The following is a 169,784-nucleotide window of genomic DNA, read 5'->3' as shown; positions in this document are numbered from 1 at the left end:
CTTGTTCTTTTCAAGGCATTCGAGCGCTGCCGCGCCGCCCGGCGGCACGCTGGCGCACACCTTGGGATAGTCGGCGCGGCACGCGCTCTTGACCGCCGCAACCTGCGCGCTGCTCGGCTGCTTGGCGGCCGCGGCCTTCTGCGCGGGTGCGGCAGCCGGCTTTGCCGCGGGGGCGGCATCTGCCTTCGGTGCGCCTGGCGCCGTTTCCGCCTTGGGCGCGGCCTCGCTCTTCGGCGCGGCGGGGGCAGCTTCGGTTTTCGCCGGTTCGACAGCGCGAACCGCGGTCTGGCATCCCGCCGACAGGCTGGACATGTTCTTCGCCAGGCATTGATACGCTTCCACGCCGCCGGGCGTCACGCTCGAGCAATGCGCCATGAAATCCGAACGGCATGCGGAGCGGATGGCGCTCTTCTGAGCTTCGGTCGGTGCTTGCGCGAACGCGCCTGTTGCAGTTGCGAAGAGCGCGGCCGCCAGCAACGCCTTGCGCGTCGATGCCTGTTTCAACGTGTTGAACATCTGGTGATTTCCTGCCCCGTCGGTCACGCCGACGACTTTCAAAATGTGATGTAATCGCAATCTTCGCGAGTGACGCCTCGCAAGCAGCATCATTCGCCGCTTTGACGTCACCCGCAAGTCAATTATGCCGGTGCAATTGCGCCGTCAGAGCCTGACCATGCGCTTCCCGCGGTTCTCGCCCGCAAGCAATCCGATCAGCGCCTTCGGCGTGTTCTTGAGGCCGTCGATGATGTCCTCCTGCACCTTCAGCTTGCCGGATTTGACCCAGCCCTGGAGCTCTGCGAGCGCGCGCGGGCTCTCCTTCATGTAGTCCATCACGATGAAGCCCTGCATGACGAGCCGCTTCACCACGATCAGGCCCGGCACGCCGCGCGGGCCATGCGCGGCAGGCGCGCCGTCATATTGCGAGATCGCGCCGCAGCAGGCGATGCGGCCGTAATTGTTCATCTGCGGCAGGCAGGCTTCCAGAATGTCGCCGCCGACATTGTCGAAATAGACGTCGATGCCCTTGGGTGCAGCTGCGCGCAACGCCTTGAAGACCGCGCCGTCCTTGTAATCCACGGCGGCATCGAAGCCGAGCTCGGAGGTCAGCCAGCTGCACTTGTCCGCGCCGCCGGCGATGCCGATCACGCGGCATCCTTTGATCTTGGCGATCTGTCCGACGATCGAGCCGACCGAGCCCGCGGCCGCGGAGACCACGACGGTCTCGCCCTCTTTGGGCTTGCCGATCTCCAGCAGGCCGAAATAGGCGGTGAGGCCGGCGATGCCGAACACGCTGAGCAGGTGCGTCATCGGCTCGAGCTTCGGCATCTTGGTGAGATGCTTTGCCGGCACCGCGGCAAATTCCTGCCAGCCGGTGTCACCGAACACGATGTCGCCCGCCGCAAGCCCATCGGCCTTCGAGCTGACGACCTCGGCAATGGCACCGCCAGCCATCACGCTGTTCGCTTCGACGGCGGAGCGATAGGTCGCGCCGTGCATCCAGGCGCGGTTGGCGGCGTCGAGCGAAATGTATCGCACGCGCAGCAGGACCTCGCCGTCCTTCGGCTCCGGCACCGTGCTCTCCACCATCTTGAAATGTTCGGGGCCGAGCTTGCCGCTGGGTTTTTCGACCAGCAGAATCTGGTGATTGATGTTGCCGCTCATGGCGTTTCCCTCTTTGATTGTCTTGACGATTATTGATGCAACCGCCGCAAACAAAACGTGCAGGCCGCATACGTTGTGCGCTGCATGAAGGCTAGATCGCGGCGTTCCATTTCACAACGGGAACATCCTGAAAACGCGATCACACGCAAAGCGTGTTGCGTCGTTGTGATAACTGCGACATCATGAAGCGCCGGTGTACGTGGGGGTAAGCGATGTCGAACAGGTTTACGCAATACATTCTGGCCGCGATGGTGCTCGGCATCATCATGGGGTCGGCAATCTACAACTTCCTGCCCGACACGCGCGCCGACTGGGCGTCCTCCATCAACCTGATCGCCATGATGTTCCTGCGCCTGATCAAGATGATCATCGCGCCGCTGGTGTTCGCGACCCTGGTCGGCGGCATCGCCCATATGGGCTCGGGCTCCAAGCTCGGCCGCATCTTCGCCAAGACCATGGGCTGGTTCATCAGCGCCTCCTTCGTCTCGCTGCTGCTCGGCCTCGTGATGGTGAACCTGCTGCAGCCCGGTGCGAACTTCCCGGGCACGCTGCCCCAGGCGGGGCAATCGACCGGCCTGCCGGTATCGGCATTCTCGATCGAGAAATTCCTGACCCATCTGATCCCGACCTCGATCGCGGACGCTATGGCGCAGAACGAGATCCTGCAGATCGTGATCTTCGCGGTGTTCTTCTCGGTGGCGATGGGCTCCATGCCCGAACGTTCGAAGCCGATCCTCGCGATGATCGACGACGTCGGCCACATCATGCTCAAGGTCACGAGCTACGTGATGCTGTTCGCGCCGCTCGCGGTGTGGGCCGCGATCACCGCAACCGTCGCCAAGAACGGCCTCGCGGTGCTCTGGAAGCTCGTCGTGTTCATGGGCGGCTTCTATCTCTCGCTGGCGATCCTGTGGACCATCCTGGTCATCGTCGGCTTCATCGTGATCGGCCCGCGCTACAGCCATCTGTTGAAGCTGGTCCGTGAGCCGCTGATGATCGCTTTCTCGACCGCGAGCTCGGAGGCGGCCTATCCAAAGACGCTCGAGGCGCTCAACCGCTTCGGCGCGTCGTCGCGGATCTCGAGCTTCGTGCTGCCGCTTGGCTATTCCTTCAATCTCGACGGCACGATGATGTACTGCACCTTCGCGGCCGTCTTCATCGCGCAGAGCTATCACATCGACATGCCGCTCGGCACCCAGCTTGCGATGCTGGCGACGCTGATGATCACCTCGAAAGGCGTCGCCGGCGTGCCGCGCGCCTCGCTCGTGGTGATCGCCTCGACGCTGGCGCAGTTCAATATCCCCGAAGCGGGCCTGTTGATGATCATGGGCATCGACACCTTCCTCGACATGGGTCGCAGCGCCACCAACGTGATCGGCAACACGCTCGCGACCTCGGTCGTGGCCAAATGGGAAGGCGAGCTCGGGCCCGAGCACGAGCTCGGACCCGGCGACGTCGTGCCTGAGGACATGGTGCCGGGCGAAGTGCCCGCGATGGCCGGCCATGGATAGGAGCGAACCATGGGCCAGACACTGGCGAGGTCACTGACCTCAAGCGGCTTGTTGCTCGCGGCATCGTTGCTCGCGACCTCCTTGTTCGCGACCTCGGCATCCGCGCAGACCGGCGGCGAAGGGCTCAGCCCGACGCTGTCGGCCATCAAGACGGCGCACACCGTGCGGCTCGGCTATCGCGAGAGCTCGCCGCCGTTCTCGTTCCTCGACCAGTCGGGCCGTCCAATCGGCTACAGCCTCGAGCTCTGCGAGGCCATCGTCGAGGAGATCGGCGTCGAGGTCGACGATCCCAATCTCAGAATCGACTACGTCAAGGTCACCTCGGACGACCGCATCGACGCCGTGCTGCAGAACAAGATCGACCTGGAATGCGGCTCGACCACGGCCAATGCCGAGCGCGGCAAGCGCGTCGCCTTCTCGCCGCTGATGTTCGTCGCCGGGACCAAGCTGATGGTGCCGAAGACATCCAGCGCCCAGTCGCTCACCGATCTGAAGGGCAAGACCATCGTGGTGACGAAGGGCACCACCAACGAGCAGGCGATCCAGGCCGCGGACAAGAAATTTTCGTTGGGATTGAACATCGCCGTCGGCGCCGATCACGAGCAATCCTACCAGATGCTCGCCGATGGCAAGGCCGATGCCTTCGCAACCGACGACATCCTGCTCTTCGGCCTGATCGCGCGCCACAAGGCGCAGGACAAGTTCCGCGTCACCGGCGATTATCTGTCCTACGACCCCTACGGCATCATGTTCAGGAAGGGCGAGCCGCAGCTATCGGCCGTGGTCGAGCGCGCCTTCCGCAAGCTCGGCTCCAACCGCGACCTCGTCCCGCTCTACAACAAATGGTTCACCGCAAGGCTTCCCACCGGCGAACGTCTGAACGTGCCGATCTCGCTGCAGCTGGAAGAGGCGTTCAAGGCGATGGACGATTCAGCGAGCGCGAATAATTAGACGGCGGTTCGCTCTCTCTCCGTCATCCTGAGGCGCGCGCTCGGCGGTGCAAGCGCACCGCCGAGCAGGCCTCGAAGGATGAACGGCCGGGCCGTCACCCTTCGAGGGCCGCTGAAGAAGCTGCCACCTCCAGCGCAACGGCCTTGCCGTTGCGCTGGAGGTGACGGTGATGGTCATCGCTCGCTGTGCACTCGACCGAACACCCGATCCAGCGCCGCATCATACGCCGCTTCCACCAGTTGCGGATGCAGCTTGCCGAGCGCTTCCATCATCACGCCGGAATTGATCTCGAGCACTTTCCATTCGCCGTCGACGCGGACCACGTCGATCGACGCAAAAGCGATGCCGATCGCGCGCGCGGCATCGATTGCCAGCTCCACGCAGGCCGTTCGAACCTCGCTGTCCCCCAGCAACACCGGCTTTGCGCCGGCATCGAGATTATGTCGCCAATCCGTGCCGCGCTGCTTGCTGTAGACGACGAGGGGCGCCTCATCGAGCAGCACCATGCGGACCTCGTCCTCGATCGCGACATAGGGTGAGATCACGAGCCCGGCGCTCATCGAAAACACCTCGCTGGCCGCGTGGTCGAGTTCCGCCTCCGTCGTCACCTTGAACACCGAGCGCCCCGATGTCCCCTCGTTCGGCTTCACCACCACGCCTTGCGGATTCTGAGCGAGCTGCGCGAGCATCCGCTGGCGCCAATCGGCACCGGCGACGTGCACGCCCAGCTTCGGGTTGAGGAAGAGGTGATGGGAAATGCAGGGCACGCCCTCCAGCGCCAGCGCCTCTGATGTCGCCGATTTGTCGTTGGCGAGGCGATGGGCGATGGCGCTGTTGAGGCCGATGTCGTAGCCGAAGGCGAAGCGCCGCTCATCGCCCCGGCGCATCGCGATCAGCCAGCCACCGGCGCGGACATCGACCGCAATGCCATGCTCCGCGCAATAGCGCCTGATGGCCTGGACGAAGATTCGCTCGTCGCTTGCCGCCATGTGTTTCCGTCGCGTTTCAGACGTTCCTGGCGCCAAAAGCCGCAAAAATGCGGGAAACGGCGCCGAACCAGGGTGAAAGTCAGAGCTATTCTTAATGAAATTCTCGCGAGCGCGATGGAAATTAAGTGCTGCATTCGAACGCTGCAGGGAAAAGAAATTGCCCGCCGCGCGCGCCCGGCAGCAGATTCATTAACAATATGGCCAATTCCGCCGCAAATGCCGGTTTGACCGGCATCAATTGCATCCGGAACGAGGTTGATTATTGGTCTCAATGGCGTAGATCACACACGCGAAATCCTCCGCCATGGCAATGGTGTCCGCCCCGTTTCAGGGCCGGGCAACGCTTTTGCCCTAAAACCGCAATTATTCGGAATATCGAAAATCATGAGCGCGTTTTACCGAGAGAAGGTTCTTTCCGTCCAGCACTGGACCGACACGCTGTTCAGCTTCCGCGCCACGCGCGATACCGGCTTCCGTTTCCAGAACGGCCAGTTCGCGATGATCGGCCTCGAGATCGACGGCCGTCCGCTGCTGCGCGCCTACAGCATGGCGAGCGCCAATCACGAGGAAGAGCTCGAGTTCTTCTCGATCAAGGTTCAGGACGGCCCGCTGACCTCGCGCCTGCAGAAGATCAAAGAGGGCGACACCATCCTGGTCGGCCGCAAGGCGACCGGCACGCTGATCACCGATAACCTCCTTCCCGGCAAGCGGCTGATGCTGCTCTCGACCGGAACGGGCCTCGCGCCGTTCGCGAGCCTGATCAAGGACCCCGAGGTCTATGACCAGTTCGAGTCGATCGTGCTGGTGCATGGCTGCCGCCAGGTCTCCGAGCTCGCCTATGGCGAGAAGCTGGTCGCTTCCTTGCGCGAGGACGAGCTGTTCGGCGAGCTGCTCGCGGACAAGCTGATCTACTACCCGACCGTGACCCGCGAGCCGTTCAAGAACCGCGGCCGCATCACCGACCTCATCAACTCCGAGCAGATCTTCAACGATATCGGGCAATCGCCCCTCGACATCGCCACCGACCGCATCATGATGTGCGGCAGCCCGGGGATGCTCGAAGAGCTGAAGGTGATGTTCGAAGGCCGTGATTTCATCGAAGGAAGCGGCAACAAGCCTGGCCATTTCGTGATCGAGAAGGCATTCGTCGAGCGCTAAGCTCTTTTGAAGAAGCGGCGTAATCGCGCGCCACACTGAACTCGTCGTCCCGGACAAGCGCAGCGAAGCGGAGCGCCGATCCGGGACCCATAACCACAGGCCGTGGTTATGCGAAGGGTCGGAGTGACAGTCTTCTCTCACCACGACATCCTGTGGTTATGGGTCCCGGGTCTGCGCTTACGCTTGCCCGGGACGACAGCTTAACTTGTGGAATGCAGTGTGGCCCACGCTGCCCATTCAAGGCCCCTGTGGCCGCCGCCCCTTCTTCCCAGCCGCCCCCTCTGCTGCACTGCAAAACCCGCCCATCGGGCTGATTGATCTATCTCGGCCGAATTCGCTAGCCTGAAACAAGGGCCGCGTCATATCCGTATGACAGGCAAGGGCGTATCGTACCGCCTCAATGCTGGCGAGAGGATGGGAATCGTGGCCGACGACACCAAGACGCAGGACTCCTCCCAACACTCATCCCACAAACGCCTGCCGCTGGCGGAGGAGGGGATCATGGAGACCCTGCTGCTGCCATTCTCGCCGCGCTTCATCGTGCTGACGATCTGCGCAGTCGTCACGGCGCTCCTGATCGGTATCGGTATCGCCGACCGCAAGATCTTCGACATCCTGCTGGTGCCGATCCTGATCTTCGGCGCGCTGACGCTGCTCGGCGTCCGCGATCTCCTGCAGAAGAGCCACGCGGTGCTGCGCAACTATCCGATTTCGGCGCATATCCGCTTCCTGCTCGAAGAGATCCGCCCGGAGATGCGGCAGTATTTCTTCGAGAGCGAGAAGGACGGCATGCCGTTCTCGCGCGACACCCGCGCGGTGGTGTATCAGCGCGCCAAGATGGAACTCGACAAGCGTCCGTTCGGCACCCAGGAGGACGTCTACCGCCAGGGCTACGAGTGGATGCATCACTCGGTGTCGCCGAAGGCGCATGCCGAGGAGAAATTCCGCATCAGCATCGGCGGCCCCGACTGCAAGAAGCCCTATTCGGCCTCGGTGTTCAACATTTCCGCGATGAGCTTTGGCGCGCTCAGCCCCAACGCAGTGCGCGCGCTCAATGCCGGCGCCAGGAAGGGCGGCTTCGCGCACGACACCGGCGAGGGCGGCGTCAGCCCCTATCACCGCGAGATGGGCGGCGACATCATCTGGGAGATCGGCTCCGGCTATTTCGGCTGCCGTCATCTCGACGGCACCTTCGATCCCGAAGCGTTCGCGCGCGTCGCCGGTGACGACCAGATCAAGATGGTCGAGCTCAAGGTCAGCCAGGGCGCCAAGCCCGGCCATGGCGGCGTGCTGCCGGCGGCAAAGGTCTCGGAGGAGATCTCCAAGATCCGCGGCGTCGCGATGGGCGAGGACTGCATCTCGCCGGCCTCGCATCGCGCTTTCTCCACCCCGGCCGGCATGATGCAGTTCATCGCCGAGATGCGCCGCCTGTCGGGCGGCAAGCCGGCCGGCTTCAAGCTGTGCATCGGCCATCCCTGGGAATTCCTGGCGATCTGCAAGGCGATGCTTCAGACCGGCATCTATCCGGATTTCATCGTCGTCGACGGCAACGAAGGCGGCACCGGTGCGGCGCCGCTGGAATTCATGGACCATCTGGGCATGCCGATGCGCGAGGGCGTCAACTTCGTCCACAACGCGCTGATCGGCATCAATGCGCGCGACCGCATCAAGATCGGCGCGTCCGGCAAGATCGCCACCGCCTTCGACATGGCGCGCGCGATGGCGATCGGCGCCGACTATTGCAATTCGGCGCGCGGCTTCATGTTCTCGCTCGGCTGCATCCAGTCGCTGAGCTGCCACACCGACCGCTGCCCGACCGGGGTGGCGACCCAGGATCCGACGCGCGCGCGTGCGCTTTACGTGCCGCTCAAGATCGACCGCGTGCACAATTATCACCACGCGACGCTGCATTCGCTGACCGAGCTGATCGCCGCGGCAGGCCTCGAGCATCCGCAGCAGCTGCGCCCGATTCACTTCACCCAGCGCACCTCGACCACCGATGTGAGATCCTTTGCGCAGCTCTATCCGGCGCTGCGTCCTGGCGAGCTGCTCGAAGGCACCGAAGACCCGCGCTTCCGCGACGCCTGGCGGATGGCGCAGGCGGAAACGTTCCAGCCGGCGCCATAGGGCATCGCTCGGCCGGTGCCGGCACCGGCCCGGCCCGCGCATATTCGTCGCGAGCGGAGCTGGCATTTAAGATTTTGTTCAACTTTGGGTGTAGATTGTGCCCATGGACGAACGGCGCGACAAGGCGAGACATCGCGTGCTGAAGGCCGGAACGATCGAGTTCGGCGGCGGCGCGATCGACTGCACCGTCCGCAACCTGTCCGACACCGGCGCTGCGCTCGACGTCACCAGCCCGGTCGGCATTCCCGAGCATTTCACCCTGTTCGTCCAAGCCGACGGAACGCATCTGTCGTGCACCGTGATCTGGCGCAAGGAGAAGCGGATCGGCGTGAAGTTCGGGTGAGGTGAGTTGGCGCGAGGTGAGTTCGCGCTGCAAACACCGCTGTCGTCCCGGGGCGCGACAAAGTCGCGAACCCGGGACCCATAACCACAGGGAGAAGTCGCCGCGCGAGCTGGCAACTCCGAATCTTCGCCAAACGGCCTTCCGGGAGTATGGGTCCCGGATCGGCGCGCGCTTGAAGCGCGCTTGTCCGGGACGACAGCTGTGGTTGAGGCTCGCTCTATCAACTACCCCGTCTCGACCTCACTCAACCGGCTCGCCAGGATCTTGTCGATCCGCCGCCCGTCGAGATCGACCACCTCGATGTGCCAGCCGCCGAAGTCGAAGGCATCGCCGGTGTCGGGCAGCACGTTGAACTGTTGCAGCACCAGGCCGGCCACCGTGTTGTAGCGGTGCGGCGGCAATTCGACGCCGAGCAATTCGCCGAATTCGTCCACCGGCATCCAGCCCGAGATCAGCAGCGAATCGTCGGCGCGCCTGACAAAGGCGGGCTCCGGCGGTCCGGCCTCCGAATGGAAGGCGCCGACGATCGATTCGAGGATGTCGGCGGCCGTCACCATGCCTTCGAAGCCGCCATATTCGTCGTAGACGAAACCGACGTGGACCGGCGCAGCCTTCAGGATGGTCAGCACGTCGCGCGCGTCTGCCGACGCCGGGATGCCGGGCGCTTCGCGCACCAGCGCGCGCAGGTCCGGCGTGCGTTCGTTCATATAGGCGATCAGCAGGTCCTTGGCCTGGAGCACGCCGATCGGCTTGTCGCGGTCGCCGTCGGAGACGGGAAAGCGCGAATGCGGGCTCTTGGCGATGATCTCCCGGATGGCCGCCGGATCGTCGTTGAGGTCGATCTCGTCGACCTCCGTGCGCGGCGTCATCACTGCGCCGACCGGCCGGTCGCCGAGCCGCATCACGCCGGCGATCATCTCCTTCTCACCGGGCTCGAGCACGCCCGCGCTCTCGGCCTCGCTGACGAGGTGGTGGATCTCGTCCTCCGAGACCTTCTCCTCGGCCTTGCCGCCGCGACCGAGCAGCGTGAGGATCAGCCTGCCCGAGAGATCGAGCAGAAAGACCAGCGGCAGCGAGACCTTCGCAAGCACGTGCATGGCGGGCGCGACTCTGACCGCGATGCTTTCGGGGTCGCGCAGCGCCACCTGTTTCGGCACCAGCTCACCGACGATCAGGGTGGCGTAGGTGATCAGCGTCACGACGATGCCGACGCCGACGATGTCGGCAATTCCCGCGGATAGACCGAGCTCGAGCAGCCATTGCGTCAGCCGCTGTCCGAGCGTCGCGCCGGAGAACGCGCCGGAGAGCACGCCGACCAGCGTGATGCCGATCTGCACCGTCGAGAGGAACTTGCCGGGATTGGCTGCCAGCGTCAGCGCCCGCTCGGCGCCGCGCACGCCCTTGGCGGCGAGCATCGACAACCTGGCCGGGCGGGACGAGACCACGGCCAGCTCCGACATGGACAAGAGGCCGTTGATGACGATCAGGACGACGACGATGACGAGTTCGACCGAGAGCATTGACGTTCCGAGGTAAGGGAGTGTGGCCGAAGAGGACGCACACGCCTTGATATAGGTATTCGGCGAAGAAATGCCGGCAATTTTGCCGCATTTGGCGCCCCGAGGGAACCGTGTCGCCGCTGACTTCGACTCGCTTGCGCGAGCTCCCGTGGAACTACGGGAATGCCGGTGCTTAACGGGCTCTTAGTGGCCCCCGGCTAGGTTTTCGACATTGCAGAAGTGTATTCGGGGGACCCAGGATGCGGATCGGGAAGCTTTTCGCGCTGTCGATGCTGACGGTGACGGTATTTGCAGTCATCCTCGGCGCCGAGGTGCTGATACCCCAGACGCGCATCTTCACGAACCGCTCCGACGCGATCAAGACTGTCGATGCCTTTGGTGCGACCCTGATGGTCAGTCAGCACGTCGCCGGCCTTCGCGCCCCCTATATCGGTCCGATCTTCCAGGAAGCGGCGGCGACGCCAGCCCAGATCGAAGCGGCCGGGGAGGCCGCGAAAGCCGCCGAGGCCGGCTTCGAGGCTGCAAGGCGCGCGATCCTGGTGCTGGATGACGGCGGAGCGATTGTCGAGAATCTCGACCGTGCCGCACGGCGGCTGAAGGAGGTCACCGCGGCGGCAGATCGCGCGATGAGCGTCCCCCTGGCGGCGCGCGATGGTGCTGTGATCAAGGGCTTTCTCCCCGGCGTTGCCGAGGTCATCGGCAACATCGAACCGGTCATGAACCGGCTCGAAGCGAAAGTCATCAACGCCGATTCCTCGCTCGCGGCGCTGTTGAGCCTGGCGCGGACGGCCCAGGACCTGCGTGTCGCGGCCGGCAGCCGAGCGGCCACGCTGTCCCCGGCGCTGTCCGCGAGCCGTCCGCTCACGGCGACCGAATTGTCGCTGATGGATCGCATGCAAGGCCGCGTGGAGGCCGACCGCGAGCGCATCGAGGCAGGCATCGACCAACTCGGAAATCCCGCCCGCATCGCGACCGCGCTGAAGGCGGCAACGGAATCGTATTTTGGAAAAGCTGCGGCCGCCGTCGACAAGGAGATTCCCGCAGCCCGGAGTGACGGCAAGTACAGCAGCAATGCCGACGAACTGGCGAAGGTCATCGTGCCGGCCATCCAGATGTTCTACGGCGTGCGCGATGCCGCATTGGCGGAAGCTTCCGAGCGTGCCTCGGCCTCGCGCGATGGCGCACTGGCGATGCTCGCGCTCGCAGGCGTGGTGGTTCTGGCGCTGCTCGGGACTCTCGGTGGCGTGACCATGATGCTGCGCAGGCGCGTGGTGACGCCGCTCAGCCGGCTCGCGGACGTGATCGCAACGCTCGCTGCCGGACAGCACGACGTCGAGATTCCCGCGACGGACCGCAATGACGAGATCGGCCAGGTGGCGGGCTCGCTGCAGCACTTCAAGGATTCACTGCTCGCCAAGAAGGCCGCCGACGAGGCGGCCGCGGTCGAGGCCGACGCGAAGCTCCGGCGCAGCCAGCGTATGGACCAGATCGCGCGCGATTTCGAAGCCATGATCGGCGACGTGATCAACACGGTGTCGTCGGCTTCCTCGGAGCTGGAAGTGTCCGCGGGAACGCTGACGAGCACGGCCGATCAATCGGAAAAGGTCACCGCGACCGTCGCGGCCGCTTCCGAACAGGCCTCCACCAACGTGCAGACCGTTGCCGCGGCGGCCGAGGAGATGGCCTCGTCGGTCGACGAGATCAGCCGGCAGGTGCAGGATTCCGCGCGCATCGCCGGCGAAGCGGTGCAGCAGGCGGGCCGGACCAACGATTATGTCGGCGAGCTCGCCAAGGCCGCGGGGCGGATCGGCGACGTCGTCGAGCTCATCAGCCAGATCGCAGGCCAGACCAATCTTCTGGCTCTCAACGCCACCATCGAGGCGGCGCGCGCCGGCGAGGCCGGCCGCGGCTTTGCGGTGGTCGCCTCCGAGGTCAAGGCGCTGGCCGAGCAGACCGCCAAGGCCACCGGCGAGATCAGCCAGCAGATCACGGGAATCCAGACCGCGACGGAGGACTCCGTCGGCGCCATCAGGTCGATCAGTGACACCATCTCCCGCATGTCCGAGATTGCATCCGCAATCGCCGCGGCGGTGGAGGAGCAGGGCGCAGCGACGCGGGAGATTTCCCGCAACGTGCAGCAGGCGGCCCGCGGCACCCAGCAGGTCTCCGCCAGCATCGTCGACGTGCAGCGCGGCGCGAGCCAGACCGGATCTGCCTCCTCCAACGTGCTCGCCTCGGCCAGATCGCTGTCCGGCGAGAGCAGCCGTCTCAAGGTCGAGGTCGGCAAGTTCCTGGACGCGATCCGCGCTGCGTAGAACTTCTGCGCCTCTGCTGCAGGGAGAAGCAATCGCATTCGAAGAGCGACGTGCCCGCGGCCCATCCTTCGAGACGCGCGCAAGTGCGCGCTCCTCAGGATGGAGTGTGCGGAGCGCTTCGATGAGCTCCGGTGTCGCTTGCCTCATCCTGAGGAACCCGCGAAGCGGGCGTCTCGAAGGACGAGGCGCGCGCATCATCCGGGCCGTACTGCGCTCAGAACTCCCCGTGCAGCCGCCCGGAAATGACCGACACCGGTCCGCGATCTGCGTTGTAGGCGGGGTTGACGATGAGCTGGTAGTCGGCGGTGAGGGTGAGATTCTTGTTCAGCGCATAGGCGTAATAGGTTTCGAGGATGCGCTCCTTGCGGTAGTTGAGCGCACCGTCGCCGACCAGCACGCCAAGGCCGCCTGCGGCGAGGAAGTCCCGGTAGTCCTGCGAAATCGCGTTGATCGCGCCGCCAACGCCGACCACGTCGTCAGGCCGGCCCCATTTCGTGCCCTTGATCGAAAGGCCAGCCGACAGGCTGCGGTTGATGTCGGTGAAGGCGAGCGTTTCGCTCTTGCCGTCGTTCCAGCTCCAGCGGCCGAACAGTCCGACATCTTCGGTGATCGCCTGCTCGAGGTTGACGACATAGCCGACCTTGGTGCGGCCGCGCCGGGTCTGCGCGATGTCGAGATTGAGCGCCGGATTGTTCAGCGTCTCGCGGAAGCTGCCCATGTTGGCGCTGTCGAGCCAGCCCATGGTCCTGAGCTTGCCGGGTTGGCCGAACAGCGAGAAGCGCGTCTCGAGCTCGATCACGTACTGGCCGCGCTCCCCGACCTTGGTGTCGAAATGATTTGAATTGGGCTCCGCGACCATCAGGAAATAGCCGCCGCGCAGGGCCCATTGCTTCTGATTGAGCTCGGCGGTGACGCCGTAGGTAAGGCCGACCTTGTCGGCGGAATAGTCGAAGGCGCCCGGGGCCCAGATCGACCAGTTCATGAAATCCCTGCGGGTGTCCTTGGCGTAGGCATTGCCGTCGAACACGTCGACCACTGCGAACTTGCCGGCCTGCACGGTGAGGCGGGACACGTCGACCTTTTGCCCCAGCTGCAACTGGCCGCTGGCGAGTTCTTCCTGCTCGCCGCCGAAGCCGAAGGTCTGGCGCACGAACAGGCGCGAGGTGTTGTAATGCGGATAGGGGAAGTTCGACTTCTGCGCTTCGCCGTTCGGGAAGCCGGCCGCGCCGACTGTGTCGTTCAGGCCAAATCCCTGGAGCAGCTCGGGATTGTAATAGACCTCGCCGCCGTCCCACAGCCGCGCGTTCAGGAACAGGCTGTTGCTCCAGGTCGCCTTGGCCTGCCTCGTCGGCGAGAGAGAGTTCGTTCCGCTGTAGAGCGCGGGGAACGACGGATAGCCTTGCGGCAGATAGGTGCTCTGGCCGTGAATCTCCCAGCGATCCGATTCGGTGTCGATGAGCGAGCTGTTCGGATTGTAGCTCGGCATGCCCGGCCAATCGACCTTGCGGTTGAGGCCGAGCCTGACCTGCTGGAAGTCGAGCGACGAAGAGCTGTATTGGGCCCCCGTGGAGAAGGCGACATTGGCGCCGTCGAAGCGGCTGTAGAGATATTCGAGCCGTGCGCTCCAATGCGGCGCGAAGCCGTATTCGACGCCGGCACCCGCGATCCAGCCGGGCCGCGTGTTCAGGATTTTCGGGACTTCGGCGCCGGAGGCCGGCGTGTCGAAATAGCGCTCGCCCATCCAGGCAAAGCCGCCGGTGGCGTAAACCAGCCACGGACCGCTGGTGTAGCCGACGCGGCCGCGCAGGCTGGCGGTGTAGTCCCATTGCTGCGTGACAGTGTTGGCGGGTGTCGTCAGGAAGGAGACGATCGAATTCGAGGTGATGTAGTTGGGGAACGTGAAATCGCCTTCGACGCCGACCAGCCAGCCGGAGTTGAGGCGGTAGTTGTAGCCCGCCTGCACGCCGCCGATCATGCCGCTGAAGACGCCGCTGTCGTTGATCCCTGTGCCGTCGTTCAGCGCAAACTGCGACGAGCCGCGGCCATAGCCGGCATGCGCACCGATATAGAGGCCGGTCCAGTCATAGACCGCTCTCGGCGCCGGCGCCTTCAGCGGCAGATCGGCCGCGCGCCCCGCGGCGGGAAAAGCCAGCACGCCCGAGGCAATCGCCGCGGCCGTTCGCAAGTATCTGTAACGGTGACTTCTCAACGTCAAAACGCACGCCCCCAAAACGCGAATGTGTCCCACCCGTCGCGATATCCCTGCCGATTCGCGGCGGCCCTGTCATCAGGTCTTGGTTGCTCGCGTCGTCGAGATGATCTCGATTCGACGCGATTTCGTCCCAAGTTCCCGAGCCTGTCTCGAACCTTATTGCGATTAATTCGCAATAGCAACTGGTGAAGATTGGCGCACGGAATGGTTCGCACCGCTGTGTGACGGGACGGCAACAAATTCCCGGCCCAAACAGAATGACCCCGCCCGGGGGGACAGCCGGGCGGGGTCGGGGCACGACACGGGGTGGATGAGGCGCCCGTGTCGGACGCAGGATCCACGTAAGATCGGCCTCAGGTACTCAGATCAGTAGCAGCTACGAACGCGGCCAACGTACTGGCCAAAGGCGTTGTACTGGGCGACCCAGCCGCAGCGGTGATAGCCGTAGTAATAGGGGTCGTTGTTGGCGGCGATCGCGGAGCCGACGACAGCGGCGGTGGCGATGCCGGCACCGACACCCCAGACCCAACCGGGCTGCTTGGCTTCGGCCGAGGAGGTGGTGGACACGATGCTGCCGGTGACGGCGAGGGTCGCGAGAGCGAGAGCTGCAATCTTGGTCTTGATCGACATGTGAAACTCCATCCGGGGTTGAGGCGGTCCGCTGTGGCCCGCGTGCCCAGTTTGACGGAGGCTCCCCGCGTCCGGTTCGAATGCGGCGAATCCGCTCCCGGAGCGAGGAGTTTTCGTAAATGATTGCAATAGGATATTGGTTAGCCGAGGGGCCCCTTGGCGAGCCTGTTCACGTCGAAGTTATCGACCTCGCCCAGGAGTTCGCAAAAAGCACGGGCGCCTTGATCGATGAGCTGCTCGCCCTTCGCGGCGACGGCCAATGTCGCATTGCCGACGGCGCCGCTGGCGTTGAGATCCTGCGCCTGCCAGGCGAACGGCGCGGGCCGCTGCGTCGACAGCCAGCGGTACTGCTGCTCCAGTGCGATGCTGCTCGCAGGAAAATCCGCGATGGCATCCTTGCGCACCTGATCGGGATAGCGCGCCAGCATGATCGAGGTCTCGACCGCGCCGCCATGAATGCCGTGGCGCACTTCGTCGGCCGGGAACAATGTGTCGGCGCCTGATAGCCGCGACCATGACGTGGTCACCACGAACATTTTTTGATGCGCCCGCAGATCCTGCGCCACCAGCATCATGGCCGCGCTGTTGCCACCATGGCTGGTGATGATGACGAGCTTCTTCACGCCGCGCCGCGCGACCTCCTCGCCGATCCCGGTCCATCGCTTCAGCGCGGTTTCAGTCGGCAGCGTCTGCGTGCCGGGATAGTCGATATGCTCGGTGGAAATCCCGACCGGTTCGACGGGAAGAAAACTGGCCGGAACGTTGTCGGGCAGAAGCTCCCGCACGCGCGCAAGATACGCCTCCGCGATCAGCACGTCGGTGGTGAGCGGCAAATGCGGGCCGTGCTGCTCGGTCGCCGCCAGCGGCAGCACCGCGATCCATCGCGACGTCTCCGCGGGGGGCGCATCGACCCAGCGGATCTCGGTCCAGTCGCGGGATGGCATCATTGAGTTTTCTTTGGAGGTTTCATTGCCCGAATTTGTCACGTAATTTGGGTTATCAGGGGACGCGGGCCCGGCCGGCTCGTGTCCCCTGACGTCATGCGGTTTTATCGCGTTGGCCTGCCACGAGCTAGACGCGATTATGCTGGAAGCGATCGACGGAGTGCCATTATGACCCCCTCTCATCTGCGCAGAGCGCTAACTGCGGGCCTGATGGCCGCTCTGGTCTGGAGCGTCCCGGCGCGGGCCGAAACGCTGGACAAGGTCACCTTCGGCACCAACTGGGTCGCCGAGGCCGAGCACGGCGGCTTCTTCCAGGCGGTCGCCGACGGCACCTACAAGAAATACGGCCTCGACGTCACCATCGTTCCCGGCGGTCCGAACGAGAACAACCGGATGCTGCTGATCGCCGGCAAGATCGATTTCTTCATGGCCGCGAACACGCTGATGTCGTTCGACGCGGTCGCCAACAACGTTCCCGTCGTGACCATCGCCGCGATCTTCCAGAAGGATCCGCAGGTGATGCTGACGCAGCCGGATGCCAAGGTCAGCAAGATCGAGGATCTCAAGCCGCTGACGCTGTTCGTCTCCAAGGAGGGCATGGGCAGCTATTTCCAGTGGCTGAAGTCCGAATACGGCTTCAGCGAGAAGAACGTCCGGCCCTATAATTTCAATCCGCAACCCTTCATCGCCAATCCCAAGAGCGCGATGCAGGGCTACGTCACCTCCGAGCCGTTCGCGGTGGAGAAGGCCGCCGGCTTCAAGCCCAACGTGCTGCTGCTCGCCGATTACGGCTTCAACACCTATTCGACCTTGATCGAGACCCGCCGCGACGTGGTCGAGAAGAAGCCCGACCTGGTGCAGCGTTTCGTCGATGCCTCCATGATCGGCTGGTACAATTACATCTACCGCGACAATTCCGCCGGCAACGCCATGATCAAGAAGCTCAATCCGGAAATGACCGACGACCTGCTCGCCTATTCCGTCGCCAAGATGAAGGAGCATGGCATCGTCGATTCCGGCGACAGCCTGAAGAACGGCATCGGCGCGATGAGCGACGAGCGCTACACCTCCTTCTTCAACAAGATGGTCAAGGCCGGCGTCTTGAGGCCCGAACTCGACTTCCGCAAATCCTACACGCTGCGCTTCGTCAACAAGGGCGTCGGCGTCGAGCTGCGCCCGAGCAAGCCGTAGCGCAAGCTCGATGTCATCAGGCAAAATCTCGTCCGCGGCCGACGCCGGCCTGACGCATCTCGCCGTCAGCCTGCGCGGCGTGACGAAGACCTATGACAATGGCGTCATGGCGCTCGGCCCGTTCGACCTCACTGTCCGCAAGGGCGAGTTCATCTCGCTGCTGGGCCCGTCCGGTTGCGGCAAGTCGACGGTGCTGCGGTTGATCGCGGAGCTCAGCGCGCCGTCGTCAGGCATCGTGCGGGTGGCCCATCACGAGGGCGTGGTACAGCCGGGTCACGGTATCGGCTTCGTGTTTCAGGAGCCCACCTTGATGCCCTGGACCAGCGTGCGCGAGAATGTGCGGCTGCCGCTGAAGCTGGCGGGCGTGCCGAAGGCGGAGGCGCGCGGGCGTGCCGACGCGGCGCTGGCCAGCGTCGGGCTCGCCGATTTCGCCGATGCCTTTCCGCGTGAGCTCTCCGGCGGCATGAAGATGCGGGTGTCGCTGGCGCGCGCGCTCGTCACCGATCCGGATATCCTTTTGATGGACGAGCCGTTCGCCGCGCTCGACGAGATCACGCGCTTCCGCCTCAACAATGATCTGCTCGCGCTGTGGCGCAGCCTCGGCAAGACCGTCATCTTCGTCACCCATTCGGTGTTCGAATCCGTCTATCTGTCGCAGCGCGTAGTGGTCATGACGGCGCGGCCCGGCCGCATCCAGGCCGACATCCGCATCGAGACGGTCGAGCCGCGCGGCGAGGCGTTTCGCACCTCCGCCGCCTATTCCGATTATTGCCGGAAGGTGTCGGCTGCGCTGGCTCCGTCTTATTCGGGGCAGTCGACCTTATGAGCGCGCAGGCGGCCGTCACTGCAAAACCGCGAGGCGCACAACGCGCGATGCGTTTCGTGCTTCCCGTCATCGTGTTCGCGGCCGGCATGCTCGCCTGGGAACTCTTGGTTCGCATCAAGGACATCCCGCCTTACGTGCTGCCGGCGCCCTCCGTCATCGTCCTGACGCTGATCAAGGAGTGGGCAGTGCTGTCACAATCGCTCGCCACCACGCTTCTGACCACGCTCGAAGGTTTTGCCGCGGCCAGCATCGGCGGCATCGCGCTGTCGCTGTTGTTTAACCAGTCGAAATGGGTGGAATATTCGCTGTTCCCCTATGCCATCGTCCTCCAGGTCACCCCGGTGATCGCGATCGCGCCGCTGCTCCTGATCTACCTGGAGCAGCAGACCGCGGTGGTGGTTTGTGCTTTCATCGTCGCCTTTTTCCCGGTGCTGTCCAACACCACCCTTGGGCTCAATTCGGTCGATCGCAACCTTGCCGGCCTGTTCCAGCTCTATGGCGCCTCAAAGCCGCAGACGCTGCGCTTTCTCAAGCTGCCCGCGGCGTTGCCCTACATTCTCGGCGGCTTGCGCATCGCCGGCGGCCTGTCGCTGATCGGCGCGGTCGTGGCGGAGATCGCGGCGGGAACAGCCGGTGCCGGCTCGGGGCTCGCCTACAGGATCGCCGAGTCCGGCTATCGATTGAACATACCCCGCATGTTCGCAGCGCTGCTTTTGTTATCGCTGGCCGGGATTGTCATCTATGGGGTGCTGGCGGTAGTTTCCCACCTCGTTTTACGGCGCTGGCATGAAAGCGCTCTTGGAAAGGAAAACTGATGGCTGCCGGTTCGATTTCGTCCGAGAAGATCGACCTTCTGATCTATGGGCCGGTGCGGCCGATCCTCGAGAACGGGTTTTCCGACCATTTCGTCGTGCACAAGGCCGAGACGCGCGGCGACCTCGAGCGGCTGACGCCGGCGATCCGCGAAAAAATCCGCGGCGTCGCCGTGACCTATCACACCGTCCGTGCCGACAAGGAGTCGCTGTCGCAACTGCCCAAGATCGAGATGGTGGCGAGCTTCGGCGTCGGCTACGACCATATCGACGCCAAATACGCGGCCGAGCACAACATCATCGTCACCAACACGCCCGACGTGCTGACCGAGGAGGTCGCCGACGTCGCGATGGGCCTGCTGATCTCCACCTTGCGCGAGTTCATCAAGGCCGACCGGTATGTGCGTTCCGGCCTCTGGCAGACGCAGAACTATCCGCTCAGCGTCGGCTCGCTGCGCGACCGCAAGGTCGGCATCGTCGGCATGGGCCGGATCGGCCAGGCCATCGCGCGCCGGCTCGACGCCTCGCTGGTGCCGGTGGTCTACCACTCGCGCAATCCGTCCAAGGACGTCTCCTACAAGCACTATCCCGATCTGATCGAGATGGCGAAGGCGGTGGATACGCTGATGGTGATCGTGCCCGGCGGCGCCTCGACCAACAAGATGATCAATGCCGAGGTGTTCAAGGCGCTCGGCCCGCGCGGCGTGCTGGTCAACGTCGCGCGCGGCTCGGTGGTCGACGAGCCGGCGCTTGTGCAGGCCCTCAAGTCGGGCACCATCCTCGCCGCCGGCCTCGACGTGTTCGCGGCCGAGCCGACCGTGCCGGACGAGCTCAAGGCGATGCAGAACGTCGTGCTGCTGCCGCATATCGGCTCGGCCTCGGTGGTGACGCGCAACGCGATGGACCAGCTCGTGGTCGACAACCTCAAGTCATGGTTCTCGGGCAAGGCGCCGTTGACGCCGGTTGCCGAAACGCCATTCAAGGGGCGCTGATGCGAAGTCTTCGGGTCGTTGCATCCGCCGTCGCGGCCCATTTGGCCGCGATCGGCGCCGTCGCGGCCCATTTGGCCGCGATCGGCGTTGCTCAGACGAGGCCGGCGCATGCGCAGGATACGACGACCCTGAAGAAGGAGATGCTCGGGCAGTGGGAGCTCTCGACCACCGAGCGCAGCAAGACCTGCGTCGTCACGATGAAGGGCGACGCCGCGGGGCAGGGCTTCAAGCTGGAGCTGGAGCCGGCCTGCAAGGCGGCGCTGCCCTTCACCAAGGACATCGTCGCCTGGAGCGTCAGGGGCCTCGACATCGTCCGCCTGCAGGACGCGACCGGTGAAGCCGTGATCGACTTCACCGAGGTCGAGGCCGGCATCTTCGAAGGCCTGCGCCAGGGCGAGGGCGTCTACATCCTGCAGGATCTCGCCGCCGCGCGCTCGATGGCCAAGTCGATGGACCAGATGATCGGCGACTGGGCGATGGTGCGCGGCAACGGCCAGCCGGTCTGCGGGCTGACGCTGACCAACACGGAAGCCGGCTCCGACAATTTCCAGGTCTTCCTCAAGCCGAAATGCGATCCGGCCATCGCGCAGTTCAACCCGACGCAATGGCGGCTCGAGCGCGGCCAGATCATCCTGATGTCGAAATCGGGCAACGTCTGGCAGTTCGAGGCCGACGACAATGCGCAGTGGCGGCGCGTCCCCGATACCGCCGATCCCCTGATCATGCTGCGTCAGTAGGCGGGCCCACATTCGCTGCCGCCGAATGGCGCCACGCGGAGGCGGAACCTGCAGACCGGGCATCTCGTTGACGGAAGAGGCGATTTCGTTGGGAGATCCGGCATGGCCAAACGCGTCCTCGCGATCGGCATCGAACCCGGCAGTGCCGACTACAGCGCATTCCCGCAGCTCACGCCGGAACTCGTGCGAACCTACATCGAGGCGCAGCTGTTGCGCCTGCGCGATCTCGGCTTCGAGGTCACGAGCTGCCTGATTGATCTCGACGCCACCGCGGAAGCCGGCGTCACGGCGGCGCTGCGCGACGAGCGTTTCGACTGCATCGTGATCGGCGCCGGCCTGCGCGAGCCGAAGGAGCGCCTCGTGCTGTTCGAGAAGGTGCTCAACCTCGTCCATCGCCTCGCGCCGGACGCTGCGATCTGCTTCAACACCACGCCCGCCGATACCGTCGAGGCCGTGCAGCGCTGGGTCGATGCTTGACGTCCAATCGGCCGGCCGGTGCATCGTACGCGGGGCGGTTTGAGCCGTCTTCGCGCCGCGCCTCCGGCCATCGCGGGCCGCCGTGCCGGCAATTTGTCTGGCCCGAATCCTCGCCCGGGGCTATGACTCCCTCCACCACAGGGAGGGCGAGCATGCTTCGAGGTCTTCGCATTGGAAGTTTTGGAATCGCGGCCTGTCTGACGGTTGCGATGGCGGTGCCGGCGCATGAGGCGGCGGCCCAGGATGCCATCGGCGGCGCGATCATCGGCGGCGTCGGCGGGGCGATCCTCGGTGGTGCGCTCGGCGGAGGCAGGGGGGCTGCCATCGGTGCCGTCGTCGGTGCCGGCACGGGCGCCGCGATCGCCTCCGAAGGCGAGCGCCGCCGCTCCGGCTACTACGCCTATCAACGCGGCTGCTACATGCAGAGGCCGGACGGCTACTACGTCCGGGTCGATCACAGGTATTGCTACTGAGCCGGCCAGCGCGACTTATGTGATCGCTCTGTCGCGCACTTCGCCTGGTGTCGCATCGAAGTGGCGCCGGAAAATGCGATGAAAGTGCGATACTGTCGGGAATCCACACTCGTAGGCGACGTCCATGACCTTCATATGTGCGTAGTGCGGCGACGCCAGCATCTCGTGAGCCCGCATCAGGCGGCGAGTGGTCAGTTCATCGGTGAACGACGTTCCGGCTTCGGAGAAGAGCGCCTGCACATAGCGCGGCGAAACCAGAAGGCGGCGTGCGAGCGCCGTCAAGGAAAAGCCGGGCATCATGAAATTGCGATCAAGCTCGCGCCGGACGGTCTCAAAACGAGCCGCTCGCAAACTCGGCGCCTGTGTCTCCTGATGCAAGGTCTTGAGGGCCACTGCAGCCACGACGAGATCGGCGATGTGGTCGGCGGCAAAACGCGGGATATCGGCTTGCTCCGCGGCGCCGGATAGCTTCAGCAGCGTCTCGACGTAAGCGTATGCCAGCGCCGGCGCCGAAGCCGATGCCGGAATCGGCGTCATGAATCGATCTTCGACGTTGCACGTCTGGCCACGCAGCTGCTGGCGCGGCAATTGAATTGCCATGAAATTGCAGTGATGCTGCGCACTTACATTGATGGTCGACGGCACGCACTGTTCGATAAGCACCGCAGCACCGGCGGTGCAGGCAACGCTCTTGCCGCTTTGCTCAACGAGCATTTCGTCCGTTCCGCTATTGAGCAGAAGCACGGCATTGTCGGTGTTCTCGATGGCGATTTCCGCGGCTCCGCGCGAAATGGTCTGCACGGTCCCGCAAATGCGACCAATCGCGGCTTGGCCGAGCAGCATGATCTTGAGCTGGCCGTCGAAGGGCACGTTGGGCCTGGCGTCGGCGCGCAGACGCACGTAATCGGATGACAGTGAATCGACCCAGCGATCTCTGCGCAGCCGCTCGTCGCCGGGAAGATCGGCGGAGTCAAACGAGATTCTCTGCATTTACATTGGAGTCCGCAGTGAGGGCTGGCGACATCGAGCATATTGGAACTTGGTGCCAAGCGCTATTCGCGAAAAGCAATAATTCCGTTCGTAAAAGAGCACCTCGGTGCGGTGTCGCGCCGTTATGTTGCACGGAAGCCTCAACAGTGCAGCTCATGGATATTGAGGGGCGAGAATACGCAAACCGCTACAGCACCGTTCGTCATAAGCGACGACAGTCTCGCCGCACCTCACCTAGAATCTTGCCGAAATGATGCCTTGGCGTCGAAGGCATGTTCATCTGAGGGGTTTCAGTGCTTTATCGGCATATTCGGCTATCGATCATCGCAACCGGACTGGTGGCGGCAACTTCCGCGCCTGTACTTGCCGCAGATATTCCGATCAAGGCGCCGGGGGTGGCCACCGCGAGCACGGCTGGCGGGGTCTACTTCTGGGCTGACGGCTCAGCGCAGTCGATCCGCCTGCCGACCTATGATATCGGCACTCGTCTGTTGCCGGTCGCCCCGGGATCGGGGATATCCGCGGCAAATACATATGACCCGCGGGCAACCGGATATGGCATCTCCGGCGGATTGGGCTTCGTTTTGCCTCCCGGTGTGTCTCTGTCGAATATCGGCACCAATGGGCGGATCGAGTTCAGCGGGTCCTATGTCAACGCGACCGCCTCGCAAGCCGCTACGGCTGTGTCGACATTGGGATCGGGATATTCGCTGCCGCAGGTTGGCGGGATCACAAACTTCGCGGGCTCGGTCGCTTGCGGCGCCGGCACATCATGTGTCGTTTCCAGCACGCTCGGTACCAGCTATTCGAGTTGGCAAGTCAGCGGGCGGTACGCGACAGATTTCAAAGTGAGCGGCGTCACCATTACGCCGTCGCTTGCGGTGTTTGGCGGCAAGTCCCGCAACTCTCAGACGTTGTCCGAAACCAATCTCGTTTTCGGCGGCACTGCGTCCGTCCGCTATGACGCGGACACCAAGCTCGATTGGACGGACTGGGGAGCCCGCGCCGGCCTGTCTGGTTCGGTACCTGTGACGGATTGGCTGACATTTGTGGCCGGTGGCAACGCCGGGCTCGCCATGCGGCGGGTATCGCTGACGGGCTCGGACTCCGTCAACGTCTTCGTGGGCGGGGTGCCCTTTTTCGCCCCGACCTTCTCTGCCACAACGTCCAGTGCAACGACCACCGCATTCGTTGCCAATGCCGAAGCCAGCGTCAACATCAAGCTGGCGCCGAGCTGGGCGTTGCGGGCCTTTGGCGGCCTCAACTACGATAACAAGGTCCCTGGCGTTTCAGCCCCGGCTGTCGTGCTCCCGTTCGGCTTTGGAGGCGCGAGCACGCCAGCGGGGGTCAAATACCAGGCCGAGACAAGCTATTACGCGGGTGGCGGATTAACGGTCAGGTTTTGAGGGCCGGTGCAGGCTGATCCGACCCGCGTTGACCTCAGATCAACCGCATCCCGCGCAGGCTGGCATGGCCGCTCTTGCCGACGATGATGTGGTCGTGCACGGCAATCCCCAGCGGCTTTGCGATGTCGATGATCGCTTTGGTCATCTGGATGTCGGCCTGCGAGGGCGAGGGATCGCCGGACGGATGGTTGTGCACGAGGATCAAGGCGGTCGCCGATAATTCCAGCGCGCGCTTGATCACTTCGCGCGGATAGACCGGGGTGTGGTCCACGGTGCCGGTCTGCTGCACCTCGTCGGCGATGAGCTGGTTGCGCTTGTCGAGAAACAGCAGGCGAAACTGCTCCTTGTCGGCAAAAGCCATGCTGGAGCGGCAATAATCGATCACCTCGTTCCAGGACGACAGCGCGTTGCGGCTGTTGACCTCGCCCTTGGTCACGCGGCTCGCGGCGGCCGCGATCAGCTTGAGCTGGTTGATCGCGGCCTCGCCGATGCCGTCAACCTCGCGCAAGCGCGCCACCGGCGCGTGCACGACCTCGGCGAACGAGCCGAAGGACTTGATCAGCGCCTTGGCCAGAGGTTTCGTGTCGCGTCGCGGCAGTGCCGGAAACAGCGCCATCTCCAGGAGTTCGTAGTCGCTCAGCGCATCCGCGCCGGCATTGTAGAAGCGCTCGCGCAGCCGCTCGCGATGGCCGAGATAATGCGGCGCGTCCTCAAGCTTGCTCTTGTCCTGGTCCGGCTTGGCGGGCATCGGCCGCCAGCATCGCCGGGGACCTCCGTTTTTGCAACCGTCAATTGCGCGCCGGCGCGCCGATCGGTAATTGCCCAGCAGGCACGTCCCGAAAGCTCACCCGATCTGCTTCTCGCCGTGCCGCTCCGACAGCGTGAAGATCTCGACGCCATCAGCGGTGACGCCGACGGAGTGCTCGAACTGTGCCGACAGCGAGCGGTCGCGGGTGACGGCAGTCCAGCCGTCGGACAGGATCTTCACATGCGGCTTGCCGAGATTGATCATCGGCTCGATGGTGAAGAACATGCCAGGCTTGAGCTGCACGCCTTCGCCGGGCCGGCCGATATGAATGATGTTCGGCTCGTCGTGGAACATGCGGCCCAGACCGTGGCCGCAGAAATCGCGCACCACGCTCATGCCCTGCGGCTCGACGAAGCTCTGGATGGCGTAGCCGATGTCGCCGGTGGTGGCGCCGGGCTTCACGGCGGCGATGCCGCGCATCATCGCTTCATAGGTTACCTCGATCAGCCGCTCGGCCTTGCGGGCGATCGGGCCGACCGCATACATCCGGCTGGAATCGCCATACCAGCCGTCGACGATGAAGGTGACGTCGATGTTGACGATGTCGCCTTCCTTCAGCGGACGGTCGCCGGGCATGCCGTGGCAGACCACGTGGTTGAGCGAGGTGCAGGTCGAGTAGCGATAGCCGCGATACATCAGTGTCGCCGGATAGGCATTGTTGCTGAAGGCGAAGTCGCGGACGAACTCGTCGATGCGCTCGGTCGGCACCCCGGGCCCGACGATGTCGGTGAGCTCGTCGAGGCACTTCGCTACCAGCGCGCCCGCCTTGCGCATGCCGGCAAAGGCGCTCGGCCCATGCAGCTTGATCTGTCCGGTCTTGCGCAGGGAGGTATCGGAGGCTTCGACGTAGCTCATGCGGGCGCAATCTTCTGAGGTGGGCTCGATATCGGCGGAAAGTCTTGATTTCAGGCCCCAATTTAATGATTGCGGGCCTTCGTGCAAGCCAAGGGAGCGCGTTTTCGAGCGACGTGGCTACCGGTTCGTGTGAAGAAAACGCGTCAAAACAAGGATCTTGCCGCCTCTTGCGCCCGAAAGCGGGCCTAATTCGGGACTTCTACGGTGGTTTCCACCGGCAGCGCGCCGCCGCGGACGCGGATTTCGCGGACGGGGTAGGGAACCCGGATGCCCTCGCGCTTGAAAGCGTCCCACAGCGCCAGCATCACGTCGCTCTTGACGTTGTCCATGCCGTCGGGGTCCGCAATCCAGAAGGTCAGCGAAAACTTCATCCCGGCTTCCGCGAACTCGGTCAGGATGGAGTTCGGCGGCTTGCCCTTGGTCGCGCGCGGATGGGCCGCAGCCGTCTCGGCGGCGAGCTTGGTGACCAGGCGGGGGTCGGCGTCGTAATTGGTGCCGAAGGCGATCTTCACCAGCGTGTTCTTGTCGGTATAGGTCCAGTTGACGACTTTCTGCGTCACCAGATCCTCGTTCGGCACCAGGAACTCGCGGCCGTCGCCGGCGGCGACGGAAATATAGCGCGTCTTCATCGCGCTGATGCGGCCGGTATTGTCGCCGATGGTGACGAGGTCGCCGGGCTTCACCGATTTGTCGGCGAGCAGGATGATGCCCGAGATGAAGTTGGCCACGATCTTCTGCAGGCCGATACCGATGCCGACGCCGACCGCGCCGGAGAACACCGCGAGCGCCGACAGGTCGATGCCGACCGCGCCGAGCGCAATGACGATTGCGATGGCAAGAAGCCCGATGCGGATGATCTTGACCAGCAGCACCTGCACCGACGGCGTCAGGTCGGTGGTTGCGTTGATCCGGCTCTCGGCGAAATTGCTCGCGATGTTGGTGAGCCACAGCGCGATCAGCAGGAGCGCGCCGGCCTTGAGGACCAGCAGCGGGGTCAGCCTGAGACCACCGAGCACGATCGCGTAGGAATCGAGCAGGTCGACCGTCGTATCGAGCTGGCCGAGGATCGAGAGCGCGGCGAGAAGCCACGCCGTGATCGACACCAGGCGGACGATGAAGGCATTGCGCAGCACCGAGGTCACCAGCCGGATCACGAGCCAGGCGAAGCCCAGCTTGGCGGCGACCATCAGCAGATAGGAGCGGCTCGGCCAGGTCGCGTGGTACATCACCACACGCGAGATGATCACGAGCAAAGTGAACACCGCCGTCGAGGCGCTGGAGACCATCACCCGGGCGAAGTGCCGGAGCGGCAGCGGCCAGCGCATCGTCAGCGCGGTCATGTCGACCCGGTTGCGGATCGCGGTCTCCGCGGCATAGGCGATACCGGCTGCGGCCAGGATGAGGCCGAATTGCAGGTAGAACCAGGGCGAGGAGATTTCCGCCCCGACGCTGCGCGCGGTGGTCTGCACGAACTCCATGAAGTCCTTGAGGTCCATGTCCATCGGTCTCGTCGGCAAGCGGGGAGGAATTGATTCGAGGGAGCCGCAGAATCCCACAAAGGGCGCGGCCGGGCCATCGATACACCGGCATGTGATGGGCGTTAAGGCCGTAAAATGCGGGCAGATTGCCGCGAGCGGGAGAAATGGGTTGGCGTGCCAGGGCCGCGACGATATGGATGCCCTTCCAGCTGTTTTGAACCGGAAGGTGGATGGCCTCTCTCGACTCCGTCAGCATCGCCATATTGCTCGGCTCCGTCCTCGTGATGGCCGGTATCCTGTCGAGCCTGCTTGCGCTGCGCTTCGGAGCGCCCTTGCTGCTCGTCTTCCTTGTGATCGGCATGCTCGCGGGCGATTCCGGCCCCGGCCGGCTCCAGTTCGACGACGTCCGCACCACCTATCTGGTCGGCTCTGTGGCGCTGGCCCTGATCCTGTTCGACGGTGGCCTGCGGACGCGCTTTGCCAGCATCCGTACCGTGCTCGCGCCGTCCGTGGTACTCGCGACCGTCGGCGTGCTCCTGACCGCGCTGATCACGGCGCCGTTCGCTAAATACGCGCTCGACCTCAACTGGACGGAGTCGCTGCTGGTCGGCGCCGTGGTCGCCTCGACCGACGCCGCCGCCGTCTTCCTGCTGGTGCACACCCAGGGCCTGCGTCTGCGCCCGCGCGTCGGCGCGACGCTGGAGGCCGAATCCGGCACCAACGACCCTTTCGCGATCTTCCTCACCTTGATGCTGGTCGAATACATCTCGCTGGGATCGAGCTCCGCAAGCCATGTGGCGATGGAGTTCATCCAGGAGGCGGTGCTGGGCGCCCTGGTCGGCGTCTTCGGCGGACGGCTCGTTGTCATCGCGCTCAACAAGGTCGCGCTGCCGCAGGGGCTGCACGCGCCGTTCGTGACCACGGCTGCGCTGGTGATCTTCGGCGGCTCGCAGATCATGCACGCCTCCGGCTTCCTCGCGGTCTATCTGGCCGGCATCATCATCGGCAACCGGCCGACCCGCGCGCACAATTCGGTAGTGGCTTTCCTCGATGCGGCGACCTGGCTGGCGCAGATCGTGATGTTCGTGCTGCTCGGCCTGCTGGTCTCGCCGAGCCGGTTAGGGGCCAGCGTGCTGCCGGCGGTCGGGGTCGCCTTCGTGCTGATGCTGGTGGCGCGGCCGATCGCGGTATTCGTGTGCCTGGCGCCGTTCCGCTTCAACTGGCGCGAAAAGATCTTCATCGCCTGGACCGGCCTGCGCGGTGCCGTCGCGATCTTCCTGGCCTCGATCCCGATGCTGGTCGGCCTGTCCAAGGCCTATCTCTATTTCGACGTCGCCTTCGTCGTCGTCATCATCTCGCTGTTGCTGCAAGGCTGGACGTTGGCACCCGCCGCGCGCAAGCTGCATGTCGCTCTGCCGCGCGCCGAGCGCGGTCCGCGCCGTGTCGAGCTGGATCTGCCCGGGCAGCTCGAGCAGCAGCTGGTCGGCTATCCGGTGCGGCCCAAGAGCCTGTATTTCCGCCGCGGCCTGATCCCGTCCTGGTCCAAGCCGACGCTGGTGATCCGCAACGAGAACATTTTGACACCGACGGAAGCCGACCCGATTGCGCCCGGCGACTACATCTATTTGCTGGCGCCGCCGGAAAAGGCCGAGTCGCTCGACCGCTTCTTCGTCGACATGCAGCCGGGCTCGGCGCCCGATCCGCATCTGCTCGGCGACTTCATGGTCTCCGGCGAGCACACACTGGCCGAACTCGCCGAGATCTACGGCGTCAAGGTGGGCGAGGACGAGGGCAAGCTGACGCTGGCCGATTATTTCGACGTCCATCTCGACCGCGCCCCGAAAGAGGGCGCCGAGCTGCCGCTGGACGAGATCGTTCTGGTCGCGCGCAGCATTTCCGGCGGCCGCGTCAATGTCGTCGGGCTGCGCCTTCCGGAGGAAGACGAGACGCCACCGCCGCTGACGCGCGCACAGGCGCTGCGAAAGAAGCTCGCGGATGTGTGGACGTCGGTGGCGGGGGTCTAAGCGAGCTGCCGGCGGATCAACAATCTCCCGTGTCGTCCGGGCGAACGCCGGGACGACACGGTGGGTGTTGCGCCAGCGCAGCCCAAACAAGCGCTGCATGCCCCTCATGCCAGCACCTTCACCCCGCCAAAACTCGTCACCCGCCCCTGTTTCAGCATCACGATCTGCGTCGCGAGTTGGCGCAGCTCGGCGGCGTCGTGGCTGACATAGACCATCGGCACGTTGGCTTCGTCGCGCAGCCGCACCAGATAGGGCAGGATCTCGAGCTTGCGGCCCTCGTCGAGCGCGCCGAGCGGCTCGTCGAGCAGCAGCAGGCGCGGTTTTGCCAGCAGCGCGCGTCCGAGCGCGACGCGCTGGCGCTCACCGCCGGAGAGCTTTCCAGGGCGGCGGCCGAGCAGGGTGCCGATATCGAGCAGGTCGATGACGCGCTTGTGCTGCGCCGGATCCGGTGCCAAGCGGTTCATCTGCCGTCCATAGTCGAGATTCTGCGCGACGTTGAGATGCGGGAACAGCCGCGCATCCTGGAACACATAGCCGATGCGGCGGCGCCAGGCCGGGACATGGATGCCGGCCGCGGTGTCGTCGACGGTTTCGCCGTCGAGCACGATGGTGCCGCGGTCGGGCCGCAGCAGCCCCGCGATCATGTTGACCAGTGACGTCTTGCCGGCGCCCGAGGCGCCGAACAGGCCGATGACGCGGCCTTCGCCGGTGAAGGATGCGGAGAGCGAGAATTCACCGAGTTGTTTTTCGACATCGACGCGCAGCATGGTCAATTCCCGTGCAGGCGCTGCGTAGCGCGGCGAGCGAACCATTCGGCGGCGATCAGTGCGCCCAGCGCCAGCACGATCGAGACGATCACGAGCCGGCCGGCCGCGGCGTCACCGTCCGGCGTCTGGATCAGCGAATAGATCGCCGAGGAAATCGTCTGGGTCTCGCCGGGAATGTTGGAGACGAAGGTGATGGTGGCGCCGAACTCGCCGATCGCCTTGGCAAAGCCGAGCACCATGCCGGCGAGCACGCCCGGCAGGGCCAGCGGCAGCGTCACCGTGAAGAACACTTTCCAGGGCGCGGCGCCGAGCGTCTCGGCGGCCTGCTCGAGCCGGCGGTCGATCGCCTCGATCGACAGCCGCATCGGCCGCACCAGCAGCGGAAACGACATCACGCCGCAGGCCAGCGCCGCGCCGGTCCAGCGGAACGAGAAGACGATGCCGAGATGTTCGGCGAGGAAGCCGCCGACGAGGCCGCGGCGGCCGAACGTCAGCAAGAGCAGATAGCCGGTGACGACAGGCGGCAGCACCAGCGGCAGGTGCACCACCGCGTCGAGCATCGACTTGCCCCAGAAGTCGCGCCGCGCCAGCAGCCACGCCAGCGCGACGCCGAATGGCGTCGCGACCAGCGTTGCGATGATCGCGACCCTGAGCGAGAGCAGGATCGCGGTCCATTCGGCGGGAGAGATGTCGAACATCAAATGGTGAATATCAGATTGTCGGGCTGACGAGGAACTTGAAGCCGTATTTTTCCAGAATGGTCTTGGCGGCCGAGGAGCGCAGGAAGGTGAGATAGCCGCTGGTCCCGTCCTTCGCCGTCATGGTCGCGGCGACCGGATAGATGATCGCGGGATGCGACTCCGCGGGGAAGGTGCCGACGATCTTGACGCCGGGCTCGACCTTGGCGTCGGTGGCATAGACGATGCCGAGGTTGGCCTCGCCGCGCGCCACCAGCGTCAGCGCGGCGCGCACGCTCTCGGCCATCGCGAATTTCGGCTCTGCGGCCTGCCATGCGCCGAGCTTCTCGAGCGCGGCCTTGGCGTATTTGCCTGCCGGCACCGACTTGACGTCGCCGGTCGCGATCCTGCCGTCGCCGGCGAGCTTGGCGAGGTCGAAACCTTGCGTGATGGTGACGTTGTCGATCCTGGAATCCTTCGGTGCGATCAGCACGATGCTGTTGCCGAGCAGATTGACTCTGGAGGACTCGTTGATGGTCTTCCTGGAGATCGCGTAATCCATCCAGTCGGTGTCGGCGGAGACGAACACATCGGCCGGCGCGCCCTGCTCGATCTGCCGCGCCAGCACCGAGCTTGCGGCATAGCTGACCGAGAACTTGACGCCGGTCTTGGCGGTGTAGGCGGCGTCGATCTCGTCGAGCGCGTTCTTCATCGAGGCCGCGGCGAACACGGTGATGGTCTTGTCCTCGGCGGCGGCCGGCGAAAGGCTCGCGCTTGCGAGGATCACGAGGGCGGTGAAAAACCCCGAAATACGTAACATGGGGAGCGCTCCGTGCGAGTCCGCGCGCGCAAGATGCACGCACAGGTCTGGCGTTGGTGGGTCAGGTCGCGACGGGTGGAAGCGCTGCTCCACGGGGCCCAGCTGCGGCTTACGGCCGGCAGGGATATCGCTGCCAGAAGATAGCAGGCTGGCGCCGCAGGTCAAAGGGTGGCCGTTTGTCCGGCAAACAGCGCTATTGAACCGGGAGGATCGCGATCGCGACCGCATCCTCCTTGGCGCCGCCGATTTGGAGCACGAAAGGCTGCGCCGACAGCTCGTATTTCACGGTCTTGCGAATGCCGCCGCAATCGGTCGCGCCGCTGAAGGCCAAGGGCTTCAGGACATGCCCATCCTGGACCACGTCGATCCAGGCACCGGTGGACAGGCTGATCGTGTAGAGCCCGGGCTTGGCGGACTTGATGCTCGTGAAGCCGGCAAAAGTGCCGTCCTTGGGCGCTCGCTCCGGCGGCGTCGGCAGTTTTGCCTCGCTCGAGGCCGCCAGCCCCAGCGTGATGGCCGAGGACGGCAAGCTCGCCTGCTCGCTGCCCGATGCGAGCGTCGCGCGGTCCGGCGCGGTGAGCGCAGCGCGCTCCCGCTCGATCGGCCATTTGAACTTGTCGCAGCCGCTGGGCTCTTCAGCGGCGAGGGCGGAGGTTGCGCTGAACGAGAGCGAAGCGAGGAAGGCGAGGACGCGCATGTGAAATCCCATCATTGGCCACGCGACCAGTGCGAGGCTTGCGGTCAGGTCTTGTTGATAAGGGAGGCGCGTCCCGGGATGCCGCGGCTTACGGCTGAGCGGCGAGGCGACCGTAGCGCATTGTCGCGACACGAACCAACCAACGAGTTCGTCATCCCGGGGCGCGCGTAGCGCGAGCCCGGGATCCATAGCCACAGGATTGCATTTTGGCGAAGACTCGGAGTGACAATCTCCCGCTATAACCACGGCCTGTGGTTATGGATCCCGGGCTCGCTTCGCGCCCCGGGACGACAGTGGTGGCTGGGGCGACAGCGTACCTTACGGCTTCGCATCCGCCGCGTGCAGCACCGCTTTGCACGCCGCCGGCATCTGCGCCAGCGTCATCGGCGGTTTCGGCTTCGGCGGCTCCGGCGGCGGCTTGGGGTGCAGCACCGCGTCGGAGAACCAATAAGCGAGATCGGCGGGCTTGCAGCCTTCGTCCTCGGCCTGCGACGGCTGGCCCTCGCATTCGCCGGCGCCTGGCGGGCAGTGCATGCGGATGTGGAAGTGGTAGTCGTGGCCCCACCAGGGCCGGATCTTCGACAGCCAGGCGCGGTCGCCCTTGGCCTCGCGGCACAGCGCCTTCTTGATCGCGGCGTTGACGAAGATGCGCTGCACCGCCGGCTCCCGCGCCGCGTCGCGCAGCACCAGCACATGGCCAGGTGTGAACATTTTTGGATCGACGTCGAGCCGGTCGTGGCGCACCATCATCACAGCCGACATGTCCTCGCGCTCCTCGCGCGAGAGGCGGCGGTCCGGCATCGGCGTCAGCCAGATGTCGGCATCGAGACCGATCTGGTGGCTGGCATGGCCCGACAGTGCCGGGCCGCCGCGCGGCTGGGCGATGTCGCCGACCAGGATGCCCGGCCATCCCGCGTCCTTGCGCGCTTTGGCCGCGAGCCGCTTGATCAGCGCGATCATCTCGGGGTGGCCATAGCTGCGGTTGCGCGACAGCCGCATCACCTGCCAATTGTCGCCGTTGAGCGGCATCTGCTCCGCGCCGCCGATGCAGCCCTTGGTGTAGGAGCCGATGACATGGGCCGCCCCCTTCGCCGGCAGCAGCTTGCGCGCGAACAGCTCCTTGGCGGCGAGATCGGGGTCGTTGGGATTGGCGAGCGGCGGCAACGGCTTCGGGTTGACGCTGCCCTTGTCCTGGGCCAGCGCGCCGCCGGCGGCCAGGAGCGTCATGACGAGCAGGAGAGGGGCGAAGCGGCGGGGACTCATGCGCAGCCCTTATAACCCAACACGGCGTCGGGGGTAAGAATCGGGCTGTGCTGCGGCGGACGACCTCACAGCGTCTTGACGGCCGCAGCCCCCGCGCGAAGGCGCGTCCGGGCATGACGATGTCATATCCAACAAGGTTGTCCAAAAGTCGTAGTTTTTTCGCGGGGCCAGCCGGATTCTTAATGGTGCAATAACCGTATCCTGCATTGACCAAAATTCGTGCGCGGAACCGGGTTCGTTTCCATCCCGTATGCAATCGGACCCGCGCCCGGAATTGATTCATGGAGAGCGCGCGTTTTTGCACCACCGCTCTCTTCGATTGCGACCAAGACTCAGGTCTGGTGCGCCGCTCGGCCTGCTTGCGCCTCGTAAACAGGCACCAGAGCCGGGCTCTCGGTGCTCGCAAGTCGGTGCCTTGGCTGGCGCGGGCACCCAAGATTACTTTTTTTTCAGACACTTGCCCCAAGACTTGTGCCCAAAGACTTGCGGCCACAGGGCGCGACTGGGACGAGTGAAGTTGGGTTTGGGGTCTCGAAAAACAAGGAAACGAAAGCAAAGCGTGCTTGCCCGGGCTGGCCAATCGCCGCGCAAGCGACGCTTCGCGCGCGCGCCGCGAGCTCTTTCGGAACGCGATGAAGTCCTGCGCAGCCGCGCCGAGGCGGAAGCTGCGATCGCGGACGCGCGCAAATCCCATGAGCGTCTGCGCCAGGCCGTCGACATCCTGCCGCAGGGCATCGTGTTTCTCGATGCCGAGGGCCGCTACGTCCTCTGGAACAAGAAATACGCCGAGATCTACAGCAAGACCGCCGATCTGTTCGAAGAGGGCGCGCGTCTCGAAGACACGCTGCGCATCGGCGTTGCCCGCGGCGATTACCCCGAGGCCATCGGCCATGAGGACGAGTGGATCGCCGAGCGGCTGCAAAGGCTCTATCAGCCCGGCGCGCGCCACGAGCAGAAGCTGTCGGACGGCCGCGTCATCCTGATCGACGAGCGCCTGACCGACGATGGCGGCGTCGTCGGCCTGCGCGTCGACATCACCGAGCTGAAGCAGCGCGAGGCCTCGTTCCGCCTGCTGTTCGACGGCAATCCCGTGCCCATGATCGTCTGCGCGCTGGACGACGAGTGCATCCTCGGCGTCAACGACGCAGCGGTCGCGCATTACGGCTACAGCCGCGCCGAGTTCGAGCGACTGAAGATCCGCTCCCTGCAGGCCTTCGACAGCGAGCCGCCCTGGACCGCCGACCCGACCGGCGAGGAGCAGGCCGGCCGCACCTGGAAGCACGTCAAGGCCGACGGTGCGCTGATCGACCTTGCGATCTATTTCCGCGAATTGACCTATGCCGAGCGCCCGGCGGTGCTGCTCGCGCTGATGGACATCACCGAACGCAAGCGCGCCGAGGCGCGGCTCGCCTTCATGGCCCAGCACGACGGGCTGACCGGCCTGCCCAACCGCAGCCTGTTGCGCCAGCAGGTCGACGAGATGCTGCTGCATACGCGGCGCAGCACCGACAAGGTCGCGCTGCTGATGCTGGGGCTCGACAGTTTCAAGTCGGTCAACGACACGCTCGGACATGCGGTCGGCGACAAGCTCCTGCGCGGCGTCGCCAAGCGGCTGCGCTCGACTTTGCGCGAGGAAGACGCGCTGGCGCGGCTCAATTCCGACGAGTTCGCGATCGTGCAGAGCGGCCTGGCGCGTCCCGAGGACGCGGTGATGCTGGCCAAACGTCTGCTTGCGGCGATCGCCGATCCCTATCTGCTGGACGGCCATTCCGTGGTGGTCGGCGCCTCGATCGGCATTGCCATGGCGCCGGGCGACGGCGATGATTCCGAAAAGCTGCTCAAGAGCGCCGACATGGCGCTGTCGCGCGCCAAGCTGGACGCGCGCGGCACCTTCGCCTTCTTCGAGGCCGCGCTCGATGCGAAAGCGCAGAGCCGCCGCAAGATCGAGGTCGAGCTGCGCGACGCGATCCAGAACGACGTGCTGCGCCCCTATTACCAGCCGCTAATCGACCTCCAGAGCGGCCGCATCACCGGCTTCGAGGCGCTGGTGCGCTGGCCGCATGCCGAGCGCGGCATGATCTCGCCGGCGGAGTTCATTCCGGTTGCCGAGGACACCGGCCTGATCAATCCGCTCGGCGGGCTGATGCTGCGCCGGGCGTGCCTGGACGCCGCGACCTGGCCGGACGACGTCCGTGTCGCGGTCAATCTGTCGCCGCTGCAGTTCCGCAGCGGCAATCTGCTTTCGATCGTGACGGACGCGCTGAAGCATTCCGGCCTGCCGCCGCGCCGACTCGAGCTCGAGATCACCGAGACGCTGCTGCTGGAGAAGAGCGCGCAGGTGCTGGCGACGCTGCATGCCTTGCGCGCGCTCGGGGTGCGCATCTCGATGGATGATTTCGGTACCGGCTATTCCAGCCTCAGCTATCTTCGCAGCTTTCCCTTCGACAAGATCAAGATCGACCAGTCCTTCGTGCGCGATTTAGGGGCCAACCGCGAGGCCCAGGCGATCATCCGCTCCATCGTCAGCCTCGGCAAGGGCCTCGGGGTCATCATCACGGCCGAGGGCGTCGAGACCGAAGCCGAGCTCAGCTGCCTGCGCACCGAGGGCTGCGACGAAGGCCAGGGCTTCCTGTTCAGCAAGGCCCGGCCCAACGCCGAGATCATCAGCCTGCTGGCCGCGCAGCGCGGCATCGATGGCGCAGACGAGGATGCCGCGCTGGTGGCGTGAACTTAACCTCTCCCCGCGAAGGGCGGGGCGAGGGAGCTCACCGTCGTTGCGATTGGCCTTCAACCTCCCGCCACGATCGCCTTTCCCACATCCTCGTAATGGCTATCCCGCGCCTGGATCTGCTGGGGATGGCGTGCATGTCGCGAAACCGGCGCTCGAACGGGTTGCTGCGAAACACCGCGGTCGCGCCGGCCATGTGATAGGCGGTGTCGACCACCTTTGTTGATTGATGAATGGTCCAGGTCGCGGCCAAGCGAACCGCGCTGCGGTGCGCTGCGCCGAATTCGCCGGTCGCACAGAGGTCGCGCCACATCGCAGTCGCGGTGGTGTAGAGATAGGCGCGCGCGGCGCGCAAATCGCCTTCGGTGCGGCCGATCAGGCCCTGGACCGCCCCGTTGTCGCGCATCGCGCCGGCCGTCAGCGAGGGGCGCTTTTCGCGCGCCAGTGCGATCGCTGCATCCAGCGTCGCGCGTGCCACGCCGAGCGATACCGCGGCAAAGCCGAGGCTGAAGGCAGAGCCGGTGCCGATCCTGTAGAGCGGCCCCGTCTCGCGCAAGCCTGACGGCACGTCGCGGAACGCGGTGAAGCGCTCGGGGATGAAGAGGTCGCTCACCTCGTAGGAATCGGTGCCGGTGCCGGCGAGCCCGATCGCCTGCCAGACGTCGTGCAGCGTCGCGCTTGCGGCAGGAAACAGAATGGTCCGCACCTCCGGCGAGCCATCGGCATTTTTGCGCGACGCCCCGTCAGCGCTGAGGATGCGCACATGCGCCCCCAGCCAGCTCGCCTGCCGGGAGCCGGAGGCAAAATCCCACCGCGCCGTGACGCGATAGCCGCCCGCGACCGCGCGCGCCTCGTGCGCGATCGCGCCCCAGGCCAGGATGCCGCGGCCTTCGTTGAAGATCTCCTGCGCGGCATCGCGGTCGAGCGAGGCCGCGATCATCGCGCAGACGCTGCACTGGCCGAGACACCATGCGGTGGAGGCATCGGCCTTGGCGATCTCCTCCAGCATCTGCATGAAGATCTCGATGGGGACTTCCGCTCCGTCCAGGCTCTGTGGCAGCAGGGCGCGATAGAATCCGTTCTCAATCAGCGCCGCGACCACGGAGGGCGTCAGCCGCCGTGTCCGCTCGATCTCGTCCGCTTCGCGCGCCATCAGCGGCGCGATGGCGCGGGCACGTTCGACGAGATCAGGTCCGGGAAGCTCCGACATTCGCGTTTCCTCGCCCCTTCTGTCGTGAGCGGTGAGGACGGGATGGTGGTCTATTTGACGGGGAGGATCAAGCTGCGGCCCTCTTCGCGCGCGCCGCCGCAAGAAGGCCCGGCCGTGAACCTCGGCGGCGCGCCTCGCGACCAACAACCGCCATCGCCGCGAACGGCACCGCGTATCTTGCCGGATGAGGTTGCCCATGCCGATCGTCAGAATCCTCATCGTCCTGCTCGCGCTCGCTTCGCCGGCGTTGGCGCAGGATGGGCCCCGTGATGCCGCCGCCGTGGGCGAGGCCGCGCGGATGTTCCGGGTCTACGTCGAAGGCGTTGCGAAAAAAGGGGAGCGACCCGACCTGACCCGGCCGGAGACCACCGCGCTGCTCGGCCGCGTCTTCGATGTTGAGGCCCTGGGGGCGCTGCCGCCGGCGAAGGCGAGCGACATGAGCTGGCTGATGGACTGGATGGACGCCGCCAAGCGACCTACAAGCTGTTCGCGCTCTATGGCTCGAAGCCGGGGGCGCAGCCCGATCTTGCGACGCTTCAGCGCAACATGACCGACTATGGCGATCAGTACGCGGCGGCGATGAACTTCGTCATTCGCGGAATGGCGCGCGAGGCGGTTGCGGGCGAGCTGTTCATGGCGAGCCTTGCGCCGGAGCAGCGCACCCGCATCCGCCAGGAGGGATTTACGGGCTTCCGCCGCAGCGCCGCCGAATTCATCCTGGGCACCGTCTGCGCGGCGATCCAGGGCGCGGGCAAATCCGCCAACGCGCGTCTGGTCGCCGCCGCTATCCGCGACACGCGCGAGGTCTGGGCGAGATTCCTGCTGCCGCAGGATCGGGCCCGCGTGATCGAGCAGCTTGCTGACCTTCCGAGATGGGCACCGGACGAGACGGCACGAACCGATCTCGCCGCCTTCACGGCCGCGCTGCGAGCGGTGAATTGATCGGTGATCCCGGGCCCGCGGCGGCAGCGGTGCGGCCTCGTCCGCCGGCTGCGCTCCGAAAGCGATCCGGACCATAAAGTGTCGCCTGTGTTAGCTCTCTGGCGGCGGCTGGTGTCGCAGCCAGCCTGAGACCATTACAGGCCGGCGCTAGACAGATTCACTTTGTCTTGTCGCCCATGTGATGCGGCGACGAGGTGTTCGGTCCGCCCGTGTAATGATGACCGCCCGAACTGGTCTTCGCCGAGGAGCCGCTTGTTGTCTTCTTGCCCATGTGATGCGGTACTTCGGTCTTGGGGCCACCGCTGTAGTGATGACCGTTCTTTTCCTTGTCGGTGCTATCGGCCATTGCCGGAACAGCCAGCAGGGAAACCACGCCGACGGCGGCGAGAAGCTTCTTGGTGATCATGGTCGTTCTCCCTGGTTGCGGAAGCCTCACGATAAGCTGCTGCGAAAAGTCCATCTTGAGAAATCGCAAATCGGAACCCTGGCGCGGCCAGGGCCGCCCCTCAGGACCGATGAGCCGTTGATCTGCGTCAACAATGACGGCAGCGGTGCTCCTATGCTGTATCGATCGCTGGAGCGTATCATGACCGTCCAAAACCATTTCGGGTATGGCGAACGCCCGCAGGAGGGCATGTCCACCAAAGCGAAGGCCGGGCTGGTCCTGGCGGGGTTCCTGGTCATCGGCGGCGCGCTCCTGTTCACCGAGCATCGGGCCCATGTGCTCGGGCTCCTGGTCTGGCTGCCGCTCCTCGCCTGTCCGTTGATGCATATCTTCATGCATGGCGGACACGGGCACCATCATGGCGGCCGGCCGAACGATCGAGGGAGCGCGTGATGCACGACACCGCGCCAGCTTACGGTCTCTGGAGCCTCGTCATCGTCAATTCGGCGGTGTTCATCCTGTTCGCCTACAGCTTCTTCAAGCCGCAGACGCCGCGCGACTGGCGCTCCTTCGGCGCGTTCAGCGCGTTTCTGGTGGCGCTGTTCGTCGAGATGTACGGTTTCCCGCTCACCATCTATTTCCTGTCGGGCTGGCTGCAGTCGCGCTACCCGAATGTCGACTGGTTCTCGCATGATGCCGGCCACCTCCTCGAGATGATGTTCGGCTGGAAGACCAATCCGCACGCGGGACCGTTCCACGTCCTGAGCTTCATCTTCATCGGTGCGGGGTTCATCCTGATCTCTGCCGCCTGGCGGGTGCTGTACGACGCGCAGCAGACCCGAAGACTCGCGACGTCCGGCCCCTACAGCTACGTGCGGCATCCGCAATATGTCGGCTTCGTGCTGGTGATGTTCGGCTTCCTGTTGCAGTGGCCGACCATCCTCACGCTGGCGATGTTTCCCGTCCTGACCGTCATGTACGTCAAGCTCGCTCGAGACGAGGAGCGGGACGCCCGGGCCGAATTCGGCGAGGCCTACGCGAAGTACGCTTCGGAAGTCCCGGCCTTCATACCCCATCCCCGTCGGCTGTTCGGCCGCGGCTCTTCCGGCGGCTATCGTCTCGGCTGACTTTGGGGAGGAAGATTCCGTCGGATGACGATGGAGGCTCGAAAGGACGTCGATGAGCGAGCCTGTCTTCACCGCGAAAGCCCTGACCAAGACCTACGTCTCCGGCGAGGTGATGGTTCACGCCCTCAACGATGTCGGCCTCGAAATCGCCGAGAGGGAAGTGGTCGTGCTGCTCGGCCCCTCCGGCAGCGGCAAGACCACGTTGCTCAACATCATGGGTGGTCTCGACCGCCCGACCAGCGGCAGGCTGTTCTTCCGCGACCTCGACCTGACGGATCTCGGAGATCGCGAACTGACCAGGTATCGCCGGGACCATATCGGCTTCGTCTTCCAGTTCTACAATCTGGTGCCGAGCCTTACGGCCTATGAAAACGTTGCGCTGGTGACCGAAGTCGCCCAGGACCCGATGCGGCCCGACGAGGCCCTCGCACTGGTTGGACTGGAAGAGCGGATGCATCACTTCCCCGCCCAGCTCTCCGGCGGCGAGCAGCAGCGCGTCGCAATTGCCCGCGCCATCGCGAAGCGACCGGCCGTGCTGCTGTGCGACGAGCCGACCGGGGCGCTGGACTCGAAGACCGGCATTCGGGTCATCGAAGCGCTGCTCGGGGTGAACAGGCAGCTCGGCACCACCACTATCATCATCACGCACAACGCCAGCATTCAGGAGGTTGCCGACCGGGTGCTGTTCTTCGCTGACGGCCGGATCTCCCGGATTCAGAACAACGAGAGACGGCGGCAAGCCGCCGAGCTCACCTGGTGACGGCCATGACGGTGCTCGATATCAAGCTGTTTCGCGACGTCAGAAGGCTCTGGGCGCAGGTGCTCGCCGTCGCGCTGGTCGTCGGCGGCGGCGTTGCGACGCTGGTGCTCGCGGTCGGCTCCCATCGCTCGCTCGAGGAAACCCGGATCGCATACTACGAACGTTACGGCTTCGCCGACGTGTTCGCTCAAGCGAAGCGCGCGCCCAAGGCGCTCACCGGTAGGATCGGCGAGATCCCCGGCGTCGCCGCCGTCGATGCTCGTATCGCTAAGCCGGCGCTGCTGGACATTCCCGGCTTCTCGGAGCCGGCCAGCGCGCAGTTCGTCTCGCTGCCCGACAACGGCGAAGCGCATCTGAACCGGCTCTACATGCGGTCCGGACGGTTCCCGGAGTCGGGACGGACGGAGGAGGTGGTCGTCAACGAGCCGTTCGCCCGGGCTCACGGCTTCTCGGAAGGGGCGCGGTTCTCGGCCATCCTGAATGGCAAGAAGCGCGAACTCGTGATTGTCGGCACCGCGTTGTCACCCGAATTCGTCTACACCGTCGGCCCTGGCGATCTGATGCCGGACGATCGCCGCTACGCCATCGTCTGGATGTCGGAGAAGTCGCTCGCCAGTGTCTATGATCTCGATGGCGCTTTCTCGGCGGTGTCAGTCAAGCTGCAGCCTGGGGCGTCGGAGCGCGACGTGATCGCGCGGGTCGACGCGTTGCTCGACCCGTATGGCGGGCAGGCGGCGCATGGGCGGAAGGACCAGACCTCGCACGCCTGGCTCGATCATGAACTCGACATGCTCAACAACATGAGCCGCACGTTGCCACCGATCTTTTTGCTGGTGGCCGCGTTCTTGGTCAACCTCACTTTGACCCGGCTGGTCGCGCTCGAGCGCGAACAGATCGGCCTCTTCAAGGCGCTCGGCTATTCGGACCGCAGCGTCGTGCTGCATTATCTGAAGTTCGTGGCATTGATCGTTGCGACCGGAATTCTCCTGGGCGGTGTCGCCGGCACCTGGCTCGGATTGCGCGTCACCGCCCTGTTCGGCGACTTCTTCCACTTTCCGTTCCTGGTATTCGCGAAGGCGCCGGATCTGTACGTCACCGCCGGCGCGCTCAGCGCGGCTGCCGCTGCCATCGGCGCGCTGCGAGCGCTGCGGGACGTGGTCAAGCTGCCGCCGGCCGTTGCAATGCAACCGCCCGCGCCGCCGGTCTATCGGCGGCTGTTGCCGGCAAGCATTCAGCTCGACCAGATCGTATCGCAGCCGACGCTCATGATGATACGCAACATCGCGCGGCATCCTGCGCGCGCCGCGTTCACGGCGCTTGGCATGGCGCTGGCCACGGCCATCCTGGTCGTCTCGTTGTTCACGCGCGACTCGATGGAGCACCTGATCGACGTAACCTACTTCCTCGCCGACCGGCAGGATGCGACCATCGGCTTTGCCGAGAAGCGCATCGCGAACGTGGTGGAGCAGGTGAGCCGACTGCCGGGCGTTCTCTCGGCCGAACCGTTCCGAGAGGTGCCCGTCCGGATTCGCCACGGCAACGTCGAACGCCGGATCATGATCAGCGGCCGGCCCGCCGATGCAGACTTGCGGCGTATCATCGACGCCGACCTTCATCCGGTCGCGCTGCCCGAGACGGGCCTTGCGCTGTCCGGCATGCTAGCTCAGATCCTCGGCGTCCGCGCCGGTGACACCGTCGAACTCGATATGCTGGAGGGCGCCCGTCGCACGGTCACGACGCCGGTCGTGGCGACGGTCGAAGATTATTTCGGCATCAGGGGAATGATGGAGATTGGGGCGCTCCGCAAGCTGATGCGTGAAGCGCCGGTCGTGAGCAGTGTGAACCTCAGCCTCGACGAGAGCCGGAGGGAGGATTTCTACGCGGCGGTGAAGTCCATGCCGACGGTTGGCGGCGTGGCGCTGCAGCGTGTCTCGCTCGCGAACTTCCGCAAGACGGTCGCACTGCTCGTCACCACAATGGCGAGCATCTACACCGGTCTCGCCGCCGTGATCGCGTTTGGCGTGGTCTACAACAACGCCCGAATCTCACTGTCCGAACGGGCGCGCGAGCTGGCGAGCCTGCGCGTGCTTGGCTTCACGCGCGGCGAGGTGCTGCGCATCCTCCTGCTCGAACTCGCCATCCTCACCCTGATAGCGCAGCCGCCGGGCTGGGTGATGGGCTATGGGCTTGCATGGGTGATGAAGTCCAATCTGGCCGGCGAGCTGATGCGTGTCCGCCTCGTCGTCGAGCATTCCACCTACGTCATCGCGACTTCCGTCGTGGTGCTGGCTGCCGTCGCCTCCGCCGCGGTCATCCGCGAACGCATCGACAAACTGGACCTCGTCGCGGTCCTCAAGACGCGAGACTAGCCATGTCGGCCAACTGGACCAAACGTTTCATCGGCGCTGCGCTTCTAGCCGCCATCGCGAGCGGGCTGGCCTGGTTTGCTTGGCCGCGCCCGGTTCTGGTCGATCTCGCAACCCTGGCCAAGGGTCCGATCGAAGTTACCGCGGACGATGACGGCAAGACGCATGTTCGCCACGTCTACACGGTCTCGGCGCCCATCGCTGGAAAGGTCCTCAGGATTTCGCATCCGCTCGGCGAGCAGGGACCTTCGCTTCACGTCGGCGACGAGGTGACCGCCAACCAGACCGTCGTCGCTCTCATGCAGCCGACGCTGCCGGGATTCATCGACGTGCGCTCGCGCGACCAGCTTCAGGCCGAAGTGCTGGCTGCCGATGCGGCCATTCAGCAGCAGGAGGCCGAAGTGAAGCGGATCGAGGCCGCGCTGGACTTCTCCCGGACCGAGTTCCAGCGGGCGCAGACGCTGCTGCGGACGCAGTCCACCTCGGCTCAGGCCTTCGACAAGGCGAAATTCGAGGTCGCCACCAACGAAGCCGCCCTGGCTAGTGCGAAGGCTCAGATCGAGATGCGTCGCGCAGTGCGCACCAGTCTTGCGGCGCGGCTGATGGACCCTGCCAATGCCGCGCCGTCAGCGGAGCCGATGTGCTGCGTCCGCGTGCTCGCGCCGGCGAGCGGACGGGTGCTGAAGATCATCCAGGACAGCGAGGCGACGGTTCTGCCCGGGACGTCGTTGATCGACATCGGCAACCCGCTCGATCTGGAGGTTGTGGCTGACCTGCTGTCGATCGATGCCGTGCAGATCAAGGTTGGCGCGCCCGTGCGGATCGACGGCTGGGGCGGGCAGCCGATCAGGGGCAAGGTGGTCCGTGTCGACCCCGCCGGCTTCCTGAAGGTTTCGGCGCTGGGTATCGAGGAACAGCGGGTCCGGGTCACCATCGATTTCAGCGACCCGCCAGAGAATTGGGCCTCGCTCGGACACGACTATCGCGTCGTTGTGCATGTGACGACATGGAGCGCCCAGGACGCCCTGTCCGTGCCGGTAAGCGCTTTGTTCCGGAGAGGCGATCAGTGGGCCGTTTTTGTCGACCAGAACGGCCGGGCCCGGACGACTCTCGTCCAGATCGGCCACCGCAACAACCGCCTCGCGGAGGTTCTCTCGGGTCTCGTTGCCGGAGACCGCGTCGTGCTGCATCCAAGTGACCGGATCTCCGATGAAACTAGGATCGCGCAAAGAGAGTAGAGGGCCCGCGCCGGCACGCTACCGAGGAGAGCGATATGCAGGTGTCAGGCCGCAGCGCGGCCCAGGTCGAGCGATGGCCTGCGTTTCGTCGGGAAGCTCAGCGCCACCGCGACGGCGGCGAGCCCGATCGCGAAGGAGCCGGCGTGCAGCCACGTGTAGCGCTGGAAATTGTCGAACACGAGCCCGCCGGCCCACGGCCCGAGCGCCATGCCGAGGCTGGCGAAGGCCGACACCGCGCCGAACACGGTGCCCATGATGCGCGCGCCGAAGAATTCGCGGACCAGCACCGCATACAGCGGCATCACCCCGCCATAGGCGAGGCCGAACACCACCGAGAGCGCGTAGAATTCGCCGAGCTGCGCCACTGCGAGATAGGTCGCGATGCACATCGCCTGCACGAGCAGGCCGCCGACCAGCACGGGCTTCGCGCCGATGCGATCGGCCAGCGCGCCCAGCAACAGACGTCCGCCGAGGCCCGAGACGCCGGCGACGCTGTAGACCGTCACCGCCGTGAGCGGGGCGATGCCGCACACCATCGCATAGGACACCATGTGGAAGATCGGGCCGGAATGCGCCGCGCAGCAGGCGAAATGCGCCGCCGCGAGCGCGATGAATTGCGGCGTGCGCAGCGCCTGCGCCGCGGTCAGCTCGACCTCCGGTGTTGCGTCTGCCGTGGCGGCGCCCGCCGCCACCGGCGCCGGACGCACCAGGAAGCATGCCGGGATCAGCAGCGCCCACGAAGCGATGCCGATCACCAGCATCGCGGTGCGCCAGTCATAGGCCGTGATCAGCCAGCTCGCAGTCGGCGCGATCGTCACCGGCGACACGCCCATGCCGGCGGAAACCAGCGCCACCGCAAGGCTGCGGTTTGTCTCGATCCACGCGCTCGCGAGCGCCATCATCGGTGCGTAGAAGCTGCCGGCGGCAATGCCGATCAGCACGCCGAAGCAAAGCTGGAATTGCCACAGGCTTGTCGCCTGGCTCGCCGTGACGAGACCGAGCCCCAGCAGAACGCTTCCCGCGAGCACCACGATGCGCGTACCGAACCGGTCCGATAGCGCGCCCCACAGGAACGCGGCCACGCCCATGCAAAGGAAATCCAGCGTCGCCGCCGCCGACACTCCGGCGCGCGACCAGCCCATCGCTTCCGAGATCGGCTGCAGAAACACCGCCAGGGACAGCATCGTGCCGAACCCGACGCAAGTCATCAGCGCACCCGCGGCGACAACGACCCAGCCATAGTCGAAGCGTGATGCCTTGCTCATGCGTTTCCTCAGCGCTGTTGGTTTTGTTGGTGAGGCGCGGGAGGGATGGTGGCCTATCAAACGGCGGAGGGCAAGGCTGGCGGCTGCGCGTTTTCGTAACCCGTCGTCATCCGGGGCGCGCCACTTGGCGCGAACCCGGAATCCATCTCTCCGTGTTGCCTGCTGTACGATGGATTCTCAGATGCGCAATTGCGCAATGCCATCGTGCCACTGTTTTGCCCGATGGGTCAAATTGATTTCTAAAAATCGAAAACTCCAATCCAGACAAGCCTTCGCCTACTGTGCATGGGGTTGTTTTCGATATTTTTGTTTCGCCGGGTCCCGGCCAAAACGCAAATGCCCGGGACGAGCCCGGGCATGACGGCGGCTGATGTGACTGTGAAAGCTTACCCCCGCCTCAGCTATCCACCTTCAGCGCGGCAATGAAGGCTTCCTGCGGGATGTCGACCTTGCCGAACTGCCGCATCTTCTTCTTGCCTTCCTTCTGCTTCTCCAGAAGTTTTCGTTTACGCGTGATGTCGCCGCCGTAGCATTTTGCAGTGACGTCCTTGCGCAGGGCGCGGACCGTCTCGCGGGCGATCACCTTGCCGCCGATCGCCGCCTGGATCGGGATCTGGAACATGTGCGGCGGGATCAGCTCCTTCATCTTCTCGACCATGGCGCGGCCGCGCCCCTCCGCGCGGGTGCGATGGACCAGCATCGAGAGCGCGTCGACCGGCTCGTTGTTGACGAGGATCTGCATCTTGACGAGGTCGGCCGGCTTGTAGTCGGTGAGATGATAGTCGAACGAGGCGTAGCCCTTGGAGACCGACTTGAGGCGGTCGTAGAAGTCGAACACGACCTCGTTGAGCGGCAAATCGTATTTCACCATGGCGCGGGAGCCGACGTAAGTGAGCTCCTTCTGCGAGCCGCGACGGTCCTGACACAGCTTCAGCACGCTGCCGAGATATTCGTCGGGTGTCATGATCGTGGCCTCGATCCAGGGCTCCTGGATCTCGGCGATCTTGACCACGTCGGGCATGTCGACGGGATTGTGGATCTCGATCTCTTGGCCGTCGGTGAGCTTCATCTTGTAGATGACGCTCGGCGCAGTCGCGATCAGATTGAGATCGAACTCGCGCGACAACCGCTCCTGAATGATCTCGAGATGCAGAAGTCCGAGGAAGCCGCAGCGGAAGCCGAAGCCGAGTGCGGCCGAGGTCTCCATCTCGAACGAGAAGCTGGCGTCGTTGAGGCGCAGCTTGCCCATGGCGCCGCGCAGCGTTTCGAAATCGTCGGCGTCGACCGGGAACAGGCCGCAGAACACCACGGGGATGGCCGGCTTGAAGCCCGGCAGCATTTCGGTGACAGGCTTCCTGTCGTCGGTGATGGTGTCGCCGACGCGGGTGTCGGCGACTTCCTTGATCGCGGCGGTGATGAAGCCGATCTCGCCGGGGCCGAGCTCGTCGACCTGCTGCATCTTCGGCGTGAAGAAGCCGACGCGCTCGACGCCATAGGCGGCGCCCGTGCCCATCATGCGCACGCGGCTGCCCTTCTTCATGACGCCGTCGACGACACGGATGAGAACGACGACGCCGAGATAGACGTCGTACCAGCTGTCGACCAGCAGCGCCTTCAAGGTCGCACTGCGGTCGCCCTTCGGCGGCGGCAGGCGAGTGACGATGGCTTCCAGCACGTCGGGCACGCCGAGGCCGGTCTTGGCCGAGATCATCACCGCGTCGGAGGCGTCGATGCCGATGACGTCCTCGATCTGCTGCTTGATCTTCTCGGGCTCGGCCGCGGGCAGGTCGACCTTGTTCAGGACCGGGACGATCTCGTGATTGTTGTCGAGCGCCTGGTAGACGTTGGCGAGCGTCTGCGCTTCGACGCCCTGGCTGGCGTCGACCACCAGCAGGGAACCTTCGCAGGCCGCCAGCGACCGCGAGACTTCGTAGGCGAAGTCGACATGGCCGGGCGTGTCCATCAGGTTGAAGATGTAATCCTTGCCGTCCTTGGCGCGGTACGAAAGCCGCACCGTCTGCGCCTTGATGGTGATGCCGCGCTCGCGCTCGATGTCCATGGAATCGAGCACCTGCTCCTTGCCCGCCATTTCGCGGTCGGAGAGGCCGCCGGTCATCTGGATCAGACGGTCGGCCAGCGTCGATTTGCCATGGTCGATATGGGCGACGATGGAGAAATTGCGGATGTTGGAAATGGGGACGGTCGTCATGGGCGCGGGATACCACTCACATCCCCGTGCGGCAACCATATTGCTGTAATTTCAGGGCCTTTGTTCACGCCAAGCTGATTCCACGATGGGCCAAAACGCGCTAGGCAAGCGCCCATGTCGACCACGTCTCTTCCCTCCCCTGAAGTGCGCACGAAGGCCCGCCTGAGCTTTGGCCGCTTCCGGGCCTGGCTGGTTGCCTGCGCGGTCCGCCCCGAGGCGAGATTGTGGCTGGTGATCCAGCTCGCCATCCTCCATGCGGTGCTCTGGACCTTCATCCTGATCAATCTGAAGGCCGCGCAGGACGTTCACATGGACGTCGCAGAGGCCTATGGCTGGGGCCAGAAATTCCTATGGGGCTATGGCAAGCATCCGCCGCTGTCGGGCTGGGTCGCCGGGCTCTGGTTCAAGATGTTCCCGGCGGCGGACTGGGCGACCTATGCGCTGGCGATGGCGACGGTCAGCGCCGGCATGGTGATCTGCTGGCTGGTTGCCTTGCGCGTGGTGGACGCGCGGCGCGCGTTCCTGGTCGTGGTGATGGTCGCGCTCTACCCGATCTTCAATTTCAAGGGGTTCAAGTACAACCCGGATCTGCTCCAGCTCGTCACCCTGCCGCTGCTGGTGCTCGCCTATCTCAACGCGTTCGAGAAGCGGAGCTGGCGGTCCGGAGTCCTGCTCGGCCTTGCCGGCGCGCTGGCGCTGATGACCAAATATTGGGTGCTGACCATGATCGGCGCCATCGGGCTCGCCGCGCTGATCCATCCGGAGCGGATGAGATTTTTGGTATCGCCGGCGCCGTGGGTCGCGATCGTGACGATGGTCGTGGCGATGATCCCGCACGTGGTCTGGCTGGCCGAGGCGCATTTCGTGCCGCTGACCTATGCCGGCGACACCTACAGCCTCGCGGACAGCGGCCAGGTGCATCAGCTCGTCACCGGCTACATGCTGCATAATCTCGGGCTGCTGGCATTGCCGGTGGCGCTGGCCGGGCTCGCGATGGCGCTGGTGCCGCCGTCGTTCACATTGCTGCTGCGCGCGCCCTTGCGCATCGTCACGCGCGCCTGGGCGCGCGGCGCCAATCCGGGCGTCAATGTCTCGCAGGCGCTGAACGTGTGGATGATCCAGATCATCGTCGCATTCGGCCCGCCGCTCGGCGCGCTGGTCTTCGGCGTTTACCTGAAGACCGATTGGGGCATCTCGCTGTTCTTCTTGGTGCCGCTCGCTCTGGTCGCGATTCCCACGCTGCGGGTGCAGGACGCGAGCCTGTTCAACATCGCCGCGATCTGGCTCGTGCTCAGCGTTGCCACGCTCGTCGCCTCGCCCTGGATCGCCGCGCGCGAGATGACGGCCAATGCCGGCAACACGGCGACCTATGGCGCGCGCTCCGAGCTCGCGCGCGAGCTGACCCAGGCCTGGCACGCGCGCTTCGCCTCGCGCTGGGCGGTCGTTGCGGGGACGATGGAGACGATCCAGCCGATGGTGTTCTACAGCCCCGATCACCCCAGCCCGTTCACGCCGAACGAGGCCTGGGCGTCCGGGCTGACCTCGCTCGACGACGTCAAGACATACGGCTTCATCGGCGTGTTCGATGCGACCGACGAACGCCTGCCCAAGTTCGAGAAGTGGATTTCGGAGGTCGCGCCGACCGCCGAGCGCGTGGTGATGACCACGCGCCGCTTCACCCACGGCAAGGCCGGCCCGGCGATGAGCTGGAACGTCTACATCGCGCCACCGGCGAAGTGATTGCGACGTTCTCGGTCTCGTAGGGTGGGCAAAGGCGCGAAGCGCCGTGCCCACCATCTCGCGCTAATCGCAGAAAAGTCGTGGGCACGCTTCCGCCTTCGCCCTCCGGGCTTCGGCGGACAAGTCGCTTTGCCCACCCTACGGCACTGAGCGTGTAGCGCGAGAGGGGCCTAAACCCCTTCCTCGTTGAACTTGCTTTCAACGAGCTCGGTGATCGCCGCGAGCGCAGCTTCGGCATCCGTGCCGGCGGCGGCGACGGTGATCGTCGTGCCCGGTCCGGCGGCAAGCATCATCAGGCCCATGATCGAGGTGCCGCCAACCGTCTCGCCGCCGCGCGTCACCCAGACCTGCGCCTCGAAGCGCTCGACTGCCTGGACGAATTTCGCGGAGGCGCGGGCATGCAGGCCGCGCTTGTTGATGATCAGGAGGTCCTTGGAGATCGCGCCCGCGGGCACGCCTGTCCCCGCTTGTGGCGCCTCGTCGCTCATTTGCCGGCGAGCACGCGACTGGCGATGGTGACGTATTTGCGTCCCGCTTCCTGGGCCATCGCGATCGCGTCGGGCAGCGGACGCTCCTCGCGCACCTTGGCGAGCTTGACCAGCATGGGCAGGTTGATGCCCGCGAGCACTTCGACCTTGGGCCGGCTCATGCAGGATATTGCAAGGTTCGACGGCGTGCCGCCGAACATGTCGGTGAGGATCGCAACGCCGTCGCCGGAATCGACGCGGTTAACCGCCTCGATGATGTCACTTCGGCAGAGATCGGAATCATCTTCGGCACCGATCGTGATCGCTTCGATTTGCTTTTGTGGGCCCATGACATGTTCAAGCGCTGCCTTGAATTCGTCGGCAAGGCGCCCGTGGGTCACAAGTACTAGACCAATCATCGGAAAACTCCTCGCGGGCGCTTTTGGTGCACCGCACGAACGCGCCACTTTGACCATCCAGAGCCCCTGCGCAAGAGGGGATGTTGCGTATCTCCCTGAATCTAGACGGATGGATGAGGGGAGCTGCGCCGGTCTATTCGGTCGCGATAGTGGGGTTCATATGGTTACCATTTCCCTTCAAACAATCGCCTGAAGGGTTAACGGAAGATGAACTCTTGGTAGTGGTCAAGGCCGCGACAACCAGTGGGAGGGGTGAATATCCGCGGCTAACAGGGATTCGCGGTATTTGGACACCGGAAATGATGGTTTTCAGCGATTCCGTCGCAGGCAGGCGCTCGGCGTCCGCGGCATCCAGATCGACCACGAGACCGACGGTCGCATGCTCCACGAAGTCGCAGTGGCGGATCCCGAGGCCCCGGATCTCGATCAGGCCAGCCAATACCGGCGCGGGGCGGACTTCAATTTCATCGCCGACTGTCGCCAGATGGACACGGTCATCCCCGACCAGAACGGCCCTTTCGACCACGCCCGAGCGTCCGGCCATGATCAAATCGAAGGCAAGGCGCGACTTGCCGGAGCCCGAGGGACCGCGGATCAGCACCGCCCGATGTCCGACCTTGACTGCGGAGGCGTGAACGCTGGGCCCGCGGTCGTTCATAGCGCCGGCAGCCTCACCACGAAGCGCGCGCCTGCGACCGTCGGCACGCCCTCGCCATCCGGCGGGCCTGCGCGGTTCTCGGCCCAGATGCGCCCGCCATGGGCGTCGATGATCTGCTTGGAGATCGACAGGCCGAGGCCGGAGTTCTGGCCAAAACCCTGATGCGGACGGTCGGTGTAGAAGCGCTCGAAGATGCGTTCCAGCGCGTCGTCGCGAATGCCGGGGCCGTCGTCGTCGACCACGATCTCGATCTCGGAGCGCGCGCGACGGCAGGTGAGGCGCACCTTGCTGCCGGGTTCGGAGAACGACTGCGCGTTGGACAGCAGGTTGGAGACCACTTGTCCGAGCCGTGAATCGTGGCCGGACACGGCGAAGGTGTCGGTCGGGCTGCGGCCCTCGAAGCGCGTCTCGACCGCGACGTCGTGGCCGAGCTTGGTCTCGTTGGCGACGGACACCAGCGTCGTCAGCAGGCGGCGCAAATCGACCGGGATCGCGTCCTGGCGCTGCAATTCGGCATCGAGGCGGCTGGCGTCGGAGATGTCGGAGATCAGGCGGTCGAGCCGCTTGACGTCGTGCTCGATCACCTCGAGCAGGCGCGCACGGCTGTTCTCGTTGCGCGCCAGCGGCAGCGTCTCGACCGCCGAGCGCAGCGAGGTCAGCGGGTTCTTCAATTCGTGGGCGACGTCGGCGGCGAACATCTCGATCGCCTCGATGCGGCTGTAGAGCGCGCTCGTCATGTCGCGCAGGGCGCCGGAGAGATGACCGATCTCGTCGCGGCGGCGGGTGAAATCGGGGATCTCGATGCGGGCCTTGATGCGGCGGCGGACGCGCTCGGCGCTGTCGGCAAGCCGGCGCACGGGCCCGGCGATCGTGCTCGCAAGCAGCAGCGACAGCATGATCATGACGGCGGCCGCGACGCCGCCGACTTTCAGGATGGCGAGGCGTTCGGCAGTGACCATCTGGTCGATGTCGTCACCTTGCGTCGACAGCATCAGCGCGCCGTGGATCGCGCGCGAGCGCAGCACCGGGACCGCGACCGAGACGATCACCTCGCCGCGGGCATTGACCCGCACCATCGAGCGTTTCTGGCCCTGGAGCGCATCGCCCACCTCGGCATAGCCGTTGCCGTTCTCGGGGCCGAGCTCGCGATAGAGCGGCAAGTCGCCGCGGTTCAGCCAGGTGCGCACCGCGACCATGCCGCGCTCGACGAAGCCGGGCTTCTCCGCCGGCGGCGGCAGGTCGAGGCGCAGCACGTTTTCGAGGTTGCGGCTGTCGAGCAGCAGGCTGCCGTTCGGATCGTAGATGCGGGCGCGCGTCTTGGTCGGCGAGATCAGCGTGCGCAGCACCGGCGCCACGCGCTCCGGATTGATCGGGAAGTCCAGCGGCGAGTACTCGTCCGAGCCGCCATAGGTCTCGCCCGGCTTGAGGTCGAGCAGCCGGTCGGGATCGATGGTGATGGCGTTGGTCTGCACCGTGGCGGAGGCCGCGATCGCGCCGGCGATGATCTCGGCCTGCACCAGGAGGCTCTGCGCCCGCGCGTCGATCAGTCCGGCGCGGAATTGCGACAGATACAGGATGCTCGCCACCAGCGCGACGAGGCCGGCGAGATTGAGCGAGACGATGCGGCGGGTCAGGCTGGAGAAGGACAGCGCGAAGAAGAATTGCCCGGCGCGCTTGAGCCAGTTCAGCGGTCGGAAGCCCTGCGGCTTGTCTTCGGCAAATTGCTCCGGAACGCCGTCGGATGTGATCTCCCCGGCGCTCTGGTTCTCGTCAGGCTGCGTTCGGTCAAGCAATGCTTACGCCCGCGTTAGGACAGCTCGTGGCAATGGTCCTCGCATCCTAGAGCCATCCCGGTCCCGATGAAATCAGAACCGGCGATGCTCTCAGTCTTTCGTGAAGGCGCCTCGCGCCTCAGGCTTCCTTGAAGCGGTAGCCGACGCCGTACAGCGTCTCGATCATCTCGAACTCGTTGTCGACCACCTTGAACTTCTTGCGCAGCCGCTTGATGTGGCTGTCGATGGTGCGGTCGTCGACATAGACCTGGTCGTCATAGGCGGCGTCCATCAGCGCGTTGCGGCTCTTCACCACGCCGGGCCGGGTCGCGAGCGCCTGCAGGATCAGGAATTCCGTGACGGTCAGCGTCACCGGCTCGTTCTTCCAGGTGCAGGTATGCCGTTCCGGATCCATGCGCAGCAGGCCGCGGTCGAGCGCCTTGGCGTCGTTCTCCTTCGGCGCGACGGTCGGGTCCTTCGGCGCCGAGCGGCGCAGCACCGCCTTGACGCGCTCGACCAGGAGACGCTGCGAGAACGGTTTGCGGATGAAATCGTCGGCGCCCATCTTGAGGCCGAACAGCTCGTCGATCTCCTCGTCCTTGGAGGTCAGGAAGATCACCGGCAGGTCGGACTTCTGCCTGAGCCGGCGCAGCGTCTCCATGCCGTCCATGCGCGGCATCTTGATGTCGAGGATGGCGAGATCGGGCTGGGTGGTGCGGAAACCGTCAAGCGCGGAAGCGCCGTCGGTGTAGGTCATGATGCGGTAGCCTTCGGCTTCCAGCGCGATCGAGACGGATGTGAGAATGTTGCGGTCGTCGTCGACCAAAGCGATTGTGGGCATGAGCCTCTGCTTTCTGCTTTCCGTTTGGGTCGTGGCTTGAAACGGCGAGCAATCCACTGATGCGCCGCATACATGGGTGCCGATGTCGGCGTTCGAACCTTGTCACCGAGCAATGCAAGCTGGGCTGAAGTGTGACCAAGTTCCACGAAACGCGGCAGATTCGCCGCATGTCGACCCATAACCAGGCCCCCGTTTACCCGAAAAAAGGCCTCCCTTGCAACCACCTGAGCCGAGAAAGCCGATGCAACCGACCCCTGATTTCGACCCCGCAAAGCTCGCCAAATCCCTGCTGCGGCGATCGCGGCAGGGGGCGCTGGCAACTCTCATGGCCGGCAGCGGCGACCCCTATTGTTCCCTGGTCAATCTGGCCAGCCATCCCGACGGTTCCCCCATCCTGCTGATCTCGGGCCTCGCCGTGCATACAAGGAACCTTCTCGCCGACAGCAGGGTCTCCCTGATGCTGGACGAGCGGGCGGCGGGCGATCCGCTGGAAGGCGCCCGGATCATGCTGTCCGGCCGGGCGGAGCAGGCTGATGCCGCGAGGGATTTGCTCCAGCGACGTTATCTCAATGCGCATCCGTCGGCGGAAGGCTTTGTTTCCTTTAAGGATTTCTCTTTTTTCCGGATCCGCCCCACGGGAACTCATCTGGTCGCCGGCTTCGGCCGGATCGTCGATCTCAAGCCCGCCCAGTTCCTCACGGACCTCTCCGGCGCCGAAGATCTGCTGGCAGCGGAGGAGGGGGCGGTCACGCATATGAATGCCGATCATCGCGACGCCATGGGCCTCTATGCGACAAAGCTCCTTGGCGCTGCCGCGGGGGACTGGCGTTGCACCGGCTGCGATCCGGAAGGCCTCGATATGCAGGACGGCCAGACCGCGCTGCGGCTGGACTTCCCGGAGCGGGTGACGGACGGCACGTCGCTGCGCAAGATGCTGGTCCGCCTCGCTGGCGAAGCGCGCATGAAGATGGACTAGAACGCAACAATTTGAACGCCGCGACCCATCGCTGCGACCCAAGACGGTCAGGTCTCAAGGCTCGCAGCGAGAGGGTTCATGGCGCGTCGTCGTTTGGCATTGGCTGCGGGTCTGGCGCTCGCGATCACCACGTCGCTTGCCACGCCCGGCCTTGCCCAGAAGAGCGATCTGTCGGCGCAGAGCGGGCGCATCAATGCGCTCCGGAGCGCCGGCAAATATTCGGAGGCGCTGCCGCTGGCGCAGGCCATGGTGGCCTCGCTCGAGAAGACCAGCAACAACCGCGACCTCGCCGCGGCGCTCAACAATCTCGGGCAGATTTACGCCGACCAGGGCCACGACGATCAGGCCGAGCCGCTCTACAAACGCGCCATCGCGCTGATGGAGAAGGGGACCGGTCAGGGCAGCGTCGAGATTGCGCCGCTCCTGAACAATCTCGCCGCGCTCTATCAGCGGCAGAGCCGCTTCACCGAAGCCGAACCGCTGTTCAAGCGTGCGCTGGCCGTTCGCGAAAAGGCGCTGTCGCGCGAGCATCCCGATGTCGGCCAGGCCCTGAACAATCTCGCCACGCTCTACGTGAAGCAGGAGCATTTTGCCGACGCCGAGCCGCTGTTTCAGCGGGCCCTCGCGATCTATCAGAAGGCCGCCGGGCCCGAGCATCCCGCGGTTGCCACCGTCCTGAACAATCTCGGCCAGGTCGATCGCGACCTCAACCGCGATGCCGATGCCGAAGCGCCGATCAAGCGCTCGCTCGCGATCCGCGAAAAGGTGCTGGGCCCGGATCATCCCGACGTGGCGCGCTCGCTCAACAATCTCGCCGGGCTCTACGAGCACCAGCAGCGCTATGCCGAGGCCGAGCCGCTCTATCGCCGCGCGCTTGCCATCCGCGAGCGGGCGCTCGGGGTGGATCATCCCGATGTCGTGACCTCGACCAGCAATCTCGCTTATTTCCTTCAGGTGTCAGGCCGCACCGCCGAGGCCTTGCCGTTTGCGCAGAAGACGCTTGCCGCCAACCGCGCGCAGCTGCGCACCGTGCTGCCGGTTCTGTTCGCTGCGCGCCAGCAAACTTTGCTGCCCGGCGACGGAGCGCTCGATGACGCGCTCGGCGCGATCCAGCGCGGCACGCAATCTTCCGCCGCCTCTGCCGTGAACAAGCTCGCGGTGCGATTGGCCGCCGGCAGCGATCGGCTCGCCGAGCTGGTGCGTCGGGATCAGGATCTCGCGGCCGAGGCCGAGGCGCTCGACAAGGCGATCATCACCGCGGTGTCGAAGCAATCGGCGCAGCGGGACGTCGCGGCCGAGCAGCGCAGCCGCGCGCGGATCGTTGCGATTGCAAGCGAACGCGCGGGGCTGCAAAAGTCGCTCACGCTCGAGTTTCCCGACTACGCCTCGCTCTCCAACCCGCTGCCGCTGGCGGTGAAGGACATCCAGCCGCTGCTGTCGGCCGATGAGGCGATGGTGATCTATTCCGTCGTCGACAAGCGGAGCTACGTCATCGCGATCACGCGCGATGGCGCCGACTGGAAGGAGATCTCGCTCGGCGCGGACGCAATGGCGCGGAAAGTCTCGGCCTTCCGCAGGGGGCTGGATGTCGGCAAGGCGCGCGATGCCTCCGGCAAATCGGGCCTGTTCGATCTCGCGCTCGCCAACGAGCTCTATGTCGCGCTGCTCGGCCCGGTCGAGGCGTTGACGAAGGACAAGCGCAATCTGCTGGTCGTGCCATCGGCGGCGCTGACCGCATTGCCGTTCCATCTGCTGGTCACCGAGAAGCCGCAGGCCGCGATTCCGGACAGGCTCGACGGCTATCGCGACGCCGCCTGGCTGCTCAGGCGTCAGGCCGTCTCGGTGCTGCCGTCGGTGATCAGCCTGAAATCGCTGCGTGCCTTCGCGCGCAGGGATCAGGGCGCAAAGCCGATGACCGGCTTCGGCGATCCCGTCTTCAATCCCGCAGCCGAAGGGCCCGCCGACCGTCGCGCCGCAGGCGGCAAGGTCGCGGCGCGCAGCATTGCGACGATTGCCTATACCGATTTCTGGCGCGGCGCCGGGGTCGATCGCGCGCGGCTGGCGCAGGCGTTGCCGCAACTGCCCGATACCGCCGATGAGCTGAACGCGGTGGCGAGGGACGTCGGCGCCACTGATGCCGACATCCATCTCGGACGCGATGCCAGCGAAACGACGCTGAAGCGTGCAGCGCTTGCCCAATACGGCATCATCTATTTTGCCACCCACGGCCTCGTCGCCGGCGACGTCAAGGGACTGGGCGAGCCCTCGCTTGCATTGTCCATTCCCGATCAGCCGTCTGAGCTCGACGACGGCCTTCTGACCGCGAGCGAAGTGGCCCAGCTCAAGCTCAACGCCGATTGGGTGGTTCTGTCCGCCTGCAACACCATCGCCGGCGACAAGCCCGGGGCCGAAGCGCTGTCGGGATTGGCGCGCTCTTTCTTCTATGCCGGTGCCCGTGCGCTTCTGGTCTCGCATTGGGCCGTGGATTCGGAAGCCGCCACCCGCCTCACCACATCGACGTTCGAGTTGCTGAAGAACGAACCGAAAATCGGTCGCGCCGAAGCCTTGCGCCGCGCGATGTTAACGTTTGTCGACGACACCTCGTCACCGCGCAACGCCTACCCGGCGATGTGGGGACCGTTCGCGCTCATTGGCGAAGGCGAGGTACGATAAGCCGGCAGCCGGAATTGTGCGTCGCAAAAACCATCATCAACGCCGAATTCCGCATTTGGTTGCGCGATCATTCGTGATTTTTTGATGCAGCTGCTCAGAGCTGACATGCGCGACGTTTGGCGCGGTCCTTGAATAAACCAAATCCTGCGGGATCAGCTTGGCAACGCCAGCGTTCATCATTATTAGGTCGCCCAGCCGAGGCCGGTTGGCCTATAAATCACGGTGACCGCGATGGTGCTGAAGTTCTGGTCGCGCTGAATGTCGCGGGTTCTAGGAGGATTTTTCGTGCAAGAGACGGGCGTGCGCAACGGTGCCTTCGGCGCCGACAAGTTCGGTTTAAAGAATCTCAAGCAGGTTCACTGGAACCTCGGTGCGCCGCAACTCTATCAATACTCGCTCACTGCGGGCGAGGCGGTGCTGTCCGCTGACGGCGCACTCTGCGCCGACACTGGCGAGTTCACCGGGCGCAGCCCGAAGGACAAGTTCACGGTGCGTGACGCCACCACCGACAAGAAGATGTGGTGGGCCGGCAACCAGTCGATCACCGCAGAGCAGTTCGAGACGCTCTATCAGGACTTCCTCAAGCACGCCGAAGGCAAGAAGCTGTTCGCGCAGGATCTCTATGGTGGTGCCGACCCGGCCTACCGGATCAAGACCCGTGTCTTCACCGAGCTCGCCTGGCACTCGCTGTTCATCCGCACGCTGCTGATTCGCCCCGAGGCGATCGAGCTGCCGACCTTCGTGCCGGAGCTCACCATCATCGACATGCCGAGCTTCCGCGCCGATCCCAAACGTCACGGCTGCAAGTCGGAGAACGTCGTCGCGATCGATTTCGCCCGCAAGATCGTCCTGATCGGCGGGTCTTATTATGCCGGCGAGATGAAGAAGTCGGTCTTCACCACGCTGAACTATTATCTGCCCGAGCGCGGCGTGATGCCGATGCATTGCTCGGCCAATGTCGGCGCCAAGGGCGACGCGGCGATCTTCTTCGGCCTGTCCGGCACCGGCAAGACCACGCTGTCGGCGGATCCCAACCGCACGCTGATCGGCGACGACGAGCACGGCTGGGGCCCGAACGGCGTCTTCAACTTCGAAGGCGGCTGCTACGCCAAGTGCATCAAGCTGTCGCAGGAAGCCGAGCCCGAGATCTTCGCGGCCTCGACCCGCTTCGGCGCGGTGCTCGAGAACTGCGTGCTCGACGAAGACACCCGCGTGGTGGATTTCGACGACGGCTCCAAGACCGAGAACACGCGCTCGGCCTATCCGCTCGACTTCATCCCGAACGCCTCGCGCACCGGCCGCGCGCCGCAGCCGAAGAACGTGGTGATGCTCGCCGCCGACGCCTTCGGCGTGTTGCCGCCGATCGCCAAGCTCTCGCCGGCGCAGGCGATGTATCACTTCCTGTCCGGCTACACCGCCAAGGTCGCGGGCACCGAGCGCGGTCTCGGCAACGAGCCGCAGCCGGAATTCTCGACCTGCTTCGGCTCGCCCTTCCTGCCGCTCGACCCCAGCGTCTACGGCAACATGCTGCGCGACCTCATCGCCCAGCACAATGTCGACTGCTGGTTGGTCAACACGGGCTGGACCGGCGGCAAGTATGGTGTCGGCTCGCGCATGCCGATCAAGGTGACGCGTGCGCTGCTCACCGCCGCGCTCGACGGCTCGCTTCGCAACGTCGAATTCCGCACCGACAAGTATTTCGGCTTCGCGGTCCCGACCGCGCTGCCCGGCGTGCCGGCTGAGATCCTCAACCCGGTCAACACCTGGAAGGACAAGGACGAGTTCGACAAGACCGCCCGCGCGCTGGTCGGCATGTTCCAGAAGAACTTTGCCAAGTTCGAAGCCCAGGTGGACGCCGAGGTGCGCGCCGCCGCGCCGGACGTGAAGCTCGCGGCGGAGTAACTTCTCGCAAGATGTGATTGACGTGAAAGGGCGGCTTGATCAGCCGCCCTTTCTTTCGCGGCCTGAGCATCGTCAGGCTGCCTAGCCTGTGCATTGCTTGCGATATTCTGCGGGAGTCGCACTCATATGCCTGCGAAAGATCCGGTTGAGATGGCTCTGGTCGGAGAATCCGCTCAAGAGGGCGATCTCCTTCAGTGCAAGCCGGTCCTTGCGCAGATGTTCGCAGGCGCGCTTCACCTTGCGGGTGAGGACGTAGGCGTGCGGGCGCATGCCATAATGCACCTGAAACTTGCGGGTGAACTGCACCGGCGTGCAGTTGCAGATGTTGGCCAGTTCGTCGAGCGTGATATTCCGGAAGATGTTCTGCTCGATATAGTCCTCGATCATCCGCGCATGCGCCGGCCTGAAGCGCCCTTGCGCACAGGGCAGCTTGAACTGCACTGAGGCATATTTTCGCAGGATGTGGACGCTCGCCTGAAGTGCCATGGCGTCGTAGCAGAGCCGGCCGCCCGGACCTCCTGCGGAAACCTCCTGCACCATCTGGTCAGCAATCCAGGTCAGGACCGGATCCTCGATCCTGAGCAGATCATGAAGCTCGACGCTTTCGGTATCCCGGTCAAAAGCCTCGCTTGCGGTCTTCGCCATGAGACTAGGCGAGATGTAGAAATGACTGACTTCGAGGTCATGGCACCATCGCCAGTTCGAAGCTTCCGCGCGCGTCAGCAGCGTCGTGACGCCGCGGCCGACATGATCCTGCTTCCAGGATCCGGTCACGCGGCGTTTCATCGCCGTGGTGCCTTCGCGATAGATTACGATCAGAAAGTTATCGGACGGCGGCACCCAGATATCGGATGGCGCATAGCGGAACACGCGCAGCCGAAAATCGGCTTTTCCCACCGCCGAACTGTCCAGCATCATTTCGCCGGGAGCATAGCGTGGCAGCTCCTCGACCGTGATGAACTGCCCCATCGCGCGAGCCTCCTCCCTGGAGTTTTGGCGGGTCGACTGCTTGTTGTTCTCATTGGCCGATCGGCAAGGCAGCAGCATAGGCCGGATTTGCCATTTGCCAAGCGAGCTCGGGCGAGGTCGGCGCCGGCCTCCGGCTTCATTCAAAGGATTGTCGGTTTTGTTCAAGCCGGGAACGCAGCCCGCCTCATAGCCTCCCTCGCGTTCCGGGCAAGTGCGGAAGAACGGTGAAAAGCCGCAAGCGCTCGCGGGACCGACAATTGACGCGATGCACGACCATCCGATCACACGACGGGTGAGGAAGGCCGCGCGCTCTGGGAAGAGCCAGGAGGGAAAAATGGCAGAAACGGCGACCAAACCCAATGGAAGCAATGGCGCGCATGTAACGGCGAAATTCGACGCGGTGGTTGTTGGAGCCGGCGTCGCCGGGCTCTATCAGCTCTACCGTTTGCGCGAACAGGGAGTGAAGGTCAGGGCCATTGACGCGGGCGCAGGCGTGGGCGGCACCTGGTATTGGAATCGCTATCCCGGCGCCCGCTTCGATTCAGAGAGCCACATCTACCAGTATCTGTTCTCCGAGGAGCTCTACAAGGGATGGAGCTGGAGCGAGAAATTCCCCGGCCAGCCGGAAATCGAGCGCTGGCTCAACTACATCGCCGACCGCCTCGATCTGCGCAAGGACATCCAGTTCGGGACGATCGTCAAAAGCGCCCATTTCAACGAAGCCACACAGCGCTGGCTGGTCACGACCGACAGGGGTGACGTGATCGACACCCAGTTTCTGATCACCTGTTGCGGCATGCTCTCCGCCCCGCACGTATCGTTTCCGGGACAGGAGACGTTCAAGGGGCAGCTGTTCCACACGGCGCGCTGGCCCAAGGAGCCGGTCGAATTCGGCGGCAAGCGCGTCGGCGTTATCGGCAACGGCGCAACCGGCATCCAGGTCATCCAGACGATCGCCGGCGAGGTCGGTCATCTGAAAGTCTTTGTTCGCACGCCGCAATACATGATTCCGATGAAGAATCCCAAGTACAGCGAGGAAGATGCGGAGGCCTACAAGTCGAAATTCCAGCATCTCACGGAGCGCCTGCCGCATACCTTCACCGGATTCGAATATGATTTCGAGCACGCCTGGGCCGGCCTGACGCCGGAGCGGCGCCGGGAGGTGATCGAGGATTGCTGGAACGACGGCTCCCTGAAGCTTTGGATATCGTCCTTCGCCGAGTTGTTCTTCGACGCCGAGGTCAACGCCGAAATCTCGGGCTTCGTGCGCGAGAAGATGCGCGAGCGACTGAAGGATCCAAAGCTGTGCGATGCCTTGATTCCGGCCGACTACGGTTTCGGGACGCATCGGGTGCCACTGGAGCAGAACTTCCTCGAAGCCTTCCATCGCCCCAATGTCGAGATCGTCAGCGTCAAGGCCAATCCGATCGAACGCGTGACACCCACGGGTATCCAGACCGCGGACGGGACGATCCACGAGCTCGACGTCATCGTTCTGGCGACTGGATTCGACGCCGGAACCGGCGCGTTGACGCGCATCGATATCAGGGGCCGCGGTGGGCGGTCGCTGAAGGAGGATTGGAGCAAGGATATCCGCACCACGATGGGCCTGCAGGTTCACGGCTATCCGAACCTGTTCACGACTGCGGTGCCGCTGGCTCCGTCGGCTGCGCTCTGCAACATGACCACCTGTCTCCAGCAGCAGGTCGAATGGATCGACGATTGCATCAGGTTCGTGCGTACGAAGAACCTGAAGGTGGTTGAGCCGACCAAGGATGCCGAAGACGGATGGGTGGCGCATCACGATGAGATCGCCAATGCGACGCTGATCGCGAAGACCAATTCCTGGTACCTGGGCTCGAACGTCGAAGGCAAACCGCGCCGCGTTCTGTCCTATTGCGGGGGCGTCGGCGCCTATCGGCAGAAATGCAACGAGGTCGCTGCCAGCGGCTACCAGGGTTTTACCATGAATTGAGTGCTCGCGAGGCGCTGCATCGACGGAATTCATCCAGTACAAACGGGAGGACAAAAATGAGCACGAATTTCGGTGCCGCCGCAGACGCCGTTCTCGGCGGCGTCGTCACATCCACGCCGCGTGTGCCCGGCGTCGTCGCGATGGTGACGAACCGCGATCGCAACATCTACGAAGGCGCAGCGGGGAAAAGGCGTGTCGACCAGCCAGCCGAGATGACGACCGACAGCATCTTCGCCATCTTCTCCACGACCAAGGCGGTCACCGGCACGGCCGTGCTGCAACTCGTCGAAGAGGGCAAGCTCGATCTCGACGCACCGGCCAAGCGCTACGCTCCGGACATCGGCAAGCTCCAGGTCATCGAGGGCTTCGATGCCGCGGGTGAGCCGATGCTGCGGGCGCCCAAGCGGGACATCACCACGCGGATGCTGATGACGCATACCGCCGGTCTCAGCTACGACTTCATCAACCACACCTACAACCGCCTGGCCGAGGAGAAGGGTCAGCCCAGCGTCATCACCGCTTCCAAAGCCTGCCTGATGACGCCGCTGCTGTTCGATCCGGGCGAGCGCTGGGACTACGGCACCAATCTCGACTGGTGCGGCCAAATCGTCGAGGCCATCGCCGGGCGCCGGCTTGGAGAGGTTTTCAATACGCGCATCTTCGAGCCGCTCGGAATCAAGAGCATGACCTTCGAGCTGACCGACGCCATGCGCAGCAAACTGGCGGGGATCCACGCGCGCGGCGCCGACGGCTCGTTGACGCCGATGGATTTCGAGCTCCCCGCCAAGCCTGAAGTGCATATGGGCGGCCATGGCCTTTACGGCACGGTCGGCGATTACATGCGTTTCATCCGGATGTGGTTGAATGACGGTGCCGGCGAGCATGGCCGCGTGCTGAAGGCGGAGACCGTGCGCATGGCGGAGAAGAATCATCTCGGAGACAAGAAGGTGACACCGATCACCGGCGTCATCCCGGCGCTGTGCAATGATGCCGAGTTCTTCCCGGGCCAGCCAAAGTCCTGGGCGCTCTCGTTCATGATCAACGACCAGGAAGCACCCACCGGGCGTCCCGCCGGCGCCCTCGGCTGGGCGGGCCTTGCCAATCTGTTCTATTGGATCGACCGGCAGAACGGGTTCGGCGGGTTCTGGGCCACGCAGATTCTTCCGTTCGGCGATCCAACGTCGTTCATCGGTTACATGAATTTCGAGACGGCGTTTTATCAGAGCCTGAGGCAGCGAATGGCGGGTTAGGAACCCCGGCAAGAACGGGACGACGGGTGGCGAAAGCTCACGCCTTGAAATACGCGATCTGTGTCGAGGTCGCGAGCAGCCTTCCGTTCGGCGACCACAGCTCGGCGTTCTGGTCGGCGTAGCTCTTGTGCATGATCTTCGAATCGGCGGTGGCCAGCACGCGCGTGATGTCCTCAGCCGCGAGCTCGTCGCTGTCGGTGTGGAAATAGGTCGTCAGCGACACCGTGCCGAACGGCACCAGCTCGCGCCGAGCGTGGAAGATGCGGCCGAAAAAGGCGTCCGACATCGACATCAGCGACAGCATGTCGAGCTTGCGCGGCGTGCGGTCGCTGATCCAGATCTTCGAATAGGTGCTGGCGGGCTCGGCCTGCTGCGGGCCGATCCGCATCTCGCCCTCGACGAAGCGGAATTCATACTGGTTGGCCCAGGACGCCGCGATCTTCGGGAACGGCAGCGTCGCTTCGAACGGCTTTGCATCGGGATATTGCGCCACCCGGTGCTCCCAGGACGGCCGGCGCTCGGCGAACACCGCGGTGGCGAGCGTTGCGACCTCGCCGCCGCCTTGGCTGAGCTCGACGCTCCAGTGCTGGCTGGAGCGGTTGGCCTTCACCAGCCGCACGTCGAGATCGAACGGCCCCTTGGCGATCGGCGCGCAATAATTGACCGTGAGGGCTAGCGGATCGCCGGCGCGTTCCGGATGGTCGATCAGCGCGCGCAAAATGGTCGCGGCGGTGGCGCCGCCGAACGGGCCGACGAAGGCCCAATAATCGTCGCTGGTGTGCCCCTGCCAGCTGGAGTCGCCGGCGGTGACGCGGGTGGCGTCGTCGAAGGGGTGCGGGAGCTTGGCGTGCATGTGTGTTTCCGTCTGTCATTCCGGGGCGATGCGACGGGACCGCGTAGCGCGGCCCAGAGCATCGAACCCGGAAGCTCGAGATTCCGGGTTCGGCTCTGCGAGCCGCCCCGGAATGACGGTCGTCATATCACAGCCATTGCCCGGATGCGCAATTACGTATCGAGTAACCGCGCTTCCATGCTGCGGAAAAATCAGCCCGCGGCGTCGCGCAGGTTCGGCAGCAGCGGCGTGGTCGGATTGACCGGCACGTTCCAGATCTCCTCGGCGTATTCGCGGATGGTGCGGTCCGAGGAGAACCAGGCCATGCGCGCGACGTTGAGGATGGAGGCACGGGTCCAGGCCGGCGAGACCAGCCAGCGCGCATCGACGCTGCGCTGCGCCTCGTAATAGGAATCGAAATCGGCGCTGACCATGTAATGGTCGAGATAGCGCAGCGCGTGCGCGATCGACTCGAAACGTCCGGGGTCGCCGGGCGAGAACTCGCCGGTGCCGATCGCATTGATGGCGCGCTGCAGCTTCGGCGAATTGAGGATCAGGTCGGAGGCGTCCAGCCCCTGCTTGCGCCGGATCATGACGTCGCCGGCCTCCATGCCGAAGATCGCGATGTTCTCGGCGCCGACATGGTCGCGGATCTCGATATTGGCGCCGTCGAGCGTGCCGATGGTGATGGCGCCGTTCAGCGCCAGCTTCATGTTGCCGGTGCCGGACGCTTCCATGCCCGCGGTCGAGATCTGCTCGGACAGGTCGGCCGCCGGAATGATCACTTCGGCGAGGCTGACATTGTAATCGGGCAGGAACACCACCTTGAGCTTGCCGCCGATCGTGGGGTCGTTGTTCACGACCTCCGCGACGTCGTTGATCAGCTTGATGATCAGTTTTGCGTAGCGGTAGCTCGCGGCAGCCTTGCCGGCGAAGATCTTCACCCGCGGCACCCAATTGCCGGTGGGATCGTCCTTGATCGCCTGGTACAGCGCGACGGTCTCGATGACATTGAGGAGCTGGCGCTTGTATTCGTGGATGCGCTTGATCTGCACGTCGAACAGCGCGGTCGGGTCGACCTTGATGCCGAGCCGTTCGCCGATCAGGCGCGCCAGCGCGGTCTTGTTGTGAAGCTTGACGCTGCGGAACTTCTTCTGGAATTCGACGTCGCTGGCGCGCGCTTCGATCAGCGAGAGCTGGGTCGGATCGTCGAGCACCGCCTCGCCGCAGGTCTCGCGCAACAGATCGGTCAGCTTCGGGTTCGCCAGCATCAGCCAGCGGCGGAAGGTGATGCCGTTGGTCTTGTTGGTGATGCGGCCGGGATAGAGATGGTTGAGGTCGTGGAACACGGTCTCACGCATCAGGTCCGAATGCATGCCCGAGACGCCGTTGATGCGGTGCGAGCCGACGAAGGCGAGCTGGCCCATGCGCACGCGGCGCCCGCTCTTCTCATCGATCAGCGAGACCGAGGCGCGGAAGTCGATGTCGCCGGGGCAGCGCGCTTCGGCCAGCGCCAGATGCTGCACGTTGATGCGGTAGATGATCTCGAGATGCCGCGGCAGCAGCCGCTCGAACAGCTCGACCGGCCAGGTCTCCAGCGCCTCGGGCAGCAGCGTGTGGTTGGTGTAGGAGAGGGTGGCGACCGTGATCTTCCAGGCCTCGTCCCAGCGGAAATTGTGCAGATCGACGAGGATCCGCATCAGCTCGGTGACGGCGAGGCTCGGATGGGTGTCGTTGAGCTGCACCGCGACCTTGGACGACAGGCTGCGCAGCTGGCCGTCGGACGCAAGGTGTCGCTTGACGAGATCCTGAAGCGAGGCCGAGACGAAGAAATATTCCTGGCGCAGGCGCAGCTCGCGGCCTGCCGGGCTCTCGTCGTTCGGATAGAGGAATTTGCAGATCGCTTCCGCGCGCGACTGCTCGGCGGTGGCGCTGACATAGTCGCCCTTGTTGAAGGCATCTAACTTCAACGGATCGGGCGAACGCGCCGACCACAGGCGCAGCGCGTTGACGTGCTGGCCGCGCCAGCCGACGATCGGCGTGTCATAGGCGATCGCCTGCACGGTCTCGCCCGGATGCCAGATCGCGCGGTCGCGGCCCTTGTCGTCGACATGCTCGACGCCGCCGCCGAAATTGATGTCGTAGATCACTTCGGGCCGCTGCAATTCCCAGGGATTGCCGAAGCTCAGCCATTCGTCGGGATATTCCTGCTGCCAGCCCTGGTTGATGATCTGGCGGAACAGGCCGTAATCATAGCGGATGCCGTAGCCGATCGCGGGGATCGACAGCGTCGCCATGCTCTCCATGAAGCATGCTGCGAGCCGCCCGAGACCGCCATTGCCGAGCGCGGCGTCCGGCTCGCATTTGCGCAGCTCAGGCAGCGAGACACCGAGATCGCCGAGCGCGACCTCGAAGATCTTGAGCAGGCCCATGTTGTTGAGCGCATCGGTGAAGAGACGGCCGATCAGGAATTCGAGCGAGAGATAATAGACGCGCTTGCGGCCCGCGTCGTAGCTGTGCTTCTCGGCCGTGAGCCAGCGATGCACGACGCGGTCGCGCAGCGTGAGCGCAGCGGCCTGATACCAATCGTGCCTGGTTGCCATGCCGGCATCCTTGCCGATGGCAAGGCGCAACTTCGCCAGGATCGCGCCCTTGATCTCAGCCAGCGCGAGTTCGTCGATGGGCTGCGCGGAGGCGGGAAAACTGGGCTGGAACGATTGATCTTGCAAAGCCGTCACTTCCTGGTCGAAAGAACACTACTCACCCTACGCGTCCTGCCCCTGCACCGAAATCGTCACCGGCGCGGCCGTGCATTGCGCTGGCGTCGATTTATGCAAGGAATGGGCCGCTTTGGGAACCCGGACGAGCACGGAGAAACCGGGATTCGGTGCTAAGATTGCCGATCAATTCAGCCATCAGTGTGGAGGAACATTCCCATGAGACTGCTGATCGAAATCGCCGCGGCGGCCCTGCTCGTCGTCTGCATCAGCGCCTCCAGTGCCGCGTTTGCCGCCGGCAAGCCCGGGCGTAGCGCCGACGGCCTGAGCTGCGGCTTCACGGTCCCGCAGAATGCCTCGCCCGCGGCCCGCTGCGCCGCCATCAAGCGCCAATGCGGCGGCAAGTTTCATGCGAATGCGTGCGGCGACAGGCTGATGTCCGCGGCGAATTGAGCGGCGGCGGCCATCGCGCGTCGCAAGCCGCCTTCAAGCCGCCTTCAGGCCGCCTTGGCCTGCACCGCATCGCAAAACTCGGCGAGACGATCCGCAAGCCGCAGCGTTGCCGGGCTCGCATCGGGCGAGGCCATCAGCGCGACCTCGGTCTTGTTGATCGGCGCAAAACCGTCCTTCGCCGTCAGCACGCGGTGGTCGGACTGGATCGACATTTCCGACAAGATGCTGAGGCCCATGCCGGCGGCGACCGCGGCCTGGATGCCGGAGAGGCTCGATGAGGAATAGGCCATGTGCCAGGCGCGGCCGACGCTTTCCAGCGCGTGGATGGCGCCGGCACGATAGAGGCAGCCGGTCGGAAAACCGATCAGCGGCACGGATGCGGCATGGACATCGACCGGATGGCCCTTGCTGGTGACCCAGTGCACGCGCTCCGGCCAAACCGCGATGGCGCCTTTCTCGCCGGCCGCACGCTTGAATAGCGCCACGTCGAGCTCGCCGCGTTCGAGATCGCGCGCCAGATGCTTGCTCTGGTCGGCGCGCACGTCGAGCCGCAGGCCCGGATGCGAGCGCGAGAACGCGCCCAGTAATTTGGTCAGCCGGTACGCCGCGAAATCTTCGGGGATGCCGAGCCGGATTGCGCCTTCGCCATCCGGCTGGCGCAGCACGTCGCGCGCCTCCTCGGCGAGCGAGAGCAAACGCCGCGCGTAAGAGAGCAGCCGCTCGCCGGCCTCGGTCGGGCGCACATTCTTGCCGTCGCGGTGCAGGAGCACCTGGCCGATATCGTCCTCCAGCCGCTTGATCTGCTGGCTGACGGTCGACTGCGTGCGATGGACGCGCTCGCCGGCGCGGGTGAAGCCGCCGGCCTCGACCACCGAGACGAAGCTGCGCAGCAGCTCGAGATCGAGCATAACCGCCCTCCATTCGAAAATCCACTGATAGAGAGTTAATCATTTAATTTCCAAATGACAAGCGAGCTCCCTAGATCGAGGCTCAGGAGAATGCCCCCATGTCGCTCGCCCCCTCGATTCCCGTTCCGCGCAGCCGCTTCAACACGCTGCCGCTCGCCATTGGCCTGTTCTGCCTGCTCTGGAGCTACGCCTTCGTCGCCGGCAAGATCGGCGTCACCCATTGCCCGCCGCTGATCCTGCTCGCCGCGCGCTTCTCGCTCGCCGGCATTTTGATCCTGGGCGCCACGCTGATCCGCGGCGACAGCTGGTCGTTAACCTGGCGCGATGCGGCGATCTTCGCCGTACTTGGGATTGCCAACAACGCGCTCTATCTCGGGCTCGGCTACACCGGCCTGCAATCGGTCTCCGCCGGCCTCGGCGGCCTGATCGTCTCGGCCAATCCGGTCTTCACCGCGGCGCTCGCGACCCTGCTGCTCGGGGAAGGCATGACCTGGCGCAAGGCCGGCGGCCTGCTGCTCGGCATCACCGGCGTGACCCTGATCGTCTGGCATCGCCTGTCGGTCGGCATGGATTCCCTGCATGGCATCGTCTTCACGCTGGCTTCGCTCGCCTCGCTCGTTGCCGGCACCATCCTGTTCAAGCTGCTCGCGCCGAAGGGATCCTTGTGGATCGGCAACGGCGTGCAGAACCTTGCCGCCGGCATCGTGCTGACGCCGGTCGCGTTCACCTTCGCCGACGTGCATGCGATCGATGTCACGCCGAGCCTGCTCGGCGCCTTCGCCTTCCTCGTGCTGGGGGGCTCGATCCTCGCCTATTGGCTCTGGTTTCATCTGCTGAAAGTGTGCGGCGCCACCGCCGCCAGCGCCTATCATTTCCTGATGCCGCCGCTCGGCATGCTGTTCGCGTATCTCGTGCTCGGCGAGCACGTCGAGGCGCGCGATCTGCTCGGGATCATTCCAGTCGCGCTCGGCATCTATCTGGTGACGCGGCCGGCGAAGGCGGCCGCCTAGAAGCTGTCATTCCGGGGCGAGGCGAAGCCTCGAGCCCGGAATCCATCGGGCACCAACTCCGCGGATGAATGGATTCTCAGGTGCGCAATTGCGCACCGGAGCTCGCGCTGCGCGCGCCCCGGAATGACAGCGGCTAATCCTTCCGAAACACGATCGACGCCATCCATCCCGTCATCAGCGCCATCGCGGCGGTGACGAGGCCATAGATCAGCCCGTTCTGCCTGGCGGTGGTCGCGACGAACTGCTCGAAGCCGACCTTGACGATCTCGAACGCGGTCTCGGTCTTGCCGATGAACGCGCCGTTCGCAAACAGTCTGATCTCGACCTCGTAGGTGCCGATCGGCACCTCCGCCGGCAGCGGAATGCCGGTGCGAAACAGGGTCGGCGTCAGGAACGTGACGGCGCTCGGATCCTCGCGATAGAGCCCGCGCTGGGTGCGCAGGCGGATGAAGGCCGAGCGGAATGCGTCGTTCGGCACCACGTCGGCATAATCGCCGCCGACCCGCTGCGTCAGCAGCACGTTGTTCAGCCCGATCTGCTGCCGCCGCGCGATCTCGGGCGAGGTGATCGCCTCAAAGGAACGGTTGGCGAACAGCGCCAGATAGCTCGGCACCTGCAGGAACTGCCGGTAGTCGGTGTTGATCCAGATGCCGAAGGTGCGCTCCTTGCGCCGCGTCACCATGTCGGCGCGCGGGCCCATCACGGTGACGACGAGATCATAGGCGGTGCGATCGGCGGGCGTCGTCGCGTCCTTCTCCACCGAGCCGAACAGCACCAGCTCCTCGCCGGAATAGTTCGGTGTCACCGTGACGCGGTGGTTGGACACCGACACGATCAGCCGCTCGGCGCGCGCGGCTGATCCGAGCAGCAGGACGAGCAGGAATGCGAGAGCTGCGCGCATCATCCGCTCACCCCCAGCTCGCGGATGGTGAAGAGATCCTCCGGCCGGATCACCAGCTCGATCGCGAAGCGGATTCCGACCGAGAGGATCAAGAGGCCGAGCAGCAGCCGCAGCTGCTCGCCGCGGATCTTCTGCCCGGCGCGGACGCCGAACTGCGCGCCGGTGACGCCGCCGACCATCAGGATCAGCGCCAGCACGGCGTCGACGAGGTGATTGGTCACCGCATGCAGCATGGTCGCGAACAGCATCGTGACGAGCGTCAGGACCATCGAGGTCCCGATCACCGTCGAGGTCGGCACCCTCAGCAGATAGATCATGATCGGCACCAGGATGAAGCCGCCGCCGATGCCCATGATGGCGCCGATGAAGCCGATCATGATGCCGACGATCACCACGGGGATGACCGAGAGATAGATCTTGGAGCGCTTGAAGCGCATCTTCAGCGGCAGGCCGTGGATCCAGTTGTGGGTGCGGCGTGGCGGCAGCGCGCCGCGCCGGGTCCGCATCAGCGCGCGCAGGCCTTCCGAGAACATCAGGCTGCCGACGGTGCTGAGCAGCACCACGTAGGAGAGCGCGATCATCAGATCGAGCTGGCCGAGCGCGCGAAGCTGCGTGAAGGTCCACACGCCGAGCGCCGTGCCGGTCACGCCGCCGCAGAGCAGGACGCTCGCCAGCGCCGGATCGATCGCGCGCCGCCGCCAGTAAGACAGCGCGCCGGAAAACGAGGAGGCTGCAATGTGGCTCGTGACGGAGGCGACCGCGACCGCCGGCGTGATGCCGATGAAGATCAGCAGCGGCGTCATCAGGAAGCCGCCGCCGATTCCGAACATCCCCGAGACGAAGCCGACCGCGGCGCCCATGGCCAGCACCAGGAAGACGTTGACGGGAAGATCGGCGATCGGAAGATAGAGCTGCATCGAAGAACCATACGCCGGCGAGACGGATCGATTGTCGCGGAATGCTCGCGGGAAGGTCGGAACGGTTGCCGCGCCCCTCAATAGCGGAATTTGCGGTTGGGAGGGACCGGGAATTTCGGGCGTGGTGAATGGGCTAAGAGGGATCAGATCACAGCTTCGCTGTGAGGCGAGGATTCCGCCACATTCGCCGCTGTCATGCCCCGGCTTGACCGGGGCACCAGTACGCCGCAGCTTCTCCGTATCCAACCGACGTCTCTGGAATACCGGGTCGCCCGGTCAAGCCGAGCGACGACAGAGAAAGCGTACTAAACCGCCCTTAATGTGCTGCCGAGGCCGAGCGCTTGGTCGCGACTTGCTTCGGCGCCGGCTTTGCATTCGCCTGCGGCGCGCTGTCCCAGCCGCCATTCGGGGCCGGAACGTTGACGGCGTCGTCGGGCTGCGGCTCGGCGCTGAAGGTCTGGATCGCGAGCTTGGCGGCGGCGAGCGATTGCGGGTCGAGACGCTTGGCGACGTCGTCGCGCTTGCCGGAGGCGTCCGCATCACCCTGGGCAGCTGCGAGGCTGAACCATTTGTAGGATTCGGCGAGGTTCTGTTCGACGCCGATGCCGCGGGCATAGAGGATGCCGAGGTTGAACTGGCTGTCGGCAACGCCGCGATCGGCGGCCTTGCGGAACCATTGCGCCGCGCTCTTGTAGTTGGCGCCGCGTCCGCCGCCATCGGCGTCGAGCACCGCGAGATTGTGCATCGCCTTGGCGTTGCCGCGCTCGGCGGCCTGGGTGTAGTAGCGGCGGGCGATGTCGGCGTCCTTCTTCACGCCGAGGCCCTTTTCGTAGAGCGTGCCGAGGCGGAAGGTCGCGGGCACCACGCCAGCCTGCGCCGCGCGGTCGTACCATTTGGCCGCTTCGTCGTAATTCGTGGCAACTCCCTTGCCTTCGGCAAAGCGCAAGCCGATCTCGTAGGCCGCGGTCGCATCGCCCTTCATCGCGGCGGTGCGCAGCACCGGGCCGCCGATGCCGTCAGGCAGCTTTTCGCTCGGCGGCACCTGGATCATGCTGAGCTTGGCGCGGCTCGTGCCCGACAGCGCGCCGGTGACGTCGCTGCTCGCGGCAGGCGGCGGCACAGAGGCGGCGGGCGCCGGCGGAATCTCAACCGAGGCCGAGCTGGCCGGGCCGGGCGCGGGAGCAGCCGGCGCGGGGTTGTTCTGGGATTGCCGTCCGATCGGCGTCGGCGAGGTCATCGATGGCGTGACCTGCTCGGGCGTGGCGGGCTTGTTCTCGATCACGGGCGGCGGCGGAGCCTGCGGCGCGGGCTGCCTCAACGTATTGTCCATGGCCTGCGGCGCCGGCGGCGGGGTGCCCTCGAGCAGGTTCATCGCCATCTTGAAGGTGCCGAGCACGATCACGACCACGCTCGCGCCGACCAGCAGCGAGCGGATCTTCGAGGTGATGGTCGAGCTGCCGTCCTTGCCCTTGTCCTTGCCGCGATCGGCGCCGGCCTTCGCACTACCCTTGGCACCGCGGGCCGGCTTTTCCGGCTGCGCGGCGGCGGCCTGGGCGGCACGGCGGGCGGCCGCGATGAAGCTCGACGACGACACCGGCTCTTTCGGCGCAGCGGGAATGTCGCTGATCGCGCTCTCGGAGGCGGCGATGCGCTCCGATGGCGTGGCGAGGCGTCCGCCCGGCCGTGTGCCCGGCTCGAGCGGATGATCCGGCGGCAATTCCGGCGCGAGCGCGGTGCGCGCGGGCGCCGTGTGCGGCTCCAGGATCTCGCTGATCGCGCGCGGCGGCACCGGTGGTGCCGATGGCACCGGCGGCGGCGCGGCAGGGGCAGCGGCATGGAATTCACGCGGCGCGGCGGAGAAAGCGGCTTGGGCGAAGGCGCCTTGGGCCTGTTGCGGCGCGTGGGCCTGCTGCTGCGCGGCGGGGTTGGGCAGCTCCGGCTTCGGATCGTATTTCGGCTGCTGCTGGGCTTGCGGCCGCGGCTCGCGCGCCATCGGCGGCGCGGGCTCCATGGGAGCGGCCATCGGCATGGGCATTGGCGCGGGGGCCGGCGGCGCGGTGCGCACCGCGCGCAGATCGCCCTCGATCATGGAGAGGCGGTCGACGACATGGCCGAGCGCGCTATGGACGGCGTCGAGCGAATCCTGCGTGCTGCGGTTGGTCTCGGCCTGGCTGAAGCGGATGTCGGACAGCTCGCGCTTGACCAGATCGACCATTCCGGAATCGGCCGGGGCAACGGAGCTGCGGCTCTCGGCCAGCGCGGAATAGGTCGCCTGCTGCCGCTCGAGGTGGCGCAGGATGTCGTGCAGCCCGTCCTCGACGCGGCTCAAATTGCCGTTGCGCGGATCGGCGGCGGCTTCGATCCGCTCCAGCAAATACGAGACGCGCTGTTCGAGATGCGCAAAGGTCGAGGCCGAATCGTTGCCGACCTGCATGCGGTCGAAGCGGTCCGACAGCGCGCGGATCGCGGATTCCAGGTGCTCGGTGCTCTCGGTGGCTTGCGGCCGCTCGCGCGTTTCCAGCGCCGCGGTGAGCGCCGCAATGCGCTGCTCCAGCACCGCGAAGCTGTCGCCCTGGCCGGAGGCGCGGGTGACCTGGTCGACCTTGGACGACAGCAGCTGCACGTCTTCGGACAGGCGTGCCAGCGCTTCGTTGGACGCGACGTTGGAGACGATGCCGCGCAGTGCCGTGATCGCGCCTTCGAGCTGGCGCACCGTCGAGGGATCGTCATTGGCGCGCAGGATCAGGTCGAGCTTGGCGCCGAGATTGCGGATCGCCTCGTCATAGCCGGTGAGCTGCTCGGCCGGCGTCAGCGTGCGCAGCACCTGCTTGATGTCGGACAGCGCGTGCTCGATGCCGGACAGGACCTGGCCGTCGGTGCCGTTGGAACGCGTCTCGTCGATCCGGCGGTGCAGCGAGCGGATCTCGTTCTCGATCGATTCGATCGCGCGCCGCGGCATCGCCTCGGTGATGGCGGCGCGGATCTCGGCAAGCTCGCCGCGGAACGCGTTGATCGCCTGCTCGGTATTGTCGGGGCGCTGCAACGACTCGATCTGGCTCGTGATCTTGAGCAAATGGCGCTCGAGCGCGGAAAAATCCGGCCCCGGCTGCGGTGGCGGCGGAGCATAGGCAGGCGCGGGTGGCGCCATCGGAGGTGCGACAGGAGCGGCCCAGGGCGCAGCATTGGGCGCGATCGAGGGCGCGGCGCGCGGCGGCATTTGCCGCGGCGTGAAGCCCTCGAGCTCGCTCTGCCGCGCGGTGATCTCGGCGACGGCGACGTCGAACGAGGCGGGGCTCAGGGGCGGGGAGTTGCGATAGACCTGCGCTGCCGCACGCTCGACCGCATCGGCCTGGCGCTGGCGCGTGTCGGCCGGCGCCGGGCGCTGAGCCGGGGGCTGCTGCGGTTGAGGCTGCTGCGGCCGGGAGATTTGCGACAGCCGCGCATCGAGCCGCGAGATCGCATCGTTGAGCTGGCGCGCGACGCCTTGCTCGCGCGCGGCGTCTGGCCGCGAAGGGTCCTGTCGCGACGAATCCTGTCGGGACGAATCCTGTCGTGAAGAGTCCTGGCGCTGCGCGGGCTTGGAGATCCGTTCAATCTGCTGGGTGATCGCGTCGAGCCGCTGGTGGATGTCGGCGACTTCGCGGCTTTCCTGGCTCGGTCCCCGGGTTTGAACGTGCGGGGCTTGCGGACGCTGGTCGTAAGATTCGCGAAAGTTAGGGGGAGCAGTCTCGCCGAGGGTGGAGTTCAGCCAATCGTTGAGGGACATGCCGGCGCGACGCGCAGCAGCTTCGGCCCGCTCCCTGACGGATGGATCGATGCCGTCAACACTCCACGATACGCGCGAATTCATGACTCTGTCCGGTTCCGACTCCGGCGCCCCACCCGGCGCCTCCAGCCTTCCCTCGCGTGCCGGTTGCAAAGACAATCGGATTTGGCGCGGGTCGTCTGCCTCGAAAACCGACTTTTTCCTGTTACGGTAAATAACGGGTTAAGGAACGCGTCGCCGGTGTCTTAAAGTTGGGCGGGGGGAACCAACGATGCTCGTCATGCCCGGGCTTGTCCCGGGCATCCACGTTCTTCGGTGTCGCGCGATAGGTCGTGGATGGCCGGGACAAGCCCGGCCATGACGGTGAGGAGGCGGCTACTAGCCTCCGCCCTTCTCGCGCTTGCCCTCGTCCAGCGGCACCACCGTGGCCTTGCCGGTCATCGCCGACAGCGCATCGAGCGCCTCTTCGCAGAAGTCGGCGACCATCTGTTCGTGACGGGCGCCGAGCCGGAGCAGGAGCAGGTTGCCGAGATCGAGCCGGCCTTCCGCCGTTCCCTCCGGGAAGCGCTTCTTCAGGATGCGTTCGTAATTGGCGTGGCGGTCGCGGTGGTGCTCCAGGCGGGCCATCAGGTCGGTGCGCAGCGGCTCGATGTCGATGCTGTCGAGCGCATGGAGGCGGACCAGGAGATCGTCCTTGGTCGAGGCTGGCGTGCTTGGTCGCGCGGCCCAGTGCCGCAGCGCTGTTCGCCCCTCCGGAGTGAGCGTATAAACCAGCTTGTTGGGCTTGCCCGATTGCACGACCTCGCGGCCCTGGATGTGGCCGCGGTCGCGCAGCTTGGAGAGCTCGCGGTAGATCTGCTGGTGGTCGGCTTTCCAGAAGAAGCCGATCGAGGAGTCGAATGTCTTGGCGAGCTCGTAGCCCGTCATGGGGCGTTCCGTCAGGCATGCGAGGATTGCGTCGCCCAGTGCCATGACCGGCCTCCTTCTTCTCTTCGACCCGAACCAATCGGCTTGACTTTATGCGCATTGGCGCATATGCGTCAATGTGCATATGAGGCGATCAGGGACGGGCTGAAGATCCGACCCGAAAAAACCCAGCGGAATCAATCAGCACGCTACTGTGCATGGGGTTGTTTTCGAGATTTTTGCCAAGGCCTTTAGGGAGGCACCCGAGAATGACCGGCCTCGACTCCTGGTACGGCTACATGAAGTCCCACGACCGCACCGCGCTTTGGGACTTGCTTCATCCCGACGCCGTCTTCGAAAGTCCCGTCGTGCATTCGCCGCAGCGCGGGCGCGACATCACATTCAAATACCTTTCCAGCGCCGAGAAGGTGCTCGGCGGCCCCGGCTTCACCTATGTCGGTGAGTGGACGCGCGAGCGCGGCGCCGTGCTCGAATTCAAGACCATGATCGACGGCATCGAGATCAACGGCGTCGACATCATCAGCTTCGATGCCGAGGGACGCATCACGCATTTCAAGGTGATGGTGCGTCCGCTCAAGGCGATCAACATGCTGCACCGTCTGATGGCGGAGCAGTTGGCCGCCCAATCATGACCCTGCCCTGAGGTTGCAGAACCCGCTAAGCTCGCGGGCAAAGCTGCGCCGCAGGACCGTTCAGAGAATTCCACCACTTCAAGCCCATGCCGGGAGACCGCAATGCCGATCTACAAAGCCCCCGTCGAAGACGTGAACTTCCTGCTCAACGACGTCTTCCAGATCGACCGCTACGACAATCTCGCCGGCTTCTCCGATGCGTCGAGCGATGTGCGCGAAGCCATTTTGGGTGAAGCCGCCAAGCTCGCCGAAGAGGTGCTGCAGCCGCTCAATCGCGTCGGCGATCTCGAAGGCTGCAAGCGCACTGATGACGGCAACGTCACCACGCCGAAGGGCTTCAAGGACGCGTTCAAGCAGGTCGCCGAAGGCGGCTGGCTCGGTCTGTCGGCGCCGACCGAGTTCGGCGGGCAGGGCCTGCCGGTGACGCTGAGCCAGGCCGTCAACGAATTCCAGATCTCCGCCAACATGGCGTTCTCGATGTATGGCGGCCTCACCATGGGCGCGACCGCGGCGCTGATCGTTCATGGTTCGCCCGAACAGAAGAAGACCTACGTGCCGAAGATGGTCGCCGGCGAATGGACCGGCACCATGAACCTGACCGAGCCGCATTGCGGCACCGATCTCGGCATGCTCCGCACCAAGGCGGTGCGCCAGGCCGACGGCAGCTTCAAGATCACGGGCACCAAGATCTTCATCTCGGCCGGCGAGCATGATCTTGCCTCCAACATCATCCACCTCGTGCTCGCCCGCATCGAGGGCGCACCCGCCGGCATCAAGGGCGTGTCGCTGTTCGTGGTGCCCAAGTTCCTTGTGAATCCGGATGGCTCAGTCGGTGCCCGCAACGGCGTCGTCTGCGGCTCGATCGAGCACAAGATGGGCATCCACGGCAATTCGACCTGCGTGATGAACTACGACAGCGCCACCGGCTGGCTGATCGGCGAAGAGAACAAGGGCATGCAGGGCATGTTCGTGATGATGAACGAGGCCCGTCTCGGCGTCGCAGTTCAGGGCCTCGCGCAATCCGAGGTCGCCTATCAGAACGCGGTCGCCTATGCCCGCGAGCGCATCCAGGGTCGCTCGCTCACCGGCGTGAAGGCGCCGGACAAGCAAGCCGACCCGATCATCGTGCATCCCGACGTGCGACGCACGCTGCTCTCGATCCGCGCCTTCAATGAAGCCGCGCGGGCCTTCGTGATGTGGACCGCGCTGAAGAGTGACGTCGCCCATCGCTCCGAAGACCCGAAGGACCGCCAGGCCGCCGACGACCACATGGGCCTGATGACGCCGGTGCTGAAGGGCTTCCTCACCGATTACGGTTTTGCCAACGCGGTGCAGGCGCAGCAGATGTATGGCGGCCACGGTTACATCGCCGAGCAGGGCATGGAGCAGTTCGTGCGTGATGCCCGCATCGCCATGATCTATGAAGGTGCCAACGGTATCCAGGCGCTCGACCTCGTCGGCCGCAAGCTGCCGCGCGACGGTGGCCGCGCCATCATGGCCTTCTTCGGCGAGGTCATGGCCTTCGCCAAGGAGAACGGCGGCGACGAGGCGCTCAAGCCCTTCATCGCGCCGCTCTCGGCCTCGCTCGGCCATCTCCAGCAGGCGACGACCTGGCTGATGCAGAACGCGATGGCGAAGCCTGACAATGCCGGCGCCGCCGCAACCGATTACCTGCATCTGTTCGGGTTCGTCGCGCTCGGCTACATGTGGGCGAAGATGGCCAAGGTGACGAATGCCAAGATTGCCGAGAGCGGGGCAACGCCCTATCTCTCCACCAAGCTCGTCACCGGTCGTTTCTTCATGGAGCGGATGCTGCCGGAGACCGCCGCCAATCTCGCGCGCATCCAGGCCGGCTGCGCCACTATCATGGAATTGCCGGCGGAAGCGTTCTGAGGCTTCCCGCTTCACCAATGATTGCGACCGCGCCGCGGTCGCCACCAACATAACTGCAATCAGGAGGCTCCCATGGCAGATGCCTATATCTACGATCACGTCCGCACCCCCCGCGGCCGCGGCAAGGCTGACGGTTCGTTGCACGAAGTGACCGCGCTCGCGCTCGCCACCGTGCCGCTGAAGGCGCTGAAGGACCGCAACAATCTGCCTGAGGATTCCGTCGACGACGTCATCCTCGGCGTGGTCGATCCGGTCGGCGAAGCCGGCTCCGACATCGCGCGCTTTGCCGCACTGAAGGCAGGTCTCGGCGAAGCCGTGCCCGGCGTGCAGATCAGCCGCTTCTGCGCCTCCGGCCTCGATGCCGTGAACTTCGCCGCCGCGCAGGTAATGAGTGGCCAGCATGAGCTGGTGATCGGCGGCGGCGCGGAATCGATGAGCCGCGTCGGCATCGGCGCCTCCGGCGGTGCGTGGCCGATGGATCCCTCGATGGCGGTGCCGGCCTATTTCATGCCGCAGGGCGTCTCGGCCGATCTGATCGCGACCAAATACGGCTTCTCGCGCGACGACGTCGATGCCTATGCCGTGCAGAGCCAGCAGCGTGCCGCGAAGTCGTGGGAGGAAGGCCGCTTCGACAAATCGATCGTCCCGGTGAAGGACATCAACGGCCTCACCATCCTGGCCAAGGACGAGCATATGCGTCCCTCGACGACGATGCAGTCGCTGGCGCAGCTGCAGCCGTCGTTCACGATGATGGCGCAGATGGGCGGCTTCGACGGTGTCGCGCTGCAGTCGCACCCCGAGATCGAACGCGTCAATTACGTGCACCACGCCGGCAACTCGTCGGGCATCGTCGACGGCGCCGGCGCCGTGCTGCTCGGCAGCAAGGAGGCGGGAGCGAAATACGGCCTGAAGCCGCGTGCAAAAATCCGTGCGTTCGCCAACATTGGCTCCGAGCCCGCGATGATGCTGACCGGCCCGGTCGACGTCACCGAAAAGCTGTTCGCGCGCTCCGGCATGAAGAAGTCGGACATCGATCTGTTCGAGCTCAACGAGGCCTTCGCCTCGGTCGTGCTGCGCTACATCCAGGCCTTCGACATCGACAACGCCAAGATCAACGTCAATGGCGGCGCCATCGCGCTCGGCCATCCGCTCGGCGCGACCGGTGCGATGATCCTCGGCACCGTGCTCGACGAGCTCGAGCGCACCAACAAGTCCACCGCCCTCGTCACGCTGTGCATCGGCGGCGGCATGGGCACCGCGACCATCATCGAGCGGGTGTAACGAGCTGCCGTAGGGTGGGCAAAGCGAAGCGTGCCCACCGCTGATTTCTCCACGAAGGATGGTGGGCACGGCGCAAGGGCGCCTTTGCCCACCCTACGAGATCTCAAGTCAACCGCCGCGCCTGAGATCGGCTGCGGCACCGAGGAGCAACCAACATGACTTACAAGAATTTCAAGGTTGAGACCGACGCAGACGGCATCGCGCTCGTTACCTGGGACATCCCGGGCCGTTCGATGAACGTGCTCGACGAGACCTCGACCAACGAGCTCGACGCGATCGTCAAGGCGACCACCGCGGATGCCGCGGTGAAGGGCGTCGTCATTACCTCCGCCAAGGAGGCATTCTGCGCCGGCGCCGACCTGTCGATGCTCGAAGGCATGAACCAGGCTTACGCCAAGGTGTTCAAGGAGCAGGGCGAGACCGCCGCGAACCAGATGCTGTTCGACCAGAGCCGCCGCTTCTCGCTGGTGCTGCGCTCGATCGAGACGTCAGGCAAGCCGTGGGCGGCCGCGATCAACGGGCTCGCGCTCGGCGGTGGCTTCGAAATCACGCTGTGCTGCCACTATCGCGTCGCCGCAGAGAATCCCAAGACCCGCCTCGGCCTGCCCGAGGTCAAGGTCGGCCTGTTCCCCGGTGCCGGCGGTACGCAGCGCGTGCCGCGCCTGGTGCCGCCACAGGACGCGATGACGATCCTGCTCAAGGGCGATCCGGTCACGATCGAGAAGGCGAAGGCGCTGAACCTGATCCACGCCATCGTTCCCGCCGCCGACCTCATCAAGGCCGCGAAGGACTGGATCAAGGGCGGCGGCAAGGCGGTCGCGCCCTGGGACGAGAAGGGCTTCAAGCTGCCCGGCGGCCCGGTGTTCTCCAAGGCCGGCATGATGATGTTCCCGGCGGGAAACGCGATCTATCGCCGCGAGACCTACGACAATTATCCGGCCGCGCGCGCCATCATGAGCTGCGTCTATGAGGGCCTGCAGTTGCCGATCGACGCCGCGCTGCGGGTGGAGTCGCGCTACTTCACCTCGGTGCTGCGCTCGAAGGAAGCGGCCGCGATGATCCGCAGCCTGTTCCTGTCGATGCAGGAGCTCAACAAGGGCGCGCGCCGCCCGAAGGACGTGCCTGCGACCAAGGTGAAGAAGATCGCCGTGATCGGCGCCGGCTTCATGGGCGCGAGCGTCGGCTACGTCTCGGCCCGCGCCGGCCTCGACGTCGTCCTGATCGACCGCGACCAGGAGAGCGCCGACAAGGGCAAGGCCCATGCGCAGAAGGTGATCGAGGAGCAGATCAAGAAGGGTCGCGCCAAGCCCGGCGATGCCGAAGCGCTGCTCGCGCGCATCACGCCGACCGCGGACTATGCGGCGCTGAAGGACGTCGACCTCGTCATCGAGGCCGTGTTCGAGGACCGCAAGGTCAAGGCTGATACCTTCGCCAAGGCGCAGGAGCACATGAAGCCGGACGTGATCTTCGCGTCGAACACCTCGACGCTGCCGATCACCTCCCTGGCCGAGAGCTTCAAGGACCAAGGCAAGTTCGTCGGCATCCACTTCTTCTCGCCGGTCGAGAAGATGATGCTGGTCGAGATCATCAAGGGCAAGAACACCGGGGACCTCGCGCTCGCGACCGCGCTCGACTACGTCCGGCAGATCGGCAAGACGCCGATCGTCGTCAACGACTCCAGAGGCTTCTTCGCCAATCGCTGCGTCGGCCGCTACGTCGCCGAAGGCAACGAGATGTTCCTCGAGGGCGTGCCGCCCGCGATGATCGAGAACTGCGCCAAGATGGCCGGCATGCCGGTCGGCCCGCTCTCGCTCTCCGACGAAGTCGCGCTCGATCTCGGCCTCAAGATCATGAAGGCGACGGAGGCCGATCTCGGCCCCAACGCCATCAATCCAGATCAGAAGAAGCTGATGGTGGAGATGGTCGAGAAGCAGGGCCGCCTGGGCCGCAAGAACAGCAAGGGCTTTTACGACTATCCCGAGAAGGGCAAGGGCCAGAAGAGCCTGTGGCCGGGCCTCTCGGCCCTGCAGCCGAAGCAGCTCGACCCTGATACGCTCGATATCGAGGAGCTGAAGCAGCGCTTCCTGGTGGTGCAGGCGGTGGAAGCCGCGCGCACGGTCGAGGACCACGTCATCACCGATCCGCGCGAGGCCGATGTCGGCTCCATCCTCGGCTTCGGCTTCGCGCCGTTCACCGGCGGCACGCTGTCCTATATCGACTTCATGGGCACCAAGAAGTTCGTCGAGCTCTGCCACAAGCTGGAAGCGAAGTACGGCTCGCGCTTCACCCCGCCGAAACTGCTCGAGGAGATGGCGGCGAAGGGCGAGACCTTCTACGGCCGCTTCGCGCCGAAGAAGGCGGCGGCCTGACGGGGGCCGGGCTACGCAGAAACAAAAGGCCGGATCGTCGATCCGGCCTTTCTTTTTGCTGTCGCCCAATGGCGAGAAGACGCCGCTCCAAATCCCGCCCGGCCGCGCTCGCTCCGCCCTGGCACCGCTCTTGCTGACGATCCATCGGATGGCTCGTTAGCATTGAAGGTGTCCCGCAATGATCCCCGCGGTGTTTCAAGACAGCGCAGCCGGCGTTGCCGCGAGATACGCCCCCTTCTTGCGGCTGGGGCAGCCGTGGCCGCGCCGCAGGCTCCTCCGGCGGCGCAGAAAAATCCCCTCCTGGGTCGGCCTGGCGCTACTCGTTCTCTTCATCGACATGGCGATGGCCGTGCTTGCCTGGGTCGCCGTCGACGTCGTCCTGCATTGAGAGCTCGCCTCTGTGCACAAAGCGCGTCGCCGCCAAATAGGCGACCTGGCCGGCAATCAGGCAGCCGACAACGATGGGAATGCCCGTCCAAAATCCGAATCCCGAGGTCTGAAGGACCGTTGCGACGAGGATCGCGGTCGCCGGCGAGACCAGCAACAGACTCCAGACTCGGAAGAACAGTCCCGCCGCCAAGCCGGTGATCGTGCTCGCGAGCAAGAGGAGGAGTACGGTTGTCACGAGAGCTTCCCAGTTCAGGCCGCATCGCGGTACATGGCTGAAGTTGAGCCAACTGGATTGCACTCACAACGATGGTGATCTCTGCCGCACACACAAGGCGGAGTTATTGTTAACTCCGACAATGCTCGTAAAATTGATGCCCAGGACCTCGCGAACGTCCGGGCTTCCGCAACTGGTTCAAGCAAAAGAGCCGGATCGCCGATCCGGCTCTTCGTCGTCTCGAACGTCGTGCGCTGGTCTTACTTCGCCTGCGCGAGGCCTTCCTTCTTCAGCGCTTCCTGCACTTGCGGCCGCGCCTCGACGCGGGCCTTGTAGGCGGCAAGGTTCGGCATGCCTGAGAGGTCGAACTTCATCCGCTCGCCCCAGGTCAGCATCGTGAACAGATAGCCGTCGGCGACCGTGAACTGCTTGCCCATGAGGTAGTCGCGGCCGGCGAGCTGGCTGTCGATATATTTCAGCTTGCCCATGACGCGATCCCTGAAGAAAGCCTTGGCTTCGTCGTTCAGGGCCGGCGCGAACATCGGACCGAAGCTCTTGTGCACCTCCGAGGTGAGGAAATTCAGCCACTCCAGCAGCTTGTAGCGCTCGGAACTGCCATGGGCGGGCGCCAGTGACTTGCTTGATGCCTGATCGGCGATCATCTGGACAATCACCGGGCCTTCGGTCACGATCTCACCGCTGTCGAGGCCCAGCGCAGGGACCTGGCCCTTTGGGTTCAGCTTCAGATAGTCCTCACCATTTTCGAGCTTCTTGGCCCGGATATCGACCTTGACCAGCTCATAGGGCAGGCCGGCTTCGAGGAGCGCGATGTGGGGGGACAGCGAGCAGGCACCGGGCGAATAGTACAGTTTCATGGAATTTCCTCCTCTTGACGCTTGGTTCGGCCGAAAGAACGACTACATGCAACTGCTTGAAATAGTCAAGATTGATGCAGCTGCATCAAATGGGGTAAGAGACGGACGACGAGCTTGAGCGGGACCATGAAACGCAAACCATCGACCGAGGCGACTTCCGCCTGGATCCGCCTGATGCGGGTACAGAGCCGCGTGCTCGATTGCGTCGAGCAGGATCTGAAGAAGGCAGGCTTCCCGCCGCTGGCATGGTATGACGCGCTGCTCGAATTGTCGCGGGCTCCCTCGGGCGAGCTGAGGCCGGTGGAACTCGAACGGCAGATGCTGATCCCGCAATATTCCACCTCGCGCCTGATCGACCGCCTGGTCGACGAGGGCCTCGCCTCCCGGCGCGAATGCAAGATCGACAAGCGCGGCCAGTTCGTCGAGATCACGGAAGCCGGCCGCGAGCTGCAGAAGCGGATGTGGAGCGCCTATTCGGCTGCGATCGAGAAATATGTCGGTTCGAAACTGTCCGATGCCGATGCAGTCAAGCTCAGCGGCCTGCTCGACCGCCTGGGCTGCTCGTGCGGCGAGATGAAACTGCCGCCCGTCGCCAACGTCAACGAAACCTCGCCGTCGCGATGATCGCGCGGCACACCAGCTCGTCCGTGCGCCCGGTGGGTTCGCGGACCATCCCGTCACCCGCGCGCGTTCGATCGAAGCGCCTTTTGATTAGAGTTTGATATGGCGCGAGACCAGATCGATATGACGCCGCTGCAATCGCGCGACGAGCTCGTTTCGTGGTTCGAGGAAGGCTGCAAGGACCCGTCCGAATTCCGCATGGGCACCGAGCACGAGAAGACGCCGTTCACGCTCGAGGGCCACCGTCCGGTGCCTTACGAGGGTGCGCGCGGCATCGGTGCGTTGCTCGAAGGCATGAAGCTCCTGCTCGGCTGGGAGCCGATCATGGAGAAGGGCAACATCATCGGCCTCTACGACGTCACCGGCGGCGGTGCGATATCGCTCGAGCCCGGCGGACAGTTCGAGCTCTCCGGCGCGCCGGTCGAGAACGTGCACCAGACCCAGAGCGAGCTGATGGCGCATCTTGCACAGGTGCGCGAGATCGCAACGCCGCTCGGCATCGGCTTCCTCGGTCTCGGCATGACGCCATCCTGGTCGCGCGCCGATATCCCGGTGATGCCCAAGGGCCGCTACAAGATCATGACCAACTACATGCCGAAGGTCGGCCAATACGGCCTCGACATGATGTACCGGACCTGCACGGTGCAGACCAATCTCGACTTCTCCTCCGAAGCCGACATGGTCAAGAAGCTGCGCGTTTCGCTCGCGCTGCAGCCGGTCGCAACCGCCTTGTTCGCCAATTCGCCGTTCACCGAAGGCAAGCCGAACGGCTTCCTGTCCTTCCGCTCCGAGATCTGGCGCGACACCGACAATGCGCGGTCGGGCATGATGCCGTGGGCATTCGAGGACGGCATGGGGTTCGAGCGCTATGTCGACTACGCGCTCGACGTGCCCATGTATTTCGTCAAGCGCGGCGAGGAATACATCGACGTGTCGGGCTCCTCGTTCCGCGCGTTCTTCGACGGTCGCAACAACAACCTTCCCGGCGAGCGTCCGACGCTGTCGGACTGGGCCAACCATCTCTCGACGATCTTCCCGGAGGTGCGGCTCAAGCGCTATCTCGAGATGCGCGGCTCCGACGGCGGCCCGTGGGGCCGGTTGCCGGCGCTGCCGGCGTTTTGGGTCGGGCTGCTCTATGACGACGTCGCGCTCGATGCGGCGTGGGAGATCGTCAAGCACTGGAGCGCGCCCGAGCGTCAGGCCCTGCGCGACGACGTGACGCGCTTCGGCTTCAAGGCGCGGATCAAGAACCGTTATCTGTTCGAGATCGCCAAGGAATGCCTCGTTCTGGCCCATGCCGGCCTGCGCCGGCGCGGCCGCATCGACCAGCTCGGCCGCGACGAAACGCGGCATCTGGAGCCGCTCGACCGCATCATCGATTCCGGCCGGACGCCGGCCGAGGAAATGTTGGACAAGTTCAACGGTCCCTGGAAGGGCTCGGTGGAACCGGCCTACGCGGAATACGCGTTCTAACGCCTGATCCGGAAAAGTGCGCAGCGGTTTTCCGAAAAGATCATGCTTAAACAACAACCTAAAGCGCGATGAGGATTCATCCTCATCGCATCGCGCTTTAGGCCGGTCGGCCCCCGGTCGGGGATTCAGCCGTTCATCGCCCATACAGGTTTGCGGCGATCAAATGACCGGCTGAAAAAACCCGAGCGTCGTCAATAACTCGAAAGCTGTTCCGATGGGGAAGGGCCGCCTGTCCGGCGCCGTCATGGCAAAGGTCTTGGCAAAAGTCGTGGCATGCGCCGCGCTGCTTTCGCTCGCATGCGCGAGTGTGCCGGCGCGCGCCCAGACTGCGTTCGACCGGCCCGGCGGCGACTATTTCAGCACGCCGGTCGCTTCAGGCGATCCTGAGGATTGCGCGCTGCTGTGCGAGCGCGACCGCCGCTGCCGCTCGTGGAGCTTCAGCTATCCCGACGTCGAAGGCGGCGCGGCGGTGTGCTGGCTGAAGAACACCGTGCCGGCGCGGGTGCCGGGAAGTTGCTGCATCTCGGGTGTGCGCGGCGCCGGCGTGATCGAACCGCGGGTCGAGGGCGTGGAGACGTCGATCGACCGCCCCGGCGGCGATCTGCGCAATTTCGAGCTCAAGGACGGCGAGGGCGAAGAGGCCTGCAAGGCCGCCTGCACCGCCGACAACAAATGCCGCGCCTTCACCTATGCCCGCCCCGGCTACACCGGGCGCGAGGCGCGTTGCTTCCTGAAAAAGGAAATCAAGCCGCCGCGAAGGAAGGCGGGCTTCACGTCGGGCGTGGTGCGGTAGCGTTGGTGCTCGTGCCCCGGACGCAGGTGCCGCAGGGTGAGCAAAGGCGCCCTTGCGCCGTGCCCACGATCTCTGAGATGCGGCGACAGACGCGTGGGCACGCTCCGCTTTGCCCAGCCTACGAGACCTCACTCCGCCGCGATCACCGTGAGCTCGGGCCATAGCGCCTTCCAGCGTGCGGCCTTCGCTTCGTAATTCGTCGCGGAAAAATTCGGGCCCGGATTCGGCCGCGCGATCAGCCCTGCGACATCGTCAAACCCGTGCGGCGCGTAGACCTCGTAGCCACCGCCTGTGCGCCTGACCCCGACCTGCGTGTTCTGCGTGAGGAAGCGGTCGATGCCTTCCCTCGAGCTTCTCAGCGGCGGATAGGGCAGGCCGTGCTTGGCCGGGTACCACAGATGCACACGCGCCTGGTTGCGGATCTCGACCTTGGCGCCGAGATGCGCGAGCCGCTCATGCAGCTTGCGGATGACCAAATCCTCCGCCTCCCACGATGTATCGGGATCGAAAAAGAACGCATCGTAGTCGGCGATGCCGTGATCGACGGGGCGGCCGGTGAGCACGTTCCATACGGTCTGCACCAGGCATCCCGAGACCAGCCATGCATCCGGCAGATCGAGCTGCGCCAGCACGTCGATGATCGCGACGTTGACGGGATTTCTCAGCGCGAGCGCAAGGAATTCGTCACGGTTCATCGTGCGATGAGGCGGCTCAATGCACGGCGGTGAAGAACCGGCCGAGCCGGAAGCCGGAGAGCCAAGTGTAAACCGGCTGGCCGCGTATGCCGAGATCCCAGGAGCCGAGCACCGCATCGGCACGGCCGATCAGATTGTCGATCGGCAACAGGCCGACGCCGCCGGACCGCAGCGGCACGCGGCTGTCGGCGGAATTGTCGCGGTTGTCGCCGAGCACGAAGAGGTGGCCGGCCGGTACCGTCACTTCCGGCGAGTTGTCGAGCGGACCGTTGTCGCGCATCTTGAAGATCAAATGCGAGACGCCGTTCGGCAGCGTCTCGACATAGCGATAGGCGGGCTCGCTGCCGCCATTGTCGTCCTCGGCGGCGCCAACGCCGTCCGGCTTGAGCTCGGCGGGGCGGTCGTTGATGAAGAGCTGGCCTTGCCGCATCTGGATGCGATCGCCCGGCAATCCCACGACGCGCTTGACCCAGGCCTGCGAGCGATCGCCGGGCCAGCGAAACACCACGACGTCGCCCTGCTTCGGCGTCTCCGCGAAGACGCGGCCGCTCTCGGGCAGGCTGATCTGGATCGGCAGCGACGAGGTGCCGTAGCCGTAGGGGAATTTCGAGGCGAGCAGCGCATCGCCGATCAGCAGCGTCGGCTCCATCGAGCCTGACGGCACGTAGAACGGCTCGGCAAGCGCGCCCTTGGCGATGAAGACGGCGGCGACGATGCCGGCGAGCTGAACGATCTGCCCGCCCCAGCCGCTGCTCTTCCGCTTGGGGGTGACGGTGACCTTTTCTTCCACGCTCATGCGCCCGTTCCACCCACTGTGATACGCTCCATCAGCAGCGACGGCTGGCCGACGCCGACAGGCACGCCCTGTCCATTCTTGCCGCAGGTGCCGATGCCGGTATCGAGCGCAAGGTCGTTGCCGATCATGCGGATGCGATGCAGGTCGGTCGGCCCGTTGCCGATCAGCATGGCGCCCTTCAGCGGCGCGCCCAGCTTGCCGTTCTCGATCTTGTAGGCCTCGGTGCACTGGAACACGTACTTGCCTGAGGTGATGTCCACCTGGCCGCCGCCGAAATTCGCAGCAAAGACGCCGTTCTTCACCGAAGCGAGGATCTCGGCCGGATCGCGGTCGCCCGCGAGCATGTAGGTGTTGGTCATGCGCGGCATCGGCACATGGGCATAGCCCTGGCGGCGGCCGTTGCCGGTCGGCTTCATGTTCATCAGCCGCGCGTTCTGGCGGTCCTGCATGTAGCCGACCAGGACGCCGTCCTCGATCAGCACGGTGCGATTGGTCGGCGTGCCCTCGTCGTCGATCGACAGCGAGCCGCGGCGCGAGGCCATGGTGCCGTCGTCCACCACGGTGACGCCCTTGGCCGCGACCTGCTGGCCCATCAGGCCGGCAAATGCCGAGGTCTTCTTGCGGTTGAAGTCGCCTTCGAGGCCATGGCCGACCGCTTCATGCAGCATCACGCCGGGCCAGCCGGCGCCTAACACGACGTCCATCTCGCCGGCGGGGGCGGGGATCGATTCCAGATTGACCAGGGCCTCGCGCAATGCGCCGTCGGCGGCATCGCGCCAGTTCTTGCTCTCGATGAACTCGGCATAGCCGGCGCGGCCGCCATAACCCTTGCTGCCGCTCTCCTGGCGGTCGCCCTGGCCGGCAACCACGGAAATGTTCACGCGCACCAGCGGACGGATGTCGCGATAGCTCTCGCCGTCGGGCCGCAGGATCTCGACGACCTGCCAGGTCGCACCCAGGCTGACGCTGACCTGCCGCACCCGCGGATCCTTGTCGCGCAGGTAAGCGTCGATCTCGGCGAGCAGTTTTACTTTTGTCTCGAAGCCCGGGGCATCGAGCGGGTTGTCATCGCCGTAAAGGCGCACATTGGTGTGCGCGGGCGGCGCGGCGAAGCTGCCGGAATAGCCGCCGCGTACGGCTGCGACTGCATCGGCGGCGCGAATCAGCGCCGGCAGCGAGACGTCGGAGGAGTGGGCGTAGCCCACGGCATCATCCTTGACCGCGCGTAAGCCAAAACCTTGCGAGGTGTCGTAGGTCGCCTGCTTCAGCCGCCCATTGTCGAACATCAGCGCTTCGGTCTGGCTGTACTCCAGGAACAGCTCACCGTCGTCGGCACCGGAAAGCCCGCGTGCGACCTCGTGGCGAACCTGGTCGCGATCGAGATTGGCGCGGTCGAGCAGGGAGGTCGTGGCAGGGTTTGTCATGCGTCCGTCCATTATCGGAAGATGTGGGGCAAGATAATGGTTTCGGACCGGTTCCGCGAGGGGGCGGGGCGTCACATTACGGAAACGATAGGATCGGCAGGGGCTCGTCGAACTCGTTGCCGCAACATCAATCTGCGACCGTCACCCCGCGCAACGGCGAAGCCGTTGTCGCTGGAGGCGGTCGCTTCTTCAGCGGCCCTCGAAGGATGAACGGGATTAAGAACGTGCGATCGGATTGCCGCCCCTACGGCAGCTTGTCATAGCCTTCGCCGAGCCCGTTCAGGCTGAGCGGGAAGCCGATGCCTTCTTCCGGGGTCTCGAAGATGATGAAGGTGGCGGTCTTGGCGGTGCGGAGCTGGCCGAGCAATTTGTCGTCCATGACGACCTCGGCGACGCAGCCATTGGGCAGGCAGCGGACGAATCCGGCGCGGCCGACGTCCTGGTTGTCGAGCTTCAACCCGAGACCGGAGGGCAGCAGGACCCCCAGCGGCGCGACCACGCGCATCAGGCGGCTCTTCTGGTCGGCGGTCTTCAGCACGATGACGGTCAGGCCGGCATTGGAGCGGTCTTCGGCGACCACGCTCTGGATCAGGGCGCATTGCTCGGTTTGGGCGCCAGGCGGCGTGTCGCAGCGAATCTGCCAGTCGCCATGCACGGAGCGGACTGCGCCCTGCGCATGGGCGAGGCCGGGGAGTGCCAGAACGACGAGCGCAGCCAGCAGGCCGGCCAGCGCCGGGAGGCGGGTCATCTGCCTTCTCGCCAGCCTTGCCATCGATTTTGAAAGCCCCATCGGGTCGGTCCCTCTGCTCGCCTGGGTCGCTCGCGCTTGGCGGACTAATCTGGCGGACTGATACGGGAATGACGGCGTCTTGAAGGCGATTCCCAAGCAAATTCCACGCCGCCTCGCGCCGCCGCCGCCCGCACGAATCAGGTTCCTGCGCGGCCATCTGTCAGTGCCTACCGCGGGCAATTCCGCTGTCAAGCGGCAGCATCCCGGCAAACGGTATTTTTGTCTGATCTTACTAGGAAATATCTTGCGGGTGATCGCTGGCAGACGGGGCTCAAGACTGCATTGCGATAGATCAAAAATTATGGTTTGAGAGGCTTGATTTCGGCGTTCTAGCGATCTGGCCCCAATTCCTCTTAGAGGTATTCTTGCGCGGCGGTTTGTCAGGCGGGCGGATCGAATAAGCGTTTCCCGCAAACAGGGGGAGCGCACTTGGGGTGATTTCGTAAGGGGAGCGCGAACGGCATGAGGATGTCGATGGGCCCGGTGGGCCGGCACTTGCTGGGATTGGCCGTGGCGGGTCTGACGCTGGCGACGGGCGGTGCGGCATTTGCCGAGCTCGGGCAGCCGAAGCCCTGGGAATGGACGCTTCAGGAGTCCGGCTCCCCGGTGATGGACAACATCATCTGGTTCCACAACTTCCTGTTCGTGCTGATCACGCTGATCACGCTGTTCGTCCTGGCGCTGCTCGTGGTCGTGGTCATCAAGTTCAACGCGCGGGCCAATCCGGTGCCGTCGCGGACCACCCACAACACGCTGATCGAGGTGGCTTGGACGCTGGTTCCGGTGCTGATCCTGGTCGGCATCTCGGTGCCGTCGTTCCGGCTTCTGTTCCTCGAGCTCGATGTGCCGAAGGCGGATATCACCATCAAGGCGACCGGCAAGCAGTGGTACTGGTCCTATGCCTATCCCGATAACGGCAAGTTCGAGTTCGATTCGCTGATGGCGCAGGACAAGCAGCCCCGCCTGCTCGGCGTCGACAACGAGATGGTGGTGCCCGTCAACAAGGTGATTCGTGTCCAGGTCACCGGCGCCGACGTCATCCACGCCTTCGCGCTGCCGGCTTTCGGCGTCAAGATCGACGCCATTCCGGGCCGGCTGAACGAGACCTGGTTCAAGGCGACCAAGACCGGCATGTTCTACGGCCAGTGCTCGGAGCTCTGCGGCAAGGACCACGCCTTCATGCCGATCGCGATTCGCGTCGTGAATGACCAGGAGTTCGCCTCCTGGGTCGAGACGGCAAAGAAGAAATTTGCGAGCGGCGGCACCAGCACCTACGCCTCCGCGGCCGGCCCGACGCAGTAGGCGTCGGGTGACGGCTTGAGGGACTGAAAGCGACATAAGGGCGGGACCTCCAGAGGTCCGATTGGGACGCAAGGCAGGATTTGAAAATGGCAACGAGCGCAGCGGCACACGGCGATCACGCCCACGGACATGACGAGCATGCCCATCCGACCGGATGGCGCCGCTACGTCTATTCGACCAACCACAAGGACATCGGCACGATGTACCTGATCTTCGCGGTCATCGCCGGCGTCATCGGCGCCGCGATGTCGATCGCGATCCGTGCCGAGCTGATGTATCCGGGCGTGCAGATCTTCCACGAGACGCACACCTATAACGTGTTCGTGACCTCTCACGGCCTGATCATGATCTTCTTCATGGTCATGCCCGCGATGATCGGCGGCTTCGGCAACTGGTTCGTGCCGCTGATGATCGGCGCGCCCGACATGGCGTTCCCGCGCATGAACAACATCTCGTTCTGGCTGCTGCCGGCCTCCTTCGCCCTGCTGCTGATGTCGACCTTCGTCGAGGGCGAGCCGGGTGCCAACGGCGTCGGCGCCGGCTGGACCATGTACGTGCCGCTGTCGAGCTCGGGCCATCCGGGCCCGGCCGTCGACTTCGCGATCCTGTCGCTGCATCTGGCGGGCGCCTCGTCGATCCTCGGCGCCATCAACTTCATCACCACGATCTTCAACATGCGCGCGCCGGGCATGACCCTGCACAAGATGCCGCTGTTCGTGTGGTCGATCCTGGTGACGGTGTTCCTGCTGCTGCTGTCGCTGCCGGTGCTTGCCGGTGCGATCACCATGCTGCTGACCGACCGCAATTTCCACACGACCTTCTTCGCGCCTGACGGCGGCGGTGACCCCGTGCTGTTCCAGCATCTGTTCTGGTTCTTCGGTCACCCCGAGGTGTACATTCTGATCCTGCCCGGCTTCGGCATGGTCAGCCAGATCATCTCCACCTTCTCGCGCAAGCCCGTGTTCGGCTATCTCGGCATGGCCTACGCCATGGTCGCGATCGGCGGCATCGGCTTCGTGGTGTGGGCGCACCACATGTACACGGTCGGCATGTCGTCGGCGACGCAGGCCTATTTCGTCGCTGCGACGATGGTGATCGCGGTTCCGACCGGCGTGAAGATCTTCTCGTGGATCGCCACGATGTGGGGCGGCTCGATCGAATTCCGGGCCCCGATGATCTGGGCCGTGGGCTTCATCTTCCTGTTCACGGTCGGCGGCGTCACCGGCGTCGTGCTGGCGAACGCCGGCGTCGACCGCGTGCTGCAGGAGACCTACTACGTCGTCGCACACTTCCACTACGTGCTGTCGCTCGGTGCGGTGTTCGCGATCTTCGCCGGCTGGTACTACTGGTTCCCGAAGATGTCGGGCTACATGTACAACGAGACGCTCGCGAAGGCGCACTTCTGGGTCACCTTCATCGGCGTCAATCTGGTGTTCTTCCCGCAGCACTTCCTCGGCCTGTCGGGCATGCCGCGCCGTTACGTCGACTATCCCGACGCGTTCGCGGGCTGGAACCTGGTCTCGTCGGTCGGCTCCTACATCTCCGGCTTCGGCGTGCTGATCTTCCTCTACTGCGTGCTCGACGCCTTCATGAAGAAGGTGCCGGCCGGCGACAATCCGTGGGGTGCAGGTGCGACCACGCTGGAGTGGACCTTGCCCTCGCCGCCGCCCTTCCATCAGTTCGAAGTGCTGCCCCGCGTGCAGTGATCGATCTCCCGCGGCGCCCGTGACGGGCGCCGCGGCTCTATAACGAAGCGAGTTGAATTAAGTGTCCGTCCTCGACCACAACGCCATCGACATCAATCCCCGCATCTCCGAAGCGGAGGTCGGCGACTACATCGCGCTCTTGAAGCCGCGGGTGATGTCGCTGGTGATCTTCACCGCGCTGGTCGGGATGGCGATGGCGCCCGGGCATTTCCACTGGGTGCTGGCGATCACCTCGCTGCTCTGCATCGCCGTCGGCGCGGGCGCCTCGGGCGCGCTTAACATGGCGCTGGAAGGCGATATCGACTCCAAGATGTCGCGCACGGCGAACCGGCCGATTCCGCGCGGCCGCATCACCCGCCCTGAAGCCATGGCGTTCGGCCTGACGCTGTCCTTCTTCTCGGTGATGACGCTCGGCATCCTCGTCAACTGGATCGCGGGCGCGCTGCTCGCCTTCACCATCTTCTTCTACGTCGTGATCTACACCATGTGGCTGAAGCGCTGGACCGCGCAGAACATTGTGATCGGCGGTGCCGCCGGTGCGCTGCCGCCGGTGGTGGCCTGGGCTGCGGTCACAGGCACGGTCGACGTCGAGCCGCTGCTGCTGTTCGCCATCATCTTCTTCTGGACCCCGCCGCACTTCTGGGCGCTGGCGCTGTTCCGCTCCGACGATTACGCGCGCGCCGGCATTCCGATGCTGCCCAATGTCGCCGGTCCCGACGCGACGCGGCTCCAGATCCTGCTCTACACCATCGTGCTGATCGCGGTCGCCGCCGCGCCCTGGGCGCTCGGCTATTTCGACGCCGTTTACGGCATCGTCTCGCTGATCCTCGGCGCCGGCATGCTGGTGCTCGCGATCAACGTCTATCTGCGCCGCGAGCGAGCTGCGTCGCTGCGTGCGACCCGCAAGCTATTCGCCTTTTCGATCCTCTATCTGTTCGTGCTGTTCGCGACCCTGCTGGCCGAGGTCGTGTTCCGGGCACTTGCTCCGCTGGTAGGGGGCGCATGATCGCAGGGATGGTCGACAAACCCGAGCCAGATGGAATCGTCCTCACCGAGGCGCAGAAGAAGAGCCGTCGTCAGCGTTCGATTGCGATCGCGCTCGCGCTCGGCGTGCTCGTGGTGCTGTTCTTCGCCGTCACCATGGTCAAGGGGCCGGCAGTCCTCGTGCGGCCGATGTAGGAAACATGGATCACGAGCCGACCATATCGCAGGATGTCAGCGCCAAGCCGGCCAAGCGTGAGCCGACCAAGGGCCGCGGGCTGGGCCGCGATGTGGTGGTTGCTTCCATCTGCGGCGGCGTGGTCGCGCTGATGGTCGGTGCCTCCTACGCGGCGGTGCCGTTCTACAACTGGTTCTGCCGCGCCACCGGCTTCAACGGCACGACCCAGGTTGCGACCTCCGCGCCGGCCACCGGCCCGATCGCGCGGAAAATCTCGGTGCGCTTCGATTCCAACGTCGCGCCCGGCCTGCCCTGGAAGTTCGAGCCGGAGCAGAGCGAGATCGAGGTCAATATCGGCCAGGTCGTGACCGTCTTCTACACCGTGACCAACCAGGCCGCGCGCACCACTGCCGCGCAGGCCGCCTACAATGTCGCGCCGCTGACGGTCGGCTCCTATTTCCAGAAGATCAACTGCTTCTGCTTCACCGAGCAGACCATGGCACCCGGCGAGAAGCGCGAGATGCCGGTCGTGTTCTACGTCGATCCGTCGATCGCCGACGATCACGAGAACGACGGGCTGAACACGATCACGCTGTCCTACACCTTCTATCCGGTGAAGGATCCCGTGGTGAAGCCGCTGGCATCGGGCGAAGGCGACAAGCGCAAGGGAAATCTTTGATCGCCGGGCTCACGCTCAGGCGGTTGGAAACAAGGGGATAAGTGCCTGACAGGCACGGGATTGAGGAGAGAGACCGAAATGGCTACGGCGCACACCAAGCATCACGACTATCACCTGGTCGACCCCTCGCCATGGCCGGCCGTTGGTTCGCTCTCGGCCTTCATCATGGCGGTCGGCGCGATCACCTGGATGCATCACATGTTCTCGGCCGCGCCGATCGTGTTCGGCGTCGGCACCGTGGGCGTGCTCTACACCATGGCGAGCTGGTGGGGCGACGTGATCAAGGAAGCCCAGTACAAGGGCGACCACACCCGCGTCGTGCAGCTGCATCACCGCTATGGCATGATCCTGTTCATCGCCTCCGAGGTGATGTTCTTCGTCGCCTGGTTCTGGGCCTATTTCAACGCCGCGCTGTTTCCGGCCGACGCCGTTCACGCCACCCGCGATGCCGTATTCGGCTGCGGCCTCGGCACCCAGGCCGGCGCCTGCGCCGTCCCCGGCACCTGGCCGCCGAAGGGCATCGAGACCTTCGATCCCTGGCATCTGCCGCTCCTCAACACGCTGATCCTGCTCACGTCGGGCACCACCGTGACCTGGGCGCACCATGCGCTGCTGGAGAACGACCGCCAGGGCCTGAAATACGGCCTGATCCTGACCGTCGTGCTCGGTGCGCTCTTCACCTGCGTGCAGGCCTACGAGTACAGCCATGCGGCGTTCTCGTTCGGCGGCAACGTCTATGGCGCGACCTTCTTCATGGCGACCGGCTTCCACGGCTTCCACGTGCTGGTCGGCACCATCTTCCTGCTGGTGTGCCTGTTCCGCGCCTATGCCGGCCACTTCACGCCGAAGCAGCATCTCGGTTTCGAGTTCGCCGCCTGGTACTGGCACTTCGTCGACGTGGTCTGGCTGTTCCTGTTCCTCTGCATCTACGTCTGGGGACACGGCGCCGAGACCATGGCCCACGGCGCGCACTGAGCTGCGACAACGAGATCAGAAAGGGCGGCCGCCGGGCCGCCCTTTCGCTTTTGGGCCGCCGGAAGCTCCCGCGAAAATTGTGATAGAGTCTGCCATCATGAACGACACCGCCGGCAAGCCCGAGCCTGAAACCACCGTCCTGCAAAGCGCGCTGCGCGGGCTTGCCTGCCGATGCCCGCGCTGCGGCCAGGGCAAGCTCTATGCGGGCTTCCTCACCCTCGCACCCGCCTGCGACCGCTGCGGTCTCGACTACGCCTTCATCGATACCGGCGACGGGCCGGCGATTTTCATCATCATGCTGGCCGGTGGGATCGTGGTAGCGGCTGCGCTCATCGTCGAGGTCAAATACCAGCCGCCTTACTGGCTGCATGCGGCGCTGTGGTTGCCGCTGATCCTGGCCACCACGCTGCTGCCGCTGCGCGCGATGAAGTCGCTGCTGATCGCGCTGCAATTCCACCACAAGGCGGCGCCGGGCCGGTTGGTCGACCGCGCGAAATGAACCAGCCTGCGCGCAAGCCCCGCGTGGCCGGCTTCGCGCTGTTCACGCTGTTCCTGACGGCCGTCTTCGTCGCGCTCGGTGTCTGGCAATTGCAGCGCCGGTCCGCCAAGCACGCGCTGGTCGCGGCGCTCACCGAGCGCCTTGCAGAGGCGCCCATCGCGCTGCCGCCATCTTCGCAATGGGCTGCACTCAATCCCGCGCGCGACGAATTCCGCCGCGTCAGCTTCACCGCGACCTACGCAGCCCTGCCGGATGCGATGGTCTATTCCTCGGGCTCGGCGGTGCGCAAGGACGCCTCCGGCCCCGGCACCTGGGCGTTCCTGCCGGCGCGACTTCCCAGCGGCGAGACGGTCGTGATCGATGCGGGCTTCGTCGAGAACACCATGCAGGACCGCAGCGTCGAGGATCGCGCGGTGAAGAAGCTCGTTACCGGGCAGCCGGTCGCGCTCACCGGTTATCTGCGCTTTCCCGAGCCGTCCGGCTGGCTGACGCCGGCGGAGAACCGCGACAAGCGGCTCTGGTTCGTGCGCGATCATCCGGCCATCGCAAGCGCGCTCGGCTGGGGCGCGGTTGCGCCGTTCTATGTCGACCTCGAGCAACCGGTGCCCGAGAACGGCATCCCGCGCCCGGGGCCGCTCGACGTGCATCTGAAGGACGACCACCTGCAATACGCCGTCACCTGGTTCATGCTGGCAGGCGCCGTGCTGATCGCCTTCGCCGTGTGGGCAAGAGGCCGGCGGCAGAGCTGGGCTCGACCGTAGATACCCCGTGGGAACCCGGTATCGCCCGGGGTTTATTATTCAGCGCACATTCACGAGTGTGGTTCTAAGCCGCCGGTGAGTTTCCGCGGCAGACAGGATTGCGGCGTGAGCGATTTCGACCAGATGGGAATTGTCGTCGATTGGGTGGACGCCTGCCGGAAGGGCGACCTCACGTCGTTGCTCGACCTCTATGCGGACGACGCCCAGGTCGAATGCACGTGCAACGGTGCGCAGCGCTATCGCGGCCGCAGCGAGCTCGAGGCCTATTGGCAGCCGCGACTCAGTGCCTTCTCGTTGGCCGGTTTCGGGCTGGAGGAGATCCATCCCGCGCCCCATGGCGTCGATCTCGAATATTCCGTCGCCGGCGCGCTACGCGTTCACGCCTCGTTTCGCTTCAGCCCCGAAGGCAAGATCCGCAGCACGCTGTGCGAGCCGGCGCAACAGAACGCGCATCATGGCTGCGCCTGTTAGGGCATGATCCCGAAGGGCCGCGTGGGCGTAAAGTGTGCGGCGGTCTTCCGACAAGGTCAGCTCAACCAATTGGCTGGACCGGCGCCTCGCGTGCCGGCTCGGCCGGAAGGCGGCAGCGTACATGGGTTCGCCCATCCACGCGCAACAGTGACAGCGATCCGCTGAGCGCGCGCACGCGCTCATGCATGCCGGTCAGGCCGCGGCCGAAAACGTTGCCGTCGGGAAAGCCGCCGCCGTCGTCGGAGATCTCGACGACGAGCGCCTTATCGGTGACGGTTGCCTGGACATGGGCGTTGCTGGCCTTGGCGTGGCGCAGCACGTTGGTCAGCGCCTCCTGGATCACGCGATAGACGGTCTGGGCCAGCGGCCCGGCGATGCCGTCGAGACCCGGATCGATCGTGTCCGTCAGGACGATGTGCGGCGCCTGCTTGCGAAAGTTCTGGAGCAGCGTCTGCACGCTGGTCGAAAGGCCAAGCTCCTGAATGTAGAGCGGCCGCAACCGATCGAGGATACGGCGGTTGGTCTGCTGGAGCGCCTCGACCGATTGCAGCACATCCTGGGCCGACTTGCCGAGATTTCCCGCCGGCGGCGAGGCGTCGACCAGCGCGATCGTGCCGGCGCGGATGCTGAACAGCAGCGGTCCGAGCTCGTCGTGCAATTCGCGGGCGAGATCGCGCCGCTCGTCGTCCTGGAGCGACACCAGGCGGTGCATCAGATCGCGATTGTCCTGGCTCAATTGCGCCAGCGTCGCCGCCAGCGCGTTTGCTTCAGCACAGCTCTGCCGGATCTCCGGCGGCCCTCCGACCGGGATCGGCTTTGCGTAGTCGCCGCGCCGCATCCGTGTGAGGCCTTCACCGAGATGCTGCAGGGGACGCAGTGCCGATCCCGCGAAGACGTAAGCGATGATTCCGGTGAGCACGGTCAGCATGGCGACGAGGCCGGTCAGCGCCAGGAAGCCGATCCACTTCTCGAACAGGTCGGCCGACAGGTCCGGCAGGAACACGATATCGCCGACACGCTTGCCATCGATCAGCACCGGGGTCGCAGCGTCCATGTCCGGTACCATGAGCAGGTTGACAAACCACTGCGGAACCCCTTGCAGGTTGTGCCGGCCGTCCTTTCTCGGCTCCGCGGCAGGGCCTTCCGCGGAACGGAACTGGATGTCCGAGGAGGTGGTCAAGGATTGGACAAAGGCGTCGAGCGTCTTCCGCGGGTCGTCCGACGCGCGCAGAGTGTTGTTGAGTGCGGTCGCGATCGTCCGGGTCGAACGTCGAGCGGGCTCGTTTTCGTCGGCGAGCTGGCCGGCCGCGAAGATCTGGAGCAGAACGCCGCCCAGGATCAGCGTTGCGAGAAAGCTCGCGCCAAGTGGAAGAAACAGTTGCGTTCTGAACGAGAGCCGTTGCCACATTAGGTCAATTCTAACGCGCATCGGCGGGATTTACTCTTTCCATTTGTTCCCGCCGGTCTATGAGTCGAACAACAAGAGAGTGCGCGATGCAAGATACCGCCAAGCCGGCGACCAGGGTCCTGATTGTCGATGACCACCCCGTGGTGCTGTCCGGTTGCCGCACCCTGTTCGCTTCGGACCATTCGATCCGTATCGACGAGGCGACCGACGCCAAATCCGGCCATCGCGCCTATGTCAGCAAGCGGCCCGACGTGACCGTGATCGACATCAGCCTGCCCGATGTCTCCGGCTTCGAGCTGATGCGACGCATCCGCAAGGACGACCCCGACGCCAAGATCATCATGTTCAGCATGAACGACGATCCGGCCTTCGTGGTGCGGGCGGTCGAGCTTGGGGCGCAGGGCTATGTCTCCAAGGGCGATGATCCCAGGATCCTGCTGAAAGCGGTGCGCAAGGTGGTCGCGGGCGACAACTACATCTCACCGCAACTCGCGGAAGCCGTGACGTTTTCCGGCGCGGCGATCAAGGCCAACCCGGCCTCGCAGATGACGCCGCGGGAGCTCGAAATTCTCCGCCTGCTCGGACGCGGCGACAAGATCGTGGAAGTCGCCGAGGCGCTCGGCATCTCCTACAAGACCGTCGCCAACACCACGTCCCTGCTCAAGCAGAAGCTGGGAGCCAAGAACCATTCCGACCTGATCAGGATCGCGGTTGAAATCGGGCTGAATTGACGGCCCGGGGCACTGACGGCCCGGGCACTGACGGCCCATGCACTGGCGGCCCGGCACCGACGGCACCGAACCGGCTGCTCCAGGATGCAGCCGGTTCGGCGAGACGGATTGGTGTCGGCGTGCAGCCGGGCAATGCATGGACACCGCCGGCACCCATCCGCGGACACAATGGGTCGAGGTGGCATTCGTTCCGGAGTCCCCGCAATTGTCGGGATAAAACGGCAATCCTTGGCGGCGGTTCGCTGGAATGCGCTCGCAAAAGCTTGGGCATGTCGGGAAAAATAGGAACATCTTCCCGCGCTCGTCGTTTTCGCCCTTGACGATTTCGTGACTGACGGCGAAAGGTTGCCGGACAAGTTTCAGCGGGGGCGGCGACCCCCAGAGACAAACCGGTCTGCACATATCAACGACAGACCTTCCAAGAGAGGGCTGCGGCACCGCCGCAGCCCTTTTTGCTGGGCAGGGGTGAAGGCGGGAAGCGGTTTCCTGATGCCGCAAAACACTTTATGGTGGCCCAAAGCCTCTGGCTGTTAACAAGTAATTTCGTAAAATCAAAGGCTTAACGAGCGGGCGCAGGCCCGGTCGGCCTTTGGAGGGCAGTTTGACTCGTTATATCTCGACCCGGGGCGAGGCCCCCGAACTCGGCTTCTGCGACGTGATGCTGACCGGGCTTGCGCGCGACGGCGGCCTGTATGTGCCGACGATCTGGCCGCAGCTCTCTGCCGAGACCATCGCCGGCTTCTTCGGCCGCCCCTATTGGGAGGTCGCGGTCGACGTGATCCGTCCCTTCGCCGGCGGCGAGATTTCGGACGCCGAGCTTGGCCGCATGGCGAACGAGGCCTACGCGACCTTCCGCCATCCGGCGGTGGTGCCGCTGCGCCAGATGTCGCCGCACCAGTTCGTGCTGGAGCTGTTCCACGGTCCGACGCTCGCCTTCAAGGACGTGGCGATGCAGCTGATCTCGCGGCTGATGGACCACGTGCTCGCCAAACGCGGCCAGCGCACGACCATCGTGGTCGCCACCTCAGGCGACACCGGCGGCGCTGCGGTCGAAGCCTTCGCCGGCCTCGAGAACGTGGATCTCATCGTGCTGTTCCCGCACGGCCGCATCTCCGAGGTGCAGCGGCGGATGATGACGTCGACGGGCGCGGCCAATGTCCATGCCCTCGCCATCGAGGGCAATTTCGACGACTGCCAGGCGCTGGTGAAGGGGATGTTTAACAACCATCGCTTCCGCGATGCGACCTCGCTCTCCGGCGTCAATTCCATCAACTGGGCGCGCATCGTCGCCCAGGTCGTCTACTATTTCACCTCCGCCGTTGCAGTCGGCGCGCCGGCGCGCGCGGTGGATTTCGTCGTGCCGACCGGCAATTTCGGCGACATCTTCGCCGGCTACGTCGCCAAGCGGATGGGCCTGCCGGTGCGGACCCTGCGCATCGCCGCCAACGTCAACGACATCCTGGCGCGCACGCTGAAGACCGGGATCTACGAGGTGCGCGAGGTGCACGCGACGGCGTCGCCGTCGATGGACATCCAGATCTCATCGAATTTCGAGCGCTTGCTGTTTGAGGCGGGCCGGCGCGATGCCGCCGGCGTGCGCCGTCTGATGGATTCGCTGAAGCAGTCAGGACGTTTCGTGCTGCCAGATGCGACGCTGGCCGCGATCCGCGAGGAGTTCGACGCAGGGCGCGCCGACGAGACCGAGACCGCGGCTGCGATCCGCGCCGGTTGGCGCGAGGCAGGCGAGCTGGTCGATCCCCATACGGCGGTGGCGCTCGCCGTCGCCGACCGCGACACCACCGACACGAGGGTACCGAGCATCGTGCTCTCCACCGCGCATCCGGCCAAATTCCCCGACGCTGTCGAAGCGGCCTGCGGCCAGCGGCCGCAACTGCCGGCCTGGCTCGACGGATTGATGACCAAATCCGAACACATGAAGGTGATGAAGAACGATCAGGCCGAGGTCGAGCGGTTCGTGCTGTCGGTCAGCCGCGCCGCAAAGCAGGGAGTTGCCGGATGAGCGTCGAGATTTCCAAGCTTGCCTCCGGCCTGACCGTCGTCACCGACAAGATGCCCCATCTCGAGACCGCGGCGCTCGGCGTGTGGGCCGGCGTCGGCGGACGCGACGAGAAGCCGAACGAGCACGGCATCTCGCATCTGCTCGAGCACATGGCGTTCAAGGGCACGACGAAACGCTCCTCGCGCGAGATCGTCGAGGAGATCGAGGCGGTCGGCGGCGACCTCAATGCCGGCACCTCGACCGAGACCACGTCCTATTATGCGCGGGTGCTCAAGGCCGACGTGCCGCTCGCGCTCGACGTGCTCGCCGACATCCTCGCCAATCCCGCCTTCGAGCCGGACGAGCTGGAGCGCGAGAAGAACGTCATCGTGCAGGAGATCGGTGCCGCGCAGGATACGCCCGATGATGTCGTGTTCGAGCATCTCAACGAGCTCTGCTACCCCGACCAGCCGATGGGCCGCTCGCTGCTCGGCACGGCCAAGACGCTGCGCGCCTTCAATCGCGATTCGCTGCGCGACTATCTCTCGACGCATTATCGCGGGCCCGACATGGTGGTGGCCGCGGCCGGTGCGGTCGATCACAAGCAAGTGGTCGCTGAGGTCGAGAAGCGCTTCGCAAGTTTTGAGGCGACGCCGGGTCCCAAACCGCAGGCGGCCATGTTCGGCAAGGGCGGCGCCAAGGTGGTGCATCGCGAGCTGGAGCAGGCGCATCTGACGCTGGCGCTGGAAGGCGTGCCGCAGAGCGATCTGTCGCTGTTCTCGCTCCAGGTCTTCACCAACATCCTCGGCGGCGGAATGTCGTCGCGCCTGTTCCAGGAGGTGCGCGAGAAGCGCGGCCTCTGCTACTCGATCTACTCGTTCCACGCGCCCTATACCGACACCGGCTTCTTCGGCCTCTACACCGGCACCGATCCGGCCGACGCGCCGGAGATGATGGAGGTCGTGGTCGACATCATGAACGATTCGGTCGAGACGCTGACCGAGGCTGAGATCGCGCGGGCCAAGGCGCAGATGAAGGCGGGCCTCCTGATGGCGCTGGAGAGCTGCTCTTCCCGCGCCGAGCAGCTGGCGCGCCACGTGCTGGCCTATGGCCGGCCGCAGACGGTCGAGGAGCTGGTGGGCCGGATCGACGCCGTCAGCGTCGAATCGACCCGGGATGCCGCGCGTGCGCTGCTGTCGCGGAGCCGGCCTGCCGTTGTCGCATTAGGCAGTGGCAGGGGTCTGGACACGGCGGTGTCTTTTGCGGAAGGATTGACGCGGGCACGTGCCAAGGCGCGGCTGCATTAGGAGCCGCGCGCGGGCTGAGCTGCCCCGGGAAGCATCACCATGGCCCTCTTTCGCCTGCCGTCCAGTGGACCCGCCGCCCTTGCGCCGCGCGGTAACGGGCTGTTGCTGCGCGCGCCGCAGATGTCGGACTTCCTGCAATGGGCGCATTTGCGCGAAACCAGCCGCGATTACCTGACGCCCTGGGAGCCGATCTGGCCGTCTGACGATCTCACCCGCTCCGGCTTCCGCCGCCGCCTGCGCCGCTATTCCGAGGACATTGCCGCGGACCGTTCCTATCCCTTTCTGATCTTCCGGGAGCTCGACGGCGCCATGGTGGGCGGCATCACGCTGGCCAATGTCCGGCGCGGCATCGTGCAGGCCGGCACCATCGGCTATTGGGTCGGCCAGCCCCATGCCCATCGCGGCTACATGACGGCTGCACTGCGGGTGCTGCTGCCGACGCTGTTCGGCGAGCTCAATCTGCACCGGGTCGAGGCCGCCTGCATCCCCACCAATGCGCCGTCGATCCGGGTGCTGGAGAAGTGCGGTTTCTCCCGTGAGGGCCTGGCGCGCCGCTATCTCTGCATCAATGGGGTCTGGCAGGACCATTTGCTGTTCGGCCTGCTGCATGAGGATTTCCGCGGCTGAGCGGCTCGCTTCATTGGGCCAAGTCCTCTGGCCAAGTCCCCTGGCCAAGTCCCTGGCCAAGTCCCCCTTTTTGCTGCCTTGGGTTCGCCGATTTTGGCGATATAACCCGCATGCCCCGGCCGGCGATCGGCCGGATAATTGTCATTGGAGTACGGGCTTTGATGGTGAAGCAGCTTCGGTCATCGCGGAATGTGCTGCGGCGGATGCCGGCGATCGCGCTGGCATTGTCGATGTCGTTCGCGACGGTTTCGCCGGTGGCCGCCCAGTCCTTGACCGACCGCTTCAAGAGCCTGTTCGGCGGCAAGTCGGATGAGCCGGCCCCGCCCAAGCCCGCGCCTGCGCCTGGCCAGCCGGCGGAAGACGACCTCGATTGCCCGCAGGTGACGGTGCGTGCGGGTGCATCGACCTACGCGGTGGGGGCGGCCGGAAAGCCGGCCGTCGGCAACGAGATCCGCTTCCAGGCCTCGATCACCAAGATGGCGCGCGAATGTGCCCGCAGCAGTGCCGGCATCACGGCCCGGATCGGAATCCAGGGCCGCGTGATCGCCGGTCCCGCCGGCGCGCCCGCCACCGTCGAGGTCCCCTTGCGTGTCGCGGTGGTGCAGGGCGGCGTCGGCGAGAAAGTGATCGCCTCGAAGGCTTACCGGACCACGGTCGAGATGTCGGAAGGGGGCAGCGTGCCCTTCACCTTCATCGTCGAGGATCTGGCTTATCCGACGCCCTCCGCCGCGACCGCCGATTCCTATGTCTTCTATGTCGGCTTCGACCCGCAGGCGCTGTCCCCCGAGCCGAAGGGACGGAAGAAGAAGTAGGGGGCTCGTGCCCCGGACGCAGCGCAGCGCTTCTTCAGCGGTGCGCTGCAGAGCCGGGGCCCATGCCGCCGGCACACTGGGTCCCGGCTCTGCGTCCGGGACACGAGAGCCTTTAGACAAAAAAAGCCGGCGCTCATTGCGCCGGCTTTTTGATTGGTGAAGGCAGAACCCTCAGTTCAGCTTTTGCCGGACCTCGGTGATGCCCTTGGCGATCAGATCGTCGGCAACCGAGCCCTTGACCGACTGCGACAGGATCGTCGAGGCGGCCTGGACGGCGGCTTCCGCGGCTGCGGCACGGACATCGGCGAGCGCCTGGGCTTCGGCGAGCGCGATCTTGCTCTCCGCGGTCTTGGTCCGGCGGGCGACGAAGTCTTCCATCTTCGCCTTGGCCTCAATCGCGATGCGCTCGGCTTCGCTCCTGGCGTTGGCGATGATGTCGGCGGCCTCGCGTTCGGCCGAGGCCGTGCGCGCCTTGTAGTCGGCGAGCACCTTGGCGGCTTCCTGCTTGAGACGCGTCGCGTCGTCGAGCTCGGCCTTGATGCGGTCGGCGCGATGGTCGAGCGCAACCATCGCTTTCTTGAAGACCCCGAGATAGCCGAACAGGACCATCAGGATCACGAAAGCGATGGCGACCCAGGTTTCAGGATCGAAGAACATATCGACTAACCCTTCAAGGACGCATCAACGGCGGCATTGACCGACGCCGCGTCCGGAACCACGCCGGTGAGCTGCTGCACGATCTGGCCTGCCGCATCGGCTGCGATGCCGCGAACGTTGCTCATGGCGGTTGCGCGGGTCGAGGCGATGGTCTTCTCCGCCCCGGCGAGCTTGGCCGCCAATTGCTCTTCCAGCGTCTTGCGCTCGGCGTCCGCCTGCGCATTCGCCTTGTCGCGGGATTCGTTGCCGATCGCCTGCGCGCGCGAGCGTGCCGAATCAAGCTCGTTCTCATAGGCCTTCAGCGCCGCGTCGGACTGGTCCTTCAGCTTCTGCGCTTCGGCGAGGTCGCCCTCGATCTTGTTCTGACGGGCCTCGATCGCACCGCCGACACGCGGCAGAGCAAGCTTGGACACGATCACATAAAGCGCGACGAAGAAGATCGCGAGCCACACCAGCTGTGAAGCGTAGGTGCTGCTCTCGAACGGCGGAAAACCACCACCGTGACCGCCTTCGGCCCCGGTGTGGGCGCCCGCCGCCGGACTTTTCGCCCCGCCATGACTTTCAGCCATGGATTACTCCTGTTGCCGTCATGCGCGCCGCTTCGGTCGAAGCGGCGCGAAACTTCGTCCTCAGAGCGGAACGAACAGCAGCAGCAGCGCGATCAGCAGCGAGAAAATGCCGAGCGCTTCGGTCACGGCGAAGCCGAAGATCAGGTTGCCGAACTGGCCCTGAGCGGCCGACGGGTTGCGAACGGCTGCGGCGAGGTAGTTGCCGAAGATCACGCCGACGCCGACGCCTGCGCCGCCCATGCCGATGCATGCGATGCCCGCGCCGATAAGTTTTGCTGCTGCCGGATCCATTTTAGACTCCTTGGAAGAAAGATTGGGTTTTGGGTGGAAATTCCCCGGACCGCTCAGTGTCCCGGATGAATGGCGTCGTTGAGGTAGATGCAGGTCAGGATCGCAAACACATAGGCTTGCAGGAACGCGACCAGAATCTCGAGCGCGTACAGCGCGACCGTGAGAGCCAGCGGCAGCACGCCGCCGACCCAGCCCAGCGCGCCGAGCGAGAAGCCGAGCATGGCGACGAAGCCCGCGAACACCTTCAGCGCGATGTGGCCGGCCAGCATGTTGGCGAACAGACGGACGCTGTGGGAGACCGGCCGCAGGAAGAACGACAGGACCTCGATGAACATCACCAGCGGCAGGATGTAGCCGGGGACGCCGTGGGGCACGAAGATCGAGAAGAACTTCAGGCCGTTCTTGGCGACGCCGTAGATCAGGACGGTGAAGAAGACCAGAAGCGCCAGCGCTGCGGTGACGATCAGATGGCTCGACACCGTGAAGGTGTAGGGGATGATGCCGACCAGGTTCGAGACGCAGATGAACATGAACAGCGAGAAGATCAGCGGGAAGAACTTCATGCCTTCCGCGCCGGCCGTCGAACGGATGGTCGAGGCGACGAATTCGTAGGAGATTTCGGCAACCGACTGCAGGCGCCCGGGAACCAGCTGCGTGCCGCTGGCGAGCATCAGGATCGAGATCACCGCCACCGCCACCAGCATGTAGAGCGACGAATTGGTGAAGGCGATCGTGTGATTGCCGATATGGCCCAGGGTGAAGAGAGGCTCGATGTTGAACTGGTGGATCGGGTCGATTTTCATCAGCGCGGCATCTCTTGGTCTGCCGGGCAATGCCGGCGGGTCTCGGTCTGCCGGCCGGGCCGGCCCGTACCGGCAAGGCCGGCACGATCATTCCTCTGGTCCGGATCGGCTAAGACCCACCGCGCCTGTTTTGACCCGCACCCGCCGTTCTCACCACATTCACCACGCCGGCGACGAAGCCCAGCAACAGGAACACGATAAATCCGAAAGGCGACGTCGACAGCAAGCGGTCGAAACCCCAGCCAATCCCCGCTCCGACGACGACCCCGGCGACCAACTCGGAGGATAACCGGAAACCAAGCGCCATCGCCGAAGCTCTGGCCGCTCTGTCTTCACCGTCACCTGCGGGTTGCTCGGTCTTGATTCGTTGGTCCCGGAGTTCGGACAACCGCTGATCAAGTTTTCCGAGCCGTTCGGAAAGCGCAGCTTCCTCGGACGATCTATCGCGATCCCCATTCTCGCCGTGTCCCGTGCCCTGTGTCATGCAACGAAGACCCGAAACGCCGCGGCTGAATGGAAATTGCGCCCGCCACCCTCAAAAGCCGCGCGGACCATACTGATGGCCCATAATCAAGTCAAGCCAAGTCACGATTGCGTCGCTTTCGGTTATGTAGCTGATTTATCTGATGATATTGGCGTGCACGGCAGCGCTGCACACAGCGTGACGCCGCACCGCAGCAGCAGGCCTCAGGATCGGCGAAGGCGGCGGCCCTTTCGCCACGCTGCCGGGATCGAAGACGCCGCCGCGATCGTTGATGCCGGTGCGTGTTTTGGGCGGCGGATCGCCTCACCGGGGTGTAGAATTTGCGAGAGGGCCACCTGCACGTCGTGGCGGAGAGCGCGATGAGACCAGTGACGTCATCCACAACATCATGGCTTGCGCTGGCGGCGTTCGCCGCCGCGATGGCGATCGGCGGCGACCTCGAGGCCGCGCAATCCACGCCCGACAGCGAGAACGGCCGCTACAGCATGGCGCCGATCCCCGAGGGCGTGCTGCGGCTCGACACGCGCACCGGCACGGTATCGACCTGCACCAAGAACGGCATCGGCTGGGCCTGCTACGCGGTGCCCGACGAACGGACCGCGCTCGACGCCGAGATCGGCCGACTCCAGGCCGAGGTCGAGAGGCTGAAGGGACAGCTCGCAGCCGGGCCGACGGTGTCCGGCAAGATCGACGAGGCGCTGCCGAAATCCGACCCGCTGAAGAAAGCGGAGCCCAAGGGCGCCGAGGGCGAGCGCAAGATCGAGATCCCGCTGCCGAGCGATCAGGACGTCGACCGCGTGATGTCGTTTCTGGAAAGGGCCTGGCGGCGGCTGATCGACATGGCCAACCGCGTCCAGAAGGACGTGTCGGGGAAGATTTGAGGACCCCTTCGCGCCATCCATGCGTTGAGGTGCCGTAGGTGGGCAAAGGCGTTCTTACGCCGTGCCCATCATGTTTCCACGATGCTGAGAAAGGACGTGGGCACGTCGCTTCGCGCCTTTGCCCACCCTACGGCAGTGTTCGATCAATCGAGATATTTGATGACATCAGCCAGATCCATCACGCGCTCGGCGCCATCGTCGGTGCAAGCCACCACCATCGCATCGTCATTGCTGACCGTGCAGACACCGGGCCGCGGCTTCACCGATCTGACCAGCGAGGCTGCAAAATTCATCGCCGAGGTTCACGCGCGCGACGGCGCGCTGACGCTGTTCATCCGCCATACCTCGGCCTCGCTGACGATCCAGGAGAATGCCGATCCGTCCGTGCTCGTCGATCTCACCACGGCATTATCCCGGCTCGCGCCGGAGAATGCCGGGTGGACCCACGACACCGAAGGACCCGACGACATGCCGGCACATATCAAGACGATGCTGACCGGGGCCTCGCTTCAGGTTCCGGTCCTGAACGGCCGGCTTGCCCTCGGCACCTGGCAGGCGATCTACTTGATCGAGCACCGCAAGCGCCCGCACCGGCGCGAGGTGGTGCTGCAATTCGTCGGCAGCAATCAGTAAAGCAATTTTAGCGCTCAAAACAAAACCGGCCGCGGATCGCTCCGCGGCCGGTTCGTTGTGCTTATCGCTGCTTTCGATCAGGTCGCCTTGATGTCGACGTCCTTGGTCTCGGGCAGGAAGAAGAAGCCGATCACGACGGTAATCGAGGCGAAGATGATCGGATACCAGAGGCCGGCATAGATGTCGCCCGTCGAGGCCACGATGGCAAAGGCGGTCGCCGGCAGCAGGCCGCCGAACCAGCCGTTGCCGATGTGGTAGGGCAGCGACATCGAGGTGTAGCGGATGCGGGTCGGGAACAGTTCGACCAGCATCGCCGCGATCGGGCCGTACACCATGGTGACGTAGACCACGAGCACGAACAGCAGGCCGATGATCGCCGCCACCTGCGGACGGAAGATGTCGAACGGATGCGCCATCTTCACGATTCCGGCGTCGCCGCCCTTCGGATAACCGGCCGCCTGCACCGCGGCGAGCACCGCCGGGTTGCCGTCCTTGGCGTTGGCGTAGGCGATGTCCTTGCCGTTGACCACCACCTTCACGCCCGAGCCGGCTGCGCCCGGCGTGGTCGTGTACCTGACCGACGACTGCGACAGATAAGCGCGTGCGGTGTCGCAAGGTGCGGTGAAGACACGGGTGCCGACCGGGTTGAACAGGTCGCCGCAACCCGCGGGATCCGCCACCACGTCGACCTTGACCGATTCGATCGCCTTTTCCAGTGCCGGGTTGGCATTGGTGGTGATCATCTTGAAGATCGGGAAGAAGGTCAGCGCCGCGATCAGGCAGCCGCCGAGGATGATCGGCTTGCGGCCGATCTTGTCGGACAGCATGCCGAACACGATGAAGAAGCCGGTGCCGAGCAGCAGCGACCAGGCGATCAGCAGGTTGGCGGTGTAACCGTCGACCTTCAGGATCGATTGCAGGAAGAACAGCGCGTAGAACTGGCCGGTGTACCAGACGACGCCCTGGCCCATCACGCCGCCGAGCAGCGCCAGCAGCACGAGCTTGCCGTTCTGCCAGTTGCCGAAGGCTTCGGTCAGCGGCGCCTTCGAGCTCTTGCCCTCGTCCTTCATCTTCTGGAAGATCGGGGATTCATTGAGGCGAAGCCGGATCCAGACCGAGATGCCGAGCAGCAGCACCGAGACCAGGAACGGGATGCGCCAGCCCCACGCCGCGAAGTCGGTCTCGCCGAGGGCACTACGGGTGAACAGGATCACCAGCAGCGACAGGAACAGGCCGAGCGTCGCGGTGGTTTGAATGAAGGAGGTGTAGTAGCCGCGCTTGCCGTTCGGAGCATGTTCCGCGACGTAGGTCGCCGCGCCGCCATACTCACCGCCGAGCGCCAGGCCCTGGGCGAGGCGCAGCGCGATCAGGATGATCGGAGCCGCGATGCCGATGGTGGCCGCGTTCGGCAGCAGGCCGACGATGAAGGTCGACAGACCCATGATCAGGATGGTGACGAGGAAGGTGTATTTGCGGCCGACGATGTCGCCGATGCGGCCGAACACGATCGCGCCGAACGGACGCACCAGGAAGCCGGCTGCGAACGCCAGCAGCGCGAAGATGTCGCGGGTTGCCGGCGGATAGGCCGAGAAGAACTGCGCGCCGATGATGCCGGCCAGCGAACCGTAGAGGTAGAAATCGTACCACTCGAAGACGGTACCGAGCGAGGAGGCGAGAATGACGAACCGTTCGTCCTTCGTCATCCCTCCCGCGCCTGCTTGAGATACGGCCATTGTCGACATGTTGAGTCGCTCCCCGAATTGCGTTTCCTCGCGCCCCAGACGTCCGGACATGCCGGATCAACCCAGGTCTTGCCCGCAAGGTAACATCGGCGTGAAACCCGCCCCAATACGACTTTCGGCCTTGCGCACTGACGCGTAGCTGACGCCCGGTATCGGGCACCGGCGCGCCGCCACGTAGGCTTCCGGATTAACCCCTTTGCAGCAAAGGGATAATGTGCACTTGCATGCCACGGCCGCTCGGGGAAGAATTGACATACCCGGGATTGGTCCGCCGGCCCGCGAACGACAGCAAGAGAACGATGAACGCTCCCTCGACCCATCTCGTCATCGCCGATGACCATCCTCTTTTCCGCGACGCGCTGCGACAGGCGGTGGCCGGCGTCCTGACCTCGGCCAGGATCGACGAGGCCGGATCGTTCGAGGATCTGACCAAGCTCCTGGAACAGACCTCGGATGTCGACCTGATCCTGCTCGACCTCTCGATGCCCGGGATCTCAGGCTTTTCCGGCCTGATCTATCTGCGCGCGCAATATCCGGCGATCCCGGTGGTGATCGTCTCGGCGTCCGACGACAGCGCCACGATCCGCCGTTCGCTCGATTTCGGCGCCTCCGGCTTCATTCCCAAGCGATTCGGCGTCGAGACCCTGCGCGACGCCATCCTCAAGGTGATGGAGGGCGACGTCTGGGTTCCCGCCGATACCGATTTGTCGGCTGCGGCCGATCCCGACATGACGCGCCTGCGCGACCGCCTGGTGACCCTGACGCCGCAGCAGGTCCGGGTCCTGATGATGCTGTCGGAGGGCCTGCTCAACAAGCAGATCGCCTATGAACTCGGGGTCTCCGAGGCCACCATCAAGGCACATGTCTCGGCGATCCTGCAAAAGCTCGGCGTCGAGAGCCGCACCCAGGCGGTGATCGCGGCCGCCAAGATCGCCGGCGGCCAGTGGAAGCAGGGCACGCCGACGGGGTGAGCGCCAAGCTATCAAAACCCGTCATCCCGAGGCGCCCCATGGAGCGCGTTGCGTCCCATGCCTCGCACCTCATCAGGATGGCGGGGTTGATAACCTCCGCAGCAGTTCGTTGCCGATCCTGATGTCCTCCGTTTCGGCACCTTCAGCAAAGCCCTTCAGAACCGATTGAAGCAACCGTTTTGCTTCGTCACGCCGGCCGCGTTCGGCAATTAGCCGGGCGAGGTCGATCGCGGCCCGCAGCTCCCAGGCTTTCGCGCCCTTGCCGCGGCTGAGCTCCAGCGACTGCACCAGGCAGGCCTCCGCGCCCTCGACCTGCGGTTCCGGCAGGTACGATAGGACCTTGCCTTTCATGCGCAACAGCTCGGGCATGTAGAGGTGATCGCCACTTTGCGCGACGAGGCGGATGGCGTCGTCGATCAGCTGTGCGCTCTGCTCGATCTGGCCGAGCGCCAACCATCCCTGAACCAGCGCGATGTTGAACGTCGTGGTCAGCAGCTCGTAGCCGGCATCGTGGAGCTCGCGCAGGCAAGTCCTGATCGTCTCGACGCCGCCGGCCGCATCGCCGCGCCGGATCGCCAGCTCGCCTTTGACGCCGCGGCCGACGGCGAAATAAGGCCCCATCGAGCGCGACGTCGCATGCGCGATGAAGCGGTCGATATTCGCGTCCGCACCGTCGAGGTCTCCGCTCCACAGATCAATCGCGACCGTCCAGATCAGCGCAATGCAGAGCGTGATCGGGTGATCCATCTGCGCGGCCTCGGTGACCGTCTGCCGCGCCAGCTGCAGCGCATCCGCGGGCCGGCCCTGCAACCAGAGCTCGCGAGCCAGCGTGATGCCGGCCCGGTTGCGATGATCGAAGCCGTGGACGGTGCTGATTCGCTCCGTGCCCGGTCCCCGCCAGGCGACCTCCAGCATCTCGAGCGCGTCGCGATGCTCGCCTGCCAGATGCAAGGAGACGCCGAGGAGGGAATGGGCGAGGGCGATCGAGGCGGGATCGCCCAGCGACCTCGCGACCGCGAGGCTCTGCTGCGCATAGCCGAGTGCGGCGTCGAACTCTCCCATCCGCTCGTGAAAGATATGCATCCGGCCGAGCAGCTGGAGCTGGTTGATGTCGTCGCCGCGCGCTTGCGCGATCGCAAGGCTCCGGCTCAGGGCGCTGCGCGCCGCTTCGCTGCCGCCGCGGGTGAACATCAGGGTCAGTCCGAGGGCGGCCTGGATGTGCATTTCCTCGGCGCTGCCGCGCGAGGAGGGGTCCATCGCCAGCAGCGCCCGTTCCGACCAGCGCCGGCATTCGATCAACAGGGACATCGCCAGGAAGATCGGCGCCGCGGCGGCGGTGAGCGCAATGCCGATGCCGAGATCGCCGCCTGCGCCGAAGCACCAGTCGAGCGCGGCGCGCACATTGTGAAGTGCGGAGAAGTGAGCAGCTCGTTCGTCCGCGCTCGGCACGGCGGCCCATGTCATGCCGGCCTGTTCCAGCCATCGCCGGTAGTAAGTCGCGTGGCGCGCGGCGAGAGCCGCGCCGTCGGGCTCGATCTCGAGCAGATAGGCGCGCGTCGTGTCGAGCAGGCGGTAGCGCATCATGGCGCCGATGGGGCGCGGCGCGACCATCGATTTGGCCACGAGACTGTCGACGGCGTCGAACAGGCGGGCCTGGTCGACGCGCTCGTCCGGCACGACCTCGAGCGCCGCGTCGATGGTGAAATGCCCGGCGAAGACCGCAAGCCTGCGCAGCACGAGGCGTTCGAGATCCGACAGCAGTCCGTAGCTCCAGTCGAGCGTGGCCTGCAACGTCTTCTGCCGGGGCGGCGCCGTTCGCTGGCCCTGCCAGAGCAGATTGAGGCGCTCGTCGAGCAGTGCGGCCGTCTGCTCCAGGCCGTAGGCTTCGACCCGGCCGGCGGCGAGTTCGATCGCCAGCGCCATGCCGTCGAGCTTGCGGCAGATCCTCGCGATGATGGCGGCATTGGCGTCGTCGAGACTGATCTGCGCGCCGCTGGCCGTGGCACGTTCGAGGAACAGTTGCAGCGCCGGATAGGTCTGCGCTGCGGCGACCGTCAGTCCGGAGCCGTCGGGCGGAACGGCAAGCGGCGCCAATCGATAGACCTGCTCGCCCTCGACGCGCAGGGCCTCGCGGCTGGTCGCGAGGATATGGACATGTGGCGCCGCCTGGAAGATGTCCGCCGCCAGCGGTGCGGCCGTCGCGATGACGTGCTCGCAATTGTCGAGAACCAGCAGCATCCGCTTGTCCCTGACATGCGCGAGCAGCGCGGGCAGGGGATCGTCGGTCTCGGCCGGCAAGCCCAGCATCAGCAGGATCGAGGTGATCACGAGATCGGGATCGCTGAGCGCGGCGAGATCAACAAAGTGCGCGGCATCGGAGAAGGTCTCGAGCAGGTCGTGAGCGATCGCCACTGCGACCGCCGTCTTGCCGACGCCGCCCGGGCCGGCGATCGTCACAAAGCGCGAGGCGATGAGCCTGTCGGAGACGGCGGCGATCTCATCGTCGCGCCCGACCATCCGCTGTAACCGGTTCGGCAGTTTCACCGGCGGCAATTCCCGCCGCGGCGCGGGGCGCTGGGCTGCCGCAATGCCTGTTTGCGAAATCGGCGCTGCGAGTTGCGAAATCGGCGCCACGAAGCAATAGCCGCGGCCGGACAGCGTCGTGATGTAGCGGGCGCCGTCCTTGCCGTCGCCGAGCGCCTTGCGCAGCGCTGCGACGTGAAAGCGCAGATTGGCCTCCTCGACGGTGATGCCGGGCCACACCAGCGCCATCAGGTCCCATTTGCCGACGACCTGGTTCGGCCGCGACATCAGCGCCATCAGCGTGTCGAACGCTTTCGCGCCGAGCGGCAACGCGACGCCGTCGCGCATCACGAGCCGTTCATGTGGCGTCACGGAGAATGGCCCGAACGATAAAGTTCCCGTTGCGGTGCCGGCCGGCTCTGTCATGGCAAATCTCGGGTCCCTTCGACAGGCCCCGATAGCCAGATGATCGCGATCCGGCAAGGCCGTCGCTGCATCGGCATCAGACCGCGGATGCAGGCAGGCCCTGTTAAGCGCGCGAGGTCTGGCCTCACAACTTCTCACAACTCCCAACGGGTGTCCTGCACCAGCCACTGCTAGTCAGTTGCGCAACGGAAAGGACAGCTTCATGACGCAGGCGGCAAAAACACTCTACACGGCCAAGACCCACACCAGCGGCGGACGAGGCGACGGCATATCGCGCAGCTCCGACGGCCGCCTCGACGTCAAGCTGTCGCCGCCGGGCGCCGCAGGCATCGGCACCAATCCCGAGCAATTGTTCGCCGCCGGCTGGTCGGCCTGCTTCGAAGGCGCGATGGAGATCGCGGCGCGCCAGCGGAAAATCGAGCTTCCCAGGAAATGCGCGATCGATGCGGAAATCGATCTCGTGCTCGACGAGGGCGCCTATTCGCTCCGGGCGCGCCTCAATGTCAGCCTGCCGGGCCTCGACCCCGAGATCGCGCGCGGCATCATCGATGATGCGCATCGGACCTGCCCCTATTCCAAGGCCGTTCGCGGCAACATCGACGTCACGGTCGCGCTGATCTGACGCGCTATCACCAACCATCAAGAAAGGTAGCTCCACCATGAAGCAGATCATCGACCAGCATCGCCGCCAGTTCTTTGGCGTCGCCGCCGGAACCGTCGCCGTCGGTCTTGGCGTGATCGACCTCGCGCGCGCCGAGACCGAAGCGCCGAAATCGTCCGCATCGATTGCGTCCTTCGGGGCGATCAAGCAAATCGATGCCGGCGTCCTCAATGTCGGCTATGCCGAGGCGGGTCCTTCGAACGGTCCCGTGGCGATCCTGCTGCACGGCTGGCCGTACGACATTCACGCCTTCGTCGACGTCGCGCCGATCCTGGCCAAGGCCGGCTATCGCGTGATCATCCCTCACTTGCGCGGCTACGGCACGACGCATTTCCTTTCCAGCGAGACGCCGCGCAACGGCGAGCCTGCCGCGATGGCGGCCGACGTCATCGCGCTGATGGACAAGCTCGATATCAAGAAGGCGGTCGTCGCCGGCTTCGATTGGGGCGCGCGCACCGCCGACATCATCGCCGCGCTGTGGCCGGAGCGCTGCCGCGCGCTGGTGTCGGTCAGCGGCTATCTGATCTCGAGCCAGGCCGCCGGCAACGCGCCGTTGCCGCCGTCTGCCGAGCTGCAATGGTGGTACCAGTTCTATTTCGCCACCGAGCGCGGCCGTGCCGGATACGAGAAGTACACGCATGATTTCGCCAAGCTGATCTGGAAGCTCGCCTCACCGCAATGGAAGTTCGACGACGCCACCTTCAATCGAAGTGCGGCGGCGCTGGACAACAAGGATCATGTCGCGATCACGATCCATAACTACCGCTGGCGGCTCGGGCTCGCCCAGGGCGAAGCGAAATACGAGCATCTCGAAAAGAAGCTGGCCGCAGCTCCCGTCATCGACGTGCCGACCATCACGATGGAGGGCGACGCCAACGGCGCGCCGCATCCCGACCCGAGCGCCTATGCCAGGAAGTTCTCGGGTCGATACGAGTTTCGCCTGATCACCGGCGGCATCGGCCACAATTTGCCGCAAGAAGCACCGCAAGCCTTCGCCAAGGCCGTCATCGACGCCGACGGCGCCTGAGCATCTACGACACCTCGGTCCAGCCATGGGCCGGACCGAGGATCGCCCATTGAACCCAGCTTGATGAATGGTCATGACGCCAGCCGAACCTGAAAAGAACAAATCTCCTTACGCCACGATGATCGTGCTCGCCGTGGTCCTGCTCGTCGTGCTCCTGACCTGCGTGCCGTATCTCGTCACGATCGCTTCGGCGGAGGGGCCGGCGGCACGCGACACGGCCGACGCCTCGCCGATCTTCGGCGTCACGATTCCGCCGGGCTACAAGCAGTGGGAGCTGATCGCGCCGGCCGAAGAGGCCGCGCCGCTCGACGAGCTCCGCGCTGTCGTCGGCAACCGGACCGCAATCGACGCGTATCAGGCCGGCAAGCTGCCGTTCCCCGACGGCACCATTCTGGTCAAGCGCGCCTGGAAGCGCAAACAGTCACCGGAGTTTGCGTCCGCGACCATCCCCGGCGCCGCCACCACGGTCCAGGTGATGGTCAAGGATTCCAAGAAGTATGCCTCCACCGGCGGCTGGGGCTTTGGCCGCTTCATCGGCGGCAAGCCGGTCGACGAGGCCCAGCACCGCACCTGCTGGGGCTGTCACGAAGCCCGCGCGAGCAGCCGCGACTACGTCTTCACACGGCTTGCGCCCTGAAGCGGACCTCGGCCGGCAATCATTCCGCCGCCATCCGCAAGGCGCACATCTGCGCGATCCTGCAAAAGCCCGGCATCGAGAGCCGGACGCAAGACGCGATGGTTGCCACCAGGGCAGGCAGGGCATGCCGACGGGCTGAGGCGCTTCCTCGCTAACTCGCGGATGTCCGGTCTTGAGGCAGAGCGAAGTCATTCGGCTCGTTCAGAACATTGCCGGTTTTGACCCATTGCGGACGTTCAAGCGATGCCGCTCAATGACCGAGCGACAGAGGGCCTTGACCACCGGGTTTGCTTATCGCAGCCCGAGGCTGCCGCTGGCTATCAAGTCACTCTCGGTCAATAAAAACGACCGAAGGCTCGACCTCGATGAGGAACGCCTCATTCGCGAGGCTCGACACCCCGATCCAAGTTGCGCAAGGCGGATTCTCGCCGAAGGCCGCCTTGAGAGCTCCGGTGATGGCGCTGCTCTCATGCATATGACTTTGCCTGATATAGAGCCGAAGTGCACCGACGTCGCATAGTTTTGCACCGACGGACGCCAGGGCGGCCGCAAGATTCTCCAGACTTTTCTCGAGTTGGAGCCGAATATCACCGGCACCAACGACGTTTCGATCTGCGTCCCAAGCCACTTGGCCAGACACATGGACGGCGTCGCCGAGGCGCGTTGGGACGATTGCCACCTGCGCAAAGCCGTAGTGCCGGCTATCAAAGAGTCCAGTGGGAGCGTGTACCGTTCGGCTCATTGCGAAACCTTGGTCATATGCCGACGATCGGCGGTGATACTACGAGGATAATACCCATGATTCCGGCAAGCCGCACTTCCGGTTATGAAGTTGGACAATATCCGCGTTTTGCGCTGCTACTGGAGATCAGCGGACATTCAAGTGCGTTCTTCAAGGCATGATTTTGCGGGCGACGTGCCCGGGTCACCCCAAGGGCTTGGGTGATCGTCGGGCAAAACAGCAACGGCTGGGTCAATCGGCTTGATCGAAAATATTCGTATTTACAGAAATTCGGCTTTGTCGTAGGTATTGCTCACCCTGATCCGGCGAAAAGGGGCGGTCGTACGTCGTCACGAGCCGCGGATCGGGCTGCGGTGGACGCATTGGCGCCGTCGCGGATGTGAGACGCGGGGCGGGTGATGGATTGAGCCGATCCCCGTGAGCTTCTCGCAAGCCGCGTTGTACGAACGGCGCTGTGTGCGTACGGCAAAACCGTGTGGTCCTGGCCGTCGTTGCTACGGTCAAGTCTTACGGATGCGACATGGCGCCAACCGGCGCCATGCCGGCGAATTCCGTGAGGCGAGGGAGGCCAGAGGGAAAGTTCGGCTCCCGGGAGAGCACGGCATAAGCCGTCCGACCATCGCGCAGGGAAGGCCGTGTGTTCGGCGTCACCTGTATGCTGCTGTGCGGTTCTTCCTGCGTGTGCATTTCGCGCAGCGGACCGCGGGTGCCAGCCGGCACCCGGCCTTCCCTGCGCCCTTTTCTCCAGGAGGGCGTGACGAGAAGCGCAAACCTCGGGCGAAACGCGCCGCGAGAAGGCGAAGGCGTGTCTGCGAAACGAGATGCCGATTTGAGGACGACAACGTTTCACCTTGCTCCGTCATTGCGAGCGCAAGCGAAGCAATCCAGAATCTTTCCACGGGGGGATTCTGGATTGCTTCGCTTGCGCTCGCAATGACGATGTGGAGGTCGCGGTGCACCCTTCCGTCACCGTACCCGGCGCAATGGGCCAAGCCGTCGTCCCTGGAGGCGCTCTTCATGAGCGCGGGTGCTGGCAGTGCGTCTCACTCCGCCGCCACCATCTGCTGCGTGCGCCACTGGCCGAGGAGCGCGCGGAGCGAGGCCGGCTTGACCGGCTTGTTGAGCACTGCGACCTTCTCGTCGCGCGCAGCGACCTGCACGGCGGGGCTGCGGTCGGCGGTGATCAGGATCGCGGGAATGGCGTCGCCGAAGCGACGGCGGATGTCGCGGATGGCGGCGATGCCGTTGCCGCGGTCGAGATGATAGTCGACCAGGAGGCCGGTGACGCGCCGTCCCGCCGTCTCGATGGCGGCGATCGCGCCTTCGGGATCGGCGACCGCGATCACCTCGGCGTCCCAGGCCTTCAGCAGCGTGCGCATGCCGTCGAGGATCGCCGCGTCATTCTCGATACAGACGATCAGGGCGCCCGAGATCGGCGTCCGCGCCAGCGGCGTCGCGCTGGTCACCGCGGCGGTGTGGGTGATCGCTTTCGCCGTCGGCACGGTCACGGAGAAGACCGAGCCGCCGCTTCTGTTGCCGTCGATGGCGATGCCGTGCTTGAGCACCCGCGCCAGCCGTTCGACGATCGACAGGCCGAGCCCCAGCCCGCGCGCGATCCGCGCGCCCTGCTCGAGGCGGTGGAATTCCTTGAAGATCTCGCCGCGCTTGACCGGCGGAATGCCGACGCCGGTGTCGTAGACGCAGATCTTGAGCGAAGGGCCTTGTCGGCGACAGCCGACCAGCACGCGGCCGCGCGGGGTGTATTTGATCGCGTTCGAGATCAGGTTCTGCAGCAGGCGCCGCAGCAGGAGCCGGTCCGATTCGACCGGCAGCGAGCACGGCACGAAGGTGAGCTCCAGGTTCTTGGCGCGCGCGATCGGCGCGAACTCGATCTCCAGCGAGCGCATCAGATCGGCCATCTTGAAGCTCGAGATCGAGGTCGTCATCGCGCCGGCGTCCAGTCGCGAGATGTCCAGCAGCGCGCCGAGGATCTCTTCGATCGCCTGCAGGGATTCGTCGATGTTCTCGACCAGCCGCGTCTCCTCGCCGCTGTGCTGGCGCTCGACCAGGCTCGTGACATAGAGCCGCGCCGCGTTCAGCGGCTGGAGGATGTCGTGGCTGGCGGCGGCGAGGAAGCGTGTCTTGGAGATGCTGGCGTCTTCCGCGGCGCTCTTGGCCAGCGCCAGCTCGGAATTCAGCCGCGTCAGCTCCTCGGTGCGGTCGCGCACGCGCTTTTCCAGTGTCGCGTTGGCGCGCTCCAGTGCTTCCGCCGCCTCGAAGGTGGGGGTGACATCGGTGAAGGTGATGACGAAGCCGCCGCCGGGCATGCGGTTGGTAAGCACCTCGATCACCATGTGGCGTTCCGGCAGACGTTCGAGATATGGCTCGCTGTCGGTGGTGTAGGCGGCAAGGCGCCGCTCCAGCATGGCCTCGCGCTCGACCGGGTCGTCCGGATCGCTCACGCCGATGAATTCCAGGATCTCGCGCAGCGGCTCGCCGAACTGGACGATATGCGGGGGGACGTTGAGGAGATCGCCGAACTGCCGGTTGGAGCAGATCAGCTGCAGATCGGCATCGAACACGGCGATGCCCTGACGCACGTGGTTGAGCGCGGTCTGCAGGATCTCGCGGTTGAAATGCAAGGCTGCGTGCGAGTCGTCGAGCAGCTTGAGTGCGGCTTTGGCCGAGACCGTGCGCTTGCGCAGCAGCAGTGACATCACGAGGCGCGAGGAGGCTGCGCCGATCGAGGAGGCGATCAGGTGCTCGGCGTGTTGCAACAGCTCGAAATCGGCGGGCGCTCCAGCCTCCAGGCGAACGTTGCGCCGTGCGGAGAATGCCTCGAAGGAATGCCGGGCGCGGTCGGGTCCGAGATATTGCGCCACCGTGGTCTGGATGTCCTGCACGGTGACGGTGGTGCGCCAGCGGCGGAAACTAGGTGAGATCGGCGCAAGCGTATTGGGCACGAACAGATCGGCCTGCAGCAGCTCGATGGACGAGGGCCTTCGCGCCAGCGACAGCAGCACATAGGTCAGGATGTTGAGCGACAGCGACCAGATCACGCCGTGCATCAGGGGAGGCAGATCGGCGCCGAACAGCGCCTGCGGCCGCAGCGCCTCGATGCCGAACGGACCGTGCTGAAGCAGCAGGATGCCCGATGTCGAGGAATCCATGAAACTCGGAATGAACAGCGTGTAGAGCCACACCGCGAAGCCGACCAGCATGCCGCCGATGGCGCCGCGCGCGGTCGCGCGCCGCCACAGCAGCCCGCCGAAGAAGCTCGGCGCAAGCTGCGCGATGGCGGCAAAGGAGAGCAGGCCGATCGCCACGAGCTGGGTATTGCCGAGCGCGCGATAGTAGAAATAGGCCATCACCATGATGGCGAAGATCGCGAGCCGGCGCGAGCGCAGCAGGAAGTCGCTGAAATCCGCGCCGCCGGCGCGTCCTTCCGGCCGTCGTTGCAGCACCAGCGGCACCACGAGGTCGTTCGAGACCATGATGGAGAGTGCGACGCATTCGACGATCACCATCGCGGTCGCCGCCGACAGGCCGCCGACGAAAATGGCGACGCTGAGAAGCCCCGCACCGCCCTCCATCGGCAGCGCCAGCACGTACATGTCAGGGTCGGCCGCGCCGAACGGGAAGGTGACGAGGCCGGCGAGCGCGATCGGGATCACGAACAGATTGATGGCGACGAGATAGAGCGGGAACAGCCAGCGCGCGCGACCGACCTCGGCATCCGAGGAGTTCTCGACCACGCTGACGTGGAACTGGCGCGGCAGCAGCATGATCGCGCAGAGCGACAGCAGCGTCATGGTGAGGAAGTTGCCGATCGACGGCGAATAGTTGATGGCGCGCACCGCCTCCGGCGTCTTCATGGCGCGCTCGATCAGTTCGTGCGGCGAGAACATCCAGAAGGTGACGAAGATGCCGGCGGCGAGGAAGGCGATCAGCTTGATGATGGATTCGGTCGCGACCGCCAGCATCAGGCCGTGCTGATGCTCGGTCGCGTCGGTCTGACGCGTGCCGAACAGCACGGCGAAGGCCGCCATCGCCAGCGTCACCATCAGCGCGACGTCGCCGACGATCGGGATGTGGGAGAAGGCCTGGTCTTCGCTCAGGATCGTTTCGAGCGAGGAGGCGACCGCCTTGAGCTGGAGCGCGATGTAGGGCACCGAGCCGATGATCGCGATCAGCGCCACGGTCGCCGCCACCGCCTGGCTCTTGCCGTAGCGCGCCCCGATGAAGTCGGCGATCGAGGTGATGTTGTGGGCTTTCGCCAGCTGGATCACGCGGCGCAACACGCCGGCCCCTAACCCGATCATCAGGATCGGGCCGACATAGATGGCGAGGAAGTCGGTCGAGGCGCGGGTGGCGAAGCCGACCGAGCCGAAGAAGGTCCATGAGGTGCAGTAGATCGCCAGCGAGAGCGGATAGATCAGCCCGGAGGCACGGCCGCGCCCGGCCGGCGAGCGGCGGTCGCCATGGCTCGCCACCAGGAACAGGAAGCCGATATAGCCGAAGGCGGCGGCGATCACGCCCCAATCGTGCAGCATGGCGAGCGCGCTTCTCCCAGGGCGCTGGCCGCGCCCGAGCTCATTTTCGCTGCAAATCTAGCGCGTTGGGCGGGGGGAGGCGACAGCGAAATGCTCGGAAGGGCGGGAACTGGGGTTGTCGTTAAGGTGCGCAGCTTGGGGTTTTCCGAGAGAATCCCCGTGTGGCACCCTCCGCCCTGACCCTCCCCCACAAGGGGGACGGAACGGAGAGAGCCTTGCTCCTCGCGACAAAGATGCGACTGGCGCTCGAGTTATTGGGCTGGATGACGTGAGGCGGGCACACCTGTCTCGCTCACTCCCCCCTTGTGGGGGAGGGTTGGGGAGGGGGGTAGCTCCGGAAGCGGTAGAAGTGAGGCAGGAGAGGCGAAACGCCTATTCCGCCGCGAGCGACTTCTCGCGCAGTGGCAGGCCGAGACGGTCCCACACCTGAAGCAGGGCCTCGGCGAGCTGATCGATCAGGCCGTCGTCGTGATAGGGCGAGGGCGTGATGCGCAGCCGCTCGCTGCCCTTGGCGACCGTCGGATAGTTGATCGGCTGGATGTAGATGCCGTGCTCCTCGAGCAGCAGGTCGGACGCTTGCTTGCACTTCTCGGGATCGCCGACGAACAGCGGCACGATGTGGGTGTCGCTCGACATCACCGGCAGGCCGGCGGCGTTGAGGATCGCCTTGACGCGGGCGGCACGGTCCTGGTGGCGCTCGCGCTCCCAGTTCGAGGTTTTCAGATGCTTGATCGCGGCAGTCGCGGCCGAGCAGATCGCCGGCGGCAGCGCGGTGGTGAAGATGAAGCCCGGCGCATAGGAGCGCACGGCATCGATGATCTGGCCGTTGGCGGCGATGTAGCCGCCGAGGCAGCCGAACGCTTTCGCCAGCGTGCCTTCGAGGATGTCGATGCGATGCATGACGCCGTCACGCTCGGCGATGCCGCCGCCGCGCGGGCCGTACATGCCGACCGCGTGGACTTCGTCGACATAGGTCATCGCGTCGTACTTCTCGGCGAGATCGCAGATCTTGGCGAGCGGGGCGACGTCGCCGTCCATGGAATAGAGGCTCTCGCAGACGATCAGCTTCGGCCGGTTCGGGCCGGCCGCTTTCAACAGCTCCTCGAGATGCGCAAGATCGTTGTGGCGGAACACGACCCGCTCGCAGCCGGACTGGCGGATGCCCTCGATCATCGAATTGTGGTTGAGCTCGTCCGACAGGATCAGGCAGTTCGGAATGAGTTTTGCGATGGTCGGGATGCCGGTCTGGTTCGAGACATAGCCCGAGGTGAACAGCAGCGCGGCTTCCTTGCCGTGGAGATCGGCGAGCTCGGCCTCGAGCTGGACCAGCGGATGATGCGTGCCGGCGATGTTGCGGGTACCGCCGGCACCGGTGCCGACGCGCGTCGCGGTCTCGACCATGGCGCCGACCACTTTCGGGTGCTGGCCCATGCCGAGATAATCGTTGGAGCACCAGATCACGACGTCGCGCTTGCCCTTGGGCGAGTGCCAGACCGCGTGCGGGAATCGGCCGGCCGTGCGCTCCAGGTCGGCGAACACGCGGTAGCGCCGCTCGGAATGGAGACGATCGAGGGCGGAATCGAAGAACTGGTTGTAATCCATCGGCAAAACCTGCAACGGAACCCGGCCAAGGCGGCCGCTCATTTTTAGAGCTTTTCCAGCTCCAATGTCCATGCGCCCGCACACATTTGTGACGAGGCGCGCGGGTCCATTGATAGCGGCGTATCGCCGGCGATAGTTGATGTGGATCAAACGCCTAACGCTGGTCCGCCCGCGCGGGCCGAGGCTCCCGGGAAAGCCCGGGACCGTTGTCGCTGGCTTGGACATTTTGTCCATGGGGCGCGCGCCGTCCATGATTGCTGAGCCGGTCGCGCCGATGTCGTAGCCTTTGGCGAGGCGCGGATCGGCGCCCGGCAAGCGCATGCGAAAGGACGTCCCGATGAAGCGTGTCATGGTTCTGAACGGTCCCAACCTCAATATGCTCGGCATCCGCGAGCCGCACATCTACGGCACCACGACGCTCGCAGAGGTCAACGCGAGCTGCGAGGCGGCTGCCGCAACCCTCGGGCTCAAGCTCGCCTTCCACCAATCCAACCATGAAGGCGTGCTGGTCGACCTGATCCAGTCGGCGCGGCAGGACGCCGATGCCATCATCATCAATCCGGCCGGCTTTTCCTTCACCTCGGTCGCGATCATGGACGCGATCAAGACGTTCGAAGGGCCGGTGCTGGAAGTCCACATCTCCAACATCCACGCCCGCGACGAATATCACCGCCACTCCAAGATCTCGTTCGTGGCGAGCGGGGTGATCTGCGGCCTGGGCCCGTTCGGCTACATCGCCGCGCTGCACGCGATCGCGAATATGAAGTGAGGTCTGCTCCCTCGCCCCGCTTGCGGGGAGAGGCAAAGAGCTCACGTCGTCCTGAACTGCAGCACGCCGTCCTTCGTCTCCGCCGTCAGCCGGCCCTCGACGATCATGTAGTTGACGTGGGCGACGAGCTCGCCGGCGGCAAAGCCCATCTGGTGTTCGTCGAGCACATGCTTGTTGAACACGACGGGTACCAAGGCGCGCGAGGTCTGCGGCACCTCGCGGCAGGCTTCCGCGATCAGGCGGCAGCGCTCTTCATGGTGGTCGGCGAGCTGCTTGATCCGGGTCTTCAGCCCGTAGAACGGCACGCCATGGCCGGGCAGCACCAGGACGTCATAGGGCAGCGTCGTGGTGAGGCTGGCGAGCGAGGCCAGATATTCGCCGAGCGAGTTCTGGTCGGGCTCGACCGCCCAGACGCTGACATTGGGCGAGATCTTGCTCAGCACCTGGTCGGCGGAGAGGAACAGCTTGTCGTCGGCGCAATACAGCATCACCTGGTCGAGCGCGTGGCCGCCGCCGGTGATCACCTTGAAGCGGCGCGTGCCGATCACGACGTCGTCGCCATGGGAGATGCGGCGGTAGGAGGGCGGCAGCACCGAAACGCGCTTGAGATAATCCTGGCCGCGGCCGAGCAGCTTTTCGGTGAGCGACTCGTCCATGCCATGGCGACGGAAGAACAGCCGCTGCGCCTCCTGCCGCTCCGCGGTGCCGCGGTTCTGGTGATAGACCGATTGCAGATATTCGACCTGCGACATCACCAGCGGGCAGTTGAACCGCTCGACGACCCAGCCTGCGAGCCCGACATGGTCGGGGTGGGAGTGGGTGACGATCAGGCGCGTGATGTGGACGCCCTTCAGCGGCCCGTCGAACAGCTTGGTCCAGGCCTCGATCGTCTCCTCGTTGCCGAAGCCGGTATCCACCATCGCATAGCCGTCGCCGTCGGCGAGCAGGTAGATGTTCACGTGGTTGAGGCGGAACGGCAATTTCAGCCGCGCCCACAGCACGCCGGGCCTGACCTCGACGATCTCGTCGTGGCCAGGGTGCTGCTCCCAGGGGTAGCGCAGGGCTTCGGCTGAGGACTGTGCGGTGTCGGTTTTCGCGTTCATGCTACCGGCTTAAACCCAGCGCGCGCGGGGCGCCAGCCGAAAAAGGCTGGCCCGTGGTCTCCGCATGGCGGTCATACCGGGCGTGTTTTTCCGTAGCCCGGACGAAGCGCCGTCCGGGCTACGGGCCGGCGCTGTTACGCCGCCCGCATGTTGTTGAGGAACGCGTCGATCTCTCCGCGCAGCATGTCGGCTTCGCGGCGGAGCGCGTCGGAGGCGCCCAGCACTTCGTTTGCCGCGGCGCCGGCTTCGGCCGAGGCCGTGGAGACGCCGACGATGTTGCTGGAGACCTCGCTGGTGCCGCCGGCGGCATGCTGGATGTTGCGCGCGATCTCGCGGGTGGCGGCGCCCTGCTCCTCGACCGCGGCTGCGATCGTCGTGGTCACGTTGTCGATCTCGCCGATGATCCGGCCGATGCCCTGGATGGCGCCGACCGCCGAGGTCGTGATCTCCTGCATGCTGGCGATCTGGGTGCGGATTTCCTCCGTGGCCTTGGCGGTCTGGCTCGCGAGGCTCTTCACCTCGGAGGCAACCACCGCGAAGCCGCGGCCGGCCTCGCCCGCACGCGCCGCCTCGATGGTGGCGTTGAGCGCGAGCAGATTGGTCTGCGAGGCGATGGTCTGGATCAGGTCGACCACGACGCTGATGCGGCTCGCGCTGTCGGCGAGGCTCTGCACCGTGGTGTCGGTGGCGCCGGCCTCGTCGACCGCCTTCTTGGCGATCGCGGCCGAGGTCACGACCTGCTTGCTGATCTCCTCGATCGAGGACGACAGCTGCTCGGTGCCTGACGACACGGTCTGCACGTTGACCGAGGTCTCCTCGGCGGCGGAGGCGACCGCGTTGACCAGCGCGTTGGACTGGTCGGCGGTGGTCGACATGCTCTGCGCGGTCGATTGCATCGAATTGGCCGACTGCGCCAGATTGTCGAGCGCGGAGCGCACCGTGCTTTCGAATTCGGCGATCTTGGCTTCCATGCGCGCGGCCCGCTCGGCCTTGGCGATCCGGTCCTTGTCCTGCTCGCCGGCGAGCGCCCGGGCTTCGATCATGCTGTCGCGGAACACGGTCAGCGTTTCCTTCATCACGCCGATCTCGTCGTTCTGCCGGGAGCGGACGATCTCGGTGTCGAGGTCGCCGGCCGACAGCAGCTGCATGGCGCGCTGAAGCTCGCGGATGCGGCGCAGGATGTTGCGGCCGACATAGAGCCAGACGAACAGCGCCGAGCCGACCAGCATCAAGGCCCCAAGCGCCAGCATCACGGTGGTCGCGAGCGAGGTCTCCTGCTGCGCCTGCGAGGTCGAGGCGTTGGTCTCTTTCTGCACGCCGTCGACGAGCTGCTGCACGCTGATGCCGAGGCCGACATTGAGCTTGCGGGTCTCGTCGAGGATGGTCTGGCCGTAGTCGACGGAGTCGAGCTCCTTCTCACGCAGGTTGAACACGCCGGTCTTGCCGGTGCCGAGCGCCAGCAGCTTCTCCGCCGTTTCGCGCAGCATCTTGTTGCCCTGATTGTCCGGCAACAGATCGAGGTTGGACCGCAGGCGGCCCTGTGCCGTCTTGAATTCCTTCTGGATGTCGTCGAGCTTGTCGCTGGTGTTGGCCGACAGTGCCGCACTCATGTTGGCGGCTGCGAGATTGCCGCTGGCGACGACGTTGCCGAGCTGGCCGACGGTCTGCGCGGCGTCGTTGGCATCTGCGGCAGACAAGTCGGCCGAGCCGAGAATGGCGTTGACCCGGGTCTGCGCGTCGAGCATCGCCGGGCTGGCCGCGCCGACGAAGGCGCCCTGGGCGCTGCGCAGCGCGTCATATTGCTTGTCATGGAGGGCGGCGATATCCAGCCGTTCGCGCGCGGCCTTGGCGAGGCTCTGGGCCGCCTCGTTGATGCTCTTCATCGTCTCGCTGAGTCCGGAGACGACGGCCTTGTCGCCGCCGAGCTGGATGATCTCGTTGAGCTTCTGCTGTGTTTGCTCCTGCAGCTCCTTGAGCTTCTTGGTGCGCTCGTTCAGCGCTTCCTCGCTTTGTGCCGCGAGCAGGGCAGGTCCCTGTGCCGCAAGGCTCGCGCTCAATGCCGACAATTGCAGGCTGGCAGCAAGGCGCGGAATGTCCCGCCCGCTCAGTTCGGTCATCCGTCCGCCGAGATTCTGCAACGCCAGGCCGGCGCCGGCCGCGATCACGAGGCCCATGCCGGCGATCACCGCGAAGGCGGCGAACAGGCTGCCGCGCACGCCCCAGGTCGGCATTTTGAAACGAGGCCGCATTCGGCCAAGTGGGCCGCCAAGTGACCTGCCAAGGCTGAAACGGATCGCCATTGAAATTCCCCCAACGTTCTTGCTTCTGTTTGTGGCCGGCAGTATCCGCACGGCGGGTTAAAAATTCGCAATCTCCGCAAACGGTTGCATGTGTTCCGCAGGGCGAAAAAAGAAGGGCCGGCGAAATCGCCGGCCCCCCGTCATGGTAAGGTTGTGGTAACCGATCAGTAGCGCGCGACGGCCGGGCTTGCCCAGTTGAAGCGGTAGTTGACGCCCGCCTTGATGGTGTGGTCGTCGGTGGTGAAGCTGCCGGTGCCCGCGAGCGGGCCGCCGGTGAAGCTCGCCTCGCCGAAATTGTAGTACTGGTACTCGGCCTTGGCCGACCAGTTCGGGGCGAACATGTATTCGAGGCCGGCGCCGACGGTATAGCCGTTGCGGTGATCGCCGGTGATGACGAACGCGGTCGGCACGCCGCCGACGGTCACCTTCTCGTTGTTGTCCGAATAGGCGTAGCCGCCCTTCACATAGACGAGGCCGGGGCCCCAGGTGTAGCCGACGCGGCCGGTGATCGAGCCGAGGCCACGCTGGTCGTTGGTGTAGGCGATGCCGCCCGGAAACACGGCGCCGACGCTGCCGGAGAGCCAGGAATACTGGCCCTCGACGCCGACCACGAAGTTCGGGTGGAACTGCCAGTCGCCACCGACCTGCACGCCGCCGAGGAAACGGCCGTTGCCGTTGTTGCCGGTGGAAAGGCCGTTGAAATTGTTGTCGCTGGAGAACGCGCCACCGACATGGCCGCCGATATAGAAGCCGGTCCAGTTGTAGATCGGCGCGGCATAGGCCGGCGCGGGCGACTTGTAATAGTTGCGGTTGCCGAGATCGGCACCGACGGCCGGTGCAGCAGCGCCCACCACGAGCAGCGCAACGGTCGCAAACAGAATCTTCTTCATCGTCTTGAACTCCGACACTTAAGGTCCCCGGCAGGCGCGCTTTCCGCGCCGCGTTGGTTTTGCAGATAGCTTCCTTTTGACGAAAATGCTGTCACATGCATGGCACAACGCGACCCAACCTAACTTATTGGGCTGCAAATGATTTTCGTGCTTAATGCCGGCTTAAGAAGTGGTGAAGGAAGGCTTAACTTCGCAGGGCTTCGGTAACCTCTGCGCGTCCTTCGTTAACCAAGACGCCGTCGCGCCTCATCGCGCATCTGCTCGCGGAACGCCGCGCGCTTTGCGGGGCGGTCCTCCTCGCGCACGTCATGTCGATCGAAGATGTCGAACTTCTCCAGGATGGGATAGCGCTCGCTCGCCATCGCAAGCACGCGCAGCACCTTGGTCACCGCCGGCGTCGGGCCGCTCACCTCCCAGCGTCGGATGGTGTCGCCGCCGCCTTTCTCCGGCAATCCGCAGAGCTTTGCCATGTCGGCCGCGGTGAGCTTCCGCTCGAGGGCATCGGAGAGGTCGGCGCGGAGTTGCTTCAGTTCGGGCCCGGTCATGTCGCCTCAATACGCGAAGTCGCTGAGGGCAATGCACTAGCGCTGATTCGGGTCCATCCGAAGGCGGGCATGATCCGTCCGAAGCGGAGGTGACCAACGCATTGCTTCGGCACATTCGCCAGCACACGGAGTTATGAACTTGTGCCTATGGACATCGTGCGATCAATGAACACATGGCACAAGGGCCCCAGCGATCGAGGGATCAGCCATGACAAGCATCAAACTCGCCATTGCCGCGCTCATCACGACCGGGCTGCTGGCCGCGCCCTTTGCGGCCGAAGCGAAGAAGGCGCGGTCGAGCCGACACTACAGCACGGGCGTGGTGGCCCCGACCTATGGCGGCGCCGGAGCGCCGGCAGCGCAGCCGCGGGCGTCCTACGGCTCGTCCGGCCAGACGGTCGGAACGGTCACGGCACCGTCGGTCGGATCTTACAACTGGCCCTCGGTCGGCGTGACCAACTCGGCGCCCACCTGGAGCAACACCACGAGATAAGCGCGGCCGTGCGGGTTAGCGCGTGCCGGTCGCCAGACCCGAGAGAAGGTATAGCGCGACCAGCAATGTCGCTACCGACAGCATCGTCGTGACCGAGACCGTGGCCGCGACCAGTTTCTCCTCGACCTTGTGCTCGTGCGCCAGCACGTACACCGTCTTCGCCGTGGGCACGGCGGCGCATATCACGGCGGCGACGGTGTAGAGCGCGTTGAGGCCGGTGACCACACAAAGTCCGTAGACGATCAGCGGCGTGATCACGAGCTTTACGAGCGCGAGCGCGAACGTTGTTTCAGGTTGGAGCGCAGGCCCTCGACCGACAGGCCGAGCCCGATGGCGAACAGTGCGCAGGGCGTGAGCGCGGCGGCGATCATGTTGAGATAGGCCGCGACCGGCGCCGGAATCGGCAGGCCCGTGATCGCCCAGACGAGACCGCTAAGCGTCGACAGTACCATCGGATTGAGCAGGATCTGCTTCGCGAGGCCGGCGGGCTGCGCGGACGATCCGCGCGCGTCCCTTTCCAGCAGGATGACCGTGATCGGAAACATCACGGCCGCGACGAATACCGTCGCTACCGCAGCAGGCAGGACGGCGGGCTGGCCGTAGATCGCGTGCAGGATCGGCAGCGCCACGAAGCCGGTATTGGTCATCGCCGCCGCCATGCCTTGAATCGTGCTGCTGGCGAGATCATGCTTTCCGCCGGCGCGGACCACCAGGAAGACCAGCGCAAAGCAGACGAGGGAGCCGCCGCCGAACGCGAGCAGGAAACGCCATTCCAGCAGATTGCCCGCGGGCTCCTGCGCGATGGTGACGATCAATAGCGCAGGCATTGCCACGTTGTAGGCGAAATGCACCAGCGCGTCGGCGAGCGAGCGGGAGAGATAGCCGAGCTCGCCGGCCAGCCAGCCGGTGACGATGATCGCGAATACGGGAAGAACGAGGCTCGCGACTTCCATCCGGCTTCCCCCTTGCTGCCAATGGCCGCAACGAGAGGTTACCCCGGCAATGGAGTGTCGTCACTGCTTTGGTCGAGCCGTGGCCCTGGCTCAAGAGCTCCCTTCAGTCGAGACCGTCATGGCCGGGCGTGGCGCGCCGATCGAACGCGGCCGTCAGAGGCTAGATGCCCCGGCCGGCCTGTCGACCGATCACGCAGCGCCACGCAGCCAGTCGCTCCGCTGGATGCTGGTTCATCCAGTCGGCGAGCTGCGGTGCGCCCATCAGGCAGGACTGCACCGAGACCTCGGCGAAATCCGAGGTGGTGACGACCTGCTCGTGACAATTGGTCGGGGAGGCAAGGCTGCAAAGCACGGCGATGATCTTGATCACGACAGGTTACCCCCGTCGCGGCCGATATATGTACGACCCATCGCGGCCTTATCCTGGCCTTCGCTGGCCGGGTCGGTCGGCGGGAAGATACTGTCGTAGATGGCGCGCGCCTCCTGGATGAGACGTGCTCGCTCGCGCTCGGACTTGGAGACAAATCGAATGACTTCGCCCATGTTGGCTCCGAATATCAGTTGGCAAATCCCGTCATGAGATGACGCTTATCATTTCATCGTCATCTATGACGCCGTCTTCGGCTTTGAAGCGGTGTCGCCGATCACGAAGGAGTAAAAAGCGCGTGAGCGCACTCCGGAATCCCAACGTCTCCCGTGCCTTTGATGCGCCGGGTTGAGATACCGCTCACCAGCTCACATCCGTTGCGGGGCTTCGGGAGCCGCGCGAGCGAATGCTGGTGTCGACTTGCTCCTTGCGCTCATCGGCAAGGATATTTTCGTCAAGAAAATTCTTCTGGACCGAATTTGTTTCACCTCGGACCGCGTGCAAGTTTTTGGAACCATCCCGGAATTCGGCGACTCGATACGATCGATCGTCACGCCGCCGGCGCGCGCTCTTTCCGTCCCGGCACCGCCGCCAGCAGCTCGCGCGTATAGGCATGCTCCGGCGCGGCGAACAGCTGCGCGGTCGGCTTCAGCTCGACGATGGCGCCGCGCTGCATCACCGCGATGCGGTCGCAGATCTGGGCGGCGACGCGTAGATCGTGGGTGATGAACAGCATCGAGAGACCGAGGCGTGTCTTGAGGTCTTCGAGCAGCCGCAAGACTTGCGCCTGGACGGAGACGTCGAGCGCGGAGACGGCCTCGTCCGCGACGATGATCTCGGGTTCGAGTGCGAGCGCGCGCGCAATGCCGATGCGCTGGCGCTGGCCGCCGGAGAATTCATGCGGATAGCGCTCGAGCGCGCCGGCATCCAGGCCCACCATCTTGAGGAGATCGCGGGCCCGGTCGAACGCGACCTTGGGATCAAGGCCGGCCGCGATCGGACCGTCGGCGATGATGTGGCCGATCCTGCGGCGCGGATTGAGCGAAGCGAACGGATCCTGAAAGATCATCTGGATGCGATGGCGCTCGGCCCGCAGCGCCTTGCCCGAGAGCTGGGTGAGATCGGTCTCGCCGATCCGCACCGTGCCGCGGTCGGCCTCGATCAGCCGCATCACCAGGCGCGCCACCGACGATTTGCCGGAGCCGGATTCGCCGACGAGGCCGAGCGTCTCGCCCCTGAGGATGTTGAAATTGACCGCGCGCGCGGCATCGACGCGGCGGTCTTCGCGAAACCAGCCGCCCGAGGTGACATAGGTCTTGTCGAGCCCGATCACCTCGACGGCCCTGGCCTGATCGTCGAGCGGCTCGCGCGCCGGCGGGTCCATCGAGGGCACGGCGGCGAGCAGCGCCTTGGTGTAGTCGTGCTGCGGCGCGTTGAAGACGGTTGCGGCCGGACCTTCCTCGACCACCTTGCCGTGCCGGAGCACGACGACCTGGTCGGCGATATCGGCGACCACGCCGAAATCGTGGGTGATGAACATCACCGCCATGTTGCGATTGCGCTGGAGGTTGCGGATCAGCTTGAGGATCTGCGCCTGCGTGGTGACATCGAGCGCTGTGGTCGGCTCGTCCGCGACCAGCACGGCCGGCTCGAGCGCGAGCGCCATCGCGATCATGGCGCGCTGGCGCTGACCGCCGGAGAGCTGGTGCGGATAGGCGCGGACGATGCGCTCGGGGTCGGGCAGGCCGACCTCCCGTGCCAAAGCGAGCGCTCGCGCGCGCCGCTCCCTCGGCGTCAGCAGGCCGTGCGCCTCGAACATCTCCGCCATCTGGTCGCCGATCCGCATCAACGGATTGAGCGCGGTCATCGGCTCCTGGAAGATCATCGCGAGACGGCGGCCGCGCAGATCGCGCCAACCGTCGTCGTCGAGCTTGAGCAGGTCGCGTCCCTCGAACTGGATCTCGCCGGAGGCGACCGAGACCGTATCCGGCAACAGGCCCATCAGCGCATGCGCGCACATCGACTTGCCGGAGCCGGACTCGCCGACGACGCAGACGATCTTGCCGGGCCGCAAGTCGAGCGAGACGCCGTCGACGGCGAAGGGACGCTCGGCGCCCTTGGGCAGGGCAATTCGCAGGTTCTTGATGGAGACGGCGGGCGGGGCGGTCATTGTCAGCGTCCCTCCCGCGACAGGCGCGGATTGAGCGCGTCGTTGAGGCCTTCGCCGATCAAATTGAGCCCCAGCACGGAGATCAGGATGGCGACACCGGGAAACACCGTGATCCACCAGGCCTGGCGGATCACGGTGCGGCCGGCGCCGACCATGTAGCCCCAGGAGATCAGATTGGGGTCGCCGAGGCCGAGGAACGACAGCGAGGATTCCAGGAGGATCGCGGTCGCCACCATCAGTGAGGCCAGCACGATCACGGGCGACAGTGCGTTCGGCAGGATCTCGCGCATGATGATCCAGGTGTTGCTCTGGCCTGTGACCACCGCCGCCTGGACGTATTCGCGCGTGCGCAGCGACAGCACCTCGCCGCGCACGAGGCGGGCGACCGGCGGCCAGCTCACCAGCGCGATCGAGGTCACGATCGAATAGATCGAGGGCTGCAGGATCGCGACCAGCACGATCGCGAGCGCGAAGCTCGGAATGGTCTGGAAGAACTCGGTGAAGCGCATCAGGGCGTCATCGACCCTGCCGCCGAAATAGCCGGCCATGGCGCCGATGGGAACGCCGACGATCAGCGCGACCAGCGTGGAGACGAGGCCGACAAGCAGCGAGACGCGCGCGCCAAAAATCATACCGGCGAACACGTCGCGGCCGAGCGCGTCGGTGCCGAGCGGCACGGCGGAGAGCGTAAACGGCGGCAGGAACGGCCGCTGAACCATTCGCCATGGCGAGTTCGGGAACAGCATCGGTCCGAACAATGCGACCGAGATCGCGAGAACCAGAATGATGAGCCCGATGACGCCGCTCGGGCTACGCAGCATCGATTTCCAGAACTGTTTCATGAGGCGAATTCGATGCGCGGATCGACCAGGCGATAGACGAGGTCGGTGATGAGGTTGAAGATCAGGACCATGGCGGAGCAGATCACGAAGACGCCGAGCAGCAGATTGTAGTCCCGCTGCAACAGCGCGTCGTACATCAGCCGTCCGATGCCGGGCCAGGCGAACACGGTCTCGGTGATGACGGCGCCGCCGATCAGCGTGCCGGAATGCACGCCGGCCAGCGTCACGACCGGCAGCAGCGCGTTGCGCAGCACGTGGCGGCGCTGGATCACGGCATCCGAGAGGCCCTTGGCGCGCGCGGTCTTGACGAAGTCGAGCCGCTTCACCTCCAGCATCGAGGCGCGCGTCATGCGGGTATAGGTCGCCATGAAGAACAGGCCGAGCGTCATCGCCGGCATGATCAGGTGTTTTGCGACGTCGACCGCGTGGGCGAAGCCGGTGAGGTTCGCACCGACCGTCTCGTAACCAAAACTCGGCAGCCAATCCATGGTGACCGAGAACAGCAGGATGCCCATCAACGCCACCCAGAAGATCGGCATGGCGTAGAAGATCAGCGCGAAAACGGTGATGGCGGTGTCGAGGAAGGTTCCGGCAAAGCGCGCGGCGAAGGTGCCGAAGAGAATGCCGAGCATGAGCGAGATCGCGAATGCCGTCAGCGTCAGCAGCAGCGTCGCCGGCAGCCGCTCGCCGATCAGCTTTGCGACCGGCGCCTGCTGGCGGAAGGAGAAGCCGAGGTCGAGGGTGACGACGCCCTTGACGTAGAGGAAGAGCTGCTCCGGCAGCGGCTTGTCGAGGCCGAATTTCTCCCTGAGCTGCTTGACGAAGATCTGGTCACTGGCCCCGGCCTCGCCCGCCATCACCACCGCGGGGTCGCCCGGCGCAAGCCGGATCAGGAAGAAATTGAGGACGACGATCGCGAGCAGGACGATCACGCCCTTGAGGACACGCTGAGCGATAAAGGAGAGCATCTAGGGAGTCATGTTGGTGACGTGACCTCAAGCCACAGAGACGGATGAACTCCCTCGCCCCGCTTGCGGGGAGAGGGTTGGGGTGAGGGGGACTCTCCGCGAGCGTATCAGCAGTTGGACTCGTGGAGACTCCCCCTCACCCGAATGTGCGCTATGCGCACATTCGACCTCTCCCCGCAGGCGGGGAGAGGTGAAGAAGGAAGGGCTCACTTGTCGAGCCATGCGTCCTTGAAGCCGTCATTGACCCCGATCCCCGTGGTGATCAGGTTCTTGACCTTGCAGCGCATGATGGTCGGGAATTGCAGCTCGAGCATCCAGGCCACCGGCACGTCTTCGACCAGGATCTTCTGCGCCTTCTCGTAGATCTCCTTGCGCTTGGAGTCCGGCGTTGCGACGGCACCGTCGGCGAACAGCTTGTCGATCTCGGGGTTGGAGTAGCCCTCGACGTTGTTGAAGACCTGGCCCTTGGCGATGGCGCTGGAGACGTAGTTTCGGCCGACGCCGAGCGCGGGATCGCCATACTGGTAGAGATAGGTGAAGGCGATGTCGTAGTCCCAGTCGCCGATCTTCTGGTTGCCGCCGGCGACGTCGGTGGCGATGGTCTCGATGTTGATGCCGACGTCCTGGAGGTTCTGCTTCACCGCTTCACCCCAGCGCTGCCAGGTCTCGCCATAAGCGAGCGGCAGCAGGCGGATCTTCTCGCCCTTGTAGCCGGCTTCCTTCAAGAGGGCCTTGGCCTTGGCCGGGTCGTACGGATATTTCGGCACGTCGTCAGTATAGTATTTGATGGTGGAGGCGGAGGGGCCGGTCGCGACCTTGCCGAGCCCGTTCCAGATCACGTCCTTGGCGAATTCGCGGTCGATCGCATACATGACCGCCTGCCGCACCCGCTTGTCGGCGAGCGGGCCCTGGCGGTTGTTGAGCCACAGCCAGGCCAGCGGCGAGAAGAACTCCCAGCCGGCGCCGGTGACGCAGGTGTCCTTCAGCTTGGACAGCCTGGGCACGTCGAAGTTCTCGACCGAGCCGCCGGGCAGCACGTCGACCTTGCCAGTCTCGTAGGCCACCGAGCGCGCGGCGGCGTCGGGAATGATCTGCCAGTAGATCTCGTCGAGATAGGGTTTGCCCTTCTCGTGATAGTTCGGGTTCTTGGCCAGGCGAATGAACGAGCCCTTCTGCCATTCCTTGAACATGAAGGGGCCGGTGCCGACCGGGGCGTTGTTGTAGGGATTGGTCTTCCAGTCGGTGCCGTCATAGAGATGCTTCGGCACCATCGGCATCGAGCCGACCTCGAAGATGCCGAGGAACGGGCCGAACGGCTGCTTGAGCGTGAAGACGACCGTGTAGTCGTCGGGCGCCTCGACCTTGTCGACCTGCGCGAGGTTGTTGCGGGCGCGCGCGTGGGTCTGCTTCAGCATCTCGACCGAGAACAAGACGTCGGCGGCGGTGAAAGGCTTGCCGTCATGCCAGGTGACGCCCTTCCGGAGCTTGAAGGTGTAGGTCTTGGCGTCCTCGCTGACGCTCCAGCTTTCGGCGAGCTCCGGCTGCGGTTCGAGCTTGGGGCTGTAGCGCAGCAGCCCTTCGAAGATGTTGCCCGACACCATCTGCACCGGGCCGTTCTGGACCATCGCCAGCATCAGGCCGGGCGGCTCAGGCTGGATCACCGCATTGATCACACCTCCCGTCTTCGGCTCTTGCGCCAGTGTCGGGGCCGTGAGGCCGCACGCCAGGAGGAGACCAAGCAACACTCGTTTCGGCATGTCGTATCTTTCTCAAGCGAGACCAGCCGTCAACGCTTCGCACGTCATGGCGCGCAAAGCTACGGCCGGCCCATCCCAGTCCCCATCCGGTATCGAGGCTCACACAGTCCCGTTCCGCGCCGCAAGATGAAAGTCGCGACAGTGTTCGCACAAAAAATGTACAGCGCGTCCTGTTTTCACTTGATTCATCGTCGTGCCGCGGAGACAAGTCGGCGATGGACAATGCCACGCGCTCCGAACGGTCCCGCAATGCTGCGCTCGAAGCAGCCATCGCGATCATCGCGCGCGACGGGCCGGGCCGGTTGACGCTCGATGCGATTGCGCGCGAGAGCGGGCTGAGCAAGGGCGGCGTGATGCATCAGTTCCGCACCAAGGAGGCGGTGCTGAAGGCACTCCTCGAGCGGCAGATGGCGCATTTCGAGGAATTCTCGACGCGTTATATGGCGAAGGCGGGCGAGACCTCCGCGAATCCCAATCTGGCGACCCAGCTGGCCACGGTGCGCGAAGCGGCGACGTCGCCGAATTCCGCCGCGCTGGCGCTGGTTGCGGCCATGGTGGAGAATCCGCGTCTGATGGCGCTGCCGCGCGAGCGCGAGATGGAGCGGATGGCCGCGATCAGGGAAGAGGCCACGGATCCCGATCTCGCGATGCTGCGCTGGGCCGGAGCGATGGGACTGCTATTGAGTTCGCTGTTCGGCATGTCGCCGCTCAGCAAGGACGAGCACCAGCGACTGTTCGCGCGCCTGCTCGACGATGCGCAGTGGACCAGCCTCGAACAACCGGCCGCAAAACGTGCCGCCAAATCCGGAACGGCAGCGGTCGCGAAGGCTGCAACCCGGCGCAAACGCGCCTGATTCATCGTTAACGAATTCGAACCGGGGCCTGCCCAAAGCCGCGCCTGCGGCCAAACGCGTCAGGACGTGACTTTCGAACTTTACAAACCGTCTGGTCGGTTTTATAAGACCGGGCACTGAGGCAGCCCAACGCTTCCGAAACGCCCCGGACGAAGCCGAGGGTTGGCAATGGTGAGCCCCGCAGCCGCGTCCGGTCCTTGACGTGGCTGCGGTCGCCATCGCCAGAACAGTGCCAAGAGGAGTCTGGAATGAATCGCTCGATCGCGGTGCGCGGTCTGGGAACGCTGGTGCTTTGCGTGGCCATGGCCGGCTGCGCGTCGATCGCGCCGGTACCCTATTCGGAGATGGCGTCCTCGGCCTACATGGCGCCCGACAAATCGGACCTCTCCGGCCGCGTACCCTACCGCTATTCCACGCCGGTCGACTGGCGCACCTATGGCAAAGTGATCCTCGATCCCGTCGTGGTCTATCGTGGCCGGGATCATCAGTTCGGCGACATGTCCGGCAAGGACAAGGCGACGCTCGCTGCCTACATGCAGAACTGTTTCGCCGACCGGCTGCGCGGCCGCTTCGTGCTGGTGCGCGAGCCCGGGCCGAACACGCTGCGGATCAGGCTGACACTCACCGGCGCCGTCGCCAACACGCCGGTGCTCGGCACGCTCTCGCGCTTCGACCTTGCCGGCGCCGTCTACAACGGCGTGCAGGCGGCGCGCGACGGCGAGGGGACGATGACCGGCTCGGTCGTCTACGGCGTCGAGATCTTCGACGCAACGACCTCGCGGCTGCTCTCCGCCTACGTCACCAAGCAATACCCCGCTGCCTACGACATCAAGGCCACCGCCGGCGCGCTCGCGGCCGCCACGGCGGGCCTCGACAAGGGCGCCGACGCGCTGATGGCGCAGCTGAACTGACGCCGCGATCCATTCAACGAAAGGTGTTGCTGATGAACATTCTCCTTCGCTTCGTGCTGCGCATCGCGATCACGATCGTGATGCTGGCGTTTGGCGGCCGCGCCGGCGCCGTCACGCCGACAGATCCGAGCGGCACCTGGCTGGTCGAGGACGGCCGCGCCCGAATCCGCCTCGAGCGCTGCGGGCCGTCGCGCGATCGCCTCTGCGGCTTCATTGTCTGGATGAAGGAGGCGGCCGACAAGCGCGGCCAGCCTTACCGCGACAGCCAGAATCCGGATCCGGACAAGCGCGCCCGCACATTGCTCGGCCACCAGCTCATCATGGGCTTGCAGGCGACGCCCGAGGGGCGCTTTGCCGGCGACATCTACAACGCCGAGGACGGCAAGTCCTACTCGATGTCGATCTGGCGCGAGTCGCCGGATCGCCTCAAGCTCAAGGGCTGCCTCATCAAATTCCTGTGCCAGACCCAGACCTGGCAGCAGACCCTCGACGTGCTGCCCGGCCAGCTCGTCGGCCTGACCGGCGATCTCAACGGCCCGCGCGCCGACAAGGAATGGGCGGCGGTGCCGGCCCCGAGGCCGATCCAGGCCAAAGCGAAGTAGTCTTCAGGAGGTCCGCAGCGCCCGGCGCAATTCGTCGAGCGCGTCCGCGAGCTGCTCGCGGTGTGCGATGTCGTCCTTGGGGAGGGCGGCGACGCTGACGGCGAGCTCACGCAGGATGCCGGCGAGGAGGCCGAAATTGAGGTGCAGGTGCACCGATTTGCGTTCGTCGGCGGCGCCGGGATGCTGCAGCACCAGCGCAACACCGCTGCCATCGAGCCGCGCCTCGAACCGCGACGAATGCTCGAAGGTGCCGACGTAGAACTTGTCGGGATATTCGAGCGCGACCTCTGCTTTGTCGGGAACCGGCCTGGACATCTGAACCTCGTCGATATCAGCCATTTCTGGCCGGGAATAAACCGGGCTGCCTTGCAATAGGTCAGAGACGGCTTTCAGATTTGATCCGGATCAAAGCCAGGCCGCCGCTTTTGCGATCGAATAGCAACTGGCGGGACCCGGCGCTGTGCGTCCTGCCCCCTGAGCCGTGAGACGCGTGAGACGATCGATGGACATCCAGGCCACGAATATCCCTGCGGTCGACGATAGCGGACCTGATGTCGCCAACATCGAGCTGCCGCCCGATGCGGGCGTGCAGCATTGTCTGCAATTGCTCGGCAATGCCGGCCTGCGCCCGACGCGCCAGCGCCTGGCGCTCGGCCAGTTGCTGTTCCTGCGCGGCCATCGTCATGTCACCGCCGAGAGCCTGTTCGAAGAAGCGATGGCGGCGAGCGCCGATCTGTCGCTCGCGACCGTCTACAACACGCTGAACCAGTTCACAGAGGCCGGTCTCTTGCGCCGGATCGCGGCCGACGGCATCAAGTCGTTCTTCGACACCGACACATCGGTGCACCCGCACTTCTATCTCGAAGGCGAGGATGTGCTGGTCGACGTCGCCGAAGGTCTCGCCTTCACCAAGATCCCCGAGGCGCTTCCCGGCCACGAGATCGCGCGGCTCGACGTCATCGTCCATTTGCGCCGCAAGCGCGCGTAGCGCCGGGGTAGGAGAAGCCGCCTAGCGCAGCCCTGCGCGCCGGAATCCTTCCAGATAGTGTTCGCGATCCCCGTCATTGGCCCACGGCAGTTGCGTCGCGATCCAGTGCAGCGAGATGTCGGGCTGGGTGCGGCGGAGCTCGCCCAGCGCCGTCTCCGCAAGCGTTCCGTCACCGGTCATGCCGGCGGAGACCGCGAGCACGCGGTAGGCGCCGGTGAGATCGCCGCGATGGCGGATCGCCTCGCGCGCCAGCGCGATGGCCTCGTCATAACGGCGTTCGGTGAAGCGCGCATAGCCCGCGATGCCGTGATAAATCGCCAGCGACGGATCGCGCGGTGACAGCCGGATCGCCCGTTGGGCGGCCTCGAACGAATCCTTCGAGCGCCCGGCATAGGACAGCGCCAGTGCGTAATAGCCCTGCGCCAACGAGAAGTTCGGATTGAGTGCGAGCGCCTGCTCGAACTCGGACAGCGCGTCCGCAAGCCTGCGTGTCGAGAAGCAGACGCTGCCGAGGCCGACATGCGCCCAGGCATCCTCATGGTCGCAACGCACCGCGGCCAGCGCGGCGGCTTCCGCCACCGGCGCCACGGTGGCGAGCTCGGCCCAGCCGAGATGCACGCCGAGCATGTAATTCGCCGCCAGCACCGACAGCGCCTGACCGTAATTCGGATCGATCCCGATCGCGCGTTCCAGCAGCGTCCGTGCGGCCTCGTGATCGCGCCGGGTCACGCGCCAATAATGCGACAACGCCCGCATCAGGAAATCCCAAGCGTCCAGGCTCGCAGGCCCCTTGCGGTGGGCGCGAAAACTCTCGGCCGCGTGAATCTGCGGTTCGATCGCCGCGGCGATCGCGTTGGTGATCTCGTCCTGGACGGCGAAGACGTCGACCAGCTCGCGGTCGTAGCGCTCGGCCCACAGATGGCTGCCTGACGTGGCATCGTTGAGCTGTGCGGTGATGCGCACCCGGTTGTTCGCCTTGCGCACGCTGCCTTCGACGACGTAGCGGACGCCGAGCTCCTCCGCGATCTGCCGGAGGTGGACTGCGCGCCCCTTGTAGGTGAAGGACGAGTTGCGGGCGATCACCATGAACCAGCGCTGCTTCGACAGCGCCGTGAGGATGTCCTCGCTGATCCCGTCGCCGAAATAGTCCTGCGCGGGATCGCCGCTCATGTTCTCGAAGGCGAGCACCGCGATCGCCGGGCGGTCCCCCGCGCGCGAGGGGGCGGGCCTGGCTTCGGCCGGCACGATCGACGCTGCCACATCTTCCCGGACCTCGCCGACGAAACGAAAGCCCTTGCGCGGAATGGTCTTGATCAGCCGCTGCGTCGCGCCGTCGTCGCCGAGCGCCTTGCGCGCGGCGTTGATGCGGCTGTTCAGCGCCGAATCCGAGATGATGCGATCGCTCCAGATCTGGCTGATCAGGTCATCCTTGCTGACCACACGCGCGCGTTGCGCGACGAGATAGAGCAAGAGATCGAACACCTGCGGCTGCAACGGCACGGCTGCCCCGCCGCAGGTGAGTTCCCGCAGGTCGCCATCGAGCACGTTGTTTTCAAAGCGAAATCGCACGTTTCTGTCGTCTCAAGCAAAAATCAAAGTCGTCTCAGGCGAAAATCAACCGTCCGCGAAAGTCTGGGGGCGTCCGATCCGGCATGGTGCGAAGACCAAACAGTGCCGATGCCTCGGCACAACGGAGCGTTCTATGACCCAACTTGATCACCAGGTTCATTCTATCAGCCCGGCGGTTGCGGGCTCACGCATTTTCAAGTTCATCGCCTTTCTGTACGGAATTGCGGCATATCTCGTGTTTTTCGTCACCATTCTCTACGCCATCGGCTTCGTCATGGGGCTGGTGGTGCCCAAGACGATCGATACCGGAACCGACACGCCGACGGCCGAAGCCGTCATCGTCAATCTCCTCCTGATGTCGCTGTTCGCCCTTCAGCACAGCGTGATGGCACGCAAGCAGTTCAAGGCGTGGTGGACGCAGTTCGTCCCCAAGCCGGTCGAGCGCTCGACATATGTGCTGTTCGCGAGTCTGTCATTGCTGCTCCTGTTCTGGCAGTGGCGTCCGCTGCCTGCGATCGTATGGAATGTCGAGAACCCGGATCTCGCCGTGACGTTGGTCACGCTGTCCTTCGCCGGGTGGATCCTGGTGTTCACCAGCACCTACCTGATCAATCATTTCGAATTGTTCGGATTGCATCAGGTGACCAACCATCTGGTCGGCAAGGAGATGACGCCGCCGCGCTTCAGGACGCCGCTGCTCTACAATTTCGTCCGCCATCCGATCTATCTCGGCTTCATCATTGCGTTCTGGGCGGCGCCGACCATGACCGCGGGGCATCTGCTGTTTGCGGTCGTCACCACGCTCTACATCTTCGTCGGCATCGCGCTGGAGGAGCACGACCTCGTCGCTCTCTTCGGCGACGAGTACCGGCAGTACAAACAACGGGTGTCGATGCTTATTCCCTGGCGCCGGTCACTCTAGCCTCGGCGCGGCACCGCGCGCGTCCGCCGAACGGAGGACGCTTGGCCGCGCCAACTGAGGTATGCGAGCATCTCGCACGCCCGTCCCCTCAACGTCCCCCGGGGTGATGTCCCCCTTCACCCCGACACCTCTCCCCGCATTCCCATCGGTCCCGACATATTGTGGACGAGGAGCGGGGAGAGGATTTCTTCCTCTCATCAAACGGAGACGACCAAATGAAACATGTCGGAAATTGCTTCTGTGGCGCGGTCACGATCGAGGTCACGGGCGCACCGGAGGCGATGGGCTATTGCCATTGCCGTTCCTGCCGCTCCTGGTCGGGCGGCCCGGTCAACGCCTTCAGCCTGTGGAAGCCGGAAGCCGTGCGCGTCACCGAAGGCGCCCAGAATGTCGAGACGTTTGCCAAGACGCCGCTCAGCGAGCGCAAATTTTGCAAGAAGTGCGGCGGCCATCTCATGACCAACCATCCGCCGCTCGGACTGGTCGACGTCTTCACCGCCACCATCCCGACGCTCGCATTCGCGCCCGGCGTTCACGTCAACTATGCCGAGACCGTGCTGCCGATGCGCGACGGCCTGCCCAAGCTGAAGGATTTTCCGGCCGAGTTCGGCGGCAGCGGCGAGATGATGCAGGAGTAGCGGCGCCGGTGTCGAGAGGGCGGCAACGCGCCGCCCTCTTTGTAGAGAAGGATAAATGATCAGCCGCCGCGCGATTCGACGACCTTGCGGCAGCTGTCCGAGAGCTTCGACTTGTTCTCGCGCAGGCAGGCATTCATCTGCGGCGGCTTGCCGATATGTTCGGCGCAGAATTTGCTGGCATCGCCACGGCAGGCCATTTGCTCCTGGACCGATGGACCGGATTGCGCAGCAGCGGGCAGGACGGAAGCGGCGAGCAGCAGCGCGGCAACAGCTGAAATCTTCATAAAGCACCTCTCTGGAATCGACGTTGTCCCGACCGGGATCAATCGGGCCGGACCATCTCGCGAAGGCCGTGCACGGGTCCATGCCATGTTCATGGCGTCGGCCCGGTGTCCCGGCCGCAGCGACCCCCATCTTCATGGCATGTATCCGCGCGCCGTCTTTTGTCATTCAGGCTGCACCTCGGCTGCGAAACCCGGTGATTGCATCGGGACGCCGAACGGGAAGCAGGAGAGCAAGGGATGTCGAAGAGAGCTGGAGCGCTGAGTGCGGGGCTGACGGTCATGGCGCTGGCCGGCGCGGCGATGGTGTCGCTGGGCACGAGCCCGGCACAGGCGGTGGTCTATTGCAAGACGGTCGGCGTGCCCAAGGGCTGCGTGGTGCGGCCGACGGCGGCGGTGGTGGTCGCGCCGGGAGCGCCGGTCGCAAGGGCCGCGGTCGCAACACCCGGCGTCGGCGCGCCCGGGGTCGGCGTGCGCGCGGGAACGCCGATGAATCGCGGCGGCCCGGTCAATCGTGTCGGCGTGCGCTGATATTTCCATTCGATTGAATTGATTGCATCGCCTCGGGCCCAGGGCGCCCTGCGGACGAACCCCCCGTCCTCCGCCGGCAAATCACCCGGCCCGTTCCCTCTCTCCGCGCGTCCCACACGTTCGGAGAGGGGGCTTTTCAGCCCGCAGCCGCGTCGCTGTCGGGAAAACGCTGCGGCAATTGCAGCCGCACGCGCGTCCCGGAAGCATCGGAACTCAGGTCGAGCAGCGCGCCGCAGCGCGCGGCGCGATTTCTCATGTTGCGCAAGCCGCGCGCGGTCTGGCCGGTGCGCCCGGCTTCGCCATGGCCGGCCAGCGCAAAGCCTTGGCCGTCGTCGGTCACGCTGATCAGGCCGTACGGCCCCTCGCTTGCATCGAGCGTCTCGATGGTGACCGCGATGCGATGTGCCTGTGCGTGCTTGACCGCATTGGTCACGGCCTCGTCGAGGATGCGCACGATCTGGATGACGTGCCATGGCCTCAGTTCAGGGTGCAGCGGCAGGCCCTGCGGGGTCGCCACGCGCCAGTCGAGCGTGATGTCGTGCGGCCGCAATTGTGCGCTCGCGCGCTCGCGCCAGGAGCCGAGCGCGAGCATCAGGTCGCCGCCGATGTCGTCCATGGAATCGATGACGAGGCGCAGATCCTTCAGCGCGGCCCGGGCAGCGTCGGTGATGGTCGCGCCCTCATGGCCGCGCTCGGAGAGCGCGACGATGCTGACCAGCTGGCCGCCGAGGCCGTCATGCAGGTCGCGCATCAGGCGCGTGCGCTCATTGGCGAGCGCGGCGGCGCGCGCGCGCTCCTCCTCGCGGACGAAGCTCGCCTTCAGCCGCTCCTCGGCCTCGCGCACGCGCGTCACCAACTGGCCGGCGAAGCTGTCGACCTGGTTCAGCGCGCGGGCGAAGCGCCAGGTCAGTCCCGCGCCGATCGCGACCAGCATCGCCGAATAGGACAGGCGCGAGACGAAGATGCGATCGTTGCTCACGATCTCGAGCACCGTGAGCATGTCCTGGATCCAGCAGACCAGCACGATGGTGACGGCGCAGCCGATCGTGAAGCTCGCCGCGTCCTGCCGCCGGACGACCGCGGTCGCGGTCACCCAGGCCATCAGAACCAGGCAAAGCCCGACCGTGGGGATGCCGAGCACCAGAAAAAGAATGCGCGGCAGCGGCGGGCCTCCGATCAGCCCGACCACGAACACGACCAGGCCCGGCACGAACAGCAGCATGCCGTAGCGCGGCCAGCGCCAGCCGAAGAACAGCACGCCGAACATGACGACCAACGCGCTCTCGATCGGCGCGGACGCCAGCAGCACTGCGGCAAGCCGCGACGTGGCGGCCGGCGGCACCGGCGGCGGGACGTAGGCCTGCACCACGCCGAGCACCATCGCAGCCGCCAACACGCCGTAGACCGGCTCGCGGCGCCGCATCAGCCACATGATCGCGAGGATGACGGCGAGGATCGACTGCCAGGCCGAAAACACCACCGGGAGGGTGACGAACAGCAGCGTCCGCGTCTCATAGGCTGGCCGCAAGGCGGCGTCGGGTCCGACATACACCGTGTCGAGAAAGCCCTTCAACGGTCCCCACACGAACAGGCGCACCGTGATCTCGTTGGCGCCCTCGCGCAGCAGTGAGGCGGGGATCGCTGCGATCTGCGGCGTGTTGCGGTCGGGCCGGTTGGCGTTGGCGTCGCGCCGGGAATCGAGCACGACGACGCCGTCGACGGCGACCTCCACCGCGTTGCTGAAGCGCGGCAGGTAGACCGACCATCCCGATGCCGCTTCGCCGCGCCGGAACGTGAAGCTGCCGGTGTAGATCGGCGGGTCGTCCAGGGAATAGCGCGACGCCGTGAAATGCGGCAGGTTCACGGGCAGCGTCACGCCGTCCTGCCGCAGCGAAAATCCGCTCAGCGCAAAATCGTCGGGGTCGTTCGGCTGCAGCAGCCGCAGCCCGAGAATGGTGGCGATCACGATCAGCGCCTGCAGCAGCAGATAGGGCACGAGGCGCGAGGCGATCAGTCGGCGCCGCGGCCGCGTGGGCGCCTTCGGAGCTGCCTTTGTAGGTGCCTTGGCCGCGATCTCGCTCACAGCTTGATCAGGCCCTGCTGCACCGCTTCGAACACCGCTTCGCTGCGCGTGTGCACCTCGAGCTTGCGATAGATGTTCTTGATATGGCCGGGCACGGTCTGCTTGGACAGGCCGAGATGGCTGGCGATCTCGGCATAGCTGAAGCCTTTTGCGATGCCCCAGAGGATGTCGATCTCGCGCGGGGTCAGCCTCGCCGTATTGAGCACGGGTCCCGGCGGTGGCTCCGCCGAATTTGGCACGGCACCTTGGGTTCTGCGCACGATGAAGCGCGCGATCGAGGCCGAGATCGGCGAATGGCCGGCGACCAGATCGCGCACGGTGGTGGCGATGTCGGTGGGGAAGGCGTCCTTGAGCAGATAGCCGGTGGCGCCGACCGTGATCGCCGAGATCACGCTCTCCTCGTCGCCGAGGGCCGAGATCACCATGATCTCGGTGTCGGGGAAGCGCTGCCTCATCTCGCGGATAAGCTCGATGCCGTGGCCGTCGGGCAGGCGCAGATCGGTCAGCAGCACGCGGGGCGCGCCGCCGGCAAGCGCGGAACGGGCTTCGCCGAGCGTGCCGGCGCTGCGCACCTCGTAGCCGGCCTTGACCAGCGCATCCTGCAGCCGCCAGCAGGTCGGCGCGTCGTCCTCGACGAGGAGGATGGTGATGGGTTCACCCGTCTCGCCCTGTTCGGTCATGATCATGGTCCCGCGACCCGCGTGTCCCCCGCGGCGCAAAGGCAAGTTTAACCGCCGGACGCGGGCAGCGACACCCATAATCATGGGGGCGGGAATGCCCCGTGTCCAAGTCGCGGCGCTGAGCGCTCCGACGCTGCGTCCCCACTGGACCTCAGTTGCTCGCCAGCGGTAATGCCGGCCTGTCCGGCGGCATCGGTGGGGCCGGCAGGCGCTGGACCTTGATCTTCGCAGTGCCGCTGTTGTTTCGGTAGAAGAGATCGTGCGGCCCCTGGATCGCATCGAGCCAGGACGGGACCAACGACTCCGGAAGCAGCCGCGGGAATATCTGGACGGCGTCATTGACGTAGAAGAACAGCTCGCCGGACTCGGGCGCCACGAATTCGGCGACGACGCGGCCGGTCAACAGCTGCTTCGTCCAGGCCTGGCCTGCCTCGGCGAGCATGACCGGCGGAATCGGTTCGAATTTGCCGAGGCCGTCGAGCCTGCCCTTGAACTCGGCCGTGTCGTCGAGCCGCACGGGGTACCTGTTGCGGCTCCTGCTGATGTCGTCCTCCGCGGGCAGGGTGGGCTTCATGCGGCGGGGAAATTCGTCGGCCGGCATCACATTGACCGCCTTGAGCGGCAGGTCGTTGATGCCTTTGCTGCCGACGCGCACCACGGGCTGGAACCAGTCCGCCGCGAACAGACGACGCTCCGGCAGCGCCACGTAGTGGTGCGGCTCGTAGGTCGCAAATCCGTTCGCGCCGCTCATGATGGTGCGGTCGAACCATGGTTCTTTGATCTCGAGAAAGACGCGGTATTTGCGGCCCTTCTCGACGGCGAGCCCGCTCCACCAGCAAAAGTCCCTGGTGTCGAACAACGCGCGCGCGTCGACCGGCTCGTCCGCCACCGGCGTGCCGGTCTGGAACGCGGCAGAGCCCTTGACCGTAGGCGGCGAGCAGACCGATCCGAGGGCGAGACGTCCGGTGAACAGGCTGCTCGACACGATCAGCGCGGCCGAGCCGAAGATCGCGATCAGGAAGACCGCCGGCACCAGTCCCCTGGTGATGACGCGTTGCGCCGGGCTGGCATTCAGGCGCATCCAGTGTCCGAACCGCATCAACGGCCCCGGCTTGTCGATGTGCTTCATGCTCGCCCTGCGGCGCGACGTGTTCCAGGCAAGACGCGCCCGCTCCTCGATGTCGTCACGCAACGTTCCGTTCTTGTGCCAGATCCACCAGGTGACGATCACCACGATCGACGTCAGGAAGGGATAGTAGGTCGCGATGTTGAGCCAGGGGGCCGCATAGGACGGCAGCACGTCTCGCAGCAGATTGGTCAGCGGCGCCACCACTGCGCCCATCACCCAGTCGATATTGGTGATGAAGGACAGTGCGCCGGTGCCCTCCAGGGCGCGGTCTTCGGACCACTGCACCAGCGCGTGCGCGATCCACGGCCAGGCGGCGATGACGCCGGCCATGAACAAAAGCGAGAAATAGGCGACGCGCCGCCACCACACGGTGTCGCGCGTGAGGCTCGACATGGTGGCGTCGGGCGTGCTCATCGCGGTAAAGGCTTTCGCCTCCTGCTCGCGTCGAGGGCCCGTCGCCTTTGCCAGATAGGCCGCTTTCAGAGCCTCGCGCGCATGCTGCTCGTCGATATCCTTGGTCTCTCCCTCGGATCGCAGCGGCAACCTCGTTCCGTCCGGCAGCAGCACCAGGCAGTTCGCCGGAAGCATGATGGGCGCGTAATCGTCGCAGCCGAGCAGCATGCGCTCGATGACGGCGAAGTGCACCACCGGCAGCCCGCCATTCACGTCGCCGCCGAGGATCGGACGCGGCCCGTAGCGGTACAGCACTGCTGCGCCGCTGCGGGAATCATGCCGCGGTCCGAGCGCCGATTGATATTCCCTGAAATGCTCGATCTCGCCGTCCTGGAAGCGCAACCGGTCGCCGAGCTGCTCGACCATCCAGACCAGCGGCACGAAGGACAGCGTGGATTCCGGATAGCCGCCGCCGATATCGGAATGGACGCCCGCGAACCACACTTCCTTGACGATCTGCCCCTGCGCCAGATGGCTCTGGTCGATCCGCAGCGGATGGAAGGTGGTGCGTTCGTCGTCGAGCGCGAGCGCGTGACAGGCGTGCCTGACCTTGTGCGACAGCCGGTGATTGCGGAACGAGATCGGCCAGATCGCCCAGTCGACGGCGAGGCGGAGCTCCTCGACCGGAACGCCGAAGGCCTCGACGGTGTCGAACAGGCCGAGGAATGCGATCTCGACCTCGCTACGCCCGTTCATCTTGCCCCGCACCTCGGCGTAGCTGCGGTGCCGGCAAAGCCAGTGATAGACGAACAGCAGGAAGTCGCGGATCCAGCGCGTGACCCAGATCGTCGGCAGGCTCTTGGTCCAGGGCACGGTCTCGCGCCGGTACTCGCGCCAGGCGGCTTTGACGTTGCGCCCCATCTCCGCATGCGACACCGGCGTGTCGTCGATCTCCGCCGGCACCAGGCCCTGGCTCGAGATCAGCGCCGCCAGCGTGCGCGCGGTGAAGGCGCCGCGGCTGAAGCCGAAGATGTAGATGTCGTCGCCCGGTCGCCAGTTCCAGCACAGGAAGCGATAGAGCTTGCGGACGTTGCCGGGGACGCCGACGCCGGTGGCGCCGTCGAGCGCGGCAAGCGGTGCCCAGCCGGCGGTGCCGACACCCTTGATGTAATGCGCGATCTGATCGGGCTGGGTATGGTCCAGGGCTTCATAGAGACGCCAGACGCTGGATTCCTGCGTGGTGAAAGCATTGCCGGTGCCGTCGGCGAACAGCACCAGCTTGCGTCTTGGCAGGGCCGCGCTCGCGCTCCCGCCGGCATTCCCATCCCTGTCGCTGGGCGCGCGTTCCGGCCTCGGAGAATCGGCGTTCCCCCCGACATCATGATGCGTCATGGGCCCCTCCGGCAATTCGACGAGGAAAGCGTCAGGCCAAACCGGGCATCATTTCCCGGAATCAATCAATGGTTGAAATCTCTGAAACATGAAAATACAGGTGCATTCTGCGCACAATCCCGCTGAGGTAGCAAGTGGGATCATGCCGCCCCGCCGTGTCGGGTCGTCGCTGAATGGCAGCGGCGATCCACTGGCGCTGCTTCCGGCGGTCGTTGTCTCCGTGGCGACGGCTTTGTGCTGGATGTGCTGACGCCGTTACGAGAGATCCACCCGCGGCGGCGGGTAGCGCCGCGCCAACAGCGATAGCGACAGATCCCGCTCGTCCGCCGGCAGCTCCAGATAGGCCAGCACCAGCGGCCGCTTCCAGTCGCCGACGCCGAAATCCATCGCCATCCATTTCTGCGGCTCGGGGCCCTCGAGCCCCCGGACCCAGACGAAATAGCGGGGGAGATCGTCGGCGTCCGTCCTGCGTGTCCTGGCCATCAAACTGTCCGCTGCATCAGATCGGTTGCCACAGGATATAGGAACTGGCGCGGCGAAGTCGAACGCCTCCAGACGCGTAATCTCTCCTCCTCGTCATTGCGAGGAGCTCTTGCGACGAAGCAATCCAGACTGCTTCCGCGGATGCATTCCTGGATTGCTTCGCTTCCGCCTTCGCTCTTCGAGCTTCGGCGGACGAGGCGCTCGCAGTGACGGGAGAGAGCGTGCCTCTCTCTCTCTCGTGCCCCGGCGCGCAGCGCAGCGCTACTTCAGCGGTGCGCTGCAGAGCCGGGGCCCATGTCGCGGCGTTGGAATGTGTCACCTCTGGGTCCCGGGCCGCGATCCAAAAATTCTGCTTGACCGAAATTCGGAATATCGTATGTGTTCCTCATCCTGGCCCAAGGATAAGGGGCGTTTCGCGATCGTCACGATGCGCGGGCCGGGTGGCGGTGGACGGGGAGCGCATCGGCGCGCCAGCAATCGCAGGGCGGGCTTGGCCCGTGAGCGGTTGAGCAGCGCGCACACGACCGGTGCGGTCCGCGTACGGCAAAAGCGTGTCGTCCTGACGCCCGGGGTCTGTGCGTCAAGGCTTGCGGTGATGTGAGCTGCCCGACCGGGCGTGCGCATCAGCCATCCGCAAGGCGACGGGGGCAATAGTGCATCGCTCCCCGGGGAGAGCGCGCCATAAGCCGTCAAACCACTGCGCAGGGAAAGGCCGGGATGTCCTGGGCTGCCCTGTATGCCGCTGTGCATTTGTCTTCGCAATTTGCGCGCAGCGGACCGCGGGTGCCAGCCGGCGCCCGGCCTTCCCTGCGCCCTTTCCTCAGGAAGGGGCGTCGAGAGAAGCACAGGACTCGGGCGTCATGCGTCGCGAGGGCGAAGCGGCGTGTCCTGTTATCCAGAAATTGAAGTGGGCACGCTGGTCCTGCCGATCACCGCCACAACTCGCAGGTCGCCACGCGGTTGATGTCGGCGAGCCGGCGAGCGGCGTTTCCGTGCAGATCGAGGCTTTCGACCAGCGTCAGCAGGCGCCGATAGGCGATTTCGGCAATGTCGACCGGCAGCGGGGCCTCGTCAAAGGCCTCGATATAGCTGCCGACGACACCGCTGAGCAGGCGGCACAGGCCGCGCTGGGCGGGATCGTGCTGGCCGAGCGTCTCGAGCTTCTGCTGAAAGGTCTGGAAGGTCCGCAAACCGTGGTGTTGCTGCGAAAGCCACGCGTGCAGGTCGTTCATATGAGCTCCTTCGAGTGACGGAAGAAGCTACCGGTTTATACAGTGGAGATGCGGGGATGGCTAGGGTGAGGGAGCGGAGCTTGCCGAGAGAGTCCGTCTTCGCCAAGAGGCTACGCCGGACACGCTTCGTCTTTCAGTCTAGCGTAGCCGCGCCACGCGAAGCCCGAAGGGCGAAGCGTGGTGCCCCTGGCCGGAATCGAACCAGCACTCCTTGCGGAACTCGATTTTGAGTCGAGCGCGTCTACCAGTTCCGCCACAGGGGCCCTCGGTCGGCCCTTGAAGGGAGCGTCGCGAAGCCGGCGGACTATAGCCATGGACAAAGCGGGGTCAACCCGCGCCAAAGTGATGTCAGCCGTTCTCGACAGCCGCATGGACCGGGGCTAGAGGCTTAAGGGCGCGACCTATCGGAAAGAGGCTGCCGTGACGACCCAGAGTGCCGCCATACCTGCGTTCAAGCCGGCTGCCAGCGGCTCTGCGCTGACGGCTTCGCTGCTCATCACGCTGATTGCCGCGGCGACCATCGCGGGTGCCTGGTTCTTCCAGCTCGTGCTGGAGATCCTGCCCTGTCCGCTCTGCCTGGAGCAGCGCTACGCCTATTACCTCGCGATTCCGCTCGGTGCGCTCACGGCGCTGGCGGCGCGGAGCGGAGCGCCGCGGCCGCTGCTGCTGGCGGGGCTCGCGATCCTCGCGCTGGCGACGCTCGCCAATGCCGGTCTCGGCACCTACCATTCCGGCGTCGAATGGGGTTTTTGGAAAGGGCCGACCGATTGCTCCGGTCCCGTCGTCAACCTCGGCAATGCCGGCGATCTCTTTTCAAAGCTCGACACCGTGAAGGTGGTGCGCTGCGACGAGGTGCAGTGGCGCTTCCTCGGCCTCTCGCTCGCCGGCTACAACGTGCTGATCTCGCTCGTGATGGCCGCGATTGCCGCGTGGGGATTTGCGAAGACGGCGAGAGGCTAGGCAAGCTGCCGTAGGGTGGGCGAAGGCGCCCTTCGCGCGCCGTGCCCACCATCTCGTAGTGATAAGGGCGAAAGAGAACGTGGGCACGGCGCTAGTGCGCCTTTGCCCACCCTACGAGAGTTCGGCTCCATCAATCATCCACATCGTCCTGCGTGCGCCCGAACAGATGCACGATGCCCGGCGTTGCGATCGTCACGAACACGAAACGCGACAGGTGGTGGGCCCCGACGAAGATCGGGTCGATGTGCAAGGTCAGCGCCAGCGCCAACATGGCGTCCATCGCGCCCGGCGCGAAGGCGACCACGACATCGGAGAACTTGACCTGCGTGGTCAGCGCGACGATGCCGACGAAAACGGCGGAGACCGCGATCGCGACCGTGAACGAGCCCAGTGCCGCGTTGATGTGACCGGCGAGCGTCTTGATGCGCATCCGCGCGAAACGGCTGCCGATCAGCGCGCCGATGCCAACCAGCGCCACACCGCGCACCCAGTCCGGCAGGCCGCCCTCGACCCAGCCGGCGCCATGCAGCACGCTGGAGGCGATCATGGCGCCGAACATCCAGCTCGCCGGAAACCTGATCAGGCGCAGGACCAGCGCCATGGCCAGCGAGGCCGCGACCAGCTCCACGAGATCGAGCGGCGAGGCGATCGCCGTCGCCAGCGACGGCGCGGCGGAGGGGGCGACGCCCGCAAATGCAAGCACCATCGGCAAGGCCGCGGTGAGGATGATGACGCGCATGGTCTGCACCACCGCGATGCCCGGCAGGTCGGCGCCGCGCTCGACCGCCAGGATCGTGATCTGCGACAGCGCGCCGGGGCTGCCGGCCAGGAAGGCCGAGGTGCGGTCCCAGCCATGGATGCGCTGGAGGTAATAGCTCGAGCCGAAGGTCGAGCAGAACGTCGCCAGTGCAAGCAGCCCGATGGTGAGGGGGTATGCGCCGGCCTGCTGAAGCAGATGGCGCGAGACCACCGAGCCCAGCGAAATCCCGAGCAGCACCAGCACGGTCTGGGTCAGGAGCGGCGGCAGCGCGAGCTGGCGCCCGGCGATCGCGGCAATCCCGACCGCGATCATCGAGCCGGAGATCAGCCCGCCGGGAAGGCCGGCGAGGAGAAACACAAGGCCGCCGGCGGTGCCGATGGCGAGCGTCTCCGCCGTGCTCAAGATCTTGGCACGGCTCGGCCATTCAAACGACAGGGAGGCGGCGATTTGCTTCACGCCACCTTATCGCAAATCAGCGAGAGGCGCACAATTGCAGGCTCGTCATGCCGCAATGCGCGCGCCTCTCGCGAGAAGCTCGCGGAAGATCGTGTCGGAGGCCTACTTCTTGTCGGCAGCCGGCGCGGCGGTGCCCGCCTTGGCGGTCTTGATGCATTCGGAGCGGAATTTCTTGCGCTCCTTGCCGTGCAGGCCCTTGGCGTCGGCCTGCTTGGAGCATTCGAGCGACTCGGCCGAACGCTCCTTCGGGGCCTTCTTGTCGGCCGTGGCGGTGTCGGTCTTCGTATCGGTCTTGGCCGCCGGCGCGGCGGTCTGCGCGAAGGCGGTGCCGCCGGCGAGCAGGGAGGCGAGGGCGACAGCGGCGAGGCGAGAGGCGAGGGTCATGGTGTTGCACTCTTCTGGCGAGAATTGCGAAGGGCTGCGAACGTCGGCTCGCGTTGCTGAACGCGACATGAATAATCTGAACGGCGTCGTTACTATATTTTGGCGGCCGGGAGCCATCGCTTCCTTGTCGCGAATGGCCGGCACGCTAGGATAGCAAGTCTTGTTTCACTTCCCCTCGGGGGAAGACCAAGGAGGAGACCTGAGGATGACCATTCAATCAAAAATGCTGTGCGCGATTGCGTTGTCGGGATTTGCTGCGTTGGCGGTATCGGCGCCAGCGCAGGCGCTGACGTCGCAGGAGTGCAGCGCCAAATACCAGGCGGCCAAGAAGGACGGCTCGCTCGGCACCATGAAGTGGAATGACTTCCGCAAGGCCCAGTGCGGCGCGGATGCAACGCCGGCTGCTGCAGCACCGGCTGCTCCCGCACCGACCGCGGCTGCGCCCGCCGCTCCCGCCGAGCCGAAGCAGGCCAAGAAGGAGGCGGCCCCCGCCGCCGCGCCGACCCTGCCGGCGGGACCCGCGATCTATCCGAACGCGATCGATCCGAAATATGCCAAGGAGACCCCGGGCAAGGGGCGCCTGCACACCTGCGTCGACCAGTACAACGCCAACAAGACCACCAACGGCAACGGCGGCATGAAGTGGATCCAGAAGGGCGGCGGCTACTACAGCGAATGCAACAAGAAGCTGAAGGGCGCCGCCTGAGCTTCGAGCTGATGCGAAGGCCGGAGCAGCGCTCCGGCCTTTCTGCTTAAATTTTAGTTTGAGCACGATCTTTCGGAAAACCGCTGCACACTTTTCCGGATCATGCTCTAGTTGAGCAGCTTCTCGGCCGATTTCGCCACCAGTTGCGACCGCTTGCGCGGCCCGCGCTCGACGAACAACAGGCTCTGGCCGAAGATGAAGCAGTAGAACAGGAAGGCCTGCGCCTCGGCCTCCTCGGGCGCAAGCCCGGTCGCGCGATAAAGCTCGGCCACGTGCTTGAGCCGCGCTGCGTCCACGCTCGCCACGGCGGCCGCGGCGTTCTCGTCGGAGCGGGCCCATTGCCGGATCGCGAGCTCGATCGCCATGGCTTCCGGATTGAGCCGCTCGGAGTAGAGCTGGATCACCGCCTTCAGCCGTTCGCGGGGGTGTTGGCCATCGAGGCGCGTCTGCTGCGCGATCGACGCGGCCCGCCCCTCGCGCCAGCGCTGCAGCATGGCTTCGAGCAGCGCGGCGCGGTCGGCGAAGCGCCGATAGAAGCCGCCCTTGGTGACGCCGAGATTCTTGGCGAGCACCTCGACCCTGACACCCTCGACCCCCGAGCGGGCGAGCTCGGCAAACCCCGCCTCGACCCAGACATCGCCCTTGCCGTCGCTCATGAAAGAAGCCTCTCGAACTCTTGATACGGTGCCGTATTGCTAACGCGTCTCGTGCCTGATACGCTACCGTATCAAGATCAATAAACAACGAGGGCGGAATGGCGATGGAGCAGGAGGCGACCTATCGCGGCACGGTCTATCCGTGGCAATGCGACCATGTCGGCCATATGAACATCATGTGGTATGTCGGCAAATTCGACGAAGCCAACTGGAATCTGTTCGCCCGCCTCGGCTTGACGCCGAGCTATTTGCGCTCCTCCGGCCGCGGCATGGCCGCCGTGCAGCAGAACATCGCCTACAGGCGCGAGCTGCTCGCCGGCGACATCGTCGAGGTCCGCAGCCATCTGCTCGAGGTCCGCGACAAGTCGATCCGCTTCCGGCACGACATGACGAATGCCGAGACCGGCGAGATCGCCGCAACTTGCGAGATCACCGGCGTGCACATGGATCGGAGCCAGCGCAAATCGGCGCCGTTCGCGGATGCCATCCGGGAGATCGCTCTGCGCCATCTCGCCGATCCGGCCGAGGCCTGAACCATGGCCGCGTTCGAGCCGAAGAACCCGGGCTATCGCGCGGCGGCGATCGCAATGTTCGACGGCCAGCCGGCGATGCACACGCTCGGCATCGTGATCGTCCGCCTTGCACCGGGCGAGGCCGAGCTGGCGATGCTGCATTCGCCTGATCTCACGCAGCAGAACGGTTTTGTCCATGCCGGCATCATCACGGCAGGGCTCGACAACGCCTGCGGCGTTGCCGCCTTTACCCTGATGCCAAGGGAGGCTGACATCCTCACCGTCGAGTTCAAGACGACCCTGCTGGCACCCGCTCGCGGCGAACGGTTCGTGTTCAGGGCGGAGGTGGTCAAGCCCGGCCGCACGCTCACGTTCTGCGAGGCCAGGGCGTTTGCCGAGCACGAGGGCAACACCACGCTGATCGCCACGATGACCGGGACGTTGATGGCGATGCTGCCGCGCATTGCTGCTTCGCACGAGCCGCGCACGTCTCATGCATAGCTGCGATTGACAAGCCTGTCGGCGCATCTCTTGATGCGACGGTCATGCTTGCGAGTCTCGGCCTCATCCTGCTGTGCCAATTGATCGGCGAAGCCGTCGTGCGCGGCCTCGGGCTACCCTTGCCGGGACCTGTGCTCGGCCTGCTGCTGCTCCTTGATCCTGCTGCTCGCCCGCGATCGCTTCGCAGCGCTTGCATACGGGCCGCTGCGCAACGACGGCGTGGAAACGGCAAGCAAGGGCCTGCTGGCACATCTGTCGCTGTTGTTCGTGCCGGCCGGCGTCGGCGTCGTGCAGAAGCTCGACCTGCTCGCCTCCCATGGCATCGCCATCGTCCTCGTGCTTGCGCTCTCCGTGGTCGTCACGCTGCTCGCGACGGTGCTGACCTTCCGCCTCGTCAGCCGCCTGTTGAAGCAGCAGGACGCGCGATGAGCGACAATCCGTTCTCGCTCTGGGTCTATCTCTCGCAGTCGCCGCTGCTGTGGCTGACCGTGACGCTGCTGGTCTATGCCGCGACGGATGCGGTGTCGCTGGCGACGCGGCGCCATCCGCTCGCCAATCCCGTGCTGCACGCGATGTGGATCATCGGCGCGTTCCTGCTCGCAACCGGCACGTCCTATACGAGCTATTTCGCCGGCGCGCAGTTCGTGCACTTCCTGCTGGGGCCCGCCACCGTCGCGCTCGCGGTGCCGCTCTATGAGAACCGCAGGCGCGTCGTGTCATCCATCGTGCCGATGCTGGTGGCGCTGCTCGCGGGATCGGTCACGGCGGTGGTGTCGGTGGTGCTGCTGGCCGAGCTCGCCGGCCTGCCGCGCGACGTGGTGCTGTCGCTGGCGCCGAAATCGGTCACCGCCGGGGTCGCCATGGGCATCGCCGAATCCCTGCACGCCGATCCCTCGCTGGCGGCGGTGGCGGTGATCCTCACCGGCATCATGGGCGCGATCATCGTGACGCCGCTGATGAACCGCACCGGCGTCACCGATTACCGGGCGCGCGGCTTCGCCGCCGGCCTTGCCGCGCATGGCATCGGCACCGCGCGTGCGTTCCAGGTCGACGAGCTTGCCGGCGTCTTCTCCGGCATCGCCATGAGTCTCAACGCCTTGGTGACCTCGTTCCTGGTCCCCCTGGCGGTCACGCTGCTGGTGCGATGACATCGCCGCCGCGACACTCTATATGACGAGTAACAATTCCCGGTCCCGAACCGTATTCAGGGAGATGGGACCGAAACGGGACGAGATATGGCTGGATCTGGGACTAAGGGCCTCGCGCCGACGCGACGCGCGGCGCTGACGCTGATCGGGGCGGGAGCCCTTGCAATGAGCAGGATCGCCTCGGCGCGTGCGGCGACCGACGACAACGAGGTGCTGACCGAAGCCAAGGTGCTGCGCGATCCCGACACGCCCGTCGCCGGCAATCCCAACGGCAACGTCACCATCGTCGAATGGTCCGACTACAATTGCCCCTATTGCCGCAAGCTAGAGCCTGAGCTGCGCCAGGTCGTCCAGGACGACGGCAAGGTGCGGCTGGTGATGAAGGATTGGCCGATCCTCGGGCCGGTCTCGGTGACGGCGGCGCGGACCGCTCTCGCGGCAAAATTCCAGGACAAATACCATCAGGCCCATGACGCCTTGATGGGCGTCTCTTCGCGCCTGACCGAGCCGCGCATCAACGAGCTGCTGGCGGCCGCCGGCGTCGACATGGACCGCCTGAAGCGCGATCTCGCCGGCCATGGCAGCGACATCGACGCGCTGCTCAAGCGCAACAACGAGCAGGCCGAAGCCTTCGGTTTCAGCGGCACCCCGTCCTTCATCGTCGGCAAGTACCGCGTCCCCGGCGTGCTCAGCATGACCGAGTTCGAGCAGGTCATCGCCGATGCGCGCAAGGCCAAGATGAACTGAGGCGCGCAGCGTCGGTCGCGGCCAACACAAAGGCGCCGCCGCGGAGCTCGCGACGGCGCCTCGTTCATGATACGGCGTCGGTTACTTCGACGAGATCCGGACCCAGTCCTTGTGCGCGCGGTCGCGCAGCGCGTCCCAGTCGGCCTTCGCGACATCCCAGTTCACGATGGTGCGATTGCTCGTCGCGACCTCGCCATTGGCGACGGATGAGGTCTGCATGGAGTCGTAGACGTAGACGCCGCCGGCAAGCAGCAGGGCGCCCAAAATCATCCCAAAAAACGTCCTCATAGCGAACCTCCGGTGACGCGCCGATAACGTCGGCACGGCGCGATGGTTCCGCGGCCATGCGGCGCATCTAAGGACAGGTTGTTCATTTTCCATTCAGCCACTGCACCAGCTCCGCGTTGATCTCGCGCGGATAGGTGTGGCTGAGGTCGTCGATCTCGCGATAGGTGACATCAGCGCCAGCCGCTGCGAGCGCGGCCTGGGTCTGGCGCGCGGTCTGCACCGGAAACATCCAGTCGAGCTTGCCGTGGGTGATGAAGATGGGCAGACCTTGCAAGCGCGCGGCGTCCGCCATCTCCGCCATCAGCGGATGGAAGGTTGCGGAGACCGGCGCCAGATGGGTGAAGGGCGAGGCGCCCTCGAGGCCGCTGACGTAGCTGAAGGTGCCGCCGTCGCTCATGCCGGTCAGCAGCATGCGCGAGGCGTCGATGCTCCAGCGGCCGCGCACGGTTTCGAGGATACGCATGAGATTGGGCGTATCGGCATCGTCGCCCATCAGCGCCCAGGTCGGACCGGTCGCGGTGGGCGTCACCAGGATCGCGCCAAGGCTGCGGGTGTCGCGCAGCCAGCTCCACAGGAAACCGCGTCCGTTGCCGCTGCCGCCATGCAGCGCCATCACCAGCGGCATGGCGCGTTCGGGCGTATAGTACTCAGGCACATAGACCGAGAAGCCGCCGCGGCTGCCGGGTTCGTTGTGATCGTGGAAGATGCCAGTATTTTCGTTCGCGCCGACTTCGAGCCGCCACAACAGATCCGCATTTTCGCGATTGGCGGTGTTGAGGAAGAAGCTGCTTACGGGAGGAAACTGCATCGCCAGGGGATAAAGCGCCTCCTGCGCGCGCGGCACGTGGCGCAGCGCGCGGAAGACGGCGACGAGATCGCCATTGCCGCGCTCGACCTCGCGGATTCCGGCAAAGGCGGCGAGCGTCTCGCCGCAGGCGCGATCGAGCCGCTCGCGGAGGCCCGCGAACTGCTCTGGCCACTCTCCATTAGCCGCGTGTGCCGCTTGCAGCGCCTCATCCGGTGCGCCGATCGCGTTCATCACGGTAGCGAACGCCGGCGGATGCAGATGGCGTTGGAAGAAGCCGAGCGCTTCCAGCGCATTGAGCAGCGGCGGCAGCACGGCCACGATGTCGTCGATCACGGCCTCGCTCATCGCGGCTTCCTTCAGCGTGGGATCAATGCAGCTTCGGCGCCTTCAAGAGCTTGAAGCGATCGGTGGAGGTCACCGTGACGTCGAAGGTGACGCCTTGGTGGTGCACGGTCAGCGGCACGTCGACGCCGGCGGCGCCGAGTGCCCACATCTTCTTGTAGAAGGCGGTCTGGCTCGTGACCTTGTCCCCGTTCACGGCGAGGATGATATCGTCGGTCTTGAGCTCGGCGCGCGCGGCAGGACCGTTGGGGGAGATCCCGATCACGACCACGCGGTTGTCGATCTCGGTCGAGTAGAGCCCGAGCCAGGGCCGCGCCGGCTTGTTGACCCGACCGAACTTGCGCAGATCGTCCAGGATCGGCTTCAAGAGGTCGATCGGCACGACCATGTTGACGTGCTCGGCCTTGCCGTCGCGCTCGCGTTCCAGCTGAAGCGAGCCGATGCCGATCAGCTCGCCGCGCTCGTTGAGCAGCGCCGTGCCGCCCCAGTTCGGATGCGCAGGATAGGTGAAGACGGCTTCGTCCAGCAGATATTCCCAATAGCCGGCGAATTCCTGCTTGGCCACGATCTGGCTCGCGACCGAGCGCGTGCGACCGCCGGCGCCCCCGACCACGACGCGGTCGCCGATCCGGGTTTCCGCCGAGTTGCCGAGCGGCAACGGTTCGACGTCGAGCTCACCGAGGGCTTGCACCAGGCCGAAGCCGGTTTCGGAATCGAAACCGAGCGCGTGGCCTTCGACCACCCGCCCATCGCTGAGGTGCAGCCACACCGATTCCGCTTCGGTGATGAGATAGCCGATGGTGAGCACCAGTCCGTGATCGATCACGACGCCGTTGCCGGCGCGTTCGGTGCCCAGCGTCTCGGCGCTGAAGGCGTCCGGCGGGACGATAGCGTGCAGGCCGACGACGGACGCGAGCGCGCGGTCGAGATCGAAGCCGTAGTCGCTCGCACGCGGCTGATTGGCCGGCGGCACTCTCCATTCGGTCAACGCGGGCATGGAGTTCTCCTGGTCTTTCCTTGGCGCTTTGACACACCTCTCGCGCACGAGAAGCGCCGCGCTAAATCAAAGACAATCTAAGCCGCAAACGCCCGCCTTTAAAGACCGCCATGCCTTTGTCGGTCGGGAAATGCAGAAATTCTGGACCGATCGCGCCCTGTAGGTCCTGGTGTCCGCGCGAAAAGACGTTGTCGACCCAGAGTGGCAAGCGTATCGTTCGCCGTCTGTGGAACAAGCCATGAGCGATGACAAGAACTTCGATCGGCTAACTTTGGAAAATGCACTGGCCGAGCTGGGCCGCAGGGCCTTCGCCGCAGGCCGCACCGTCGAAATCGTCGTCTACGGCGGATCGGCCCTCCTGCTGACCTTGAATCGTCAGATCAACACCGGAGACGTCGATGCGGTGTTTGAAGGAAACAAGGATTTCATCAAGCGACTTGCGACCGAGATGGCGGAGGAGTTCGGCTGGGACGAAAACTGGTTGAACGACGGTGTGAAGGGGTGGCTGAGCAAGAGAGACGCGGATCCTGACGTGAAGGCTCTATTCAAGACCTACCCCACCGAGGATCAGCCGGGCCTGCGCGTCTATACCGCCAGACCGGAATACTTGTTTGCCATGAAGTGCCGCGCGATGCGTGTCGGCGGTGTCGAAACGAACTCGGACATTGACGACATCAAGCTCCTCGCCCACGCGATAGGCATCAAGACTAGCCAGGATGCACTCACGTTGGTCGAAAAATTCTATCCGCAGAATGCGCTTCAGCCCAAGACCCGATTGGGTCTCGAGGAGATTTTCTCAAATCTCGAGACTGGGCCCGAAGGTGATCGCATGCCTCCGTCGAGCCAACCATGAACCTGTTCGGCAAGAAGCCCGCAACGCTGAGTGACGTCGTTCGCCGCGTACAGGCTGGCGAGCAGAAGTTCGATCCGTCGCTCCGCGAATTTCTCGATTGGTTCTACATGAACCCGAACGCACGACAGCAGGCCATCGAAGAACGACCCGCTTCCATCGACGCTGTGCACGACGCCTATACGGCGGCCGTGGCGGAGCACCTTGCGCGCGTTTACGGATTACAGATACCGGAATGGACCGAGGTTCACGGTAATGGGCTTCGCGAGCCCTTCTTCGCGGGCGGTCTACAATCTCTGAAGGGGGTGCTGGTTGCCGAGAGTCCGACGGCCTTCCGGCGACGCCTCCTGTTCGTGAGTAAAGACGCGCTGTCGAGGCCGAGAATGTAGTCACGCCATGATTTGTGCGGCCAGTCGCCTTGGGTCGTGCTGTGAGACCCTGCCGGGCCGCATGGCTGGTGTCCCTGCCGCTGCTAGGCGCCGTACCATGAAGCTGCTAACCATTGCCGCTTCGTTTGACCAAGAGAGATCACGGATCGAAGCATGGACAACCGCAGCGACATCTGGCGTGGCATCGACACGATCAAGGCGCGTTTCATCGACCTCAGCGACAAGGTGTGGGGCATGCCCGAGGTGTGCTACACCGAGGCGCGGTCCGCCGCCGAGCATCTCGCCGAGCTGCGTCATCAGGGCTTCCGCATCACCGAGAACGTCGCCGGCATTCCGACCGCGGTGATGGGCGAGTGGGGCGAGGGCGGTCCGATCATCGCCTTCATGGGCGAATATGACGCGCTGCCCGGTCTCAGCCAGGAAGCGGGTGTCGCCGAGCATCGTCCGATCGAAGCCGGCGGGCACGGCCATGGCTGTGGTCACAATCTGCTCGGTTCCGCCGCGCTGCTCGCCGCGACCGCGGTGAAGGACTGGCTTGCCGAAAACAAGATGCCCGGCCGCGTGCGCTATTATGGCTGCCCGGCCGAAGAAGGCGGCGCGGCAAAGGCCTTCATGGTGCGCTCCGGCGCGTTCGAGGACGCCGACATCGCCATCACCTGGCATCCGCACAGCTTCTGGGAGGTCGCGGTGACGCCGTCGCTCGCCAACACGCGCGCGGACTTCATCTTCACCGGCCGCACTTCGCATGCCGCGGCCTCGCCGCATCTCGGCCGTTCCGCGCTCGATGCGGTGGAATTGATGAATGTCGGCGTGAACTACATGCGTGAGCACATGCCGAGCGATGCGCGGGTGCATTACGCGCTGCTCGACACCGGCGGCATTGCGCCCAACGTGGTCCAGGCCCATGCGCGGGTGCGCTATTCGATCCGCGCCCGTGACCTTCCCGGCATGAATGAGCTGGTCGGACGTGTGAGCAAGATCGCCGAGGGCGCGGCGCTGATGACCGAGACCAAGGTCGAGATGAAGATCATCTCCGCGGTCTCCAACATCCTGCCGAACACGCCGCTGGAGCAGGCGCTGCACCGGGTCATGGAAGAGCTCGGACCGCCGCATTTCGACGATGCCGACAAGGGTTTTGCCAGCCAGATCCGCGCGACCTTGAGCGACAAGGATATCGCGTCGGTCTATTACGCGATCGGCATGGAGCAGACCGATCGGCCGCTGGCCGACTTCCTGGTCCCGCTCGATGCCAAGCGCAACCCGCTGGTCGGCTCGACCGACGTCGGCGACGTCAGCTGGGTGGTGCCGACCGTGCAGGTTCACGCCCCCACGGTTGCAATCGGCACGCCGTTCCACACCTGGCAGGTGGTGGCGCAAGGCAAGAGCCCGCATGCCCACAAGGCCATGGTGCAAGCCGCCAAGGCGATGGCCGGTCTCGGCATCAAGGCGCTGACAGATCCGGAACTGATCAAGGCGGCCAAGGCCGACCTGAAGAAGCGGACGGCCAAGACGCCGTATGTCTGCCCGCTGCCGGATCACGTCGAGCCACCGCTCGACATGTCCGTCGCATAGAATTTCGCCTCCACACTTCGTCTGATGCTGCGAACAAATTTTCCGCAGTGCAGCGTGCAATCCAGCATGTTTTGATGCTGGATTGCCGAACGGATGGGCTGCAGAACGCAGTTTTGCCCAACAGACAGCCAGAAGACCGTTTGCATACACACGGTCCCAGTTGACGCGCCCCCCATTCGGTGTGCCATCTACTGCCAGCCAATTGGGCGGCCAGCTTTCACGGCCGTCCTCATCACTATGGGAACCAGACGGGGGACAACCATGCTGGATAAAGAACTGCGTTCGATGATCGGCGAGGTGAAGGATGGGCGGATGGATCGCCGCGCTTTCATCACGCGCATGGCCGCGGTCGGTCTCACCGCCCCGCTGGCCAACCAGATCCTCGCGCTCGGCGGCGTCGCCATGGCCGAGGGTGCCTCGACCTACAAGCCGACCAAGCGTGGCGGCGGTGGTGCGCTGAAGCTGCTGTGGTGGCAGGGCCCGACCTTGCTCAATCCGCATTTCGCCACCGGCACCAAGGATCAGGACGGCTCGCGCCTGTTCTACGAACCGCTCGCCTGCTGGGATCCGGACGGCAACATGAAGCTGGTGCTGGCGACCGAAATTCCCTCGATCCAGAACGGCCTGCTCACCGCCGACGGCAAGTCGGTGACGTGGAAGCTGAAGCCCGGCGTGAAGTGGCATGACGGCAAGCCGTTCACGGCCGACGACATTGTCTTCACTTGGCAGTATATCAAGGATCCCGCGACGGCGGCCGTGACCATCGCAAGCTATCGCGACATCACTGTCGAGAAGATCGACGATCTCACGGTCAAGATCACTTTCCCGAAGCCGACACCGTTCTGGGCGGACGCCTTTGTCGGAGCCCCGAACACCATTCTCCCCAAGCACCTGTTTGCCGACTACACGGGCAGCAAGTCACGGGAAGCGCCGACCAACCTCTCTCCAGTCGGGACCGGTCCCTACAAATTCGTCGAGTTCAAGCCGGGCGATCTCATCCGCGGCGTGATCAATCCCGACTATCACATGGCCAACCGGCCCTACTTCGATACGATCGAGATGAAGGGCGGCGGTGACGCCGTCTCGGCCGCGCGTGCGGTGATCCAGACCGGCGAATATGATTTCGGCTGGAACATCCAGGTCGAGGATGACGTGCTGCTGCGTCTGGAGAAAGGCGGCAAGGGCAAGACAGTGTATGCCGTGGGCGGCGACACCGAATTCATCGCGCTCAATTTCACCGACCCGAACGTCGAGGTCGACGGCGAGCGTTCGTCGATGAAGACCAAGCATCCGCTGTTCTCGGACCCTGTCGTGCGCAAGGCGCTGTCCCTGCTGGTCGACCGCGAGTCCGTCAAGAAGGCGATCTACGGCCGCGCCGGCCGCACCACCTCCAACTTCCTCAACGGCCCGGAGAAGTTTGTTTCCAAGAACACATCCTGGGAATTCAACATCGAGAAGGCCGCCAAGATGCTCGACGACGCCGGCTGGAAGCCTGGTGCCGACGGCATCCGCGAGAAGGACGGCAAGAAGCTGAAGATCCTGTACCAGACCTCGATCAATGGTCCGCGCCAGAAGACCCAGGCCATCGTCAAGCAGGCCTGTCAGAAGGCCGGCATCGAGGTCGAGCTGAAGTCGGTGGTGGCATCGGTGTTCTTCTCCTCCGACGTCGCCAACCCCGACACCTATCCGAAGTTCTACGCCGACATCGAGATGTTCCAGATCCCGCTCAGCCAGCCGGATCCGTCGCAGCACATGCGCCGCTACCTCTCCACCAGCACCGCGACCAAGGAGAACAAGTGGCAGGGCACGAACTTCCCGCGCTGGGTCAACAAGGACTATGACGCCGCGATCAACGCGGCCGACATGGAAATGGACCCGGTCAAGCGCGCGGCGCTCTACATCAAGGCCAACGATCTGATGTGGGAAGACACGGTGTTCATCCCGGTGCAGCATCGCCTAAAGGTCGAGGCGGCGGCCAACAATCTGCGCCCGGTCGTGTCCGGCTGGGCCAACGAAACCGACAATCTGTTCGACTGGTACCGCGAGGAATGATCCCCCAACTCTAGACGGGGCCTTCCCTCATGAGCCAATACGTCCTGCGTCGCCTGATGATCGCGATTCCGAGCCTGCTCGGAATCTCGGTCGTGCTGTTTGTCGTGCTCGCGCTTGCGCCTGGCGATCCGTTCTCCGAACTCGCGACCAATCCGAACGTGCCGCCGGAAGTGCAGGCGGCGCTTCGGGCCAAGTTCGGCCTCGACGATCCGATCCACCTTCGCTACCTGCACTGGCTCAACGCCATGCTGCACGGCGACTGGGGCTTCTCCTTCGTCAGCCGGATGAACGTCGACACGCTCATCCTCCAGCGCCTGCCGGCCACGCTCTACGTGATCGGCTCGGCGCAGATCCTGGCGCTGCTGATCGCGATTCCCGTCGGCGTCTATGCGGCCACGAAGCCCTATTCGCTGTTCGACCAGATCGCCAACACGCTCGCGTTCGTCGGCTTCTCGCTGCCGACGTTCTTCACCGGCATCCTGTTCATCCTGATCTTCTCGGTCACGCTGGACTGGCTGCCGTTCGTCTACACCACCGACATCAAGGGCACCGGCATCCACTGGGTGCTGGAGATGATCCGTCAGGCGATCATGCCGGTGGCGGTGCTCGGCCTGTTCCAGGCGGCGTCGATGACGCGTTTCGTGCGCTCGGCGATGCTCGATGTGATCCGGCTCGACTATGTCACCACCGCCCGCGCCAAGGGGCTCGGGCAGGCCAAGGTCATCGTCAAGCATGTCATGCGCAACGCCATGATTCCGGTCGTGACCTTGATCGCGCTGCAGATGCCCGCGGTGTTCGGCGGAGCCATCGTCACCGAGCAGATCTTCCGCATTCCCGGCATCGGCTCGCTGCTGATCTCCTCCATCCTTTCCAACGACACGCCGGTGGTGATGGCCGTCACCTTCGTCTTTGCGTGTCTCGTCGTGCTGTTCAATCTCATCGCGGACGTGCTTTATGGCTGGCTTGACCCTCGCATCTCCCTCCGCTGAGCGGCGCGTCTACTCGCCCTGGCGCGAGACGTGGCGGCGCTACAGCCGCCACAAGCTTGCCGTGGTCAGCGCGTTCCTGCTGCTCGTTCTGATCCTGGCAGTGGTGCTCGGCCCCCTCGTCTGGCGGGTCAAGATCGACGACATCGACATCGTCGCGGGCATGCAGGGGCCCTCGCCGGCGCATCCCTTCGGCACCGACGATCTCGGGCAGGACATCCTCGCCCGCATGATCTATGGCGGGCGCATCTCGCTCGCGGTCGGCCTCGCCGCGATGCTGGTCTCGGTCTTCGTCGGTGTGCTGATCGGCGCGCTCGCCGGCATGTCGCGCGGTGCGCTCGGTCACGGGCTGATGTGGCTGACCGATCTGTTCCTGTCGCTGCCGCAATTGCCGCTGCTGCTGCTGCTGATCTATCTCTTCCGCGACGGCCTGAAGGCCGCGTTCGGTCCGGAGGGCGGCATCTTCATCCTGATCGTGCTCGTGATCGGGGGGCTGCGCTGGATGCCGGTGGCGCGGCTCGTGCGCGCCCAGTTCCTGTCGATCCGCGAGAAGGAGTTCGTCGAGGCCGCGCGGGCGCTCGGGGCCAGCCCGGTGCGGCAGGTGGTGAAGCACATCCTGCCCAATGCGCTCGGTCCGGTGATCATCGCCGGCACCATCGACGTCGCCGCCGCCATCATCGCGGAATCGACGCTGTCCTTCCTCGGCCTCGGCTTTCCGCCCGACACGCCGACCTGGGGCCGGCTGCTGTATGACGCCAAGGACTTTCTCGACATCGGCCCGCACTGGGCGCTGTTTCCGGGCGGCGCGATCTTCATCGCGGTGGTCGCCATCAACTTCATCGGCGACGGTCTGCGCGACGCGCTCGATGCGCGACGGGTGATCTGATGGCGCCGCTGCTCGAAATCAAAGGGCTGAAAACCCACTTCTCCACGGACGACGGCATCCTCCAGGCCGTCGACGGCGTCGACATCTCCATCAACCGGGGCGAGACGCTCTGCGTCGTCGGCGAATCCGGCTGCGGCAAGACCGTCACCGCGATGTCGATCCTGAAGCTGATCGCGATGCCGCCGGGCCGCATCGCGGCGGGTCAGATCATCTTCGAGGGTCGCGACCTCGTGCCGCTGACCAGCAACGAGCTCGACGAGATCAGGGCCAAGGAGATCGGCTTCATCTTCCAGGAGCCCATGACCTCGCTCAACCCGGTGCTCACCGTCGGCGAGCAGATCGCCGAAAGCCTGCGCCGCCACGAGGCCGTGACCAGGAAGCAGGCGCTCGATCGCACCATCGAGATGCTGAAGCTGGTGCAGATCCCCAACGCCGAAGGTCGCGTGCACAATTATCCGCACCAGTTCTCCGGCGGCATGCGCCAGCGCGTGATGATCGCGATGGCACTCGCCTGCAAGCCGAAGCTGATCATAGCCGACGAGCCGACTACCGCGCTCGACGTCACCATCCAGGCCCAGATCCTGGATCTGCTCCAGGACATGAAGGAGCGCTTCGGCATGGCGGTGATGCTGATCACCCATGCCATGGGCGTCGTCGCCGAAACCGCGCAGCGCGTCGTCGTGATGTATGCCGGCAAGGTGGTCGAGGAAGCGCTCGTCGACGATCTGTTCGGCAATCCCGGTCACCCCTATACGCAAGGGCTGATCCGCTCGATCCCGCGCATCGATCTCGACAGCGAGCACAAGACGCGGCTCGAGGCGATCGGCGGTTCGGTGCCGATCCTGATCAATCCGCCGGTCGGCTGCCGCTTTGCGCCGCGCTGCAAGTTCGCCATGAACGTCTGCACCGAGAAGGAGCCGTTGCTGCGCGAGATCGCACCCGGCCATCGCATGGCCTGTCATCTCGGCGATACAAATCTGGGAGGCGCGGCATGAGCGAACCCTTGCTGCAAGTCTCCAACCTGAAGAAGCACTTCCCCGTGCTCGGCGGCCTGCTGTCGCGCCAGGTCGGCACCGTCTATGCGGTCGATGGCGTGTCGTTCTCGGTCAATCGCGGCGAGACGCTTGGTCTCGTCGGCGAATCCGGCTGCGGCAAGTCGACGACGGGGCGCTGCGTGCTGCGCCTGATCGAGCCGACCGACGGCGAGGTCACTTTCGACGGCCAGGACGTGCGCAGCCTCGGCGGCAACGACCTGCGCGCGATGCGGCGCAACATGCAGCTGGTGTTCCAGGATCCGTTCGCCTCGCTCAATCCGCGCATGACGGTCGGCGCGATCCTCGGCGAAGCCTTCACCATCCATAATCTGGCGACCTCCGCCAAGGAGCGAGAGGAGCGCGTGGCGGGCCTGCTGGTCAAGGTCGGGCTCAAGGCCGAGCATATGCGGCGCTATCCGCACGAGTTCTCCGGCGGCCAGCGCCAGCGCATCGTGATCGCGCGCGCGCTGGCGGTCGAGCCAAAGCTGATCGTCTGCGACGAGCCGGTCTCGGCACTCGACGTGTCGATCCAGGCCCAGGTCATCAATCTGCTGGAAGACCTCCAGGCCGAGCTGAACCTCACTTATCTCTTCGTCGCGCACGACCTCTCGGTGGTCGAGCACATTTCCGACCGCGTCGCGGTGATGTATCTCGGCCGCATCGTCGAGCTGGCGAAAGCGAGCGATCTCTACCGCAACCCGCAGCATCCCTACACCAGGGCGCTGCTGTCGGCGGTGCCGGTGCCCGATCCAAAACTCAAGCGTGAGCGCATCCGCCTCAAGGGCGACGTGCCGAGCCCGATGAAGCCGCCGTCGGGCTGTCACTTCCACACCCGCTGCCCGATCGCGCAGCCGCGCTGCGCGGAAAGCGCGCCCGTGCTGAAGGAAGGGGCGGGCGGGCATTTCGTGGCGTGTCATCTGGCCTGAGGCTCCGAAAGCGAAGGCGGAAGCGTGCCCACGATTCTGAAGACGTGGGCACGGCGCTGTCGCGCCTTTGCCCACCCTTGTATTAGCGCGCCGGATTAGAATGGCCTGGTTCCGTGAGGAATGGCCCAGCCCGGGTG

At 65.1% G+C, this 169,784-nt stretch carries 154 protein-coding genes, 1 tRNA gene and 3 pseudogenes; 82 read left to right on the top strand and 76 right to left on the bottom strand.

All coding sequences use genetic code 11. From position 1 onward, the window contains the following. Together XI03_RS19430 and XI03_RS19425 are read right to left on the bottom strand one after the other, a co-directional pair. Nucleotides 1–516 (bottom strand): cysteine rich repeat-containing protein (locus XI03_RS19430; protein WP_271592951.1); only part of this gene is annotated, 516 nt, incomplete at its 3' end. Nucleotides 517–660: 144 nt separating this feature from the next. Beyond that, a complete protein-coding gene (locus XI03_RS19425; RefSeq protein WP_271592949.1) occupies nt 661–1,662 on the bottom strand; it encodes an NADP-dependent oxidoreductase in 1,002 nt (333 codons plus the stop codon). 212 nt (nt 1,663–1,874) lie between these two features. On the opposite strand from XI03_RS19425, the gene XI03_RS19420 reads away from it, so the two are divergent. Further along, nucleotides 1,875–3,173 carry a dicarboxylate/amino acid:cation symporter gene (locus tag XI03_RS19420; RefSeq protein ID WP_028143825.1) on the top strand — a complete coding sequence of 433 codons (1,299 nt, stop codon included), beginning with the start codon at nt 1,875–1,877 and terminating at the stop codon, nt 3,171–3,173. Nucleotides 3,174–3,182: 9 nt separating this feature from the next. Continuing rightward, nucleotides 3,183–4,124, top strand: a complete 942-nt coding sequence (locus XI03_RS19415) for an amino acid ABC transporter substrate-binding protein (RefSeq protein WP_028143824.1) — start codon at nt 3,183–3,185, stop codon at nt 4,122–4,124. A 173-nt stretch (nt 4,125–4,297) separates the two neighbouring features. Here the strand turns inward: XI03_RS19415 and XI03_RS19410 are convergent, their stop codons facing one another. Further along, entirely contained in the window at nt 4,298–5,113 is an 816-nt protein-coding gene (locus XI03_RS19410; protein WP_271592948.1) for an ATP-grasp domain-containing protein, read from the bottom strand. Between the two features lie 384 nt (nt 5,114–5,497). On the opposite strand from XI03_RS19410, the gene XI03_RS19405 reads away from it, so the two are divergent. The 3 genes from XI03_RS19405 to XI03_RS19395 all read left to right on the top strand — a co-directional run bounded on the left by XI03_RS19405 (nt 5,498) and on the right by XI03_RS19395 (nt 8,741). Next, nucleotides 5,498–6,271 (top strand): ferredoxin--NADP reductase, encoded by a 774-nt coding sequence (locus XI03_RS19405; RefSeq protein ID WP_028143822.1) that lies wholly within the window; start codon nt 5,498–5,500, stop codon nt 6,269–6,271. Nucleotides 6,272–6,685: 414 nt separating this feature from the next. After that, entirely contained in the window at nt 6,686–8,398 is a 1,713-nt protein-coding gene (locus XI03_RS19400; RefSeq protein WP_173015730.1) for an FMN-binding glutamate synthase family protein, read from the top strand. A 103-nt stretch (nt 8,399–8,501) separates the two neighbouring features. Then, nucleotides 8,502–8,741 carry a PilZ domain-containing protein gene (locus tag XI03_RS19395; protein WP_271592947.1) on the top strand — a complete coding sequence of 80 codons (240 nt, stop codon included), beginning with the start codon at nt 8,502–8,504 and terminating at the stop codon, nt 8,739–8,741. A 224-nt stretch (nt 8,742–8,965) separates the two neighbouring features. On the opposite strand, the gene XI03_RS19390 is transcribed toward XI03_RS19395, so the two are convergent. After that, entirely contained in the window at nt 8,966–10,261 is a 1,296-nt protein-coding gene (locus tag XI03_RS19390) for a hemolysin family protein (RefSeq protein ID WP_028143820.1), read from the bottom strand. 239 nt (nt 10,262–10,500) lie between these two features. Between XI03_RS19390 and XI03_RS19385 the strand changes: the two genes are divergently transcribed. After that, nucleotides 10,501–12,576 carry a methyl-accepting chemotaxis protein gene (locus XI03_RS19385; protein WP_271592946.1) on the top strand — a complete coding sequence of 692 codons (2,076 nt, stop codon included), beginning with the start codon at nt 10,501–10,503 and terminating at the stop codon, nt 12,574–12,576. A 214-nt stretch (nt 12,577–12,790) separates the two neighbouring features. Here XI03_RS19385 and XI03_RS19380 read toward each other — a convergent pair whose 3' ends face one another. The 3 genes from XI03_RS19380 to XI03_RS19370 all read right to left on the bottom strand — a co-directional run bounded on the left by XI03_RS19380 (nt 12,791) and on the right by XI03_RS19370 (nt 16,365). Continuing rightward, nucleotides 12,791–14,761 carry a carbohydrate porin gene (locus XI03_RS19380; protein WP_028143818.1) on the bottom strand — a complete coding sequence of 657 codons (1,971 nt, stop codon included), beginning with the start codon at nt 14,759–14,761 and terminating at the stop codon, nt 12,791–12,793. A 393-nt stretch (nt 14,762–15,154) separates the two neighbouring features. Beyond that, complete coding sequence (locus XI03_RS19375) at nt 15,155–15,418, bottom strand: hypothetical protein (protein ID WP_028143817.1); 264 nt, start codon at nt 15,416–15,418, stop codon at nt 15,155–15,157. Nucleotides 15,419–15,558: 140 nt separating this feature from the next. After that, the gene (locus XI03_RS19370) at nt 15,559–16,365 is read right to left on the bottom strand and encodes a creatininase family protein (RefSeq protein WP_028143816.1); all 807 of its coding nucleotides are present in this window, start codon (nt 16,363–16,365) and stop codon (nt 15,559–15,561) included. A gap of 165 nt (nt 16,366–16,530) precedes the next feature. Here XI03_RS19370 and XI03_RS19365 point away from each other — a divergent pair, with 165 nt between their 5' ends. The 7 genes from XI03_RS19365 (at nt 16,531) to XI03_RS19335 (ending at nt 21,870) form a co-directional block, all read left to right on the top strand. After that, the gene (locus XI03_RS19365) at nt 16,531–17,553 is read left to right on the top strand and encodes an ABC transporter substrate-binding protein (protein WP_028143815.1); all 1,023 of its coding nucleotides are present in this window, start codon (nt 16,531–16,533) and stop codon (nt 17,551–17,553) included. Nucleotides 17,554–17,563: 10 nt separating this feature from the next. Next, on the top strand, nt 17,564–18,379 hold the full coding sequence (locus XI03_RS19360; protein WP_028143814.1) for an ABC transporter ATP-binding protein: 816 nt from the start codon (nt 17,564–17,566) through the stop codon (nt 18,377–18,379). Further along, a complete protein-coding gene (locus tag XI03_RS19355; protein ID WP_271592945.1) occupies nt 18,376–19,194 on the top strand; it encodes an ABC transporter permease in 819 nt (272 codons plus the stop codon). The genes XI03_RS19360 and XI03_RS19355 overlap by 4 nt, the downstream gene beginning before the upstream one ends. Continuing rightward, nucleotides 19,194–20,183 (top strand): 2-hydroxyacid dehydrogenase, encoded by a 990-nt coding sequence (locus tag XI03_RS19350; protein WP_028143812.1) that lies wholly within the window; start codon nt 19,194–19,196, stop codon nt 20,181–20,183. Before XI03_RS19355 ends, XI03_RS19350 begins: the two co-directional genes overlap by 1 nt. Continuing rightward, a complete protein-coding gene (locus tag XI03_RS19345; RefSeq protein WP_038947422.1) occupies nt 20,183–20,920 on the top strand; it encodes an AprI/Inh family metalloprotease inhibitor in 738 nt (245 codons plus the stop codon). The genes XI03_RS19350 and XI03_RS19345 overlap by 1 nt, the downstream gene beginning before the upstream one ends. A gap of 102 nt (nt 20,921–21,022) precedes the next feature. Continuing rightward, a complete protein-coding gene (locus XI03_RS19340) occupies nt 21,023–21,397 on the top strand; it encodes a hypothetical protein (RefSeq protein ID WP_028143810.1) in 375 nt (124 codons plus the stop codon). A 152-nt stretch (nt 21,398–21,549) separates the two neighbouring features. Continuing rightward, nucleotides 21,550–21,870 carry a hypothetical protein gene (locus tag XI03_RS19335; RefSeq protein WP_038947424.1) on the top strand — a complete coding sequence of 107 codons (321 nt, stop codon included), beginning with the start codon at nt 21,550–21,552 and terminating at the stop codon, nt 21,868–21,870. A gap of 15 nt (nt 21,871–21,885) precedes the next feature. Here XI03_RS19335 and XI03_RS19330 read toward each other — a convergent pair whose 3' ends face one another. Next, entirely contained in the window at nt 21,886–22,860 is a 975-nt protein-coding gene (locus tag XI03_RS19330) for an AraC family transcriptional regulator (protein WP_271592944.1), read from the bottom strand. Nucleotides 22,861–23,153: 293 nt separating this feature from the next. Between XI03_RS19330 and XI03_RS19325 the strand changes: the two genes are divergently transcribed. Beyond that, nucleotides 23,154–24,266, top strand: a complete 1,113-nt coding sequence (locus XI03_RS19325; RefSeq protein ID WP_152036322.1) for a hypothetical protein — start codon at nt 23,154–23,156, stop codon at nt 24,264–24,266. A gap of 34 nt (nt 24,267–24,300) precedes the next feature. On the opposite strand, the gene radC is transcribed toward XI03_RS19325, so the two are convergent. From radC to XI03_RS19310, 3 genes are all read right to left on the bottom strand, one after another. Then, entirely contained in the window at nt 24,301–25,014 is a 714-nt protein-coding gene (gene radC / locus XI03_RS19320) for a RadC family protein (protein ID WP_097668968.1), read from the bottom strand. 96 nt (nt 25,015–25,110) lie between these two features. Beyond that, nucleotides 25,111–25,929 (bottom strand): type I methionyl aminopeptidase, encoded by an 819-nt coding sequence (map, locus tag XI03_RS19315; protein ID WP_028144405.1) that lies wholly within the window; start codon nt 25,927–25,929, stop codon nt 25,111–25,113. A 185-nt stretch (nt 25,930–26,114) separates the two neighbouring features. Next, nucleotides 26,115–27,431, bottom strand: a complete 1,317-nt coding sequence (locus XI03_RS19310) for a mechanosensitive ion channel family protein (protein ID WP_271592943.1) — start codon at nt 27,429–27,431, stop codon at nt 26,115–26,117. Between the two features lie 206 nt (nt 27,432–27,637). On the opposite strand from XI03_RS19310, the gene XI03_RS19305 reads away from it, so the two are divergent. Then, the gene (locus XI03_RS19305; protein ID WP_271592942.1) at nt 27,638–29,431 is read left to right on the top strand and encodes a potassium/proton antiporter; all 1,794 of its coding nucleotides are present in this window, start codon (nt 27,638–27,640) and stop codon (nt 29,429–29,431) included. 104 nt (nt 29,432–29,535) lie between these two features. On the opposite strand, the gene modC is transcribed toward XI03_RS19305, so the two are convergent. The 5 genes from modC to mepA all read right to left on the bottom strand — a co-directional run bounded on the left by modC (nt 29,536) and on the right by mepA (nt 33,655). Then, nucleotides 29,536–30,198 carry a molybdenum ABC transporter ATP-binding protein gene (gene modC / locus XI03_RS19300; RefSeq protein WP_038973544.1) on the bottom strand — a complete coding sequence of 221 codons (663 nt, stop codon included), beginning with the start codon at nt 30,196–30,198 and terminating at the stop codon, nt 29,536–29,538. 2 nt (nt 30,199–30,200) lie between these two features. Continuing rightward, nucleotides 30,201–30,896: a molybdate ABC transporter permease subunit gene (modB, locus tag XI03_RS19295; RefSeq protein ID WP_028139792.1), complete on the bottom strand. Its 696-nt coding sequence runs from the start codon at nt 30,894–30,896 to the stop codon at nt 30,201–30,203. A gap of 13 nt (nt 30,897–30,909) precedes the next feature. After that, complete coding sequence (gene modA / locus XI03_RS19290) at nt 30,910–31,695, bottom strand: molybdate ABC transporter substrate-binding protein (RefSeq protein WP_271592941.1); 786 nt, start codon at nt 31,693–31,695, stop codon at nt 30,910–30,912. Nucleotides 31,696–31,888: 193 nt separating this feature from the next. After that, nucleotides 31,889–32,392: a hypothetical protein gene (locus XI03_RS19285; protein ID WP_271592940.1), complete on the bottom strand. Its 504-nt coding sequence runs from the start codon at nt 32,390–32,392 to the stop codon at nt 31,889–31,891. A 318-nt stretch (nt 32,393–32,710) separates the two neighbouring features. Next, on the bottom strand, nt 32,711–33,655 hold the full coding sequence (gene mepA / locus XI03_RS19280) for a penicillin-insensitive murein endopeptidase (RefSeq protein WP_271592939.1): 945 nt from the start codon (nt 33,653–33,655) through the stop codon (nt 32,711–32,713). A gap of 559 nt (nt 33,656–34,214) precedes the next feature. Between mepA and XI03_RS19275 the strand changes: the two genes are divergently transcribed. Continuing rightward, nucleotides 34,215–36,383 carry a putative bifunctional diguanylate cyclase/phosphodiesterase gene (locus tag XI03_RS19275; protein ID WP_271592938.1) on the top strand — a complete coding sequence of 723 codons (2,169 nt, stop codon included), beginning with the start codon at nt 34,215–34,217 and terminating at the stop codon, nt 36,381–36,383. A 59-nt stretch (nt 36,384–36,442) separates the two neighbouring features. Here XI03_RS19275 and XI03_RS19270 read toward each other — a convergent pair. After that, nucleotides 36,443–37,593: pseudogene (locus tag XI03_RS19270) on the bottom strand (acyl-CoA dehydrogenase family protein). Nucleotides 37,594–37,789: 196 nt separating this feature from the next. Here XI03_RS19270 and XI03_RS19265 point away from each other — a divergent pair. Next, entirely contained in the window at nt 37,790–38,143 is a 354-nt protein-coding gene (locus tag XI03_RS19265; protein ID WP_271592937.1) for a hypothetical protein, read from the top strand. After that, nucleotides 38,140–38,535, top strand: a complete 396-nt coding sequence (locus tag XI03_RS19260) for a hypothetical protein (RefSeq protein WP_271592936.1) — start codon at nt 38,140–38,142, stop codon at nt 38,533–38,535. The genes XI03_RS19265 and XI03_RS19260 overlap by 4 nt, the downstream gene beginning before the upstream one ends. A gap of 157 nt (nt 38,536–38,692) precedes the next feature. On the opposite strand, the gene XI03_RS19255 is transcribed toward XI03_RS19260, so the two are convergent. Further along, nucleotides 38,693–38,941, bottom strand: coding sequence for a hypothetical protein (locus XI03_RS19255; protein WP_028139799.1), 249 nt, complete (start codon nt 38,939–38,941; stop codon nt 38,693–38,695). Between the two features lie 180 nt (nt 38,942–39,121). Here XI03_RS19255 and XI03_RS19250 point away from each other — a divergent pair, with 180 nt between their 5' ends. Genes XI03_RS19250 through XI03_RS19230 form a run of 5 tightly spaced genes read left to right on the top strand, consistent with a single transcriptional unit; the run spans nt 39,122 to nt 44,411 of the window. After that, the gene (locus XI03_RS19250) at nt 39,122–39,373 is read left to right on the top strand and encodes a DUF2933 domain-containing protein (protein WP_028139800.1); all 252 of its coding nucleotides are present in this window, start codon (nt 39,122–39,124) and stop codon (nt 39,371–39,373) included. Then, nucleotides 39,373–40,047 carry a methyltransferase family protein gene (locus XI03_RS19245; RefSeq protein ID WP_038950711.1) on the top strand — a complete coding sequence of 225 codons (675 nt, stop codon included), beginning with the start codon at nt 39,373–39,375 and terminating at the stop codon, nt 40,045–40,047. Before XI03_RS19250 ends, XI03_RS19245 begins: the two co-directional genes overlap by 1 nt. 52 nt (nt 40,048–40,099) lie before the next feature. Continuing rightward, on the top strand, nt 40,100–40,807 hold the full coding sequence (locus XI03_RS19240) for an ABC transporter ATP-binding protein (protein WP_028139802.1): 708 nt from the start codon (nt 40,100–40,102) through the stop codon (nt 40,805–40,807). Nucleotides 40,808–40,812: 5 nt separating this feature from the next. Then, nucleotides 40,813–43,176, top strand: coding sequence for an ABC transporter permease (locus XI03_RS19235; RefSeq protein ID WP_271592935.1), 2,364 nt, complete (start codon nt 40,813–40,815; stop codon nt 43,174–43,176). A 2-nt stretch (nt 43,177–43,178) separates the two neighbouring features. Beyond that, entirely contained in the window at nt 43,179–44,411 is a 1,233-nt protein-coding gene (locus XI03_RS19230) for an efflux RND transporter periplasmic adaptor subunit (protein ID WP_028139804.1), read from the top strand. A gap of 44 nt (nt 44,412–44,455) precedes the next feature. Here XI03_RS19230 and XI03_RS19225 read toward each other — a convergent pair whose 3' ends face one another. Both XI03_RS19225 and lepA read right to left on the bottom strand, forming a co-directional pair. After that, nucleotides 44,456–45,676: an MFS transporter gene (locus XI03_RS19225; protein WP_271592934.1), complete on the bottom strand. Its 1,221-nt coding sequence runs from the start codon at nt 45,674–45,676 to the stop codon at nt 44,456–44,458. Nucleotides 45,677–46,073: 397 nt separating this feature from the next. Next, a complete protein-coding gene (gene lepA / locus XI03_RS19220; RefSeq protein ID WP_271592933.1) occupies nt 46,074–47,885 on the bottom strand; it encodes a translation elongation factor 4 in 1,812 nt (603 codons plus the stop codon). Nucleotides 47,886–47,999: 114 nt separating this feature from the next. On the opposite strand from lepA, the gene XI03_RS19215 reads away from it, so the two are divergent. Beyond that, a complete protein-coding gene (locus XI03_RS19215) occupies nt 48,000–49,625 on the top strand; it encodes a glycosyltransferase family 39 protein (protein ID WP_271592932.1) in 1,626 nt (541 codons plus the stop codon). A gap of 170 nt (nt 49,626–49,795) precedes the next feature. Here XI03_RS19215 and XI03_RS19210 read toward each other — a convergent pair whose 3' ends face one another. The 5 genes from XI03_RS19210 to XI03_RS19190 all read right to left on the bottom strand — a co-directional run bounded on the left by XI03_RS19210 (nt 49,796) and on the right by XI03_RS19190 (nt 53,782). Then, nucleotides 49,796–50,113: an HPr family phosphocarrier protein gene (locus XI03_RS19210; RefSeq protein WP_212247403.1), complete on the bottom strand. Its 318-nt coding sequence runs from the start codon at nt 50,111–50,113 to the stop codon at nt 49,796–49,798. Further along, a complete protein-coding gene (locus XI03_RS19205) occupies nt 50,110–50,511 on the bottom strand; it encodes a PTS sugar transporter subunit IIA (RefSeq protein ID WP_007597752.1) in 402 nt (133 codons plus the stop codon). The genes XI03_RS19210 and XI03_RS19205 overlap by 4 nt, the downstream gene beginning before the upstream one ends. 133 nt (nt 50,512–50,644) lie before the next feature. Further along, the gene (locus tag XI03_RS19200) at nt 50,645–51,169 is read right to left on the bottom strand and encodes an HPr kinase/phosphorylase (protein WP_271592931.1); all 525 of its coding nucleotides are present in this window, start codon (nt 51,167–51,169) and stop codon (nt 50,645–50,647) included. Next, nucleotides 51,166–52,962 (bottom strand): sensor histidine kinase, encoded by a 1,797-nt coding sequence (locus tag XI03_RS19195; RefSeq protein ID WP_271592930.1) that lies wholly within the window; start codon nt 52,960–52,962, stop codon nt 51,166–51,168. The genes XI03_RS19200 and XI03_RS19195 overlap by 4 nt, the downstream gene beginning before the upstream one ends. Nucleotides 52,963–53,080: 118 nt before the next feature. Continuing rightward, nucleotides 53,081–53,782, bottom strand: a complete 702-nt coding sequence (locus tag XI03_RS19190) for a response regulator transcription factor (RefSeq protein ID WP_008542552.1) — start codon at nt 53,780–53,782, stop codon at nt 53,081–53,083. Nucleotides 53,783–54,023: 241 nt separating this feature from the next. On the opposite strand from XI03_RS19190, the gene XI03_RS19185 reads away from it, so the two are divergent. From XI03_RS19185 to XI03_RS19175, 3 genes are all read left to right on the top strand, one after another. Continuing rightward, nucleotides 54,024–54,758 (top strand): HugZ family pyridoxamine 5'-phosphate oxidase, encoded by a 735-nt coding sequence (locus XI03_RS19185; protein ID WP_095425102.1) that lies wholly within the window; start codon nt 54,024–54,026, stop codon nt 54,756–54,758. 78 nt (nt 54,759–54,836) lie between these two features. Next, nucleotides 54,837–57,431, top strand: coding sequence for a CHAT domain-containing tetratricopeptide repeat protein (locus XI03_RS19180; protein ID WP_271592929.1), 2,595 nt, complete (start codon nt 54,837–54,839; stop codon nt 57,429–57,431). Nucleotides 57,432–57,716: 285 nt separating this feature from the next. Then, on the top strand, nt 57,717–59,333 hold the full coding sequence (locus tag XI03_RS19175; protein ID WP_152102026.1) for a phosphoenolpyruvate carboxykinase: 1,617 nt from the start codon (nt 57,717–57,719) through the stop codon (nt 59,331–59,333). Between the two features lie 81 nt (nt 59,334–59,414). Here the strand turns inward: XI03_RS19175 and XI03_RS19170 are convergent, their stop codons facing one another. Further along, the gene (locus XI03_RS19170; RefSeq protein ID WP_038950725.1) at nt 59,415–60,302 is read right to left on the bottom strand and encodes a helix-turn-helix domain-containing protein; all 888 of its coding nucleotides are present in this window, start codon (nt 60,300–60,302) and stop codon (nt 59,415–59,417) included. A gap of 334 nt (nt 60,303–60,636) precedes the next feature. Between XI03_RS19170 and XI03_RS19165 the strand changes: the two genes are divergently transcribed. Together XI03_RS19165 and XI03_RS19160 are read left to right on the top strand one after the other, a co-directional pair. Beyond that, complete coding sequence (locus XI03_RS19165) at nt 60,637–62,277, top strand: flavin-containing monooxygenase (protein ID WP_271592928.1); 1,641 nt, start codon at nt 60,637–60,639, stop codon at nt 62,275–62,277. 56 nt (nt 62,278–62,333) lie between these two features. Further along, nucleotides 62,334–63,527 (top strand): serine hydrolase domain-containing protein, encoded by a 1,194-nt coding sequence (locus XI03_RS19160; RefSeq protein ID WP_095425105.1) that lies wholly within the window; start codon nt 62,334–62,336, stop codon nt 63,525–63,527. Between the two features lie 37 nt (nt 63,528–63,564). Here XI03_RS19160 and XI03_RS19155 read toward each other — a convergent pair whose 3' ends face one another. Both XI03_RS19155 and XI03_RS19150 read right to left on the bottom strand, forming a co-directional pair. Next, complete coding sequence (locus XI03_RS19155) at nt 63,565–64,380, bottom strand: acyl-CoA thioesterase (RefSeq protein WP_038950728.1); 816 nt, start codon at nt 64,378–64,380, stop codon at nt 63,565–63,567. A 191-nt stretch (nt 64,381–64,571) separates the two neighbouring features. After that, entirely contained in the window at nt 64,572–67,088 is a 2,517-nt protein-coding gene (locus tag XI03_RS19150) for a glycogen/starch/alpha-glucan phosphorylase (protein WP_271592927.1), read from the bottom strand. A 207-nt stretch (nt 67,089–67,295) separates the two neighbouring features. Here XI03_RS19150 and XI03_RS19145 point away from each other — a divergent pair, with 207 nt between their 5' ends. Then, on the top strand, nt 67,296–67,529 hold the full coding sequence (locus XI03_RS19145) for a hypothetical protein (RefSeq protein ID WP_271592926.1): 234 nt from the start codon (nt 67,296–67,298) through the stop codon (nt 67,527–67,529). Between the two features lie 44 nt (nt 67,530–67,573). Here XI03_RS19145 and XI03_RS19140 read toward each other — a convergent pair whose 3' ends face one another. Continuing rightward, nucleotides 67,574–68,437: a LysR family transcriptional regulator gene (locus XI03_RS19140; protein ID WP_028139819.1), complete on the bottom strand. Its 864-nt coding sequence runs from the start codon at nt 68,435–68,437 to the stop codon at nt 67,574–67,576. Between the two features lie 98 nt (nt 68,438–68,535). On the opposite strand from XI03_RS19140, the gene XI03_RS19135 reads away from it, so the two are divergent. Beyond that, the gene (locus XI03_RS19135) at nt 68,536–69,447 is read left to right on the top strand and encodes a DMT family transporter (RefSeq protein ID WP_271592925.1); all 912 of its coding nucleotides are present in this window, start codon (nt 68,536–68,538) and stop codon (nt 69,445–69,447) included. A gap of 133 nt (nt 69,448–69,580) precedes the next feature. On the opposite strand, the gene XI03_RS19130 is transcribed toward XI03_RS19135, so the two are convergent. The 4 genes from XI03_RS19130 to XI03_RS19115 form a co-directional block, all read right to left on the bottom strand. Continuing rightward, nucleotides 69,581–70,351 (bottom strand): TIGR02186 family protein, encoded by a 771-nt coding sequence (locus tag XI03_RS19130; protein WP_271592924.1) that lies wholly within the window; start codon nt 70,349–70,351, stop codon nt 69,581–69,583. Next, complete coding sequence (locus XI03_RS19125; RefSeq protein WP_028139822.1) at nt 70,348–71,265, bottom strand: sulfite exporter TauE/SafE family protein; 918 nt, start codon at nt 71,263–71,265, stop codon at nt 70,348–70,350. The genes XI03_RS19130 and XI03_RS19125 overlap by 4 nt, the downstream gene beginning before the upstream one ends. Nucleotides 71,266–71,581: 316 nt before the next feature. After that, nucleotides 71,582–75,115 (bottom strand): SEL1-like repeat protein, encoded by a 3,534-nt coding sequence (locus XI03_RS19120; RefSeq protein ID WP_271592923.1) that lies wholly within the window; start codon nt 75,113–75,115, stop codon nt 71,582–71,584. A 294-nt stretch (nt 75,116–75,409) separates the two neighbouring features. Continuing rightward, a complete protein-coding gene (locus XI03_RS19115; RefSeq protein ID WP_028139824.1) occupies nt 75,410–76,003 on the bottom strand; it encodes a PadR family transcriptional regulator in 594 nt (197 codons plus the stop codon). 203 nt (nt 76,004–76,206) lie between these two features. Here XI03_RS19115 and XI03_RS19110 point away from each other — a divergent pair, with 203 nt between their 5' ends. The 4 genes from XI03_RS19110 to XI03_RS19095 all read left to right on the top strand — a co-directional run bounded on the left by XI03_RS19110 (nt 76,207) and on the right by XI03_RS19095 (nt 82,133). Beyond that, nucleotides 76,207–76,590: a nuclear transport factor 2 family protein gene (locus tag XI03_RS19110; protein ID WP_028139825.1), complete on the top strand. Its 384-nt coding sequence runs from the start codon at nt 76,207–76,209 to the stop codon at nt 76,588–76,590. A gap of 102 nt (nt 76,591–76,692) precedes the next feature. Beyond that, nucleotides 76,693–78,483 (top strand): acyl-CoA dehydrogenase C-terminal domain-containing protein, encoded by a 1,791-nt coding sequence (locus tag XI03_RS19105; protein ID WP_028139826.1) that lies wholly within the window; start codon nt 76,693–76,695, stop codon nt 78,481–78,483. A gap of 72 nt (nt 78,484–78,555) precedes the next feature. Next, nucleotides 78,556–79,764, top strand: coding sequence for an acetyl-CoA C-acetyltransferase (locus XI03_RS19100; protein WP_038971871.1), 1,209 nt, complete (start codon nt 78,556–78,558; stop codon nt 79,762–79,764). A 155-nt stretch (nt 79,765–79,919) separates the two neighbouring features. Next, on the top strand, nt 79,920–82,133 hold the full coding sequence (locus tag XI03_RS19095; RefSeq protein ID WP_271592922.1) for an FAD-dependent oxidoreductase: 2,214 nt from the start codon (nt 79,920–79,922) through the stop codon (nt 82,131–82,133). A gap of 316 nt (nt 82,134–82,449) precedes the next feature. On the opposite strand, the gene XI03_RS19090 is transcribed toward XI03_RS19095, so the two are convergent. Together XI03_RS19090 and gstA are read right to left on the bottom strand one after the other, a co-directional pair. Continuing rightward, the gene (locus XI03_RS19090) at nt 82,450–82,758 is read right to left on the bottom strand and encodes a hypothetical protein (RefSeq protein WP_212475010.1); all 309 of its coding nucleotides are present in this window, start codon (nt 82,756–82,758) and stop codon (nt 82,450–82,452) included. Between the two features lie 239 nt (nt 82,759–82,997). Then, entirely contained in the window at nt 82,998–83,612 is a 615-nt protein-coding gene (gstA, locus tag XI03_RS19085) for a glutathione transferase GstA (RefSeq protein ID WP_038971873.1), read from the bottom strand. Between the two features lie 126 nt (nt 83,613–83,738). On the opposite strand from gstA, the gene XI03_RS19080 reads away from it, so the two are divergent. From XI03_RS19080 to XI03_RS19070, 3 genes are all read left to right on the top strand, one after another. Continuing rightward, nucleotides 83,739–84,236 (top strand): MarR family winged helix-turn-helix transcriptional regulator, encoded by a 498-nt coding sequence (locus XI03_RS19080; protein ID WP_018316363.1) that lies wholly within the window; start codon nt 83,739–83,741, stop codon nt 84,234–84,236. 99 nt (nt 84,237–84,335) lie between these two features. Beyond that, nucleotides 84,336–85,706, top strand: a complete 1,371-nt coding sequence (locus XI03_RS19075; RefSeq protein WP_028139831.1) for a glutamate--cysteine ligase — start codon at nt 84,336–84,338, stop codon at nt 85,704–85,706. Between the two features lie 214 nt (nt 85,707–85,920). After that, nucleotides 85,921–86,499 (top strand): PAN domain-containing protein, encoded by a 579-nt coding sequence (locus XI03_RS19070; protein WP_038971874.1) that lies wholly within the window; start codon nt 85,921–85,923, stop codon nt 86,497–86,499. A gap of 128 nt (nt 86,500–86,627) precedes the next feature. On the opposite strand, the gene XI03_RS19065 is transcribed toward XI03_RS19070, so the two are convergent. From XI03_RS19065 to XI03_RS19050, 4 genes are all read right to left on the bottom strand, one after another. After that, the gene (locus XI03_RS19065; RefSeq protein WP_271592921.1) at nt 86,628–87,194 is read right to left on the bottom strand and encodes a nucleotidyltransferase family protein; all 567 of its coding nucleotides are present in this window, start codon (nt 87,192–87,194) and stop codon (nt 86,628–86,630) included. A 16-nt stretch (nt 87,195–87,210) separates the two neighbouring features. Then, entirely contained in the window at nt 87,211–87,990 is a 780-nt protein-coding gene (lepB, locus tag XI03_RS19060) for a signal peptidase I (protein WP_018316360.1), read from the bottom strand. Next, nucleotides 87,987–89,414, bottom strand: coding sequence for a metalloprotease TldD (gene tldD / locus XI03_RS19055; protein WP_026201654.1), 1,428 nt, complete (start codon nt 89,412–89,414; stop codon nt 87,987–87,989). The genes lepB and tldD overlap by 4 nt, the downstream gene beginning before the upstream one ends. A gap of 244 nt (nt 89,415–89,658) precedes the next feature. Continuing rightward, a complete protein-coding gene (locus XI03_RS19050) occupies nt 89,659–90,204 on the bottom strand; it encodes an invasion associated locus B family protein (protein ID WP_271592920.1) in 546 nt (181 codons plus the stop codon). A gap of 462 nt (nt 90,205–90,666) precedes the next feature. Between XI03_RS19050 and coxB the strand changes: the two genes are divergently transcribed. The 9 genes from coxB (at nt 90,667) to XI03_RS19005 (ending at nt 97,756) form a co-directional block, all read left to right on the top strand. Further along, nucleotides 90,667–91,506: a cytochrome c oxidase subunit II gene (coxB, locus tag XI03_RS19045; protein ID WP_028139835.1), complete on the top strand. Its 840-nt coding sequence runs from the start codon at nt 90,667–90,669 to the stop codon at nt 91,504–91,506. Between the two features lie 86 nt (nt 91,507–91,592). Next, nucleotides 91,593–93,212, top strand: coding sequence for a cytochrome c oxidase subunit I (gene ctaD, locus XI03_RS19040; protein ID WP_028139836.1), 1,620 nt, complete (start codon nt 91,593–91,595; stop codon nt 93,210–93,212). A gap of 61 nt (nt 93,213–93,273) precedes the next feature. Continuing rightward, nucleotides 93,274–94,218, top strand: coding sequence for a heme o synthase (locus tag XI03_RS19035; RefSeq protein WP_038948601.1), 945 nt, complete (start codon nt 93,274–93,276; stop codon nt 94,216–94,218). Then, nucleotides 94,215–94,391, top strand: a complete 177-nt coding sequence (locus XI03_RS19030; RefSeq protein ID WP_018316353.1) for a hypothetical protein — start codon at nt 94,215–94,217, stop codon at nt 94,389–94,391. Before XI03_RS19035 ends, XI03_RS19030 begins: the two co-directional genes overlap by 4 nt. A 5-nt stretch (nt 94,392–94,396) precedes the next feature. Continuing rightward, nucleotides 94,397–95,050, top strand: a complete 654-nt coding sequence (locus XI03_RS19025) for a cytochrome c oxidase assembly protein (protein WP_028139838.1) — start codon at nt 94,397–94,399, stop codon at nt 95,048–95,050. 78 nt (nt 95,051–95,128) lie between these two features. Continuing rightward, nucleotides 95,129–96,025, top strand: coding sequence for a cytochrome c oxidase subunit 3 (locus tag XI03_RS19020; protein ID WP_028139839.1), 897 nt, complete (start codon nt 95,129–95,131; stop codon nt 96,023–96,025). A 97-nt stretch (nt 96,026–96,122) separates the two neighbouring features. After that, nucleotides 96,123–96,524 (top strand): DUF983 domain-containing protein, encoded by a 402-nt coding sequence (locus XI03_RS19015; protein WP_028139840.1) that lies wholly within the window; start codon nt 96,123–96,125, stop codon nt 96,522–96,524. Continuing rightward, nucleotides 96,521–97,285, top strand: coding sequence for an SURF1 family protein (locus XI03_RS19010; protein WP_271592919.1), 765 nt, complete (start codon nt 96,521–96,523; stop codon nt 97,283–97,285). The genes XI03_RS19015 and XI03_RS19010 overlap by 4 nt, the downstream gene beginning before the upstream one ends. A 105-nt stretch (nt 97,286–97,390) precedes the next feature. Further along, the gene (locus XI03_RS19005; protein ID WP_038971880.1) at nt 97,391–97,756 is read left to right on the top strand and encodes a nuclear transport factor 2 family protein; all 366 of its coding nucleotides are present in this window, start codon (nt 97,391–97,393) and stop codon (nt 97,754–97,756) included. Between the two features lie 61 nt (nt 97,757–97,817). On the opposite strand, the gene XI03_RS19000 is transcribed toward XI03_RS19005, so the two are convergent. Then, nucleotides 97,818–99,164 (bottom strand): histidine kinase, encoded by a 1,347-nt coding sequence (locus tag XI03_RS19000; protein ID WP_271592918.1) that lies wholly within the window; start codon nt 99,162–99,164, stop codon nt 97,818–97,820. An 86-nt stretch (nt 99,165–99,250) separates the two neighbouring features. Between XI03_RS19000 and XI03_RS18995 the strand changes: the two genes are divergently transcribed. The 5 genes from XI03_RS18995 to XI03_RS18975 all read left to right on the top strand — a co-directional run bounded on the left by XI03_RS18995 (nt 99,251) and on the right by XI03_RS18975 (nt 104,640). Beyond that, nucleotides 99,251–99,895: a response regulator transcription factor gene (locus tag XI03_RS18995; RefSeq protein WP_028139844.1), complete on the top strand. Its 645-nt coding sequence runs from the start codon at nt 99,251–99,253 to the stop codon at nt 99,893–99,895. A 601-nt stretch (nt 99,896–100,496) separates the two neighbouring features. Next, complete coding sequence (gene thrC, locus XI03_RS18990) at nt 100,497–101,915, top strand: threonine synthase (RefSeq protein WP_271592917.1); 1,419 nt, start codon at nt 100,497–100,499, stop codon at nt 101,913–101,915. After that, complete coding sequence (locus tag XI03_RS18985; protein ID WP_028139846.1) at nt 101,912–103,201, top strand: M16 family metallopeptidase; 1,290 nt, start codon at nt 101,912–101,914, stop codon at nt 103,199–103,201. Before thrC ends, XI03_RS18985 begins: the two co-directional genes overlap by 4 nt. A gap of 39 nt (nt 103,202–103,240) precedes the next feature. After that, entirely contained in the window at nt 103,241–103,828 is a 588-nt protein-coding gene (locus XI03_RS18980; RefSeq protein ID WP_018316343.1) for a GNAT family N-acetyltransferase, read from the top strand. 161 nt (nt 103,829–103,989) lie between these two features. Then, entirely contained in the window at nt 103,990–104,640 is a 651-nt protein-coding gene (locus tag XI03_RS18975) for a hypothetical protein (protein ID WP_038971883.1), read from the top strand. Nucleotides 104,641–104,811: 171 nt separating this feature from the next. Here the strand turns inward: XI03_RS18975 and XI03_RS18970 are convergent, their stop codons facing one another. The 5 genes from XI03_RS18970 to XI03_RS18950 form a co-directional block, all read right to left on the bottom strand. Next, a complete protein-coding gene (locus XI03_RS18970; RefSeq protein ID WP_271592916.1) occupies nt 104,812–105,297 on the bottom strand; it encodes a F0F1 ATP synthase subunit B family protein in 486 nt (161 codons plus the stop codon). Between the two features lie 5 nt (nt 105,298–105,302). Beyond that, on the bottom strand, nt 105,303–105,866 hold the full coding sequence (locus XI03_RS18965) for a F0F1 ATP synthase subunit B (RefSeq protein ID WP_271592915.1): 564 nt from the start codon (nt 105,864–105,866) through the stop codon (nt 105,303–105,305). A 60-nt stretch (nt 105,867–105,926) separates the two neighbouring features. Further along, nucleotides 105,927–106,157, bottom strand: a complete 231-nt coding sequence (locus tag XI03_RS18960) for a F0F1 ATP synthase subunit C (protein ID WP_007599451.1) — start codon at nt 106,155–106,157, stop codon at nt 105,927–105,929. Between the two features lie 53 nt (nt 106,158–106,210). Beyond that, a complete protein-coding gene (locus XI03_RS18955) occupies nt 106,211–106,960 on the bottom strand; it encodes a F0F1 ATP synthase subunit A (RefSeq protein ID WP_028139850.1) in 750 nt (249 codons plus the stop codon). Nucleotides 106,961–107,069: 109 nt separating this feature from the next. Continuing rightward, nucleotides 107,070–107,444 carry an AtpZ/AtpI family protein gene (locus XI03_RS18950; protein ID WP_109866586.1) on the bottom strand — a complete coding sequence of 125 codons (375 nt, stop codon included), beginning with the start codon at nt 107,442–107,444 and terminating at the stop codon, nt 107,070–107,072. A gap of 359 nt (nt 107,445–107,803) precedes the next feature. Between XI03_RS18950 and XI03_RS18945 the strand changes: the two genes are divergently transcribed. Beyond that, nucleotides 107,804–108,325: a hypothetical protein gene (locus XI03_RS18945; protein WP_028139852.1), complete on the top strand. Its 522-nt coding sequence runs from the start codon at nt 107,804–107,806 to the stop codon at nt 108,323–108,325. A gap of 159 nt (nt 108,326–108,484) precedes the next feature. Then, complete coding sequence (locus tag XI03_RS18940; RefSeq protein WP_271592914.1) at nt 108,485–108,958, top strand: secondary thiamine-phosphate synthase enzyme YjbQ; 474 nt, start codon at nt 108,485–108,487, stop codon at nt 108,956–108,958. A 77-nt stretch (nt 108,959–109,035) separates the two neighbouring features. Here the strand turns inward: XI03_RS18940 and XI03_RS18935 are convergent, their stop codons facing one another. After that, nucleotides 109,036–110,661: an MFS transporter gene (locus XI03_RS18935; protein WP_173015728.1), complete on the bottom strand. Its 1,626-nt coding sequence runs from the start codon at nt 110,659–110,661 to the stop codon at nt 109,036–109,038. A 338-nt stretch (nt 110,662–110,999) separates the two neighbouring features. Here XI03_RS18935 and XI03_RS18930 point away from each other — a divergent pair, with 338 nt between their 5' ends. After that, on the top strand, nt 111,000–111,671 hold the full coding sequence (locus tag XI03_RS18930; protein ID WP_018316334.1) for a response regulator: 672 nt from the start codon (nt 111,000–111,002) through the stop codon (nt 111,669–111,671). A gap of 72 nt (nt 111,672–111,743) precedes the next feature. Here the strand turns inward: XI03_RS18930 and XI03_RS18925 are convergent, their stop codons facing one another. Next, the gene (locus tag XI03_RS18925) at nt 111,744–114,620 is read right to left on the bottom strand and encodes an ATP-binding protein (protein ID WP_271592913.1); all 2,877 of its coding nucleotides are present in this window, start codon (nt 114,618–114,620) and stop codon (nt 111,744–111,746) included. A 202-nt stretch (nt 114,621–114,822) separates the two neighbouring features. Between XI03_RS18925 and XI03_RS18920 the strand changes: the two genes are divergently transcribed. From XI03_RS18920 to XI03_RS18910, 3 genes are all read left to right on the top strand, one after another. Then, a complete protein-coding gene (locus XI03_RS18920) occupies nt 114,823–115,242 on the top strand; it encodes an organic hydroperoxide resistance protein (protein ID WP_028139856.1) in 420 nt (139 codons plus the stop codon). 37 nt (nt 115,243–115,279) lie between these two features. After that, nucleotides 115,280–116,308: an alpha/beta fold hydrolase gene (locus XI03_RS18915; RefSeq protein WP_028139857.1), complete on the top strand. Its 1,029-nt coding sequence runs from the start codon at nt 115,280–115,282 to the stop codon at nt 116,306–116,308. A 73-nt stretch (nt 116,309–116,381) separates the two neighbouring features. Further along, nucleotides 116,382–116,945 carry a cytochrome P460 family protein gene (locus XI03_RS18910; RefSeq protein WP_212429379.1) on the top strand — a complete coding sequence of 188 codons (564 nt, stop codon included), beginning with the start codon at nt 116,382–116,384 and terminating at the stop codon, nt 116,943–116,945. Between the two features lie 325 nt (nt 116,946–117,270). Here the strand turns inward: XI03_RS18910 and XI03_RS18905 are convergent, their stop codons facing one another. From XI03_RS18905 to hemA, 3 genes are all read right to left on the bottom strand, one after another. Beyond that, nucleotides 117,271–117,687, bottom strand: a complete 417-nt coding sequence (locus XI03_RS18905) for a RidA family protein (RefSeq protein ID WP_038948588.1) — start codon at nt 117,685–117,687, stop codon at nt 117,271–117,273. A 1,043-nt stretch (nt 117,688–118,730) separates the two neighbouring features. Further along, on the bottom strand, nt 118,731–122,240 hold the full coding sequence (locus tag XI03_RS18900; protein WP_028139860.1) for a PAS domain-containing hybrid sensor histidine kinase/response regulator: 3,510 nt from the start codon (nt 122,238–122,240) through the stop codon (nt 118,731–118,733). A gap of 372 nt (nt 122,241–122,612) precedes the next feature. Next, nucleotides 122,613–123,842, bottom strand: coding sequence for a 5-aminolevulinate synthase (gene hemA / locus XI03_RS18895; RefSeq protein WP_271592950.1), 1,230 nt, complete (start codon nt 123,840–123,842; stop codon nt 122,613–122,615). Between the two features lie 337 nt (nt 123,843–124,179). On the opposite strand from hemA, the gene aroQ reads away from it, so the two are divergent. Continuing rightward, nucleotides 124,180–124,611, top strand: coding sequence for a type II 3-dehydroquinate dehydratase (gene aroQ, locus XI03_RS18890; RefSeq protein ID WP_095425122.1), 432 nt, complete (start codon nt 124,180–124,182; stop codon nt 124,609–124,611). Between the two features lie 41 nt (nt 124,612–124,652). On the opposite strand, the gene XI03_RS18885 is transcribed toward aroQ, so the two are convergent. The 4 genes from XI03_RS18885 to XI03_RS18870 all read right to left on the bottom strand — a co-directional run bounded on the left by XI03_RS18885 (nt 124,653) and on the right by XI03_RS18870 (nt 129,449). After that, nucleotides 124,653–125,714, bottom strand: coding sequence for an MBL fold metallo-hydrolase (locus XI03_RS18885; RefSeq protein WP_028139863.1), 1,062 nt, complete (start codon nt 125,712–125,714; stop codon nt 124,653–124,655). A 134-nt stretch (nt 125,715–125,848) separates the two neighbouring features. Then, the gene (locus XI03_RS18880) at nt 125,849–128,014 is read right to left on the bottom strand and encodes a methyl-accepting chemotaxis protein (RefSeq protein WP_271592912.1); all 2,166 of its coding nucleotides are present in this window, start codon (nt 128,012–128,014) and stop codon (nt 125,849–125,851) included. 164 nt (nt 128,015–128,178) lie between these two features. Beyond that, the gene (locus tag XI03_RS18875) at nt 128,179–128,904 is read right to left on the bottom strand and encodes an outer membrane protein (RefSeq protein ID WP_038971905.1); all 726 of its coding nucleotides are present in this window, start codon (nt 128,902–128,904) and stop codon (nt 128,179–128,181) included. A 224-nt stretch (nt 128,905–129,128) separates the two neighbouring features. Further along, a complete protein-coding gene (locus XI03_RS18870; protein WP_028139866.1) occupies nt 129,129–129,449 on the bottom strand; it encodes a hypothetical protein in 321 nt (106 codons plus the stop codon). Between the two features lie 208 nt (nt 129,450–129,657). Between XI03_RS18870 and XI03_RS18865 the strand changes: the two genes are divergently transcribed. Beyond that, nucleotides 129,658–129,942: a hypothetical protein gene (locus tag XI03_RS18865; RefSeq protein WP_028139867.1), complete on the top strand. Its 285-nt coding sequence runs from the start codon at nt 129,658–129,660 to the stop codon at nt 129,940–129,942. A gap of 15 nt (nt 129,943–129,957) precedes the next feature. Here XI03_RS18865 and XI03_RS18855 read toward each other — a convergent pair. The 7 genes and pseudogenes from XI03_RS18855 to XI03_RS18825 form a co-directional block, all read right to left on the bottom strand. Then, nucleotides 129,958–130,895: pseudogene (locus XI03_RS18855) on the bottom strand (AEC family transporter). Between the two features lie 160 nt (nt 130,896–131,055). Continuing rightward, a complete protein-coding gene (locus tag XI03_RS18850) occupies nt 131,056–131,265 on the bottom strand; it encodes a hypothetical protein (RefSeq protein WP_028139869.1) in 210 nt (69 codons plus the stop codon). Next, nucleotides 131,262–131,438: a hypothetical protein gene (locus XI03_RS18845; protein WP_162832263.1), complete on the bottom strand. Its 177-nt coding sequence runs from the start codon at nt 131,436–131,438 to the stop codon at nt 131,262–131,264. The genes XI03_RS18850 and XI03_RS18845 overlap by 4 nt, the downstream gene beginning before the upstream one ends. 374 nt (nt 131,439–131,812) lie before the next feature. Continuing rightward, nucleotides 131,813–133,432, bottom strand: a complete 1,620-nt coding sequence (locus XI03_RS18840; RefSeq protein ID WP_038948581.1) for an ABC transporter ATP-binding protein — start codon at nt 133,430–133,432, stop codon at nt 131,813–131,815. 2 nt (nt 133,433–133,434) lie between these two features. Beyond that, on the bottom strand, nt 133,435–134,274 hold the full coding sequence (locus XI03_RS18835) for an ABC transporter permease (protein ID WP_028139871.1): 840 nt from the start codon (nt 134,272–134,274) through the stop codon (nt 133,435–133,437). Further along, nucleotides 134,271–135,242, bottom strand: coding sequence for an ABC transporter permease (locus tag XI03_RS18830; protein WP_271592909.1), 972 nt, complete (start codon nt 135,240–135,242; stop codon nt 134,271–134,273). Before XI03_RS18830 ends, XI03_RS18835 begins: the two co-directional genes overlap by 4 nt. A gap of 206 nt (nt 135,243–135,448) precedes the next feature. Beyond that, nucleotides 135,449–136,999 carry an ABC transporter substrate-binding protein gene (locus XI03_RS18825; RefSeq protein WP_028139873.1) on the bottom strand — a complete coding sequence of 517 codons (1,551 nt, stop codon included), beginning with the start codon at nt 136,997–136,999 and terminating at the stop codon, nt 135,449–135,451. Nucleotides 137,000–137,214: 215 nt separating this feature from the next. On the opposite strand from XI03_RS18825, the gene XI03_RS18820 reads away from it, so the two are divergent. From XI03_RS18820 to XI03_RS18810, 3 genes are all read left to right on the top strand, one after another. Further along, nucleotides 137,215–137,853, top strand: a complete 639-nt coding sequence (locus tag XI03_RS18820) for a TetR/AcrR family transcriptional regulator (RefSeq protein ID WP_028139874.1) — start codon at nt 137,215–137,217, stop codon at nt 137,851–137,853. Between the two features lie 248 nt (nt 137,854–138,101). Next, nucleotides 138,102–138,764, top strand: a complete 663-nt coding sequence (locus XI03_RS18815) for a DUF3313 domain-containing protein (protein ID WP_271592908.1) — start codon at nt 138,102–138,104, stop codon at nt 138,762–138,764. Between the two features lie 32 nt (nt 138,765–138,796). Next, nucleotides 138,797–139,366, top strand: coding sequence for a DUF2147 domain-containing protein (locus tag XI03_RS18810; RefSeq protein WP_271592907.1), 570 nt, complete (start codon nt 138,797–138,799; stop codon nt 139,364–139,366). A 3-nt stretch (nt 139,367–139,369) separates the two neighbouring features. Here the strand turns inward: XI03_RS18810 and XI03_RS18805 are convergent, their stop codons facing one another. Beyond that, entirely contained in the window at nt 139,370–139,681 is a 312-nt protein-coding gene (locus XI03_RS18805) for a hypothetical protein (protein ID WP_028139877.1), read from the bottom strand. Nucleotides 139,682–139,868: 187 nt separating this feature from the next. On the opposite strand from XI03_RS18805, the gene irr reads away from it, so the two are divergent. Continuing rightward, nucleotides 139,869–140,354: a Fur family transcriptional regulator Irr gene (gene irr / locus XI03_RS18800; RefSeq protein ID WP_028139878.1), complete on the top strand. Its 486-nt coding sequence runs from the start codon at nt 139,869–139,871 to the stop codon at nt 140,352–140,354. Between the two features lie 21 nt (nt 140,355–140,375). On the opposite strand, the gene XI03_RS18795 is transcribed toward irr, so the two are convergent. Beyond that, the gene (locus XI03_RS18795) at nt 140,376–141,923 is read right to left on the bottom strand and encodes a winged helix-turn-helix domain-containing tetratricopeptide repeat protein (protein WP_271592906.1); all 1,548 of its coding nucleotides are present in this window, start codon (nt 141,921–141,923) and stop codon (nt 140,376–140,378) included. Between the two features lie 133 nt (nt 141,924–142,056). Between XI03_RS18795 and mddA the strand changes: the two genes are divergently transcribed. Continuing rightward, the gene (gene mddA, locus XI03_RS18790; protein ID WP_271592905.1) at nt 142,057–142,845 is read left to right on the top strand and encodes a methanethiol S-methyltransferase; all 789 of its coding nucleotides are present in this window, start codon (nt 142,057–142,059) and stop codon (nt 142,843–142,845) included. Between the two features lie 215 nt (nt 142,846–143,060). Further along, on the top strand, nt 143,061–143,483 hold the full coding sequence (locus XI03_RS18785; protein ID WP_028139881.1) for a GFA family protein: 423 nt from the start codon (nt 143,061–143,063) through the stop codon (nt 143,481–143,483). 59 nt (nt 143,484–143,542) lie between these two features. Here the strand turns inward: XI03_RS18785 and XI03_RS18780 are convergent, their stop codons facing one another. Further along, the gene (locus XI03_RS18780) at nt 143,543–143,767 is read right to left on the bottom strand and encodes a hypothetical protein (RefSeq protein ID WP_271592904.1); all 225 of its coding nucleotides are present in this window, start codon (nt 143,765–143,767) and stop codon (nt 143,543–143,545) included. A 237-nt stretch (nt 143,768–144,004) separates the two neighbouring features. On the opposite strand from XI03_RS18780, the gene XI03_RS18775 reads away from it, so the two are divergent. Further along, the gene (locus XI03_RS18775) at nt 144,005–144,295 is read left to right on the top strand and encodes a hypothetical protein (protein ID WP_018316308.1); all 291 of its coding nucleotides are present in this window, start codon (nt 144,005–144,007) and stop codon (nt 144,293–144,295) included. Nucleotides 144,296–144,431: 136 nt separating this feature from the next. Here XI03_RS18775 and XI03_RS18770 read toward each other — a convergent pair whose 3' ends face one another. The 6 genes from XI03_RS18770 to XI03_RS18745 form a co-directional block, all read right to left on the bottom strand. Next, entirely contained in the window at nt 144,432–146,378 is a 1,947-nt protein-coding gene (locus XI03_RS18770; RefSeq protein WP_271592903.1) for a sensor histidine kinase, read from the bottom strand. Next, nucleotides 146,375–147,058 carry a response regulator transcription factor gene (locus tag XI03_RS18765; RefSeq protein WP_028139885.1) on the bottom strand — a complete coding sequence of 228 codons (684 nt, stop codon included), beginning with the start codon at nt 147,056–147,058 and terminating at the stop codon, nt 146,375–146,377. Before XI03_RS18765 ends, XI03_RS18770 begins: the two co-directional genes overlap by 4 nt. Nucleotides 147,059–147,209: 151 nt before the next feature. Next, complete coding sequence (locus tag XI03_RS18760; RefSeq protein WP_271592902.1) at nt 147,210–149,972, bottom strand: DUF2235 domain-containing protein; 2,763 nt, start codon at nt 149,970–149,972, stop codon at nt 147,210–147,212. A 255-nt stretch (nt 149,973–150,227) separates the two neighbouring features. Next, nucleotides 150,228–150,455 carry a hypothetical protein gene (locus tag XI03_RS18755; RefSeq protein WP_038948568.1) on the bottom strand — a complete coding sequence of 76 codons (228 nt, stop codon included), beginning with the start codon at nt 150,453–150,455 and terminating at the stop codon, nt 150,228–150,230. A 929-nt stretch (nt 150,456–151,384) separates the two neighbouring features. Next, on the bottom strand, nt 151,385–151,687 hold the full coding sequence (locus XI03_RS18750; protein ID WP_038948566.1) for a hypothetical protein: 303 nt from the start codon (nt 151,685–151,687) through the stop codon (nt 151,385–151,387). A gap of 178 nt (nt 151,688–151,865) precedes the next feature. Next, nucleotides 151,866–151,950, bottom strand: a tRNA-Leu gene (locus XI03_RS18745). A gap of 157 nt (nt 151,951–152,107) precedes the next feature. Between XI03_RS18745 and XI03_RS18740 the strand changes: the two genes are divergently transcribed. Beyond that, on the top strand, nt 152,108–152,647 hold the full coding sequence (locus XI03_RS18740) for a disulfide bond formation protein B (protein WP_271592901.1): 540 nt from the start codon (nt 152,108–152,110) through the stop codon (nt 152,645–152,647). Between the two features lie 130 nt (nt 152,648–152,777). Here XI03_RS18740 and XI03_RS18735 read toward each other — a convergent pair whose 3' ends face one another. Both XI03_RS18735 and XI03_RS18730 read right to left on the bottom strand, forming a co-directional pair. Then, complete coding sequence (locus tag XI03_RS18735) at nt 152,778–153,863, bottom strand: AbrB family transcriptional regulator (RefSeq protein ID WP_271592900.1); 1,086 nt, start codon at nt 153,861–153,863, stop codon at nt 152,778–152,780. A 102-nt stretch (nt 153,864–153,965) separates the two neighbouring features. Beyond that, nucleotides 153,966–154,247 carry a PsiF family protein gene (locus XI03_RS18730; RefSeq protein ID WP_271592899.1) on the bottom strand — a complete coding sequence of 94 codons (282 nt, stop codon included), beginning with the start codon at nt 154,245–154,247 and terminating at the stop codon, nt 153,966–153,968. A 205-nt stretch (nt 154,248–154,452) separates the two neighbouring features. On the opposite strand from XI03_RS18730, the gene XI03_RS18725 reads away from it, so the two are divergent. Then, on the top strand, nt 154,453–154,953 hold the full coding sequence (locus XI03_RS18725) for a hypothetical protein (RefSeq protein WP_028139892.1): 501 nt from the start codon (nt 154,453–154,455) through the stop codon (nt 154,951–154,953). A 107-nt stretch (nt 154,954–155,060) separates the two neighbouring features. Here XI03_RS18725 and XI03_RS18720 read toward each other — a convergent pair whose 3' ends face one another. After that, the gene (locus XI03_RS18720) at nt 155,061–155,609 is read right to left on the bottom strand and encodes a TetR/AcrR family transcriptional regulator (protein ID WP_038948550.1); all 549 of its coding nucleotides are present in this window, start codon (nt 155,607–155,609) and stop codon (nt 155,061–155,063) included. Nucleotides 155,610–155,713: 104 nt separating this feature from the next. Here XI03_RS18720 and XI03_RS18715 point away from each other — a divergent pair, with 104 nt between their 5' ends. From XI03_RS18715 to XI03_RS18695, 5 genes and pseudogenes are all read left to right on the top strand, one after another. Next, entirely contained in the window at nt 155,714–156,142 is a 429-nt protein-coding gene (locus XI03_RS18715; RefSeq protein WP_028139894.1) for an acyl-CoA thioesterase, read from the top strand. A 3-nt stretch (nt 156,143–156,145) separates the two neighbouring features. Then, a complete protein-coding gene (locus XI03_RS18710; protein WP_028139895.1) occupies nt 156,146–156,622 on the top strand; it encodes a PaaI family thioesterase in 477 nt (158 codons plus the stop codon). Nucleotides 156,623–156,666: 44 nt separating this feature from the next. Beyond that, nucleotides 156,667–157,051, top strand: a pseudogene (locus XI03_RS18705) (CidA/LrgA family protein). Next, nucleotides 157,048–157,770, top strand: a complete 723-nt coding sequence (locus XI03_RS18700) for an LrgB family protein (RefSeq protein WP_028139897.1) — start codon at nt 157,048–157,050, stop codon at nt 157,768–157,770. The pseudogene XI03_RS18705 and the gene XI03_RS18700 overlap by 4 nt, the downstream one beginning before the upstream one ends. An 87-nt stretch (nt 157,771–157,857) precedes the next feature. After that, complete coding sequence (locus tag XI03_RS18695) at nt 157,858–158,517, top strand: DsbA family protein (RefSeq protein ID WP_271592898.1); 660 nt, start codon at nt 157,858–157,860, stop codon at nt 158,515–158,517. An 81-nt stretch (nt 158,518–158,598) separates the two neighbouring features. Here the strand turns inward: XI03_RS18695 and XI03_RS18690 are convergent, their stop codons facing one another. The 3 genes from XI03_RS18690 to XI03_RS18680 form a co-directional block, all read right to left on the bottom strand. After that, the gene (locus XI03_RS18690; RefSeq protein WP_008142940.1) at nt 158,599–158,805 is read right to left on the bottom strand and encodes a hypothetical protein; all 207 of its coding nucleotides are present in this window, start codon (nt 158,803–158,805) and stop codon (nt 158,599–158,601) included. Nucleotides 158,806–158,887: 82 nt separating this feature from the next. Then, a complete protein-coding gene (locus XI03_RS18685) occupies nt 158,888–159,958 on the bottom strand; it encodes a phospholipase (protein ID WP_271592897.1) in 1,071 nt (356 codons plus the stop codon). A gap of 22 nt (nt 159,959–159,980) precedes the next feature. Then, on the bottom strand, nt 159,981–160,952 hold the full coding sequence (locus XI03_RS18680) for a S1C family serine protease (protein WP_271592896.1): 972 nt from the start codon (nt 160,950–160,952) through the stop codon (nt 159,981–159,983). A 238-nt stretch (nt 160,953–161,190) separates the two neighbouring features. Here XI03_RS18680 and XI03_RS18675 point away from each other — a divergent pair, with 238 nt between their 5' ends. From XI03_RS18675 to XI03_RS18640, 8 genes are all read left to right on the top strand, one after another. Beyond that, on the top strand, nt 161,191–161,805 hold the full coding sequence (locus XI03_RS18675; RefSeq protein ID WP_095425137.1) for a hypothetical protein: 615 nt from the start codon (nt 161,191–161,193) through the stop codon (nt 161,803–161,805). Next, nucleotides 161,802–162,191 carry a hypothetical protein gene (locus XI03_RS18670; protein WP_049801875.1) on the top strand — a complete coding sequence of 130 codons (390 nt, stop codon included), beginning with the start codon at nt 161,802–161,804 and terminating at the stop codon, nt 162,189–162,191. The genes XI03_RS18675 and XI03_RS18670 overlap by 4 nt, the downstream gene beginning before the upstream one ends. A 153-nt stretch (nt 162,192–162,344) precedes the next feature. Then, nucleotides 162,345–163,763: a M20 family metallopeptidase gene (locus tag XI03_RS18665; protein WP_212429382.1), complete on the top strand. Its 1,419-nt coding sequence runs from the start codon at nt 162,345–162,347 to the stop codon at nt 163,761–163,763. Between the two features lie 261 nt (nt 163,764–164,024). Next, nucleotides 164,025–165,815, top strand: coding sequence for a peptide ABC transporter substrate-binding protein (locus XI03_RS18660; protein WP_271592895.1), 1,791 nt, complete (start codon nt 164,025–164,027; stop codon nt 165,813–165,815). A gap of 29 nt (nt 165,816–165,844) precedes the next feature. Further along, nucleotides 165,845–166,804, top strand: a complete 960-nt coding sequence (locus tag XI03_RS18655) for an ABC transporter permease (RefSeq protein ID WP_018316290.1) — start codon at nt 165,845–165,847, stop codon at nt 166,802–166,804. Then, nucleotides 166,770–167,687, top strand: a complete 918-nt coding sequence (locus XI03_RS18650) for an ABC transporter permease (RefSeq protein ID WP_271592894.1) — start codon at nt 166,770–166,772, stop codon at nt 167,685–167,687. Before XI03_RS18655 ends, XI03_RS18650 begins: the two co-directional genes overlap by 35 nt. Next, nucleotides 167,687–168,682 (top strand): ABC transporter ATP-binding protein, encoded by a 996-nt coding sequence (locus XI03_RS18645; protein ID WP_028139905.1) that lies wholly within the window; start codon nt 167,687–167,689, stop codon nt 168,680–168,682. The genes XI03_RS18650 and XI03_RS18645 overlap by 1 nt, the downstream gene beginning before the upstream one ends. Further along, nucleotides 168,679–169,647, top strand: coding sequence for an ABC transporter ATP-binding protein (locus XI03_RS18640; protein ID WP_018316287.1), 969 nt, complete (start codon nt 168,679–168,681; stop codon nt 169,645–169,647). Before XI03_RS18645 ends, XI03_RS18640 begins: the two co-directional genes overlap by 4 nt. Nucleotides 169,648–169,784 lie beyond the last annotated feature (137 nt).

Origin of the sequence: Bradyrhizobium sp. CCBAU 65884 (assembly GCF_028128835.1) — a bacterium.
Lineage (GTDB): Bacteria > Pseudomonadota > Alphaproteobacteria > Rhizobiales > Xanthobacteraceae > Bradyrhizobium > Bradyrhizobium ottawaense.
Note: the sequence above shows the minus strand (reverse complement) of the source record. Positions and strands in the feature narration are given on the sequence as shown.

Excerpts from the sequence above, each read along its gene's own strand:
- XI03_RS18950 (WP_109866586.1), bottom strand. The coding sequence starts at position 107,444 with ATGACACAGGGCACGGGACACGGCGAGAATGGGGATCGCGATAGATCG.
- XI03_RS18955 (WP_028139850.1), bottom strand. The coding sequence starts at position 106,960 with ATGAAAATCGACCCGATCCACCAGTTCAACATCGAGCCTCTCTTCACC.
- XI03_RS19365 (WP_028143815.1), top strand. The coding sequence starts at position 16,531 with ATGACCCCCTCTCATCTGCGCAGAGCGCTAACTGCGGGCCTGATGGCC.
- lepB (WP_018316360.1), bottom strand. The coding sequence starts at position 87,990 with ATGAGCGTGGAAGAAAAGGTCACCGTCACCCCCAAGCGGAAGAGCAGC.
- XI03_RS19205 (WP_007597752.1), bottom strand. The coding sequence starts at position 50,511 with ATGATTGGTCTAGTACTTGTGACCCACGGGCGCCTTGCCGACGAATTC.
- XI03_RS18985 (WP_028139846.1), top strand. The coding sequence starts at position 101,912 with ATGAGCGTCGAGATTTCCAAGCTTGCCTCCGGCCTGACCGTCGTCACC.
- XI03_RS19375 (WP_028143817.1), bottom strand. The coding sequence starts at position 15,418 with ATGTCGATCAAGACCAAGATTGCAGCTCTCGCTCTCGCGACCCTCGCC.
- XI03_RS18655 (WP_018316290.1), top strand. The coding sequence starts at position 165,845 with ATGAGCCAATACGTCCTGCGTCGCCTGATGATCGCGATTCCGAGCCTG.
- XI03_RS19190 (WP_008542552.1), bottom strand. The coding sequence starts at position 53,782 with ATGCCCACAATCGCTTTGGTCGACGACGACCGCAACATTCTCACATCC.
- XI03_RS18845 (WP_162832263.1), bottom strand. The coding sequence starts at position 131,438 with ATGGGCGAAGTCATTCGATTTGTCTCCAAGTCCGAGCGCGAGCGAGCA.
- XI03_RS19405 (WP_028143822.1), top strand. The coding sequence starts at position 5,498 with ATGAGCGCGTTTTACCGAGAGAAGGTTCTTTCCGTCCAGCACTGGACC.
- XI03_RS18940 (WP_271592914.1), top strand. The coding sequence starts at position 108,485 with ATGACATCAGCCAGATCCATCACGCGCTCGGCGCCATCGTCGGTGCAA.
- XI03_RS18680 (WP_271592896.1), bottom strand. The coding sequence starts at position 160,952 with ATGCCCGCGTTGACCGAATGGAGAGTGCCGCCGGCCAATCAGCCGCGT.
- XI03_RS18885 (WP_028139863.1), bottom strand. The coding sequence starts at position 125,714 with ATGAACGCGAAAACCGACACCGCACAGTCCTCAGCCGAAGCCCTGCGC.
- XI03_RS19145 (WP_271592926.1), top strand. The coding sequence starts at position 67,296 with ATGAGACTGCTGATCGAAATCGCCGCGGCGGCCCTGCTCGTCGTCTGC.
- XI03_RS19000 (WP_271592918.1), bottom strand. The coding sequence starts at position 99,164 with ATGTGGCAACGGCTCTCGTTCAGAACGCAACTGTTTCTTCCACTTGGC.
- XI03_RS18730 (WP_271592899.1), bottom strand. The coding sequence starts at position 154,247 with ATGACCCTCGCCTCTCGCCTCGCCGCTGTCGCCCTCGCCTCCCTGCTC.
- XI03_RS19420 (WP_028143825.1), top strand. The coding sequence starts at position 1,875 with ATGTCGAACAGGTTTACGCAATACATTCTGGCCGCGATGGTGCTCGGC.
- mepA (WP_271592939.1), bottom strand. The coding sequence starts at position 33,655 with ATGAGTCCCCGCCGCTTCGCCCCTCTCCTGCTCGTCATGACGCTCCTG.
- XI03_RS19400 (WP_173015730.1), top strand. The coding sequence starts at position 6,686 with ATGGGAATCGTGGCCGACGACACCAAGACGCAGGACTCCTCCCAACAC.
- XI03_RS18935 (WP_173015728.1), bottom strand. The coding sequence starts at position 110,661 with ATGACGAAGGACGAACGGTTCGTCATTCTCGCCTCCTCGCTCGGTACC.
- XI03_RS19120 (WP_271592923.1), bottom strand. The coding sequence starts at position 75,115 with ATGAATTCGCGCGTATCGTGGAGTGTTGACGGCATCGATCCATCCGTC.
- XI03_RS19390 (WP_028143820.1), bottom strand. The coding sequence starts at position 10,261 with ATGCTCTCGGTCGAACTCGTCATCGTCGTCGTCCTGATCGTCATCAAC.
- lepA (WP_271592933.1), bottom strand. The coding sequence starts at position 47,885 with ATGACGACCGTCCCCATTTCCAACATCCGCAATTTCTCCATCGTCGCC.
- XI03_RS18835 (WP_028139871.1), bottom strand. The coding sequence starts at position 134,274 with ATGAAACAGTTCTGGAAATCGATGCTGCGTAGCCCGAGCGGCGTCATC.
- tldD (WP_026201654.1), bottom strand. The coding sequence starts at position 89,414 with ATGACAAACCCTGCCACGACCTCCCTGCTCGACCGCGCCAATCTCGAT.
- XI03_RS19265 (WP_271592937.1), top strand. The coding sequence starts at position 37,790 with ATGCCGATCGTCAGAATCCTCATCGTCCTGCTCGCGCTCGCTTCGCCG.
- hemA (WP_271592950.1), bottom strand. The coding sequence starts at position 123,842 with ATGGATTACAACCAGTTCTTCGATTCCGCCCTCGATCGTCTCCATTCC.
- XI03_RS19235 (WP_271592935.1), top strand. The coding sequence starts at position 40,813 with ATGACGGTGCTCGATATCAAGCTGTTTCGCGACGTCAGAAGGCTCTGG.
- aroQ (WP_095425122.1), top strand. The coding sequence starts at position 124,180 with ATGAAGCGTGTCATGGTTCTGAACGGTCCCAACCTCAATATGCTCGGC.
- XI03_RS18965 (WP_271592915.1), bottom strand. The coding sequence starts at position 105,866 with ATGGCTGAAAGTCATGGCGGGGCGAAAAGTCCGGCGGCGGGCGCCCAC.
- XI03_RS19010 (WP_271592919.1), top strand. The coding sequence starts at position 96,521 with ATGAACCAGCCTGCGCGCAAGCCCCGCGTGGCCGGCTTCGCGCTGTTC.
- XI03_RS18685 (WP_271592897.1), bottom strand. The coding sequence starts at position 159,958 with ATGAGCGAGGCCGTGATCGACGACATCGTGGCCGTGCTGCCGCCGCTG.
- XI03_RS18995 (WP_028139844.1), top strand. The coding sequence starts at position 99,251 with ATGCAAGATACCGCCAAGCCGGCGACCAGGGTCCTGATTGTCGATGAC.
- XI03_RS19395 (WP_271592947.1), top strand. The coding sequence starts at position 8,502 with ATGGACGAACGGCGCGACAAGGCGAGACATCGCGTGCTGAAGGCCGGA.
- XI03_RS19350 (WP_028143812.1), top strand. The coding sequence starts at position 19,194 with ATGGCTGCCGGTTCGATTTCGTCCGAGAAGATCGACCTTCTGATCTAT.
- XI03_RS18670 (WP_049801875.1), top strand. The coding sequence starts at position 161,802 with ATGAACCTGTTCGGCAAGAAGCCCGCAACGCTGAGTGACGTCGTTCGC.
- XI03_RS18725 (WP_028139892.1), top strand. The coding sequence starts at position 154,453 with ATGACCATTCAATCAAAAATGCTGTGCGCGATTGCGTTGTCGGGATTT.
- XI03_RS18715 (WP_028139894.1), top strand. The coding sequence starts at position 155,714 with ATGGAGCAGGAGGCGACCTATCGCGGCACGGTCTATCCGTGGCAATGC.
- XI03_RS19305 (WP_271592942.1), top strand. The coding sequence starts at position 27,638 with ATGGCCTCTCTCGACTCCGTCAGCATCGCCATATTGCTCGGCTCCGTC.
- XI03_RS18755 (WP_038948568.1), bottom strand. The coding sequence starts at position 150,455 with ATGGCCAGGACACGCAGGACGGACGCCGACGATCTCCCCCGCTATTTC.
- XI03_RS19250 (WP_028139800.1), top strand. The coding sequence starts at position 39,122 with ATGACCGTCCAAAACCATTTCGGGTATGGCGAACGCCCGCAGGAGGGC.
- modA (WP_271592941.1), bottom strand. The coding sequence starts at position 31,695 with ATGTTACGTATTTCGGGGTTTTTCACCGCCCTCGTGATCCTCGCAAGC.
- XI03_RS19285 (WP_271592940.1), bottom strand. The coding sequence starts at position 32,392 with ATGCGCGTCCTCGCCTTCCTCGCTTCGCTCTCGTTCAGCGCAACCTCC.
- XI03_RS19020 (WP_028139839.1), top strand. The coding sequence starts at position 95,129 with ATGGCTACGGCGCACACCAAGCATCACGACTATCACCTGGTCGACCCC.
- XI03_RS19225 (WP_271592934.1), bottom strand. The coding sequence starts at position 45,676 with ATGAGCAAGGCATCACGCTTCGACTATGGCTGGGTCGTTGTCGCCGCG.
- XI03_RS18960 (WP_007599451.1), bottom strand. The coding sequence starts at position 106,157 with ATGGATCCGGCAGCAGCAAAACTTATCGGCGCGGGCATCGCATGCATC.
- XI03_RS19410 (WP_271592948.1), bottom strand. The coding sequence starts at position 5,113 with ATGGCGGCAAGCGACGAGCGAATCTTCGTCCAGGCCATCAGGCGCTAT.
- XI03_RS19215 (WP_271592932.1), top strand. The coding sequence starts at position 48,000 with ATGTCGACCACGTCTCTTCCCTCCCCTGAAGTGCGCACGAAGGCCCGC.
- XI03_RS18640 (WP_018316287.1), top strand. The coding sequence starts at position 168,679 with ATGAGCGAACCCTTGCTGCAAGTCTCCAACCTGAAGAAGCACTTCCCC.
- XI03_RS19370 (WP_028143816.1), bottom strand. The coding sequence starts at position 16,365 with ATGATGCCATCCCGCGACTGGACCGAGATCCGCTGGGTCGATGCGCCC.
- XI03_RS18975 (WP_038971883.1), top strand. The coding sequence starts at position 103,990 with ATGGTGAAGCAGCTTCGGTCATCGCGGAATGTGCTGCGGCGGATGCCG.
- XI03_RS18780 (WP_271592904.1), bottom strand. The coding sequence starts at position 143,767 with ATGAAGATTTCAGCTGTTGCCGCGCTGCTGCTCGCCGCTTCCGTCCTG.
- XI03_RS18930 (WP_018316334.1), top strand. The coding sequence starts at position 111,000 with ATGAACGCTCCCTCGACCCATCTCGTCATCGCCGATGACCATCCTCTT.
- XI03_RS18900 (WP_028139860.1), bottom strand. The coding sequence starts at position 122,240 with ATGCTGCACGATTGGGGCGTGATCGCCGCCGCCTTCGGCTATATCGGC.
- XI03_RS19425 (WP_271592949.1), bottom strand. The coding sequence starts at position 1,662 with ATGAGCGGCAACATCAATCACCAGATTCTGCTGGTCGAAAAACCCAGC.
- XI03_RS19105 (WP_028139826.1), top strand. The coding sequence starts at position 76,693 with ATGCCGATCTACAAAGCCCCCGTCGAAGACGTGAACTTCCTGCTCAAC.
- XI03_RS18945 (WP_028139852.1), top strand. The coding sequence starts at position 107,804 with ATGAGACCAGTGACGTCATCCACAACATCATGGCTTGCGCTGGCGGCG.
- XI03_RS19165 (WP_271592928.1), top strand. The coding sequence starts at position 60,637 with ATGGCAGAAACGGCGACCAAACCCAATGGAAGCAATGGCGCGCATGTA.
- XI03_RS19245 (WP_038950711.1), top strand. The coding sequence starts at position 39,373 with ATGCACGACACCGCGCCAGCTTACGGTCTCTGGAGCCTCGTCATCGTC.
- XI03_RS18775 (WP_018316308.1), top strand. The coding sequence starts at position 144,005 with ATGTCGAAGAGAGCTGGAGCGCTGAGTGCGGGGCTGACGGTCATGGCG.
- XI03_RS19335 (WP_038947424.1), top strand. The coding sequence starts at position 21,550 with ATGCTTCGAGGTCTTCGCATTGGAAGTTTTGGAATCGCGGCCTGTCTG.
- XI03_RS18925 (WP_271592913.1), bottom strand. The coding sequence starts at position 114,620 with ATGACAGAGCCGGCCGGCACCGCAACGGGAACTTTATCGTTCGGGCCA.
- XI03_RS18720 (WP_038948550.1), bottom strand. The coding sequence starts at position 155,609 with ATGAGCGACGGCAAGGGCGATGTCTGGGTCGAGGCGGGGTTTGCCGAG.
- XI03_RS19260 (WP_271592936.1), top strand. The coding sequence starts at position 38,140 with ATGACCGACTATGGCGATCAGTACGCGGCGGCGATGAACTTCGTCATT.
- XI03_RS19080 (WP_018316363.1), top strand. The coding sequence starts at position 83,739 with ATGAAACGCAAACCATCGACCGAGGCGACTTCCGCCTGGATCCGCCTG.
- irr (WP_028139878.1), top strand. The coding sequence starts at position 139,869 with ATGGACATCCAGGCCACGAATATCCCTGCGGTCGACGATAGCGGACCT.
- XI03_RS18765 (WP_028139885.1), bottom strand. The coding sequence starts at position 147,058 with ATGACCGAACAGGGCGAGACGGGTGAACCCATCACCATCCTCCTCGTC.
- XI03_RS18980 (WP_018316343.1), top strand. The coding sequence starts at position 103,241 with ATGGCCCTCTTTCGCCTGCCGTCCAGTGGACCCGCCGCCCTTGCGCCG.
- XI03_RS18970 (WP_271592916.1), bottom strand. The coding sequence starts at position 105,297 with ATGTTCTTCGATCCTGAAACCTGGGTCGCCATCGCTTTCGTGATCCTG.
- XI03_RS18810 (WP_271592907.1), top strand. The coding sequence starts at position 138,797 with ATGAACATTCTCCTTCGCTTCGTGCTGCGCATCGCGATCACGATCGTG.
- gstA (WP_038971873.1), bottom strand. The coding sequence starts at position 83,612 with ATGAAACTGTACTATTCGCCCGGTGCCTGCTCGCTGTCCCCCCACATC.
- XI03_RS19135 (WP_271592925.1), top strand. The coding sequence starts at position 68,536 with ATGTCGCTCGCCCCCTCGATTCCCGTTCCGCGCAGCCGCTTCAACACG.
- modB (WP_028139792.1), bottom strand. The coding sequence starts at position 30,896 with ATGTTCGACATCTCTCCCGCCGAATGGACCGCGATCCTGCTCTCGCTC.
- XI03_RS19240 (WP_028139802.1), top strand. The coding sequence starts at position 40,100 with ATGAGCGAGCCTGTCTTCACCGCGAAAGCCCTGACCAAGACCTACGTC.
- XI03_RS19180 (WP_271592929.1), top strand. The coding sequence starts at position 54,837 with ATGGCGCGTCGTCGTTTGGCATTGGCTGCGGGTCTGGCGCTCGCGATC.
- XI03_RS19185 (WP_095425102.1), top strand. The coding sequence starts at position 54,024 with ATGCAACCGACCCCTGATTTCGACCCCGCAAAGCTCGCCAAATCCCTG.
- XI03_RS19200 (WP_271592931.1), bottom strand. The coding sequence starts at position 51,169 with ATGAACGACCGCGGGCCCAGCGTTCACGCCTCCGCAGTCAAGGTCGGA.
- XI03_RS19110 (WP_028139825.1), top strand. The coding sequence starts at position 76,207 with ATGACCGGCCTCGACTCCTGGTACGGCTACATGAAGTCCCACGACCGC.
- XI03_RS18660 (WP_271592895.1), top strand. The coding sequence starts at position 164,025 with ATGCTGGATAAAGAACTGCGTTCGATGATCGGCGAGGTGAAGGATGGG.
- XI03_RS18750 (WP_038948566.1), bottom strand. The coding sequence starts at position 151,687 with ATGAACGACCTGCACGCGTGGCTTTCGCAGCAACACCACGGTTTGCGG.
- XI03_RS19340 (WP_028143810.1), top strand. The coding sequence starts at position 21,023 with ATGGCCAAACGCGTCCTCGCGATCGGCATCGAACCCGGCAGTGCCGAC.
- XI03_RS18920 (WP_028139856.1), top strand. The coding sequence starts at position 114,823 with ATGACGCAGGCGGCAAAAACACTCTACACGGCCAAGACCCACACCAGC.
- XI03_RS19065 (WP_271592921.1), bottom strand. The coding sequence starts at position 87,194 with ATGAACCGTGACGAATTCCTTGCGCTCGCGCTGAGAAATCCCGTCAAC.
- ctaD (WP_028139836.1), top strand. The coding sequence starts at position 91,593 with ATGGCAACGAGCGCAGCGGCACACGGCGATCACGCCCACGGACATGAC.
- XI03_RS18820 (WP_028139874.1), top strand. The coding sequence starts at position 137,215 with ATGGACAATGCCACGCGCTCCGAACGGTCCCGCAATGCTGCGCTCGAA.
- XI03_RS18675 (WP_095425137.1), top strand. The coding sequence starts at position 161,191 with ATGAGCGATGACAAGAACTTCGATCGGCTAACTTTGGAAAATGCACTG.
- XI03_RS19115 (WP_028139824.1), bottom strand. The coding sequence starts at position 76,003 with ATGGCACTGGGCGACGCAATCCTCGCATGCCTGACGGAACGCCCCATG.
- map (WP_028144405.1), bottom strand. The coding sequence starts at position 25,929 with ATGAGCTACGTCGAAGCCTCCGATACCTCCCTGCGCAAGACCGGACAG.
- modC (WP_038973544.1), bottom strand. The coding sequence starts at position 30,198 with ATGCTGCGCGTCGATGTCGAAAAACAACTCGGTGAATTCTCGCTCTCC.
- XI03_RS19160 (WP_095425105.1), top strand. The coding sequence starts at position 62,334 with ATGAGCACGAATTTCGGTGCCGCCGCAGACGCCGTTCTCGGCGGCGTC.
- XI03_RS19025 (WP_028139838.1), top strand. The coding sequence starts at position 94,397 with ATGGATCACGAGCCGACCATATCGCAGGATGTCAGCGCCAAGCCGGCC.
- XI03_RS18690 (WP_008142940.1), bottom strand. The coding sequence starts at position 158,805 with ATGAGGACGTTTTTTGGGATGATTTTGGGCGCCCTGCTGCTTGCCGGC.
- XI03_RS19050 (WP_271592920.1), bottom strand. The coding sequence starts at position 90,204 with ATGGGGCTTTCAAAATCGATGGCAAGGCTGGCGAGAAGGCAGATGACC.
- radC (WP_097668968.1), bottom strand. The coding sequence starts at position 25,014 with ATGCCCGCCAAGCCGGACCAGGACAAGAGCAAGCTTGAGGACGCGCCG.
- XI03_RS18905 (WP_038948588.1), bottom strand. The coding sequence starts at position 117,687 with ATGAGCCGAACGGTACACGCTCCCACTGGACTCTTTGATAGCCGGCAC.
- XI03_RS18825 (WP_028139873.1), bottom strand. The coding sequence starts at position 136,999 with ATGCCGAAACGAGTGTTGCTTGGTCTCCTCCTGGCGTGCGGCCTCACG.
- XI03_RS18875 (WP_038971905.1), bottom strand. The coding sequence starts at position 128,904 with ATGAAGAAGATTCTGTTTGCGACCGTTGCGCTGCTCGTGGTGGGCGCT.
- XI03_RS18805 (WP_028139877.1), bottom strand. The coding sequence starts at position 139,681 with ATGTCCAGGCCGGTTCCCGACAAAGCAGAGGTCGCGCTCGAATATCCC.
- coxB (WP_028139835.1), top strand. The coding sequence starts at position 90,667 with ATGAGGATGTCGATGGGCCCGGTGGGCCGGCACTTGCTGGGATTGGCC.
- XI03_RS18760 (WP_271592902.1), bottom strand. The coding sequence starts at position 149,972 with ATGACGCATCATGATGTCGGGGGGAACGCCGATTCTCCGAGGCCGGAA.
- XI03_RS19015 (WP_028139840.1), top strand. The coding sequence starts at position 96,123 with ATGAACGACACCGCCGGCAAGCCCGAGCCTGAAACCACCGTCCTGCAA.
- XI03_RS18870 (WP_028139866.1), bottom strand. The coding sequence starts at position 129,449 with ATGACCGGGCCCGAACTGAAGCAACTCCGCGCCGACCTCTCCGATGCC.
- XI03_RS19125 (WP_028139822.1), bottom strand. The coding sequence starts at position 71,265 with ATGCAGCTCTATCTTCCGATCGCCGATCTTCCCGTCAACGTCTTCCTG.
- XI03_RS18910 (WP_212429379.1), top strand. The coding sequence starts at position 116,382 with ATGACGCCAGCCGAACCTGAAAAGAACAAATCTCCTTACGCCACGATG.
- XI03_RS19255 (WP_028139799.1), bottom strand. The coding sequence starts at position 38,941 with ATGATCACCAAGAAGCTTCTCGCCGCCGTCGGCGTGGTTTCCCTGCTG.
- XI03_RS19100 (WP_038971871.1), top strand. The coding sequence starts at position 78,556 with ATGGCAGATGCCTATATCTACGATCACGTCCGCACCCCCCGCGGCCGC.
- XI03_RS18840 (WP_038948581.1), bottom strand. The coding sequence starts at position 133,432 with ATGACCGCCCCGCCCGCCGTCTCCATCAAGAACCTGCGAATTGCCCTG.
- XI03_RS19355 (WP_271592945.1), top strand. The coding sequence starts at position 18,376 with ATGAGCGCGCAGGCGGCCGTCACTGCAAAACCGCGAGGCGCACAACGC.
- XI03_RS19030 (WP_018316353.1), top strand. The coding sequence starts at position 94,215 with ATGATCGCAGGGATGGTCGACAAACCCGAGCCAGATGGAATCGTCCTC.
- XI03_RS19075 (WP_028139831.1), top strand. The coding sequence starts at position 84,336 with ATGGCGCGAGACCAGATCGATATGACGCCGCTGCAATCGCGCGACGAG.
- XI03_RS18865 (WP_028139867.1), top strand. The coding sequence starts at position 129,658 with ATGACAAGCATCAAACTCGCCATTGCCGCGCTCATCACGACCGGGCTG.
- XI03_RS18915 (WP_028139857.1), top strand. The coding sequence starts at position 115,280 with ATGAAGCAGATCATCGACCAGCATCGCCGCCAGTTCTTTGGCGTCGCC.
- XI03_RS19155 (WP_038950728.1), bottom strand. The coding sequence starts at position 64,380 with ATGCACGCCAAGCTCCCGCACCCCTTCGACGACGCCACCCGCGTCACC.
- XI03_RS18665 (WP_212429382.1), top strand. The coding sequence starts at position 162,345 with ATGGACAACCGCAGCGACATCTGGCGTGGCATCGACACGATCAAGGCG.
- XI03_RS19140 (WP_028139819.1), bottom strand. The coding sequence starts at position 68,437 with ATGCTCGATCTCGAGCTGCTGCGCAGCTTCGTCTCGGTGGTCGAGGCC.
- XI03_RS19415 (WP_028143824.1), top strand. The coding sequence starts at position 3,183 with ATGGGCCAGACACTGGCGAGGTCACTGACCTCAAGCGGCTTGTTGCTC.
- XI03_RS19345 (WP_038947422.1), top strand. The coding sequence starts at position 20,183 with ATGCGAAGTCTTCGGGTCGTTGCATCCGCCGTCGCGGCCCATTTGGCC.
- mddA (WP_271592905.1), top strand. The coding sequence starts at position 142,057 with ATGACCCAACTTGATCACCAGGTTCATTCTATCAGCCCGGCGGTTGCG.
- XI03_RS18880 (WP_271592912.1), bottom strand. The coding sequence starts at position 128,014 with ATGGCGATCCGTTTCAGCCTTGGCAGGTCACTTGGCGGCCCACTTGGC.
- XI03_RS18700 (WP_028139897.1), top strand. The coding sequence starts at position 157,048 with ATGAGCGACAATCCGTTCTCGCTCTGGGTCTATCTCTCGCAGTCGCCG.
- XI03_RS19230 (WP_028139804.1), top strand. The coding sequence starts at position 43,179 with ATGTCGGCCAACTGGACCAAACGTTTCATCGGCGCTGCGCTTCTAGCC.
- XI03_RS19130 (WP_271592924.1), bottom strand. The coding sequence starts at position 70,351 with ATGATGCGCGCAGCTCTCGCATTCCTGCTCGTCCTGCTGCTCGGATCA.
- XI03_RS18815 (WP_271592908.1), top strand. The coding sequence starts at position 138,102 with ATGAATCGCTCGATCGCGGTGCGCGGTCTGGGAACGCTGGTGCTTTGC.
- XI03_RS19310 (WP_271592943.1), bottom strand. The coding sequence starts at position 27,431 with ATGGACATGGACCTCAAGGACTTCATGGAGTTCGTGCAGACCACCGCG.
- XI03_RS18645 (WP_028139905.1), top strand. The coding sequence starts at position 167,687 with ATGGCGCCGCTGCTCGAAATCAAAGGGCTGAAAACCCACTTCTCCACG.
- XI03_RS19330 (WP_271592944.1), bottom strand. The coding sequence starts at position 22,860 with ATGCAGAGAATCTCGTTTGACTCCGCCGATCTTCCCGGCGACGAGCGG.
- XI03_RS19070 (WP_038971874.1), top strand. The coding sequence starts at position 85,921 with ATGGGGAAGGGCCGCCTGTCCGGCGCCGTCATGGCAAAGGTCTTGGCA.
- XI03_RS18785 (WP_028139881.1), top strand. The coding sequence starts at position 143,061 with ATGAAACATGTCGGAAATTGCTTCTGTGGCGCGGTCACGATCGAGGTC.
- XI03_RS19210 (WP_212247403.1), bottom strand. The coding sequence starts at position 50,113 with ATGAGCGACGAGGCGCCACAAGCGGGGACAGGCGTGCCCGCGGGCGCG.
- XI03_RS19360 (WP_028143814.1), top strand. The coding sequence starts at position 17,564 with ATGTCATCAGGCAAAATCTCGTCCGCGGCCGACGCCGGCCTGACGCAT.
- XI03_RS19385 (WP_271592946.1), top strand. The coding sequence starts at position 10,501 with ATGCGGATCGGGAAGCTTTTCGCGCTGTCGATGCTGACGGTGACGGTA.
- XI03_RS18695 (WP_271592898.1), top strand. The coding sequence starts at position 157,858 with ATGGCTGGATCTGGGACTAAGGGCCTCGCGCCGACGCGACGCGCGGCG.
- XI03_RS19095 (WP_271592922.1), top strand. The coding sequence starts at position 79,920 with ATGACTTACAAGAATTTCAAGGTTGAGACCGACGCAGACGGCATCGCG.
- XI03_RS18650 (WP_271592894.1), top strand. The coding sequence starts at position 166,770 with ATGGCTGGCTTGACCCTCGCATCTCCCTCCGCTGAGCGGCGCGTCTAC.
- XI03_RS18710 (WP_028139895.1), top strand. The coding sequence starts at position 156,146 with ATGGCCGCGTTCGAGCCGAAGAACCCGGGCTATCGCGCGGCGGCGATC.
- XI03_RS19170 (WP_038950725.1), bottom strand. The coding sequence starts at position 60,302 with ATGGGGCAGTTCATCACGGTCGAGGAGCTGCCACGCTATGCTCCCGGC.
- XI03_RS18830 (WP_271592909.1), bottom strand. The coding sequence starts at position 135,242 with ATGCTCTCCTTTATCGCTCAGCGTGTCCTCAAGGGCGTGATCGTCCTG.